210 protein-coding genes, 2 tRNA genes, 1 other RNA gene, 1 pseudogene and 1 other annotated feature are annotated in these 224,309 nt (G+C 55.9%); of the genes and pseudogenes, 123 read left to right on the forward strand and 91 right to left on the reverse strand.

Annotated features, from left to right (window positions below):
• Positions 1-328: 328 nt before the first annotated feature.
• Positions 329-1,018: a FadR/GntR family transcriptional regulator gene (locus tag SOM48_RS16465; RefSeq protein WP_128483948.1), complete on the forward strand. Its 690-nt coding sequence runs from the start codon at positions 329-331 to the stop codon at positions 1,016-1,018.
• A 10-nt stretch (positions 1,019-1,028) separates the two neighbouring features.
• A complete protein-coding gene (gene mdtD / locus SOM48_RS16470; protein WP_320512333.1) occupies positions 1,029-2,432 on the forward strand; it encodes a multidrug transporter subunit MdtD in 1,404 nt (467 codons plus the stop codon).
• Here mdtD and rbsR read toward each other — a convergent pair.
• The 7 genes from rbsR to kup all read right to left on the reverse strand — a co-directional run bounded on the left by rbsR (position 2,424) and on the right by kup (position 10,353).
• On the reverse strand, positions 2,424-3,407 hold the full coding sequence (gene rbsR / locus SOM48_RS16475) for a ribose operon transcriptional repressor RbsR (RefSeq protein WP_319552005.1): 984 nt from the start codon (positions 3,405-3,407) through the stop codon (positions 2,424-2,426). The genes mdtD and rbsR overlap by 9 nt on opposite strands.
• A 12-nt stretch (positions 3,408-3,419) precedes the next feature.
• Complete coding sequence (gene rbsK / locus SOM48_RS16480) at positions 3,420-4,349, reverse strand: ribokinase (RefSeq protein WP_320512646.1); 930 nt, start codon at positions 4,347-4,349, stop codon at positions 3,420-3,422.
• A 111-nt stretch (positions 4,350-4,460) separates the two neighbouring features.
• Positions 4,461-5,351, reverse strand: coding sequence for a ribose ABC transporter substrate-binding protein RbsB (gene rbsB / locus SOM48_RS16485; protein ID WP_076769274.1), 891 nt, complete (start codon positions 5,349-5,351; stop codon positions 4,461-4,463).
• A gap of 26 nt (positions 5,352-5,377) precedes the next feature.
• Positions 5,378-6,343, reverse strand: a complete 966-nt coding sequence (gene rbsC, locus SOM48_RS16490; protein WP_042711909.1) for a ribose ABC transporter permease — start codon at positions 6,341-6,343, stop codon at positions 5,378-5,380.
• 5 nt (positions 6,344-6,348) lie between these two features.
• Positions 6,349-7,854 (reverse strand): ribose ABC transporter ATP-binding protein RbsA, encoded by a 1,506-nt coding sequence (rbsA, locus tag SOM48_RS16495; RefSeq protein WP_128483949.1) that lies wholly within the window; start codon positions 7,852-7,854, stop codon positions 6,349-6,351.
• Positions 7,855-7,861: 7 nt separating this feature from the next.
• Positions 7,862-8,281 (reverse strand): D-ribose pyranase, encoded by a 420-nt coding sequence (rbsD, locus tag SOM48_RS16500; RefSeq protein ID WP_042711919.1) that lies wholly within the window; start codon positions 8,279-8,281, stop codon positions 7,862-7,864.
• Between the two features lie 203 nt (positions 8,282-8,484).
• Positions 8,485-10,353, reverse strand: coding sequence for a low affinity potassium transporter Kup (gene kup / locus SOM48_RS16505; RefSeq protein ID WP_076769276.1), 1,869 nt, complete (start codon positions 10,351-10,353; stop codon positions 8,485-8,487).
• 223 nt (positions 10,354-10,576) lie between these two features.
• Between kup and ravA the strand changes: the two genes are divergently transcribed.
• The gene (ravA, locus tag SOM48_RS16510) at positions 10,577-12,070 is read left to right on the forward strand and encodes an ATPase RavA (RefSeq protein ID WP_124971052.1); all 1,494 of its coding nucleotides are present in this window, start codon (positions 10,577-10,579) and stop codon (positions 12,068-12,070) included.
• On the forward strand, positions 12,067-13,518 hold the full coding sequence (gene viaA, locus SOM48_RS16515; RefSeq protein ID WP_320512334.1) for an ATPase RavA stimulator ViaA: 1,452 nt from the start codon (positions 12,067-12,069) through the stop codon (positions 13,516-13,518). The genes ravA and viaA overlap by 4 nt, the downstream gene beginning before the upstream one ends.
• Here viaA and asnA read toward each other — a convergent pair.
• Positions 13,515-14,507: an aspartate--ammonia ligase gene (gene asnA / locus SOM48_RS16520; RefSeq protein ID WP_054803522.1), complete on the reverse strand. Its 993-nt coding sequence runs from the start codon at positions 14,505-14,507 to the stop codon at positions 13,515-13,517. The two genes, viaA and asnA, sit on opposite strands and share 4 nt — an antisense overlap.
• Positions 14,508-14,657: 150 nt before the next feature.
• On the opposite strand from asnA, the gene asnC reads away from it, so the two are divergent.
• From asnC to SOM48_RS16585, 13 genes are all read left to right on the forward strand, one after another.
• Entirely contained in the window at positions 14,658-15,116 is a 459-nt protein-coding gene (asnC, locus tag SOM48_RS16525) for a transcriptional regulator AsnC (protein ID WP_039054911.1), read from the forward strand.
• A gap of 117 nt (positions 15,117-15,233) precedes the next feature.
• Positions 15,234-15,683, forward strand: coding sequence for an FMN-binding protein MioC (gene mioC / locus SOM48_RS16530; RefSeq protein WP_076769278.1), 450 nt, complete (start codon positions 15,234-15,236; stop codon positions 15,681-15,683).
• 372 nt (positions 15,684-16,055) lie between these two features.
• Positions 16,056-17,945: a tRNA uridine-5-carboxymethylaminomethyl(34) synthesis enzyme MnmG gene (mnmG, locus tag SOM48_RS16535; RefSeq protein ID WP_320512335.1), complete on the forward strand. Its 1,890-nt coding sequence runs from the start codon at positions 16,056-16,058 to the stop codon at positions 17,943-17,945.
• Between the two features lie 95 nt (positions 17,946-18,040).
• Positions 18,041-18,664: a 16S rRNA (guanine(527)-N(7))-methyltransferase RsmG gene (gene rsmG, locus SOM48_RS16540; RefSeq protein WP_042717098.1), complete on the forward strand. Its 624-nt coding sequence runs from the start codon at positions 18,041-18,043 to the stop codon at positions 18,662-18,664.
• A 618-nt stretch (positions 18,665-19,282) separates the two neighbouring features.
• A complete protein-coding gene (gene atpI, locus SOM48_RS16545) occupies positions 19,283-19,663 on the forward strand; it encodes a F0F1 ATP synthase subunit I (protein WP_054803523.1) in 381 nt (126 codons plus the stop codon).
• An 8-nt stretch (positions 19,664-19,671) separates the two neighbouring features.
• A complete protein-coding gene (atpB, locus tag SOM48_RS16550; protein WP_076769280.1) occupies positions 19,672-20,490 on the forward strand; it encodes a F0F1 ATP synthase subunit A in 819 nt (272 codons plus the stop codon).
• A gap of 48 nt (positions 20,491-20,538) precedes the next feature.
• Positions 20,539-20,778: a F0F1 ATP synthase subunit C gene (atpE, locus tag SOM48_RS16555; RefSeq protein WP_007369368.1), complete on the forward strand. Its 240-nt coding sequence runs from the start codon at positions 20,539-20,541 to the stop codon at positions 20,776-20,778.
• Positions 20,779-20,836: 58 nt separating this feature from the next.
• Positions 20,837-21,307: a F0F1 ATP synthase subunit B gene (gene atpF / locus SOM48_RS16560; RefSeq protein WP_042714832.1), complete on the forward strand. Its 471-nt coding sequence runs from the start codon at positions 20,837-20,839 to the stop codon at positions 21,305-21,307.
• 13 nt (positions 21,308-21,320) lie between these two features.
• The gene (gene atpH / locus SOM48_RS16565) at positions 21,321-21,854 is read left to right on the forward strand and encodes a F0F1 ATP synthase subunit delta (RefSeq protein WP_042714834.1); all 534 of its coding nucleotides are present in this window, start codon (positions 21,321-21,323) and stop codon (positions 21,852-21,854) included.
• A gap of 12 nt (positions 21,855-21,866) precedes the next feature.
• Positions 21,867-23,408, forward strand: coding sequence for a F0F1 ATP synthase subunit alpha (gene atpA / locus SOM48_RS16570; RefSeq protein WP_042714836.1), 1,542 nt, complete (start codon positions 21,867-21,869; stop codon positions 23,406-23,408).
• Positions 23,409-23,458: 50 nt separating this feature from the next.
• The gene (atpG, locus tag SOM48_RS16575; protein WP_042714839.1) at positions 23,459-24,322 is read left to right on the forward strand and encodes a F0F1 ATP synthase subunit gamma; all 864 of its coding nucleotides are present in this window, start codon (positions 23,459-23,461) and stop codon (positions 24,320-24,322) included.
• Between the two features lie 26 nt (positions 24,323-24,348).
• On the forward strand, positions 24,349-25,731 hold the full coding sequence (gene atpD / locus SOM48_RS16580; RefSeq protein ID WP_042714841.1) for a F0F1 ATP synthase subunit beta: 1,383 nt from the start codon (positions 24,349-24,351) through the stop codon (positions 25,729-25,731).
• A gap of 20 nt (positions 25,732-25,751) precedes the next feature.
• Entirely contained in the window at positions 25,752-26,171 is a 420-nt protein-coding gene (locus SOM48_RS16585) for a F0F1 ATP synthase subunit epsilon (RefSeq protein WP_042714842.1), read from the forward strand.
• A gap of 334 nt (positions 26,172-26,505) precedes the next feature.
• Here SOM48_RS16585 and SOM48_RS16590 read toward each other — a convergent pair whose 3' ends face one another.
• Positions 26,506-28,611 (reverse strand): right-handed parallel beta-helix repeat-containing protein, encoded by a 2,106-nt coding sequence (locus tag SOM48_RS16590; RefSeq protein ID WP_320512336.1) that lies wholly within the window; start codon positions 28,609-28,611, stop codon positions 26,506-26,508.
• 343 nt (positions 28,612-28,954) lie between these two features.
• Between SOM48_RS16590 and glmU the strand changes: the two genes are divergently transcribed.
• The 4 genes from glmU to SOM48_RS16610 all read left to right on the forward strand — a co-directional run bounded on the left by glmU (position 28,955) and on the right by SOM48_RS16610 (position 35,115).
• Positions 28,955-30,325: a bifunctional UDP-N-acetylglucosamine diphosphorylase/glucosamine-1-phosphate N-acetyltransferase GlmU gene (gene glmU, locus SOM48_RS16595; RefSeq protein WP_289744588.1), complete on the forward strand. Its 1,371-nt coding sequence runs from the start codon at positions 28,955-28,957 to the stop codon at positions 30,323-30,325.
• 243 nt (positions 30,326-30,568) lie between these two features.
• The gene (gene glmS, locus SOM48_RS16600; protein WP_054803525.1) at positions 30,569-32,398 is read left to right on the forward strand and encodes a glutamine--fructose-6-phosphate transaminase (isomerizing); all 1,830 of its coding nucleotides are present in this window, start codon (positions 30,569-30,571) and stop codon (positions 32,396-32,398) included.
• Positions 32,399-32,495: 97 nt separating this feature from the next.
• Positions 32,496-34,757, forward strand: a complete 2,262-nt coding sequence (locus tag SOM48_RS16605) for a type VI secretion system Vgr family protein (RefSeq protein WP_139966590.1) — start codon at positions 32,496-32,498, stop codon at positions 34,755-34,757.
• A gap of 10 nt (positions 34,758-34,767) precedes the next feature.
• Positions 34,768-35,115, forward strand: coding sequence for a hypothetical protein (locus SOM48_RS16610; protein WP_042714846.1), 348 nt, complete (start codon positions 34,768-34,770; stop codon positions 35,113-35,115).
• A 44-nt stretch (positions 35,116-35,159) separates the two neighbouring features.
• Here the strand turns inward: SOM48_RS16610 and SOM48_RS16615 are convergent, their stop codons facing one another.
• The gene (locus tag SOM48_RS16615) at positions 35,160-35,549 is read right to left on the reverse strand and encodes a hypothetical protein (RefSeq protein WP_128483958.1); all 390 of its coding nucleotides are present in this window, start codon (positions 35,547-35,549) and stop codon (positions 35,160-35,162) included.
• A gap of 435 nt (positions 35,550-35,984) precedes the next feature.
• Here SOM48_RS16615 and pstS point away from each other — a divergent pair, with 435 nt between their 5' ends.
• The 5 genes from pstS (at position 35,985) to phoU (ending at position 40,613) form a co-directional block, all read left to right on the forward strand.
• Positions 35,985-37,025 carry a phosphate ABC transporter substrate-binding protein PstS gene (pstS, locus tag SOM48_RS16620; RefSeq protein ID WP_076769284.1) on the forward strand — a complete coding sequence of 347 codons (1,041 nt, stop codon included), beginning with the start codon at positions 35,985-35,987 and terminating at the stop codon, positions 37,023-37,025.
• A 124-nt stretch (positions 37,026-37,149) separates the two neighbouring features.
• On the forward strand, positions 37,150-38,109 hold the full coding sequence (gene pstC, locus SOM48_RS16625) for a phosphate ABC transporter permease PstC (RefSeq protein WP_076769285.1): 960 nt from the start codon (positions 37,150-37,152) through the stop codon (positions 38,107-38,109).
• The gene (gene pstA / locus SOM48_RS16630) at positions 38,109-38,999 is read left to right on the forward strand and encodes a phosphate ABC transporter permease PstA (RefSeq protein WP_076769286.1); all 891 of its coding nucleotides are present in this window, start codon (positions 38,109-38,111) and stop codon (positions 38,997-38,999) included. Before pstC ends, pstA begins: the two co-directional genes overlap by 1 nt.
• Before the next feature lie 46 nt (positions 39,000-39,045).
• Positions 39,046-39,819: a phosphate ABC transporter ATP-binding protein PstB gene (pstB, locus tag SOM48_RS16635; RefSeq protein ID WP_042714852.1), complete on the forward strand. Its 774-nt coding sequence runs from the start codon at positions 39,046-39,048 to the stop codon at positions 39,817-39,819.
• Positions 39,820-39,887: 68 nt separating this feature from the next.
• A complete protein-coding gene (gene phoU, locus SOM48_RS16640) occupies positions 39,888-40,613 on the forward strand; it encodes a phosphate signaling complex protein PhoU (RefSeq protein ID WP_042714854.1) in 726 nt (241 codons plus the stop codon).
• A 38-nt stretch (positions 40,614-40,651) separates the two neighbouring features.
• On the opposite strand, the gene SOM48_RS16645 is transcribed toward phoU, so the two are convergent.
• The 3 genes from SOM48_RS16645 to yieH are packed head-to-tail and all read right to left on the reverse strand — an operon-like array spanning position 40,652 to position 42,860.
• Positions 40,652-41,554: an ADP-ribosylglycohydrolase family protein gene (locus SOM48_RS16645; RefSeq protein WP_320512337.1), complete on the reverse strand. Its 903-nt coding sequence runs from the start codon at positions 41,552-41,554 to the stop codon at positions 40,652-40,654.
• Positions 41,555-41,581: 27 nt separating this feature from the next.
• Positions 41,582-42,169 (reverse strand): PF03691 family colicin E2 tolerance protein CbrC, encoded by a 588-nt coding sequence (cbrC, locus tag SOM48_RS16650; protein ID WP_094422649.1) that lies wholly within the window; start codon positions 42,167-42,169, stop codon positions 41,582-41,584.
• A 25-nt stretch (positions 42,170-42,194) separates the two neighbouring features.
• On the reverse strand, positions 42,195-42,860 hold the full coding sequence (yieH, locus tag SOM48_RS16655) for a 6-phosphogluconate phosphatase (RefSeq protein WP_042714857.1): 666 nt from the start codon (positions 42,858-42,860) through the stop codon (positions 42,195-42,197).
• A 167-nt stretch (positions 42,861-43,027) separates the two neighbouring features.
• Between yieH and SOM48_RS16660 the strand changes: the two genes are divergently transcribed.
• The gene (locus tag SOM48_RS16660) at positions 43,028-44,365 is read left to right on the forward strand and encodes an NCS2 family permease (protein ID WP_042714859.1); all 1,338 of its coding nucleotides are present in this window, start codon (positions 43,028-43,030) and stop codon (positions 44,363-44,365) included.
• Positions 44,366-44,418: 53 nt separating this feature from the next.
• Here the strand turns inward: SOM48_RS16660 and SOM48_RS16665 are convergent, their stop codons facing one another.
• From SOM48_RS16665 to rpmH, 6 genes are all read right to left on the reverse strand, one after another.
• Complete coding sequence (locus tag SOM48_RS16665) at positions 44,419-45,156, reverse strand: 4'-phosphopantetheinyl transferase family protein (RefSeq protein WP_076769288.1); 738 nt, start codon at positions 45,154-45,156, stop codon at positions 44,419-44,421.
• A 210-nt stretch (positions 45,157-45,366) separates the two neighbouring features.
• Positions 45,367-46,731, reverse strand: a complete 1,365-nt coding sequence (gene mnmE / locus SOM48_RS16670; RefSeq protein WP_094422653.1) for a tRNA uridine-5-carboxymethylaminomethyl(34) synthesis GTPase MnmE — start codon at positions 46,729-46,731, stop codon at positions 45,367-45,369.
• A 179-nt stretch (positions 46,732-46,910) separates the two neighbouring features.
• A complete protein-coding gene (gene yidC, locus SOM48_RS16675) occupies positions 46,911-48,557 on the reverse strand; it encodes a membrane protein insertase YidC (protein WP_054803530.1) in 1,647 nt (548 codons plus the stop codon).
• A 2-nt stretch (positions 48,558-48,559) separates the two neighbouring features.
• The gene (gene yidD / locus SOM48_RS16680; protein ID WP_076769289.1) at positions 48,560-48,817 is read right to left on the reverse strand and encodes a membrane protein insertion efficiency factor YidD; all 258 of its coding nucleotides are present in this window, start codon (positions 48,815-48,817) and stop codon (positions 48,560-48,562) included.
• A complete protein-coding gene (gene rnpA / locus SOM48_RS16685; RefSeq protein WP_076769290.1) occupies positions 48,781-49,140 on the reverse strand; it encodes a ribonuclease P protein component in 360 nt (119 codons plus the stop codon). Before rnpA ends, yidD begins: the two co-directional genes overlap by 37 nt.
• A gap of 17 nt (positions 49,141-49,157) precedes the next feature.
• Complete coding sequence (gene rpmH / locus SOM48_RS16690; RefSeq protein ID WP_000831330.1) at positions 49,158-49,298, reverse strand: 50S ribosomal protein L34; 141 nt, start codon at positions 49,296-49,298, stop codon at positions 49,158-49,160.
• Positions 49,299-49,901: 603 nt separating this feature from the next.
• Here rpmH and dnaA point away from each other — a divergent pair.
• From dnaA to SOM48_RS16745, 11 genes are all read left to right on the forward strand, one after another.
• On the forward strand, positions 49,902-51,299 hold the full coding sequence (gene dnaA, locus SOM48_RS16695; protein WP_054803532.1) for a chromosomal replication initiator protein DnaA: 1,398 nt from the start codon (positions 49,902-49,904) through the stop codon (positions 51,297-51,299).
• A gap of 4 nt (positions 51,300-51,303) precedes the next feature.
• Complete coding sequence (gene dnaN, locus SOM48_RS16700) at positions 51,304-52,404, forward strand: DNA polymerase III subunit beta (RefSeq protein ID WP_054803533.1); 1,101 nt, start codon at positions 51,304-51,306, stop codon at positions 52,402-52,404.
• 138 nt (positions 52,405-52,542) lie between these two features.
• Positions 52,543-53,616 (forward strand): DNA replication/repair protein RecF, encoded by a 1,074-nt coding sequence (gene recF / locus SOM48_RS16705; RefSeq protein ID WP_042715128.1) that lies wholly within the window; start codon positions 52,543-52,545, stop codon positions 53,614-53,616.
• A 28-nt stretch (positions 53,617-53,644) separates the two neighbouring features.
• Entirely contained in the window at positions 53,645-56,059 is a 2,415-nt protein-coding gene (gene gyrB, locus SOM48_RS16710) for a DNA topoisomerase (ATP-hydrolyzing) subunit B (protein ID WP_054803534.1), read from the forward strand.
• A 127-nt stretch (positions 56,060-56,186) separates the two neighbouring features.
• Positions 56,187-56,999, forward strand: coding sequence for a sugar-phosphatase (yidA, locus tag SOM48_RS16715; RefSeq protein WP_042715125.1), 813 nt, complete (start codon positions 56,187-56,189; stop codon positions 56,997-56,999).
• Between the two features lie 243 nt (positions 57,000-57,242).
• Complete coding sequence (dgoR, locus tag SOM48_RS16720; protein WP_042715123.1) at positions 57,243-57,932, forward strand: D-galactonate utilization transcriptional regulator DgoR; 690 nt, start codon at positions 57,243-57,245, stop codon at positions 57,930-57,932.
• Complete coding sequence (locus SOM48_RS16725; protein WP_320512578.1) at positions 57,929-58,807, forward strand: 2-dehydro-3-deoxygalactonokinase; 879 nt, start codon at positions 57,929-57,931, stop codon at positions 58,805-58,807. The genes dgoR and SOM48_RS16725 overlap by 4 nt, the downstream gene beginning before the upstream one ends.
• The gene (locus SOM48_RS16730) at positions 58,791-59,408 is read left to right on the forward strand and encodes a 2-dehydro-3-deoxy-6-phosphogalactonate aldolase (protein ID WP_094422665.1); all 618 of its coding nucleotides are present in this window, start codon (positions 58,791-58,793) and stop codon (positions 59,406-59,408) included. The genes SOM48_RS16725 and SOM48_RS16730 overlap by 17 nt, the downstream gene beginning before the upstream one ends.
• A complete protein-coding gene (gene dgoD, locus SOM48_RS16735; RefSeq protein WP_054803538.1) occupies positions 59,405-60,553 on the forward strand; it encodes a galactonate dehydratase in 1,149 nt (382 codons plus the stop codon). The genes SOM48_RS16730 and dgoD overlap by 4 nt, the downstream gene beginning before the upstream one ends.
• A gap of 109 nt (positions 60,554-60,662) precedes the next feature.
• A complete protein-coding gene (locus tag SOM48_RS16740; RefSeq protein ID WP_320512580.1) occupies positions 60,663-62,000 on the forward strand; it encodes an MFS transporter in 1,338 nt (445 codons plus the stop codon).
• Positions 62,001-62,051: 51 nt separating this feature from the next.
• The gene (locus SOM48_RS16745) at positions 62,052-63,278 is read left to right on the forward strand and encodes a YidR family protein (protein WP_320512581.1); all 1,227 of its coding nucleotides are present in this window, start codon (positions 62,052-62,054) and stop codon (positions 63,276-63,278) included.
• 1 nt (position 63,279) lies between these two features.
• On the opposite strand, the gene SOM48_RS16750 is transcribed toward SOM48_RS16745, so the two are convergent.
• On the reverse strand, positions 63,280-63,609 hold the full coding sequence (locus SOM48_RS16750; protein WP_042715115.1) for a YceK/YidQ family lipoprotein: 330 nt from the start codon (positions 63,607-63,609) through the stop codon (positions 63,280-63,282).
• Between the two features lie 247 nt (positions 63,610-63,856).
• Positions 63,857-63,928, forward strand: a sequence feature (ROSE (Repression Of Heat Shock gene Expression) occurs in the 5'-region of heat shock genes and acts as an RNA thermometer to modulate expression.).
• Here SOM48_RS16750 and ibpA point away from each other — a divergent pair.
• From ibpA to SOM48_RS16770, 4 genes are all read left to right on the forward strand, one after another.
• Positions 63,922-64,335 carry a small heat shock chaperone IbpA gene (gene ibpA / locus SOM48_RS16755; RefSeq protein ID WP_042715112.1) on the forward strand — a complete coding sequence of 138 codons (414 nt, stop codon included), beginning with the start codon at positions 63,922-63,924 and terminating at the stop codon, positions 64,333-64,335. (Overlaps the previous feature by 7 nt.)
• A gap of 108 nt (positions 64,336-64,443) precedes the next feature.
• Positions 64,444-64,875: a small heat shock chaperone IbpB gene (gene ibpB / locus SOM48_RS16760; RefSeq protein ID WP_042715111.1), complete on the forward strand. Its 432-nt coding sequence runs from the start codon at positions 64,444-64,446 to the stop codon at positions 64,873-64,875.
• 103 nt (positions 64,876-64,978) lie between these two features.
• A complete protein-coding gene (locus tag SOM48_RS16765) occupies positions 64,979-66,115 on the forward strand; it encodes an AAA family ATPase (RefSeq protein WP_320512583.1) in 1,137 nt (378 codons plus the stop codon).
• A complete protein-coding gene (locus SOM48_RS16770; RefSeq protein WP_076769294.1) occupies positions 66,112-66,579 on the forward strand; it encodes a PIN domain-containing protein in 468 nt (155 codons plus the stop codon). Before SOM48_RS16765 ends, SOM48_RS16770 begins: the two co-directional genes overlap by 4 nt.
• Before the next feature lie 108 nt (positions 66,580-66,687).
• Here SOM48_RS16770 and oxlT read toward each other — a convergent pair whose 3' ends face one another.
• Positions 66,688-67,953, reverse strand: coding sequence for an oxalate/formate MFS antiporter (gene oxlT, locus SOM48_RS16775; protein WP_054803543.1), 1,266 nt, complete (start codon positions 67,951-67,953; stop codon positions 66,688-66,690).
• Positions 67,954-68,228: 275 nt separating this feature from the next.
• Here oxlT and SOM48_RS16780 point away from each other — a divergent pair, with 275 nt between their 5' ends.
• From SOM48_RS16780 to SOM48_RS16795, 4 genes are all read left to right on the forward strand, one after another.
• Positions 68,229-69,899 (forward strand): putative transporter, encoded by a 1,671-nt coding sequence (locus SOM48_RS16780; protein ID WP_128481844.1) that lies wholly within the window; start codon positions 68,229-68,231, stop codon positions 69,897-69,899.
• 33 nt (positions 69,900-69,932) lie between these two features.
• Positions 69,933-70,280: a YidH family protein gene (locus SOM48_RS16785; protein ID WP_042715102.1), complete on the forward strand. Its 348-nt coding sequence runs from the start codon at positions 69,933-69,935 to the stop codon at positions 70,278-70,280.
• The gene (locus SOM48_RS16790) at positions 70,270-70,620 is read left to right on the forward strand and encodes a DUF202 domain-containing protein (protein ID WP_139567957.1); all 351 of its coding nucleotides are present in this window, start codon (positions 70,270-70,272) and stop codon (positions 70,618-70,620) included. The genes SOM48_RS16785 and SOM48_RS16790 overlap by 11 nt, the downstream gene beginning before the upstream one ends.
• A gap of 94 nt (positions 70,621-70,714) precedes the next feature.
• Positions 70,715-71,803: a cellulase family glycosylhydrolase gene (locus SOM48_RS16795; RefSeq protein ID WP_320512584.1), complete on the forward strand. Its 1,089-nt coding sequence runs from the start codon at positions 70,715-70,717 to the stop codon at positions 71,801-71,803.
• Here the strand turns inward: SOM48_RS16795 and emrD are convergent.
• The 3 genes from emrD to tisB all read right to left on the reverse strand — a co-directional run bounded on the left by emrD (position 71,706) and on the right by tisB (position 74,116).
• Positions 71,706-72,890: a multidrug efflux MFS transporter EmrD gene (gene emrD, locus SOM48_RS16800; protein ID WP_312201898.1), complete on the reverse strand. Its 1,185-nt coding sequence runs from the start codon at positions 72,888-72,890 to the stop codon at positions 71,706-71,708. The genes SOM48_RS16795 and emrD overlap by 98 nt on opposite strands.
• 177 nt (positions 72,891-73,067) lie before the next feature.
• Positions 73,068-73,901 carry an EamA family transporter gene (locus SOM48_RS16805; RefSeq protein ID WP_315078249.1) on the reverse strand — a complete coding sequence of 278 codons (834 nt, stop codon included), beginning with the start codon at positions 73,899-73,901 and terminating at the stop codon, positions 73,068-73,070.
• Between the two features lie 119 nt (positions 73,902-74,020).
• The gene (tisB, locus tag SOM48_RS22640) at positions 74,021-74,116 is read right to left on the reverse strand and encodes a type I toxin-antitoxin system toxin TisB (RefSeq protein ID WP_076769296.1); all 96 of its coding nucleotides are present in this window, start codon (positions 74,114-74,116) and stop codon (positions 74,021-74,023) included.
• Positions 74,117-74,631: 515 nt separating this feature from the next.
• Here tisB and ivbL point away from each other — a divergent pair.
• The 3 genes from ivbL to ilvN all read left to right on the forward strand — a co-directional run bounded on the left by ivbL (position 74,632) and on the right by ilvN (position 76,812).
• Entirely contained in the window at positions 74,632-74,730 is a 99-nt protein-coding gene (gene ivbL / locus SOM48_RS16810) for an ilvB operon leader peptide IvbL (protein WP_124966939.1), read from the forward strand.
• A gap of 105 nt (positions 74,731-74,835) precedes the next feature.
• Positions 74,836-76,524, forward strand: coding sequence for an acetolactate synthase large subunit (gene ilvB, locus SOM48_RS16815; protein WP_320512586.1), 1,689 nt, complete (start codon positions 74,836-74,838; stop codon positions 76,522-76,524).
• Positions 76,525-76,527: 3 nt separating this feature from the next.
• The gene (ilvN, locus tag SOM48_RS16820) at positions 76,528-76,812 is read left to right on the forward strand and encodes an acetolactate synthase small subunit (RefSeq protein ID WP_076769298.1); all 285 of its coding nucleotides are present in this window, start codon (positions 76,528-76,530) and stop codon (positions 76,810-76,812) included.
• Between the two features lie 153 nt (positions 76,813-76,965).
• Here ilvN and SOM48_RS16825 read toward each other — a convergent pair whose 3' ends face one another.
• The gene (locus SOM48_RS16825; RefSeq protein WP_313162791.1) at positions 76,966-78,999 is read right to left on the reverse strand and encodes a DUF4034 domain-containing protein; all 2,034 of its coding nucleotides are present in this window, start codon (positions 78,997-78,999) and stop codon (positions 76,966-76,968) included.
• A 157-nt stretch (positions 79,000-79,156) separates the two neighbouring features.
• Here SOM48_RS16825 and SOM48_RS16830 point away from each other — a divergent pair, with 157 nt between their 5' ends.
• Together SOM48_RS16830 and nepI are read left to right on the forward strand one after the other, a co-directional pair.
• Positions 79,157-79,609 carry a DUF1198 domain-containing protein gene (locus SOM48_RS16830; protein WP_054803550.1) on the forward strand — a complete coding sequence of 151 codons (453 nt, stop codon included), beginning with the start codon at positions 79,157-79,159 and terminating at the stop codon, positions 79,607-79,609.
• Positions 79,610-79,705: 96 nt separating this feature from the next.
• The gene (gene nepI, locus SOM48_RS16835) at positions 79,706-80,890 is read left to right on the forward strand and encodes a purine ribonucleoside efflux pump NepI (protein ID WP_042715086.1); all 1,185 of its coding nucleotides are present in this window, start codon (positions 79,706-79,708) and stop codon (positions 80,888-80,890) included.
• A 243-nt stretch (positions 80,891-81,133) separates the two neighbouring features.
• Here the strand turns inward: nepI and SOM48_RS16840 are convergent, their stop codons facing one another.
• The 6 genes from SOM48_RS16840 to SOM48_RS16865 form a co-directional block, all read right to left on the reverse strand.
• Complete coding sequence (locus SOM48_RS16840) at positions 81,134-82,036, reverse strand: EamA family transporter (protein WP_042715084.1); 903 nt, start codon at positions 82,034-82,036, stop codon at positions 81,134-81,136.
• Positions 82,037-82,136: 100 nt separating this feature from the next.
• On the reverse strand, positions 82,137-83,516 hold the full coding sequence (locus SOM48_RS16845) for a carbohydrate porin (protein WP_320512588.1): 1,380 nt from the start codon (positions 83,514-83,516) through the stop codon (positions 82,137-82,139).
• A 144-nt stretch (positions 83,517-83,660) separates the two neighbouring features.
• Positions 83,661-83,966, reverse strand: a complete 306-nt coding sequence (locus SOM48_RS16850; RefSeq protein ID WP_094422682.1) for a PTS lactose/cellobiose transporter subunit IIA — start codon at positions 83,964-83,966, stop codon at positions 83,661-83,663.
• A gap of 5 nt (positions 83,967-83,971) precedes the next feature.
• A complete protein-coding gene (locus SOM48_RS16855; RefSeq protein ID WP_320512589.1) occupies positions 83,972-85,363 on the reverse strand; it encodes a glycoside hydrolase family 1 protein in 1,392 nt (463 codons plus the stop codon).
• 12 nt (positions 85,364-85,375) lie between these two features.
• A complete protein-coding gene (locus SOM48_RS16860) occupies positions 85,376-86,707 on the reverse strand; it encodes a PTS sugar transporter subunit IIC (protein WP_076769302.1) in 1,332 nt (443 codons plus the stop codon).
• An 11-nt stretch (positions 86,708-86,718) separates the two neighbouring features.
• Positions 86,719-87,033: a PTS sugar transporter subunit IIB gene (locus SOM48_RS16865; protein WP_042715075.1), complete on the reverse strand. Its 315-nt coding sequence runs from the start codon at positions 87,031-87,033 to the stop codon at positions 86,719-86,721.
• Positions 87,034-87,325: 292 nt separating this feature from the next.
• Between SOM48_RS16865 and SOM48_RS16870 the strand changes: the two genes are divergently transcribed.
• The 3 genes from SOM48_RS16870 to SOM48_RS16880 all read left to right on the forward strand — a co-directional run bounded on the left by SOM48_RS16870 (position 87,326) and on the right by SOM48_RS16880 (position 89,261).
• Entirely contained in the window at positions 87,326-88,282 is a 957-nt protein-coding gene (locus SOM48_RS16870) for a LacI family DNA-binding transcriptional regulator (RefSeq protein ID WP_076769303.1), read from the forward strand.
• 202 nt (positions 88,283-88,484) lie between these two features.
• Complete coding sequence (locus tag SOM48_RS16875; RefSeq protein ID WP_288882699.1) at positions 88,485-88,928, forward strand: hypothetical protein; 444 nt, start codon at positions 88,485-88,487, stop codon at positions 88,926-88,928.
• A 123-nt stretch (positions 88,929-89,051) separates the two neighbouring features.
• Positions 89,052-89,261, forward strand: coding sequence for a hypothetical protein (locus tag SOM48_RS16880; RefSeq protein WP_042715070.1), 210 nt, complete (start codon positions 89,052-89,054; stop codon positions 89,259-89,261).
• 188 nt (positions 89,262-89,449) lie between these two features.
• On the opposite strand, the gene SOM48_RS16885 is transcribed toward SOM48_RS16880, so the two are convergent.
• Positions 89,450-90,289, reverse strand: a complete 840-nt coding sequence (locus tag SOM48_RS16885) for a helix-turn-helix transcriptional regulator (protein WP_042715068.1) — start codon at positions 90,287-90,289, stop codon at positions 89,450-89,452.
• 49 nt (positions 90,290-90,338) lie between these two features.
• Positions 90,339-91,193 carry a hypothetical protein gene (locus SOM48_RS16890; RefSeq protein WP_128481850.1) on the reverse strand — a complete coding sequence of 285 codons (855 nt, stop codon included), beginning with the start codon at positions 91,191-91,193 and terminating at the stop codon, positions 90,339-90,341.
• A gap of 708 nt (positions 91,194-91,901) precedes the next feature.
• On the opposite strand from SOM48_RS16890, the gene SOM48_RS16895 reads away from it, so the two are divergent.
• The 6 genes from SOM48_RS16895 to SOM48_RS16920 all read left to right on the forward strand — a co-directional run bounded on the left by SOM48_RS16895 (position 91,902) and on the right by SOM48_RS16920 (position 98,699).
• Complete coding sequence (locus SOM48_RS16895) at positions 91,902-93,527, forward strand: ABC transporter substrate-binding protein (protein ID WP_414672794.1); 1,626 nt, start codon at positions 91,902-91,904, stop codon at positions 93,525-93,527.
• A gap of 47 nt (positions 93,528-93,574) precedes the next feature.
• Positions 93,575-94,531: an ABC transporter permease gene (locus tag SOM48_RS16900; RefSeq protein ID WP_054803558.1), complete on the forward strand. Its 957-nt coding sequence runs from the start codon at positions 93,575-93,577 to the stop codon at positions 94,529-94,531.
• Positions 94,532-94,533: 2 nt separating this feature from the next.
• Positions 94,534-95,481: an oligopeptide ABC transporter permease gene (gene opp4C, locus SOM48_RS16905; protein ID WP_076769306.1), complete on the forward strand. Its 948-nt coding sequence runs from the start codon at positions 94,534-94,536 to the stop codon at positions 95,479-95,481.
• Positions 95,478-96,461, forward strand: a complete 984-nt coding sequence (locus tag SOM48_RS16910) for an ABC transporter ATP-binding protein (RefSeq protein WP_320512592.1) — start codon at positions 95,478-95,480, stop codon at positions 96,459-96,461. Before opp4C ends, SOM48_RS16910 begins: the two co-directional genes overlap by 4 nt.
• Positions 96,458-97,432 (forward strand): ABC transporter ATP-binding protein, encoded by a 975-nt coding sequence (locus SOM48_RS16915; RefSeq protein ID WP_320512593.1) that lies wholly within the window; start codon positions 96,458-96,460, stop codon positions 97,430-97,432. The genes SOM48_RS16910 and SOM48_RS16915 overlap by 4 nt, the downstream gene beginning before the upstream one ends.
• A 73-nt stretch (positions 97,433-97,505) precedes the next feature.
• Positions 97,506-98,699, forward strand: a complete 1,194-nt coding sequence (locus SOM48_RS16920; RefSeq protein ID WP_042715056.1) for a zinc-dependent alcohol dehydrogenase — start codon at positions 97,506-97,508, stop codon at positions 98,697-98,699.
• Positions 98,700-98,756: 57 nt separating this feature from the next.
• Here the strand turns inward: SOM48_RS16920 and SOM48_RS16925 are convergent, their stop codons facing one another.
• The 3 genes from SOM48_RS16925 to nfsB form a co-directional block, all read right to left on the reverse strand.
• Positions 98,757-99,158: a type II TA system antitoxin MqsA family protein gene (locus tag SOM48_RS16925; RefSeq protein WP_094422700.1), complete on the reverse strand. Its 402-nt coding sequence runs from the start codon at positions 99,156-99,158 to the stop codon at positions 98,757-98,759.
• Complete coding sequence (locus SOM48_RS16930; protein ID WP_076769309.1) at positions 99,159-99,464, reverse strand: type II toxin-antitoxin system MqsR family toxin; 306 nt, start codon at positions 99,462-99,464, stop codon at positions 99,159-99,161.
• Positions 99,465-99,621: 157 nt separating this feature from the next.
• A complete protein-coding gene (gene nfsB / locus SOM48_RS16935) occupies positions 99,622-100,275 on the reverse strand; it encodes an oxygen-insensitive NAD(P)H nitroreductase (RefSeq protein WP_054802733.1) in 654 nt (217 codons plus the stop codon).
• A 194-nt stretch (positions 100,276-100,469) separates the two neighbouring features.
• On the opposite strand from nfsB, the gene SOM48_RS16940 reads away from it, so the two are divergent.
• The 3 genes from SOM48_RS16940 to SOM48_RS16950 all read left to right on the forward strand — a co-directional run bounded on the left by SOM48_RS16940 (position 100,470) and on the right by SOM48_RS16950 (position 102,940).
• Entirely contained in the window at positions 100,470-101,405 is a 936-nt protein-coding gene (locus tag SOM48_RS16940; protein WP_320512647.1) for a LysR family transcriptional regulator, read from the forward strand.
• A gap of 61 nt (positions 101,406-101,466) precedes the next feature.
• On the forward strand, positions 101,467-102,420 hold the full coding sequence (locus SOM48_RS16945) for an aldo/keto reductase (RefSeq protein ID WP_320512594.1): 954 nt from the start codon (positions 101,467-101,469) through the stop codon (positions 102,418-102,420).
• 109 nt (positions 102,421-102,529) lie between these two features.
• On the forward strand, positions 102,530-102,940 hold the full coding sequence (locus SOM48_RS16950; protein WP_320512595.1) for a lysozyme inhibitor LprI family protein: 411 nt from the start codon (positions 102,530-102,532) through the stop codon (positions 102,938-102,940).
• Positions 102,941-103,020: 80 nt separating this feature from the next.
• On the opposite strand, the gene SOM48_RS16955 is transcribed toward SOM48_RS16950, so the two are convergent.
• Together SOM48_RS16955 and SOM48_RS16960 are read right to left on the reverse strand one after the other, a co-directional pair.
• On the reverse strand, positions 103,021-104,193 hold the full coding sequence (locus SOM48_RS16955; RefSeq protein WP_320512596.1) for a multidrug effflux MFS transporter: 1,173 nt from the start codon (positions 104,191-104,193) through the stop codon (positions 103,021-103,023).
• A gap of 107 nt (positions 104,194-104,300) precedes the next feature.
• The gene (locus SOM48_RS16960; protein WP_139966567.1) at positions 104,301-104,903 is read right to left on the reverse strand and encodes a helix-turn-helix domain-containing protein; all 603 of its coding nucleotides are present in this window, start codon (positions 104,901-104,903) and stop codon (positions 104,301-104,303) included.
• 45 nt (positions 104,904-104,948) lie between these two features.
• On the opposite strand from SOM48_RS16960, the gene SOM48_RS16965 reads away from it, so the two are divergent.
• The 3 genes from SOM48_RS16965 to vapB all read left to right on the forward strand — a co-directional run bounded on the left by SOM48_RS16965 (position 104,949) and on the right by vapB (position 106,873).
• Positions 104,949-105,638, forward strand: a complete 690-nt coding sequence (locus SOM48_RS16965) for a B3/B4 domain-containing protein (RefSeq protein ID WP_076769312.1) — start codon at positions 104,949-104,951, stop codon at positions 105,636-105,638.
• Positions 105,639-105,651: 13 nt separating this feature from the next.
• Positions 105,652-106,545, forward strand: a complete 894-nt coding sequence (locus SOM48_RS16970) for a dihydrodipicolinate synthase family protein (RefSeq protein WP_320512597.1) — start codon at positions 105,652-105,654, stop codon at positions 106,543-106,545.
• 106 nt (positions 106,546-106,651) lie between these two features.
• Complete coding sequence (gene vapB / locus SOM48_RS16975; protein ID WP_128481857.1) at positions 106,652-106,873, forward strand: type II toxin-antitoxin system VapB family antitoxin; 222 nt, start codon at positions 106,652-106,654, stop codon at positions 106,871-106,873.
• Positions 106,874-107,045: 172 nt separating this feature from the next.
• On the opposite strand, the gene SOM48_RS16980 is transcribed toward vapB, so the two are convergent.
• The 5 genes and pseudogenes from SOM48_RS16980 to SOM48_RS17000 form a co-directional block, all read right to left on the reverse strand.
• On the reverse strand, positions 107,046-108,104 hold the full coding sequence (locus tag SOM48_RS16980) for an AbrB family transcriptional regulator (RefSeq protein ID WP_042715033.1): 1,059 nt from the start codon (positions 108,102-108,104) through the stop codon (positions 107,046-107,048).
• 216 nt (positions 108,105-108,320) lie between these two features.
• On the reverse strand, positions 108,321-109,814 hold the full coding sequence (locus tag SOM48_RS16985; protein ID WP_320512598.1) for an aspartate aminotransferase family protein: 1,494 nt from the start codon (positions 109,812-109,814) through the stop codon (positions 108,321-108,323).
• Between the two features lie 251 nt (positions 109,815-110,065).
• A complete protein-coding gene (locus SOM48_RS16990; RefSeq protein ID WP_320512599.1) occupies positions 110,066-110,656 on the reverse strand; it encodes a hypothetical protein in 591 nt (196 codons plus the stop codon).
• Between the two features lie 279 nt (positions 110,657-110,935).
• Positions 110,936-111,087, reverse strand: a pseudogene (locus SOM48_RS16995) (hydroxyacid dehydrogenase); the annotation flags it as partial.
• A 151-nt stretch (positions 111,088-111,238) separates the two neighbouring features.
• Positions 111,239-111,333 (reverse strand) — tRNA-Sec (locus tag SOM48_RS17000).
• A gap of 286 nt (positions 111,334-111,619) precedes the next feature.
• Here SOM48_RS17000 and SOM48_RS17005 point away from each other — a divergent pair.
• A complete protein-coding gene (locus SOM48_RS17005) occupies positions 111,620-113,011 on the forward strand; it encodes a glycoside-pentoside-hexuronide family transporter (protein ID WP_320512600.1) in 1,392 nt (463 codons plus the stop codon).
• 10 nt (positions 113,012-113,021) lie between these two features.
• Positions 113,022-115,340 carry an alpha-xylosidase gene (gene yicI, locus SOM48_RS17010; RefSeq protein ID WP_320512601.1) on the forward strand — a complete coding sequence of 773 codons (2,319 nt, stop codon included), beginning with the start codon at positions 113,022-113,024 and terminating at the stop codon, positions 115,338-115,340.
• 94 nt (positions 115,341-115,434) lie between these two features.
• Here yicI and SOM48_RS17015 read toward each other — a convergent pair whose 3' ends face one another.
• From SOM48_RS17015 to gmk, 7 genes are all read right to left on the reverse strand, one after another.
• The gene (locus SOM48_RS17015; protein ID WP_320512648.1) at positions 115,435-117,156 is read right to left on the reverse strand and encodes an AsmA family protein; all 1,722 of its coding nucleotides are present in this window, start codon (positions 117,154-117,156) and stop codon (positions 115,435-115,437) included.
• 123 nt (positions 117,157-117,279) lie between these two features.
• The gene (locus SOM48_RS17020; protein WP_128481863.1) at positions 117,280-118,665 is read right to left on the reverse strand and encodes a nucleobase:cation symporter-2 family protein; all 1,386 of its coding nucleotides are present in this window, start codon (positions 118,663-118,665) and stop codon (positions 117,280-117,282) included.
• Positions 118,666-118,790: 125 nt separating this feature from the next.
• Complete coding sequence (gene recG, locus SOM48_RS17025; protein ID WP_054802721.1) at positions 118,791-120,872, reverse strand: ATP-dependent DNA helicase RecG; 2,082 nt, start codon at positions 120,870-120,872, stop codon at positions 118,791-118,793.
• 3 nt (positions 120,873-120,875) lie between these two features.
• A complete protein-coding gene (trmH, locus tag SOM48_RS17030; protein ID WP_054802720.1) occupies positions 120,876-121,565 on the reverse strand; it encodes a tRNA (guanosine(18)-2'-O)-methyltransferase TrmH in 690 nt (229 codons plus the stop codon).
• Between the two features lie 4 nt (positions 121,566-121,569).
• Positions 121,570-123,687, reverse strand: a complete 2,118-nt coding sequence (spoT, locus tag SOM48_RS17035; RefSeq protein ID WP_042715011.1) for a bifunctional GTP diphosphokinase/guanosine-3',5'-bis pyrophosphate 3'-pyrophosphohydrolase — start codon at positions 123,685-123,687, stop codon at positions 121,570-121,572.
• 18 nt (positions 123,688-123,705) lie between these two features.
• The gene (gene rpoZ, locus SOM48_RS17040; protein ID WP_007369481.1) at positions 123,706-123,981 is read right to left on the reverse strand and encodes a DNA-directed RNA polymerase subunit omega; all 276 of its coding nucleotides are present in this window, start codon (positions 123,979-123,981) and stop codon (positions 123,706-123,708) included.
• 54 nt (positions 123,982-124,035) lie between these two features.
• Positions 124,036-124,659 (reverse strand): guanylate kinase, encoded by a 624-nt coding sequence (gene gmk / locus SOM48_RS17045; protein WP_042715009.1) that lies wholly within the window; start codon positions 124,657-124,659, stop codon positions 124,036-124,038.
• A gap of 254 nt (positions 124,660-124,913) precedes the next feature.
• Between gmk and ligB the strand changes: the two genes are divergently transcribed.
• Positions 124,914-126,593, forward strand: a complete 1,680-nt coding sequence (gene ligB, locus SOM48_RS17050) for an NAD-dependent DNA ligase LigB (protein WP_320512649.1) — start codon at positions 124,914-124,916, stop codon at positions 126,591-126,593.
• Here the strand turns inward: ligB and SOM48_RS17055 are convergent.
• A complete protein-coding gene (locus SOM48_RS17055; RefSeq protein ID WP_042715004.1) occupies positions 126,587-127,204 on the reverse strand; it encodes a trimeric intracellular cation channel family protein in 618 nt (205 codons plus the stop codon). The two genes, ligB and SOM48_RS17055, sit on opposite strands and share 7 nt — an antisense overlap.
• A 263-nt stretch (positions 127,205-127,467) precedes the next feature.
• A complete protein-coding gene (locus tag SOM48_RS17060; protein WP_054802718.1) occupies positions 127,468-128,331 on the reverse strand; it encodes a YicC/YloC family endoribonuclease in 864 nt (287 codons plus the stop codon).
• Positions 128,332-128,455: 124 nt separating this feature from the next.
• On the opposite strand from SOM48_RS17060, the gene rph reads away from it, so the two are divergent.
• Together rph and pyrE are read left to right on the forward strand one after the other, a co-directional pair.
• Complete coding sequence (gene rph / locus SOM48_RS17065; protein ID WP_139567445.1) at positions 128,456-129,172, forward strand: ribonuclease PH; 717 nt, start codon at positions 128,456-128,458, stop codon at positions 129,170-129,172.
• Positions 129,173-129,291: 119 nt separating this feature from the next.
• Positions 129,292-129,933, forward strand: a complete 642-nt coding sequence (pyrE, locus tag SOM48_RS17070) for an orotate phosphoribosyltransferase (protein ID WP_320512604.1) — start codon at positions 129,292-129,294, stop codon at positions 129,931-129,933.
• A gap of 35 nt (positions 129,934-129,968) precedes the next feature.
• On the opposite strand, the gene SOM48_RS17075 is transcribed toward pyrE, so the two are convergent.
• The 4 genes from SOM48_RS17075 to coaBC all read right to left on the reverse strand — a co-directional run bounded on the left by SOM48_RS17075 (position 129,969) and on the right by coaBC (position 133,541).
• On the reverse strand, positions 129,969-130,985 hold the full coding sequence (locus SOM48_RS17075) for an SMP-30/gluconolactonase/LRE family protein (protein ID WP_320512605.1): 1,017 nt from the start codon (positions 130,983-130,985) through the stop codon (positions 129,969-129,971).
• A gap of 184 nt (positions 130,986-131,169) precedes the next feature.
• Complete coding sequence (gene slmA, locus SOM48_RS17080; RefSeq protein WP_054802716.1) at positions 131,170-131,766, reverse strand: nucleoid occlusion factor SlmA; 597 nt, start codon at positions 131,764-131,766, stop codon at positions 131,170-131,172.
• Between the two features lie 124 nt (positions 131,767-131,890).
• Positions 131,891-132,349 (reverse strand): dUTP diphosphatase, encoded by a 459-nt coding sequence (gene dut / locus SOM48_RS17085; protein ID WP_042714993.1) that lies wholly within the window; start codon positions 132,347-132,349, stop codon positions 131,891-131,893.
• Positions 132,327-133,541: a bifunctional phosphopantothenoylcysteine decarboxylase/phosphopantothenate--cysteine ligase CoaBC gene (gene coaBC, locus SOM48_RS17090; RefSeq protein WP_094418919.1), complete on the reverse strand. Its 1,215-nt coding sequence runs from the start codon at positions 133,539-133,541 to the stop codon at positions 132,327-132,329. The genes dut and coaBC overlap by 23 nt, the downstream gene beginning before the upstream one ends.
• 169 nt (positions 133,542-133,710) lie before the next feature.
• Between coaBC and radC the strand changes: the two genes are divergently transcribed.
• From radC to mutM, 4 genes are all read left to right on the forward strand, one after another.
• A complete protein-coding gene (radC, locus tag SOM48_RS17095) occupies positions 133,711-134,379 on the forward strand; it encodes a RadC family protein (RefSeq protein ID WP_042714990.1) in 669 nt (222 codons plus the stop codon).
• Between the two features lie 216 nt (positions 134,380-134,595).
• Positions 134,596-134,832, forward strand: coding sequence for a 50S ribosomal protein L28 (gene rpmB, locus SOM48_RS17100; protein WP_002436699.1), 237 nt, complete (start codon positions 134,596-134,598; stop codon positions 134,830-134,832).
• 20 nt (positions 134,833-134,852) lie between these two features.
• Positions 134,853-135,020: a 50S ribosomal protein L33 gene (rpmG, locus tag SOM48_RS17105; protein WP_003024094.1), complete on the forward strand. Its 168-nt coding sequence runs from the start codon at positions 134,853-134,855 to the stop codon at positions 135,018-135,020.
• A gap of 78 nt (positions 135,021-135,098) precedes the next feature.
• Positions 135,099-135,908, forward strand: coding sequence for a bifunctional DNA-formamidopyrimidine glycosylase/DNA-(apurinic or apyrimidinic site) lyase (gene mutM, locus SOM48_RS17110; RefSeq protein WP_320512607.1), 810 nt, complete (start codon positions 135,099-135,101; stop codon positions 135,906-135,908).
• Between the two features lie 39 nt (positions 135,909-135,947).
• Here mutM and coaD read toward each other — a convergent pair whose 3' ends face one another.
• Both coaD and waaA read right to left on the reverse strand, forming a co-directional pair.
• Complete coding sequence (coaD, locus tag SOM48_RS17115; RefSeq protein ID WP_076770294.1) at positions 135,948-136,427, reverse strand: pantetheine-phosphate adenylyltransferase; 480 nt, start codon at positions 136,425-136,427, stop codon at positions 135,948-135,950.
• Between the two features lie 8 nt (positions 136,428-136,435).
• Positions 136,436-137,713, reverse strand: coding sequence for a lipid IV(A) 3-deoxy-D-manno-octulosonic acid transferase (waaA, locus tag SOM48_RS17120; protein WP_054802713.1), 1,278 nt, complete (start codon positions 137,711-137,713; stop codon positions 136,436-136,438).
• Between the two features lie 386 nt (positions 137,714-138,099).
• On the opposite strand from waaA, the gene rfaQ reads away from it, so the two are divergent.
• The 9 genes from rfaQ (at position 138,100) to SOM48_RS17165 (ending at position 147,006) form a co-directional block, all read left to right on the forward strand.
• Positions 138,100-139,152, forward strand: a complete 1,053-nt coding sequence (rfaQ, locus tag SOM48_RS17125) for a lipopolysaccharide core heptosyltransferase RfaQ (protein WP_076769317.1) — start codon at positions 138,100-138,102, stop codon at positions 139,150-139,152.
• Complete coding sequence (locus SOM48_RS17130; RefSeq protein WP_320512608.1) at positions 139,152-140,276, forward strand: glycosyltransferase family 4 protein; 1,125 nt, start codon at positions 139,152-139,154, stop codon at positions 140,274-140,276. Before rfaQ ends, SOM48_RS17130 begins: the two co-directional genes overlap by 1 nt.
• The gene (gene rfaP, locus SOM48_RS17135) at positions 140,269-141,066 is read left to right on the forward strand and encodes a lipopolysaccharide core heptose(I) kinase RfaP (RefSeq protein ID WP_319551236.1); all 798 of its coding nucleotides are present in this window, start codon (positions 140,269-140,271) and stop codon (positions 141,064-141,066) included. Before SOM48_RS17130 ends, rfaP begins: the two co-directional genes overlap by 8 nt.
• 19 nt (positions 141,067-141,085) lie before the next feature.
• Positions 141,086-142,180: a lipopolysaccharide 1,6-galactosyltransferase gene (gene waaB, locus SOM48_RS17140; RefSeq protein WP_320512651.1), complete on the forward strand. Its 1,095-nt coding sequence runs from the start codon at positions 141,086-141,088 to the stop codon at positions 142,178-142,180.
• The gene (gene waaO / locus SOM48_RS17145) at positions 142,177-143,193 is read left to right on the forward strand and encodes a lipopolysaccharide 3-alpha-galactosyltransferase (protein ID WP_054802710.1); all 1,017 of its coding nucleotides are present in this window, start codon (positions 142,177-142,179) and stop codon (positions 143,191-143,193) included. The genes waaB and waaO overlap by 4 nt, the downstream gene beginning before the upstream one ends.
• A 19-nt stretch (positions 143,194-143,212) precedes the next feature.
• Complete coding sequence (locus SOM48_RS17150) at positions 143,213-144,235, forward strand: glycosyltransferase family 8 protein (protein ID WP_319551235.1); 1,023 nt, start codon at positions 143,213-143,215, stop codon at positions 144,233-144,235.
• Positions 144,236-144,255: 20 nt separating this feature from the next.
• Positions 144,256-144,954 (forward strand): lipopolysaccharide core heptose(II) kinase RfaY, encoded by a 699-nt coding sequence (rfaY, locus tag SOM48_RS17155; protein WP_320512609.1) that lies wholly within the window; start codon positions 144,256-144,258, stop codon positions 144,952-144,954.
• Positions 144,955-145,039: 85 nt separating this feature from the next.
• Entirely contained in the window at positions 145,040-145,897 is an 858-nt protein-coding gene (gene waaZ, locus SOM48_RS17160) for a 3-deoxy-D-manno-oct-2-ulosonate III transferase WaaZ (protein WP_289744484.1), read from the forward strand.
• A 26-nt stretch (positions 145,898-145,923) separates the two neighbouring features.
• Complete coding sequence (locus SOM48_RS17165) at positions 145,924-147,006, forward strand: glycosyltransferase family 9 protein (protein WP_320512611.1); 1,083 nt, start codon at positions 145,924-145,926, stop codon at positions 147,004-147,006.
• 35 nt (positions 147,007-147,041) lie between these two features.
• On the opposite strand, the gene SOM48_RS17170 is transcribed toward SOM48_RS17165, so the two are convergent.
• Genes SOM48_RS17170 through rfaD form a run of 4 tightly spaced genes read right to left on the reverse strand, consistent with a single transcriptional unit; the run spans position 147,042 to position 151,253 of the window.
• Entirely contained in the window at positions 147,042-148,298 is a 1,257-nt protein-coding gene (locus tag SOM48_RS17170) for an O-antigen ligase family protein (protein ID WP_320512612.1), read from the reverse strand.
• Between the two features lie 10 nt (positions 148,299-148,308).
• A complete protein-coding gene (gene rfaC / locus SOM48_RS17175; RefSeq protein WP_320512613.1) occupies positions 148,309-149,268 on the reverse strand; it encodes a lipopolysaccharide heptosyltransferase RfaC in 960 nt (319 codons plus the stop codon).
• Positions 149,269-149,271: 3 nt separating this feature from the next.
• Positions 149,272-150,318 carry an ADP-heptose--LPS heptosyltransferase RfaF gene (rfaF, locus tag SOM48_RS17180; RefSeq protein WP_042718688.1) on the reverse strand — a complete coding sequence of 349 codons (1,047 nt, stop codon included), beginning with the start codon at positions 150,316-150,318 and terminating at the stop codon, positions 149,272-149,274.
• Between the two features lie 2 nt (positions 150,319-150,320).
• Positions 150,321-151,253: an ADP-glyceromanno-heptose 6-epimerase gene (gene rfaD / locus SOM48_RS17185; protein ID WP_076769324.1), complete on the reverse strand. Its 933-nt coding sequence runs from the start codon at positions 151,251-151,253 to the stop codon at positions 150,321-150,323.
• A 214-nt stretch (positions 151,254-151,467) separates the two neighbouring features.
• Between rfaD and kbl the strand changes: the two genes are divergently transcribed.
• From kbl to SOM48_RS17200, 3 genes are all read left to right on the forward strand, one after another.
• The gene (gene kbl / locus SOM48_RS17190; RefSeq protein WP_042718685.1) at positions 151,468-152,661 is read left to right on the forward strand and encodes a glycine C-acetyltransferase; all 1,194 of its coding nucleotides are present in this window, start codon (positions 151,468-151,470) and stop codon (positions 152,659-152,661) included.
• 9 nt (positions 152,662-152,670) lie between these two features.
• A complete protein-coding gene (gene tdh / locus SOM48_RS17195) occupies positions 152,671-153,696 on the forward strand; it encodes an L-threonine 3-dehydrogenase (protein ID WP_320512614.1) in 1,026 nt (341 codons plus the stop codon).
• Positions 153,697-153,983: 287 nt separating this feature from the next.
• Complete coding sequence (locus tag SOM48_RS17200) at positions 153,984-155,018, forward strand: glycosyltransferase (protein ID WP_094418930.1); 1,035 nt, start codon at positions 153,984-153,986, stop codon at positions 155,016-155,018.
• Between the two features lie 6 nt (positions 155,019-155,024).
• Here SOM48_RS17200 and SOM48_RS17205 read toward each other — a convergent pair whose 3' ends face one another.
• The 3 genes from SOM48_RS17205 to gpmM are packed head-to-tail and all read right to left on the reverse strand — an operon-like array spanning position 155,025 to position 158,776.
• Positions 155,025-155,954, reverse strand: a complete 930-nt coding sequence (locus SOM48_RS17205) for a divergent polysaccharide deacetylase family protein (protein WP_320512616.1) — start codon at positions 155,952-155,954, stop codon at positions 155,025-155,027.
• A 2-nt stretch (positions 155,955-155,956) separates the two neighbouring features.
• Entirely contained in the window at positions 155,957-157,222 is a 1,266-nt protein-coding gene (envC, locus tag SOM48_RS17210) for a murein hydrolase activator EnvC (protein WP_054802705.1), read from the reverse strand.
• 9 nt (positions 157,223-157,231) lie between these two features.
• Positions 157,232-158,776: a 2,3-bisphosphoglycerate-independent phosphoglycerate mutase gene (gpmM, locus tag SOM48_RS17215; RefSeq protein ID WP_288881772.1), complete on the reverse strand. Its 1,545-nt coding sequence runs from the start codon at positions 158,774-158,776 to the stop codon at positions 157,232-157,234.
• A 244-nt stretch (positions 158,777-159,020) separates the two neighbouring features.
• Here gpmM and SOM48_RS17220 point away from each other — a divergent pair, with 244 nt between their 5' ends.
• The 5 genes from SOM48_RS17220 to cysE all read left to right on the forward strand — a co-directional run bounded on the left by SOM48_RS17220 (position 159,021) and on the right by cysE (position 162,173).
• Complete coding sequence (locus tag SOM48_RS17220; protein WP_042718673.1) at positions 159,021-159,452, forward strand: rhodanese-like domain-containing protein; 432 nt, start codon at positions 159,021-159,023, stop codon at positions 159,450-159,452.
• A gap of 47 nt (positions 159,453-159,499) precedes the next feature.
• Positions 159,500-159,751, forward strand: a complete 252-nt coding sequence (gene grxC, locus SOM48_RS17225; protein WP_054802704.1) for a glutaredoxin 3 — start codon at positions 159,500-159,502, stop codon at positions 159,749-159,751.
• 39 nt (positions 159,752-159,790) lie between these two features.
• A complete protein-coding gene (gene secB, locus SOM48_RS17230) occupies positions 159,791-160,258 on the forward strand; it encodes a protein-export chaperone SecB (protein ID WP_042718670.1) in 468 nt (155 codons plus the stop codon).
• Positions 160,258-161,268, forward strand: coding sequence for an NAD(P)H-dependent glycerol-3-phosphate dehydrogenase (gpsA, locus tag SOM48_RS17235; RefSeq protein WP_042718668.1), 1,011 nt, complete (start codon positions 160,258-160,260; stop codon positions 161,266-161,268). Before secB ends, gpsA begins: the two co-directional genes overlap by 1 nt.
• Before the next feature lie 83 nt (positions 161,269-161,351).
• Positions 161,352-162,173 carry a serine O-acetyltransferase gene (gene cysE, locus SOM48_RS17240; RefSeq protein WP_042718667.1) on the forward strand — a complete coding sequence of 274 codons (822 nt, stop codon included), beginning with the start codon at positions 161,352-161,354 and terminating at the stop codon, positions 162,171-162,173.
• 146 nt (positions 162,174-162,319) lie between these two features.
• Here cysE and trmL read toward each other — a convergent pair whose 3' ends face one another.
• The 8 genes from trmL to SOM48_RS17280 form a co-directional block, all read right to left on the reverse strand.
• Positions 162,320-162,793, reverse strand: a complete 474-nt coding sequence (gene trmL, locus SOM48_RS17245; RefSeq protein ID WP_042718666.1) for a tRNA (uridine(34)/cytosine(34)/5-carboxymethylaminomethyluridine(34)-2'-O)-methyltransferase TrmL — start codon at positions 162,791-162,793, stop codon at positions 162,320-162,322.
• Between the two features lie 62 nt (positions 162,794-162,855).
• Positions 162,856-164,043 (reverse strand): FMN-dependent L-lactate dehydrogenase LldD, encoded by a 1,188-nt coding sequence (gene lldD / locus SOM48_RS17250; RefSeq protein WP_076769328.1) that lies wholly within the window; start codon positions 164,041-164,043, stop codon positions 162,856-162,858.
• The gene (gene lldR / locus SOM48_RS17255; RefSeq protein ID WP_200580306.1) at positions 164,040-164,816 is read right to left on the reverse strand and encodes a transcriptional regulator LldR; all 777 of its coding nucleotides are present in this window, start codon (positions 164,814-164,816) and stop codon (positions 164,040-164,042) included. Before lldR ends, lldD begins: the two co-directional genes overlap by 4 nt.
• Positions 164,813-166,468 (reverse strand): L-lactate permease, encoded by a 1,656-nt coding sequence (gene lldP / locus SOM48_RS17260; RefSeq protein ID WP_042718661.1) that lies wholly within the window; start codon positions 166,466-166,468, stop codon positions 164,813-164,815. The genes lldR and lldP overlap by 4 nt, the downstream gene beginning before the upstream one ends.
• Before the next feature lie 261 nt (positions 166,469-166,729).
• Positions 166,730-167,092, reverse strand: coding sequence for a YibL family ribosome-associated protein (locus SOM48_RS17265; protein WP_042718723.1), 363 nt, complete (start codon positions 167,090-167,092; stop codon positions 166,730-166,732).
• A gap of 54 nt (positions 167,093-167,146) precedes the next feature.
• The gene (gene mtlR, locus SOM48_RS17270; RefSeq protein ID WP_076770295.1) at positions 167,147-167,734 is read right to left on the reverse strand and encodes a mannitol operon repressor MtlR; all 588 of its coding nucleotides are present in this window, start codon (positions 167,732-167,734) and stop codon (positions 167,147-167,149) included.
• Positions 167,734-168,882 carry a mannitol-1-phosphate 5-dehydrogenase gene (gene mtlD / locus SOM48_RS17275; RefSeq protein WP_460659278.1) on the reverse strand — a complete coding sequence of 383 codons (1,149 nt, stop codon included), beginning with the start codon at positions 168,880-168,882 and terminating at the stop codon, positions 167,734-167,736. The genes mtlR and mtlD overlap by 1 nt, the downstream gene beginning before the upstream one ends.
• Positions 168,883-168,991: 109 nt before the next feature.
• Positions 168,992-170,905, reverse strand: a complete 1,914-nt coding sequence (locus tag SOM48_RS17280) for a PTS mannitol transporter subunit IICBA (RefSeq protein WP_320512618.1) — start codon at positions 170,903-170,905, stop codon at positions 168,992-168,994.
• Between the two features lie 654 nt (positions 170,906-171,559).
• Between SOM48_RS17280 and SOM48_RS17285 the strand changes: the two genes are divergently transcribed.
• The 4 genes from SOM48_RS17285 to SOM48_RS17300 all read left to right on the forward strand — a co-directional run bounded on the left by SOM48_RS17285 (position 171,560) and on the right by SOM48_RS17300 (position 176,058).
• Entirely contained in the window at positions 171,560-172,168 is a 609-nt protein-coding gene (locus tag SOM48_RS17285) for a glutathione S-transferase (RefSeq protein WP_312277707.1), read from the forward strand.
• A 92-nt stretch (positions 172,169-172,260) separates the two neighbouring features.
• Positions 172,261-173,637, forward strand: a complete 1,377-nt coding sequence (selA, locus tag SOM48_RS17290) for an L-seryl-tRNA(Sec) selenium transferase (protein ID WP_320512620.1) — start codon at positions 172,261-172,263, stop codon at positions 173,635-173,637.
• Entirely contained in the window at positions 173,634-175,484 is a 1,851-nt protein-coding gene (gene selB, locus SOM48_RS17295; RefSeq protein ID WP_320512621.1) for a selenocysteine-specific translation elongation factor, read from the forward strand. The genes selA and selB overlap by 4 nt, the downstream gene beginning before the upstream one ends.
• A 106-nt stretch (positions 175,485-175,590) precedes the next feature.
• Positions 175,591-176,058 (forward strand): 4Fe-4S dicluster domain-containing protein, encoded by a 468-nt coding sequence (locus SOM48_RS17300; protein WP_313275219.1) that lies wholly within the window; start codon positions 175,591-175,593, stop codon positions 176,056-176,058.
• Positions 176,059-176,065: 7 nt separating this feature from the next.
• Here SOM48_RS17300 and avtA read toward each other — a convergent pair whose 3' ends face one another.
• Together avtA and SOM48_RS17310 are read right to left on the reverse strand one after the other, a co-directional pair.
• Positions 176,066-177,322, reverse strand: coding sequence for a valine--pyruvate transaminase (avtA, locus tag SOM48_RS17305; RefSeq protein ID WP_187291293.1), 1,257 nt, complete (start codon positions 177,320-177,322; stop codon positions 176,066-176,068).
• Between the two features lie 136 nt (positions 177,323-177,458).
• Positions 177,459-179,495, reverse strand: coding sequence for an alpha-amylase (locus tag SOM48_RS17310; protein WP_320512623.1), 2,037 nt, complete (start codon positions 179,493-179,495; stop codon positions 177,459-177,461).
• Between the two features lie 317 nt (positions 179,496-179,812).
• Between SOM48_RS17310 and SOM48_RS17315 the strand changes: the two genes are divergently transcribed.
• Complete coding sequence (locus SOM48_RS17315; protein ID WP_076769334.1) at positions 179,813-180,640, forward strand: protein bax; 828 nt, start codon at positions 179,813-179,815, stop codon at positions 180,638-180,640.
• Between the two features lie 48 nt (positions 180,641-180,688).
• On the opposite strand, the gene xylR is transcribed toward SOM48_RS17315, so the two are convergent.
• The 4 genes from xylR to xylF all read right to left on the reverse strand — a co-directional run bounded on the left by xylR (position 180,689) and on the right by xylF (position 185,750).
• Positions 180,689-181,867, reverse strand: a complete 1,179-nt coding sequence (gene xylR, locus SOM48_RS17320) for a D-xylose utilization transcriptional activator XylR (RefSeq protein ID WP_042718640.1) — start codon at positions 181,865-181,867, stop codon at positions 180,689-180,691.
• 102 nt (positions 181,868-181,969) lie between these two features.
• On the reverse strand, positions 181,970-183,151 hold the full coding sequence (gene xylH, locus SOM48_RS17325; RefSeq protein ID WP_320512624.1) for a xylose ABC transporter permease XylH: 1,182 nt from the start codon (positions 183,149-183,151) through the stop codon (positions 181,970-181,972).
• Positions 183,129-184,670 carry a xylose ABC transporter ATP-binding protein gene (locus SOM48_RS17330; RefSeq protein ID WP_320512625.1) on the reverse strand — a complete coding sequence of 514 codons (1,542 nt, stop codon included), beginning with the start codon at positions 184,668-184,670 and terminating at the stop codon, positions 183,129-183,131. Before SOM48_RS17330 ends, xylH begins: the two co-directional genes overlap by 23 nt.
• An 87-nt stretch (positions 184,671-184,757) precedes the next feature.
• Positions 184,758-185,750: a D-xylose ABC transporter substrate-binding protein gene (xylF, locus tag SOM48_RS17335; protein WP_128481904.1), complete on the reverse strand. Its 993-nt coding sequence runs from the start codon at positions 185,748-185,750 to the stop codon at positions 184,758-184,760.
• 349 nt (positions 185,751-186,099) lie between these two features.
• Here xylF and xylA point away from each other — a divergent pair, with 349 nt between their 5' ends.
• From xylA to SOM48_RS17355, 4 genes are all read left to right on the forward strand, one after another.
• On the forward strand, positions 186,100-187,422 hold the full coding sequence (gene xylA / locus SOM48_RS17340) for a xylose isomerase (RefSeq protein WP_320512626.1): 1,323 nt from the start codon (positions 186,100-186,102) through the stop codon (positions 187,420-187,422).
• 39 nt (positions 187,423-187,461) lie between these two features.
• On the forward strand, positions 187,462-188,916 hold the full coding sequence (gene xylB, locus SOM48_RS17345) for a xylulokinase (RefSeq protein ID WP_320512628.1): 1,455 nt from the start codon (positions 187,462-187,464) through the stop codon (positions 188,914-188,916).
• 121 nt (positions 188,917-189,037) lie between these two features.
• Positions 189,038-189,574, forward strand: a complete 537-nt coding sequence (locus SOM48_RS17350) for a cysteine hydrolase family protein (protein WP_042718631.1) — start codon at positions 189,038-189,040, stop codon at positions 189,572-189,574.
• Positions 189,575-190,492: a GlxA family transcriptional regulator gene (locus SOM48_RS17355; RefSeq protein WP_312479736.1), complete on the forward strand. Its 918-nt coding sequence runs from the start codon at positions 189,575-189,577 to the stop codon at positions 190,490-190,492.
• Here SOM48_RS17355 and SOM48_RS17360 read toward each other — a convergent pair.
• Positions 190,485-191,480 (reverse strand): acyltransferase, encoded by a 996-nt coding sequence (locus tag SOM48_RS17360; RefSeq protein ID WP_320512630.1) that lies wholly within the window; start codon positions 191,478-191,480, stop codon positions 190,485-190,487. The genes SOM48_RS17355 and SOM48_RS17360 overlap by 8 nt on opposite strands.
• A 171-nt stretch (positions 191,481-191,651) precedes the next feature.
• On the opposite strand from SOM48_RS17360, the gene SOM48_RS17365 reads away from it, so the two are divergent.
• The 3 genes from SOM48_RS17365 (at position 191,652) to glyS (ending at position 195,077) form a co-directional block, all read left to right on the forward strand.
• Positions 191,652-191,951, forward strand: a complete 300-nt coding sequence (locus SOM48_RS17365) for a YsaB family lipoprotein (RefSeq protein ID WP_128481907.1) — start codon at positions 191,652-191,654, stop codon at positions 191,949-191,951.
• Positions 191,952-192,086: 135 nt separating this feature from the next.
• Entirely contained in the window at positions 192,087-192,998 is a 912-nt protein-coding gene (glyQ, locus tag SOM48_RS17370; RefSeq protein WP_042718627.1) for a glycine--tRNA ligase subunit alpha, read from the forward strand.
• 9 nt (positions 192,999-193,007) lie between these two features.
• Complete coding sequence (glyS, locus tag SOM48_RS17375) at positions 193,008-195,077, forward strand: glycine--tRNA ligase subunit beta (protein ID WP_315077995.1); 2,070 nt, start codon at positions 193,008-193,010, stop codon at positions 195,075-195,077.
• A 198-nt stretch (positions 195,078-195,275) separates the two neighbouring features.
• Here glyS and SOM48_RS17380 read toward each other — a convergent pair whose 3' ends face one another.
• Genes SOM48_RS17380 through SOM48_RS17390 form a run of 3 tightly spaced genes read right to left on the reverse strand, consistent with a single transcriptional unit; the run spans position 195,276 to position 197,247 of the window.
• Positions 195,276-196,235 carry a GGDEF domain-containing protein gene (locus SOM48_RS17380; protein ID WP_128481909.1) on the reverse strand — a complete coding sequence of 320 codons (960 nt, stop codon included), beginning with the start codon at positions 196,233-196,235 and terminating at the stop codon, positions 195,276-195,278.
• A 2-nt stretch (positions 196,236-196,237) separates the two neighbouring features.
• Positions 196,238-196,879 (reverse strand): chemotaxis protein CheC, encoded by a 642-nt coding sequence (locus SOM48_RS17385; RefSeq protein WP_076769340.1) that lies wholly within the window; start codon positions 196,877-196,879, stop codon positions 196,238-196,240.
• A complete protein-coding gene (locus SOM48_RS17390) occupies positions 196,876-197,247 on the reverse strand; it encodes a response regulator (RefSeq protein ID WP_054802698.1) in 372 nt (123 codons plus the stop codon). The genes SOM48_RS17385 and SOM48_RS17390 overlap by 4 nt, the downstream gene beginning before the upstream one ends.
• Before the next feature lie 420 nt (positions 197,248-197,667).
• Here SOM48_RS17390 and SOM48_RS17395 point away from each other — a divergent pair, with 420 nt between their 5' ends.
• From SOM48_RS17395 to SOM48_RS17405, 3 genes are all read left to right on the forward strand, one after another.
• Positions 197,668-199,287, forward strand: coding sequence for an ABC-F family ATP-binding cassette domain-containing protein (locus SOM48_RS17395; RefSeq protein WP_320512633.1), 1,620 nt, complete (start codon positions 197,668-197,670; stop codon positions 199,285-199,287).
• 174 nt (positions 199,288-199,461) lie between these two features.
• On the forward strand, positions 199,462-200,424 hold the full coding sequence (locus SOM48_RS17400; protein WP_042718613.1) for an Ssp4 family T6SS effector: 963 nt from the start codon (positions 199,462-199,464) through the stop codon (positions 200,422-200,424).
• Positions 200,424-201,011 (forward strand): hypothetical protein, encoded by a 588-nt coding sequence (locus tag SOM48_RS17405; RefSeq protein ID WP_320512634.1) that lies wholly within the window; start codon positions 200,424-200,426, stop codon positions 201,009-201,011. Before SOM48_RS17400 ends, SOM48_RS17405 begins: the two co-directional genes overlap by 1 nt.
• A gap of 51 nt (positions 201,012-201,062) precedes the next feature.
• Here the strand turns inward: SOM48_RS17405 and SOM48_RS17410 are convergent, their stop codons facing one another.
• Positions 201,063-201,356: an HTH-type transcriptional regulator gene (locus tag SOM48_RS17410; RefSeq protein WP_042718609.1), complete on the reverse strand. Its 294-nt coding sequence runs from the start codon at positions 201,354-201,356 to the stop codon at positions 201,063-201,065.
• A gap of 390 nt (positions 201,357-201,746) precedes the next feature.
• Here SOM48_RS17410 and SOM48_RS17415 point away from each other — a divergent pair, with 390 nt between their 5' ends.
• Both SOM48_RS17415 and SOM48_RS17420 read left to right on the forward strand, forming a co-directional pair.
• A complete protein-coding gene (locus SOM48_RS17415) occupies positions 201,747-202,457 on the forward strand; it encodes a DUF3053 domain-containing protein (RefSeq protein ID WP_042718608.1) in 711 nt (236 codons plus the stop codon).
• A gap of 252 nt (positions 202,458-202,709) precedes the next feature.
• Positions 202,710-203,111: a hypothetical protein gene (locus SOM48_RS17420; RefSeq protein WP_320512636.1), complete on the forward strand. Its 402-nt coding sequence runs from the start codon at positions 202,710-202,712 to the stop codon at positions 203,109-203,111.
• 67 nt (positions 203,112-203,178) lie between these two features.
• On the opposite strand, the gene ghrB is transcribed toward SOM48_RS17420, so the two are convergent.
• The 5 genes from ghrB to SOM48_RS17445 all read right to left on the reverse strand — a co-directional run bounded on the left by ghrB (position 203,179) and on the right by SOM48_RS17445 (position 208,348).
• Complete coding sequence (gene ghrB, locus SOM48_RS17425) at positions 203,179-204,153, reverse strand: glyoxylate/hydroxypyruvate reductase GhrB (protein ID WP_320512637.1); 975 nt, start codon at positions 204,151-204,153, stop codon at positions 203,179-203,181.
• Positions 204,150-205,442 carry an MFS transporter gene (locus SOM48_RS17430; RefSeq protein ID WP_288881820.1) on the reverse strand — a complete coding sequence of 431 codons (1,293 nt, stop codon included), beginning with the start codon at positions 205,440-205,442 and terminating at the stop codon, positions 204,150-204,152. The genes ghrB and SOM48_RS17430 overlap by 4 nt, the downstream gene beginning before the upstream one ends.
• Before the next feature lie 79 nt (positions 205,443-205,521).
• On the reverse strand, positions 205,522-206,463 hold the full coding sequence (locus SOM48_RS17435) for a sugar kinase (RefSeq protein ID WP_054802693.1): 942 nt from the start codon (positions 206,461-206,463) through the stop codon (positions 205,522-205,524).
• A complete protein-coding gene (locus SOM48_RS17440; RefSeq protein ID WP_320512639.1) occupies positions 206,456-207,217 on the reverse strand; it encodes a sugar phosphate isomerase/epimerase family protein in 762 nt (253 codons plus the stop codon). Before SOM48_RS17440 ends, SOM48_RS17435 begins: the two co-directional genes overlap by 8 nt.
• Positions 207,218-207,331: 114 nt before the next feature.
• Complete coding sequence (locus SOM48_RS17445) at positions 207,332-208,348, reverse strand: LacI family DNA-binding transcriptional regulator (RefSeq protein ID WP_076769342.1); 1,017 nt, start codon at positions 208,346-208,348, stop codon at positions 207,332-207,334.
• Positions 208,349-208,540: 192 nt separating this feature from the next.
• Here SOM48_RS17445 and SOM48_RS17450 point away from each other — a divergent pair, with 192 nt between their 5' ends.
• Positions 208,541-210,871: a molybdopterin guanine dinucleotide-containing S/N-oxide reductase gene (locus SOM48_RS17450; RefSeq protein ID WP_320512641.1), complete on the forward strand. Its 2,331-nt coding sequence runs from the start codon at positions 208,541-208,543 to the stop codon at positions 210,869-210,871.
• Here SOM48_RS17450 and SOM48_RS17455 read toward each other — a convergent pair.
• Together SOM48_RS17455 and tag are read right to left on the reverse strand one after the other, a co-directional pair.
• Positions 210,834-211,280 carry an N-acetyltransferase gene (locus tag SOM48_RS17455; protein WP_320512643.1) on the reverse strand — a complete coding sequence of 149 codons (447 nt, stop codon included), beginning with the start codon at positions 211,278-211,280 and terminating at the stop codon, positions 210,834-210,836. The genes SOM48_RS17450 and SOM48_RS17455 overlap by 38 nt on opposite strands.
• Complete coding sequence (gene tag / locus SOM48_RS17460; RefSeq protein WP_320512644.1) at positions 211,258-211,839, reverse strand: DNA-3-methyladenine glycosylase I; 582 nt, start codon at positions 211,837-211,839, stop codon at positions 211,258-211,260. The genes SOM48_RS17455 and tag overlap by 23 nt, the downstream gene beginning before the upstream one ends.
• A 147-nt stretch (positions 211,840-211,986) precedes the next feature.
• On the opposite strand from tag, the gene SOM48_RS17465 reads away from it, so the two are divergent.
• The 13 genes from SOM48_RS17465 to dppF all read left to right on the forward strand — a co-directional run bounded on the left by SOM48_RS17465 (position 211,987) and on the right by dppF (position 224,061).
• Complete coding sequence (locus SOM48_RS17465) at positions 211,987-212,667, forward strand: autotransporter domain-containing protein (RefSeq protein WP_128481915.1); 681 nt, start codon at positions 211,987-211,989, stop codon at positions 212,665-212,667.
• A 241-nt stretch (positions 212,668-212,908) separates the two neighbouring features.
• Positions 212,909-214,111 carry an L-lactate MFS transporter gene (locus SOM48_RS17470; RefSeq protein WP_076769346.1) on the forward strand — a complete coding sequence of 401 codons (1,203 nt, stop codon included), beginning with the start codon at positions 212,909-212,911 and terminating at the stop codon, positions 214,109-214,111.
• Positions 214,112-214,329: 218 nt separating this feature from the next.
• Positions 214,330-214,584, forward strand: a complete 255-nt coding sequence (locus SOM48_RS17475) for a type II toxin-antitoxin system Phd/YefM family antitoxin (protein ID WP_232045137.1) — start codon at positions 214,330-214,332, stop codon at positions 214,582-214,584.
• On the forward strand, positions 214,581-214,841 hold the full coding sequence (locus tag SOM48_RS17480; RefSeq protein WP_054802690.1) for a Txe/YoeB family addiction module toxin: 261 nt from the start codon (positions 214,581-214,583) through the stop codon (positions 214,839-214,841). Before SOM48_RS17475 ends, SOM48_RS17480 begins: the two co-directional genes overlap by 4 nt.
• Positions 214,842-214,944: 103 nt before the next feature.
• Entirely contained in the window at positions 214,945-215,376 is a 432-nt protein-coding gene (locus tag SOM48_RS17485) for an organic hydroperoxide resistance protein (protein ID WP_042718589.1), read from the forward strand.
• Positions 215,377-215,590: 214 nt separating this feature from the next.
• Complete coding sequence (eptB, locus tag SOM48_RS17490) at positions 215,591-217,273, forward strand: kdo(2)-lipid A phosphoethanolamine 7''-transferase (protein ID WP_313353423.1); 1,683 nt, start codon at positions 215,591-215,593, stop codon at positions 217,271-217,273.
• A gap of 90 nt (positions 217,274-217,363) precedes the next feature.
• Positions 217,364-217,440: transfer RNA gene (locus tag SOM48_RS17495), tRNA-Pro, on the forward strand.
• Positions 217,441-217,469: 29 nt separating this feature from the next.
• Positions 217,470-217,601, forward strand: a non-coding RNA gene (locus tag SOM48_RS17500) — RtT sRNA.
• A 776-nt stretch (positions 217,602-218,377) separates the two neighbouring features.
• The gene (gene dppA, locus SOM48_RS17505; RefSeq protein WP_042713259.1) at positions 218,378-219,985 is read left to right on the forward strand and encodes a dipeptide ABC transporter periplasmic-binding protein DppA; all 1,608 of its coding nucleotides are present in this window, start codon (positions 218,378-218,380) and stop codon (positions 219,983-219,985) included.
• Between the two features lie 141 nt (positions 219,986-220,126).
• Positions 220,127-221,146, forward strand: a complete 1,020-nt coding sequence (gene dppB, locus SOM48_RS17510) for a dipeptide ABC transporter permease DppB (protein ID WP_042713258.1) — start codon at positions 220,127-220,129, stop codon at positions 221,144-221,146.
• A 9-nt stretch (positions 221,147-221,155) separates the two neighbouring features.
• Complete coding sequence (gene dppC / locus SOM48_RS17515) at positions 221,156-222,058, forward strand: dipeptide ABC transporter permease DppC (protein ID WP_054802687.1); 903 nt, start codon at positions 221,156-221,158, stop codon at positions 222,056-222,058.
• 10 nt (positions 222,059-222,068) lie between these two features.
• Positions 222,069-223,061, forward strand: a complete 993-nt coding sequence (dppD, locus tag SOM48_RS17520; protein ID WP_042713256.1) for a dipeptide ABC transporter ATP-binding protein — start codon at positions 222,069-222,071, stop codon at positions 223,059-223,061.
• Positions 223,048-224,061, forward strand: coding sequence for a dipeptide ABC transporter ATP-binding subunit DppF (gene dppF, locus SOM48_RS17525; protein WP_042713255.1), 1,014 nt, complete (start codon positions 223,048-223,050; stop codon positions 224,059-224,061). Before dppD ends, dppF begins: the two co-directional genes overlap by 14 nt.
• The last annotated feature ends 248 nt before the right edge of the window (positions 224,062-224,309 follow it).

A 224,309-nucleotide genomic window follows, 5' to 3' on the forward strand; every position in this document is an offset into this window, starting at 1 on the left:
AAATTGTTAAAGAGCAGTGCCGCTTCGCTTTTCGCAGCGGCGCGGGGTGTGCATATTACGCTTTCCCGCTGTGAAGTCAACTGATTATTTTCAGAATTCTTCACCTGACAGGCCGGTGTGTTTGCCGTTGTGCCGTGTCAGTGGAGGCGCATTATAGGGAGTTAATTCCTGCTGACAACCCCTAATTTCAAAAAACTTTTCAACCGTGTTTTTTTTCAACAAAGTGCGGTTAAAAGCGGCATAAATAGCGGGTATCGCTGTTTTTACCACCACTTATAGATATCGAATGGCATACTACCGAGTGAAATAAAGAAGAAGGAAGTGAGAAATGCCTTTAAACGCACAGCAACTTGCCGCGCAGAAAAACATCTCCTGGGTCATAGCCGAGAAACTGGCGCAGCAGATCCTGCGAGGAGAGTACGCGCCGGGAGCCATTTTGCCCGGCGAGATGGAGCTCGGTGAGACGTTTGGCGTAAGCCGTACCGCAGTGAGAGAGGCAATAAAGACATTAACCGCGAAGGGCATGGTCTTACCCCGCCCGCGCATCGGCACGCGCGTGATGCCGAAGGGGAACTGGAACTTCCTTGATACGGAGCTTCTCTCATGGTGGATGAGCGAAGACAATTTCCAGGAAGTGATCCAACACTTTCTCGTTATGCGCGCCAGCCTCGAGCCGCAGGCTTGTCTTCTCGCTGCTGTACTGGCAAGCGCCGAGCAAAAGGCATATCTGAATACATTAATGGAAGAGATGGTGTGTCTGAAGAAGGCATTTAACCGGGAACGCTGGATAGAGGTGGACATGGCGTGGCATGAACATATCTACACCATGAGCGGTAATCCTTTCCTTATGTCTTTCGCCACACTTTTCCACTCGGTTTACCATACTTACTTCACCTCTATTACTGAAAACGAAGTGATTAAGCTGGATCTTCACCAGGCTATCGTCGATGCGATTCAGGAAAGCGACGGGGATAGTGCGTTTCAGGCGTGCCAGAGATTGTTGAATTCGCCTAATTAAAGGAATGAGTATGACAAAGAAGAAAGGGCGCAGTATGGCCGGGCTGCCGTGGATAGCCGCGATGGCCTTTTTTATGCAGGCGCTAGACGCCACCATCCTTAACACCGCCCTCCCCGCTATTGCGCAAAGTCTTAACCGTTCGCCGCTGGCGATGCAGTCCGCCATCATTAGCTACACCCTGACCGTCGCGATGCTGATCCCCGTCAGCGGCTGGCTGGCCGACCGCTTCGGCACGCGGCGTATCTTTATGTTAGCCGTCAGCCTCTTCACCCTCGGCTCGCTGGCCTGCGCCCTCTCCAACTCCCTGGGCATGCTGGTTGTCTTCCGCGTGATTCAAGGGATTGGCGGGGCGATGATGATGCCAGTCGCGCGCCTCGCCCTGCTGCGCGCCTATCCGCGCAGTGAATTACTGCCGGTGCTCAACTTTGTCACCATGCCGGGGCTGGTCGGGCCGATTCTTGGTCCGGTAATGGGCGGCGTGCTGGTTACCTGGGCAACCTGGCACTGGATCTTCCTGATTAATATTCCCATTGGTGTCGCCGGGTTGCTCTACGCGCGTAAATATATGCCGAACTTCACCACGCCGCGCCGCAGCTTTGATATGTGGGGCTTCCTGTTATTCGGCTTAAGCCTGGTGCTCTTCTCCAGCGGGATGGAGCTGTTCGGCGAGAAAGTGGTAGAAACCTGGCTTGCCCTTAGCATCATCTTCAGCGGCATCGCCCTGCTGCTGCTCTATATTCGCCATGCCCGCCGCCACCCGACGCCGCTCATCTCGCTCAACCTGTTTAAGACCCGCACCTTCTCCGTCGGCATCGCCGGGAATATCGCTTCGCGCCTCGGTACCGGCTGCGTTCCTTTCTTAATGCCGTTGATGTTGCAGGTTGGCTTTGGCTATCCGGCGCTAATTGCTGGCTGCATGATGGCACCGACCGCGCTGGGCTCCATTCTGGCGAAATCGACCGTCACGCAGATCCTGCGCTGGTTTGGCTATCGCAAAACGCTGGTTGGCGTCACGCTCTTTATTGGCGTGATGATTGCGCAGTTCGCCCTGCAAACCCAGGCGATGGCGATCTGGATGCTGGTGCTGCCGCTGTTCATATTAGGCATGGCGATGTCGACGCAATTTACCGCCATGAACACCATCTCTCTTGCCGACTTAACGGATGAAAACGCCAGTAGTGGCAATAGCGTGCTGGCGGTAACGCAGCAGCTGTCGATAAGCCTGGGTGTAGCCGTGAGCGCAGCGGTGCTGCGTTTTTATGAAGGGGTTGATGGAACCAACACCGTTGAGCAGTTCCACTACACCTTTATTACGATGGGCGCAGTAACGGTGGTCTCCGCTTTAACCTTTATGCTGCTGAAGGCGAAAGATGGCCGCAACCTGATCAAGGAGCGCCACAAAAAATCAGGCTGAGCCGCGCTCCATCAAGACCGGTGTCAGTTGCAGACGCTGTTGTTGCAGGCTCGGGTCGGCAATACGGTGGATCAGCACATCAATCGCCAGCTCACCCAGTTCATCCTTTGGCTGATGGATGGTGGTGAGCGGCGGCGTCATGTAGCGCGCCAGCTCGATATCGTCGTAACCGACAATCGCCATATCCTGCGGGATCGACAGCCCCGCCTGGTAGAGCGCCTGATAAGCGCCCACCGCCATCGCATCATTGCCGATAAACACCGCCTGCGGGCGCTCATCCATCGCCAGCAGACGCTGCATCGCCGTCAGGCCACCGCCGAACTCAAAATCACTTTCGATCTCGTCGCCTTCGCGAATCGTTAGCCCGGCGCGGGCCATCGCCTCGCGGTACCCCTCCAGTCGCAGCCGGGAGGGCGTTTTATCCAGCGGGCCGGTAATACAGGCGATACGCGTCATCCCTTTATGAATGAGATACTCCGTCGCCATCATGCCGCCCAGCAGCGAGTTATCCTGAATCAGATCGCTGTCGCCATCGAACGGCGCCCAGTCCATCATCACGGTAGGAATCGAGGGGTAACGGCTCATGATGACTTGCGAAGGTTGATGCGTTTCGGTGCAGAGCAGAAGCAGCCCGTCGACGCGCTTTTGCATCAGCGTTTCCAGATTGCGGTTCATCCGCTGCTCGTCGCCTTCGGTATTGCATAACACCAGGCTGTAGCCACGCTCGAAGCAGCTGCGCTCCACCCCGCGCACCAGCTCAGAGTAAAAAGGGTTGGTACTGGCGGTGATCAGCATCCCAATCGTGCGCGTCTGTTTAAGCTTCAGGCTGCGCGCCACCGCGGAAGGCGCATAGTTCAGCGACGTGATCGCGGCGTCCACCTTCTCGCGAATCGCCTCACTGACAAAGCGATCGTTATTAATAACGTGGGAGACGGTAGAGGTAGAAACGCCCGCCAGGCGGGCAACATCTTTCATGGTGGCCACGCGTCACCCCTGCTGAGCGAGAAAATCATCAATCTCATTACGCCACGGAACAGAAGGCTGCGCCCCTTTGCGTGTCACGGCAATAGCCGCCGCAGCATGGGCGAAACGGATCGCTTCATCCAGCGGCTTCTCTTCCAGCAGCGCAGTCATCAGCGCGCCGTTAAAGGTGTCGCCCGCGGCGATAGTATCAATGGCTTTCACCTTGAAACCCAGTACGCGCTTGCCTTCACCGTTTACGCTGGCCCACACACCGCGGCTGCCGAGAGTAATGATGACCGTACGGATGCCTTTATCATGCAGCACCCGCGCGGCACGCGCCGCATCTTCATCACTGGAAACCGCGATGCCGGTGAGTTTTTCTGCTTCGGTTTCGTTAGGGGTAATGATATCCACCAGCGCCAGCAGCTCATCGGAGAGTTGCCGGGCGGGCGCGGGGTTAAGCGCGACCGTAGTCTGGTTCTGCTGAGCAATACGGGCTGCCGCCAGCACACTCTCAACCGGTGATTCCAGTTGCATTAACAGTGCCGACGCCTCTGCAATTAACGTCTGCTGCTCAGCCACGCGTTCGGTGGAGAGCGCGGCATTAGCGCCGGCATGAATACCGATGACATTCTCCCCTTCGCCGTTAACGAAAATCAGCGCCACGCCGGTCGACTCACCCGCAACCACGCTGACGGGTGCCACATCAATGTTGTCGCTGGCGAGCTGCTTACGCACCCGCGCGCCGGTATCGTCATCGCCGGTGCAGGCGATAAACGCGATATCCGCGCCGCTGCGTCCGGCTGCGACGGCCTGATTGGCCCCTTTGCCGCCGAACGCAACTTGATAGTGGTTGCCGGTTACGGTTTCGCCGGGTGTCGGGAAAGATTCAAGGTTAAGAATGTGATCGGCATTGATACTGCCAAGAACGACGAGTTTGCCTGCGGTTTTCATGATGAGCGTGTCCATAAAGTGCGCCACCGCGAACGGTGGCGCGTGCCATGCTTTTCTTTTATTACCTTGTCCCTCAGGCTGACAGAACGTACATCGAGCCTGAACGTTCTGTTACTGCTTGATGACCAGCTTCAGGTCAACCGGATTTTTAGCGTAAACTTTTTCGCCTTTCAACACTTTGTCTGCGGTATCAACGCCTTTCGCGCCAATCTGCTCAGGCAGCTGGGCAACGGTAGCAGCCAGTTTGCCGTCGTTAACCGCTTTTTCACCATCCGGCGTACCGTCAAAACCGACCACCATCACGTCGCTTTTGCCCGCGGTCTGCAGCGCGCGCAGCGCACCAAGCGCCATCTCATCGTTCTGGGCGAATACCGCCTGCACATCCGGATGCGCGGTCAGCAGGTTCTGCATCACGTTCAGGCCTTTAGTGCGGTCGAAGTCTGCCGGCTGGCTGGCGAGGACTTTGAATTTGTGCGCAGCAACAGCCTGCTGGAAACCTTCACCACGCTCGCGCGCGGCGGAGGTCCCGGCAATGCCCTGCAACTCGATCACTTTCGCGCCTTCACCCGCTTTCTTGGCGATGTAATCACCGGCAATTTTACCCCCGAGCACGTTATCAGAGGCGATATGGCTTACCACTTCACCGCTGCTGGCAACGCGGTCGAGGGTAATGACCGGGATTTTGGCCTGGTTAGCCATTTTGATGGCGTTACCGACCGCATCGGAATCGGTCGGGTTGATCAGCAGAAGCTTGGTGCCGCGAACGGTTAAATCCTGGACGTTGGCCAGCTCTTTCGCCGGGTTGTTCTGCGAGTCCAGCACCACCAGGTCATAACCCAGTTTGTCGGCCTCTTTCTGCGCGCCATCCTTCAGCGAGACGAAGAAGGGGTTATTCAGTGTCGAGATCACCAGAGCGATAGAGTCTTTCGCCATCGCGTTCGCACTTACCGTGGCGCTCAGGGCAACAGCAGAAACCAGAGTGGCCAGTTTTTTCATGTTCATGTTCATGAGTCCTGTTGTGTAGGGAATTACTGCTTTTTGTTGTCTACCAGCACCGCCAGCAGAATCACCACTGCTTTAACGATCATCTGGTAATAGGAAGAAACGCTCAACAAATTCAGGCCATTATTGAGGAAGCCAAGAATCAATGCGCCGATCAATGTCCCAACAATACGACCTTTCCCGCCGGCAAGGCTGGTACCGCCCAGCACTACCGCGGCAATCGCATCCAGTTCATAACCCGCGCCCGCGGTCGGCTGCGCTGAGGAGAGACGCGCAACTTCAATAATGCCCGCCAGCGAGGCCAGCAGGCCGCTCAGGGAGTAGACGATGATTTTGACTTTATCGACGCTGATACCGGAGAGACGCGTCGCCGCTTCGTTACCACCCAGCGCATAGATGTAGCGCCCCAAACGGGTGTGATGTAACAGATACCAGGCGGCAATAAAGACCACAGCCATGATCCACACCGGGGTCGGCACGCCGAGCGGGCGACCGATACCGAACCAGCCAAAAATATCGGCGTTAGCGGTAAAGCCGGTATTGGCGGGGCTGCCGTTGGTGTAAACCAGCGTCACGCCGCGCAGCAGCAGCATCATCACCAGTGTGGCAATAAACGCCTGCACGCGGCCTTTGGCGACGATGGTGCCGGTAACAGCACCCACCGCCGCGCCCAGCGCCAGCGCACCGGCGACCGCCACCAGCGCATTCACCTCCATACCCACCAGCGAAGCGGCGACCGCACCAGTGAGCGCCAGCAGAGAACCGACGGACAGATCGATTCCCGAGGTCAGGATCACCAGCGTCATGCCCACCGCCATAATGGCGTTCACAGAGGTCTGCTGGAGAATATTCAACAGGTTATTGACGGTAAAAAAGTTGGGACTCATGGTCGAAACGATGGCGATCAACACCAGCAGGGCGATCAGCGATTTTTGTTCCATCAGCCACGCTTTGCTGAAATAGCGGCGACCAGAAACGGCCTGGGTAGTCATCTCTCTTACTCCTGATTCACACGATTAAGCTTGCCCACTGCGGCAGCCATCAACACTTCCTGAGTGGCCTGCTCGCGCGTGAATTCCCCGCCGAGATGCCCTTCATGCATCACCATGATGCGATCGCTCATGCCCAACACTTCCGGCATTTCCGACGAAACAAGAATGATGCTCAGGCCATCGGCCTTGAACTGGTTAATAAGTTGGTAAATCTCTTTCTTCGCCCCGACGTCCACGCCGCGCGTAGGCTCATCGAGGATCAGCACTTTCGGGCGAGTCATCAGACCGCGCGCAATCGCCACTTTTTGTTGATTACCGCCGGAGAGCAGACCGATCGGCTGCTCCATTGATGGCGTTTTAACATTGAAGAGACGAATAAAATCACTTACCGCCTGCTGCTCTTCTTTATGCTTAAGGTTGCCGCCCGTGCGGCTGAAGTAGCGCAGCGCGGTCAACGACATGTTCTCTTTTACCGACATGCCGAGCACCAGCCCGTCGCGCTTGCGGTCTTCGGAGATATAGACAATGCCGTTCGCCAGCCCATCCTGCGGCGTTTTAGTGATCACTTCATGGCCGTCGAGGGTGACATATCCGCTGGTGCGCGGCAGTGCGCCATACAGCACTTTCATCAGCTCCGTACGCCCGGCGCCCATCAGCCCGGCCACGCCGAGGATCTCGCCTTTGCGCAGCGTAAAGCTGACATTATCAACCCCCGGCCCGCAGAGATTATCGACCGACAAACGCACCTCGCCCGGCGCTTTGTCCAGACGCGGGTATTGATCTTCCAGCTTGCGGCCTACCATCATCTCAATCAGCGTATCTTCCGTTAGCGTTGCCACTTCGCGCTCGGCAATAAACTGCCCGTCGCGAAACACGGTAACGTCATCGCAGATCTCGAAGATCTCTTTCATACGGTGAGAGATATAGACGATGCCGCGCCCCTGCGCTTTCAGTTCGCGGATCACGCGAAACAGCGACTCGGTTTCGGTATCGGTCAGCGCATCGGTCGGCTCATCCATAATGATGACCTGCGACTCATAGCTCATCACTTTGGCGATTTCGACCATCTGCTGATCGCCGATGGAGAGCTCACCTACCGTGCGATCGCTTTTAAAGCGCAGATTGAGTTTGGCCAGCAGCGTGTTGGCTTCGGCGAACATCTTTTTCCAGTCGATTTTGCCGAAGCGGTTAACAAACTCGCGGCCAAGAAAGATGTTCTCAGCAATGGTGAGCTGCGGAATCAGGTTCAGCTCCTGGTGAATAATGCCGATGCCCGCTTCCTGAGAGGATTTTGGCCCGCTGAAGGTGGTCTCTTTACCCAGCCAGAGCAGCGAACCGGCGTCGCGGCTGTAGATGCCGGTCAGCACTTTCATCATTGTCGATTTTCCGGCGCCATTTTCGCCGACCAGCGCCATCACGCGGCCGGAATAGACGTTCAGCGCCGCGCCAGAGAGCGCTTTAACGCCGGGAAAGGATTTATCAATGCCTTTAAGTTGCAGTAATGCGTCCATGATCGCCTCAGAAGGTGACGCCGGCACAGAGAATGATATTCGCAAACGGGGAACACTCCCCGCTGCGAATAACCGCCTGACTACCTGCGGTCTCTTTTTTGAATTGTTCGTGCGTAACATACCGCACTTCGATGGTATTCCCCTGATGTTGCTGCAGCTGCTCAAGGTGAGTGAGCAACGTTTCGTGGAGCTGCGGATTCAACTGCTTGATCTCCGACGCGATGATTGCGGCCTCAACCTGCATTTCCGCGGTCACCACTTCCAGCACCTGCATAAAGGAAGGCACGCCCTGGGTTAACGCCATATCAATGCGTTGCGCACTGCGCGGCACCGGCAACCCGGCATCACACACCACCAGCGTATCGGTATGACCAAGACGAGAGATGACAGACGAAATATCAGCGTTCAGAACACAACCTTTTTTCATATTTTTGCTCCATGAGCGAAACGTTTCGCTGACGGCAGTGTAGTACGAAGAATGTTCTGAAAACTATCGCGTGATTGAAGAAGTGTGATCGAAATCGAAACGTTTCGCTCAACAGAGTGGCGAAAAAAGCAGCGCGACTCTCTTAAGGTAAATTTATAGCAAATGAGAGCAAAAACCCCTCTTAGGGAGGGGTTTGAGAGGTGTCAGATTTCGACCTGTGTACCGAGTTCGATAACCCGGTTAGGTGGGATCTCAAACTGGTCCGGCGCGCGCAGGGCGTTGCGCTGCAATACCAGGTAGAGCTTGCCGCGCAGACGCAGATACCACGGACGTTTGCCGAGGATCAGCGACTCGTGGGACATAAAGAAGGAGGTCTCCATCATCCGGCAACTCAGCCCTTCCAGCCCGCAGCGGTGGAACACCTCTTCGACATTCGGCGTTTCACGCCAGCCGTAGCTTGCCACTACGCGCCAGAAAGTAGGTGAAAGCTGCTCAATCTGCACACGGCGAACGTTATGCACATAAGGCGCGTCTTCAGTACGCAGCGTCAGCAGGATCACACGCTCATGCAGCACCTTGTTGTGCTTCAGGTTATGCATCATCGCAAAGGGAATGACGTTCAGCGCGCGGGACATATAGACCGCTGTTCCCGGCACGCGAACCGGCGGCGATTTCTCCAGTGAAGCGATCATCGCTTCCAGCGAGTTACCGTGCTCATGCATGCGGCGCAGCAGGCGGAAACGCTCGCTCTTCCAGGTGGTCATCACCAGGAACATCACCAGACCGAGGCTCAATGGCAGCCAGCCGCCGGAGACAATTTTATCGAGGTTCGCCGAGAAGAGCGGCACATCGATGCAGAGGAAGAAGAGCAGCAGCATGCCGACCAGAATCTTATTCCAGTGCCAGTTTTTGCGCGCCACGGTGGTGAAGAGCATGGTGGTCAGCACCATGGTGCCGGTAACGGCGATGCCGTATGCCGCCGCCAGATTGCTGGAGTGTTCGAAGCTGACGATCACCAGCACGACCGCGAAGTAGAGCAGCCAATTGATAAACGGGATATAGATCTGCCCGGACTCCATCTCCGAGGTGTGAATAATCCGCATCGGCGCCAGATAACCAAGGCGTACCGCCTGGCGCGTCAGGGAGAAGACACCGGAAATGACCGCCTGCGAGGCAATCACCGTCGCCAGCGTGGCGATAATCAGCATCGGGATCAGCGCCCATTCAGGGGCTAACAGGAAGAAGGGGTTTTTAATCGCTTCGGGGGTTTTCAGCAGCAGCGCGCCCTGGCCAAAGTAGTTCAGCACCAGCGATGGCAGCACCACGCTAAACCACGCCACGCGGATCGGCAGCTTACCGAAGTGGCCCATATCCGCGTAGAGCGCTTCCACGCCGGTAATAGAGAGCACTACCGCACCGAGGGCAACAAACGAAATGGCTTTGTACTGCAAGAAGAAGTTAACCGCCCACATCGGGTTAAGCGCCTGCAGCACTTCCGGGTTGGCAATAATGCTGCGCACGCCGAGCACCGCCAGAATCAAAAACCACGCCAGCATAATCGGCGCGAAGAGTTTGCCCACCAGCCCGGTGCCATGTTTTTGAATCGCAAACAGCAGCGTCAGCACCACGATGGAAAGGGGCACAATCCACGTGTCGAGGGAGGGGGCGACAATCTCAAGGCCTTCGATGGCCGACATCACCGAGATGGCGGGCGTAATTACCACTTCGCCATAGAAGAAGCTGCCGCCGATCAGGCCCATAATCACCAGCACCGACGTCATCCTGGCGGAGGTGTTACGTCCGGCCAGCGACATCAGCGTCAGGATCCCGCCTTCACCGGCGTTATCCGCCCGCATTACGAAGGTGAGGTACTTAATCGAGACGACAAAAACCAGTAGCCAGAAAATCAGCGACAGGAAGCCAAAGACGGCATCGCGCTCAACGCCGAAGCCGAACTGGCCAGATAAACATTCACGCAGTGTATAGAGTGGGCTGGTACCAATATCACCGTAGACAACCCCAATTGCCGCGAGAGTGACCGCGGGTAACGATTGTTTCTTATCAGTGCTCATAGACTAATCTTTTGATTGAATGCAATTATGTGTGCTTAGTCCCTTGGCCCACAAAAAGCGCACAGTATGCACGATTATCGACGGAATCGTACCCCTAAATGCAACCACATTAATCTGGCTCAATGAAAACAAAGCCGTTCTTCAGTCTATTACAGGCACTTTCAGGAACGTTTATAATCGCTCTGACAAGCCGGAAACCACGGCGAAAGGACGCAGATTCATTATGGCTCACTTACATCTATTAGCAGAAAGAATTTCCCGCCTCAGCAGCGCGCTGGAGAAAGGCCTGTTTGAGCGCAGCCATGCGATCAGGCTCTGTTTGCTGGCCGCCCTGAGCGGCGAAAGCGTATTCTTGCTGGGTCCACCGGGTATCGCCAAAAGCCTGATTGCCCGCCGCCTGAAATTCGCCTTTAAAAATGCCCGCGCTTTTGAATATTTAATGACCCGTTTCTCCACGCCGGAAGAGGTTTTCGGCCCACTTTCCATTCAGGCGCTGAAAGATGAAGGGCGCTATGAGCGTCTCACAAGCGGCTATTTACCGGAAGCGGAAATCGTCTTTCTGGATGAAATCTGGAAAGCTGGCCCGGCGATCCTTAACACCCTGCTGACCGCCATTAACGAACGCCGTTTCCGTAACGGTGCCAGCGAAGATCACATTCCGATGCGCTTGCTGGTGGCGGCCTCTAACGAACTACCGGAAGCGGACAGCAGCCTCGAAGCGCTCTATGACCGCATGCTGATTCGTCTCTGGCTCGACAAAGTGCAGGAGAAGAGCAACTTCCGCTCAATGCTTATCAGCCAGCAGAGTGAGAGTGAAAACCCGGTACCGGCAGAGCTGCAAATCACCGACGAAGAGTACGTTCGCTGGCAGCATGACATTTCACAGGTGGCGCTGCCGGAACCGGTGTTTGAGCTGATTTACACCCTGCGCCAGCAGCTCGATACCCTGCCGAACGCGCCGTATGTTTCCGACCGGCGCTGGAAAAAAGCGATTCGCCTGTTGCAGGCCAGTGCCCTGTTCAGCGGCCGCGACGCGGTGGCGCCCATCGACCTGATCCTGCTGAAAGATTGCCTGTGGCACGACGCGGAAAGCCTGCGCCTGCTGCAACAGCAGCTTGATGTTTTGATGACCGGGCACGCCTGGCAGCAGCAGGCGATGGTGACGCAGCTGAGTGCGATAGCCCAGCGACACCTGCAACTTCAGCAGCAGCAAAGCGATAAAACCGCGCTTAGAGTGGAGCGCCAGGGCGGCATGTTCAGTCGTCGCCCCCATTATGAACTTCCTGCGGATCTGACCGAGCCGGTGCTGACGCTTCTGCTACAGCAACCGCTGAAGCTGCACGATCTCAACGTTATCCACATTACCCTTGAGCGCAGCGCGCTGGAGCAGTGGCTGACGAAAGGGGGTGAGATCCGCGGCAAACTTAACGGCATTGGCTTTGCCCAGCCGCTTAATATGGAAGTGGATGCCAGCCAGCACCTGCTGGTGCGCGATGTCAGTTTGCAGAGTTCGCGCCTGGCGCTGCCGGGCACAGCGTCAGAGAACGTGCCGGATGAGATCAGGCAGCAGCTGGAGGCGCTGGACACCACCTGGCACCAGCAGCACACCCGCTTTAGCGAACAGCAGAAGTGTCTGTTTATCTCCAGCGACTGGTTGGGTCGCATTGAAGCCAGCCTGCAGGATGTCAGAGCGCAGATCCAACAGGCGCGTCAATGATCCCACTTGATACGCTCAATGTGATGCTGACCATCAGCGAAGAGGCGTTGATAGAGGATCTTATTATCCTCTTACTCGCTTCGCCGCAGCTGGCGATCTTTTTTGAAAAGTTTCCCAAGCTCAAGCATGCCATTACGGAAGATCTGCCGCGCTGGCGCGAAGCGCTAAAAAAGCATCTTAAAGAGGCGGAAGTACCCAAAACCCTGGCGGAAGAGGTGCTCGCCTTTCAGCAGAGCCAGCTGCTCTCCACCTCGCAGTTTACCGTTCAGCTGCCACAAACACTGGCCCTGCTCGATAAAGTTCAATCCCCGTTCGCGGCGCAGGCTCGCCAGATGGTTACTGATAACCCGGCCTTCACCCCGGCCCTGCATACCTTGTTTCTTCAGCGCTGGCGTCTGAGCCTGGTGGTGCAAACTACCGCCTTTAACCAGCAACTGCTGGAGGAGGAGCGCGAACAACTGCTGAGTGAAGTGCAGGCACGCATGACCCTCAGCGGCCAGCTTGAACCGGTGTTGATTGAAAATGAGAACGCGGCCGGCAGGTTATGGGATATGAGCGCCGGGCAGCTTAAACGCGGTGATTACCAGCTGATCGTCAAATATGGTGATTTCCTCAAAGAGCAGCCCGAACTCCAGCAACTGGCAGAGCAGCTGGGCCGTTCGCGGGAGGCGCGTTCGGTGCCGCGCAAAGATGCTCCGATGGAGACCTTCCGCAGCCTGGTGCGCGAGCCGTCAACGGTGCCGGAGCAAGTCGATGGCCTGCATCAAAGTGACGATATTCTGCGTCTGCTGCCGCCTGAGCTGGCGACCCTCGGCATTACCGAGCTGGAGTATGAGTTTTACCGGCGGCTGGTGGAGAAACAACTGCTGACCTACCGGCTTCACGGCGATGCCTGGCACGAAAAGATCACTGAACGTCCGGTGATTCATCAGGATTTCGATGAGCAGCCGCGCGGGCCATTTATCGTCTGCGTCGACACCTCGGGTTCCATGGGCGGATTCAACGAACAGTGCGCGAAAGCCTTCTGCCTGGCGTTGATGCGCGTGGCGCTGGCGGACAAACGGCGCTGCTTTATTATGCTCTTCTCCAGCGAAGTGGTGCGTTATGAACTGACCTGCGATAGCGGGCTGGAGCAGGCGATCCGCTTTCTGAGCCAGCGCTTTCGCGGCGGCACCGATCTGGCGAGCTGCTTTCGTGCGGTGATTGAGCGGATGCAGGGCGGCGAATGGTATGACGCCGACGCGGTGATGATCTCTGATTTTATCGCCCAGCGGCTGCCGGACGAGGTGATCGGTAAGGTAAAGGAGCTGCAACAGCTGCATCAACACCGCTTTCACGCGGTGGCGATGTCAGCCCACGGTAAACCCGGCATCATGCGCATCTTTGACCATATCTGGCGCTTTGATACCGGGATGCGCAGCCGCTTGCTGCGCCGTTGGCGGCGTTAAAGCAGGCCGGCAACTTCGTCGCGCACGGCGGCGGGCCATACGCCGCACTGCACCTGGCCGATGTGCGAGAGTTGTAACAGCAGCATGGTGAGGCGCGACTGACCAATGCCGCCGCCGATGGTTTGCGGCATCTCACCACGCAGCAGCGCCTGGTGCCAGTCAAGTTGCAGCCTCTCTTCATCGCCGGTCAGTTTCAGCTGGCGCTTCAGCGCTTCGGCGTCAACGCGGATCCCCATCGATGAAAGCTCCAGCGCATCCTCCAGCACCGGGTTCCACACCAGGATATCGCCGTTGAGGCCGCTGAAACCGGCTTCGGCTGGCGTGCTCCAGTCATCATAATCCGGCGCGCGAACATCGTGACGCTTGCCGTCGCTAAGCTTGCCGCCAATCCCCATCAGAAAGACGGCGCCCAGCTCTTTGGCGATCGCTTTTTCGCGCCCTTTCGCATCTAAGTGCGGGAAGCGGCTGAGCAGCGTTTCGCTGTGCACGAAGTGGATCTGCTCTGGCAGGAACGGTGCCAGACCAAACGCTTCGCTAACCGCGGCTTCAGTCGCTTTGATCCCGGACCAGATCGCCTCAACGGTCGATTTCAGGGTCGCCAGCTGGCGCTGACCGTCACCCAGTACGCGCTCCCAGTCCCACTGATCCACATACACGGAGTGAATGGGAGAGAGGCGATCTTCATCGGGTCGCAGGGCTTTCATATGGGTATAAAGCCCTTCGCCCGCGCTGAAATCGTGTTGCCCCAGCGTCTGACGTTTCCACTTTGCCAGCGAGTGCACCACCTCAAAGCGGGCATCCGGCAGCGTCTTCACATTGACCTGTACCGCTTTCTCGCAACCCGACAGGTTATCCTGCGTGCCATCCCCTACCCGGCTGAGGATCGGTGCCTGTACTTCAATCAGGCCCAGTTTCTCTTCCAGCTGGCGAGAGAAGAAGGATTTCACGAAGGCGATCTGGCGTTGTTTTGCGATGTAGGCGGTTTTCATTTTTTAACTCCTGTCTGCGTAGGCTTGCAATTAAGCAACAGAAACAGGCATCAGTTCAATAATCCACAATTAAAAAGGCCAACAGGCTTTTGAATCGCTAAAATAACCGGCTAAAATAGAATGAATCATTAATCTACATAAGAAAAACGTATGGAAAATTATCAGATCGACAATCTGGATCGCGGCATCCTCGAAGCCTTAATGGCCAATGCCCGTACGGCGTATGCCGAGCTGGCGAAGCAGTTCGGCGTAAGCCCAGGCACCATTCATGTGCGGGTAGAGAAGATGAAGCAGGCGGGTATTATCACCGGCGCGCGCATCGACGTCAGCCCGAAGCAACTCGGTTACGACGTTTGCTGCTTTATCGGCATCATTTTGAAGAGCGCCAAAGATTACCCCTCAGCGCTGGCCAAGCTGGAGAGTCTGGAAGAGGTGACCGAAGCCTACTACACCACCGGGCATTACAGCATCTTTATTAAAGTGATGTGCCGCTCGATCGACGCACTGCAACAGGTACTTATCAACAAGATCCAGACCATTGATGAAATCCAGTCCACCGAGACATTGATCTCGTTGCAAAACCCCATCATGCGCACGATCCGCCCGTAACCGGGCGTTTTCATCCACGATCAATACCCGCATTGTCCACAGGTAGATCCCAGCTCATTCACAGCGTACAATACGCCCCACTTTGTCGTCGCAGGGCGACTAAAACGGAGCGGATTCATGGCAGACATTACTCTTATTAGCGGCAGCACCCTTGGCGGTGCGGAATACGTGGCAGAACATCTGGCTGAAAAGCTGGAGGAAGCCGGGTTCAATACCTTTACGTTCCATGGGCCGTTATTAGAGGATTTGCCGCAGCAGGGGCTCTGGCTGGTGGTCACTTCCACCCACGGCGCGGGCGATATCCCGGATAACCTGCTGCCAATGTATGAAGAGCTTGATGAACTGAACCCGGATCTGTCGCAGATTCGCTTTGGCGCGATCGGTATCGGCAGCCGTGAATATGACACCTTTTGTCAGGCGATCGAAAAAATGGAAGCCGGACTGAAGAAAAACGGTGCCAAACAGATCGGTGAAACGCTGAAGATCAACATCCTCGATCACGATATTCCGGAGGATCCGGCCGAAGAGTGGCTGGGATCCTGGATTAAATTGCTCAATATTGTGTAAAGATCGTGCGATCAGCAGTGGATAACTAGGCTTAAAAGCGCTTATTAACCGGTAGTTATCCAATGAATAACTCTGCTCACCGATCCGCCCTGTGTATAACTAGCCCTTTTGATCCCAGCTTATACGTTGCAGGATCACCGATCATTCACAGTTAATGATCCTTCCTAATGAACTGATCTTAAAGCGATGATCCGGCTTATCCACAAGACATCGCGATCCTAATAAGAGATCACAATAGAACAGATCTCTCTATATAAAGATCTTCTTTTTAATAGCCGGGATCCGGAGTCTTTCTCACTGGACTAAAGTTGAGTAGAATCCACGGCCCGGCCACAAATTCACTTTCTAACCGCTCAGGCGAGGCATACCACCATGTTTTATCCGGATCCTTTTGACGTCATCATCATTGGCGGGGGTCATGCAGGCACTGAGGCCGCCATGGCTGCAGCGCGTATGGGTCAGCAGACTCTGCTTTTGACACACAATATCGACACCCTGGGGCAGATGAGCTGCAACCCGGCGATCGGCGGTATTGGGAAAGGACACCTGGTTAAAGAAGTGGATGCACTGGGCGGGCTGATGGCGAAAGCGATCGATCATGCCGGGATCCAGTTTAGGATACTAAACGCAAGCAAAGGCCCTGCCGTTCGGGCTACCCGTGCTCAGGCGGATCGCGTGCTCTATCGCCAGGCGGTACGCACTGCGCTGGAGAACCAGCCGAACCTGATGATCTTCCAGCAGGCGGTTGAGGATCTGATCGTCGAAAACGATCAAGTGGTTGGTGCCGTTACCCAGATGGGGCTGAAGTTCCGCGCAAAAGCGGTAGTACTGACCGTCGGCACCTTCCTGGATGGCAAGATCCATATCGGGCTGGATAACTACAGCGGTGGCCGTGCAGGCGATCCGCCGTCGATCCCGCTCTCCCGCCGTCTGCGTGAACTGCCGCTGCGCGTCAGCCGTCTGAAAACCGGTACGCCGCCGCGAATTGATGCGCGTACCATCGATTTCAGCGTGCTGGCACAGCAGCACGGCGACGATCCGATGCCGGTCTTCTCGTTTATGGGCAATGCCGCTCAGCATCCGCGCCAGGTACCGTGCTACATCACGCACACCAACGAAAAGACCCATGAGGTGATCCGCAATAACCTCGATCGCAGCCCGATGTATGCTGGCGTGATCGAAGGGATCGGCCCGCGCTACTGCCCGTCGATCGAAGATAAAGTGATGCGCTTTGCCGATCGCAACCAGCATCAGATCTTCCTTGAGCCGGAAGGGCTTACCTCTAACGAAATTTACCCGAACGGCATCTCTACCAGCCTGCCGTTCGATGTGCAGATGCAGATCGTCCGCTCAATGCAGGGGATGGAAAACGCGAAGATTGTTCGTCCGGGCTACGCCATTGAGTATGACTTCTTTGACCCGCGCGATCTGAAACCGACGCTTGAGAGCAAATATATCAGCGGCCTCTTCTTCGCTGGCCAGATCAACGGCACTACCGGGTACGAAGAAGCTGCCGCGCAGGGGCTGCTGGCAGGTCTGAACGCCGGGCGCTACTCGGCGGATAAAGAGGGCTGGGCACCGCGTCGCGATCAGGCTTACCTGGGCGTACTGGTGGACGATCTCTGCACGCTGGGCACCAAAGAGCCCTACCGCATGTTTACCTCCCGCGCGGAGTATCGCCTGATGCTGCGTGAAGATAACGCCGATCTGCGTCTGACCGAAGCGGGTCGCGAGCTCGGTCTGGTGGATGACGAGCGTTGGGCGCGCTTCAACGAGAAACTGGAAAGCATTGAGCGCGAGCGTCAGCGCCTGAAATCCCAGTGGGTATCACCGGCTTCTGAACATGCGCCGATCGTTAACGCACAGCTGACCGCACCGTTGTCCCGCGAAGCCAGCGGCGAAGATCTGCTGCGTCGCCCGGAGATGACCTACGAGCAGCTGGTGCAGCTGACGCCGTTCGCACCGGGCTTAGAAGATAAGCAGGCTGCGGAACAGGTTGAAATCCAGGTGAAGTACGAAGGCTATATCGGCCGTCAGCAGGATGAGATCGAAAAGCAGCAGCGCAATGAGAATACGATCCTGCCGGCGACCCTTGATTACCGCCAGGTAAACGGCCTGTCGAATGAGGTGATCGCGAAGCTTAACGATCACAAACCCTCTTCCATCGGTCAGGCCTCGCGGATCTCAGGTATTACGCCAGCGGCAATCTCCATTCTGCTGGTGTGGCTGAAGAAGCAAGGGATGCTGCGCCGCAGCGCATAACCGTATCACTCAGGCCCGCACGGCGGGCCTGATAACGCTAAAAGGCGGATAAGCATCGCGCTATTCGCCATGTCGTCTCTCAACAGGTATTCGTTGTGCTCAATAAACTCTCTCGTTTGCTGGCCGAAGCCGGCATTTCGCTGTCCGATCAGCAACAACAGCAGCTGGTGGCGTATGTTGAAATGCTGCACAAGTGGAACAAAGCCTACAACCTCACCTCGGTTCGCGACCCGAACGAGATGCTGGTGCGCCATATCCTCGACAGCATCGTCGTCGCGCCGCATCTGCAGGGAACGCGTTTTATCGATGTCGGCACCGGCCCTGGCCTGCCTGGTATCCCGCTCTCCATCGTGCGTCCGGAATCCCACTTCACGCTGCTCGACAGCCTCGGCAAGCGCGTTCGCTTCCTGCGCCAGGTGCAGCATGAGCTGAAGCTGACCAATATCGAGCCGGTGCAGAGCCGCGTCGAGGACTTCCCTGCTGAGCCGCCTTTTGACGGTGTAATTAGCCGCGCTTTTGCCTCACTGAACGATATGGTGAGCTGGTGCCACCACCTTCCGGGCGATGCGGGTCGTTTTTATGCCCTGAAAGGACAGCTGCCGGAAGATGAGATTGCGCTGCTACCTGCGGGCTTAGCCGTGGAGTCGATTGTCGAATTAAAGGTTCCGCACCTCGAAGGCGAGCGCCATCTGGTTATCGTTAAAGCAAACAAAGTTTAATTTTTATCAAAAAATGTTGCATTGATGCTGTTGCGTGAATGTTAAAAAAGGCGACAAAAAAGAGTGATACTTCCGGTTACATTTAACTTAAATTTAACCAGGATTTATCTGACATTTAACGTCGCTTTTTTTCATTCAGCATCAAAATAATCAACAATGAAAATATCAGCCCGCTAAAAATCGGCAGCCAAAACTAGGGCGGCTTGTAAAATAATTATTAAAAATGTCAAACAAAGGTTTTTGTTGTAGAGGCGAGTGTTTTAAAAAGAGTTGTGATAAATCGTCTTTATTTTCATAAAGATGAAAAGCATTAAAATCTGCGGGCTTTTAAAACGATGGCGGCATATATGTTTAATTTGTGACCTGGTGCACGCTTTATCGCCGGGTTTTTCGCGTTATTTGCACTTTTGCTCGAAGGTTCATCGTTTGTGCAAAAGTTTAAAAATAGACCTCGGGAAAAATATTTAAACATTTATTCACCTTTTCGCTACTTATTGTTTGAAATCACGAGGCCGCACCGTATAATTTGACCGTTTTTTGATGCTTGACTCCGGGCCGTAAAGAACGTTTTATACGACACGCGACATACCTCAAAGGGAGCAGGAGTTAAGAAAGAATATGTCTGTGTCGCTCTTTAGCCGAAACGTTGCTCGCAGGCTTCTGCTTATTCAGTTTCTGGCAGTAATGGCAAGTGGATTGCTGTTTAGCCTCAAAGACCCCTTCTGGGGCATTTCCGCCGTGAGCGGAGGTATGGCAGTCTTATTGCCGAATATGTTGTTTATGATTTTTGCCTGGCGTCATCAGGCGAATACACCTTCTAAAGGCCGTGTGGCCTGGACCTTCGCCCTCGGTGAGGCGCTCAAGGTGTTACTGACATTCGTGTTACTGGTGGTGGCGCTGGCAGTTTTGAAGGCGGTGTTTTTGCCGCTGATAGTCACGTGGGTTTCGGTGCTAGTGGTTCAGATACTGGCACCTGCTGTAATTAACAACAAAGGGTAAGAGGCATCATGTCTGCAGGAGAAATTTCAACACCGCAGGAGTACATCGGTCACCATCTGAATAACCTTCAGATTGACTTGCGTACCTTCTCGCTGGTGGATCCGCATAACCCCCCGGCCACGTTCTGGACGCTCAATATCGACTCCATGTTTTTCTCGGTGGTCCTGGGTCTGTTGTTCCTGGTGATGTTCCGTAGCGTAGCGAAGAAAGCGACCAGCGGCGTACCAGGGAAATTCCAGACGGCGATCGAGCTGGTGATTGGTTTTGTTAATGGTAGCGTCAAAGACATGTACCACGGCAAAAGCAAGCTTATCGCGCCACTGGCCCTGACGATTTTCGTCTGGGTATTCCTGATGAACCTGATGGATTTGCTGCCTATCGACCTGCTGCCGTATATCGGTGAGCATGTGTTCGGTCTGCCTGCGCTGCGTGTGGTGCCGTCTGCTGACGTTAACATCACGCTCTCGATGGCACTGGGCGTGTTTATCCTGATTCTGTTCTACAGCATCAAAATGAAGGGTATTGGCGGTTTCGCTAAAGAGCTGACTCTCCAGCCGTTCAACCATCCGGTATTTATTCCGGTAAACCTTATCCTTGAGGGCGTGAGCCTGCTGTCCAAACCGGTTTCTCTCGGTCTGCGACTGTTCGGCAACATGTACGCGGGTGAGTTGATTTTCATTCTGATCGCGGGTCTTCTGCCGTGGTGGTCACAGTGGATTCTGAATGTGCCATGGGCCATTTTCCACATCCTGATCATTACGCTGCAAGCCTTTATCTTCATGGTTCTGACGATCGTCTATCTGTCGATGGCGTCTGAAGAGCACTGATTTTTAACAACACTACTACGTTTTAACTGAAACAAACTGGAGACTGTCATGGAAAACCTGAATATGGATCTGCTGTACTTGGCTGCCGCTGTGATGATGGGTCTGGCGGCGATCGGTGCTGCGATCGGTATCGGCATCCTCGGGGGTAAATTCCTGGAAGGCGCTGCGCGTCAGCCGGATCTGATTCCTCTGCTGCGTACTCAGTTCTTTATCGTTATGGGTCTGGTGGATGCAATCCCGATGATCGCTGTGGGTCTGGGTCTGTACGTGATGTTTGCTGTCGCGTAGTAAGGGTTGCTTTTCAAGCAATTGTTTAGAACGTTAACCAGATAAGAGGCATTGTGCTGTGAATCTAAACGCAACAATCCTCGGCCAGGCCATCGCGTTTGTCCTGTTCGTTCTGTTCTGCATGAAGTATGTATGGCCGCCGTTGATTGCTGCCATCGAAAAACGTCAGAAAGAGATTGCTGACGGTCTCGCTTCCGCAGAACGGGCCAAAAAGGACCTGGATCTTGCACAGGCCAATGCGACCGACCAGCTGAAAAAAGCGAAAGCTGAAGCTCAGGTTATCATTGAACAGGCGAACAAACGCCGTGCTCAGATCCTGGACGAAGCGAAAGCTGAAGCCGAGCAGGAACGTAACAAAATCGTGGCGCAGGCGCAGGCGGAAATTGACGCCGAACGTAAACGCGCTCGCGAAGAGCTGCGTAAACAAGTGGCTCTGCTGGCTGTTGCTGGCGCCGAGAAGATCATCGAGCGTTCCGTGGATGAAGCTGCTAACAGCGACATCGTGAATAAACTGGTCGCTGAACTGTAAGGAGGAGGGGCTGATGTCTGAATTTGTAACGGTAGCTCGCCCCTACGCCAAAGCAGCTTTTGACTTTGCCGTCGAAACCCAAAGCGTTGACCGCTGGCAGGATATGCTGGCGTTCGCCGCCGAGGTGACGAAAAACGAACAAATGGCCGAGCTGCTCTCTGGTGCGATTGCACCGGAAACGCTCGCCGACTCGTTTATCGCCGTATGTGGTGAGCAACTGGACGAAAAAGGCCAAAACCTGATTCGTGTGATGGCCGAAAATGGTCGTCTTAAGGTGCTCCCTGATGTTCTTGAGCAGTTCATTCAATTGCGCGCGGCCAGCGAGGCTATCGCCGAAGTCGAAGTGACTTCCGCCTCCGCACTGAGTGAAGAACAGCTTGCGAAAATCAGCACAGCGATGGAAAAACGTCTGTCACGTAAAGTGAAGCTGAATTGCAATATCGATAAGTCTGTAATGGCAGGCGTAATCATCCGAGCGGGTGATATGGTCATTGATGGCAGCGTACGCGGCCGTCTTGAGCGCCTTGCAGACGTCTTGCAGTCTTAAGGGGACTGGAGCATGCAACTGAATTCCACCGAAATCAGCGAACTGATCAAGCAGCGCATTGCTCAGTTCAGTGTTGTGAGTGAAGCTCACAACGAAGGTACTATTGTTTCTGTAAGCGACGGTGTTATCCGCATCCACGGCCTGGCCGACTGTATGCAGGGCGAGATGATTTCTTTGCCGGGTAACCGTTACGCTATCGCACTGAACCTGGAGCGTGACTCCGTAGGTGCAGTTGTGATGGGTCCGTACGCTGACCTCGCCGAAGGCATGAAGGTCAAATGTACTGGCCGTATTCTTGAAGTTCCGGTTGGCCGTGGCCTGCTGGGTCGTGTGGTGAACACCCTGGGTGCGCCAATCGACGGTAAAGGTCCGGTTGATAACGATGGCTTCTCGCCAATCGAAGTTATCGCACCGGGCGTTATCGATCGTCAGTCCGTCGACCAGCCGGTTCAGACCGGTTACAAATCCGTCGACGCCATGATCCCAATCGGTCGTGGCCAGCGTGAGCTGATCATCGGCGACCGTCAGACCGGTAAAACGGCGATGGCTATCGACGCCATCATCAACCAGCGCGACTCCGGCATCAAATGTGTGTACGTGGCCATCGGCCAGAAAGCGTCCACCATTGCTAACGTGGTTCGTAAACTGGAAGAGCACGGCGCACTGTCCAACACCATCGTTGTTGTGGCAACTGCCTCTGAATCCGCTGCACTGCAATACCTGGCGCCGTATGCCGGTTGCGCTATGGGCGAATACTTCCGTGACCGCGGTGAAGATGCGCTGATCGTATACGATGACCTGTCTAAACAGGCCGTTGCTTACCGTCAGGTTTCCCTGCTGCTCCGTCGTCCGCCAGGACGTGAAGCGTTCCCGGGCGACGTATTTTACCTCCACTCCCGTCTGCTGGAGCGCGCATCCCGCGTAAACGCGGAATACGTAGAGAACTTCACCAAAGGTGAAGTGAAAGGTAAAACCGGCTCCCTGACTGCCCTGCCGATTATCGAAACGCAGGCAGGTGACGTTTCCGCGTTCGTTCCGACCAACGTAATCTCCATTACCGATGGTCAGATCTTCCTGGAAACCAACCTGTTTAACTCCGGTATTCGTCCGGCGGTTAACCCGGGTATCTCCGTATCCCGTGTGGGTGGTGCAGCGCAGACCAAGATCATCAAGAAACTGTCCGGTGGTATTCGTACCGCGCTGGCACAGTATCGTGAGCTGGCGGCGTTCTCTCAGTTCGCATCCGATCTGGACGAAGCAACCCGTAAACAGCTGAGCCACGGTCAGAAAGTGACCGAGCTGCTGAAACAGAAACAGTATGCCCCTATGTCTGTTGCACAACAGGGCCTGGTGCTGTTCGCGGCTGAACGCGGTTACCTCGAAGATGTGGAACTGGCGAAAATCGGTAGCTTCGAAGCCGCTCTGCTGGCGTACGTTGACCGTGAACACGCTCCGCTGATGCAAGAGATCAACCAGTCCGGTGGCTATAACGACGAAATCGAAGGCAAGCTGAAAGGCATCCTCGATTCCTTCAAAGCAACCCAGTCCTGGTAACGTCTGGCGGCCTGTCTTAGGGCAGGCCGTAAGGCATTGAGGAGAAGCTCATGGCCGGCGCAAAAGAGATACGTAGTAAGATCGCAAGCGTCCAGAACACGCAAAAGATCACTAAAGCGATGGAGATGGTCGCCGCTTCCAAAATGCGTAAATCGCAGGATCGCATGGCGTCCAGCCGTCCTTATGCAGATACCATGCGCAAAGTGATTGGTCACCTTGCGAACGGTAATCTGGAATATAAGCACCCCTACCTGGAAGAGCGCGACGTAAAACGCGTGGGCTACCTGGTAGTGTCGACCGACCGTGGTCTGTGCGGTGGCTTGAACATTAACCTGTTCAAAAAAGTGCTGGCGGATATGAAAGCATGGTCCGATAAAGGCGTTCAGAGCGAACTCGCGATGATCGGCTCTAAAGGCGTCTCTTTCTTCAATTCCGTTGGTGCCAACGTGGTAGCTCAGGTGACCGGTATGGGTGATAACCCGTCCCTGTCTGAACTGATCGGCCCGGTGAAAGTCATGCTGCAGGCTTACGACGAAGGTCGTCTGGATAAGCTTTATATTGTTAGCAATAAATTTATCAACACCATGTCTCAGGTTCCGACCATCACTCAGCTGCTGCCGTTACCGGCTGCAGAAGATGAAGAGTTGAAGCATAAATCCTGGGATTACCTGTATGAACCCGATCCAAAAGCGCTGCTGGATACGCTCCTGCGCCGTTATGTTGAATCTCAGGTTTATCAGGGTGTTGTTGAAAACCTGGCCAGCGAGCAGGCCGCACGTATGGTGGCGATGAAAGCCGCGACCGACAATGGCGGCAGCCTGATTAAAGAGCTGCAGTTGGTATACAACAAAGCTCGTCAGGCCAGCATTACTCAGGAACTCACCGAGATCGTCGGTGGTGCATCCGCGGTATAACCAGGTTAATTCGTAGAGGATTCATGATGGCTACTGGAAAAATTGTCCAGGTAATCGGCGCCGTGGTTGACGTCGAATTCCCTCAGGATGCCGTACCGCGCGTGTACGATGCTCTTGAGGTTCAGAATGGTAACGAGACGCTGGTGCTGGAAGTTCAGCAGCAGCTCGGCGGCGGTATCGTACGTACCATCGCCATGGGTTCTTCCGACGGTCTGCGTCGTGGTCTGCAAGTAACAGACCTCCAGCACCCGATCGAAGTCCCGGTAGGTAAAGCAACACTGGGTCGTATCATGAACGTGCTCGGTCAGCCGATCGACATGAAAGGCGACATCGGTGAAGAAGATCGTTGGGCTATCCACCGTTCTGCGCCGTCCTATGAAGAGCTCTCCAGCTCTCAGGAACTGCTGGAAACCGGCATCAAAGTAATCGACCTGATGTGTCCGTTCGCCAAGGGCGGTAAAGTCGGTCTGTTCGGTGGTGCGGGTGTAGGTAAAACCGTAAACATGATGGAGCTGATTCGTAACATCGCGATCGAGCACTCCGGTTACTCTGTGTTTGCGGGCGTGGGTGAACGTACTCGTGAGGGTAACGACTTCTACCACGAAATGACCGACTCCAACGTACTGGACAAAGTATCCCTGGTGTACGGCCAGATGAACGAGCCGCCGGGAAACCGTCTGCGCGTTGCACTGACCGGCCTGACCATGGCTGAGAAGTTCCGTGACGAAGGTCGTGACGTTCTGCTGTTCGTTGACAACATCTACCGTTATACCCTCGCCGGTACTGAAGTATCCGCACTGCTGGGCCGTATGCCTTCAGCGGTAGGTTACCAGCCGACGCTGGCGGAAGAGATGGGTGTTCTGCAGGAACGTATCACCTCTACCAAAACCGGTTCTATCACCTCCGTTCAGGCGGTATACGTACCGGCGGATGACTTGACTGACCCGTCTCCGGCAACCACCTTTGCGCACCTTGACGCAACCGTGGTACTGAGCCGTCAGATCGCTTCTCTGGGTATCTACCCGGCCGTTGACCCGCTGGATTCCACCAGCCGTCAGTTGGATCCGCTGGTAGTTGGCCAGGAGCACTACGACACCGCGCGTGGCGTACAGTCTCTGCTGCAGCGTTATCAGGAACTGAAAGACATCATCGCCATCCTCGGTATGGATGAGCTGTCTGAAGAAGACAAACTGGTGGTTGCTCGCGCTCGTAAGATCCAGCGCTTCCTCTCCCAGCCGTTCTTCGTTGCGGAAGTATTCACCGGTTCTCCGGGTAAATACGTCTCCCTGAAAGACACCATCCGTGGCTTTAAAGGCATCATGGAAGGCGAATACGATCACCTGCCGGAGCAGGCGTTCTACATGGTCGGTTCCATCGACGAAGCCGTGGAAAAAGCCAAAAAACTTTAACGCCTTAATCGGAGGGTGATATGGCAATGACTTACCACCTGGATGTCGTCAGCGCAGAGCAACAGATGTTCTCTGGTCTGGTCGAGAAAATCCAGGTAACGGGCAGTGAAGGTGAACTGGGTGTTTTCCCGGGTCACGCACCGCTGCTCACCGCCATTAAGCCTGGTATGATCCGCATCGTTAAACAGTTCGGTCATGAAGAGTTTATCTACCTGTCCGGCGGCATTCTCGAAGTGCAGCCTGGCAGCGTGACCGTTCTGGCTGATACAGCAATTCGTGGCCAGGATCTCGACGAAGCGCGAGCTCTGGAAGCGAAGCGTAAAGCAGAAGAGCACATTAAAGGCTCTCACGGTGACGTGGATTACGCTCAGGCGTCTGCAGAGCTGGCGAAAGCTATCGCGAAACTGCGTGTTATCGAGTTGACGAAGAAAGCGATGTAACACCGGCTTGAACGTTAAAAAGCCAGTCTGGTCTCCAGGCTGGCTTTTTTTATGGCTGCGTTTCAGGAAAAATGAAACTAAAAAGGTGTTTTAATATTTTGTGATAAATGTCACAAAAATGTTGATCGATTTAACAGCGAGGCGTAGACTCCTTTTCTGTGATGTACATCACATAACCAAATTCAAAAAAGGAAGCCATCATGAAACTGATCAACAAAATCATCGCTATGTTCAGCAACATGAACGTCTCTTTCGGCACGTTCAATCACTGATTGCTGTGATGCCGTGTGGCGCTGCGCTGACTCCGCCTGGAGAAGCGAGCGCCATCGGGCTATCACTTCAGCGCCGCTTCCACCGCCGCGCTCTCCAGCTCCTTCCCTTCGCTGTTCACGCTTTTTCCCTGCCTGATAAAGTAGTTGGTGTTATCAATATTCCCGATCACCGCATCGTCATAGCGACCCGGCGCGCTGCGCACCGATTTGTTGCCGCGAAACACGCCCTGCGTTGAAGCGTCGCCATACGGGCTGGGTCGGAAGATAAAATTGAAGCGCTGGTTATCAGCCGCAATGTTGTTCTCCACCAGCAGCCTGCCGGGATTGAAATTATCGGTAAACCCATCCAGATGGTTACCCACCGCTTTGCTGTTACGGATCTGATGCGCCACCGGCTGCCCTTCCCCGCCGAGCTTAAAGCCGTTACTGGTATTGTTGCGGGCAATTGAATTCTCGATCACCACTACCCCATTGGCGCCATCTTCAATCTTATTAAACAGGTCGAAACCGTCATCGATGTTGTCATGGGCGTAGCAGCGGATCAGCCGGTTCCCCTCCCCTACGCGCATTTTTACCGCGAAGCCGTCGGCGTTAATCTTGCCCGCATCTTCATTACCCCAGGACTCTGAATCGACCACCCGGTTATCGCTGGCCCACAGCGCGCGGCCAATCTTCTCCGGGGAGGAGATCTGAATGCCGGTGTCGTCGTTACGCCAGGCAACGACCTTTTCAATCAGGTTATGGCTGCCCTGGATGCGCAGGCTCTTCTCCGTCACCTCAATCCCTTTGATACGCCAGTAGCTGGCATCAAGCAGCAGGCCATGGATCACCACTTTGCCTTCTGCTTCCAGCGTTTTGCGCTGTTTGAGCAGGCCGCTCGCCGTCAGCGGGATTTCGGTATAGGGGTAATCACCAGCCTGCAACACGATTTTGCCGCCCGGCGGCAGCAAGCGGATTGCCGTGGCGATATCCAGCGGTGCGGCGGCGGTGCCGGAACCTTCTGCCGTACCCTGCGGCGCAACATGCAGCGTCAGTGCCACCGGGTCGACCTTCTCAACCTTGATCTGTTGAACCACGGCTTCCCCTTCCGCTTTTGGGGTGAAGGTGAGCGCAAAAGTGGTGTTTTGTTTCAGCCACGTCGGCAGGGTGTACATCTCGCCCGCTTTTATCGGTTTCTCATTACCGATCACCACTTCATTCTCCCGCACGCTGAAGCTGCCATCGTAGTTGGCTCGCGCCTGGAGCTGGTATTTCTCACTGCCGCTTTGTGCAGGCGAAGCGATTTGCACCACCACCGGTAACGCGGGTGGCTGCCAGGGCGCAGAAGCAACCGTGTGAGCTTCAGAGGTGGTTAACGAGGCGTTGGTCACGGTGATTTTCGCGTTACGCGAGGCGAAGAAACCAACGTAATAAAATGCTTTGTCCTGTACCGCAATGAGATCGGCGCGTGGGATCTGCTGGCTGACCCATTGCTCGCTCCCGGCGGGTGCCCAGCTAGTGATAAAACCGCTATCGGTACGCTCAAGCTTAAGCCGGAAAGCCGGTGTTTTGCGCAGATTCACCTCTTCCCGATAGCTGGTTTTGACAATCGCCGCGCCGGCGTTGCCCCACGGCTGCGTGACGCCTTCCCGGCTGATAGCCTGCATTTTGACGCGGAAATTATCCTTTTTGTCCTGCGTCATAATGGCGTTCATCACCATATTGGAGGCGGCCGGAAACTCTTCATACCCCTCCTGCAATGGCTGCTGGCGCGCGGGGCCGATCACATCGCGTACCAGTAAGCCCGCGCCCTCTTGTGCCGCAGGCTTTGCGCCATTTTCCGGGCCAAACTGATCGACGGTGACGGTCGCTTGCAGCGTAAAGTTTTTGCCGACCGGCAGCTTTGTATAGAAGAAGGTGAGGCCATCATGGGAGTTGGCAATTTTACCGCCGCGGCTCTCCAGGGTGATGGGCTTCGACAGATCGGCAATTGTTTCGGGTGTGAGCTTCTTACCCGCGATAGTCACATCATTGACGCCAATCTTTCCGGCAAGCACGTTTGATGAGAAATTGAGATCGGTCGACTGGCCGAAAGCAATGGCTCTCCACTCTGACGTGGATTCAGCGAAGGTTGGGGCGCAGACAAGGGAACTGCATATCGCGAGGGCCAGAGGTATTTTATAATTCATTTTATTCTCCTGATGGATAATTGCCGTTGATTATCATCAATATGAAACGGTGTTTCTTTTTTATAGCTCACACTCTTTGCTTAATAAAACGTCGTTTTGTTTTGTGCGATCTTTATTCAGGATGAAAAATAACAGCTAACTCATTGTATAAATGAGCAGCAGTGAAAAATGGAGCGACTTTCTGACCGTAAACTGCTTTACTCTGCCGATAAAAAGCGCGTTAGTGGGCGCCTGGCGTGGAATGTTGCACGTTTCACCAGCACTCCATTTCATGCTACAAAATATGTAGTATTTTCAATATGAAAGAGGTTAACTTCTTTCCCAAATAATAGTCAGGACGAATATGTTGAACTCAAAAATGAGCGTGGTGATCCTTGCGGCTGGCAAAGGCACACGCATGTACTCCGATCTTCCCAAAGTGCTGCATACTCTTGCAGGTAAAGCGATGGTGCAGCATGTCATTGATGCTGCTACGAAATTGGGTGCGGATCATGTTCATCTCGTATACGGCCACGGTGGCGAACTGCTTAAACAGCGCCTCGTAGACGACAAACTTAACTGGGTGCTGCAAGCGGAACAGCTCGGCACCGGTCACGCCATGCAGCAGGCGGCGCCCTTCTTTGCTGACGATGAAGATATTTTAATGCTCTACGGCGATGTGCCGCTGATCTCCGTCGAGACCCTTGAGCGCCTGCGTGAAGCCAAACCGCAGGGCGGCATCGGACTGCTTACCGTTAAACTCGACGATCCGACCGGTTATGGCCGCATTACCCGTGAAAATGGCGTGGTCACCGGCATCGTTGAGCAGAAAGACGCCACTGAAGCCCAGCGGCAGATTAATGAGATTAACACCGGCATTCTGATCGCCAACGGCGCGGATCTGAAGCGCTGGCTCGCTAAGCTGACCAATAATAATGCGCAGGGTGAATACTACATCACTGACATTATCAGCCTGGCTTATCACGAAGGGCGTGAAATTGCCGCCGTTCACCCGCAGCGCTTAAGCGAAGTGGAAGGGGTAAATAACCGCCTGCAACTTTCGCGTCTCGAGCGTGCGTACCAGGCTGAACAGGCAGAGAAGCTGCTGCTGGCAGGCGTGATGTTGCGCGATCCGGCGCGTTTCGATCTGCGCGGCACGCTCTCCCATGGCCGCGATGTTGAGATCGACACCAACGTCATCATTGAAGGCAACGTTACGCTGGGTAATCGCGTAAAAATCGGCGCAGGCGTGATCCTGAAGAACTGCGTGATTGGTGATGATTGCGAGATTAGCCCCTACAGCGTAGTGGAAGATGCCCGCCTCGACGTGGAGTGCACCATCGGCCCGTTTGCCCGTTTACGTCCGGGCGCAGAGCTGCTGGCAGGCGCGCACGTGGGTAACTTCGTTGAGATGAAAAAAGCGCGTCTCGGCAAAGGCTCAAAAGCGGGTCACCTGACTTACCTCGGCGACGCGGAGATTGGCGATAACGTTAACGTCGGCGCAGGGGTGATTACCTGCAACTACGACGGTGCCAATAAATTCAAAACCATCATTGGCGATGATGTGTTTGTCGGCTCCGATACGCAGCTGGTGGCACCAGTCACGGTTGCCAAAGGCGCGACCATCGCCGCAGGCACCACCGTTACCCGCGATATCGCCGAAAACGAGCTGGTATTAAGCCGTGTGCCGCAGGTGCACAAGCAGGGCTGGCAACGCCCGGTGAAGAAGAAGTAAAGCAATAAGACCGGATATGCTCAGCGCTATCCGGCATAGATTCAGGGATGAGAGGAAGATAATCCTCCGCCCACCAGGCAGTACCTATAACAATAACCCCACTCTCTACAAGGCTCGGGGCGTCCGCAAAGCGGACACGTACACGGAATGATTCGCGGCGCCGCAAAACGGTGGCCCGGTCGCGACGTGTAAACAGGTTGACCGACAACAAAAGGCATAATGCCAAAATCGGAATCAAAAACTATGTGTGGAATTGTAGGCGCAGTCGCGCAGCGTGATGTTGCAGAAATTCTTCTCGAAGGCTTACGTCGCCTCGAATACCGTGGCTATGACTCTGCCGGTCTGGCAGTGGTCGACGAAGAGGGTCATATGACCCGTCTGCGTCGCCTCGGTAAAGTGCAGATGCTGTCGCAGGCGGCGGAAGATCATCCGCTGCACGGCGGAACCGGTATCGCGCACACCCGCTGGGCGACCCATGGCGAACCGTCGGAAGGAAACGCGCATCCGCACGTTTCTGAACATATCGTTGTCGTACATAACGGCATTATCGAAAACCATGAACCGCTGCGCGAAGAGCTGAAAGCGCGCGGGTATGTGTTTGTCTCCGAAACCGACACCGAAGTGATTGCTCACCTGGTGCACTGGGAGCTGGAACAGGGCGGTACGCTGCGTGAAGCGGTACTGCGCACCATCCCGCAGTTACGCGGTGCCTACGGCACGGTGATTATGGATACCCGTCATCCTGAGACCCTGCTGGCCGCACGTTCCGGCAGCCCGCTGGTTATCGGCCTCGGTATGGGTGAAAACTTTATCGCTTCTGACCAGCTGGCACTGCTGCCGGTGACCCGTCGTTTTATCTTCCTCGAAGAGGGCGATATTGCTGAAGTGACCCGCCGTAGCGTGACGATATTTGATAAATCTGGCGTGGAAACCAAACGCCCGGATATCGAATCCAGTCTGCAGTACGATGCGGGCGATAAAGGTATCTATCGGCACTACATGCAGAAAGAGATCTACGAGCAGCCGAACGCTATCAAAAACACCCTGACTGGCCGCATCAGCCATGGCGAAGTCGATCTCAGCGAACTGGGGCCGAACGCGAACGAGATGCTGTCGAAAGTCGAACATATTCAGATCGTCGCCTGCGGTACCTCTTACAACTCCGGTATGGTCTCGCGCTACTGGTTTGAATCGCTGGCCGGTGTGCCGTGCGATGTGGAGATTGCGTCGGAGTTCCGCTACCGCAAATCCGCCGTGCGTCGCAACAGCCTGATGATCACCCTTTCGCAGTCCGGTGAAACGGCCGATACGCTGGCAGCGCTGCGTCTGTCGAAAGAGCTGGGATACCTGGGGTCATTGGCAATCTGTAACGTACCGGGCTCCTCGCTGGTGCGTGAATCGGATCTGGCGATGATGACCAACGCCGGTACCGAAATCGGTGTTGCCTCAACCAAAGCTTTCACCACCCAGTTAACGGTGCTGCTGATGCTGGTGGCGAAACTGAGCCGCCTGAAAGGCCAGGATGCGTCGATTGAGCACGATATCGTGCACGGTCTGCAGGCGCTGCCAAACCGTATCGAGCAGATGCTGTCGCAGGATAAACGCATTGAAGCGCTGGCAGAGGATTTCTCTGACAAGCATCACGCGCTGTTCCTCGGCCGCGGCGATCAGTACCCGATCGCGCTGGAAGGCGCGCTGAAGCTGAAAGAGATCTCCTATATTCACGCCGAAGCCTACGCCGCAGGCGAGCTGAAACATGGCCCGCTGGCGCTGATTGACGCCGATATGCCGGTTATCGTGGTTGCACCGAACAACGAACTACTGGAAAAACTGAAATCCAACATCGAAGAAGTGCGCGCCCGTGGCGGCGTGCTGTATGTCTTCGCCGATCAGGATGCCGGTTTCACCAGCAGCGACAACATGCACATCATTGATATGCCGCACGTAGAAGAGACGATTGCACCGATCTTCTACACCGTGCCGCTGCAACTGCTGGCCTATCACGTTGCGCTGATTAAAGGCACCGACGTTGACCAGCCGCGCAACCTGGCAAAATCGGTAACGGTGGAATAATCCTAAACTAACGTCATCTGCCCATCGGGAGGGTGACGTTAACCGTAGTGTAAATAAGTCCGGATATGCTCCTTAAAAAAGCATACCGGATTTTTTTATGTCTCAAATTCGTATCACGGTTAACCTGGCTGCCGCGCCTGACCTGCTTTTCTGGAAAATGTCCGGCAGTGAATCGCTCTCTGAGCCTTTTGAATATGCGCTTACGCTATTGGGCGAAGATGCCCGCATCGACCGAAGTCAGATCCTCGGGCAGCCCATCACTATTGATATTCCTGCGCAGGGCGGCGCAGTAAGGCGTTATATCAATGGCAGAGTGACCAGCGTTGCCGTCTCCTCTGTTGAGCTATCGGGGGAGCGTTATGCTGCCTATCAGCTCAGCGTTGAGTCCGACCTCTGGCCAATGCGGCTGGCGCGCGATATGCGTATCTTTCAGGCGCAAACCATCCCGCAGATTGTGCAGACGATGTTGTCCGAACAGGGCGTCAAAGTAGACGATCAGCTGACGCAAAGTTACCGGGTATGGGAATATTGCGTGCAGTACCAGGAGAGCAGCCTGGACTTCATCTGTCGGCTGATGGAGCTGGAGGGGATCAGCTGGTATTTCCGCCACCAGCCGGACAGCCACACGCTGGTGCTGGCGGATGCCGGTACCGCTTTTCCTTCTGCGCCGGGTTATGAGGTGATCCCCTATATTCAAACCGCCGCAGGCGGCGTGGCTGATTTTGAAGGCATCAGCCAATGGTCTCTGCACGATCGCGTCACGCCAGGGCTTTTTAGTACCGAAGATTATGATTTTCGTAAGCCCAACGCCTGGCTGTTCCAGGCGCGGCAGAATCCCGCCTCGCCCTCGCCCGGCCAGATCGATGTTTACGAATGGCCCGGTCGCTTTGTTGAGCAAAATGACGGCGAATATTATGCCCGCATCAAACAGGAGCGCTGGCAGGTTGATCATCAACAGATTTCTGCCACCGCCACCGCAAGCGGGATTGCCGCCGGTCATACCTTCCAGTTAACCCATGCGCCGTTTGCGCAGGATAACGGGCGTTATCTGGTGACAAAAACCGTGCTGCACATTGAAGAGAACCGCTATGCCAGCGGTGATGAGGGCGCCAGCTCGCGGCTGATAAGCTTCAGCGTTATTCCTGCGTCGCTGGTCTGGCGGCCGGAGCAGCGAACCGCCTGGCCTCGCACCTATGGTCCGCAGACTGCCCGCGTTGTTGGCCCCGCCGGGGAGACGATATGGACCGATAAATATGGCCGTATCAAGGTGAAATTCCACTGGGATCGGCTCGGCAAGAGTGATGAAACCAGCTCCTGCTGGGTGCGCGTCTCCAGCGCGTGGGCGGGACAGGGATTCGGCGGCGTGCAGATCCCGCGCGTCGGCGATGAGGTGGTGATTGATTTTATTAATGGCGATCCCGACCGGCCCATCGTCACCGGGCGCGTCTACAACGATGCGAATATGCCGCCATGGGCGTTACCCGCCGCCGCCACGGTGATGGGTTTTATGACGCGCTCGAAAACCGGAAGTTGTGACAACGCCAGCTATCTGCTGTTTGAGGATAAGCTCGGCGTTGAGCGGGTCGATATGCATGCCGAAAAGGATATGAATATCTCCGTTGAGAACAACCAGGCGATCACCGTTGGCGGCAACAGAAGCCTGACGGTGTCGGGTGAGCTTGCCGATGAGGTGACAAAAAAAGCGGATTTTAAATACCACGCTACCCGCACCACGCTGGTGGAGCAGAAGGACACGCGCACGGTGAATAATGGCGAAGAGCTGACGGTCACCAATGGCCGCGTGAAGAGCATCACCAGCGGCGGGGAGAAGGTGACGATCAAAGGGGGACGCGTTGAGGAGATTGAAGGCGCGGCTTCACAGCATGTCACTGCATTAGTGAGCTATACCTTTGATAGCGGCGTCACCTCGACCATTACCGGCGATCGTCAAGAGCAGATTTCTCAACACCTGACGCAGACCATTGAGGGAAATAGCGCGGCCACCATCAACGGTAGGTGGGATCAGACCGTCGCCAAAGGGGCGAAAATCTACTCGCCGAAAACGATCACCATTGAGAGCGCGGAGAAGGTACATATTAAGACGCCGCATGCGTTTGAATATAAAGATCATAAAGAGACGGCATCGCTTTTCTCTTTTGATTTCACCGCCCTCAAGGTCGCTACCGAAGGCTCTTCATTCACCCTGTCAGCGATAAGCAAGGTAGGTTTAACGAGCCTGAAGTTCGATAAATCGGCATTTGATTTAGCCTCGCACGAAGGGCGCGTCGCATTTGGCAAAGCGATGATGCAGTATGGCCAGGTCATGGCGTCGGTTCATGGCTTAACGATGTTTATGTAAGGGATTGAGTATGAAGATTGCGATCGCTTTTTCTGTCCTCTTTATCGTAGGGATGATCGCCTACATCGTTTACCTGTTTAATCGCGATCACCGCATCCAGACTCAGGGGCGCGACCTGCAGGCCACCATCGAAGAGGTGAGCTATATCAGCTCTAATGATAACGGCACTCAAAATATCCGTTACCGGCTGGCGATTCATGATGGGAGCGTGACGCGCTCGGTCGAGGGGAAAGAGACCATTGCTGCGTTCAACTCGCCGAAAATGCAGAAAGGGCAGAAGGTCGATATTAAGTACCTGGATGACCAGCATATTCTGTTTATTTTTGATAAGCAGGAGTCGTCGGCGAACCCGGGGTAATGCGGGATGAAAAAGAGGCTGCCAGGCGGCAACCTCTTTAGACCTTATTTTACTTTCTGGCTCAGGTCAGCAAGCTGTTTCTCAAGGGTGCTGATGCTGCGCTGCATATCATCGACTTTGCGGCTGAGATCGTCATTGCTTCTTTTCAGCTCATCCCTTTCGCGGCTCATCTTTTCAAGGTCACTTTCCATGCCCTTAATTTTATCCTGCTGCTTAGGGTAATCGCGCTGGATCTCGGAAAGGGTTCTTGCGCTGAGATCAGATGCCGGTGAGATATACGTTTTTCCTTGGGCAGACGAGCCCTGTTCATAGGTCATCAGTGTATCGCCCGAATAGTGGTTGGACATGAAATATACGGGTTCATCTGCCGCCTGGCTGAAGGTAGCGGGTAACAACGTTAGCAATCCTGTCGCGAAAACAATGGTTCTGTTCATACTCATCCTTAGTGTCCACTCAGTGGTGTTAACAACGCCTGTTCAACACCGCTATATACATATGAAAACCAGGGTTTGTCTCCTACCTCTTTTCAGTAGCGATGAGGGATAAAAAATCAGCATTGGATGATTGCGAAGTGCGTGGGAAAGCGCGTGGTAGAGGCGGGGATTTTGCGTAAAATTTATTCGGTCAGGGCGAGCAGCCTCGCCTTTTCAGCTACATTTGGATTGTCATAAAAATAAAACATCAGCGAATTGTTAAGGTGTTATCTAACCTTAATGTTTTGATTTTTATAGCTAATAAATATTGGTGCTGCGAAAAGCCGCCGCTGTCATCAAACAGTAACAATCGTTGCATATAACTGTCATCAAAGTGTCCTATTTTGCTCCGAGTAGCAACTCAAACAACGATTTACGATTCCTGCAGGAGACATTATGAACGTTATGCGTACCACTGTCGCAACTGTTGTCGCCGCGACCTTTTCTCTGAGCGCTTTTGCTGTAAATGCCGCAGCTAGCCTGACTGGTGCGGGCGCAACTTTCCCTGCGCCAGTGTATGCCAAGTGGGCTGATACCTACCAAAAAGAGACGGGCAATAAGGTCAACTATCAGGGCATCGGCTCCTCCGGTGGCGTGAAGCAGATCACCGCCAAAACCGTTGATTTCGGCGCATCTGATGCACCGCTGTCTGACGAAAAACTCTCCCAGGAAGGTCTGTTCCAGTTCCCGACCGTCATCGGCGGCATCGTGCTGGCTATTAACGTACCGGGCGTAAAATCTGGCGAGCTGGTTCTCGACGGTAAAACGCTGGGTGATATCTACCTCGGCAAAATCAAAAAATGGGACGACGCGGCTATCGCCAAACTCAACCCGGGCCTGAAACTGCCTTCACAGAACATCGCCGTGGTTCGCCGCGCTGACGGTTCCGGTACTTCATTCGTCTTCACCAGCTACCTGGCGAAAGTGAACGAAGAGTGGAAATCTAAAGTCGGTTCCGGCTCTACCGTTAACTGGCCGACCGGTCTAGGCGGTAAAGGTAACGACGGCATCGCCGCCTTCGTTCAGCGTCTGCCGGGCTCTATCGGTTACGTCGAGTACGCTTACGCGAAGCAGAACAACCTGACCTACACCAAACTGATGTCTGCCGATGGCAAAGCCGTTAGCCCGACCGAAGAGAGCTTCTCTAACGCGGCAAAAGATATCGACTGGAGCAAATCCTTCGCCCAGGACCTGACCAACCAGAAAGGTGCTGATGTGTGGCCAATCACCTCCACCACCTTCATCCTGGTACACAAAGAGCAGGCGAAACCTGAGCAGGGCGCTGAAGTACTGAAGTTCTTTGACTGGGCGTACAAAAACGGCAGCAAACAGGCTAACGATCTCGATTACGCAACCCTGCCGAGCAGCGTTGTTGAACAAGTTCGCGCCGCATGGAAAACCAACGTGAAAGACAGCAGCGGTAAAGCCGTTTACTAATCGCTGATTTTTGAAGAACATGGCGGATGGCGCTTACACCATCCGCCTTACAGATCCTCTGTAGGCCCGGTAAGCGCAAGCGCCTGCGGGCAACTTCGTAAGACGTCAAACTGAAGAGTAATTTATGGCTGCAACCAAGCCGGCATTTAACCCACCGGGTAAAAAAGGCGACATGATCTTCAGCGCACTGGTAAGACTGGCTGCGCTGATTGTGCTATTGCTGCTGAGCGGCATCATCGTTTCGCTGATTTTCTCCTCCTGGCCCAGCATCCAGAAATTTGGTTTCTCCTTCCTGTGGACCAAAGAGTGGGATGCGCCGAATGAAATTTACGGCGCGCTGGTGCCCATTTACGGCACCATCGTGACCTCTGTTATCGCTCTGCTGATCGCCGTGCCGGTGAGCTTCGGTATCGCGCTGTTCCTGACGGAACTCTCGCCCGGCTGGCTGAAGCGCCCGCTGGGTATCGCCATTGAACTGCTGGCGGCGATCCCGAGTATCGTTTACGGCATGTGGGGGCTGTTTATCTTCGCCCCGCTGTTCGCGACCTACTTCCAGGAGCCGGTTGGCAATGTGCTCTCCAACATTCCGTTTGTCGGCGCCCTCTTCTCCGGCCCGGCGTTCGGCATTGGTATTCTCGCCGCCGGGGTGATCCTCGCGATTATGATCATCCCCTACATTGCGGCGGTGATGCGCGATGTCTTTGAACAGACCCCGGTGATGATGAAAGAGTCGGCTTACGGCATCGGCTGCACCACCTGGGAGGTGATCTGGCGCATCGTGCTGCCGTTTACCAAAAACGGGGTGATAGGCGGCGTCATGCTCGGTCTCGGCCGCGCGCTGGGTGAAACCATGGCGGTGACCTTTATCATCGGCAACACCTACCAGCTCGACAGCGCCTCGCTCTATATGCCGGGCAACAGCATCACCTCTGCGCTGGCGAATGAGTTTGCCGAAGCGGAATCGGGCCTGCACGTTGCGGCGCTGATGGAGCTGGGGCTGATTCTGTTTGTCATCACCTTTATCGTGCTGGCGATCTCGAAATTTATGATCCTGCGCCTGGCGAAAAACGAGGGGGCACGCTGATGGCTACGCTTGAAATGCAGCACACCGCAGAGCTGGCTGAATCCCGTCGCAAAATGCAGGCGCGCCGCCGGTTGAAAAACCGCATCGCCCTGACGCTCTCAATGGCGACCATGGTGTTCGGCCTCTTCTGGCTGGTGTGGATCCTCTTCTCTACCGTGACGCGCGGTATCGACGGCATGTCGCTGGCGCTATTTACCGAATCGACTCCGCCGCCAAACACCGCGGGCGGTGGTCTGGCGAACGCCCTGGCGGGCAGTGGCCTGCTGATCCTCTGGGCGACGGTAATCGGTACGCCGCTGGGCATTATGGCGGGGATCTACCTGGCAGAGTATGGCCGTAAATCCTGGCTCGCCGAGATTATCCGTTTTATCAACGACATCTTGCTCTCCGCGCCCTCTATCGTGGTCGGCCTGTTCGTCTACACCATCGTGGTGGCGCAGATGCAGCACTTCTCCGGCTGGGCAGGCGTGATTGCGCTGGCGCTGCTGCAGGTGCCGATTGTCATTCGTACCACGGAAAACATGCTGAAACTGGTGCCGGATAGCCTGCGTGAAGCGGCTTACGCACTGGGCACGCCGAAGTGGAAGATGATCTCCGCGATTACGCTGAAAGCCTCTGTCTCCGGCATCATGACCGGCGTACTGCTGGCGATAGCGCGTATCGCCGGTGAAACGGCACCGCTGCTCTTTACGGCGCTCTCTAACCAGTTCTGGAGCACCGACATGATGCAGCCTATTGCTAACCTGCCGGTGACGATTTTCAAATTCGCCATGAGCCCGTTTGCCGAATGGCAGCAGCTGGCCTGGGCCGGGGTGCTGATTATCACGCTCTGCGTACTGCTGTTGAACATTCTGGCGCGCGTCGTCTTCGCCAAGAATCGACACGGTTAATTTTTGCGACGCGGCGAAGGCGGCGTCGAGTTGAGGAAAGAGATAAATGAGTATGGTTGATACTACGCCGGGCAAGATTCAGGTTCGTGATTTGAACTTCTATTACGGCAAATTCCATGCACTGAAAAACATCAGCCTGGATATTGCCAAAAATCAGGTGACGGCGTTTATCGGGCCGTCTGGCTGCGGGAAATCCACGCTGCTGCGCACCTTTAACAAAATGTATGAGCTCTATCCTGAGCAGCGCGCTGAAGGCGAAATCCTGCTGGATGGCGACAACATTCTCACCAATACCCAGGATATCGCTCTGCTGCGCGCGAAAGTGGGCATGGTGTTCCAGAAACCGACGCCGTTCCCGATGTCGATTTACGACAACATCGCCTTTGGCGTGCGTCTGTTTGAAAAGCTTTCGCGCCCCGATATGGACGAGCGCGTGCAGTGGGCCTTGACTAAGGCCGCATTGTGGAATGAAACCAAGGATAAATTGCACCAGAGCGGCTACTCTCTCTCCGGCGGCCAGCAGCAGCGTCTCTGCATCGCGCGCGGCATTGCTATTCGCCCGGAAGTGCTGCTGCTGGATGAGCCTTGCTCGGCGCTAGATCCGATCTCAACCGGCCGTATCGAAGAGCTGATCACCGAGCTTAAGCAGGATTACACCGTGGTTATCGTGACGCACAACATGCAGCAGGCGGCGCGTTGTTCCGATCACACTGCGTTTATGTATCTCGGTGAGTTGATTGAGTTCAGCAATACAGACGATCTGTTCACCAAGCCTGCGAAGAAGCAAACGGAAGATTACATTACCGGGCGCTACGGCTGATTGCCGAACCACAGAGGTGGCAGCCACCTCGTTACCACGTGAAATTTGTCGGGCATTTGGAGTGCACCATGGACAATCTGAACCTTAACAAACATATTTCCGGGCAGTTTAACGCTGAGCTGGAAAGTATTCGCACTCAGGTCATGACGATGGGTGGAATGGTAGAGCAGCAGCTCTCGGATGCGATCACCGCGATGCATAACCAGGACAGCGAGCTGGCAAAGCGCGTTGTTGAAGGGGATAAGCAGGTCAATATGATGGAAGTCGCCATCGATGAAGCCTGCGTGCGCATTATCGCCAAGCGTCAGCCGACGGCGAGCGATTTACGCCTGGTGATGGCGATCATCAAAACCATCGCCGAGCTGGAGCGTATTGGCGACGTGGCGGATAAAATCTGCCGCACGGCGCTGGAGAAGTTCTCCCAGCAGCACCAGCCGCTGCTCGTCAGCCTTGAGTCGTTAGGACGCCATACCGTGCAGATGCTGCACGACGTGCTGGACGCCTTTGCGCGCATGGACATTGACGAAGCGGTGCGCGTCTATCGCGAAGATAAGAAGGTGGATCAGGAGTATGAAGGCATTGTGCGTCAGCTGATGACCTATATGATGGAAGACTCCCGCACCATTCCTAGCGTGTTGACCGCCCTCTTCTGCGCCCGCTCTATCGAGCGTATCGGCGATCGCTGCCAGAACATCTGCGAGTACATCTTCTACTTCGTTAAAGGCCAGGATTTCCGCCACGTTGGCGGCGACGAACTGGACAAGCTGCTCGCCGGAAAAGATCCGAAAGAGTAAGCGCAATAAAAACCCCCTCGTGATGAGGGGGTTTTGCTTCACGCTGACTTACTGAGTAGCTGACCGGCAAGCGTTGCGATCTCATCGCATTGCCACAGCTTCTCCCGCCAGCGGTGCGGGATCCCCTCCACGCCGTACCAGGCACCAGCAAGCTGCCCGGCAATCGCCGCAGTGGTATCCGCATCATCGCCAAGGTTGGTCGCCAGCAGGATCGTCTCTTCGAAACTCTCCCCGTGAGCGAAGCACCAAAGCGCCGCCTCCAGGCTTTGCACGCAGTAACCAGTGCCGAACACCTCCGCACGCGATTTCTGCCGGTAATGCCCTTCGGCGATCTGGCGCAGATTAGCCTGTTCCGGCAGCTGCGCAATATCTGTCAGCGTGTCGGATTTACTCTTGCCCTGTAGCGCATTGATAAGCATCTGCGCGAAGAGACGACAGCTGGCCAGTGCTTCTGGCGCGGCGTGCGTCGTCCGCGATGACGCTTCGGCATACTCCAGCGCCTTTGGCACATCCGGATAGTACCAGAGCACTACCGGCGCCAGCCGCATCAATGAACCGTTGCCCGCCGTGCGCGGATCGCTCGAGCCGGCAAAGGGTTCGCCGTTGAGCGTAAAGCGCCGCAGCGCGGATGAGACGGTCATGCCGATATCAAAACAGGTTCCCGTGGAGCTTAAATAGCCCCACTTCCACCAGTTCAGATAGCGGTTCATCTGATCGGTCGCATCAAACCCTTTACAGGCGATCAGGCTGTGCGCGAGGCAGAGCGCCATTGAGGTGTCGTCCGTCCACTGCCCGGCTTTTAAATGAAACGGGCCGCCGCCGACCATATCGGTGACCGGGGTAAAGCTCTCTCTGGGACTGAACTCTACCGTTGTGCCAACCGCATCTCCGGCCGCAAGGCCGAGAAGGCACCCCTGATAACGCGCAAGTAAATCCGACATCGTTTATTCCTTATTTCGGGCAAGTCGTCAGGAGAAATCTGCCCACAGACGCAGCTTCCCGCAGTGGAGGCAGCGGAAGAGGTAGCCCTGACAGTCGCCGCCGTCGCGCAGATACTCCTGTAGTTTGTTGATATCCATACCAAAGGCCCGGCAATCGGCGTCCAGATCGGCAAACTGATCCAGCTTGTCGGCTATCTCTTTCCAGCCAACGTAACCGATAAAGGCGCAAAAATCATTGCAGTGCGCCAGCCAGTGCTCCTGCTGCCAGCCGCAATAGCCGGGTGTGCGTTGCGTCAACTCAGCAACGGTATCTTCCGGCCACGAACTGCTAAAGCCGGTAAATTCGCCCTCATCATCAAACTCCCCTTCGACACCTTCAAGGCTGCAATCATCCTGAAATGTGCCGTTGAATTTCTCTGCTGCTGAACCATCGGCAATGCACCACGGGCAGAGCGTATCGACATCTTCCGCAGTAAAGAACGGGTTGGTGTAGTAGACGTCTGTTGGCTGTGAGCAACAGGCGCAGGTCACGGTTTTGCCTTCAGAGAAGACGCCCGTTTCCAGGGGCTGTGGATGGTATTTGAATACCGGGAGAGGGCGATTATTCTGGTCCATAAAAACATCCTGTTTTGTAGGTAAGTTAGCGCGTAACAGACCACCCGCGAGCGCGCCACAATGCTGGCAGCTGTGCTAAGTCAGTAAATGTCGTCACTTTTGGGTGATCGATAGGTACGTTATGCGGGTCGGCGCAGAAGTAAAAGACTTCCATCCCTGCCGCAATGCCAGATTGCGCTCCGGCGGCGGAATCATCCACCAGAATGCACTTCTCCGGCGAGACATCGAGTACCTCTGCTGCATGGTACATTAACGCTGGATCGGGCTTCCAGCGCTGGATGTCATAGCCACTGAACAGTTTTTCCGGAAAGTGGTGCAACATCCCAAGTTTACCTAATGAGTGTTGCATTTTGCTCACTGGCCCGTTAGAGACCACGCACATGGGAACGCTAACGGCATCAAGCAGTGCGCTGGCACCCGGAATCACCTCTAGCTCGCTGTCGAACAGCCGCGCTACTTCGGCACGATAAACCGGCTCAAGCAGCGCTTTATCCAGCGCTTTACCGTGCTCTTCGCCGATAACATCAATAATTTCATACAGTTTCATACCTTTGAAACGCTTAAAGACCTCTTCGAGATCCAGCGTAATGCCAACGGTTTGAAACATATGGACGTATGCGCGGGAACAGATTACTTCGCTATCGACCAGGGTGCCGTCACAGTCGAAAAAGATCGCTTCAATGTGGGACATGCCATTTCCTGTGATTACAAGTTTAACGATTACTTAACGCAGATTGCGGGACGCAATCGTTGCCGTATAAGCAAATTCAATGAAAAAAAGTGCGTGATAACCGTCAATACTGCCTCATTTTGGTATAGGATAGCGACGAATTTTCCCTCCTATTCCGGAAATTGATAATGAGCCAACAACAGACTTCCCAGGCCTCTCGCCCGGGGTTGCTTGACCGCGTGTTCAAACTGCGTGACCACGGCACAACGGCACGCACCGAAGTGATCGCCGGCTTCACGACGTTTTTAACGATGGTCTACATCGTTTTCGTCAACCCGCAAATTTTAGGCGTCGCCGGGATGGATACCAGCGCAGTTTTTGTCACCACCTGTCTGATTGCTGCGTTCGGCAGCATCCTGATGGGTCTGGTGGCTAACCTGCCGGTCGCGTTGGCTCCGGCGATGGGATTGAACGCCTTCTTCGCCTTTGTAGTGGTGGGCGCGATGGGGCTCTCCTGGCAGGTCGGCATGGGCGCGATCTTCTGGGGTGCGGTCGGTCTGCTGTTGCTGACCATTTTCCGCGTACGTTACTGGATGATTGCCAATATCCCGATGAGCCTGCGTGTCGGCATCACCAGCGGGATCGGTCTGTTTATCGGCATGATGGGCCTGAAGAATGCGGGCGTGATTGTCGCCAACAAAGAGACGCTGGTCAGCATCGGTAATCTGACGTCGCACAGCGTGCTGCTGGGCGTGCTTGGTTTCTTTATCATCGCTATTCTGGCCTCGCGCAATATTCACGCCGCGGTGCTGGTCTCAATCGTTGTGACCACGCTTCTGGGCTGGCTGCTGGGCGATGTGCAGTACCACGGCATTGTCTCTAAGCCGCCAAGCGTGATGTCGGTGGTAGGCAATGTCGATCTCGCCGGCTCCTTTAACCTTGGTCTTGCGGGCGTGATCTTCTCATTTATGCTGGTGAACCTGTTCGACTCCTCCGGGACGCTGATCGGTGTGACCGACAAAGCCGGGCTGGTGGATGAGAAGGGCAAATTCCCGCGCATGAAGCAGGCGCTCTACGTTGACAGTATCTCCTCTGTCACCGGCTCCTTCTTCGGTACCTCGTCGGTTACCGCCTACATTGAATCCTCTTCGGGTGTCTCCGTTGGTGGGCGTACCGGCCTGACGGCGGTAGTCGTAGGTTTGCTGTTCCTGCTGGTGATCTTCCTCTCGCCGCTGGCGGGAATGGTGCCGGGTTACGCGGCCGCGGGTGCGCTGATTTACGTTGGGGTGCTGATGACCTCAAGCCTGGCGCGTGTGAAGTGGGATGATCTCACCGAAGCGGTACCGGCGTTTATTACCGCCGTGATGATGCCGTTCAGCTTCTCCATCACCGAGGGGATCGCACTTGGCTTTATCTCCTACTGCGTGATGAAAATCGGTACCGGTCGTCTGCGTGAGCTTAGCCCGTGCGTGGTGATCGTGGCGCTGCTGTTCCTGCTGAAAATCGTCTTTATCGACGCGCATTAATCCCTTCTCCCTCTCCCATGTCGGGGGAGGGAAAGCCTTATCCCAACACTTATTCAGATCAACGCTTTTTCGGCGGGCAGGCTGGTGAAACGCATCAGGCGGGAAGCCGGATCGTTGGCGCGGGTCAGCACATCAGTCAGGTAGTGCCACCCTCTCTGGCTATCGAACTCCCAGATGCGCAGGCTCTCAATCGCAGGCGCGACCGCAACTGACCAAATCAGCACATCTTCGGCATCGCACATCACTTCTACCTGCGCATGCCGCGTGACGCGAAGCCGCCCGGAGCCGGGCAGCAGCTGGAGCTGCATCGGGTCGTCCTGCATCTGGTGAATTAGCTTCATCACGCTCTGGCGCAGCGTTAACAGCTGCGTTTGCGCTTCACTGGCATCGTTCTGGTTGTTTATCCACAGTTGCTCATTGTTGCTGAAGGTGTGTTTATGCCCGTGCGGGCTGTGGAAGCTGCGCGTCGCGCGTTGTAGCTCCATATCAAGGCCGCACTCGCCTTCGGTAGTAATGGCAACGCCAACCAAATTCCCGGCGTAGGCCAGGGAAAAGCTCGGCAAGCTGCTGTCGGCAAAGCGCGGTCGTCCGCTCTCCTCAACCACCATCTCCGGCAATTCGCTGATGCCATAAAGCATAAACATCATCTCTGCGAGCAGCGCCCGGGAAGCGATATAACGGGAGCGGCGATGTTCCGGAAGCTGAGCTGCGGCATCAAGGCATGCCTGAGGGAGCCGGGTCGAGACAAGATGGCCTTCTGAAAGGATCCCTCTTGCAAAGTGTGTCGCCATTTTTCGCTCCGTGATAATGGGCTGCGTGAATCAAATCGACAATCGACATTATCGCCTGTGATGAATAGGTTTTAATGCTAAAAGTCCCATCTGAAAAGTCCTAAGGAGTGATATTTACACTTTCTTTCGTCAATGGGGAGCACTTTCAGAAAAAGTGATGAAATGATGGCTAACGAGCGCTAAAACGCCCGCCAGCCGTGGGATGAGGGATTATTTACCAATACAGAAGCTTGAGAAAATCCTGCCCAGCAGGTCATCAGAAGTAAACTCGCCGGTGATCTCGCTCAGGCTCTGCTGTGCCAGGCGCAGCTCCTCTGCGAGCAGCTCACCCGCCCAGGCGCCAAGCAGCTGCGCTTTGCCCTGTTGCAGATGCTCAGCCGCCATTTCCAGCGCCTGCAGGTGACGACGACGCGCAAGGAAGCCGCCCTCCATGCTGGTATCGAATCCCATGCTCTGCTTGAGATGCTGACGCAGCACGTCCACCCCTTCGTTAGTGCGCGCAGAGAGGCGAACAAGTGAGTGATTGTTCACTTCGCTGATCCCCGGCTGCTCGCCGGTGACGTCTGCTTTATTACGCACCACGGTGATCGGCAATTTTGCCGGTAAACGGGCGATAAAATCAGGCCAGATATCCGCCGGATCGACGGCGTCAGTGGTGGTGCCATCAACCATAAACAGCACGCGGTCCGCCTGCTCAATCTCCTGCCAGGCGCGCTCAATCCCGATTCGCTCTACTTCGTCGCTGGCTTCGCGCAGCCCGGCGGTATCGATAATGTGCAGCGGCATACCATCGATATGGATATGTTCACGCAGCACATCGCGCGTGGTACCGGCGATATCGGTGACGATCGCCGCTTCGCGACCGGCCAGCGCGTTAAGCAGGCTCGATTTCCCGGCGTTTGGACGCCCGGCAATCACTACTTTCATCCCTTCACGCAGCAGGCTGCCCTGGCGCGCTTCGGCGCGAACCGCATCCAGATCGCTTATCACATCATTAAGCTGTGCTTCGATTTTGCCGTCGGAGAGAAAGTCGATCTCCTCGTCCGGGAAGTCGATTGCCGCTTCGACGTAGATGCGCAGGTGAGTGAGTGCTTCCACCAGATGATTAACGCGGGCGGAAAACGCGCCCTGCAAGGAGTTGAGCGCCGAACGCGCGGCCTGCTCGGAGCTGGCGTCAATCAGGTCGGCAATCGCTTCTGCCTGCGCCAGATCGAGCTTGTCATTGAGAAACGCGCGTTCAGAGAACTCGCCCGGTTTAGCGATGCGCAGCCCGGGCAGCGTCAGAATGCGCTTTAACAGCAAATCGAGGATCACCGGGCCGCCGTGGCCCTGTAGTTCCAGCACATCTTCACCGGTAAAGGAGTTGGGGCCGGGAAACCACAGCGCAATGCCCTGATCGAGGGCGCTGCCGTCGGCGTCCTGAAACGCAAGATAGTCGGCATAACGCGGTTTCGGCAGCTTGCCCAGCACCGCCTGCGCGACGTCGCGCGCTTTCAGGCCGGAGATACGCAGGATGCCCACACCACCGCGTCCCGGTGGGGTTGCCTGGGCGACGATAGTGTCGTTATGGCTCATGGTTTATTTTCCAAAATCTCAAAATAAGAAAGGCGGTCAGTTGACCGCCTTGTCTGAATCTTACAAGTAATACGCAAAATAATTTACGTTGCAGGAAGGCGGCAAGCTTGTGAGTCCCCAGAAGTTTACATCAGTAAACGACTGGGGTGAGCAAGCGCAGCCAACGCGAATGAAGCGTATTAAGAGCTTTTCTTCTCGCGGCTATGGAGACCACGTTTCTCCAGACCACGGTAAATCAGCTGCTGCTGCAGAATGGTTACCAGGTTGCTGACGATGTAGTACAGCACCAGACCTGACGGGAACCACAGGAAGAACACCGTGAAGATAACCGGCATAAAGGTCATGATTTTCTGCTGCATCGGGTCGGTCACGGTGGTCGGCGACATCTTCTGAATGAAGAACATCGTTACGCCCATCAGGATCGGCAGGATGTAGTACGGGTCTTGCGCAGAGAGATCGTGGATCCACAGCGCGAACGGCGCATGGCGCAGCTCAACGGAGCCCATCAGCATGTAGTAGAGCGCAAGGAAGATTGGCATTTGGATCAGCAGCGGGAAGCAGCCGCCCAGCGGGTTCACTTTCTCCGCTTTGTACATCGCCATCATTTCCTGGCTCATACGCTGCTTATCATCGCCCAGACGCTCACGCATAGCCTGAATCTTCGGCTGCAGCATGCGCATTTTCGCCATCGAGGTGTACTGCGCTTTAGTCAGCGGGTACATGATGCCGCGCACGATAAAGGTGATCGCGATGATAGAGAAGCCCCAGTTGCCGAGGAAGCTGTGGATCCATTTCAGCAGCTTAAACAGCGGCTGAGAGATGAACCACAACCAGCCGTAATCCACGGTCAGATCCAGGTGCGGCGCCGCAGCGGCCATTTTGTCCTGAATCTCCGGGCCGACCCACAGAGTGCTGTTCAGTAAGCCAGTCTGGCCCGCTGCGATAGTAATCGGCTGAGATTTGTAGCCGATGGCCGCAACGCCGTTGCCCAGATTCGCTGTGTAGAAGTTATTCGCGCCGTCGTTACGTGGGATCCACGCCGTGGCGAAATATTGTTGCAGCATCGCAACCCAGCCGCCTTTCGAGCTGACGTTCAGGTTTTCGTCATCGGCGATGGTGTCAAACTTGTACTTCTCATACTTGGTGTCCGGCGTGGAGTACGCCGCGCCGCGGAAGGTGTGCAGCGCAAAGTTGCTGCTGCCGGTATCGCGGTGAGAAGGGAGTTTGATGGTTTGCTTCAGCTGACCAAAGGTGGCCACCTGCAGCGGTGTCGCACCGGCGTTTTTCACGCTGTAGCCAACGTTCACCGCATATTCACCGCGTTTCAGGGTGAAGGTTTTGGTGAAGGTGTTGCCTGCCGCATCGGTATAGGTCAGCGGGATCGCCAGCTCGTTCTGGCCTTCTGCCAGTACAAACGCATCTTTATCGACGTTATACAGCGGGCGTGGGCCGTTAGCCGGGTTGTCCGGGCCGTTCTGGCCGGTCAGACCGCTCTGCGCCTGGTAGACAAACTCAGGCGTGGTTTCCAGTAACTGGAACGGCTCGGTCGCACCCAGCTCTTTCGGGTACGTCGGGAGCAGTGCCTGCTCAACATCACCACCACGGGTGTTGATGGTCAGCTCAAGCACGTCGGTTTTAACCGTAATCAGTTTCCCCTGGCCACTGGCCGGAACGCTCTGGTCGGCTGCGTTACCCGCTGCGGTGGTCGTAGTCTGCGTGGTCTGCTGCTGCGCCGGAGGAGGATTTTGTTCCTTCTCCCACGTTTGCCAGATCATGAAAGACACGAACAACAAAGCGATGATAAAAAGATTGCGTTGCGAATCCATCGTTAGTGTTCTCTGGTTTTAGAAGGTCCTGGCGGGACGGGATCGTCGCCACCCGGATGTAAAGGGTGGCATTTTAATACGCGTTTCACTGTCAACCAACTGCCTTTTAACACCCCAAACCTGCGCAAGGCCTCAATTCCATAGTGAGAACAGGTAGGGGTGAAACGGCAGTGCGGCCCGAGTAGCGGACTAATCAGGCGTTGGTAGACCCGTATAAGGGCTATCAGGACCCTTGAGCCTGGCGACAATGGCGGCGCCATAATTTTTCCAACGCTTCCGTGAGAGCACGGTTATCGAGGTCGGCAACCCCTTTCTTTGCCACCACCACAAAATCCATGGCCGGCAGGTCATGTTGGTGCAAACGGAAACTTTCACGCGTCAGACGTTTAATCCGATTGCGTTCATGTGCGCGTTTGACATTTTTCTTGGCGACGGTAAGACCGATACGGGGATGCCCCAGCGAATTCAGGCGGCCGAGGATGGTGATTTGCGGCGTGCCAGCCCGTTGTGGCTGCTGGAAGACGAATGTGAAATGAGTGGGAGTTAACAAACGTAACTCCCTGGGAAAAGCGAGCTTAACCACTCAGGGGTTAGCTTTTATTACTTGGAAACGGTCAGACGTGCGCGGCCTTTAGCGCGACGACGAGCCAGAACCTGGCGACCATTTTTAGTAGCCATACGAGCACGGAAGCCGTGAGAACGGTTGCGCTTCAGTACGGACGGTTGAAAAGTGCGTTTCATGGCGATTTCTACCTAAACTTGAATAAATTCACTGACTTTTGCGTATGCCCGAACGAATATCGAACGACCGGCGCGCAAGCCATGGGTAATTAAAGAGGCCGGATTGTAATAATTGTACACTCCGGAGTCAATTCTCTTTCCTTATAGCGCACGTATTTTTGCACAGATCTGCGCAAAAACTAAGCGGCTTCCGGCGCCTGAAAAGAGTAAGACGCGCCGGGGGCAGAATTATACGGGGCAAATGGCAAAGCGCAAGGATCCGCCTGGATCTTCCTTAGATCGTTTATGGGATTATTCGGCGAAAACCATTTAATTTTCCAATATGCGGCCTAAATCTTCCCGCACCCATGCCTGGATCGTTTACACTTAGCGCGTTCCGGATCGGCCTGTGGATAAATCGTGAAGAATCTGTGAGAAACAGAAGATCTCTTCGGCGGTTTACGCTATGATCCGCGGTCCCGATCGCGATCCACGATCGCTCTGGGGCAAAAACCGTAAACAGCGGTTCGCACATCACCCCGCTGGGTCTTATCGATGTGTGTCAAAAAAGATTAATGTCTCTGTCTTTACTATTTATCGATTTACGTTCGAGTGGAGTCCGCCGTGTCACTTTCGCTTTGGCAGCAGTGTCTTGCCCGATTGCAGGATGAGTTACCAGCCACTGAATTTAGTATGTGGATCCGCCCGTTGCAGGCGGAACTGAGTGACAACACGCTGGCTTTGTATGCGCCAAACCGTTTTGTGCTTGATTGGGTAAGAGACAAATACCTTAATAATATCAACGGCCTGCTTAATGAATTCTGCGGGGCGGACACGCCACAGCTGCGTTTTGAAGTGGGCGCTCGTCCGGCTAACCAGACATTGAGAGAGCCTGCCACCGTTGCCGCGCCCGCTCAGGCGGCGCAGGTCGTGATTCCGCGCGCTGCGCCTGTCGCCCGTTCAGGCTGGGACAACGTGCCCGCACCGGCGGAACCGACCTACCGCTCAAACGTCAACGTCAAACACACCTTTGATAACTTCGTTGAAGGTAAGTCGAACCAGCTGGCCCGCGCGGCGGCCCGTCAGGTGGCAGACAACCCCGGCGGCGCTTACAACCCGCTCTTTTTATATGGCGGGACGGGTCTCGGTAAAACGCACCTGCTGCACGCGGTGGGTAACGGCATTGTGGCGCGTAAGCCGAATGCCAAAGTGGTGTATATGCACTCCGAACGCTTTGTCCAGGACATGGTAAAAGCCCTGCAAAACAATGCGATCGAAGAGTTTAAACGCTACTACCGCTCCGTTGATGCCCTGCTGATCGATGACATTCAATTCTTTGCCAATAAAGAGCGATCCCAGGAAGAGTTCTTCCACACCTTTAACGCCCTGCTGGAAGGCAATCAGCAGATCATTCTCACCTCGGATCGTTATCCGAAAGAGATCAATGGCGTTGAGGATCGTCTCAAATCCCGCTTCGGCTGGGGGCTGACCGTGGCGATCGAGCCGCCGGAGCTGGAAACCCGCGTTGCGATCCTGATGAAAAAGGCCGACGAGAACGATATCCGTCTGCCGGGCGAAGTGGCCTTCTTTATTGCCAAGCGCCTGCGCTCCAACGTGCGTGAGCTGGAAGGGGCACTGAACCGCGTTATCGCCAACGCCAACTTTACCGGGCGCGCCATCACCATTGATTTCGTGCGCGAAGCGCTGCGCGATCTGCTGGCGCTGCAGGAGAAGCTGGTCACCATCGACAATATTCAGAAGACGGTGGCGGAGTATTACAAGATTAAGGTGGCAGATCTGCTGTCGAAGCGACGCTCCCGTTCCGTTGCCCGCCCGCGCCAGATGGCGATGGCGCTGGCCAAGGAGCTGACCAACCACAGCCTGCCGGAAATCGGCGATGCCTTTGGCGGCCGTGACCACACCACCGTACTGCATGCCTGCCGTAAGATTGAGCAGTTGCGTGAAGAAAGCCATGATATCAAAGAAGATTTTTCCAATTTAATCCGAACTCTCTCTTCGTGACGCTATGAAATTTACCGTTGAACGTGAACATTTATTAAAGCCGCTGCAACAAGTTAGCGGCCCGCTGGGCGGACGCCCGACGTTGCCTATTCTCGGTAATCTGCTGCTTCAGGTTACCGACGGCGCGCTTTCGCTGACCGGCACCGATCTTGAAATGGAGATGGTTGCCCGCGTGGCGCTTGTCCAGCCCCATGAACAGGGCGCGACAACCGTACCGGCACGTAAATTCTTCGACATCTGTCGCGGCCTGCCGGAAGGGGCGGAAATTGCGATGCAGCTGGAGGGTGAGCGCATGCTGATCCGTTCCGGGCGCAGCCGTTTCTCCCTCTCAACCCTGCCCGCAGCGGATTTCCCTAACCTGGATGACTGGCAAAGCGAAGTGGAGTTCACGCTGCCGCAGGCCACCATGAAGCGCCTAATCGAAGCGACGCAGTTCTCGATGGCGCACCAGGACGTCCGTTACTACTTAAACGGCATGCTGTTTGAAACCGAAGGTGAAGAGCTGCGTACCGTAGCCACCGACGGTCACCGCCTTGCCGTCTGCTCGATGCCGATTGGGCAAACATTGCCGAACCATTCGGTGATCGTGCCGCGTAAAGGCGTGATTGAGCTGATGCGTATGCTCGACGGCGGCGAGACGCCGCTGCGCGTGCAGATCGGCAGCAACAACATTCGCGCGCACGTCGGCGACTTTATCTTCACGTCGAAGCTGGTTGATGGTCGTTTCCCTGATTATCGCCGCGTATTGCCGAAAAACCCGGACAAAACGCTGGAAGCGGGCTGCGATTCGCTGAAGCAGGCTTTTGCCCGCGCGGCGATCCTCTCTAACGAGAAGTTCCGCGGTGTGCGCCTCTACGTCAGCGAGAATCAGATCAAAATCACCGCCAACAACCCGGAACAGGAAGAAGCGGAAGAGTTTCTTGATGTCACCTACGGCGGTAGCGAAATGGAAATCGGCTTTAACGTCAGCTACGTGCTTGATGTGCTGAACGCGCTGAAGTGTGAGAACGTGCGCATTCTGCTGACCGATTCCGTTTCCAGCGTGCAGATTGAAGACGCGGCGAGCCAGAGCGCAGCCTATGTCGTTATGCCAATGCGGTTGTAGAAAATAGCGGGCTATCTTTCTGGTTACTCTGGCTTCGGGCAGCGCCCGCAATCTTCACGTACTTCAGTACGCTGCGGTTGCTGCGCGATGGCTGAAGTCAGGCTAACTGCGACGATACGCCCTGGTAATGAGTGAATCATGTCGCTAACCCGCTTACTGATTAAAGATTTCCGCAATATCGAAAGCGCGGATCTCGCGCTCTCCCCTGGCTTTAACTTTCTGGTGGGCGCTAACGGCAGCGGGAAGACCAGCGTGCTGGAGGCGATCTACACCCTCGGGCATGGTCGGGCGTTTCGCAGCCTGCAAATTGGTCGCGTTATTCGCCATGAGCAGGAGGCGTTTGTTCTGCACGGGCGTTTGCAGGCCGAATCGCGCGAAATCGCCATTGGCCTGACTAAAGATAAACTCGGCGACAGCAAAGTGCGCATCGACGGCACCGACGGTCATAAAGTGGCGGAGCTGGCGCTGCTGATGCCGATGCAGCTTATTACGCCCGAAGGGTTTACCTTACTCAACGGCGGCCCGAAATACCGTCGTGCCTTTCTCGACTGGGGATGCTTCCACAACGAAAGCGGCTTTTTTACCGCCTGGAGCAACCTCAAGCGCCTGTTAAAACAGCGCAACGCCGCCTTACGCCAGGTGAGCCATTATGGCCAGCTGCGTCCGTGGGACAAAGAGCTTGTGCCGCTCGCCGAGCAGATCAGCCGCTGGCGCGCGGAGTACAGCGCCGCTATCGCGGAAGATATGGCCGACACCTGCCGGCAGTTCTTACCGGAATTTTCCCTGACCTTCTCTTTCCAGCGCGGCTGGGAGAAAGAGACCGATTATGAAGAGGTGCTGGCGCGCAGTTTTGAGCGCGACCGCATGCTCACTTACACCGCGCACGGCCCGCATAAAGCGGATTTCCGCATTCGTGCGGATGGCGCGCCCGTTGAAGACACCCTTTCGCGCGGACAGTTAAAACTCCTGATGTGCGCGCTGCGCCTGGCGCAGGGGGAGTTCTTAACGCGTGAAAGCGGGCGACGCTGTTTATACCTGATAGATGATTTTGCCTCGGAGCTTGATGACGAAAAGCGCGGGCTGTTAGCCAGCCGGTTAAAAGCCACCCAGTCACAGGTTTTCGTCAGCGCCATCAGCGCTGAACACGTTATGGACATGTCGGACAAAAATTCGAAGATGTTCACCGTGGAAAAGGGTAAAATAGCCGATTAACCCAAGTTGAAATGAGCGAGAAACGTTGATGTCGAATTCTTATGACTCCTCCAGTATCAAAGTCCTCAAAGGGCTGGATGCAGTGCGTAAGCGCCCGGGTATGTATATCGGCGATACGGATGACGGCACCGGTCTGCACCACATGGTATTCGAGGTAGTAGATAACGCTATCGACGAAGCGCTCGCAGGGTACTGTAAAGACATTATCGTCACCATCCACAGCGATAACTCTGTCTCCGTACAGGATGATGGGCGTGGTATTCCGACCGGTATTCACCCGGAAGAGGGCGTTTCTGCTGCGGAAGTGATCATGACCGTACTGCATGCGGGCGGTAAGTTCGACGATAACTCCTATAAAGTCTCCGGCGGTCTGCACGGCGTTGGCGTTTCAGTGGTAAACGCCCTGTCGCAGAAACTGGAGCTGGTTATCCAGCGCGATAACAAAGTTCACCGTCAGATCTACACCCACGGCGTGCCGCAGGCTCCGCTGGAAGTGACGGGCGAAACGGAAAAAACCGGTACCATGGTGCGTTTCTGGCCGAGCTACGAAACCTTCACCAACGTCATTGAATTTGAATATGAAATTCTGGCGAAACGCCTGCGTGAGCTCTCCTTCCTGAACTCCGGCGTGTCGATTCGCCTGCGCGACAAGCGCGACGGCAAAGAAGACCACTTCCATTATGAAGGCGGCATCAGGGCGTTTGTTGAGTATCTCAACAAAAACAAAACGCCGATCCATCCGAATATCTTCTACTTCTCCACCGAAAAAGACGGTATCGGCGTTGAAGTTGCGCTGCAGTGGAACGACGGTTTCCAGGAAAATATCTACTGCTTTACCAACAACATTCCGCAGCGCGATGGCGGTACCCACCTTGCAGGCTTCCGCGCGGCGATGACGCGTACGCTGAACGCCTATATGGATAAAGAGGGTTACAGCAAGAAAGCGAAAGTCAGCGCCACCGGTGATGACGCCCGTGAAGGTCTGATTGCGGTGGTATCGGTAAAAGTGCCGGATCCGAAATTCTCCTCACAGACCAAAGATAAACTGGTCTCCTCTGAGGTGAAATCGGCGGTGGAACAGCAGATGAACGAACTGCTGGCCGAATACCTGCTGGAAAACCCGGCTGACGCCAAAATCGTCGTCGGCAAAATCATTGACGCTGCCCGTGCCCGTGAAGCGGCGCGTAAAGCACGTGAAATGACCCGCCGTAAAGGCGCGCTGGATCTGGCCGGTCTGCCGGGCAAACTGGCGGATTGCCAGGAGCGTGACCCGGCGCTGTCCGAACTCTACTTAGTGGAAGGGGACTCCGCGGGCGGTTCTGCCAAACAGGGCCGTAACCGTAAGAACCAGGCGATCCTGCCGTTGAAAGGTAAAATCCTCAACGTCGAGAAAGCGCGTTTCGACAAGATGCTCTCTTCTCAGGAAGTAGCGACGCTTATCACCGCGCTCGGCTGCGGCATCGGTCGCGACGAGTACAACCCGGATAAACTGCGCTACCACAGCATCATCATCATGACCGATGCGGACGTCGATGGTTCGCACATCCGTACGCTGCTGTTGACCTTCTTCTACCGTCAGATGCCGGAAATCGTTGAGCGTGGCCACGTCTACATCGCCCAGCCGCCGCTCTACAAAGTGAAGAAAGGCAAGCAGGAGCAGTACATCAAGGATGACGAGGCGATGGATCAGTATCAGATCTCTATCGCGCTCGATGGCGCAACGCTGCACACCACCGAAGGCGCGCCTGCCCTGCAGGGTGAAGCGCTGGAGAAAATGGTGTCCGAGTACAACGCTGCGCAGAAGATGATTGGCCGTATGGAGCGCCGGTTCCCGCGCGCGCTGCTGAAAGAGCTGGTCTATCAGCCGACGCTGGCAGAAGCGGATCTCGCCGATGAGCGCGCCGTTACGCAGTGGGTCTCTCAGCTCATCACCGTGCTGAATGAGAACGAAGCCCACGGCAGCACCTGGAAATATGATGTCCGGGTGAACAGCGAGCTGAGCCAGTTCGAGCCGATTATTCGCGTGCGCACCCACGGTGTGGATACCGATTATCCGCTCGATCACGAGTTTGTGACAGGCGGTGAGTACCGTCGTCTCTGCACGCTCGGCGAGAAGCTGCGTGGCCTGATTGAAGAAGATGCCTATATCGAGCGTGGCGAACGCCGTCAGCCGGTGACCAGCTTCGAGCAGGCGCTGGAGTGGCTGGTGAAAGAGTCCCGTCGCGGCCTCTCCATTCAGCGTTATAAAGGCCTTGGCGAGATGAACCCGGATCAGCTGTGGGAAACCACCATGGATCCGGAAAGCCGCCGCATGCTGCGCGTTACCGTGAAAGATGCGATTGCAGCCGATCAGCTCTTCACTACCTTAATGGGCGATGCCGTTGAACCACGCCGCGCCTTTATCGAAGAGAACGCCCTGAAAGCGGCGAATATCGATATCTAAGGTAATCCTGCATTAAAAGGGGGATCCCGTATCCCCCTTTCTCTCCCCCTTTTCTCCCCGGCGCGCTGCTGTTTTTTGAGCGGAATCGCGTTAGCATGAGGTCAAACACTTCTCATCTGGGGATCTCATGGCTATCAAACTCATTGCAATCGATATGGACGGCACGCTGCTGCTGCCCGACCACACTATCTCTCCTGCGGTAAAAAATGCGATTGCCGCCGCGCGCGAACGCGGCATCAATGTCGTGCTGACCACCGGACGCCCTTACGCTGGCGTACACAGCTATATGAAAGAGCTGCATATGGAGCGGGAAGGTGACTACTGCATTACCTATAACGGCGCGCTGGTGCAGAACGCCAGCGATGGCAGTACCGTGGCGCAGACCACGCTGAGCTATGACGATTACCGCTATCTGGAACAACTCTCTCGCGAAGTCGGTTCGCACTTCCACGCGCTGGATCGCAACACGCTCTACACCGCAAACCGCGATATCAGCCCCTATACCGTGCATGAATCTTTTGTCGCCACCATTCCGCTGGTCTTCTGTGAAGCGGAGAAGATGGATCCGCAGACCCAGTTCCTGAAAGTGATGATGATTGATGAGCCGACGATCCTTGACCAGGCGATCGCCCGCATTCCGCAGGAGGTAAAAGAGAAGTACACGGTGCTGAAAAGCGCGCCCTACTTCCTGGAAATCTTGCATAAAAGCGTCACTAAAGGCACCGGCGTTAAAGCCCTTGCCGATGTGTTAAACATCAAGCCGGAAGAGATTATGGCGATTGGCGATCAGGAAAATGATATCGCCATGATTGAGTTCGCCGGCGTCGGCGTGGCGATGGAAAACGCTATTCCGTCGGTGAAAGAGGCGGCAGATTTCGTTACCAAAACCAACCTCGAAGATGGCGTTGCTTACGCAATCGAGAAGTTCGCCCTCAACTAAGCCCTTCCCACTCTCCCTGACCCGCGCTCTGCGCGGGTTTTTTTTGCCCCGCGCACCATTCTGATAACAATTTGCTTACCAATTGTCGTTTTTGTGATCCAAATTGTAGTACAACACAAAGTGATTGTACTACGATTGCGGCATCTCTTGCGGGGAAGTCAGCATATTTGTACTTCAATGTTGAGGGAAATTGCGGCAGAGGCGATAAAGTAGTGGCAGAGAAACCGTTGCTAAGGACGCGTTATGACCATGAATAAAACCGACCGCATTATCGTCTCGCTGGGCCGCCAGATTATTAGCGGCAAATATGTCCCCGGCTCGGCGTTACCCGCCGAAGCTGAGTTGTGCGAAGAGTTTGAAACCTCGCGCAACATCATCCGCGAGGTCTACCGCGCGCTGATGGCAAAGCGGCTGATTGAAATGAAGCGTTATCGCGGCGCGTTTGTCGCCCCGCGTAACCAGTGGAACTACCTCGACACCGAGGTGCTGCAATGGGTGCTGGAGCACGACTACGACCCGCGCTTAATCAGTGCGATGAGTGAAGTGCGAAACCTGGTGGAACCGGCCATCGCCCGCTGGGCGGCGGAGCGCGCTACCTCCAGCGACCTGGCAAATATTGAGTCGGCGCTCAATGACATGATCGCCAACAACCAGGACCGGGACGCCTTTAACGAGGCCGATATCCGCTACCACGAAGCGGTGTTGCAATCGGTGCACAACCCGGTGCTGCAACAGTTGAGTGTGGCAATCAGCTCACTGCAACGGGCGGTATTTGAACGGACCTGGATGGGGGATGAGGCAAACATGCCGAAAACCCTGCAAGAACATAAGGCGCTGTTCGATGCGATCCGGCATCAGGACAGCACAGCGGCAGAGCAGGCGGCGCTCACCATGATCGCCAGCTCAACACGAAGGTTGAAGGAAATTACATGACAGCTCGCTACATCGCAATCGACTGGGGATCCACCAACTTACGCGCCTGGCATTTTCAGGATGGCGTTTGCCTGGAGAGCAGGCACTCTGAGGCGGGTGTAACCCGACTTAATGGACGATCCCCCGAAGCGGTGTTAGCAGAAGTGACCGAGGGCTGGAGCAGCGACACCACGCCGGTGGTAATGGCGGGCATGGTCGGCAGTAACGCAGGCTGGAAAATCGCCCCCTATCTGCCCTGCCCGACTTCGCTTGACGGCATCGGCGAGCAGCTGACCCAGGTAAAAGAGCGTGTCTGGATCATCCCCGGCCTGTGCGTCTCCAGCGATGACAATCACAACGTGATGCGCGGCGAAGAGACCCAGTTGCTCGGCGCCAGCGAACTTGCCCCCGCCGCGTTGTATGTGATGCCCGGCACCCACTGCAAATGGGTCGAGGCTGATGAGCATCAGATTCGTGATTTTCGCACCGTAATGACCGGTGAACTGCATCATCTCCTGCTGCGCCACTCGCTGGTGGGCGCAGGGTTGCCGGAGCAAACCGCCAGTGATGATGCCTTCGACGCAGGCCTGACGCGCGGCCTCGCGTCACCTGAGATCCTGCCGCAGCTTTTTGAAGTTCGCGCCGCCCATGTGCTGGGCGCTCTTGCGCGCGAACAGGTGAGCGAATTCCTTTCGGGCCTGCTAATCGGCGGTGAAGTGGCGACCATGAACGCCCGCTTCGCCGGTTCGCAGGCAATCACGCTGGTCGCCAGCCCATCCCTCTCTGCCCGCTATCAGCGCGCCTTTCGCGCCATCGGGCGGGCGGTAAACACGCTGGATGGCGACACGGCATTTCAGGCAGGTATCAGGAGGATTGCCCATGCAGTGGCAAACTAAGCTTCCGCTGATCGCCATTTTACGTGGCATCACCCCGGATGAGGCGCGCGAGCACGTCGCCGCCATACTCGACGCAGGTTTCGACGCCGTCGAGATCCCGCTCAACTCACCCGACTGGGAGACCAGCATTGGCGATATCGTAGCGAACTTCGGCGATCGCGCGCTGATCGGCGGCGGTACGGTGCTGAAACCGGAGCAGGTCGATCGGCTGGCGGAGATGGGCTGCAAACTGATTGTCACGCCAAATACGCAGCCGGAGGTGATCCGCCGCGCGGTTAGCCACGGCATGACCGTCTGCCCGGGCTGCGCCACCGCCAGCGAAGCCTTCACTGCGCTTGAAGCCGGTGCGCAGGCGCTGAAAATTTTCCCCTCCTCCGCCTTTGGCCCCGATTACATCAAAGCGCTGAAAGCGGTTCTGCCAGCGGACGTACCGGTGTTTGCCGTCGGCGGCGTGACGCCGGAAAACCTGCACCTGTGGCTACAGGCAGGCTGCGTTGGCGCCGGGCTGGGCAGCGATCTCTATCGCGCCGGGCAGCCGGTAAGCCGCACCATCGAGCAGGCGAAAGCATTTGTTAACGCGTATCAAGAGGCTGTGCAATGAAGATAACCAAACTGACGACTTACCGCTTACCGCCGCGCTGGATGTTCTTAAAAATCGAAACCGATGAAGGCGTGGTTGGCTGGGGCGAGCCGGTGATCGAGGGGCGTGCGCGCACCGTTGAAGCGGCGGTACATGAGCTTGGCGACTACCTGATTGGCCAGGATCCTTCTCGTATCAACGACTTGTGGCAGGTGATGTACCGCGCGGGTTTCTATCGTGGCGGCCCGATCCTGATGAGCGCCATCGCCGGCATTGACCAGGCACTGTGGGATATCAAAGGCAAAGTGCTCAATGCACCGGTGTGGCAACTGATGGGCGGCCTGGTGCGCGACAAAATCAAAGCCTACAGCTGGGTCGGCGGTGACCGTCCGGCAGAAGTCATTGATGGCATCAAAACCCTGCGCACCATCGGCTTCGACACCTTTAAATTAAACGGCTGCGAAGAGTTAGGCATTATTGATGATTCGCGCAAAGTCGATGCGGCGGTCAATACCGTGGCGCAGATCCGCGAAGCGTTTGGCAACGAGATTGAGTTTGGCCTCGACTTCCACGGTCGCGTCAGCGCGCCGATGGCGAAAGTATTAATTAAAGAGCTGGAGCCCTATCGCCCGCTGTTTATTGAAGAGCCGGTGCTGGCCGAGCAGGCGGAGTATTACCCACGGCTTGCCGCGCAAACCCATATTCCGATTGCCGCCGGTGAACGTATGTTCTCGCGCTTCGAATTTAAACGCGTGCTGGAAGCGGGCGGCATTGCGATTTTGCAGCCGGATCTCTCTCACGCGGGCGGCATTACCGAGTGCTACAAAATTGCCGGTATGGCGGAAGCGTACGACGTGGCGCTGGCTCCACACTGCCCACTCGGCCCGGTCGCGCTCGCAGCCTGTCTGCATGTCGACTTCGTCTCGCACAATGCGGTGTTCCAGGAGCAGAGCATGGGCATTCACTACAACAAAGGTGCCGAACTGCTCGACTTCGTGAAGAACAAAGAGGACTTCAACATGGAAGGCGGCTTCTTTAAGCCGTTGATGAAACCGGGCCTTGGCGTAGAGATCGACGAAGAGAAAGTGATTGAGCTAAGCAAAAATGCGCCGGACTGGCGTAACCCGGTGTGGCGGCATGCGGACGGTACCGTCGCCGAGTGGTAATGCTCGTCATATTTTGCGCCGCCGGTGCGTTGGCGGTTAAACAAACTATTTAGCGCATTCAGAACATCAAAAATAATTTTTTTCCTACACCCTCTGTATTTAACAGGGCATGGTGAGCGGCTTCGCCATGCCCAAAACCCGGAGACAGACAGTTATGGATATTTCTGTAACGACTGCAAAAACAGGGCGTCGCCGCTATTTGACGCTGCTGATGATCTTTATCACGGTGGTTATTTGTTATGTCGACCGCGCCAACCTGGCCGTGGCCTCTGCCCATATTCAGGAAGAGTTCGGTATTAGCAAAGCGGAGATGGGCTACGTCTTTTCCGCCTTCGCCTGGCTCTATACCCTCTGCCAGATCCCCGGCGGCTGGTTCCTTGACCGCGTCGGTTCACGCCTTACCTATTTCATCGCCATCTTTGGCTGGTCGGTCGCCACGCTGTTTCAGGGTTTCGCCGGCGGCCTGCTGTCGCTGATTGGCCTGCGTGCGATTACCGGCATTTTCGAAGCGCCCGCTTTCCCGACCAACAACCGTATGGTGACCAGTTGGTTCCCGGAGCAGGAGCGTGCTTCGGCGGTGGGGTTCTACACCTCCGGGCAGTTTGTCGGGCTGGCTTTTCTCACCCCGCTGCTGATCTGGATCCAGGAGCTGCTGAGCTGGCATTGGGTGTTTATCATCACCGGCGGCATCGGCATTATCTGGTCGCTGACCTGGATTAAGGTCTACCAGCCGCCGCGCCTGACTAAAAACATCAGCCAGGCGGAGCTGGAGTACATCAAAGCGGGCGGCGGCCTGATTGATGGCGATGCGCCGGTGAAAAAAGAGGCGCGCCAGCCGCTGACCAAAGCGGAGTGGAAACTGGTGTTCCACCGCAAGCTGATTGGCGTCTATCTCGGCCAGTTCGCCGTCACCTCAACGCTGTGGTTCTTCCTCACCTGGTTCCCGAACTACCTGACGCAGGAGAAAGGCATCACCGCGCTGAAGGCTGGGTTTATGACCACCGTGCCGTTCCTGGCCGCTTTCTTTGGCGTGCTGCTCTCCGGCTGGGTCGCCGATACGCTGGTGAAAAAGGGCTATTCGCTGGGTATTGCGCGTAAAACGCCGATTATCTGCGGTCTGCTTATCTCCACCTGCATCATGGGCGCGAACTACACCAACGATCCCGTGTGGATTATGACGCTGATGGCGCTGGCGTTCTTCGGCAACGGCTTTGCCTCGATCACCTGGTCGCTGGTGTCGTCGCTGGCACCGATGCGCCTGATTGGCCTCACTGGCGGGGTATTTAACTTTGTCGGCGGGCTGGGCGGCATTACCGTGCCGCTGGTGATTGGCTACCTGGCGCAGGATTACGGCTTTGGCCCGGCGCTGGTCTATATCTCCGCCGTGGCGCTGATTGGCGCGCTCTCCTACATTTTGCTGGTCGGCGATGTGAAGCGAGTAGGCTAACGCCACGCAATCTTATACCCTGAGGCCTGTTTATGGCTTCAGGGTACTTTCATGAAACAGCTCACCTTCGCCCCGCGCAATCATCAACTGACCAATATCAACACCTGGACGGCGGACAGCCAGTGGCTGGTGTTCGATGTGCGCCCCTCCGGCGCCTCCTTTACCGGCAAAACCATCGAACGCGTCAACGTTCACTCCGGCGACGTCGAGGTGATCTATACCGCAACGGATGGCGCGCATGTCGGCGTGGTGACCGTTCACCCTGAAGCGCAGAAATATGTGTTTATTCACGGCCCGGAAAACCCGGATGAGACATGGCAGTACGATTTCCACCATCGGCGCGGCGTAATAACCGGGCAGGGCCGCACAACCAATCTTGATGCGCTGGATATCACCGCGCCCTACACGCCCGGCGCGCTGCGTGGCGGCTCGCACGTGCATGTCTTTAGCCCGAACGGGCAGAACATTAGCTTTACCTATAACGATCACGTAATGCATGAGCGCGACCCGGCGCTGGATCTGCGCAACGTTGGCGTAGCGGTGCCGTTTGGCCCGGTAACGCCGCCCTGCACCCATCCGCGTGAATATGGCGGCAGCCACTGGTGCGTGCTGGTGAGCTGCACGACGCCGACGCCTGCGCCCGGTAGCAATGAGATCAATCGTGCTTATGAAGAGGGCTGGGTCGGCAACCAGCGGCTGGCGTTTATTGGCGATACGCTCTCCGTCAGCGGCGAAAAAGTGCCGGAGCTGTTTATTGTCGATCTTCCTGCTGATGAGCAGGGCTGGAAAACCGCGGGCGATGCACCGCTGGCCGGTACAGAGCAGACGCTGCCCGCGCCGCCAAAAGGCGTGCAGCAGCAGCGCCTCACCTTCACCCATCACCGGCGTTATCCGGGGCTGGTCACGACGCCGCGCCACTGGGTGCGCAGCAACCCGCAGGCGAGCGAGATTGCCTTTTTAATGCGTGATGACAACGGCGTTGTGCAGATCTGGTTAATCAGCCCGGCGGGCGGCGAGCCGCGGCAGCTAACCCACTGTGAGACGGGGATCCAGTCGGCGTTTAACTGGCACCCTTCTGGCGAGGCGCTGGGGTTTGTGCTGGATAACCGCATTGCGCTGTGTGACGCGATGCGCGGAGAGATAACCTTTTTGACGGCCGATCACACCAACCCCCCTTCCGGGGATGCGGTGGTCTTCTCACCGGACGGTAAGCAGATAGCCTGGATGGAAGAGGCCGACGGTTTCCGCCAGCTCTGGATGACGCAGACCGGTTACTAAATCAGTGCACCGGCATCGGCGCGGGCGGGATAAGTGAGTTGATCGCCTCATTTTCCCGCTCGCTCTTTTCGACTCTCGCTTTCACCGAGTTATCTCTGCGAAAGAGATCCCAGGGTATCAACAGCGTGTCGAGAAGAGCGGTAAAGGGCATATCCAGCGCCACCAGCGATTTCATACCGATGCCGGTATCGTCATCGGAAATCATCGACGAACTCGCTTTTGTGCCGGGATAAAGCCCCTCTTTGCCGCCCGTATGCGACATCACGCTGGAACAGCCCGAGACCATCACTCCGCAAACCAGTGCAGAAACTATCAAACGCGTTTTCATCATCGATTAATCATCGTTGTTTATTGTCTGAATGCTGTCACGGCGTTTATAGCCCTACGCATGCGAAAACAACAGCATTCGCGCTCCGCTCTGTGGCGGCATTCGCACTTTAACCCTTTGTGCGGTCCCCCCCAGTCTATGCCCTGACAGAGAAAGTGCAAAAAAAGTCATAAATTTGCCCTTGAAAAAATTCGCGACAGCCACATTTTATCACTGTAGCCGCAGAACATGCCGCAAGGGTGTTCGGCTATATGGCATGAAGATCGGTCCATTATGGAAGGTCTTACACACTCGCTGATTTCAGGAGCTTTAACTATGCGTAATTTTGATCTCTCCCCGCTTTATCGTTCAGCTATCGGTTTTGACCGCCTGTTTAACCTGCTGGAAAACAACCCGAACCAGAGCAATAACGGTTACCCTCCGTACAACGTTGAGTTAGTGGATGAAAACCACTACCGCATTGCTATCGCCGTGGCCGGTTTCGCTGAAAGCGAACTGGATATTACCGCCCAGGATAACCTGCTGGTGGTGAAAGGCTCCCACGCCGCTGAACAGAAAGAGCGCTCCTATCTCTACCAGGGCATCGCCGAGCGTAACTTCGAGCGTAAATTCCAGCTGGCAGAAAATATTCAAATCAAAGGCGCCAACCTGGTGAACGGCCTGCTCTATATCGAACTGGAGCGCGTCATCCCGGAAGAGAAAAAACCGCGCCGTATTGAAATTAACTAATTACGTCGGGTCGCTCGCGCGGCCCACTCCCGACATGCTCGCCGACAGGGGGCATATGTGAGCCGAAAGCTCGCAGGTATTCACTCGCTTCTTTGAAGGAGAAACACAATGCGTAACTACGATTTATCCCCGCTTCTTCGTCAGTGGATTGGCTTCGACAAACTGGCAAACGCTCTGCAAACCACCAATGTCGATCAGCAGGCGTTCCCGCCCTATAACATCGAAAAGAGCGACGATAACCACTACCGCATTACCCTTGCGCTGGCCGGTTTCCGCCAGCAAGAGCTGGATATTCAGCTGGAAAATGGTCGGCTGACCATTAAAGGCACGCCGGAAAAACCGGCCAACGAACCGAAATGGCTCCATCAAGGTCTGGTGATCCAGCCCTTTACCCTGAGCTTTACGCTGGCCGATTTTATGGAAGTCTCCGGCGCAACGTTCGTGAACGGCCTGCTGCATATCGACCTGCTGCGTAACGTGCCCGAAAGCGCCGAACCGCAGCGCATTGCCATCAGCTCGCGCCCGGCGTTGAATAGCTAAAATAGTGCATAAAACCGCTAAGCCCTGCTTTTTAAGCAGGGCTTTTTTGTTTCTTTTGCAGGCTGGTATACACTGGAGCCATTGCGGCATTCAGGAGATGGCTATGCTTGGCGAAAAGCTTGAGATTGAAGGACTTATCGGCGTTGGGCGCGCGCAGCTTAGGCTTGAACCTAACCAGCGGATTTATACCTTTATCGGCCCCAACGGCGTCGGTAAAACCAAAATGCTGGAAGCGCTGTTCCAGTTCATGTTTTTTAATAATGAGCTGGTAAAAAAATCCCTCGATTCTAACGATCAGGTTTTCTTCAAGTTCAAATCCGTCGCCACCAATCGCCCGGAACCTTATACGGTTCAGCGGGAAAGTAACGATTCTCCCTTATGGCAAATTGCCCGCGGTTATTTTCCCTCGTTGACCGCGAATACGTTCCCGGTGGTATTTCTCGGCGCCCAGGCGCGCGGAAAAATCGAGACGCAATCAAGCGTAACTAACACCTCGCTGGGCAATCTTGAGAACCGCAGAAAACATTACTTCCAGACGCTGACACGGCAGATGGAAGCGGATTTCGGCTCCATGAATATGTCAGCCAGTATTCAGGAGTGGTTTATTTCTATTGCGCGCTCTTCGAACCGCTGGCAGAAGAGTGAAGACAACCGCGAAGTTGAGATTTCGACGGTGCTGGGTCTGCTGCATGAAATCGATCAACGCATCGACCCGCACTTCCTGGAAATTAGCGGTGACGATCGGGTGAGCCTGAAAGTTGACGGCCAGGTGAGAGAAATCAGCCAGCTCAGCTCCGGTTTTACCTCTATCCTCAAACTGATTCAGGCGATTGTTTCCGGCTATGGCTATTTCACCAATGAAAGCAATATTCAGAAGGTGAAAGGCGTTGTCTTTATCGATGAAATAGAGAGCCACCTGCACCTCTCCTGGCAGGCGAATATCGTGCCGTTGCTCAAGAAGCTGTTTCCTAACACGACGTTTTACATCACCACGCACTCCTCTGTTGTTCTCGCGCAGCTTAAAGAGGGTGAAGCGTATAACCTCTATCGCGACGGTGATGGCGTTGTGAAGACGAAAAAAATCGCCGCGCCGAATAAAGCCGCGCTGGCAGATATCCTGAAAGATGTATTCAGCGTTGATCTTAACCAGATGAAGCTTGAGAACAGCAGCGCCGATGAGCAGCAGGATGCGAAAGCGAACTTATTACGCTTGCTCAACCAGCAGGAGAAAGAGCAATGACACGGAGAGTTTTGCTGGATACCAACCTTCTGATTGCAGCATTTGATAAAAGCGGCAGAACATCTGTGGAAATGAAAACCTCCGCGATAACTATGCTTACTCAGCTACTGGCTGACAATGATGTGGCGCTGTTTATTACGCCGTTGATTCGCTATGAAGTGTTGCGTGGCGTCAGCTGGTCGAATAAAGCGGACTTTGATGAACTTCAGGCCACCCTTAACGATTTTCCCGAGCTGGATATTACGCGCGATATCTCTGAACTGTCGGCCAATCTGTTCCGTTTCGATAGTTGGCAAGCGGCCCAACCTGGTGCTGCAGCACGTAACCTGGAGAAACGAAAGTTTGACGTGTTTCATTTCAGTAGCGCGCACTGTAACAGCCTTGAGCTCTGCTCCAACGATTCCGATATCGGGCGCATCCGTCTGCTACATCAATCCTATGATGTAGCAGCCAGTAACCTCTGACAAAGCCAATGCCTGATGGCGCTTCGCTTACCAGGCCCACGGCAGGATGCAATCTAAGGCATTGCCACCACCTGGCAGATAAGGCTCCGCATGCGGAGCCTTTTTTATTTAGGCATGCACGCTCTGCAAAAAGCGCTGGCGCCACGGTTTCAGCACAAAGAGGGCGAGCAGCGCGCAGAGAATATCCAGCGTGATTGCGCAGCCAAACACCAGGTTCCAGCTGCCGGTCTGTTGATAGAGCAGCGCCGCCAGCGGGCCGCCGAAGATCGAGCCGATCCCCTGCGAGATATAGAGCCAGCCATAGTTTGAGGTGGCATGCTGCGTGCCGAAGGTGTCAGTGAGGGTTGCCGGAAAGAGCGAGAAGATTTCGCCCCAGCCGAAAAAGACCACCCCGGAGAGCAGTACAAACAGCAGCGGATCGTCTTTGCACAACAGCCACAGCGCCATCGCGCACCCTTCCAGACCGAAGGCGACAAACATCATGTTTTCGCGCCCAATGCGGTCCGAGATATAGCCGCACACCGGGCGCGTTAAGCCATTCATAAACCGGTCGATGGTCATCGCCAGCGGCAGCGCCGCCATGCCAAGCACCGTGACGGCGGTAATACCGAAATCGTCGGCGAAAATCGCCATCTGCGAGGTGACCATCAGCCCGGAGGTGGACATCATGGTCATCATGATAAACATCAGCCAGAACAGCGGCTTGCGCAGCATCTCTTTTGGTGCGAAGCTCTTCTCGCTCATCTTCAACGGGCTGCTCACTGGCTGCGCGCTGGCATGCTGCGGCGCGCGTAACCCCTGGCTGGCAATAAAACCGATGGCGGCCATCAGCAGGCCGAACTGCCACAGCGTGCTCTCCAGCCCTTTGGCGGCCAGCGACTGCGTCACCGGGAACGTGGTGAGGATCGCACCCATGCCGTAGCCTGCCGCCACCATCCCTGTGGCAAAGCCGCGTTTTTCGGGGAACCAGCGCACCATCAAACCGACCACGCCGATATAGACAATGCCGGTGCCGAGGCCGCCGATCACGCCGTAACAGAGATAGAGCCCCGTCAGGCTGCTGATGTTCGCCGTCAGCATCCAGCTCGCGCCGCTTAGCACGGTACCAATAGCAATCAACCGGCGCGGGCCAAACTTATCAATCAGCTTGCCCTGGAAGGGGGAAAAGAAGGTTTGCAGAATAATCAGCAGTGAAAAGGTGAGCTGGATCTCCGCCAGCGGAACGCCCAGCTTGGCCATAAACGGCTTTGCCAGCAGCGCCCAGACATATTGCGGGCTGGAGATGGAGATCATGCACAGTAAGCCCAGCGCCAGTTGCACCCATTTCTTCGACGGGCTTGCTACCACTACGCTGGTTAAGGTTGTATTTGTCATTCTGCCACCCTGTTGTTAACAAAAGTGGAGTTGTGCATTAACCATGCCATAACCTGCCAGCGCACGAATCATCAGGAGATGGTTAGCAGGCGCAGGGTTTCACCTGCGGGTAAACGCCTCAGCTATGCGTTAATTGAGAGCAGCATCACATTATATGGTGCGCGGTTCGCCACATTAGAGGGCGCGGAAAGCCCTGCACTTTGTGCGCCATCGCCCATAAAACTGCCCTCTTCTCTGCGAGAATTAGCCTAATCATCATGGAAAGGGATTCGATCATGAGTGAGATAGCGTTAATGGTCAGCATGCTGGCGCTGGTGGCAGTGGTTGGGCTGTGGATCGGCAACATCAAAATACGCGGCATCGGCTTTGGCATTGGCGGCGTGCTGTTTGGCGGGATTATTGTCGGGCACATCGCCGATCGGCTGGGGATTACCTTAAGCGGCCCGATGCTGCTGTTTGTGCAGGAGTTCGGCCTGATCCTCTTCGTCTACACCATTGGTATCCAGGTCGGGCCTGGGTTCTTTGCCTCGCTACGCGTCTCGGGGCTGCGCCTCAACCTCTTCGCCATCCTGATTGTGCTGCTGGGCGGCCTGGTCACGGCGATCCTGCATAAACTCTTCGCCATTCCGCTGCCGGTGGTGCTCGGTATTTTCTCCGGCGCGGTAACCAATACGCCCGCCCTGGGTGCCGGGCAGCAGATCCTGCGCGATTTGGGCCTGCCTGCGGAACAGCTGGATGTAATGGGCACCAGCTATGCGATGGCCTACCCGTTCGGTATCTGCGGCATTTTGCTGAGCATGTGGCTGCTGCGGGTTCTGTTTCGCGTCAATGTGGATGAGGAGGCCCGCAAGCATGACGCCACCCTCAATAGCGGCGTCTCACATATTCGCACTATTAATGTTCGGGTGGAAAACAGCAACCTCAACAATATGGCGATTCAGGATGTGCCGCTGCTCAACAGCGACAAAATCATCTGTTCACGGCTGAAACGGGACGAGTTGCTGATGGTGCCCTCGCCAACCACGGTAATTCAGGCGGGCGATCTGCTGCACCTGGTCGGCCTGCCGCGCGATCTGCATAACGCCCAGGTGGTGATTGGCAAAGAGGTCGAGACCTCGCTCTCAACGCGCGGCACCGATCTGCGCGTTGAGCGGGTGGTGGTGACCAACGAAAAAGTGCTGGGGAAAAAGATCCGCGACCTGCAACTGAAAGAGCGCTACGACGTGGTGATTTCGCGCCTCAATCGCGCCGGGGTAGAGCTGGTCGCCAGCTCCGACGCCAGCCTGCAGTTTGGCGATATCCTCAATCTGGTTGGCCGACCGGCGGCGATTGAGGCCGTAGCCAGCGAAGTGGGCAACGCGCAGCAGAAATTACAGCAGGTGCAGATGCTGCCGGTGTTTATCGGTATCGGTCTCGGCGTACTGCTCGGCTCGGTGCCGCTGTTTATTCCCGGCTTTCCGGTGGCCTTAAAACTTGGGCTGGCGGGCGGGCCGCTGATTATGGCGCTGATCCTCGGGCGCATCGGCACCATCGGCAAGCTCTACTGGTTTATGCCGCCGAGCGCCAACCTGGCGCTGCGTGAGCTTGGCATTGTGCTGTTTCTGGCCGTTGTCGGCTTGAAGTCCGGCGGTGATTTCTTTGCCACGCTAACCCACGGCGAAGGCGTGACGTGGATGTGTTACGGCATCTTTATTACCGCCATTCCGCTGCTGACCGTCGGCGTGCTGGCGCGGATGCTCGGTAACATGAACTACTTAACCCTCTGCGGTATGCTGGCCGGGTCGATGACCGATCCACCGGCGCTGGCCTTCGCCAATAACCTGCATGCCACCAGCGGCGCGGCGGCGCTCTCCTATGCGACGGTCTATCCGCTGGTGATGTTTTTGCGCATTATTACCCCTCAACTCCTGGCGGTGCTATTTTGGGGGCTGGGTCAGGCGTTTTAGCCTGGCGAACGGCCTGCTTTATAAGGAGTGTTGATGAAAATCTCCCGCGTCGGCGAAGCGCCCGATTACCGCTTTTCGCTGGCCAACGAGCGCACCTTTCTTGCCTGGATCCGCACCGCGCTGGGCTTTCTCGCCGCGGGCGTTGGCCTCGATCAGCTGGCACCGCAGTTTGCCACGCCGCTGATCCGCGAAACGCTGGCGCTGCTGCTCTGCCTCTTCGCCGGCGCGCTGGCGTTGTATGGCTATCTGCGCTGGTTGCGTAATGAGAAAGCGATGCGCTTAAAAGAGGATCTGCCCTACACCCGCACGCTGCTGCTTATTAGCGTGGCGCTGGCGGCGGTCGCCGCGGTGGTGATGGTGCTGGTGTTCTATGCCGGATAGCCGTAGAGCGCGCCGCGCTGTCGACCCTGGTTTGCAGCCGGAGCGTACCTCGCTCGCCTGGCTGCGCACGCTGTTCGGCTATGGCGCGCTGATGGCGCTGGCGGTAAAGCATAACTGGCAGCAATCGGGCACGCCGTTCTGGATCTCCCTCGCGCTGCTGGCGCTGGTGGCGGGTATTCTCTGGCGTTATACCCATCTGCGGCAGCGAATGGATGTGAACGTCGGTGACTTCGCGCTGCCCGGCAGCGTGCGTGACAAGCTGCTTATTGCCCTTGGCGTCTTCTCTCTCGCCCTGCTGTTCGCCGTTACCCATATTCGCCAGTTATGGCTTCTGCTCTGAGTGCGGGAAAAATTTATTACGCTTTGCCGCTACGCGTGCTGAGCAAAAGCATGCTAAATACATGTAATCACCCCCGATTTTCGCAAGGTCAACCGTGTTAAAGCCACTGATTGCTGTTGTTATGTTGCTGGCGGCAACCGCTGTGTACGCCGCCGATACGCCGCTGACGGCGGCGCGTTACGCGCAGCAGTTGGGCGTCGGCATGGACGTTGACTGGGCGCGTACCGAGCGCGGCATCCGCGAATTTGACCCGCTGGTGGTGCGTGATTTTTATAACGCCGGCATTCGCCATGTCCGTATTCGCGTGGCGGATAATATGACCGAAGCGCGGCTGATTCACCTGCGTAAGCTGGTCGAAGCCTGCGAAGCCTATGGCGTAACGCCGATCATCGCGTATCAGGCCGATGGCTTTAAAGCCGAGCCCAACGCAAAAACCGAAGCGCAGCTGGTGGCCTGGTGGACAACGGTCGGGCAATTTTTTGGCAGCGAGCATCCGACGCTCGGTTTTGATGTGATTTATGAACCTGCCGACAAACTGAATCGCGATCTGCCCGCCTTAAATCGCACTTACGACAATGTGGTGCGCACCCTGCATCAGCTTGATGCCCAGCGTATGATCTTCATCGCCCCGCGATTGCGCGCCGCGCCTGAGGATCTCGCCTCGCTGCGGCTGCCTGCGCACAGCCAGAACTACCTGCTGGCGGAGTGGCATATCTTTCCATGGGGGCCGCTAAAAAGTAACGGCAAATACCCGTGGACCTCCGGCACAGCGGCAGAAAAAGCGGCGATCCGCGCGCGTATCGCTGCGGCGCTGCGCTGGCAGCAAAAAACCGGTCACGCCAGTTGGGTCGGTGGCTGGGCGGTGGGTGAGTCGATGAAAAACGCGCCGACCGCCTCGCAGCTGGCCTTCGCCCGTTTTATGGCCTGCGAGCTGAACCGTGCGAAAATCCCTTATGCAATTAATGCCGATACGCAGTTTTATGATGGTGAAGAGGGCGCATGGCGGCCCGCGCCCGCGCCGCTGCTAAAAGAGATGATTACACCAACCTGCGAAAAGCCCGAGCAGAAGTCAGGCCATCATGAGGTTAAACCGCCTGTTCGTGGTGACCAGGGCGCGACGCCAGCGGCAACCAGCACAACACAATCAGCAGCCCGGCCAGCGTCATCAGCATCCCAAGGCTAAACTGGCTGTTTTGCGGCAGTTGCGCAGAGAGCCACGCCAGCCCGCCGGAGCCCATATTTTGCAGGCCGCCAATCAGCGCGCCCGCCGTACCCGCTAAGAAGGGGAACGGCTCCATCGCGCCGCTGGTTGCCAGCGGGAAGAGCATCCCGGCGCCGAAGAAGAAGAGTGCCGCGGGCACCACTAAGGTCCAGATAGTCATCACACCGAGGATGCCGGGGATCCACATCAGGATGCCGGCCAGCAGGCAGCTTAGCGACGCCTGCCACATCAGCGTGGTGAATCGCTTATTCTGCCGCCCGGCAAACCACGCGCCGAAAAACGCTGCCGGAATAGGCAAGATAAACAGCACGCTCACCATCATACTGTTCAGCCCCAGCACGCCGCCCATCAGCACGCCGGAGCAGGCCTCAAACACCGCGATGCCCGCCAGACCGCCAATCAGCATCAGCAGATAACAGCTAAACGCGCCGTTACCGAGCAGGGTTTTATAGCTGGTGATCAGCCGTGAGCGCGGCGCATCCACCGGGCGCGTTTCCGGCATCCAGCGCGCCATGCTGTAGGTGACAATCACACACAGCACCAGCAGGAAGATAAAGCAGGCGCGCCAGTTCACCAGCGTGTTGAGCACGCCGCCAATCAGCGGTGCCAGCAGCGGGCTGACCAGAATCCCCATATTTAACAAGCTATTGGCATGCCGAAGCTCGCTACCCGCATAGAGATCGCGCGGCAGGGTGCGCGCCATTACGCCCCCGACGCCAGTGCCGACGCCCTGCAGGGCGCTGGCGAGGATCAGCACCAATAAGCTGTTGGTGGTGATAGCGATAAGCGTCGCCAGCATGAAAATGGACATGCCCGCGAGGATCACCGGACGGCGTCCCACTCTGTCGGCCAGCGGGCCGTAAAAGAGTTGCGAGATGCCATAGGTCAGCAAGTAGGCCGCCATTACGCTCTGCACCGCCCCTTTACTCACCGCCAGATCGTGCGCCATATCGGCCATCGCCGGAATATAGATGGTTTGCGCCATCTGGCCGACCGCGACCAGAAGCACCAGCATCAATAACAAATTGACGTTTCTCTGCCTTTTCATATCGATGATTACTTTTTAAAAGTGAAGAATTATAGAATATATAGCTGCAATGCAGCCCAGGTTGCGGAGGAATCTACCACAAGGAGCGGAATGAGCCACCAGGTGACTGAGTAATTGGCAGAGGCTGCCAGGCAGGATTTCTAAACAATTATCGGCAACTTTTGTTGCCAGAATGATCTACGAAAGGCGCAGCAGGATCGCACCGGCGGCAATACCACAGGCGGCGACAACGCGCACGCCCGCCACGCGCTCTTTGAGCACAAAGCAGGCTAACAGCGCGCCGAAAAGTATCGAGGTTTCGCGCAGCGCAGCCACTACCGCCAGCGGCGCTTGCGTCATCGCCCATAGCGCCAGGCCGTAGGAGCCGAGCGTACCGATACCGCCCGGTAGCCCTGATTTCCAGTTAGCAACCAGATAACGGGAAACCGCGTGGCGGCGCGCCACCATCGCCCACAGCAGCAGGCAGAAACCGTTGAGGAAGAAGGTCCAGAGGGTGTACCCGAGCGCCGTGCCGGAGAGGCGTACGCCGGTGCCATCCACCAGCGTATAGCTGGCGATAAAACAGGCGTTGAGCAGCGCCAGCCAGATCCCGGTGCGCGACTGGCTGCGCCCGTTAAATGCCATGCCGAGAATCGACAGGCAGATCACCGCAATCCCGCTCCACGCCACCGCGCTCAGGGCGTCACCGAGAAACAGCACGCTGACTAACGCCACCAGCAGCGGCGCGGTGCCTCGCATCAGCGGGTAGGTCTGGCTCATCTCTGAGACCTGGTAGGTTTTGGCGACCAGCACGGTATAAACCACCTGCAGGGCGCAGGAGAGTGCGAGGTAGGGCGCGCTGGCAAGCGCAGGCTGGGGAGAAAAAGGGAGCAATATCAGCGCAATTAGCGCGGCAAATCCGCTCACGGCAATGGCGGCGTAAAGCTTGTCGCTGCCCGCTTTGACGATGGCGTTCCAGCTGGCATGGAGCAGCGCGGCGAAGAGCAGAATGCAGAAAACCGAAAGCGTCATGGTGACCTGCGCACGGGAAATGTCACCAAAATGTAACATGACCGGCGCAAGGCGCGCCAGAACGCGAATATTAAAGAGGGGCGGTTGCCCGCCCCCCTTTGGTGCGACTTGAACCTGAGTTAACGAACAAACTTCAGGACTGCTTCAAGTAGTTGCAACAAGGCAACAATGAGTTTCAGGATCAGGATAACCATCTCCGTCTGGCCCATACGCATCTCCTCAGGTAAAGGAGCACCGGCTGACTTACCTTTCCGCTGCCTGTTATCAGCCGTGTTGTTGGCGTAACGCAGTGTGCTCTCAAGGGGTTAAGGCGCTGACGGCACCACCCGTTTCAGCCAGGACTTAGCGCGCCGTAGTTGCGGCCCCCACACAGATGCGCAACATCAGTATATGTGAATACTGTATTTATATACAGTAATTATTGGTTGTTTTTGCGCCATTGAGCCATACTTAATGCGGATGATTATGTGTAAAAATTGCGCAACCGGACGATATAGCGTATAGTTCCGCTGTTGACGTAACGCAGTGTGCTTGCGGTCACCAGCCGCAAAAAGCTGCAAAAAAAACCTCGCTCCGGCGGGGTTTTTTGTTTTCATTTCGGCAATAAGAAATGTGATCAATGGCCCACTTTGCTGCCGGTGCGTAAAAAGCAGTTGTCGGCGAATGATTCCTGTGTTTGTATAAATCTCGTTAATGACATAAAAATTGTTCACACAACAACAGGTCCCCCATGAACGCTGCCACTAAACCGATGAACCTACTAAAAACCGCGCACAACGCCGCGGTGGTCGTCGTGCGTGTGGTGGTGGTCGTCGGCAATGCGCCGTAGGGTCCGGAACAACACACGATTCCAAAACCCCGCCGGCGCAAACCGGGCGGGGTTTCTTGTTTTATCCCTCCCGGAAAGTCGGCCCAGAATAAGAAGGACTGGAGCATGGCAAGTTCGGAAAGCACTCCTCAACCCACGCGCTACACCGGCGCGCAGCTGATTGTTCATTTACTGGAACGACAGGGCATCACCACTGTTACCGGCATTCCGGGTGGCACCGTGCTGCCGCTGTACGATGCCCTGAGCCAAAGCACGCAGATTCGCCACGTGCTGGCCCGCCACGAGCAGGGCGCCGGTTTTATCGCCCAGGGGATGGCGCGCACGCAGGGAAAACCGGCGGTCTGTCTCGCCTGTAGCGGGCCAGGGGCGACGAACCTGGTCACCGCTATCGCCGACGCGCGCCTCGACTCCATTCCGCTGGTCTGCATTACCGGCCAGGTGCCCGCTTCAATGATCGGCACCGACGCGTTTCAGGAAGTGGACACTTACGGCATCTCTATCCCCATCACTAAACACAACTATCTGGTCCGCGACATTGCCGAACTGCCGCAGGTTATCAGCGATGCGTTTCGCATTGCGCAGTCCGGCCGTCCAGGCCCGGTGTGGATAGATATTCCTAAAGATGTGCAGACTGCGGAGATCACCTTAAGCGAGCTGCCAGAACCGGGCGTTAAAGCACCGGCTCCGGCGTGGAATGCGCAGGATGTGCGCGCTGCAGCGGAGATGATCAATGCCGCGCAGCGCCCGGTGCTCTACCTGGGCGGCGGAGTGATCAATGCGCCGCAGCAAATTCGCCTGCTGGCGGAGAAAGCCAGCCTGCCTACCACCATGACGCTGATGGCGCTCGGCATGCTGCCGAAGCACCACCCGCTCTCCCTCGGCATGCTCGGTATGCACGGTGCGCGCAGCACTAACTTTATTCTGCAAGAGGCAGATCTGCTGATTGTGCTGGGCGCGCGTTTTGATGACCGGGCGATTGGCAAGACCGAGCAGTTCTGCCCGAATGCGAAGATTATTCATGTCGATATCGACCGCGCCGAGCTGGGGAAAGTGAAGCAGGCACATGTCGCGATCCAGGGCGATGTCGGTGAAGTATTGGATGTATTGATCCCGCAGATTGAGGCGAGCGCGCGCCACGCCTGGCGCAACACCGTCGAACAGCTGCAAGCGGAGTTCCCTTCCTCCATTGCGCAGAACAGCGATCCCTTAAGCCACTACGGGCTGATTAACGCGGTGGCAGCCTGCGTTGATGATGAGGCGATTATCACCACCGACGTCGGGCAGCATCAGATGTGGACGGCGCAGGCTTATCCGTTCAATCGCCCGCGCCAGTGGCTCACCTCCGGCGGCCTCGGCACCATGGGCTTTGGCTTGCCGACGGCGATCGGCGCGGCGCTGGCGAACCCGGAGCGGAAGGTGATCTGCTTCTCCGGTGACGGCAGCCTGATGATGAATATTCAGGAGATGGCGACGGCGGCGGAAAACAATCTCGATGTCAAAATCATCCTGATGAATAACGAGGCGCTGGGGCTGGTGCATCAGCAGCAGAGCCTGTTTTACAAATCCGGCGTCTTTGCCGCGACTTATCCGGGCATGGTTAACTTTGTGCAGATTGCCGCCGGGTTTGGCCTGCATACCTGCGATTTAAACGCCGCCGCCGATCCGCAGGCCGCGTTGCAGGAGATTATTGACCGCCCAGGACCTGCGCTGGTGCATGTGCGCATCGATCCGCAACAGAAAGTCTACCCGATGGTGCCGCCGGGCGCGGCGAATACAGAAATGGTGGGGGAATAAGCCATGCAGAGCACTGATAACGTCATTCTTGAACTCACCGTGCGTAACCACCCGGGCGTAATGACCCACGTCTGCGGGCTATTTGCCCGGCGGGCATTCAACGTGGAGGGCATTCTCTGCCTGCCGCTACAAAACGGCGAACAGAGCCGCATCTGGCTCCAGGTCGCCAACGATCAGCGTCTTGAGCAGATGATAAGCCAGATCGACAAGCTAGAAGATGTGGTGCAGATCATCCGTCACCAGAGCGATCCCGGCGTGTTCAACAAGCTGGGACTCTTTTTTGAGTAAGCGCTAAAGCGGCACGCCGCCCGTTAAGGCGGCGTGCTACGCCCTATTTTTTGCGCGGCAGCGGAGTGCTGAGGTAGTAGCGCGACTTCTTATTGGTTCTCACGCCGACGACCACAAGTACTACGATGAACAGGATATAACCGATATAAGACATTACTCATCCTCCAGTACGCCAAGCTTGCCCAGTAATTCCACTTGCCACTCGGGTGCCCGCTTCTTATCCCGCTTCGCCAGGAAGCGAACCACTAAAAAGTTAACGTAGCGCGATTCGAAGAACTGCTGCATTTTTTGGTAGTGCTCGTCCGGCCAAAGCTCGATGGCGTAGTTGATCCAGCGGATAAACAGCCAGACATTTTTACGCATACCGCCGCGTTGATTCAGCACGCCAAACGCGTAGAGATAGGCGATATAGGCCAGCTTCTCCTCTTCAACACGCGACTCAAGCAGCACCTCCGCACACACTTTTTCCACCGCCAGCCGCTGATGCTCCACATCGCGCGACCAGAAGAGCGCACAGGCATAATCATAATGCGCCAGCGCGTGGCCTCTGCGGGTCGCCTCCTCTAACAGCTTCAGGCGCTCGGGCTGGGCCTCTCTTCCGTGTTGCGCTTCCAGAATGCGGCTTTTGCGGAACAGTGCTTCCGGCGAGCGGTTCTGGCAGGCGCGATCAAGCGCTACGGCCGCCGACTCTGCGGATGGCGTAATCAGCAAATTGGTCGCCGCAACCGGTGCCAGGCCACTGTGAATATCGCTTAACAGCAGCAGGGCGGGGATCACGTCATGTTCGGCGAGCAGCGTTAAAAAGCCCTGCGCCTGCGCTTTCTGCTGGAAGAAGCAGAGACGGTTGAGCAGCACGTTGAGCTTGTCCGGCCCGATGCGATCGTCCGTCTGCTTCAGGCGCGCAAGCCACGGCTCTGCCGGGCCAGGAAGATGAACACCCTCCAGCGTCTGTAAACGCAGATAGGCGCTCAGCAGCAGTTCGGTGTCGTTTTCGCAGCGCGCGCCGGTCAGCGCGATATAGCGTGGGAAGAGCCCCTTCTCATCTTTCAGCGCGTACTCTTTATGGCACAGCACCGACAGCAGCCAGAAGAGCAATGCCCCTTCCTGGGCAAACAGCAGCCGGACTGAGCCGTGGTTGAGCATAAACTCAATGCTCTCATAAATGCGCCGCGCGAAGAGCGGGCTATGGGCGTAGAAGGTGTAATCGTCGTCCAGCAGGAAATGGACGTAGGTATCCAGGCAGGTGAGGTGCAACGCCGCCTTATCTTCCGGCTCCATCGGCAGGGCCAGCATCTGCTGGAACTCCTCATCGAACGCGCCGATCGCTTTACCGCTGTGCTTATCGGGCCAGTGCTCAGGGTTGCCGAGCTTATCCAGCCACTTCACGCTGTAGAGCTTGTTGCGCTTAAGCTCCGGCAGCACGGTGCAGTAGTTGCTGGCTAAAAAGTTGTCGATGGCGACATGCTCATCATCGCCGTACCAGCGCGGGTAGAGGTAATAGATAAACTGCTCGCGCACCGGCATGCTTTGCGGGTCGCACTCCAGCGCGCGGTTGAGCCAGTAAAGCGGCGGCATCTCCGCTTCCTGCTCATCGGCCACGGGCAGACCGGTGTAAATTGGCTCACTGGAGAGCGGTAAACCGCCTTTTTCGCGGGCGAAGGCCAGCGCCGCGTCTGAATAAGCGCTCAGATCGAGCACTATCGGCTGATGCGGCTCCTCGAACCACGCGGGTTGGTTAAAGTGCCCGCTCGCCGTCAGCAGTAGGTAATAGAGATAAGGCGTCTGGTTATTCAGGGAGATCGCCTTCGCCGCCCAGTAAAAGAGCAGATCGCTGCTGATACGGGCGCGGCTCCACTGGGTGGCGGTCACCCGGTCAGCGTAGTGGCCGCCGCGCGCGTCGCCGGCGATGTTAAGCCAGCGCTGAGCCAGCATCGCACAGGGGTAATGAGCCTGCGGCTGCTGCTGATGCCAGGCGGTCAGCAGTTCGACGATCTTCTCTTCGCTATACAACTGCGGGGTAAAGAGAAAGGTGTACTGGCTGATGATGGGAAAAAACGCATCATCGCGATCCTGCTGCCAGCGCGCCTCGGCGGCGGCATAGTAGCGGGTAAGGGCTTCAAACTCCCCGGCGTGCATCAAATCGCGCAACTGCTGGCGGACAGAAAAAATCTCATCCAGTGAAATCATGGTGCCTCATAAGGGAGATGTGAAAAAAATGTTGCCCATTGTCCCGAAAAAAGCCGGCAAGAACAAACCCCTGATTTAGGTGTTTGAGCGCACTTAGCGCTGTTAGTCGACGCCGATTTGCCCGTATGATGAGCCTCTTATCGCTGCGGGAGAACGTATGATCTGGTTGATGTTGGCCACGCTGGTGGTGGTCTTTGTGATTGGTTTTCGGGTGTTAACCTCCGATTCCCGGCGTGCGATCCGCCGTCTTACCGACCGGCTTAATATTCAACCCGTGCCGGTGGAGTCGATGATTGATCAGATGGGCAAAACTGCGGGCAATGAATTTCTGCGCTATTTAGCGCGTCCCGATGAAGCGCACCTGCAAAACGCGGCACAGCTGCTGCTGATCTGGCAAGTGGCGATTGTCGATAGCGGCGAGCAAAATTTTCACTACTGGCACCGGCTGATGCAGAAAGCGCGGCTTGCGGCACCGATTACCGATGCGCAATTACGCCTGGCGCTTGGCTTTCTGCGTGAAATCGATCCGGATAAAGCCGAACTAAGCAATTTCCAGATGCGCTACAACGCGCTTTTCGCACCGGAAGAGGGCGTCTATTGGCTGCACTGATAGCGATGCTGAAGAGTTGCCGAATTGTTAATTGCGTCACACTTTATGAATGTTACACTGCGCGACTTTCACGTTTAACAATTAAGCAGGTAATCAATGAGTGAGCAAAGTATGGCGCAATCTTCAGCCGATCCGGTCACGCGGCCGAACTGGTCCGCCGTTTTCGCCGTAGCCTTCTGTGTAGCATGCTTGATCACCGTTGAGTTTCTGCCGGTCAGCCTGCTGACGCCGATGGCGCTGGACCTGGGCGTTTCCGAAGGGCTTGCCGGGCAAACCGTCACCGTGACCGCTTTTGTGGCGATGTTCGCCAGCCTGTTTATTACCAGCATTATTCGCACCACCGACCGCCGCTATGTGGTGTTCGCCTTTGCGCTGCTGCTGACCCTCTCCTGCCTGCTGGTCTCGTTTGCCACCAGTTTTACCCTGCTGTTAGTCGGGCGTGCCTGCCTCGGGCTGGCGCTTGGCGGCTTCTGGGCGATGTCCGCCTCGCTGACCATGCGTTTAGTGCCGATGCGCACGGTGCCGAAAGCGCTGTCGGTCATCTTTGGCGCGGTGTCGATTGCGCTGGTGATTGCCGCGCCGCTGGGCAGTTTTCTTGGCGGGATTATCGGCTGGCGTAACGTCTTTAACGGCGCAGCGCTGATGGGCGTGGCCTGTATTATCTGGGTGTGGATGGCGCTGCCATCGCTGCCAGGGCAGACCGAGCAGCACCAGAATATGTTTGGCCTGCTGAAACGCCCCGGCGTTGCGGCGGGGATGCTGGCGATTTTCATGGTCTTCGCCGGCCAGTTCTCCTTCTTCACCTACATTCGCCCGGTCTATACGACCCTTGCCGGTTTCAGCGTCGATGGGCTGACGCTGGTGCTGCTCAGTTTTGGTATCGCCAGTTTCGTCGGCACCTCATTCTCGTCGGTGGTGATGAAGCGCTCGGTGAAAATGACGCTGGCCCTTGCGCCGTTGACGCTGGCGATAAGCGCGCTGGTGCTGATCTTGTGGGGCAGCGATAAAGTGGTTGCGGCGGGGATCGCCATTGTCTGGGGGCTGGGCTTCGCCCTGATTCCGGTGGGCTGGTCAACGTGGATCACCCGTACCCTTGCCGACCAGGCGGAGAAAGCCGGCTCGATCCAGGTGGCGGTTATTCAATTGGCGAATACCTGCGGCGCGGCAATTGGCGGCTTCGCCCTCGATCATTACGGCCTGCTCTCGCCGTTGATGCTCTCCGGCGGCCTGATGCTGCTCACCGCGCTGCTGGTGGCAGCAAAAGTGAAGGTCAGAGCCTAAATCTCAAAATGCCGGGTGGCGCTGCGCTTACCCGGCCTACAATTCGCGCAGGCCCGATAAGGCGCAGCCGCCATCGTGCTTTATGCCGGGTGGCGCTCTGCTTACCCGGCCTACAATTCGCGTAGGCCCGATAAGGCGTAGCCGCCATCGGGCAATGTGCCGGGAGGCGCTCCGCTTACCCGGCCAACAATTCGCGTAGGCCCGATAAGGCGCAGCCGCCATCGGGCAATGTGCCGATATTGGTTATGCGGCGCGCACCTTGCGGCGTGAATCCAGCGCGATGAGCAACACCGATGAGACAATCAACAGCGTGCCGAGCCAGTCCGGCAATGTGAACACCACCCCGAGCAGCGCCACCGAAAGCAGGGCGCTACTGAGCGGTTCGGCGCAGCTTAAGATGCTCGCTTTCGAGCCGCCAATCATCTGCGCGCCCTTCAAATAAAGGCTAAAGGTCACCGCCGTACCAATCACCACCAGGTAGAAAAAGGCCATCAACAGCGCGCCGTCAATGACAAAATCACTCCCCTGCCCGGCATAGAACGGCGTCAGCATTAACCCCGCCAGCAACATACTCCAGCCGACAATCGGCAGCGTGCCGTAACGGGCAATCAGCGCCGAAGGATAAGTGGTGTAAAAAGCGGCGGAAAAGGCGGAAATAATCCCCCATACCAACGCGCCGGAGGAGATGGAGAGCGAGGTGAGATTACCGTGCGTCACCAGCAGGAAGGTGCCGATTAACGAGGTCATGATCGCCGCTGAGACCAGCAGCGTCGGGCGCGCTTTGCGTACCAGCGCAAACCACGCGACGATAATCGTCGGCGAGAGGAATTGCAGCACCGTGGCGGTGGCGGCGTTGGATTTCTCGATGGTCACCAGGAAGCTCAGTTGCACCACCATCGCGCCAAACAGTGAGAAGAAGAGCAGGCTCAGCGCATCTTTACGGTTCTTCAGAATGGTAAAAATCTTGTCGCCGTGAACAAACGACAGCGTAAGCAGGATCACGCCAGTAAACAGCAGACGCGTCATGGTCAGCCACTGCGCAGAGATGGCGCTCTTCTCCATAATAAATTGCGCACATACGCCGGAACTGCCCCACAGCACTGCCGCTGCGAGCACGCAGAGCATCCCTTTTTTCGTCGAACTCATCGCTAACCCGTTGATAACTTATTAACAGGTTAAGAAGCATAACACAGGGCCGGGCGGGAACCGGAGGCGGCATGAGGGGAACCGCCTCCGGGCTGTTACCTTACCACCAGGCTTCCCACATCGCGCCGATGTTGAGCGAGTCGAGGGAGGTATCGTTGGTGCCGTTAACGCGTGCGGTGCGTTTGTTATCCACTTCGCCGCCGGTCACGTAGAAGCGCAGCATCGGGCGGAACTCCGGCCCCATCGCGATAGAGATGTTCTGCGACAGCGTGGCTTTCCAGCCGTGGTTGTCGCCGCCATCATCATAATCCACGCGCTGGTAGCCCAGCTCCAGCCAGGTCGAGTGCACATCGTTCCACCAGTGCATCGGGCGAACAATCGCGCCATAGTTGCGGCGGTTATCCGTTTTTATGCTGCTGTTGTCGTAATCATGGAAGGCGAGCAGGTAATCCACCTGGGTTTGCTGGGTGAATTTATAGGTCCCTTCAAAGCTGGTGTAGATGGCCTTCAGATCGTCGGTTTTGTTAAAGACGCTGTTGTCCGAGTTATCGGAGTAGCGGGCGATCAGTTTGTTGATGCCGCTGTCGTAGGTATGGCTCAGCACCGCGCCGCCCTGCCAGGCGTGCAGGCGCTCGTCGCGATCCACCGCTTTCGAGTCAAAGCCATAGTTGGCGTAAATCTCCAGATCGAGCGGGCCGACTTTCATGCCGTGCACTTTTGAGGTGACCGCATAGTTACCTTTATCGCCAACGTTAGAGCTGCCGGTACAGGTAATGCGCGACGGGTTGGATTCATCCTCCAGCACTTCCGGGCTACAGGATTCGATCGAGCCAACGGCCGCAACGTCAAACTGCACGCCGCCGATATCGAAGTTTTTCACCCCTGCGCCCTGACCGTCGTGGTTCATCCAGAAGTAGTCGTTGATCCCCTGCTGCGGACGCTGGTGGAAATCACGCCCCGCCCAGAAGTAGGCGTTAGGGTTGGAGGCCAGCAGATTAGTCACGCCAGCGTAGGCTTTTTTCAGGTTAACTTCATCGCCCCAGTGATCAAACATCACGTTGATGTCCCAGATCGCGCCGTTATCGCCTTTGAACGCTTTCGAGAGCTGGAATTCGCCGCCGTTGCCTTCGTTGCCAAGACGACCAATCGCCGACGCGCCGTTGTAAGAGCCATCAACGCCAACATATTTCTGATCGCCGGACTGGTAATGTGCGCCATAGCGGGCGTAACCGGTAAATTTCACGCCGTAAGGGATCGCCAGATCGGGGGTTTGCGCCGCGCTTTGCGGCTCAACCACCACATCGGCTTTTTTATTAATTGCGGCGTCCATTTTTGCCTGGCGTTCCGCCAGCGCTTTATCCACCGCTTTTGCGACAATGGCGTCAATTTGCTCTTGCGTAAACTCCTGGGCGAGGGCGGAACCAGAGCAAAGTGTAGCCGCAACCGCCAGCGCCACTGGAAGTTTTTTATTTATCTTCATGGTTATCTCAATATAGTAAGTTGTTCTCAGACAATAACCTTCCGCTCCGTTACGGAGTGGAATATTGCCATCATCAAAACAGACTGCTTTATTTTATTAAGTTGGGTACAGACGTATTAAGATTTACCGTAATCAATTCTCCACTCAGTTACGCTGATAAAGCTGAACGATCTCCTCAGATAATTCGCGAGCTAATAACGACGTCATTAAATGGTCCTGCGCATGCACCATAATTAAGGTCATCGGCTGGCGGCCTTCGCCAGCATCCTGTTCGATTAATTTGGTTTGCATCTGGTGCGCCTGGCGCGCATAGCCATCGGCCTCTTTCAACAGCAGTTTTGCTTCATCGATGTTGCCTTCGCGCGCGGAGCGCAGGGCTTCAAAGCAGAGGCTGCGCGACTGCCCGGCGTTGACGATAATCTCCATTACCGCCTCTTCAAGTGCGACCATAATTTTCAATCCTGGGTAGTGAAACCATTAGTTTCAGCGGTGGCAGCAAACCACTCTCCGCTTTTTTTAACGGTGCGTTGTTGGGTGTCGAGATCTAATTGCACAAAACCGTAGCGGTTTTTATAGGCATTACACCACGACCAGTTATCAATAAAGGTCCACATATGGTAGCCAAGACAGTTGCTGCCTTCGCTAATCCCTTTATGCAGCCAAATAAGGTGATCGCGAACGAAATTAATTCGGTAGCTATCGTTTATTTGGCCATTTTCAATAAACCGCTGTTCATTCTCGACACCCATACCGTTTTCAGAAATAAAACAGCGTGGGTTACCGTAATTAATGCGCAGGTTGGTGAGAATATCGTAAATACCCGGTTCATAAATTTCCCACCCGCGATAAGGGTTCATTTTACGGCCCGGCATATCGTAATAATCAAACAACCACTCCGGCATAAACGGTGAATCGGGATTGACCGCGCTCTCCCGGCACTTTACCCGCCGCGGCTGGTAATAGTTGATGCCGAGCAGATCGATCTTCCCTTCTGCAATCAGCGCAATATCGTCCGGCTGGCAGGCGGGCAGCTGATTGTGCTCTTTCAGCAGCGCCACCAGGTCAGCGGGATACTCGCCACGCAGTACCGGGTCGAGAAAACTGCGGTTAAACAGTAAGTCAGCGTAGTGCGCCGCCTTCACATCCGCCGGGTGCTGCGAACGCGGATAAGAGGGCGTCAGGTTGAGCACAATGCCAATCTCACCGGGATGATGCCCGGCGCGAAAGGCGCGCACCGCGCTGGCGTGAGCCAGAACCGTGTTGTAAGCCACCGTGGCCGCGCGTTTAAAATCGACCACGTTCGGGTAGTGGAAATCGTAAAGATACCCGCCTTCCACCGGCACAATCGGCTCGTTGAACGTGAACCAGTGATGCACGCGATCGCCGAACAGCTCAAAGCAGATCTGCGCATAGCGGCTGAAGGCGTCGACCACTTCCCGGCTCTCCCAGCCGCCCTTCTCCTGCATCACCATCGGCATATCGAAGTGGAACAGGGTAATAAACGGCGTAATGCCCTGCGCCAGCAGTTCGTCAATCACACTGTTATAAAACGCTACTGCCTGCGGGTTCACCTCGCCGGTACCGTCCGGGATGAGACGTGCCCAGCTCAGTGAGGTGCGAAAGCTGTTGTGCTTAAGCTGTTTGAGCAGGGCGATATCCTGGCGCCAGTGGCGGTAAAAGGTCGACGTCTGCTGCGGCCCCACCTGCTGATGAAAACGCCACGGCTGACGGGCAAACCAGGCATCCCACGTGGTGGCGCTTTTACCGCCCTGTTCGCTTTCCCCTTCGGTTTGCAGCGCAGAGCAGGCGCTGCCCCACCAGAAGTTTGCGGGAAATTCATATTTCATTACCGGCTCCTTTTAATTACTGCTGACGGTTTCCGCCATCGGGGCGCTGCTCTGCGCGGCTTTTTCCTCTTCTGCTTTCATCAGCGAGTGCTCGTAAGCGCGCAGGAAAGGCAGATACATCAGGGCGGACATCACCATACAGATCAAACACATTACCAGTGGGCTAAAGGCCCAGTTTGCCGCCCATGAAGCACCGATTGGCGCAGGCGTTGTCCACGGCGTCAGAGAGACTACCTGGGCCAGCAGCCCCATTTTGGTGGCGGTCCAGGCGAGCACGGCGTTAATCAGCGGAACGCAGACAAACGGCACAAACAGCATCGGGTTCATGATGATCGGCGCACCGAAGAGAATCGGTTCGTTGATGTTGAAGAAGCTCGGCACCACGCCCATTTTGCCGATGGTACGCAAATGGGTGACGCGGCTGCGTAGTAACAGGAAGGCCAGCGGTAGCGTGGAACCGACACCGCCAATCAGCAGGTAGTGATCCCAGAAGCCTTGCAAATAGACGTGCGGTAACGCTGCGCCCGCGGCCAGTGCGGCCTGGTTCGCGGAGAGGTTGGCCATCCAGAACGGGTTCATGATGCCGGTGACAATCAGCGAACCGTGGATGCCGGCAAACCAGAAAATCTGGCACAGCAGCACAGAGAGCAGAACCGCGGGCAGCGAGTCGGAGGCGGAAACCAGCGGCTCAAGCAGATGCATAATCGCCTGCGGCATAATCATGCCGGTTTGCGCTTCGATAAAGAGGTTAAGCGGGTGCAGCGTGCCAATAATCACCAGCACCGGAATGAGGATCTCAAACGAGCGGGCCACGCCGGTCGGCACCTCTTTCGGCAGACGAATAGTGATCTTGTGCTGTTTCAGCCAGGCATAAACCCGTGACGAGTAGATCGAGGTGATAAGCGCCGTAAAGATGCCCTGGCCCGAGAGATACTGCGTCGAGATGGTGCCATCTTTGTAAGGCGCGGCGACCAGCAGAAAGGCCATAAACGCCAGCAGGCCGGTCATTACCGGGTCGAGATTAAACTGGCGACCGAGACTGGCGCCAATACCGACAGAGATGAAAAAGGTCATCACCCCCATGCTGAGGTTAAATGGCAACATCAGCTGTTCGCGGTATTCGGTCGAGAAATCAAGCCACGCGCGGGCGAAGCCGACGGTGGTATCCGCTGAAAAGGGCGGGAAGATAAACACCAGCATAAATGAGCCGATGATCATAAACGGCAGCGCGGCGGTAAAGCCGTCGCGGATGGCGATAACGTACTTTTGCTGACCGAGACGACCGGCTAGCGGCGTGATGCTTTGCTCAATCACCGTAATCATGGATTGGTAGAGGGAACTCATAAGAACACCTTTTAATGTGCCGCTTCAATCAGCGACAGAGCATAGTCCAGTACCTCGTCGCCACGTTGCATGCCGTAATCCATCGGGTTGATGGGTTGTACCGGAATGCCCTGGGCGGCGGCCTTTTCTGCCAGTGTTTTTAACATGTATTTAACTTGTGGACCGAGAAGCACGACCTGGTAGCGTGGAAACTGCAGATCAAACTCAGCTACGCCGTACGCGTCGATCTCAACCGGGATATCGCGGGCTTTCGCCGCCTCTTCCATTTTTCTGACCAGCAGACTGGTGGACATACCGGCTGAGCAACACAACATGATCCTGAACATCGTTAACCGTCCTCGAAGTGTAAAAAGTTATTGCGGAGACGATTGGATATCATATGGAAACCGGTTTCCATGGATTCGCCATAGAAGTGTGATAGCTGTCAATATCTGTAAATAATAAGGCTGAGTTATTGGATTTCCGTCACGAAATTGCGCCATTTGAACAGGCAAAACGGCGCAAATGGAAAATCGGTTTCCATGAAAAAAAGAAACGGCTATACTCGCGGTGGTTATAGATTAGCCATTGCAGTGTCTGTTTTTTGCGGGCGCACCTTGCGCCTGCCAGGGGAGAAAGATGTCTACAATCAACGATGTATCACGTTTAGCTGGGGTGTCGAAAGCCACAGTCTCACGGGTGTTGAGCGGTTCGCGCGGCGTTAAGGAAGCCAGCCGCCTCGCGGTACTGAAAGCGGTCGATGAGCTGAACTATCGGCCCAATGTTATCGCCCAGTCGCTGCTCAGCCAGTCGACAGGCTGCATCGGAGTGATTTGCGCCCAGGAGAACGTTAACCAGACCACCGGTTACCTCTACGCGCTGGAGAAGCATCTCAGCCAGAGCCAGAAGCACCTGCTGCTGCGCTTCGCTAACACCAAAGCGGAGGTGATGAGCGCGCTGGATGAGCTGACCTGCGGGCTGTGTGACGATGTGCTGATTATTGGCGCCCGTTTTCCGCTATCCATTGATGACGAGAATGTGATTCTCGTGGATTGCGTCGAGTCTGCCGATACCACGCTTAACAGCATTCAGTTCGATCGCGCCTTTGCCGCCGAAACCGCCTGCAACTACCTGACAAGCCAGGGCCGCCGTCAGATCGCGCTTATCCACCCGCATAATGCCGCCGCCGAACAGGTGCTGCACGGTTATAAACTGGCGCTGGAAAACAATTTCCTGCCCTTTAACCGCAACCTGGTCTTTATGGATGACACCTCATCATCCGTGGCGCTGCAGGTGCTGCTGAACAACGCCACCACGCTTAACTTCAACGCGTTACTGGTTGCCGATGAGCAGGAAGCGCAGCGCGTGATCCCGCAGTTACAGGCGTTTAATAAGTCGGTGCCGGAAGATATTATGGTCTTCAGCCTCGCCGGCTCGCTGCATCTGCCGGGTATTCCGACGATTCCGGCAATTGAATATTCAATGGATGCAATGGCCGCGCGTATTGTGTCGTGGCTCAATGAAAAAACGCAGAGCGTATTAGGGACATATCGCGTTCGCGGGGATTTAATTATTCCGGATGTAAGAAAACGCTAAATAAATGGGCCTCCAGACGGAGGCTTTTTTATTTTATAGTGGATAAGAATACTCTCTTCGGCGGTTAACCTTTCCCAAACTCATCCTTCGCTATTGAAATGTAATAGAAAATAAACAAACCTATCATACATCGATTTTAAGGGAGCTTAATCGGTATCGAGTCGTACCTGTAAAATCCATTCTTTTAATAAGGAAGGTAGCTATGCGGCACTCGAATATATGTGATTCAGGGATAAAAATCCTGTTCGCTTTTATTATTATGATGGTCGCCATGCCTGCGGATTCACATATTCAGAAGCCAATATCCGCTGCGATCGTACAGGTGTCGACGGATTCATTTACCCCCTTTCTTACCTCTGGCCGCAATACGGTGGCCAGACATTTCGTCCGCATCGCCGGCGAAAAGCAAAAAAGCACCGACCTTGATGGGCTGCGGCATCGGGACTATTTCCGCAACCTGTCAGAGTGCCCCCTCTCTTGCGATCTGTGTGCATCCTGCTGCACCTGTTTTATGGGGCTTAGCGATAATCGTTCACGGCTGACCAGCTACAGCGTGCCGTTTAAGCCAGAAAGCCGACGTTATTCCGGCGATATTGAATGGTTCTCACCCTGCTGCCACACCATGCAAATGGCAGCCTGTTACTGAATTGAGAGTGCGTTTTTTCATATACCCCTGCGTTGATGGTCTGACTTGTACGACTTGTTAGATTTGCCGGTCTGTGGACCGGCTTTTTTTTGGCAGGCCGCCGCAGAGCTAAGGAGAAGAGCCGTGGAAAAGAGAGAGAGCCTCTGGAAAGTTGCCGGCATTACTAACCTCGCCAGCCGCCTCTATTGTCCGCTGGTCTCCCTGACGGATGGGCGTGTATTTCGCACAGTCCGACTGGAGCTTGATGGGGATCGGCTGAAATATATGACGCTGCGCGAGATAGAGGTGGTGGCGGTCAGCCTGATTAAAAATCATGCTGATGAGAAAACCTAAAACAGGCAGGCGTGCAGAAAGTAAAAAGCATTCGTCTGGGCACTACCTTCAATGTAAAAAAGAAGGCTGGAATAATCCCTAATGCCCAGGCGAATGCGTTCTGAAAGCGCAGAAATAATGAGTGGAATATAGCGAGATGGCCGTGCGTTATAAAGCCCCGGATTTCACTATCAGATTAAATAACGTGATCAGGGAGGGTTCTCATCTGTCCCTGTTTTACATCCTTCATGGCAGGGTAAATTACATTTGTCAGATTCTGAGTCATAGCAGAAGTGGTAAAGCGGGCAGGTTTCGCAGAGCGCTCTCTCATTATTACAGCGCGTCTTGTACAAATGGTTAAGGCACTCGTTATCCTGGTTTTTATCCTCAACACTTAATACGCGAATCAACTCACGGGAAGACATGGTGTGCTCAATTTTTTGCGCGAGTTGTGATTTGTAGGCATATATCGTTTTAATCTGTAGGTTCTTTAATTCCGCTATTTTCTGTATGGAAAAACCCGCAATAAGCAGTCGCAGGGTGTTAATCTCATTGGGCGTTGCGCCCAGTAAATAAAGTCGATGATAGATTTTGTCCTGAATCTCTTTATATAACGTTTGCCTGTCATAGAGCAGATTCATCATTCTCGGTCGCATAATGCCTGGCGAAAGGCAGACCGGTGAGCGATCCACACGCATCGCTGTCTCTATCTCTGCACGGGTCAGAGTAATGAGTTTCGAATGCGTTATGCAGCGCTTCTCTTCAAAATAAAATTCAGCAACGACTTTGTCATTGAGATGGATTTTACGCGCGGTAAAGAATACGGCGCGCAGGCGTGACGTTGAGGCGACCGCTGCAATAAGTAATACCTTACGGTGCGGTGACGCATCAATGATTAAGGGAAGTGAGGTGTTTTTATGCAGGGCCTCTAAAAGCTTTTGCTCATCCTGATATATTTTTATAACGATAAAGCTGTTTTTTTCAAAAAATGCGGTGATGGCCAGGAGCGCAGGCCAGGAATAGCTAAAGACGATGATCTCAGCAGACATACAAAAACTCCCTTTATTTATACCTGCAAGTATGAGAGGTATTTTCTTTTTAAAGCCCGGTATAAATTTCCAGACCGAGCCAAATCAAGCTGACGACCAACATGATCAAATAGATGGTTATTGCTGCAATCGTTCCGTCTGCAACCTTCTTTTTTTTATTTCCTTCTTCGTCCTGCCAGTATTTCTCTTCAGTGCAATTTTCTTTGAACCGATCCGGCTCATGGTTATTCCGTTCCATAACATCCTCGTTTCTTTGATAGTAAAAGTCTCTGGCAAGTTGCCGCCATTTTTCCCTGAGCAGAACAAATAAACTGACGCCAATCACTCCCGTGGCAGTAGCAACAAACATCCTGATGCTGTAGCGCATTCGCACGGGATAGAGTTGATAAGACTCTTTATCTATACGGTAAAACGTGTGGTTAATATCTTCTAAATAACATTTGCTGATTTCGTTAATCATGCTCTGCTGCTCATTGTTCGCTTGCTGCAGCACCAGCTGAATTGACGTATTCTGCGCGCCGGCAAACCACGAGAGTAGGGATATTCTAATCTGATTAGGACTGGAATCATCAAGATAGATATCCTGCCACTCGCCGCGAGCGATAACTTTTTTTAAGTAAATAAGGTAGTCATTAAAAAAATCGTCAGCTTCAATTACCACCTCTGCACCATAAAAGTTTTGTATACAGGCCATCAGGGGATAAAGAGAAAATTTTTCTGCAGAGCTGATGGTGAGTGATGTGAGCCATTGTTGAGGGTAATAAAATGTACTCAGTATCGCCAACATAAAACCTACTATACCAAAGCAAATGATGTCGCGGCGGGCATGATAAAGAGTAATTAATATTCCTGAAGTGTGATTGCTTTTATTACTATTCCCCATGCGGCACTGTTGTGATGCCATTTATTTAACCCTCGTTGTTAAATGGTTAAAGCAACCTCCTGGTCTATTAAGTAAGATATTTTTTGTTGCTGCTTTTTTCAAATCGGCAAAAAAAGGGTTAGCGGCAAACAGACAATTTTATGTGATCTGTGTCACATAAAATTGTGTATTTGATCGCGGAATAGCGTGATTCAGGCAGTAATAAAGCGATAAGTAAAACCAGGAATTTATTATCTCATGCAAAAAAGCTTTTAGTGATAATAATCTCTCTGTAGATAATTAGCAGGAATTGCGCTTTCGTTAAGAATATTCTTCTGTTTTTTCTTTTTGTCTGCAAATAATAATGGCCTGTTCAATAAATAATCTCAAGCGGGTATTTTTATTACGCCTGGCTGACTAACCAGCTTGCTAAGCCATTGTCACACTCTCCCACCGGTCGGCCGGGCACCATCCGCGCGATTTAACGCGTTTTCTTTATTAGAAGATAACCAGGTTAATCCTTAGCTAAAAAAGTCAGCTGGTTAGCCATAAGATTGCTAAGGTCAGTTTGCTATAAGCCATACGTTTTCGTTGTTAGACAGGTTGATGAGCGACTCTTATCTTTCGTCATGATTTGTAAATTTCATGCAATGACTTGATGAGGGAGCAATTTTGGCCAGGTTACTGAATCGCTTAACAACAAAGCCCACGCACTTCACCCTTGCGCTGAAAATTGCGTTGCTCAGCGGCATGGTGGCGTTTTCCACCGCCTCTTTCGCCGATGAACCCTTAAAAGAGGGCATCACACCCGCAACGGATGCCAGCCAGATCCCGACGGCGGCGAAATTACGTAAAGATACCGTTGTGGCCGGCATCTCTGAGCCACAGGGCATTTTTAACCCCTACTTTTTCGTTAACGGTTGGGATGAGAACGTCACTAACGTCATCTTCTCGCGCCTGATCGACTGGGATAGCCACGGCAAGCTGGTGCCGGGTCTGGCAGAGAGCTGGACCATCAGCCCGGACAATAAGGTCTACACCATCAAGCTGCGCCCCAATTTGACCTTTAGTGACGGTTCACCGCTCACCGCAGAAGATGTGGCCTTCACCTTAACCGTGCTTTATGACCCGAAATATGACGGCGATACCGATATCACGTTAGCGAATATCGCGGGCGGCGCGGAGTATAAAGCGGGCAAAGCGGAGAGCGTCAGCGGCCTGAAAGTGATCGATGCCCACACGCTGCAAGTGACCACCACCCAGCCGGGCGCGACGACGCTGGCGAAAATCGGCGGGCCAGTGCTGTCGAAAGCCTATTACGGTAAAGGGTATCAGCGCGGCAATCTCGACTATTTACGCACACTGCACGGCAAGCCGCTCGGTAACGGGCCGTACGTCTACGACAAATACATTCCAGGCCAGGAGATCCGCTTCCACGCCAATACCCATTTCTACCGTGGTACACCGCCGACGCCGCGCTTTATCTATCGCGTGACCAACCCGTCGACCAACTTCCAGCTTTTCCAGACCGGCGAGACCGATTACGACGCGTTTACCTCGCGCCCGGATGATATTGAGCAGCTCAAAATGCTGGGCTTCGCCAATATCAACCTCTACGGCTCCAGCGACTACAGCAAAGTGGAGTTCAACGTGCATCGCCCGGCGTTGCAGGATGCGAAAGTGCGACAGGCACTGATTTATGGCCTCGATCGCCAGAAACTGATTGATGTGGTCTATCAGGGCTACGGCAAAGTGGCGATTGAGCCGATCGCGCCCATCTCCTGGGCCTATAACGCCGATGGCGTAAACCCTTATAAGTACGATCCGGCACAGGCGAAAAAGCTGCTTGATGAAGCAGGCTGGAAACCGGGCCCGGACGGCATCCGCGTAAAAGAGGGCAAACGTCTCGAACTGACGCTGCTGGTGAGCAAAAAAGTGCTCAACGATGCGCTAATCCCTATCGCCAAAGAGAACTGGCAGCAGATTGGCGTATTGCTGAAGCCGCAGGTGGTGGACTTTAACGCCCTGATGTCTCAACGCAAAGCGGGCAACTATGATCTCGTCTCGTTTAGCACCAGCACGCTGAACGATCCCCATGATGGCGTCTGGGATTACTACAGCACGGAATCGAAAGAGTCGGGCTATAACAATCCGCAGGTCGATAAGCTGATTAACGAAGGCAACGCCGAACTGGATGTCGAGAAACGCAAGCCTATCTATCACCAGCTCTATAAAGTGCTGGCCGACGATCCGCCGGTGATTCTCCTCGGCTACCGCCAGATTTTGTCGGCGAGCAGCGCCCGTGTGACCGGCTTCAAACCGGACATCTATAACGGCCTGACCGGCAGCCTGCCGGATGTCAAAATCGTTAAGTAAGACCTTTACCGCCGCCGGGAATGCCCGGCGGCGGGCATGAGAGCGTTATGGGAAACTTTATCCTCAGGCGGCTGCTGCAAACCGTGCCGATGCTGCTGCTGGCTTCACTGATCATCTTTATGCTGTTCGCCAAAACACCGGGCGACTTTATCGACGGTAATATCACCCTGACCGCCGCCCGCGCCGCTGAACTGAAAGCGATTTACGGCCTCGATCAGCCTCTTTTTACCCGCTATCTGCACTGGCTTGGCCAGCTGCTGCGCGGCGATCTCGGCTTCTCGCTGCAATACCAGATCCCGGTCAGCCAACTTTTGAACCAGTACATCTGGAACTCCTTCCTGCTGGCAAGTATCGCGCTGGTTTTCTATTGGGGGATTGGCCTCGCGGTCGGCATTGCTTCAGCGCTAAAACCCAATTCGCTGTTTGACCACGTGGTGAGCGTGGTGGTCTTCGCCGCCATGTCCTTTCCGACCTTCTTCCTCTGCCTGCTGCTGATTAAGTGGTTCGCCGTTGATCTGCACTGGCTGCCGGTGGGCGGCATGACCAATACCGGCAGCGATGAAAGCGGCTGGGCGTGGGTGATGCAGGTTGCCGCGCATCTGGCGCTGCCGGTGCTGGCGCTGGTGATGTTGCAGGCGGGCAGCCTGACGCGCTACTTCCGCGCCAGCATGCTCGATGTGGTGAAGATGGACTTTATCCGCACCGCCCGCGCCAAAGGGCTGCGCGAGCGCACGGTGATCTTCAAACACGCGCTGCGCAATGCCCTGCTGCCGATTATCACTCTGCTCGGTTTTGAGCTGCCGGGGCTTTTTTCCGGGGCGATCATCACTGAAAAAGTGTTTAACTGGCCGGGTGCCGGGCATATTCATATCGATTCGCTGGCCGCGCGGGATTACCCCGTGCTGATGGGTTTCACCCTCTTCCTGGCGGTATTAACCATTGTCGGCAACCTGATTGCCGATGTGCTCTACGCGTGGGCTGACCCGCGTATCCGGGTGAGGTGATGATGCTGGGTTCACTCTTCTCAACCAACCGCCGTCTGCGCAAAGCAGAGATCCCGGCGCTGGCTCAGGCGACGCCGTCACCGTGGCGACAGGCGTGGCGCGCGCTGCGTCACAACCGGCTGGCGATGCTCTGCCTGCTGGCGCTGATTGTGATGGCTGTCTGGTGCGTTGTCGGGCCTATCTGGTCACCGTGGAAAAACGACGCTACCGATGCACTGATGATCAACAAGCCGCCTGGTGCTGCGCACTGGCTCGGCACCGATTTCCTCGGGCGCGATGTCTACACCCGCCTGCTGTTGGCCGGACGTATTTCGCTGATTATTGGCCTGCTGACCATGCTGCTCTCCGTGGCGCTCGGCTACCTGCTTGGCGCCCTGTCGGGCTATGCGGGTGGCTGGACCGATAAAGTGATTATGCGGCTGGCGGATCTGGTGATGACCATCCCAAGCCTGCCGCTGCTGATTGTCGCCGGGGCGATGCTGTCGGAACTCGATTTCCCCGCTGAGTCGCGTATTTACATGGTGGTGGTGATGCTGAGTCTACTGGAGTGGCCGAAGCTGGCGCGGCTGGTGCGCGGGCAGATCCTCTCCCTGCGCGAGCGCGATTTTATGCTGGCCACCCAGGTGCTGGGCCTCTCCTCGCGTCGCCGTCTGTTTGGTCACCTGTTGCCCAACACGGTGCCGATTCTGGTGGTGATGGCGACCATGGCGGTGGCGAATGCCATTTTGATGGAGTCGGCGCTCAGCTACCTTGGCATGGGCGTAGTACCGCCGACACCGTCGTGGGGCAATATGATGGATGCCGCCAACAGCCTGATCGATTTTCAACGTCGTCCGTGGCTGTGGATGCCGCCAGGGATTGCCATTTTTATTACCGTGATTGCCATTAACGTGCTGGGCGATGGCCTGCGCGATGCGCTCGATCCGAAGATGAAACGGAGCCTGAAATGAGCGAACCGCTGGTCACATTCAACCAACTTTCCGTCTCTTTTGCCGCAGAGCAGGGGCGCGTGCGCGCCGTGCAGGAGGTCTCCTTTGCCATTAAGGCCGGGCAGACTATCGGCGTAGTCGGTGAATCCGGCTGCGGAAAAAGCGTCACGGCGATGTCGCTGATGGGTTTGCTGCCACCGCAGGCGGCGCGCATCGATGGCGGGGAAATCCGCTTTCAGGGCGAGGATCTGCTGCGCCTGAAGCCGTCGAAAATGGCCGATCTGCGCGGCAACCAGCTGGCGATAATTTTCCAGGAGCCGATGACCGCCCTGAACCCGGTGCTGACCATCGGTGAGCAGCTGTGCGAGCCGCTGATCCGCCATCGTGGTCTGTCAGCGAAAGCGGCCTGGCAGCGCGCAACGCAACTAATTGCTGAAGTGGGGCTGGCGCGGGCAGAGAGCCTGATGAGCAGCTACCCGCATCAACTCTCCGGCGGCATGCTGCAACGCATCATGATTGCTATGGCACTGAGCTGCCAGCCGAAGCTGCTCATCGCCGATGAGCCAACTACCGCGCTGGATGTCACCGTGCAGGCGCAGATCCTGCGACTGTTGCGCGACCAGGCGCAGGCGCACCATATGGCGCTGATGTTGATCACTCACGATCTGGGCGTGATCGCACAGATGGCGGAGCATGTGGTGGTGATGTACGCCGGACGGATTGTTGAACAGGGGCCAACCGCCGACGTGTTACGTCATCCGCTGCACCCCTACACCAAAGGGCTGATCGCCTCGCGTCCGGTGCCGGGCGAGCGGCGGCGTCGGCTCTACTCGATTCCCGGCCAGGTGCCCGATCTGGCTGAACTGCCGCCGTGGTGCGCCTTTTACGATCGCTGCGAGCGCGCGACCGACGCCTGTCGGCGCGGCATTCCGCCGCTGGTGGGCGACGAGACCCGGCAGGCGGCCTGTATTCACAGTGCGTTAACGGAGCCGCAGGCATGAGCGCAGAGTATGTGATTGAAGTTAACGACCTGAAGAAGTACTTCCCGCTGCGCGATGGGCTGTTTGGTCAGCAGACCGGAGAGGTGCGCGCGGTTGATGGCGTCAGTTTTAATATTCGCCCTGGCACTATTTTTGGCCTGGTCGGCGAATCCGGCAGCGGCAAAACTACCGTCGGACGTACGCTACTCGGGCTGTACGACAAAACCGCTGGCAGCGTGAAGTATCGCGGCCAGGAGCTGGGCGATCTCCCGGCGAAGGCGCTGCGCGCCCTGCGACCGAAAATCCAGCTGGTGTTTCAGGATCCCTACAGCTCGCTCAACCCGCGCATCCGCATCGGCGATGCGATTGGTGAAGCGATGCTGGAGCATAAGCTCTGCACCCGCGCAGAGCTGTATGACAAGGTGATTGCGGTGATGAAGGTTTGCGGGCTGGCGCCGCAGCACTACAACCGCTTTCCCCATGAGTTTTCCGGCGGCCAGCGCCAGCGAATTGGCATTGCCCGCGCGCTTATCCTCAACCCCGACTTTATTATTGCCGATGAGCCGATTTCGGCGCTGGATGTCTCTATTCAGGCGCAGATTATCAACCTGTTCGCCGATCTTCGCGACGACTTCGGCGTCACGTTTCTCTTTATCTCCCACGATCTCGGCGTTGTCGAACATCTGTGCGATGACGTGGCAGTGATGTATCTCGGGCAACTGGTGGAGACCGCCAGCCGCGACACGCTCTTCAACCAGCCGCTGCACCCCTATACCCGCGCGCTGCTGGCCGCCGTGCCGACTCTCGATCCGCTGCGCGAACCGGTGGCGGCAGTGCAGGGCGAGATCCCCGACCCTTCGCGACCGCCGCCGGGCTGCCGCTTTTCGTCGCGCTGCCCGCACGCCACGGAGATCTGTCGTGAACAGGCGCCTGCGCTGCGTGAAGTGGCTTCCGGGCATCATGTTGCCTGCCACTGGGTGGATAAGATGTAGTGCCGCTTCGCCGTGCTTCCCCAGGCTGTTCTATGCTTATCAGTCCTGTCTGAAATCATGGGGAACACGGTACATGAGAGCACTTACTTATCACGGGTCACATAAAGTCAGCGTTGATAACCATCCCGATCCGATTATCCAGGCGGCGGATGATATTATCCTTCGCGTGACCGCGACGGCGATTTGCGGCTCGGATCTGCACCTTTATCACGGCAAAATCCCCGGTACGCATCACGGTGACATCTTCGGCCATGAGTTTATGGGCGAAGTGGTCGAGACCGGGGCTGGCGTGCATGCGGTTAGCAAGGGCGACCGGGTGGTGATCCCGTTTGTTATCGCCTGCGGCGAATGTTTTTTCTGTAAGCTCCATCAATACTCCGCCTGTTCGGAAACGAACGAAGGCAAAGGTGCGGCGCTAAACCGAAAAGGCATTACTCCGCCGGCGGCGCTGTTTGGCTACAGCGATCTCTATGGCGGTATTCCCGGCGGCCAGGCGGAGTATGTCCGCGTGCCGAAGGCCAATACCGGGCCATTTAAAGTGCCGGATACGCTCTCGGACGAGAAGGTGCTTTTCCTCTCCGATATTCTGCCCACGGCCTGGCAGGCGGTAAAAAACGCCGAAATTAAACAGGGTTCAAGCGTGGCGATTTATGGCGCAGGCCCGGTAGGGCTGCTGTCGGCGGCGTGCGCCCGTCTGGAAGGAGCTGAACAGATTTTCATGATCGATGACAGCGACTACCGGCTCGCCTTCGCCCGCGACCGCTACGGCGTTATTCCTATCAACTTTGATAAGAATGACGATCCGGCGGCGTGGATTATTGAAAACACGCCGGGCCATCGTGGTGTTGATGCGGTGATTGATGCCGTGGGCTTTGAAGCCAAAGGCAGCACCACCGAAACGGTGCTCAGCACCCTGAAAATCGAGGGCAGCAGCGGCAAAGTATTGCGCCAGGCGATTGCCGCCGTGCGGCGCGGTGGGATTGTCAGCGTACCGGGCGTCTACGCCGGGTTTATCCACGCCTTTATGTTTGGCGACGCCTTCGATAAAGGGCTGACCTTCAAAATGGGGCAGACTCACGTGCACTCGTTCCTGCCAGACCTGCTGCCGCTGATTGAGTCCGGCCATCTCAAACCGGAAGAGATTGTCACGCACCATATGCCGCTCGAAGAGGCCGCCCGCGGCTATGAGATCTTCGATAAGCATGCAGAAGATTGCCGCAAAGTGATCCTTGTTCCGGGGCTCAACGCCGCAAAAGCGACGATCTAATCCCGTTTATGCCCGGTTCGCCGGGCAGACAAGTAAAAAGCCCGGTGAACCGGGCTTTCAGGCATGTTTTAGCTCCTCGAAAAGCTCTGGATGCTTGTCCAGCGCCTTAAAGAGCAAAACTAAAGGTCTTGGCGGTGCAACACGTCCGGTTTCGTACCGGCTAAAGGCGTTTGCGCCACCGCCAAACATCTCTGCCGCCTGGCGCTGATCGAGATTAAACCGCTTTCGGATAGTGGCAATAAACTGCGGATCAACCTCTTCTGCGTTAACTTTGCGGACAAAAGCCGCAACCTGTTTTGAGTAAAGTTCACCGTTCAGACGGTCAAAAATGATCTCTCCACATGCGTCGCAGTAATCGCCTGTGATCGCAGTGAGCGTAGTCACTTTCCCTTTGTAACGGTATTCAATGTTGCGGGTGTCATATTTAAGTCCCGCAGCGCCGCAAACAGGGCATTTCATTTATCTCTCCTTAAATGACACGATCAGTACATCGTCAGAGACGATTAACTTTAGATAAAGTTTTTGCCTCTTCCAGACTGGCCGGTAAACATCGTGCCACACCGTATGATCGACATATGCCGTCATGCTTTTAAAAAAATCTTCTGAAGTGAGCGCCTGAATTACTGCGCACATCTCGTCAAATGGCGGTGGATTAAAGCCTAATTCAATCGCTCCCGCGACAGCGCTGGCCGTGGTTCTGACCTTTCCCTCAAGCACCATCCGCTTGACGATATGTAAGCGGACGTGGGGAGTTCCTTTCTCCATAGTTTTAACCTAAAAGCTAAATTATGCAAATAGGGTAAAAAGCTACCGCATGCAATGTCCTGGTCAAAGCGGGAAAGTAGGGAAATGCGGGTGATGGACTGGTTGGCCTGCAAGAGAATGCAACAAATAAGAAGCCCGGTGAACCGGGCTTCCATTTTTAGATAAAGGTGAAGATCTCGTCGCGCGGCAGGCGAGATTTAGGCAGCGCGGCATTAAAATCCTGCTCGCTGCGCACGCCGAGCGATACCAGCACGACGCTGGTCAGCCCTTTCTCGCGCAGGCCCAGCGCCAGGTCGAGCTCACGCGCGTCAAATCCCTCCATCGGCGTGGCGTCGATGCCGAGCATCGCTGCGCTGAGCAGCAGGCCGCCGAGCGCCAGATAGACCTGTTTCTCCATCCACTGCGGCAGATCGCGCTGCTCATAGCGGTGCAGATCGACATAGGAGCGGCGGCCCTTATCCTGACCCGCTTTCGCGCCGTCAGCCACAAAGCGGCCATCCTTCTCTTCCTGCGCAAGCACCTTTTGCAGGTGGGCTTCATCGAGATCGCTGCGCATGCAGAGCGCAATCACGTGCGAGGCATCGGCAATTTTCGGTTTGTTATAGATGAAGTTGCTGGTGGCGGATTTCGCCATCGCCGCGCGTCCCTCCTCGCTTGAAGCGACAACAAAGTGCCACGGCTGCGAGTTAACGGAAGAGGGGCTGTTGTGCAGCACGTTGAGCAGGGTGTCGATCTTCTCCTGCGGCACGCGCTGAGCGGGGTCGAAGGCTTTGACGGTATGGCGGGAAATCACGGCTTCATCAAGGGTCATTTTTCTCTCCTGGCGAACATTCAAATAATGCGGGGCGCACCGTCCCGTAGAGTCGCCGAGGATAAACGCAACGCCAGCGAAGATAAATTGGTGAAAAACGGCAACACTTTCACTCGCAAAGTGAAAATGCGGTTTGCCTGCGCCCGCTTTTCTGGCACAACAGAAGCGCTTGTTATTTGCTGTTCGGAGAGATGATGATTCGGCTGGAAGATGTCACGCTGTTTGTTCGCTCGGCGCTGCTGGGCAGTTTTTCTAACGCCGCGCGCGAAGCCGGGCTGCTTCCCGGCCAGGTCAGCGCAGCGGTGCACCGTCTGGAGCGCGATCTCGATAAGCGCCTGTTCGTGCGCTCGACTCGCAGCCTGCGCTTAACCGCCGAAGGCGAAAAGTACCTCCCCTTCGCCCAGGAGATGCTGGAGGTGGTGCGCGCCGGATCAGAGAGCCTGCACAGCGGCGATAACGAACCGCAGGGCGAGCTGCGCATGGCGGTGCCATCCGATCTGGGGCGTAACGTGCTGCTGCCGCTCATCACCCGTTTTTGTGCCCAGTATCCGAAGGTCTCTCTGCGCCTCTCCCTTTCCGATCAGCTTAGCGATGTGTTTCGCGATCCGGTGGATGTCGCTATCCGCTACGGCGTGCTGGATAACAGCAGCTATGTGGCGCTGCCGATTGCCGAAGATAACCGCCGGGTGCTTGCCGCCTCGCCCGCTTATCTGGCGCAGCACGGCAGGCCGCAAACCCTCGATGAGGTGGTTAACCATCACTGTCTGCTCTTCACCATGAACAACCAGGTGTATGACAAATGGAGCTTTCCGGAAAATGGCCTGCGTCGGCAGCTGATCGTCAAAAGCCGGATGTTATGCGACGACGCGGATGTCGCCCGCCGCTGGGCGGTAGAAGGGATGGGTATTGTCTATAAATCGTGGATCGATGTTAGCGCCGATGTACTGGCCGGGCGGCTGGAGATGTTGCTGCCGCAGCATCCCGGCGAGGCCGCGCCGCTTAACCTTATCTGCCCGCACCGCAAACAGTTCTCCCCGGCGATTCGCCATCTGCACGCGGTTTTGCGGGAAGCGTTAAGACCCATTACCGCACAGCTGCGCAGCCTGGCAGCGGAAAAACCGCACGGATAACCAAAAGCGATCGCCATTACGCGCCAGGCTTAAAGTTTGACCTTCACAGGAGGAAGTGGCGATGGCATTACGTTCATTAGGCACCACGGGGTTACAGATCCCGGCATTAGTTTTTGGCGGCAACGTATTCGGCTGGACCGTCGATGAGCAGCAGAGCTTCAGTTTGCTGGACGCGTTACTGGAAAAGGGCTTTACGGCGATCGATACCGCAGACGTTTACTCTGCATGGGCGCCGGGCAACAAGGGTGGCGAATCGGAAACCATTATTGGTAAGTGGCTGGCGGCGCACCCTGGTCATCGCGACAAGATCACCCTATTTACTAAAGTGGGCGCCGATATGGGCGAACCCGGCAAAAAAGGGCTTTCGGCACGCTGGATTGAGCAGGCGGTTGATGACTCGCTCCGTCGCCTGCAAACGGACTATATCGACCTCTACTTCTCCCACTGGCCGGATAGCGAAACACCCTACGATGAAACGTTAGGCGCTTATGAAAAGCTGCTGAAAGCGGGGAAAATCCGCGCGATTGGCGCGTCCAACCTCGACGCCCAACAGTTGGCAGAATCGCTGAAAGTAGCGGACGAGAAAGGGCTGCCGCGCTACCAGGTACTGCAACCGGAATATAACCTCTACGATCGCGAGAGCTTCGAAGGCGCGTTGCAGGATTTAACGGTGCGGGAAAATATTGGCGTGGTGACCTATTACAGCCTCGCTTCCGGTTTCCTGTCAGGCAAATATCGCAGCGAAAGCGATCTTAGCCAGAGCCAGCGCGGGCAGGGCATCGCCAAATACCTGAATCTACGCGGGTTCGCCATTCTCGACGCGCTCGACAAGGTGGCGGCGAATCATAATGTGAAACCCGCCGAAGTAGCGCTCGCCTGGCTTATTAACCAACCGGGCGTCACCGCGCCGATTGCCAGCGCAACCAAAACAGCACACGTCGAGAGCTTCGCTACCGCGGTGGCGCTGAACCTCTCTACCGACGAGATCGCCGCACTAAATAAAGCCGGCGCGTAAACCACTAAATGCCCGGTGGCGCGCTGCTTACCGGGCCTACGAACTTCTCCACTTCATAAAATAAGGCTTTATAATCGCGCCACCTTCACTGTTGGCTGAAATAAAGATTATGAAAGCTTACGCCCTGGTTTCCCTGCTCCTTCTGTTTAGCCATCACGCTTATTCCGCGCAAAAAAGCATTTCCCACTGCATCGAACAATATGGCGAAAACGATGATGAGTGTTTAGAGGATGTAAACGATACCTCTGAGGCTGCGCTGAATAAGGCTTATGAAGCGAAGCTGAAAGAGATCGCCTCTTTTGACTACACGCGCTGGTGGCGAGGCTCTCAGGAGCAGAAAGATCGCATGCTGGCAACCTATAAGCAGAATCAGAAAGAGTGGCTTCAGTACAGAAACAATTACTGCGAACTGGTGAGTACGCAAGCGATGGGCACCCATGCATTTGGTGAAGCTATGTTAGGTTGCGTTCTCAATATGAATACGTTGCGTATCGATCAGATTAATAAAATCCGGCTTTAAAACCGCCATACCGCGATGCTTTTCTGACCCACAAACCCCGTAGGCCGGATAAGGCGCAAGCCGCCATCCGGCATCGCCCTTCATTGCTGGGAGCCGACCCGCCAGGCCATCGCGGCGCTGGCGACGGCGAACAGCGCCATGATCCACGCCATCGTCCACGGCGTGCCGTCGCGAAATCCCGCCAGCAGCAGGGAAGAGATAATGCCGCTGCCATATTGCAGGGAGCCAATCAGCGCCGAGGCCGAGCCGGCAAAGGCCGGGACGGTATCCAGCGCGGCGGCGGTCGAGGCGGCGGCGATAATGCCGTTCATCGAAAAGAAGACAAACACCGTAATCAGCACCGCAACCAGACCACCGAATTGCAGCTTCACCAGCAGCGCCAGCACTATGCCCGCGAGGGCGGCCAGCGTGACGGCAATCTTCAGCAGCTTATCGAGCGGATGGTGCTGCACCAGCCGTCGGTTAACGGCACTCATCCCCATCAGACCAACAATATTGAGCGCAAACAGCCAGCCAAAATGCTGCGGCGCGACGTCGTAATAGCCGATATAAACGAACGGCGAGCCGGTGACGAAGGCGTACGCGGAGACATAGAAAAAGGTGACGCACAGCGTGTAACGCATAAATGCGCGGTTGCGCAGCAGCGTGAAGTAGTTGCGAAATACGCCCGCCAGCGATGCATGAATGCGCTTCTCGGCGGGCAGGGTTTCCGGCAGCGCGAAGAGGGAGACAAACATCAGCCCGCCAATCACCACCAGGATCCAGAAAGCCGCATGCCAGGTGGTGAACTTGATAATCTGCCCGCCCGCCAGCGGCCCGATAATCGGGGCGATCGCCATAATAATGGTCAGGGTAGAGAGCATCTGCGCCGCGCGGGTGCGCACAAAGAGGTCGCGGATCATCGCTCGCGCCAGCATCGGCCCGGTACAGGCACCAAATGCCTGAAACACGCGCCAGAACACCATCTGATGGATCTCCGTTGATAACGCGCACCCCGCCGAGCCGATGATAAACAGCACCATACCGATAAACAGCGGCTTGCGGCGACCAATCGCATCGCTCACCGGCCCCCACACCAGCTGCGCCAGCGCGAAGCCCATCAAAAAGCCAGTGATGGTCAGTTCGACATCGCCCTGCAGCTCGCGCGCCATTAGCGGCATCGCGGGCAGATAGATATCCGTCGACAGGGAGGTGAAGGCCATCAGCGCGCTGAGGATCGCGAGAAACAGCGGCCCGTGTAGCTTGGTTTGCATAAGATCCTGATTAAGTCACGAAGAGGGTGCCGACAACGCGGCGCGTTAACTTAAGCAGGGCGACACAAAGCATAACGCCATTAAATCATCATGGCGTTAACGCGGGCTCAGGCGTGGCGTTCACTGACCGTCATGGTAAAGACCACGGGGAGGTCGCCATCGTTGGCGTAGTAGTGCGGCACATCGGTTTGCGCCACGGCAGAGCACCCTTCGGCAATAACCAGCGACGTTTGCGCGACTTCTAACGTCAGCGTACCGCGCTCAACGTGCAGCAGCTCGACGGTGCCGACCGGATGGCCAGGTGAAGTAAAACGCTCACCGGGAAAGATCTCCCAGCGCCACAGCTCAAGCATATCCGGGCCGCTGGTGCCCGCCAGCAGGCGCGCGCTGCCGCCTTTCTCGCCGCGCCAGAGCAGCGGAATATCCTCTTTGGCAATCAGGTGCGCCAGCGGTTTACTGGCGACATCAACAATGTCGGCCACCGAGACGCCCATCGCCGCCGCAATTTTGCACAGCAGCGCGATGCTCGGGTTGGCGAGACATTTTTCAATCTCGACCAACATACCTTTACTGACGCCCGCCCGGCGGGAGAGCTCATCCAGCGAGAGTTTTTGCTGCTTACGAAACGCTTTGATTCGCGTAGCAACCGCTTCACTGACGCGCTGGATATCCGCGCCGGAGTCGGTCGATTTATTGACTTTTTTGGTCATCGGTCGATACTGTGCAATAAAATGGTCACTAAAAAGGATTATCCAATGCTTTCCGTTCAGCCGTCAATCGATGCGCGTCTTGCCGCGCTGGCGCCCGGCTTTCGCGCTATCAGCATCTCGTTGCAGGCCGCGCCGCTGATCCACCCGCAGGTGGGCGAAGAGGCGTTAATCCACGCTTGTGCATGTGTCGCGGCGGGCGAGCCTGCGTGGGCGGATGCGCACCTGGCGGCCTGGGATGAAGTGTTTAAACAGTTTGGCGCGAAACCCAAACGCACGCCCTGTTCCGCCCAGGCTTTACGAAAACGCGTATTGCGAGACGGTGTACTACCCGCCATTGACCCGGTAGTCGATCTCTATAACGCCATCAGTTTGCGCTACGCTGTGCCGGTCGGCGGCGAAAATATCGCCGCGTATGTTGGCGCGCCCTGCCTGACGCTGGCCGACGGCAGCGAGCCGTTCGATACCCTGAAAGAGGGTGAACCGGCGCTGGAATCACCGGAGCCAGGGGAGGTTATCTGGCGCGATGCGCAGGGCGTAACCTGCCGACGCTGGAACTGGCGTCAGGGTGTGCGTACCCGGCTGAGTGCGGCAGACAGCCAGATGTGGTTTATCCTTGAGAGTCTGCCGGCGATGCCGCTCGATGCATTATGTGAGGCAGGCGACGAACTGATCGCCGGGTTAGGTCGTATGATGCCGGGTTGCCACACTGAAAAAAGCCTGATTGGGTTTGCGTAATGAGGGAACAAGAATGGACTTCACAGGATTAAGCGCTTTTGCGCTGACGCCGCTTCTCGATGACCGCCTGGATGAGGCGGCCTATATCACCATTATTGAAAAACTGCGCGCTGCTGGCGTCGACTCCATCGGCGCGCTCGGCTCTACGGGATGTTATCCCTACTTTAGCCGCAGCGAGCGCGCGAGCGTCCTGCGTCTGGCAACGGAGTATTCCGGCGCGGTGCCGGTGATCGCCGGGATTGGCGCGCTGCGTACGCGCGATGTGCTCTGGCTAGCGGAGGATGCGCAGAAAGCGGGCGTCAGCGCCGTGCTGCTGGCCCCGGTCTCCTATCATCCGTTAACGGAAGATGAAGTCTTTGATCTGTTTGCCACCATCACCCGCGAACTGTCGGTGCCGCTCTGTATCTATAACAACCCTAACGCCACGCACTTTAACTTCAGCGACGAGCTATTTGCCCGTATCGCCCAGTTGCCGAATATTGGCTCGATCAAAATCCCGCCACTTGCCGCGGAGCTTGCCCCGGAGCGGGTGAGTGCGCTGCGCGCGCAAATCCCGGCGGAGATCCGCCTCGGCATCAGCGGCGACGGCACGGCGGTTGAAGCGCTGAATGCCGGGTGTAGCATCTGGTATTCGGTGTTCGGTGGGCTTTTCCCGCAGGCGGCACTGGCTATTTCCCGTGCGGCGATGGCGGGCGATATCGTACAGGCGTGCCAGCATACCGCCGCGCTCCAGCCGCTATGGGATCTGTTTAAGCGTTACGGCGGCAGCCTGCGCGTTATCGCCACTGCCGCAGAGCTGCTCGGCGTGGTGAAAGCACCGTGTTTACCCGCGCCTTTACAGACGCTGCAAGGCGACGCACGACGCGAGGTTGCCCAGGTTATTGAGCAGCTGCGATTAACCGCGTGAGAGGGATGCCGGATGGCGGCTGCGCCTTATCCGGCAAAAATAGCTTTGTAAACCCCATAGCTGGTACGTACTGTCGAAGCATTAAATTTCAGCACTGGAACAGTAAATGGTAAAAACAGCGGTCTTCAAAAGTAATCGTCGTCTGACCATGCACGCGCCCAAAGCGGTGACGCTGCCAGGGGACGTGAAACAGGTCGATATCATTTCCGTAGATAATTCGCGCATCATCATGCCGGCGTTGGACAGCTGGTTTGACGGTGAAAGCGCATCACCAGATTTTATGCCTTCACGGGAACAGCCGGGCGAACAGGACAGAGAAGCGTTTTGATGCTCAAATCATGCTTGATACAAACTTCCGAATTTTCGACTTATAAAATAAGCCAGAAATCCTCCGCCAGGCTTTCAATGGGCATCATGTGCAGATGCGTAAACTAACAACACCCATGAATTTATGCGTATCCCGGGCTTAAGATTGCAGGACTGGACAACACACTAGCGAATTATTTTCCCAGCCGCTTCGCCACAAACCGTGAGATCGCCGGGCCGGTAATCAGCACCACAATAAAGCGCCCGGTCTGCATCGCCATCACAAAGGCGATATCAACATGGCTCGATGAGGCGATAATTGCCACCGTATCGGCCCCGCCGGGGCTGGTGGCGAGATAGGCAGTAAGCGGATCGATGCCGGCAAATTTCACCAGCAGGAAGGCGAAACCGCAGCAGATCGTCACCAGCGTCAATACCGACAGCAGCACGCGGGGCAGGGCGCGGGCGGCGTAGCGCACAATCTCGCGCGTAAAGCGCAGGCCAATACTCCAGCCGATAAGCGCGTAAGAGAGCGCCAGCAGCCACGGTGGCAGCTCAAGCGTCATTAGGCCGCTATCCTCGACGATAATCCCCAGCGCGAGCGTAATCAGTAACGGCCCGGAGGGCATTTTCACGCGTCGGGCAATCAGAAAACCAACGGCAATCAGCATTAACGTTGCGATAAACGGCCACGCGCGCAGCGGGGCGAACAGCGTAAAGGTTGCCACCGCATGCTCGGCGCTCTCTGCCCCCATGCCGAGGCGGGTGACCAGCACCGCGACCAGCGCCACCACCATCACCCGCAGATACTGCATAAAGGCCACCAGGCGCACATCGGCGCCAAAACTCTCCGCCATGATTGTCATCGCCGCCGCCGCGCCCGGCGATGAACCCCAGATGGCGGTCGAGCCGGGAAAAACCTGCAGTTTCGCCATTATCCAGCCGAGAATGGCGCTGGCGAAAATTACGGAGAAAATACAGACCACAAACAGCGGCCAGTCGGCGGCGATACGACCAAACACCGACGGCGGAATGGCGTGCGCAATCATCGCGCCAACGACCGCCTGCGCGGCGCTAAACCCCTGTTTATTAATGGTGACCGGGCGGCCGTTGATGGCGAGAAAAATGCCCGCGAACATCGGGCCAAGCAGCAGGGCGGCGGGAAGATGGAGCCACTCCATTACCACCACCAACAATAATGAGAGCGTAATAAGCTGCAACCAGTTACGCCATATGGGCGTTAACGTGGTCATTAACGGCAATCCTTTTGTGTCGCCGCAATATGAATAAATAGGCTAGATGACATACGCTTCCCGCAATCAATAAATTGAAGAGCAAATCAGATTATTGGAATGTAAGCGCTCTCTCTGTGGACTGCAAACCTGAGACTCTTTTTAGATAAAAAGGGTGTAAATCAAACATTATTTACACCCTGCATTACTACTGCGACAAAATAAAGAGATCTTTTATTACTGGAATTCCTGCCCAACGACCTCGTCCCGTGCCGCCATAATGCAATCCAGCACGTGCTTCATCAGCTCCGGCGTCAGGTGCATATTCATAATGTAGATTTTCAGGGCGAACACTTTGGCCTCCGGATCGGCCGCATCGCGGTTGTACTCTGTGACGCAGAAACCGGTGGTAAAGCTCATATAGGGCGTATGCATCCCGTTGATCTGCTTACCTGCGCGGAACCATTCATAGAGTTTATTGCCAATTGCTAGCGTTAACTGATTATGTGCCGACAGCTGCGGTTTATACGCGGGGTCGGTCAGCTCACGTTGATACTGCTGCTGCGCATTCACTCCCTGCGGATAGATGCGCAGCAGGGTGACCATGCCATTATCCTGCGGATTGACGCATACCGTAGATTGCTTTGCTTGCAGCAGATTACGCATCACCAGATGATTTTCCAGGATCGAGCCCAGGCACGCCTGGAAGCCCTCATAGCCAAAGTATTTCATCGTTGCCCAGCCCGCGACTGCGCCGGTTGCCGCGCGCGAGACTTCAAGCGTGTAGTGATAAGGGTTGTAATCCGTGCGGGACTGCAAATAAGCCGAGCCAGGGCGCTGCAACAGCGCTTCAAACTCACCAGCATCACGATATGCAAAGAAGCTGCTGGTGTAGGGTGAAAAGCCCGCTTTATGGAAATCAATGCCAATGGCATCCGCGTATTTCATCTTCTCCAGTTCGCGGGCATTGCTCTTCATCATTGGCAGTAGCGCTTCGGTGAACTGCAGCGGGTTAGCGGCAAAGTCATATTTCTGGAAGGCCAGCCATGACCAGCTGGTCACAGCATCGCAGTAGAGCAGCGCCTTGCCATATGGCGGGGCGTTGCGATAGCGATCCAGTAAGCGGCGCACGTCCGCCACCGGATCGAAGGCGTTGGCATCGGTTGTCCCCATCGTACAGACCACTGACGCAACCGGGATATTTTGCATCCGCAGCGCAATCAACACCGCTTCCAGATCTTTTAGATCCATGGCGTTGGTCTTCGGATCGGTTTTGATGCAGATAATGTTATCCGTCCCGAGACCGGTCCAGTCTGTGCTGTTGAGCATGGTGAAGTGCGCCTGCTGGGAACAGAGGACTTTCGCATTAGTGCGAACGCCTTCGCGTCTGGAGCCAGGCAGCACGCGCGACAGGGCATATTTCATATGATAGGTCCAGCAGCCAGAGCCGCCGTAGGTGTAGAGCCCGCCGGCGCGCGGCGCATCCCAGCCAATCAGGTTTGCTAACATCCCGGCGCTTTCCAGTTCGGCGCGTTGAACGTTCCAGGAGTACTCCCCCGACACAATATTGGGGGAGAATACCTGCGCGATCATGCCTGCAATAACTGAAGCCGTATTGCCCTGCGGAATGGTATTGCACATCGCTAAGGGATGGCCCCAGTTCGGCATACCGTGAAAAAGTGCTGCCGTCTCGTTAATAACATCCTCGCACTGGCGTAAATTATTGGCCATTTCAGCAACCCTGACGCTTTGATAATCAACGTCAAGCTCGCCGCTATTACCTAACCACGCCGGGCCATTATTTTTCGGACGCAATCTGTTTACATGTTCTGAAATACGCGTCATGTTTTCAGAGAGAGCATCATGGTTATCAGAAAAGGCTGAAGGGAATAGTGAGCTTGCTACTTCCTGATATTTCTTTGCTCTTCTGTTTTGATCTTTATTAATAGTATTCATCACAATCCTTTGCGCGTGGAGTGGTATTAAATGAGCGCTTTTTGCGGTTCTCTTAAAATAGGGTAAAGCTCAGGGAAACCGTCGACGCAGAGTTTGAAATCTGCGGGTTTGAAGCCAAGTCGCCTGGCAAGACGTTGCACACGCGCAGCCGTACATTCGGCATAACAAGGAACGCCTGCTTGATCCTGCAAATGGATTAACCGGTACATCAATGCGTTGATAACGTCCATGCCGCGATCCTGGCCAGGAATAGCGAGCACGAAAATATAGAAGTGTGGAGTTGTTGGATGATAAGCGCTCAGCTTGTGCATTAAATAGGCCATGGTGGCGTAATCGGCGCTATATTCATCCCGTAACTGCTTGAACAGGATCTCATCGGTAATATTTTCTGAGTCATAATGAAAATACATTAGCGCGCCGACATTATTTTCATCAATAATAACGCCGCCTTTGCGTAGCGCGACTTCGGCATAGATCCTGAAGAAGCTGCGCAATGCCTCACGTCGTCTTTCCGGCGCCGGAAAGGCTGATTCAATAAGCACATCGTCATAAAATGCCTCGGCCAGCAGGTCGCATATCAGCTCGATATCAGAAAAGGTAGCATCCCTTACATTCATTATTTTCCCTCGGTTGGTTGGATTGATATAAATGCTTTATTAATGCGTCTTATTAATTTCAGGAGGTGGTATGGCGCAAAAAGATATCATGATTAATAAATGCGAGGGTGACGAAACATCCGAAAATAAATTGCCGACTGCATGTTGCTATTGGGGTGAATAATTATTGAGGAGTTGTTGTTTTATTTAGAGGGTAAAATTAAGTGGAGTTTAGTGATGCGTTTATCGATTTTTTACTTCCTGGTTATTTTAAATGGTGCTGTGGTTCGGTGAACGGAAATATTCAGCTAGCGCTTTTGATTCGCTATTTTTACCTATCCTGCCTGCGTCGCGTAAATCCTCACGATAATTAAATCGCAGAAATTGATCCAGCTTCTTTTGCCAGTCCGGAGGAAAATTTGCTTACGACGGCGAGCCTGATCTTCATCAAAGGAAGAAAAGAACTGGAAAGATTAGCGAACAACGCCGAAGACAAATAAAACAAGCGTGACGCTTAGTTAATTTAATACGCGCTCAGGCTGTAAAAAGCATGGTGGAAATAAGAAGTGATGTTTAGAGATGTGCCAAACAGAAGCTTAATTTTGGCGGAAGATCACAGGAGTCGAACCTGCCCGGGACCGCTGGCGGCCCCAACTGGATTTGAAGTCCAGCCACCTCACCGGAGATGACGATCTTCCGCGCCTGCATTGCTACATGGAGGCGGGGCGCATTATACCTACTTTCAGTGATTTACCACATCCCTCACCGTAATTTTTCACATTCTGCTTTCCCTTTCTACGACCGTTTAAGATAAATCTCTATCTTTTCCATTGGTTAGCTTTTTTCATACGTTAAGGAATCGCGATCACAGAAAAGAATAAACGTAATTTAATAACCAGAAATCGCAATTTCCGCCCGTAAAGCGATCGATTAAAACCCTTAACACCGCAATCGGCATGGTTTTGCTGCGTTAAGGAAACAAAAATGGACAGTCAGGCTATTTCTGTAAAAGAAAAGATTGGCTACGGGATGGGCGATGCCGCCAGCCACATCATCTTTGATAACGTCATGCTCTACATGATGTTCTTCTATACCGATATCTTCGGCATTCCCGCCGGGTTTGTCGGCACCATGTTCCTGCTGGCGCGCGCACTGGACGCCGTTTCCGACCCCTGCATGGGGCTGCTCGCCGACCGTACGCGCAGCCGCTGGGGCAAATTTCGGCCATGGATCATCTTTGGCGCGCTCCCTTTCGGTATCGTCTGCGTGCTCGCTTACAGCACGCCGGATCTCAGCCTTAACGGCAAGATGCTCTATGCCGCCGTCACCTATACGTTACTCACCCTGCTTTATACCGTCGTGAATATTCCTTACTGCGCGCTGGGCGGGGTCATCACCAACGATCCGCAACAGCGCATCTCTCTGCAATCCTGGCGCTTCGTGCTGGCTACCGCAGGCGGCATGCTCTCCACGGTACTGATGATGCCGCTGGTAACACTGATTGGCGCAGAGGATAAGATCGTCGGTTTTCAGGGTGGGATCGCCGTGCTCTCGGTAATCGCATTTATGATGCTGGCATTCTGTTTTTTCACCACCAAAGAGCGCATCCAGGCACCACCAGCGACCACCTCCATGCGCGAAGATCTGCGCGATATCTGGCAAAACGATCAGTGGCGCATTGTGGGTATGCTGACCATCCTGAACATTCTTGCGGTGTGCGTGCGCGGCGGCGCGATGATGTATTACGTCACGTGGATCATGGGCGATGCCGCCATATTTACTGCTTTCCTCACAACCTACTGCGTCGGCAACCTGATTGGCAGCGCGCTGGCGAAACCGCTCACCGACTGGAAGTGCAAAGTCACCATCTTCTGGTGGACCAACGCCGCGCTCACCCTGCTCAGCATCGCCATGTTCTTTATCCCCATTCAGGCCAGCTTCACCATGTTCGCCTTTATCTTTGTTATCGGCGTGTTGCACCAGCTGGTCACCCCGATCCAGTGGGTGATGATGTCTGATACCGTTGATTACGGCGAATGGTGCAACGGCAAGCGCCTGACCGGCATCAGCTTTGCGGGCACGCTGTTTGTGCTGAAACTCGGCCTCGCCCTTGGCGGCGCACTGATTGGCTGGGCGCTGGCGGGCAGTGGCTATGAAGCCGCCGCACCGCGGCAAAACAGTATGACGCTCACCATCATCGTCTCGCTATTCACACTGGTGCCGGCTGCCTGCTATCTGCTCAGCGCCCTTATCGCCAGACGCTACTACACCCTGAAAACCCCCCTGCTGAAGTCGATTGTGGCGCAGCTGGCGCGCGGCGAACACCGTAGCCAGAAGCGCTTCGGCAATATCTCACCCCGGGAAGAGTTACTGTAAGGAGCAACGTATGAAGATCAGTGATGGCAACTGGCTTATCCAGCCCGGCCTGACATTAATCAATCCGATTCAGGTATTTGATGTTGACCAGCAGGGGAGTGAGATGGTGGTGTATGCCGCCCCGCGCGACGTGCGCGAGCGCACCTGGCAACTGGATACGCCGCTCTTTACGCTGCGCTTCTTCTCGCCGCAGGAGGGCATTATCGGGGTGCGTATCGCGCACTTTGAGGGCGGCACAGAGAAAGGTCCGCATTTCCCGCTCAACATTGCGCAAGATGTGGCGGTCGCGATAGATAACACACAGACGTATGCCGAGCTACGCAGCGGCGCACTGGCCGTTCGGGTGACGAAAGGCGAAGCGTGGGCCATTGATTTTCTGCGCAACGGCGAGCGCATTACCGGCAGCCAGCTTAAAAACAGCGGCTACGTGCAGGATGGTAACAGCGGGCGCAATTACGTTTTCGAACGGCTGGATCTGGGCGTCGGTGAAACGGTTTATGGCCTGGGCGAGCGCTTCACTGCGCTGGTGCGGAACGGGCAATCTGTGGAAACCTGGAACCGTGATGGCGGGACCAGCACCGAACAAGCCTATAAAAACATTCCCTTCTATCTCACCAACCGGGGCTACGGCGTGCTGGTCAATCATCCGCAGGCGGTGGAGTTCGAAATCGGTTCGGAGAAAGTCTCCAAAGTGCAGTTCAGCGTTGAGGGGGAGTCGCTTGAGTACTTCGTCATTGACGGCCCGACACCGCAAGCGGTGCTAAACCGATATACCCGCTTCACCGGCCGCCCTGCGCTACCACCGGCGTGGTCGTTCGGCCTGTGGCTCACCACCTCTTTTACCACCAACTACGACGAAGCGACCGTAAACAGCTTTATCGACGGCATGGCTGAGCGCCAGCTGCCGCTGCATGTTTTTCACTTCGACTGCTTCTGGATGAAAGCCTTCCAGTGGTGCGATTTTGAGTGGGACCCGGTGACCTTCCCGGATCCGGCGGGGATGATCAAACGCCTGAAGGAGCGTGGGCTAAAAATCTGCGTCTGGATAAATCCCTACATCGGACAAAAATCCCCGCTGTTCCGCGAACTGAAAGAGAAGGGCTATCTGCTGAAACGCGCGGATGGCACGATATGGCAGTGGGATAAATGGCAGCCGGGGCTGGCGATTTATGACTTCACCAACCCGCAAGCCTGCCAGTGGTATGCCGATAAGCTCAACACGCTGGTGGCCATGGGCGTCGACTGTTTTAAAACCGATTTCGGCGAGCGCATCCCAACGGATGTGGTATGGCACAACGGCGCCTGCCCGCAAAAAATGCATAACCACTACGCCTATATTTACAACGAGCTGGTGTGGAACGTGCTGAAAGGTAAGGTGGGTGAACAAGAGGCGGTGCTGTTTGCCCGCTCGGCCTCCGTCGGCGCGCAACAGTTTCCGGTGCACTGGGGCGGCGACTGTTATGCCACCTATGAATCGATGGCGGAAAGCCTGCGCGGCGGGTTATCCATTGGTCTTTCCGGCTTTGGTTTCTGGAGCCATGATATCGGTGGCTTCGAGAATACCGCGCCTGCGCATGTCTATAAGCGCTGGTGTGCGTTCGGCTTACTCTCCAGCCACAGCCGCCTGCATGGCAGCAAATCCTATCGGGTGCCGTGGGCTTACGATGACGAGTCCTGCGATGTGGTGCGCTTTTTTACGCAGCTGAAATGCCGCCTGATGCCCTATCTCTACCGGCAGGCGGTAGCTGCAAACGAATCGGGTGTACCGATGATGCGCGCAATGATGCTGGCTTTCCCGGACGATCCGGCCTGCGATTACCTTGACCGCCAGTATATGCTCGGCGACGTTCTGCTGGTCGCGCCGGTGTTCAGTGAAGCGGGTGAGGTGCAGTTTTACCTGCCGGAAGGGCGCTGGACGCACCTGTGGCATAACGACCTCCTCGACGGCAGCCGTTGGCACAAACAGCAGCATGGCTTTATGAGCCTGCCGGTCTACGTTCGCGACAATACGCTGCTGGCGCTGGGCGATAACGATCGGCGACCCGATTACGCATGGCATCAGGGCACCGCGTTCCAGCTCTTTCAACTCGACGATGGGCGCGAAGCCGTGTGTGAGGTGCCGGATAGCCGCGGCGAGAGCGTTTTCCGTTTATCAGCCAAACGTGAAGGCGCTGTGATTACCGTGCGGGCTGATGGCGAAGGCAAAAACTGGACGCTATGCCTGCGCAATATTATGCAGATAACCCATCTGCAGGGGGCGACGGCGAGCAAGAGTGAAACCGGTTTGGTCATTACCCCGCAGGGTGCTGAAGTTTATATCACCCTCTAAACGCAGATTGCCCGGTGGCGCTAACGCTTACCGGGCCTGCAAAAAGCGAAGGTCAAACGTAGGCCGGATAAGCGTAGCGCCATCCGGCACGGTTTTACGGCGTCGCCTGCGGCGCGGCGTCTGGCGCAACGGCACCCGCGCTGCTCACCGTGCCGCTGTGCATGCTCTGCTTAATCTGCTGTTTTTGCGCGTTCACCGCCTGTAACTCGCCGTTGACGGAGGGTTTTAACGGTGCTTCGGCGCGCACCTGGCCGCTGGCGGTTAACTGTAAATTACCTTCGCCATCAATCGGCAATGCGGGCCAGCCCCACGCCTGCAATACATTGACCGGCACGCCGCGCCCGTTGAGGCTGACATTGACGCTGCGGTCCGGCGTTTGCGCAACCACCGCTCTTGCTTCCAGCAGCCCCTGACCGGTAAAGGCGCTAAGTTCGGTGATATTGACCGTGTTGCTATTGGCGTTGAGCGCCAGCGACGGGCGGCGGACATCGACGCGGTTAAAGGTGCCTGCGGCAGCGTTCAGCTTCGCATTCCCACTCCAGACACCCCATTTCCGTTCGCGCACCAGCTGCAAATTGTTGCCATACCCATCCAGCGCGGTGAGCTGCCACGGGAATGTCGAATCGATATCAATCACCAGGTTGCGGCTGGCGCTGAATTTTTTCAGCACCAGGCTGTTCAGCCATGGGGGCAGATCGTCCATCCACAGCTGTTTCCAGTTCGCCGGCAGCGTGTATTCCAGCCCGGCAAACGCCGCATCGTCCAGCACTAGCGCCTTGCCTGTGCGATACCAGTTACCGGAGGTGCGCACCATGCCGTTTTCCCAGCGGGAGGTGAATTGCTGCAGCGCGATGCCCTGCGGGGAGAAGCTGGCATTCAGAATCGGGTCGAAAAAGTGCAGCGAACCGTAGATAAACTCGCTGGCATTCATCGACAGTTTGCCCTCTTCGCTCTCCCAGTCGCCCTTCTTGAAGGTCAGGTTGCGCAGGCTAAGATCGAGGTCGGTCACTGCCCACTCAGGCCCTTGCAAGGTGGCGTCGGTCACTTCCACACGGCCGATTTTCAGCGAAGGCAGGGTGGTGAGCGGGGCAAAGAAATCCTGCAGCGACTTATCGCTTTGCAGACGAATATCGTTAAGACGCAGATTATTCACCACCCAGCTGCCGTCGGCGCTGCGCTTTGCATCACCCGTGAGCGAGCCGCGTGCCATATCGGCACCGATAGTGGTTAAGGTCACCACATCTTTATCAATACTGCCCTGAATCAGCACGTTACTGGCGGGAACGCCATTTAACGTCAGCGAACCGGCGCTCATCTGCAACTGGGCTTTACTGCCGATCACATTACCTGCGGCTGGCTGCCAGGGTGAGATACCGCCGGTAACGCGCTGCGCGCTTAACTCCCAGCCGGTTGCCGGGCTGTTGAAGGCCATGTTGCGCAGTTGCAGGCGATCGGCCTGGAAAGGCAGCGGCGCGGCGGTTGGGGAGAGGTTAAGCGTACCGTCCTGTAGCAGAATGGTGTCGGCATGCAGCGGGTCAGTGAGTTGTCGGCTGCTGAGGCCGATATCTACCATTTTCGCCACCAGCGTTGCTGGCTGGCCTTTGCGGCCGAAGCTGACGCCTTTTAATACCAGATGAGAAGGGGAAGAGAAGCGGTGGTCAACGGAATCGAACGTGAGGTGATAATCGCTGTTGTCGCTGATCCACTGGCTCGCTTGCGTCGCGCCCCAGCGGGTTTGCAGCAGGAAGTAGGCCGCCAGCAGCAGCACAAACAGGATAATAACGACCGCTAACAGCAGCTTCCCAAGAAATTTCATCATCTTCCTCCCTCACGTGACCGTAAGGGAGTTATGCACGAATTGTGCACGATGCTCAAGGGAGGAATGATGAAAGGAAATTGCGGCGGCAACAGAGGATGCTCTGTTGCCGCGCGAGGTAATTTACTCTTTTTCCGGTGGGAAGATGAGGTTCAGGACGATAGCGGTGATCCCGCCTGCTGCGATGCCGGAGGAGAGCAGGTTTTTCAGCCAGTCCGGCGCAAATTGCAGGATCTGCGGCTGCTGCGACACGCCTAAACCTACCGCCAGCGACAGCGCGATAATCAGGATCGCACGGCGGTTGAGCGGTTCGCGGGAGACGATGCGCACGCCGGAGGCGGCGATAGTGCCGAACATCACCAGCGTGGCGCCGCCGAGTACCGGTTCCGGTAACTGCTGCACAAACGCGCTTACCGCCGGGAAAAGGCCGAGCACCATCAGCATCACCGCGATAAAGAAGCCGATATAACGGCTGGCGACGCCGGTCAGCTGGATCACGCCGTTATTCTGACCAAAGCAGGAGTTGGGAAAGGTATTGAACACCGCAGAGACAAAGGAGTTAAGGCCATTTGCCAGCACGCCACCCTTCAGCCGCTTCATGTAGAGCGGGCCGGTAACAGGCTGTTCAGAGACATCGGAAGTGGCAGTGATATCGCCGATGGTCTCCAGGGAGGTGATCATAAAGACCAACATCAGCGGCAGCAGCAGGCTCCAGTCAATGCTCAGCCCGTAATAGAGCGGCGTCGGCACCATAAAGGTACTCTCCGGCGCGTTGTACTCCGGCAACATACCCATAAACATCGCCAGCACATAGCCGACCGCCATCGCGATCACCAGTGAGGCAATGCGCAGATAGGGGTTGCGCTGGCGGTTAAGCAGGATAATCAGCCCGAGCACCACGCCTGCCAGCAGCAGGTTTTTCGGCGCGCCAAAGGTATGGTTGCCCATGGCCGCGAAGCCGCCACCGACGGAGGTCAGCCCAACCTGAATCAGTGACAGGCCGATAATCATCACCACTACGCCGGAAACCAGCGGGGTGATAATGCGGCGCGCCAGCGGCAGAATACGCGAGATAACCATCTCGGTGCAGCTTGCCAGCATCAAGGTGCCAAACAGCGCCGCCATCATCGTCGGCACATCGGCACCACCGGTTTTCAGCGCCGTGCCGCCCATAATCAGCGGTGCCACGAAGTTAAAGCTGGTGCCCTGGATTGAGAGCAGCCCGGAGCCGACCGGGCCCCAGGCTTTAATTTGAATCAGCGACGCGACGCCGGAAGCGAAGAGCGACATGCTGAGAATATGTTGAGTGTCCTGAGCCGGTAAACCCAGCGCCTGGCAGATCAGCAGCGCGGGCGTGATCACGCCAACGAACATTGCCAGCAGGTGTTGCAGCGCAGCAAACAGCGTTTGCGGCAGCGGGGGACGATCTTCAAGGCGGTAGATCAATTCGCTGGGTTGAGTCTGCGCAACCGGTTGCGCATTTTCCGACTCGATGGTGTTTACGGACATCTCAAGCTATCCCCTGATGGAAAAGCGCTGATTTTATCGGACTGAATGGTAAAAGCAAACGGTTGCTTCGGCTGGAAGCATACTTTTCTAAGGGAGGTTGATCTCACACCATCAGGTTCTAAAAATCAGGCGTTGGAGTAGCGTTCCGTTTCCGGCATCCAGCGGTCAATCAGCGCTTCTGCCAGCTGCGGGTAACGTTCGTGAATATGGCGCGCAACGCGCTGAACTTCGGGGATCATTGCCTGGTCGCGCAGCAGATCGGCAACTTTGAATTCGGCATTGCCCGTCTGGCGGGTGCCCAGCAGTTCGCCCGGGCCGCGGATCTCGAGATCTTTTTGCGCAATCACAAAGCCGTCGTTGCTGTCGCGCAGCACCTGCAGGCGCTTTTGCGCGGTTTTCGACAGCGGGGATTTGTAGAGCAGCACACAGTGTGAGGCCACCGCGCCACGTCCGACGCGCCCGCGTAGCTGGTGGAGTTGCGCAAGACCAAGGCGTTCAGGGTTCTCAATAATCATCAGGCTGGAGTTCGGTACATCCACGCCAACCTCAATGACTGTAGTGGCGACCAGCAGATGAAGCTCGCCCTGTTTAAAGGCCTGCATCACTGCCTGTTTCTCGGTCGGCTTCATGCGGCCATGCACCAGCCCGACGTTCAGCTCCGGCAGAGCCAGCTTTAACTCTTCCCATGTCGCTTCCGCCGCCTGGGCTTCCAGCAGATCAGACTCTTCAATTAGTGTACAAACCCAGTAGGCCTGGCGACCTTCGCCGGTGCAGGCGCTGCGCACGCGATCGATAATCTCGCTGCGACGCGTATCGGGAATGGCAACCGTGGTCACCGGCGTACGGCCCGGCGGCAGTTCATCAATCACCGAAGTATCGAGATCGGCATAGGCCGTCATCGCCAGCGTTCGCGGGATTGGCGTGGCGGTCATAATTAGCTGATGGGGATGAAAGCCCTGCTGCTGCCCCTTTTCCCACAGCGCCAGCCGCTGGTGCACGCCAAAGCGGTGCTGCTCATCAATGATCACCAGTGCCAGGCCGTTAAACTGCACCTGCTCCTGGAAAATAGCGTGGGTGCCGACGATCATCTGCACCTGCCCGCTGGCAATCGCCTCTTGCTGCGCCAGGCGGGCTTTGCCTTTCTGCTTGCCCGCCAGCCAGCCAACTTCGATACCGAGCGGCGCAAACCACGCGCGGAAGTTATTGGCGTGCTGCTCTGCCAGCAATTCGGTGGGCGCCATCATCGCCACCTGCTTGCCATTGGCGATAGCGCGTAGCGCCGCGAGTGCGGCCACCAGCGTTTTACCGGAGCCAACGTCGCCCTGGACCAGGCGCATCATCGGCATATCCAGCGCCATGTCGCGTTCAATTTCCGCCACCACCCGCGCCTGTGCGCCGGTTGGTTTAAAGGGCAGGGAGGCGAGCAGTTGCTCTTTTAACGTATCGTTAGCGGCGAGCGACTGCGCATGGTAACGCTGCGCACCGGCGCGCAGCGCCAGCATGCTCAGGTTATGAGCCAATAGCTCTTCGAGAATTAGTCGGCGCTGAGCGGGGTGCTGCCCGCTCTCCAGTTCGCTTAATTGCAGCGAAGGCGGCGGGCGATGCAGCGTATGCAGCGCCTCCGGCAGGCTCATCAAACCCTGCGCCAGCTCGGGCGGCAGCAGTTCGCTGATGGCGCAGGTTGCCAGCAGCTCCAGCGCTTGATCGGTTAATTTGCGCAGCGTGGCCTGCTTAACGCCTTCGGTCGTTGGGTAGACCGGCGTCAGCGTCTCCTGAAGCTCCGGAGTGCTGAGATCGCCCTGCACCTTATACTCCGGGTGGATCATCTCCGCGCCATACTTTCCACGTTTCGCTTCGCCATAAGCCAGCACGCGGCGGCCAACCGCAAGGCTGTTTTTCATCGCCGCGTTGAAGTTGAAAAAGCGCATGGTCAGCATGCCGGAGCCGTCGCTTATCTGGCAGGTCATCATCCGGCGACCGCCGAAAGTGACGTTACAGTTCAGCACTTCGCCCTCCACCGTGGCGTAAATGCCCGGCAGCAGGTCGGCGATGGGGTAGAGTTGGGTTCGATCTTCGTAACGCAGGGGAAGGTGTAACAGCAGATCCTGAACGGTGTGCAGGCCAATTTTCGCCAGCTTGCTGCTCTGCGCCGCGCCAACGCCGGTCAATGAACTCAGTGGCACCGCATCGAGCAGCTTCCCTTTCATCGGTTACCTCGAAGCCTGCATGGTAGCCCACCACGTCGGGTCGGCTTCAATCTGCCCCTCATTATTCACATGAGGGTAAGGCAGGCCTTTTTGTTTCGCGACGCGGGCAAGCACAGGGTAGCCGCCTTCGAACAGCAGGCGCTGCTGCTCGGCGTCCGGCAACATGCTGTTTTCACGCTTATACATGCCGGCGTTTTGCCGCTGGCGCTGCGCTTCGTAGAGAATGAGCGCCGAGGCTACGGAGACATTGAGCGACTGCACCATGCCCGTCATCGGAATGATGATATCCCGATCCGCGAGATCCAGTGCTTGCTGAGTGATCCCGGTTTTCTCCTGACCCATCAAAATACAGGTTGGACGGGTATAGTCGATTTCACGGAAATCGACGGCTTTATCCGACAGGTGGGTGGCAAGGATCTGCATGCCGCGCTGCTTGAGCACGCCAACGGCGTCTTCAATGGTACGGTGAGTTTTAACATCCACCCAGCTGTTGCTGCCCGCGGCGGAAGAGGCCATGGTGCGCATGCGGTTCCCCGGCCAGACAGCGTGCACTTCATGCACGCCGACGGCATCCGCAGTACGGATAATGGCAGAGACGTTATGAGGTTTGTGGACCTGCTCCATGCAGACCGTCAGATCCGGCTGACGCCTGGCGAGCATCTCGCGGATTCGCGCATAACGCTGAGCATTCATACAATCAGTTTCGGTTACGGGTGACTTTAATCACATCCGGCATCACGCGGATTTTACGCATGATATTCGCCAGATGAACGCGATCGCGCGCCGTCAGGCGGATGAACGCGCTATAAACGCGGCCATCTTTCTCTTCCGTATTCAGGCTCTGAATATTGGAAGTGGCGGTGTTAATGGCCGCCGTCAGGTTCGCCAGCGCGCCCTGGTGGTTAAACATATCCACCTTGATCTCGGTGATAAACTCTTGCGCCGTCTCTTTATCCCACTCCACGGCCATAAACTTCTCTGGCTCTTTCTGGTAGCCACGAATATTACGGCAGGATTCATGGTGGATAACCAGCCCTTTACCGGGGCTGACGTGGGCGACAATCGGGTCGCCAGGGATCGGGCGGCAGCATTTGGCGAAGGTGATCAGCACGCCGTCTGCGCCTTTAATCGGCAGGTGCGCGGTGTTTGCGCCAGTCGGTGCTGCGGTGCCTGGCGTGGCTTCCCCCTGCTGCAGATTTTTCGCCACCACAACGCTCATCGCGTTGCCAAGGCCGATTTCCGCCAGCAGATCGTCAAGCGACGCCAGCCGCATACGCTCCAGCTCGCGCTGAATATGCTCCTGCGGAATTTCCGCCAGCTTGCGGCTTCCGCCCAGCGCGTGATTCAGCAGACGACGGCCGAGGCTTACGGAGTCGTCGCGCTTGAGGTTCTTCAGCATCTGGCGGATCTTCGCGCGCGCTTTCGAGCTGACGACAAAGTTCAGCCAGGCGGCATTCGGACGGGCGCCCGGCGCGGTGATAATCTCCACCGTCTGGCCACTGGAGAGCGATTGCGACAGCGGGTAGGGCTGGCGATCGACGCGCGCGCCAACGCAGGCGTGACCGATATCCGTGTGCACCGCATAGGCGAAATCCACTGGCGTCGCGCCAGCAGGCAGTTCGACAATGCGGCCTTCGGGGGTGAAAACATAAATCTCATCGGGAAAGAGATCAGATTTAACGCTTTCGATAAATTCAAACGAGCTACCGGCGCTCTGTTGCAGCTCCAGCAGGCTCTGCATCCAGCGCTGGGCGCGGATTTGCGCGGTGGTGCTGCTTTCGCCGTGCTCTTTATAAGCCCAGTGCGCGGCAACCCCCATCTCCGCCATTTGATCCATATCTTCAGTACGGATCTGCACCTCGACCGGTACGCCGTGCGGGCCAATCATTGAGGTATGGAGGGATTGATAGCCGTTCGCCTTGGGGATGGCGATATAGTCTTTTACGCGGCCAGGACGCGGCTTGTAAAGACTATGCATCTGACCGAGTACGCGATAGCAGGTATCGAGATCGTGAACAATGACGCGGAAGGCGTAAATATCCATGATCGAGTGAAAACGCTGCTCTTTCAGCACCATCTTGCAGTAGATGGAGTAAAGGTGCTTTTCCCGCCCGCTGACGCGGCAGGGAATACCCGCTTCCTGTAAACGCCCTTCGATTTCCGAGAGGATTTTTTGAATCATCTCTTTGCGGTTGCCGCGCGCGGCTTTTACCACTTCTTTGATCACGCGATAGCGGTTCGGGTAGAGCGCCTCAAAGCCCAGCTCTTCCAGCTCGGTTTTGATGTGATGGATACCTAAACGGTGCGCCAGCGGACTGTAGATTTCGAGGGTTTCACGGGCGATGCGGCGACGCTTGTCCGGGCGAAGGGAGCCCAGCGTGCGCATGTTGTGGGTGCGGTCGGCAAGCTTGATAAGGATGACGCGGATATCCTGCACCATCGCCATGATCATCTTGCGAAAGTTTTCCGCCTGCGCCTCTTTTTTATCCTGGAATTTGAGCTTATCCAGCTTGGAGACACCCTCCACCAGCTCGGCAACGCTTTTGCCAAAGAGCTGCTCCATATCCTGGTAGGTGGCGGGGGTATCTTCAATCACGTCATGCAGCAGCGCGGCCATCAGCGTTTCGTAGTCGAGTTTCATCTCGGCCAGAATACAGGCCACCGCTACCGGGTGCGTGATATAAGGTTCACCGCTTGAACGTGTCTGACCCTCGTGAGCGTCACGTGCAACGAGATACGCCTGCCTGAGACGTTTGATCTGGTCTTCAGGCAGATAGTTTTGAATCAGCTGATTCAGGCTTTCAAACAGATACAAGGGTGACCTGCAGGTTAATTAACGACGACCTTCAGCAATGGCGGTAACAGCCTGCAGTTCTGCGGCTTCCTGCTCTTGCTGTTCCTGGCGCTCACGTACATCAAGGATCTGGTTGTTAATCAGACCTTCTTCGATTTCGCGCAGCGCGATAACGGTGGTTTTATCGTTTTCTTCCGGTACTAACGGATCTTTACCGCCAACCTGCATCTGACGAGCGCGACGCGCGGCGACCAGCACCAGGTCAAAACGGTTACCAACTTTCTCTACAGCGTCCTGAACAGTTACGCGTGCCATACTTAAAATGCTCCACAGGTGAAGAAATGACTGGGCATGATACTGAAACCAGGCTCAGTCTGCCAATAGTTTGCTGATTAAAGCGTCATGTCGCTGCTTTTGGCGGCTCATGCGCAGACGTTCAGCGCGAATAATGGTTTTCAGATCGCCCAAGGCGGTATCGAAATCATCATTCACAATCAGGTAATCATACTCGGCGTAATGGCTCATTTCGGCAACCGCCTGCGCCATACGTTTCGCGATCACCTCTTCGCTATCCTGGCCGCGGCCACGCAGGCGGCGATCCAGCTCCAGCTTCGACGGCGGCAGAATAAAGATGCTGCGCGCCTGCGGCATGCGGGTGCGAATTTGCTGCGCGCCCTGCCAGTCGATATCAAGAAACACATCGACGCCCGTTGAGAGCACTTGCTCAATCGTCGCGCGCGAGGTGCCGTAATAGTTGCCGAACACTTCGGCATGCTCAAGAAACGCATCCTCACTAATCATCGCTTTGAACTCATCGTGATTAACGAAGAAATAGTGTTCACCGTGCACTTCACCCGGGCGCGGTGCGCGCGTGGTGTGCGAAACAGAAACTTGCGTGTCGTATAACGGTTGGGTTTTCAGCAAAGCCTGGATGAGGCTTGATTTACCCGCGCCGCTGGGGGCGGAAACAATATAGAGCGTGCCTTGAGCCATGAGAGTCTTTTGTATGTGAATGCGATAGGAACTTACATACGTGCCTATTATACACATCGCCGCTACGTGACGTAGCTTTTGTCACCCGTTTTCCTGTCAATGATTCGATTTTGCGTACTGCTTTCCTGATTTTTATGCACGTTTTCATTGCCATGTAAGTTTCCCGGAAGCCCGCTCGCATCCTGCCTTTTTCCCACTCGAAAGCGCTCAAGCGCAGCGTTATAACCACTCCGCAATCACAAGGGAGAGGCATGATGTGGAGAAGCGTTGGGATAACTATTTTTCTACTGCTATGGAGTGCGTTTAGCCTGGCGGCTTGCCCGGTCTGGTCGCCATCACGGGCGCAGGAGGAGGTAACGCGCCTGAAACAGCAGCTCAGCAGATGGAACGACGATTACTGGTCCAGAGGCGCAAGCGCGGTGAGCGATGATGTTTACGATCGGATGAGCGCGCGCCTGGCGAACTGGCAGCGCTGTTTCAACATGACATCCGCAAACGTTGCGCCTGCTTTGCCGGGCGGCAATGTTGCCCATCCGGTTGCCCATACCGGGGTACGCAAACTGGCGGATAAATGGGCGTTGCAGCAGTGGATGAGGGGAAAGCAGGATCTGTGGGTACAGCCGAAAGTGGATGGCGTTGCCGTCACGCTGGTCTATCGCAACGGCAGGCTGGCACAGGCTATCAGCCGGGGTAATGGCCTTGCGGGTGAGGAGTGGACAGCAAAGGCGCAGGCCATCCCCGCGATCCCGAAAACCGTCACCGGTGCGCTGGCGAATAGCGTCTTGCAGGGTGAACTCTATTTACGCCGTAAGGAGCATATCCAAAAACAGGCCGGAGGTCTTAATGCCCGAGCAAAAGTCGCCGGCGCGATGATGCGGCACGACAACCCGGAGTTGCTTAATGACCTCGCTTTTTTTGTCTGGGCCTGGCCCGATGGCCCAGCCACTTTAGCGCAGCGGTTGGTGGCACTGAAAAAGGCGGGCTTTGAAGAGGCGCACTACTACAGCGCGCCGGTCAACAGCGTGCAGGAGGTGGAGCGTCTTCGCCAGCACTGGTTCACCTCGCCGCTGCCCTTCGTCACGGATGGCGTGGTGGTGCGCACCAGTGCAGAGCCTGCGGGCAAAGCGTGGTTACCTGGTCAAAGCGACTGGGTGGTGGCCTGGAAGTATGAACCGGTAGAAGAGGTGGCAGCGGTAGAGGATATTCAGTTTGCCATCGGGCGGACCGGGAAAATTTCCGTTGTTGCGCTGCTGGAGCCGGTAAAACTGGATGATAAGCGCGTGCAGCGCGTGAATATTGGGTCCATTCAGCGCTGGCAGTCGTTAGATATCGCACCGGGCGACCATATTGCCGTCACCCTTGCCGGGCAGGGGATCCCACGCGTGGAGCGCGTGGTCTGGCGCAACCTTGTTCGACAGCCACCCACACCGCCACAAGCTCGCTTTACGCCGCTGAGCTGTTTTTATGCCACGCCGGATTGCCAGCAACAGTTTATTGCCCGCCTCTCCTGGCTTAGTTCTGACAAGGCGCTGGAGATAGCTGGATTGAGCGAGAGCGGCTGGCGAACGCTGCACCAGACGCACCATTTTGAGCATCTTTTCTCCTGGCTGGCGCTGACCAAAGAGCAGTTGCAGACGACACCCGGAATGTCGCCCGCGCGCGGGCTGCAACTCTGGCACCGTTTTTCCTTAACGCGTGAGAGGCCGCTAAGCCGCTGGCTTCACGCGCTCGGTACGCCGCTGCCACAATCGGCGATCAATGCGGCGGGCGATGCTTCATGGCGGCAGATGCGCAGCCGGGATGAGCTGGCCTGGCAACAACTGCCGGCCATCGGCAAAGAGAAAGCGCGGCAGGTTGTGGCTTTTATCCGCGAGCCGGCGATTGAGCAACTCACGGCCTGGCTTGCGAAGCAGGGCGTAAAGGCCTTTCAGTGAGCATTATGCTTATAGTGAAACACTGGCAGACCCAGCTTCCAGCGAATCGCCAGCAGGCGGCTGGTAAAGCCAAACAGCAGGGTGGTAATCACCACGATGTCATGGTTGGTAACGACATGGCTCAGCGCGATATAGAACACGGCGGCAGCAAACGCGATCCCGGCATAGAGTTCTTTCTGGAAGACGAGAGGAATGCGCTTACAGAACATATCGCGCAGCACGCCGCCAAAGACGCCGGTGATAACGGCCGCAATCACGGCGATAATCGGGCCTTCGCCCATATCGAGCGCGATTTGCGCCCCGATAATAGAAAACACCACCAGGCCGAGTGCGTCCAGCACCAGAAACAGGCGGCGCAGGTGGGGCATTACGGGGGCAAAGATTGTGGTCAGCACCGCTGCGACAGCAACGATGATCACATACTCCGGGTGCTTCACCCAGCCGAGCGGATAGTGGCCAAGCAGGATATCGCGCACCGAACCGCCGCCAAGCGCGGTCGCGGTGGCAATAATAATGACGCCAAAGGTGTCCATACGACGTCGCCCGGCGGCCAGCGCGCCGGTCATGGCTTCGGCAGTGATGCCGATCAGATAGAGAATGTGTAACAGCATGCCGCCCCCATAAATTCAGTGCGGGCAGGGTAATGATTAAGCAGGAAGAGGGCTATTGAGATTTTCTAACGAGCGGTGTTTCGGATTAGTTAGGTTAATGTGTAATGTGATAGGCTATGTTATATATATCATTGATTTTATTTTTATTTAATAAGTTTCGTCTGTAATGTTCGCCGAAATAATAAAGCAGTTATCAATAAATAATATGTGGGTGACTGGATACAAAAAAAGGCCCTCGCGGACCTTTTAATGAGACGAGAGGCTTATTCGATATTCTGAATCTGCTCGCGCATCTGCTCAATAAGCACTTTCAGCTCAATAGCCGAGTTGGTCACTTCCGCATTGATTGATTTAGAGGCCAGCGTATTCGACTCGCGGTTGAACTCCTGCATCATAAAGTCGAGGCGGCGACCTACAGCTTCCTTCTTCTTCAGGATGTTGTAGGTCTCTTTCACATGCGCTTCGAGCCTGTCCAGCTCTTCGGCAACGTCGATACGCTGCGCCATCATCACCAGCTCTTGCTCGAGGCGGTTGTTTTCCAGCTGCACCTGCGCCTCTTCCAGTTTGCTGACCAGGCGCTCACGCTGCCATTGCAGGATGTGCGGCATATGGGCGCGCACGTTGTTGACTTCGGTGCTGACGCCTTGCAGACGCTGCTCGATCAGCGCTTTCAGCGCCTGTCCTTCGGTTTCACGGGCGACGATAAAGTCGTCCAGTGCGCCATCCAGCGTGGCAAGGATTTCAGCGGTAATCGCATCGAGATCCTGCTCCTGAGCCGCCATCACGCCAGGCCAGCGCAGAATATCGACCGGATTAATTTCACCCTCGTCGCTCTGCATTTTTACCCAGTTAGCGGCGGTGACCAGCTGCTTAGCCAGTTTTTCATTCAGAATCAGTTCGCCCTGTGCGCTGGCGTCCGGCTCAAAGCGTAAGGTGCATTCCACTTTACCGCGGGTCAGACGGGTACGCAGACGCTCGCGGACAACCGGTTCAAGGCTGCGGAATTGTTCCGGCAGGCGGAAGTAAGTTTCCAGATAACGCTGGTTAACCGAGCGCAGTTCCCAGGAGGCGGAGCCCCATGCACCCTTGATTTCACGCCGGGCGTAGGCGGTCATACTGCGGATCATAGTCGTTCCCGTTTTGAAGGAGAGATGCGGGGGATTATAGCTTTGGTGGCCTTATCAGGATAGGAATAACCAGGGTTAGCCAGTATAATGCGCAGCCACATTCGTAACAGCCGGAGAAATCATCATGCGTCCAGCAGGCCGAAGCGCCACTCAAGTGCGCCCCGTCACCCTGACCCGTAACTACACAAAACACGCAGAAGGTTCCGTGCTGGTGGAATTTGGCGACACCAAAGTGCTCTGCACCGCCTCCATCGACGAAGGTGTTCCACGCTTCCTCAAAGGCCAGGGCCAAGGCTGGATCACTGCCGAATATGGCATGTTGCCGCGTTCGACCCACACCCGTAACGCTCGTGAAGCGGCGAAGGGCAAGCAGGGCGGACGTACCATGGAGATCCAGCGCCTGATCGCGCGTGCACTGCGCGCGGCGGTCGATCTGAAAGCGCTTGGCGAATTTACTATCACCCTCGATTGCGATGTTTTGCAGGCCGATGGCGGTACCCGTACTGCGTCGATCACCGGTGCGTGCGTGGCGCTGGCCGATGCGCTAAACAAACTCGTTGCCGCAGGCAAGCTGAAGACCAACCCGATGAAAGGCATGGTCGCGGCCGTCTCTGTGGGCATCGTCAATGGCGAAGCGGTGTGCGATCTGGAGTATGTTGAAGACTCAGCGGCTGAGACCGACATGAACGTCGTGATGACCGAAGATGGCCGTATGATCGAAGTTCAGGGCACCGCAGAGGGCGAACCCTTCACCCACGACGAATTGCTCGCGATGCTGGCGCTAGCCCGAGGGGGCATTGAGTCCATTGTCGCGGCGCAAAAAGCGGCGTTAGAAAATTGATTTTGAGGGCGACGATGAGTCGCCCTTTTTTTTGCGCAACATTCGGGCTTCAACCCTGCAGTCTGCGCAACGCACTTTGCTAAATTTTAAATCATCAAAACAGGAAGAGGAGCGGATCCATGAAAGCGTACCAGCGTCAGTTTATTGAATTTGCGCTTAACAAACAGGTACTGAAGTTCGGCGAGTTCACGCTGAAATCCGGGCGCAAAAGCCCCTATTTCTTTAATGCCGGGCTCTTTAATACCGGGCGCGATCTGGCGCTGTTAGGCCGTTTTTACGCTGAAGCGTTAATGGATTCCGGGATTGATTTCGATCTGCTGTTTGGCCCGGCTTATAAAGGCATACCGATTGCGACCACCACCGCGGTAGCGCTGGCAGAGCATCATGAGCGCGATGTGCCTTACTGCTTTAACCGTAAAGAAGCCAAAGATCATGGCGAAGGCGGTAACCTGGTCGGCAGCGCGCTGCAGGGCCGTGTGATGCTGGTGGATGATGTGATCACCGCCGGGACAGCGATCCGCGAGTCGATGGAGATTATTCAGGCTAACGGCGCGACCCTTGCTGGCGTGCTGATCTCGCTCGATCGTCAGGAGCGCGGCCGTGCAGAGATCTCTGCAATTCAGGAAGTTGAGCGTGATTACGGCTGCAAGGTTATTTCCATCATTACGCTGAATGACCTGGTGGATTATCTGGAAGAGAAACCGGAGTTGGCCGGTCTGGTCGCTTCCGTGCGTGCGTATCGCGAAGAGTACGGCGTCTGAGTAGCTACCCGGCAGCAGGCCTGCCGGGTTTCGTCTTACAGAAGCTGTGCGCCCTGCGTGTTAACATACAGGGCGTAAATCGAAGTGCTGGCTGCCATAAAAAGCCGGTTTCGCTGCTCGCCGCCGAAGCAGAGATTCGCGCAGCGCTCGGGCAGATGAATCATGCCAATCGCTTTGCCCTGCGGGTTAAACACCCGAACACCATCCAGCTCGTCGCTGCCCATCCCCCATCCGCACCATAAATTGCCGTCAACATCGCAGGCGATACCGTCCGCGGTGCCGTTGCCACAATCAATATGCACCCGCTTATTTTGTAACTGCCCGTCGACAATGTCCCACGCCAGTATTAAACGATTAGGCGTGGCACGGCTCTCCACCACATAGAGGGTTTTCTCGTCCGGCGAGAAGCAGATGCCATTCGGCCCGCGCACATCGCCCAGCACCACTTCCAGCTTGCGGGTCTGCGGATCGAGATGATAAACATTCTGCGGCAGCTGCGGCTCGGCTTTATGTCCTTCATAAAAACCGGTAATGCCAAATGGCGGGTCGGTAAACCAGATTGAACCGTCTGATTTGACCGCGAGATCGTTCGGCGAGTTGAGCGGCTTACCATCGAAGCTATCCGCCAGCACTGTGATGGTGCCGTCGTACTCCGTGCGCGTAATGCGCCGTGTATAGTGCTCACAGCTGATCAATCGCCCCTGGCGATCGCGGGCATGACCATTGGCGTTATTTGCTGGTTTGCGAAAAACAGCGGTCTCGCCGGTCTGCTCATCCCAGCGCATCACCGAATTATTGGGAATGTCGCTCCAGAGCAGCATGCGCATATCACCAAACCATACCGGCCCTTCCGCCCAGCGACAGCCGGTGGCGATTTGCTCCACTTTCGCGCTGGAGACCATGTACGCGCGAAACGCGTCATCAAGCGCGACCACGCGCGGATCGGGGTAGCGCGGTGCAGGTGTCCAGGCAGCGAAGCTCTTTTGACTCAGTAACAGGGAAGCGGTAGCGATACCGCTCAGCTTTAACAGTTCCCGACGAGATGTTGCCATCCGGTCTCTCCTTCTTGCTTTTGTAGGGTATCGAAGCGGTGATTTGTTTCAGGAATAACCAGGTGCCTGAAGGAGCGTAGAGAATCGGGAAGGGTGCCACATCTGGCATTGTTACGAATTACGTTGGGCTTTTACACAGAATGGCGGGAAATGCGAATGCAGCCACAGAGGCTGCATAGGGTGATTACTGTAATTGCAGAAGTAACAGCGGCCAGCGCGCGTCAAAATCTTCGGTCGGGCTATATTTGAACTCGCTGCGCACATAGCGCGACAGCATCCCTTCACAGAAGGCCAGCAACTGGCTTGCCAGCAGCGTTTCGTCGGTCACATACCCTTCGCCTTCACGCATTTTGCGTTCGCGCAGTACCTGGCGCAGCTGCGCTTCGATACGCTCAAACAGCTGGTTAATGCGCCCTTGCAGGCGATCCTGCTCAAACATCAGCGCATGACCGGTCATGATGCGGGTCAGGCCGGGGTTACGTTCGCCGAAGCCCAGAATCAGTAAGACAATCAGACGCAAACGCGCAGTCGTGTCTTTTTCATCTTTTAAAATCAGGTTGATGCGGGTAATCAGGCTATCTTCGATAAACTCGATCAGGCTATCGAACATGCGTGTTTTGCTGGGAAAGTGACGATACAGCGCGGCTTCAGAGACGCCGACCGATGCCGCCAGTTTCGCCGTGGTAATACGTTGGCTTCCATCGCTGGATTCCAGCATTAACGCCAGAGATTGAAGTATTTCCTCACGGCGATTCTTTTTCGCAGTCTGTTTTTCTGCCATGTTCTAAAAAACCCCAGAAAATAATCACTTGTCAGGCGAGCAACCACACAACGGCCGCAAATGCCTGGCATTTGCGGTCATCTTATCGCGTTATAGTGTTGTGTAATGCGTTAAATAGCGCGGATTATTGACGCCCGGAGTGGCCAAAGCCGCCTTCGCCACGCACGGTGGCATCGAACTCTTCCACCAGGTTAAATTCAGCCTGCACCACCGGTACAAAGACCATCTGCGCGATACGCTCGCCAGGCACAATGGTGAAGCTCTCTTTCCCGCGGTTCCAGACGGAGACCATCAGTTGCCCCTGGTAATCGGAATCAATCAGCCCCACCAGGTTGCCCAGTACCACGCCATGTTTATGACCCAGGCCCGAGCGCGGCAGAATCACGGCTGCAAGCGTTGGGTCGGCAATGTGAATCGCCAGACCAGTCGGCAGCAGCGTGGTGTCGCCTGGCGCCAGCTCTACGGCGTCATCCAGACAGGCGCGCAGGTCAAGACCGGCGGAGCCGGAGGTGGCATAGGTCGGCAGCGGGAACTGCTCACCCACGCGCGGGTCCAGAATCTTAACGTCGATTTTTTTCATCATAACGGGTAACAATCTCGTCCAGTAATAGGTGTCCCAGCAGCGCTTTGCGCTCCAGCGGCAAGCGCTTATCGCCATCTTGCCAGAACAGATGTAATGCGTTGTTGTCGCTATTAAAGCCTTGATTAGATTGCGAAACATCGTTGGCGCAAATCAGGTCGAGGTTTTTGCGGGCGCGTTTCTGCCGGGCGTATTCTTCCACATTATTCGTTTCCGCGGCAAACCCAACAACATAAGGTCGATGGCTGGTGAGCGCCGCGACGCCGGCGACGATATCGGGGTTTTTCACCATTTTTATTGTGATTTCATCGCCTTGCTTTTTAATTTTCTCCGGCGCGATCTCGCTGGCGCGGTAGTCTGCGACCGCTGCACAACCGATAAAAATATGCTGCTGCTGGGCGCGTTGCTGTACCGCCGCCTCCATCTCAAGGGCGGTGGTCACATCCACGCGCTGAACATAGGCGGGCGTAGGCAGCGACACCGGGCCTGAAACCAGCGTCACATTCGCGCCGCGCTTCGCGGCCGCTTCAGCAATGGCGAAGCCCATTTTGCCGGAGCTGAGATTAGTGATGTAGCGCACCGGATCCAGCGGTTCGCGGGTCGGACCGGCGGTAATCATAATGTTCAGATGTTGCAAATCCTTGACCGGTGAGAAGTGAGCCGCGGCCATATCAACGATGGTCAGCGGATCGAGCATGCGGCCCGGGCCGACATCACCGCACGCCTGGCTGCCGCTGTCTGGCCCCCACAACAGCAGGCCTCTCGAAGCCAGCACCTGTAAATTGTGCTGGGTAGCGGCGTTGCGGTACATCTGCTGATTCATCGCCGGAACAACCGCAACCGGTGACGGGGTGGCCAGGCAGATGGTTGAGACCAGATCGTTTGCCATACCCGCCGCGACACGGGCGATTAAATCAGCGGTGGCGGGTGCCAGAATCACCAGATCGGCCCATTTACCCAACTCGATATGCCCCATTGCCGCTTCCGCAGCGGGGTCGAGCAGGCTGTCGGAGACCGGGTAACCGGAAACGGCCTGCAGACTCAGCGGTGTGATAAAGGCTTTGGCGGCCTCGGTCAGCGCCACGCGGACTTCCGCGCCGCGATCGCGCAAGCGACGCACCAGCTCAGGCGCTTTATAGGCCGCGATACCGCCGCTTACGCCAAGGACAATTTTTTTACCCGCCAGAGTTGTCATGATTCTTTCCCGTTGGATTCGCCAGAGGTTGGGGATTTTATCACAATCCTGATGTCGTCGTGCCTATGCCCGTAAACCACTTTGCGAGGCACTACGCAGCGTTGAAAAGTGCCATTCGATGAGCATTCCCGGATGTGGCAACATGAGTTTCTGACAGGGAGGTGTGGATATGGCGATTGTGTTGATTCCTCAAAAGCCGCGCGAAAAGATGATGCAGCTGGGCGTTGAGTCTCTTACGGACGTTGAGTTACTGGCGCTGTTTTTACGCACCGGCGCGTGCGGGAAAAGCGTACTTACCGTTGCGCGCGAGATGTTAAACCACTTTAGCTCGCTCCACTCTCTGCTCTGTGCCGACTATGATGAGTTCCGGTTTATCTCGGGCATTGGCGTCGCCAAATATGCGCAGCTCAGGGGTATCGGCGAACTGGCGAGGCGCTCCTACAACGCGCGTATTGCCGAGGAGAGCTCTCTGCTCAGCCCGGAGATGGTGCGGGAGTTTTTGCAGAGCCAGCTGGCGAACGAAGAGCGGGAGGTCTTTATGGTGATCCTGCTTGATAACCGCAACCGCATCATCAAACATGCCCGGCTATTTTCCGGCACGATTAACCACGTTGAGGTGCATCCGCGAGAAATTTTGCGCGAAGCGATAAAATTCAATGCGGTCGGCGTGATCCTCGCGCATAATCACCCCTCGGGTAATGCTGAGCCCAGCAGAGCAGATAAGGCCATCACCGAGCGAGTGATAAAATGCTGCCAACTCATGGACATTCGCGTTATTGATCATCTGGTCATTGGTCGCGGCGAGTGCGTTTCTTTTGCGGAACGCGGTTGGATTTAGACCACTTTGCGCGATCCATCGGGATCTTTGTCTGTTCGGGACTTGAGCACACCGCCGAGTCAGCGTATACTACGCCACCTTTGAGAATCTCGGGTTTGGCATTTGGGCCTGGCAATCGAGAGTTCACATAGAACTGCGATGACCGGGCTGTAAAGCCTGACGAGGCGCCAATACCCCATACGAAGCTCGAGCTAATTTGATTTTTGGAGAATAGACATGTCCCGAGTCTGCCAAGTTACTGGCAAGCGTCCGGTGACCGGTAATAACCGTTCCCACGCACTGAACGCGACTAAACGCCGTTTCCTGCCGAACCTGCACTCTCACCGTTTTTGGGTTGAGAGCGAAAAGCGTTTTGTCACCCTGCGTGTATCTGCTAAAGGTATGCGTGTAATTGATAAGAAAGGCATCGATACAGTTCTGTCTGAACTGCGTGCCCGTGGCGAAAAGTACTAAGTACTTAAAGGATATAAATCATGGCTAAAGGTATTCGTGAGAAAATCAAGCTGGTTTCTTCCGCTGGTACTGGTCACTTCTACACCACCACGAAGAACAAACGTACTAAGCCGGAAAAACTGGAACTGAAAAAGTTCGATCCAGTTGTCCGTCAGCACGTGCTGTACAAAGAAGCTAAAATTAAATAATTTTAGTTTTCTTGAACAAAAACCCCGCACTGTCGGGGTTTTTGCATTTCTGATAGCCCGCAAAAAGCCGGAGATGAGATGCCTGAATTACCTGAAGTTGAAACCAGCCGCAGAGGCATTGAACCGCACCTGGTCGGTGAAACCATCCTGCATGCGGTGGTACGTAACGGCCGCTTACGCTGGCCTGTTTCCGAAGAGATCCACAGCCTGAGCGACAAACCGGTGCTCAGCGTGCAGCGACGCGCTAAATACCTGCTGCTTGAGCTGCCGGATGGCTGGATCATCATTCACCTCGGTATGTCCGGCAGTCTGCGTATTCTTCCCCACGAACTCCCCGCCCAAAAACATGACCATGTCGATCTGGTGATGAGCAACGGCAAAGTGCTGCGTTACACCGATCCGCGTCGTTTTGGCGCCTGGCTGTGGACCAAAGAGCTGGAAGGACATAACGTGCTGGCGCATCTCGGCCCGGAGCCGCTGAGCGATGCGTTTAATGCCGACTATCTGCGGAAGAAGTGCGCGAAGAAGAAAACAGCGATCAAACCCTGGCTGATGGATAACAAGCTGGTGGTGGGCGTCGGGAATATTTATGCCAGCGAATCGCTGTTTGCCGCCGGGATCCATCCCGATCGGCTCGCTTCATCCCTCTCGCAGCAGGATTACGAACTGCTAGTGCGCGTGATCAAAGCGGTGCTGTTACGCTCCATTGAGCAGGGCGGGACAACGCTGAAAGACTTCCTGCAAAGCGACGGCAAACCGGGTTACTTCGCACAGGAGTTGCAGGTTTACGGGCGAGAAGGGCAGCCGTGTCGCATCTGCGGTACGCCAATCGTGGCGGCAAAACATGCGCAGCGCTCGACGTTCTACTGTCGTCAGTGCCAGAAATAGGTGTGGAGTAAAGCCGGATAAGCTATCCGGCATCGAAGCTTACTTCAGCTTATCAAGCAGCGCCTGGTGAACCGGCTGCGGCAGGAAATGCGCGACGTCGCCCTGATGGCGCGCCACCTCTTTGACCAGCGAAGAGGAGATAAACGACCACTCTTTCGACGGCATTAAATAGACACTTTCCAGAGTCGGCATCAGATGCCGGTTCATATGCGCCAGCTGCATCTCATACTCAAAATCCGCCACCGCACGCAGACCGCGGATCAAAATCGTGGCCTGCTGGTCACGCGCGAAGTTAGCCATCAGATCGCTAAAACCGACTACCGTAACATTTTGCAGATGCGCCGTTGCTTCTTGCGCCAGCGCAACGCGCTCATCAAGGCTGAACATCGGCTTTTTGCTTGGGCTGGCAGCAATCGCCAGTATCAGCTCATCAAACATCGCGGCGGCACGGGTCACAATATCGATATGCCCGTTAGTGATGGGATCAAACGTACCAGGGTAGATCGCCCGCTTTTGCATAATCAACCTTATTGCGCTTTAGGTGGCAGATAGGGTTCCAGCAGTTGCAACAGAAGCTGCAGAGCGCCCTGGTTCTGGTAGAGCACTTCCACTGCGTGGCGACCGTAAAAATTCCGGTAATCTTCATCGGTCAACAAAGAGGTAATCTCTTTGATGAGGGCATCCACGTCGTTTACGGTGATCAACCCATCAGCCTGCGTTAACCGCGCGCAGATATCTTTGAAGTTGAACGTATGCGGCCCCATCAACACCGGGATCGCATGCGCGGCAGCTTCAAGAGGATTATGACCGCCTCGCTCTACCAGCGACCCGCCGACAAAGGCCAAATCGGCAATGCCGTAAAGCAGCATCAGCTCGCCCATCGTATCGCCAACCACCACCTGCGTGCTGGCAGAGGGGATCTCGCCGGAAGAGCGCGTAATGAAACTCAAACCCGCCTCCCGCACCATATTCACGGCGTCAGGGAAGCGTTCAGGATGACGTGGAACCAGAATCAAGAGTAAATCAGGAAACTGTTTTAGCAAGGCCTGATGCGCGAGCAGCATGATGCTCTCTTCGCCTTCGTGGGTGCTGGTAGCAATCCACACCGGACGATGCGGTGCCCACTGACGACGCAGGGCGACAGCGCGGGAGGCAAGCTGCGGTGTGACAGAGATATCAAACTTCAGGCTGCCGGTTACGGTAAGCTGATTGCGTTTGGCGCCAAGTGCGATAAAACGGTCGCCATCTTCGCTGTTCTGCGCGGCAATCAGCGTAATTTTGCGCAGGAGCTTCTGAATAAATTTACCCAGCTTCGCATAGCCAGCGGCGGAGCGCGCCGAGAGACGGGCGTTAGCAATCACCAGCGGAATGTTTCGTTTATGCAGTGCGCTAATCAGATTGGGCCACAGCTCGGTTTCCATAATCAACACCAGCTTGGGGTCGACCTTATCAAGGAAACGGTTTAGCGCACCGGGCAGATCGTAAGGCAGATAGACATGCTGAACGTCGCCGCCGAATGCTGACATCACGCGCTCGGAGCCGGTTGGCGTCATGGTAGTGACGGTAATGGGTAAATCGGGATAACGGTGACGTAAGGCGCGCACCAGCGGAATCGCCGCCAGTGTTTCGCCGACCGAGACGGAGTGCAGCATGATGCCGCCTGCTTTCAACGGCTTATTGTAGAAGCCATAGCGCTCACCCCAGCGTTTGCGGTAAGCCGGAGCTTTTGCACCACGCACCCACAACCGCACCCAAATCAGCGGCTGAATGATGTACAGCAGTGTGGTGTAGAGCAATTGGAGCATAGTACGTTGCAGGCTTAGGAATGTGCTGGGGATTTTATGTATTTAGTACCGCCATTGCTATTACTTTTGCTGAAATCGGTCAAATTCACCTCTTATCACGTTATTTGTATCAGTCTTATCAATTTTTTTTCATTTTTATCTAGTTTATTGAATGTTTCAGCGCGAACCCATTATGACCATGAAACAATAATTTTTATCTATATTTATGATTTTTATAATCTTTTTAAGGGCTTTGTTGAAAAGTGCTTCAGATCGGATTGGTGGTAAAGAAGTGGTACAATAAAAGATCTATAAGTGCGCAATATCAGTGTTCAGGTAGCTGTCGAGCCTGGGGCGGTAGCGTGCCTGTAATTTTTTCACGGATATCACATCAAGAAGAGCCGATTGTGGAAAAGCGATTTCACCGAATTCTGGTTATTAAAATGCGTTTTCATGGAGACATGCTGCTGACCACGCCGGTCGTGAGCACGTTAAAACGCAACTATCCTGATGCGCGCATTGATATGCTGCTCTACAAAGACACAATGCCAATCTTATCCGAAAACCCCGAGATTCATGCTCTTTATGGCATGAGCAATAAAGGGGCGCCTTTAAAGGAAAAGATACAGAACTTCTTCTCTCTGGTGAGCCAATTACGCAAGAATAATTACGATCTCATCGTCAACCTGACGGATCAGCATATCGTGGCGCCGCTAGTACGCTCGCTGCCGGCAAAAGTGAAAATTTCGCAGGATTACGCCCATCGGCAGTCCGCTTTCTGGAAAAAGAGTTTTACCCATCTCGCGCCGTTTGCCGGTGAACACGCGGTAGAACGTAACTTATCGACCCTTGTTCCGCTGGGTATTACCGACTTCTGCCGTGATACCACCATGAGCTACGCGCCCGAACACTGGGAGCGTATGCGCAGCGCGCTGAATGAGGCAGGCGTTGGCGAGCACTATGTCGTTGTGCAGCCGACTGCCCGCCAGCTGTTTAAATGCTGGGACAATGAAAAATTCTCGCAGGTGATTGATGCGCTGCAAGCCCGGGGCTATGACGTTGTGCTGACCTCCGGCCCTGGTGCGGACGATCTTGCCTGCGTTGAGGAGATTGCCCACGGATGTGCGCGCAGGCCCGTCACTTCTCTGGCGGGTAAAACGCGTTTTCCTGAACTCGGTGCCTTAATTGCTCACGCCGCGCTGTTTATTGGCGTGGATTCCGCGCCCGGCCATATCGCCGCCGCGGTGAAGACGCCGATTATCTGTCTCTTTGGCGCGACCGACCACGTTTTCTGGCGCCCGTGGAGCGACAACATTATTCAGTTCTGGGCCGGTAATTATCAGCCGATGCCGGCGCGCAGCCAGCTCGACAGAAACAAGAAATATCTCTCCGTCATTCCGGCAGAAGATGTCATCGCGGCAACAGAGAAAATGCTGCCCTCTTTAGAAGGCGTTTCCTGATGATTGTCGCTTTCTGCTTATACAAATATTTTCCGTTCGGCGGCCTGCAGCGCGACTTTATGCGTATTGCGCAAACCGTTGCCGGGCGCGAGCATCATGTCAGGGTTTATGTCCAGTCCTGGGAAGGCGATGTGCCAGCCGGGTTTGAGCTGATCCGCGTCCCGGTCACCTCGCGCACCAACCACGGTCGCAACGCTGAATATCACGCCTGGGTAGTGGCGCATCTGGCGCAGCATCCCGCCGATCGCGTGGTCGGCTTTAATAAAATGCCGGGCCTTGATGTCTACTATGCGGCCGACGTTTGCTACGCCGAAAAAGTGGCGCAGGAGAAGGGCTTCTTTTACCGCCTGACGTCTCGCTATCGCCATTATGCCGCCTTTGAGAAAGCGACCTTTGAACAAGGGAAAGCGACGCAGCTGCTGATGCTGACGGACAAGCAGATCGGCGATTTTCAACGCCACTACCATACCGAAAGCGACAGGTTTCACATTCTGCCGCCGGGGATCTATCCGGATCGTAAATACAGCCAGCAGATCGCCAATGCCCGCCAGATCTACCGTGAAAAGAATGGTATCGCGAACGATCAGTTCTGGCTGTTACAGGTTGGATCCGATTTCAGCAGGAAAGGCGTTGATCGAACGCTTGCCGCTGTTGCCGCCCTGCCAGAAGCATTAAGAAAGAAGACGACGTTGTTTGTGGTTGGCCAGGACAAGCCCGGACGCTTTGCCGCACAGGCGGCGAAGGCAGGCATCAAAGAGAATGTGCACTTCTTTTCCGGGCGCAGCGACGTAGCTGAACTGATGGCGGGTGCCGATCTGCTGATGCATCCTGCCTACCAGGAAGCGGCGGGTATTGTGCTGCTCGAAGCGATAACAGCTGGCCTGCCGGTGATTGTCAGCGCCGTTTGTGGATATGCGCACTACATTGCCCGCGCGCAGTGCGGCGTGGTGATTGAGGAGCCATGGTCTCAGGCCGCGTTGAACGAGGCGCTACAGCGTGCGCTGCAAGAGCCAGCCTTACGCGAAGCGTGGGCTGCGCGGGCGCGCCACTTTGCGGACACAGAAGATCTTTATAGCCTGCCGGAGAGAGCGGCGGACATCATTACGGGTGAAGTGAATGGTTGAATTGAAAGAGCCGCTGGCGACACTCTGGCGGGGTAAAGATGCGTTTACTGAAGTTGAAAAGTTACAGGGAGAGGTGTTTCGCCAGCTTGAAACGCGCCGCACCCTGCGTTTTGAACTTGCCGGTAAGAGCTATTTCCTGAAATGGCATCAGGGCACCGCGTTTAAAGAGGTAGTGAAAAATCTGCTTTCGCTGCGCTTGCCGGTGCTGGGTGCCGATCGCGAGTGGAAAGCCATACATCGTCTGCATGATGCAGGTGTTGATACCATGCACGGCGTTGGGTTTGGCGAAAAGGGTGCCAACCCTATCAATAAAACCTCCTTTATTATCACTGAAGATCTGACGCCAACCATTAGCCTGGAAGATTATTGCGCCGACTGGCTGACAACGCCGCCGGAACCGCGCGTTAAACGGATGATAATTCATCGTGTTGCGACCATGGTGCGCAAGATGCACCAGGCTGGCGTAAACCATCGCGACTGCTATATCTGCCATTTTCTGCTTCATCTGCCTTTTGAGGGCGATGAACAGCATCTGAAAATCTCGGTGATCGATCTTCACCGTGCACAGATGCGGGCGCATGTGCCGACGCGCTGGCGCGATAAGGATCTGATTGGGCTCTACTTCTCTTCACTCAATATTGGTCTTACCCAGCGGGATATCTGGCGTTTTCTTACCGTCTACTTTGCCGCATCGCCGCGAAAGATTGTTCAGCAAGAAGCGGGCTTATTAGCGAAAGCGCAGGCCCGGGCCGAAAAGATCCGTGAAAGAACGGAACGAAAGTCTCTCTAAAATGAGAAGTGGTCACTCAATGAAAATTGCATTTGTTGGTGAAGCCGTATCGGGTTTTGGTGGTATGGAAACGGTCATCAAAGCCGTCATTCATTCGTTTCAGCAAGATGCCTTCGCGAAGTGCGAGATGTTCTTTTTTTGCCGTAACGACAAAATGGATAAAGGGTGGCTGGCAGGGATTAACGCCGCTTACTCCTTCTCGAACAGTAAACTCAGCTTTCTCAGGCGCGCGATACATATTCGCAATTTCAAGCGTTGGGTAGATGAGCATAAGCCCGACCTCGTTATCTGCATTGATACGCCCTCCTGCTTTCTGGCAAGCAGAGCCCAGCGGAAATGCAAACATCGTTTTACCGTATTGTCCTGGCCGCATTTCTCGCTGGATCATAAAAAGCACGGTGACTGTGTAGCCTGGGCTGATTACCACCTCGCGATAAGCAGCGGCATCAAAAGGCAGATGGAGGCGCGGGATATTGTGCCGGAGGCAATCCACGTCATCTATAACCCGGTTGAACCGCAGGCTGATACGATCCCCGCCCCGAATGCGGACGAGACCACGACCTTCTTATACGTCGGCAGGATGAAGTTTGAAGGGCAGAAACGGGTTAAAGATCTGCTTGATGGCCTCGCGCAGGTCAAGGGCGACTGGCATCTGCATGCGATTGGCGATGGCTCCGATTTTGAAAAGTGCAAGGCCTACGCGCGTAAACTCAATATCGACCGCAACATCACCTGGCATGGCTGGCAGGCCCAGCCCTGGGACGTGGTCAGGGACAAAATCAAAAAAGTATCTGCACTGCTGCTGACTTCATCCTTTGAAGGCTTCGGCATGGTGCTGCTGGAAGCGATGGCGTGGGGTATTCCCTGTATCAGTGCAAACTGTGTGGCCGGCCCGGAAGATATTATTCGCGAGGGCGTGAATGGTTACCTCTACCCGCCGGGCGAAATGGCTGAGTTTGTGACATTGCTACAGCAGGTCGTTGATCGTCGCACCTCGTTCCAGCCGGATACGATTAAGCAGTCAATCAACAAGTTTTACAGCGAAACATATAATCGAAATATGCGAGAGGCGATTCGCTCTGTCCTCGCTGCACTGACAACGAGCATTAAATGAGCCAAACTTATTTTGATGAGAAAGAAGTGATTCTTTCGATAAAGGATTACAACCATCTGTCTGATGCTGACATCAGTACGTTTAATATCGCCTACGGCATCGATAAAAACTTTCTTTATGGATGTGGGATTTCGATAGCGTCAATTCTTTTAAATAACAAAGATAAGCGTTTATCCTTCCATGTCTTTACCGATTATATAACCGAAGAAGATAACAAAAAGTTCTCTTCGCTCGCAGAGCAGTACCAGTCAAGAATCACGGTTTATCTGGTCAACTGCGATAAATTAAAATCGCTTCCCAGCACCAAAAACTGGACATATGCGACCTATTTCCGCTTCATTATTGCCGATTATTTTACGGAAAAAGCCGACCGCGTGCTCTATCTCGATGCGGATATCGCCTGCCAGGGTAGCGTCCAGGAGCTGATCGATCTTGAGTTTAGCGAGCATGAGATCGCCGCAGTGGTCGCGGAAGGTGATATCACCTGGTGGCAAAAGCGAGCAGTAAGCCTGGACTCACCTGGGTTAGTTAATGGCTATTTCAATGCCGGTTTCTTGCTGATTAATATTCCGTGCTGGACAGCGAATGATATCTCGCGGAATGCGATTGAAATGTTACGCGATCCGGTTGTGGCTGGCAAAATTACGCATCTCGATCAAGATGTGTTAAATATGCTGCTGGTGGATAAAGCCAAGTTTATTGATAAAAAATTCAATACTCAGTACAGCATTAATTATGAATTAAAAACGGGTGTAGTAAATCCGGTAAACGAAAGTACGGTATTTATCCATTATATTGGGCCAACAAAACCATGGCATGATTGGTCAGATTACCCTGTTTCTCAAGGTTTTCTACGGGCTAAAAGAGAGTCGCCGTGGAAAAACGATCGCTTACTGAAGCCAACTAATGCAAATCAGTATCGATATTGTGCCAAACACATGCTCCATCAGAAGAAGTTCGTTAAAGGGTTGATTAGTTATTTGTTCTATTTTCAAAAGAAAATCGCAAACTAAAAAATACATAGGTGATGCAGTGGACTCATTTCCAGGTATTAAAATTTCTGAATTCGAAGTTTTTGATCATAGCAAAGAGAAAACAACCAACGCTCTAAACATCGCCTATGGAATTGATCGCAACTATCTTGATTGGGTTGGCGTATCAATAACGTCGATTGTAATTAATAACAACATCAACACTAGTTATCACATCATTTCCGATGAGTATGATGACTGTTTCTTGACGAGAATTGCCCTTCTGGCTGAGAAGTATGCAATCAAGATTAGCTTATACTTGATTAATGCTGAATGCCTTAGCGATCTTCCGAGCACTAAAATATGGTCGCGTGCCATGTATTTCAGGTTATTTGCCTTCGAGTACTTTAGCGATAGCTTCGATAAATTGCTCTATCTCGACGCCGACGTCTTTTGTAAAGGTAAGCTTGATGAACTGGCTGCGTGTAATCTTGAAAACGTTGCTGCCGCAGTGGTCAGGGATGTTGATTCGATGCAAAATAAAGCCATCGAAAGATTAAAAGATCCTGATATCCGCAACAATTATTTTAACTCTGGCGTAGTGTTTGCCAATCTTAAAGAGTGGGTGAAAAACGATCTCACTAATCAGGCATTCTCGATTCTCCTTGGTAAAAATAACCGCGGCATACAATTTAAGTACCCGGATCAGGATGTGCTTAATGTATTACTAAAAGACAAAGTCTATTTTCTGCCCGGGAAGTTTAATACAATCTATACCATCAAAAGTGAGTTAAAAGATCGTACTCACCAAAACTACAAGAATATTATTTCAGATGAAACCGTATTAATACATTATACGGGGGCCACAAAACCCTGGCATAAATGGGCGACGTATCCATCTACCGTTTATTACCAGACTGCATTAGCTGCGTCACCCTGGAAAGATCAACCGCCGCGTGACGCAAGGACATTTATTGAGTTTAAGAAGCGATACAAACATCTTCTGGTGCAGCATAAATATATGGCAGGTATCAAAGCAGGTTTTTTATATCTTCTGAGAAAATATTCTTTACATTCAAAATAATATAATAGCTGGTCTAATTTATGAGTGACAAATATCAAGTTGGGGATTATGTTGTTTTCACCAAAACTGGTGTTGAAAAATACCTGAAAATCTTTAAAGATTTCATGGATTATAATCTCGATGTGATAAAGGTTTTTCGCAGTATTGATGATACAAAAGTCGTGTTAATCAATACGGAATATGGAAAGTATATTTTAAAAGTCTTCGCACCTAAGCAGAAAAAAACGGAGCGTTTTCTCAAGTCTATTTTCAAGGGCGATTACTATGAAGCCTTGTTCCATCAGACGGAACGCATCAGGAAAAATGGTGCTGGTGCAATAAATGATTTTTATCTGCTGGCGGCTAAGAAAACTTTTCGCTTTGCCCACTCCTATATTATGTTAATTGAATATATTGATGGCATTGAGTTAGCAGACATTACTTCTATTGATGATGAGCTCAAACAGAAAATAAAAATATCGATAGATGAGTTGCATCAAAATGGTATGGTTTCAGGAGATCCGCATAAAGGCAATTTTATTATTCAAAACGGTGAAGTCAGGATTATCGATTTGTCAGGTAAGTCACCATCCCGGATACGAAAAGCGAAAGATCGCATCGACCTGGAACGACATTACGGTATTGTTAATAGCGTGAAGGATGTAGGTTACTACCAGTTTATTTATAAGAAAAAGGTACGTAATTTTATTCGTCGTCTAAAAGGTAAGCCAGTTCGCTGAAAATTATATGGTTGGCCTGCATTACTAAAGATAAGCATATTGTTAGTCTGAAACGGTAATATGTATTAATCCCAACAGGTTTATTATGAAAAATATTAAATATATTACACATGCATGTGTTGAACGGTTGAAAAGACACAAGTCTTCAGATGACATTGTTATCTTTCTCTCTGGGCCCACGTCAAAGAAGACGCCTCTTTCGATTCTTCAGAGTCGGGATATCATCGCGGTCAACGGATCGGCGGCGTATTTAATAGAGAATGATATTACTCCGTTGATTTACGTTTTAACGGACGCCCGCTTTTTGCTGCAGCGACGTGATGATTTTTATAAATTCAGCCGCAGCAGTCGTTTTACCATCGTGAATGCAGATGTTTACGAGGCTGCAACGGAAGAGGATAAGCGTTATCTGCGCGAAAATTGCCTGATACTGCGCGCCTTCTACAAACGGGAAAAAGGTGGGGCGGTTAAGAAGGTAAAATTCCTCATAAAAAGCCGCCTGCATAAAAATTTACTCATTAATATCCCATGGTCCAAGAAAGGGCGTCTTGTTGGCTTCAGCAAAGATATTGCTCTTGGCTACTGCTCATGCCATACGGTGGCTTACACCGCGATTCAAATTGCCTATTCGCTACAATACAGTGCAATTATTTGCTCAGGCCTGGATCTGACCAACACCTGCCGCCGCTTTTATGATGAAAGCAATAATCCGATGCCATCTGAATTAAGTAAAGATTTACCTAAGATTTTACCTTTCTTTATTTTTATGCGAGCTAACATTCCCGATATTAATATCTTTAATCTTTCGGATGATACTGCTATTAGTTACGACATCATTCCTTTCATTCAACCCGATGAACTTGAAAAAAAACACCATACTAACAGTCTCGAGTTGCATGAAAAAATTGATTTCGAACGCAAAGCAAACACCTTTGCTAACTAGTGACTGACATCTTTTTGGTAAGAAAAATGCGCCTTGGAACTTTCCACAAGAAGAAAAAGCATTTAATCAATAAAGTAAAAATCAATTTTCTCTCTTTGTTCCTTAAAAACAGAAGAGGAGCTGATATTGATGGCAATAGCATAAAAAGCTGCTTGTTAATTCATGATAACAGTAAGATTGGCGACCTGATTGTTCTCAGCGCGCTTTACAGAATACTGGCTAAAAAAGGTATCACGTTATCGATACTCTCCTGCGGCACGGGGCACGCTTTTCTTAAAGCGCACCCACATATCAAGCAGCTGTTCATAAAAAAAACTAACAGCCTGACGGAAACGCTTAAACTACGCCGCCACTTACGAGAGCGGCAGTTCGATGTTGTTCTCGATCCCTTTGAAACGTTTCCCTGCTTTGGTCATGCGCTGCTGCTCTCGGGTTTTCGGGATTCGTACGTGCTGGGATTTGATAAATGGTACAAGCGCTACTATTCGCGCTACAACCCCCATGACGAGCAGTTAAACGAGCATATGTCTTCGCGCACAAACGTCATTGTGCGGCATCTTTTCGGCCGCGATGCAGACGATGATTATCGCTACGATATCGCTATTCCGGCAGATGTCGAAGAGGCGGTAAGCGCGTTGGTAGGATCGTCTGACGTTGTTGTTATCAATCCACTGGGTGCCAAGAAGATTTGCCGACTTTCATCTGAACAGATGATGCTTATCCACAGTTGGTTCACACAGCACCATCCCGGTCTGAGAATTATCTATACTGGTCATCCGGATGACTTATCGTCCATCCCTGTAAGCAATATTGAAACGCTGCCCTATCCTGATTTTATCTATACCGTAGCCTTAACGAAGCTCAGCAAATACGTTGTCTCCGTCGATACTGCGCTGGTGCATATCGCTTCTGCTTTTAACCGGCCAATGCTGGCGCTCTACCCTCAGGCACGCACCGTTGAGTATCCGTCGCCGCTGATTTGGGCGCCGAATAGCCCTTCCGCGCAGCAAATTATTTCGCCGACACCTTTCGTTAGTGATATTGATGAACGCTTGTTAGTTCACGGGCTGGAAATGTTGTTGGCCGCTGAAATGGATAGCAAGCAATAAAAATGGCCACTTTAAGTGGCCATTTTTACGAGATTTTAATGTTCGCTGCGCTGTTTATTGAAAAGCAATAAAAGTGTCAGCCCACAGACAATAATAATAGGTATACTTCTCGCCCATAGAATGACATCGCTTAGGCCCGTGCCTATTATCGCCAGTGAAAAAGCAAATAATCCCAACGATCGATAATAGTAAACGGAAAACATCAATGCGGCGTAAAAGGCGATAATCGAAAATATACCGACTATCCCTTTCAGTGAGGCACTTTCAATGATTTCATTGTGTAAGTGAATATTTGTGAATAATCTTACAGGGCTCAACGTCTTATCCTGCTTGATAAGTTCACTTACCTCATACGAACGCTCATCGGCAGACCTCCAGCTTAATGGAGCATCTTTGAATATCATCAAACCGGCCTCGTACATTGCAAAGCGAGCCCCAAGCGAGGTATTACCCTTCCCTTGTTGATATAAATTGATGTCATTTACAGCGGCATCATATCGTTTAGCAATGGACTGGCTGAAGACAAGACCAAGAACAATCAACAGCGCCATAAACCCACATACGCCAAGGAAAAGCTTTTTAGGGTTCTTCAGGTAATAGGTAACGATAGTGATGCAGCAGATAACAGGGAAAATCAAAATGGATGAGCGGGTCTGTGTCATCACCAGAGCAGCAAAAACCATCACCGTGTTCAACACAAATAAAAGCGGATGACTTTTAGGCGTATACAGAATTGCTACCGCGCTGATCAACCCGACCAGCATGATGGAGTAAGCCGCACCCGTCGACGTGCCAATACCAAAATCGATCCTGTCCAGGCCGATAGAGAATTTCTGAAACAGAGCATAGCCCAGGATAATAAACGAAACGGAATAGAGAAGATAAAGCAGCGCGCTGCTTTTGTACTTAACTTTTGTCGTTGCGGCCAGCAATACCATGAAGAAGCCGAAAATAAAGACCCGCACGGTATTGATGTAGTTATGGTACGTCGCCTGAAAGGGCGAGTTATTAACTTTAAAAAGCTTGTACCAGATAAGATCGATAATGCCAATAAACAGGATGGATGCGGGAAGGGCGAAACTTTTCCAGGTTAGATTCGATGATCTTCCTTTAATAATGAGTGTTAATAACGCGAGAATGCCGCAGATATTAAATAACTTCATGCTCAAATTATTATTTACCATCGCTACCAGAAGCGTAACGGCGCTAAAAATAAACGTACCATACTCCATAATAAAGGCGGCTTTTTCAGTTCGCCCCTTCCAGGTTTGCGCATTCATAGAGACTGGCATTCACTTTCCTTTATGCTAAACAGGCTATTTCATTAAAAACGGTATCTGCGCTGAGATGGGCTAAGTCGCCATTACTCGCGCGGCATATATGCTGGTTTTTTCCATACCCGCCAATAAGCCCAGGATCGGTTGGGCCATATAACGTGATATTTGGTCGATCCAGCGCCGCCGTCAAATGACTAAGGCCCGTATCCACCGATACCACGAATTTCGCGCCAGCCAGTGTCTGCGCGACCTTCTCAAGACTCATCTTCGGCAGCACATCAACGTAATCAAACCCTTCCGCTAACCGCTTCGCACGCGCCTCTTCATGAGGGGCTCCCCATGGGAGCTTTATCTGCAAACCGCTTCCTTTAAGCAGGCCAATCAATGTGCGCCAGTGACTCTCCGGCCAATGTTTATCATCTCGCGTGGTGGCATGTAAAAAGACGGCATAGGAGGAAGCTGGCGCAGCGCTGGAGGTGAAATGCTGCGCAATGGCGTAGTCACCCTGCGCCTGCGGTTTGGCATAGCCCAGACTCTTCGCAAAGAGTTCGCGCGTCCGCTCAACGGCGTGTTGCTGTTTCGCAATGGCGTGACGGCGTTTATAGAACAGGCTTGCCAGCGGCTCGCGTGCGGAGTGCCAGTCCATCCCATGTTTCACACCATGCGCCAGCCGGGTGACCAGCGCGGCGCTCTTTACCAGACCCTGCGCGTCGATAATGGCGTCGTACTGCTTCTCCTTCACCGCGTTGCGAAAAGCCTGGCGCTCTGCCGTAACAGGCGCGGAAAACCACGCTTTGCGCCAGCGGCGGATCGCCACCGGGATAACCCGGTCGACCGCTGGGTGCCATGAAGGAATCTGGGCAAATCCCTCTTCCACTACCCAATCAAAACGGATCCCCGGAATGGCCTGCGCGGCATCGGTCAGCGCAGGTAGCGTGTGCAGCACATCGCCCATTGACGAGGTTTTCACAATCAAGACCCGCATCGCTTATCCTTCTGCTGCCAGCAACAAACCATTCAACTCATCCAGCACGCGCTGCGGCGTAATATCGATCAGGCTCTGGTGATACCCTTCTGCGGCATCGCCTTTGCGTACCTTGTGGTAGCCGGTGATTAAGCGGATCACGCGCGCCTTGTGGGAGAGCGGCGGCGTGAAATCGGGGCTGCTGGGGCCATAGAGCGCAACCAGCGGGCGATCGAGCGCGGCGGCAACGTGCATCAAACCTGAATCATTGCTCACCACCGCTTTACAGGCGGCAATCAGCACCACGGCCTGCTCCAGCTGCGTCTCTCCCGCCAGATTGCGGCACCACGCCTGTTGCTCAATGCTCAGCGCGGTCAGAATCTGATTACCCGCGTCGTGATCTTTTGCTGAACCGAACAGCAGCACCTGATAGCCTTCATCAATAAGCTGCTTCGCCAGCTCAGCGTAGTGATAGTGCGGCCAGCGCTTTGCCGGGCCAAACTCGGCGCCGGGGCAAAAACCGATCATCGGGCGTTCAGCCGCGAGGTCGAAGGTGGCGCAAACCTGTAGCTTCTCGCTCTCATTGACCTGCAACTGCGGCCACAGCAGGGGCTGCGGCAGATCTTTCGCCGAGCCCATTACGCCTTTGTCATAGGCCAGCGCAACATAGCGCTCGACCATCAGCGGCCAGGCTTGCTTATCCAGCACCCGCGCATCGTTAAGCACGCCATAGCGCATTTCACCGCGCCAGCCGGTACGGTGCGGAATGCCAGCAAAGAAGGGCACCAGCGCAGATTTAAAGGAGTTCGGCAGCACATAGGCGCGATCGTAACGTCGTTCGCGCAGGCTGTGCCCCAGCTTACGGCGTGCGCCAATCTCCAGCGCGCCGTGGCCGAGCGGCATCGGGATCGCCTCGTTAACTTCCGGCATGCGCGATAAAAGCGGACGGCACCACGCGGGTGCCATCACATCGATTATCGCCTGGGGAAAGCGCGCCTTCAGCGTGCGGTAGAGGCTCTGCGACATCATCATGTCGCCTACCCAGGAGGGTCCAATGACCAGAATTTTCATACTTACGCGTCGCGGTTCAGCCAGGCCATATATTCGCTCACGCCTTCAGCCACGGTTTTAAACGGCTTGTCGTAGCCCGCCGCGCGCAGGTTGGTGAGATCGGCCTGCGTAAACGCCTGATAACGGCCTTTCAGCTTGTCCGGGAACGGGATGTACTCAATGCTGCCTTTTTTATGGAAGGCGAGGGTAGCATCCGCCACGGCCTGGAAGGACTCCGCACGACCGGTGCCGAGGTTAAAGATGCCGGAGACACCGTTTTCCCAGAACCACAGATTGACCGCCGCCACATCGCCCACGTAGACGAAATCGCGTTTAAAGTTGTCGCTGCCTTCGAACAGTTTCGGGCTCTCGCCATTGTTCAGCTGCGTGTTGAGATGGAAAGCGACGCTCGCCATGCTGCCTTTGTGCCCTTCACGCGGGCCATAGACGTTGAAATAGCGGAAGCCGACAATCGGCGAGTTCGCTTCCGGCAGAATGCTGCGCACATACTCGTCGAACAGCATTTTCGAGTAGCCGTAGACGTTAAGCGGCTTTTCATATTCGCGCGATTCAATAAAGTCAGAAGTGCGGCCGCCGTAAGTGGCTGCGGATGAGGCATACAGGAAGGGGATTTCGCGCTCCAGGCAGTAGTGCAGCAGCTCTTTGGAGTACTGATAGTTGTTCTCCATCATGTACTTGCCATCCCACTCGGTGGTGGAGGAGCACGCACCTTCATGGAACACCGCTTCAATCTCGCCGAACTCTTCGCCAGACATAATCTGGATCAGAAAATCCTCTTTATCCATATAGTCGGCGATATGCAAGTCGACCAGATTGACAAACTTAGTGCCGTCTTTCAGGTTGTCCACCACCAGGATATCGGTGATGCCTTTGTCATTCAGGGCTTTAACGATATTGCTGCCGATAAAACCCGCGCCGCCAGTGACGATGATCATAACTGTACCTTTGCAAAATGAAGCGTTGAGACAATCTCAGACACGAATAACTTTATCATACCATCACATTGCTGCCCCTTCAGCCATTCCCCGGGAAAGGGGAGGGCTATGCGTGATTTATGCTGCAAAACGGATAAGCAGTGAAGCGTCATCTCGTATCAACGTATAGCTTTGGGTAATATGTGCCGAAATTTGCCCAGTCTGGAGAATTGCGATGCGTGGGGATTTTTATCAACAGTTAACGAACGATCTGCAAACCGCACGTGCGGAAGGGTTGTTCAAAGAGGAACGCATTATCACGTCAGCGCAGCAGGCTGATATCACCGTGGCGAATGGTAGCCACGTCATCAACTTCTGCGCCAACAACTACCTTGGCCTTGCCAACCACCCGGAGCTGATCGCCGCCGCGAAAGCCGGTATGGATAGCCACGGTTTCGGCATGGCCTCGGTGCGCTTTATCTGCGGTACGCAGGATAGCCACAAAGCGCTGGAGAAGAAGCTGGCCGATTTCCTCGGCATGGAAGACTCCATCCTTTACTCCTCCTGCTTCGATGCGAACGGCGGGCTGTTCGAAACGCTGCTCGGCGCGGAAGATGCCATTATTTCGGATGCCCTCAACCACGCATCAATCATTGACGGCGTGCGTCTGTGTAAAGCGAAGCGTTACCGCTACGCGAACAATGACATGCAGGAACTGGAAGCTCGCCTGCAAGAAGCGCGCGAAGCGGGTGCCCGCCACGTGCTGATCGCCACCGATGGCGTCTTCTCAATGGATGGCGTGATCGCCAACCTGCAGGGCGTCTGCGACCTGGCGGATAAATATGATGCACTGGTGATGGTTGATGATTCCCACGCCGTCGGTTTTGTCGGTGCCAACGGCCGCGGAACACACGAATACTGTGAGGTGATGGGCCGGGTCGACATCATTACCGGGACGCTTGGCAAAGCCCTCGGCGGCGCATCGGGCGGTTATACCGCTGCGCGTAAAGAGGTGGTGGAGTGGCTGCGTCAGCGTTCGCGCCCCTATCTCTTCTCCAACTCGCTGGCGCCTGCCATTGTTAGCGCCTCGATCAAAGTGCTGGAGATGCTGGAGTCCGGCGGTGAGTTGCGCGATCGCCTGTGGGCTAACGCCCGCCTGTTCCGCGAACAGATGAGCGCTGCAGGCTTTACGCTGGCGGGTGCCGATCACGCCATTATCCCGGTGATGCTGGGCGATGCCGTGGTGGCGCAAAACTTTGCCCGCGAGCTGCAAAAAGAGGGCATTTACGTCACGGGCTTCTTCTTCCCGGTGGTGCCGAAAGGCCAGGCGCGTATTCGTACACAGATGTCGGCGGCCCATACGCCAGAACAAATTGAACGCGCGGTAGCAGCCTTTACCCGCATTGGTAAACAACTGGGTGTGATCTGAGGACGTGAAATGAAAGCGTTATCCAAACTGAAAGCGGAAGAGGGCATCTGGATGACCGATGTGCCGGAACCGGAAGTTGGGCACAACGATCTACTGATTAAGATCCGCAAAACCGCGATTTGCGGCACCGACGTGCATATCTACAACTGGGATGAGTGGTCGCAAAAAACCATTCCGGTACCGATGGTGGTCGGTCATGAATACGTAGGTGAAGTAGTTGGCATCGGTCAGGAAGTGAAAGGCTTTAAGATCGGCGATCGCGTCTCCGGCGAAGGGCATATCACCTGCGGACACTGCCGTAACTGCCGCGCGGGCCGCACCCATTTATGCCGTAATACCGTCGGCGTAGGCGTCAATCGTCCCGGCTGTTTTGCGGAGTATCTGGTGATCCCGGCCTTCAACGCCTTCAAAATCCCGGACAATATCCCTGACGAGCTGGCGTCGATTTTCGACCCGTTCGGTAACGCAGTCCATACGGCACTCTCCTTCGATCTGGTGGGCGAAGATGTGCTGGTCTCCGGTGCAGGTCCTATCGGCATCATGGCGGCTGCGGTCGCTAAGCACGTTGGCGCGCGCCATGTGGTGATCACCGATGTGAACGAATACCGTCTTGAGCTGGCACGCAAAATGGGCGTTACGCGCGCGGTAAATGTCGCCAAAGAGAACCTCACCGAGGTGATGGCGGAACTGGGGATGACGGAAGGGTTCGACGTAGGTCTGGAGATGTCCGGCGCGCCTGCGGCGTTTCGCACCATGCTCGATACCATGAACCACGGCGGACGCATTGCCATGCTCGGTATTCCGCCTTCGGAGATGTCGATCGACTGGAACAAAGTCATCTTCAAGGGGCTGTTTATCAAAGGGATTTATGGCCGTGAGATGTTCGAAACCTGGTACAAAATGGCCGCGCTGATCCAGTCCGGTCTCGACCTCTCACCGATCATTACCCACCGCTTCGGAATTGATGAGTTCCAGCAGGGATTTGACGCGATGCGTTCAGGTCAGTCCGGTAAAGTAGTGCTGATCTGGGATTAAAAGAGTAAGGGCCAGATAATGGCCCTTTTTTCTGCGATAAATCCCAAAACACATTATTAAATGTAAACTTTTGTCAGTGTCATAAATTCTTCGCAATTACGCAATACTCTTATTACGTCCTTTAACTCCCCCGACTATTCTGAATATTCTTAGTTCGCATCGGCGATGAAACTTAATCGCAACCGCTGTGTCTGAGAATTTACCTACTCAATCTGACCGACCTTAATTTTTTCTTAATTAAAACAATTTAAAAATAGTCACTGTAATGACAATGAATCAGGTAATTAATGATGAATAGCCCTGGTAAGCTTAGCGTTATTATCCCCCTCTACAATGCGGGCGATGACTTTGTACCTTGCATGGAATCCCTGTTAGCGCAAACCTGGACAGCGCTTGAAATCATCATTGTTAATGATGGTTCGACCGATAATTCTGCTGAAATAGCAGAGCGTTACGCAAAGAAGTACCCGCATATCCAGCTTATTCACCAGTGTAACGCCGGTGCCTCGGTGGCGCGTAATCGTGGCTTAACCTATGCCACAGGTGAATACATCGCTTTCGTTGATGCCGATGATATTGTCTATCCGCAAATGTATGAAACGCTGATGAAAATGGCGCTGGAAGACGATCTGGATGTCGCGCAGTGTAACTCGGACTGGTGCGATCGGCAGAACGGCAGCACCTGGCAATCCATTCCGCTGGATCGTATTCGTTCTACCGGCGTACTCAGCGGGCCTGACTGGTTAAGAGTGGCGCTGGCAAGCCGCCGCTGGACGCACGTGGTCTGGATGGGCGTTTATCGCCACGATGTAATTAAGCAAAATCGTATTGAATTTATTCCCGGGCTGCATCACCAGGATATTATCTGGAGCACCGAATTTATGTATAACGCCAAACGCGTGCGTTATACCGAACAATCGTTATATAAATATTTTCTCCATGGCTGTTCGGTCAGCCGTTTGAAGCGCCAGGGATTAAAAAACCTCGCCTATCAGCGTCATTACATGAAAATTACGCGCCTACTGGAGAAATTGAATCGCGATTACGCTGACCGCATTACGATATATCCCGAATTCCACCAACAAATTACGTATGAAGCACTCCGCGTATGCCACGCCGTGCGAAAAGAGCCGGATGAAATAATTCGCAAGCGCATGATTGCCGAAATATATGCATCAGGAATGTTTAAACGTCTGGTCACTAATGTCCGCAGCCCTAAACTCGCTTATCAGGCGCTGCTGTGGTCACTTCGTCTGTACAAATGGCGGGACAAGACGACGTCACACCATCGTCTTGCCCGTAAAGCGGTGAAAATCTACTAACGCTACTTACTTCCGGCCCCAGCCCTGCCACTGCTGCTGGAAGTACTGTACCAGCGTACTTTCGCTGATGCTCTCTCCCACCACGCTAAAGAAGCGGCTGGCATTCACCGGCTCTGGCTTCTGCTTCGCTTTACACACTTTCGCAACGTGGAACGGATTACGTGGCGGCTGCGGCTGCGCGTCAGGTTTGGCGGGCGTTGAGTTGTCCACCTGCGGCTCATGAAGCAGGTCGCTCGGTCGCACCAGCGTAATGTCGGAGGGTAAGTTTGCCAGCGCCTGCTGCAACACGCGTACGGTCGACGGATGCGGGTGTCCAATAGCAATAGCCGAGCCATTCCGGCGTGCCAGCGCGACGGCACGGTCGAACTGACGGCGAATGTCACCCTCATTCTGCGTATCATCGAGGAACACTTTGCGCTTAATCACCTTCACCCCGGTGCCGGAGGCTGCGCGCATCGACTGGCTATTGCCGATGGTCATACTGTCGAGGAAATAGAGGTTATAGCGCTCCAGCGCCTGCATCACTTTCTGCATGCCGAACAGGCTGGAGGTCATGGCGCTGCCCATATGGTTATTCAACCCGACGGCATAGGGCACCTTATTCACGGCGTCACTGATGATGCGTTCAATCTCTGCGCTGCCCATCTCCGGGCGCAGGGTGTCTTTTTCCAGCGGCTGTTTACTGAGCGGTGCCATCGGCAGATGGATTAGCACTTCGTGACCGCTGTTGTGCGCTTTGGTCGCCATGTCGCGGGCATGTGTCGCGTTTGGCAGCACCGCGACGGAGACCGCCTGCGGCATTGCCAGCACCTGGTTTTCTGTCTGGGGACGGTAGCCAAAATCGTCGATAACGATGGCCAGTTTGCCGGCAAACACCGGCGAGGAGAGCGCCAGCACGCTGGCAAGAGTAATCACGATGCGGCGAAGTTGAAGCAAACCTATCTTCCCAACCACGGCTGTGGATTGACCGCCTGGCCCTGACGGCGAATTTCAAAATAGAGTGAAGGCCGGCCCTGACCACCACTGCTCCCAACGAGAGCTATCGGCTGGCCTGCGCGCACCTGCGCACCGACGCTGACGAGGGCGCTTTGGTTATAACCATAAAGGCTCATATCACCTTTGCCGTGCTCAACGACAACCACCAGGCCATAGCCCTGCAGCCAGTCGGCGAGGATCACGCGTCCGTCGGCGATGGCTTTAACTTCGCTGCCTTCAGACGCACCGATAACAATCCCTTTCCACCGTAGCTCACCCTGCAACTGTTCGCCATAACGGTGGAGCAACGGGCCGCGAACCGGCCAGATCGCGCGGCCTGCCGGCGAGCCTAAGCCGCCGGTGCGGGACATCAGTGAGCGTTCGCTCTCGGTTGGCTTATAGGTGGTGCCTTTGCGGCTGGCCTCGCTCTGCCGCTCACGTACCGCCTGCGCTTCACGGGCTTCGCGCTCGGCGCGGGCTTTTGCTGCCGCTTCCGCGCGGGCAAGGCGATCGCGCAGACGTGATTCGTTAGCGCGCATCTCGCTAAGCTGCTGCTGACCTTCCTGAATTGAGGATTCAAGCCCGGCAAGGGTCTTTTTACGCTCGTTTCGTGCCTGCTCCAGCTTCGCCTGCTGCGCTTTCTGCTCATAGAGCAGGGTCTGCTGCTGGCTCTGCTTCTCTTCCAGCTCGGCTTTCTGCGAGGTGACCTCTTCACGCGTCTGCTTGAGCTGTGCGATGGTCTCCTGGCGCGCCTGGTTGAGATAACCGAAGTAAGCCTGCAAACGCTGACCGCGCTGGCTCTCTTCACCGCTCAACAGAAGCTGGATACCGCTGTGCTCGCCCTGGCGAAACGCGGCATCGAGCTGCGCGGCAAGATTGCGCTCCTGCGACGCGCGCTGACGCTCCAGTTTGGCGATGGAGGCGTTCATCTCATCAATCTGTTTATTGAGTTCTGCCAGCGTGTTTTCGGTTTCGTGCAGCTGGCGGGCGGCAGCGGAGATGGCCTCCTCCTGCGCCTTCAACTGCGCGAGCAGGCCTGCGCGCTGCTGCTGCTGTTGGCGAACCGCGCGCTCTTTGGCGGCGATATCGGCCTGGATGGATTTGAGCTGATCGCGGTCATCCGCGTGGGCGGGAACGGCGCACAGCAAAGCGCCAGCGCTGAGTGCGCTGGCGCAGAGCAGAGGTCGGAGCCCGACCCATGTAATTGAAAAAATCGCCTTTCCCCTCATGGGGAGCGATTATTCCACGATGAACAGCGGCTTACCAGTCATCTCTTGCGGGATTTCCTCGCCCATCAGCGACAGCATGGTCGGCGCGATGTCGGAAAGTTTGCCACCGGAGAGCGCTTTCACCGTTTTCTCACCCACATAAATCAGCGGAACCGGCAGATTGGTGTGCGCCGTATGTGCCTGGCCAGTTGAGGGATCGCGCATCTGCTCGGCGTTGCCGTGGTCGGCGGTAATCAGCAACTGCCCGCCAACGGACTCAACGGCGCGGGTGACCTGCGCAATGCAGTTATCCAGCGCTTCCACGGCGGCGACAGCCGCATCAAACACGCCGGTATGGCCAACCATATCGCCATTCGGGTAGTTACAGATGATGGTGTCGTATTTGCCGCTGGTAATGGCGGCGACCAGTTTTTCCGTCAGCTCGGCGGAGCTCATCTCCGGTTGCAGATCGTAGGTTGCGACTTTGGGGGAGTTGATCAGAATGCGGTCTTCGCCCGGGAACGGCTCTTCAACGCCACCGTTAAAGAAGAAGGTGACATGGGCATACTTCTCCGTTTCGGAGATACGCAACTGGGTGCGGTTTTTCTTCGCCATCCACTCACCAAGGGTGTTGGCAAGGGAGGTCGGCGGATAGGCCACGGCAGTTTTGATGTCGGCGGCGTATTCGGTCAGCATCACGAAATCGAGCTTCACGACTTTCTTACGCGGGAAGCCGTCAAAATCGGCGTTAACAAAAGCACGGGTGATTTCGCGGGCGCGGTCGGCACGGAAGTTCATGAAAATCAGCGCGTCGCCATCTTCCATCGCCGCATCGGGCTGGCCGGCGGCGCGAATAACCGTCGCTTTCACAAACTCGTCGTTTTCGTCGCGGGCGTAAGCGGCTTGCAGCCCGGCAACGGCGCTGTCGAAGGTGAACGCGCCTTTGGCCTGTGTCATCAGGTCGTAAGCCTGTTCGACGCGATCCCAGCGGTTGTCACGATCCATGGCGAAGTAACGACCAATAATCGACGCCACGCGGCCTTTACCGAGGGCGGCGAATTTCTCTTCAAATTTTTTCAGCGAGGATTCCGCGCTGCGCGGCGGCGTATCGCGGCCATCGAGGAAGGCGTGCAGGTAGATTTTTTCTGCGCCACGTTCAGCGGCCAGTTCGACCATCGCCATAATGTGATCTTCATGGCTGTGCACGCCGCCTGCGGAGAGCAGGCCCATAATGTGCACCGCTTTGCCGGCGCTAACTGCCTTATCCACCGCGCCGCGCAGCACCGGGTTAGTGAAGAAGGTGCGCTCTTTAATTTCAACGTCCAGGCGGGTTAAGTCCTGGTAGACGATTCGCCCGGCACCGAGGTTGACGTGGCCGACCTCGGAGTTGCCCATCTGGCGATCCGGCAGACCCACTTCCAGCCCGGAGGCGTCGATCAGGGTGTGCGGACGCTTGGCCCACAGGCTATCCATCACCGGGGTTTTAGCGTTGAAAATGGCGTTATCTTGCTGATCTTCGCGATAGCCGTAGCCATCGAGAATCACCAGTACCATAGGTTTTTTTGAAACCGACATTGCGACAACCTCATGCTCTGAAGATAAAAATTTGCGTAATTTTACTACAGCTGAATCGATCAAATAGCCGCAGAAGATCAAAGAAAGGGGTCACCTGAGGGGGTGTTTTACATCGCTTTGTTTATTTTTTTCGTAACACGCCGCAGAAAATGCAATCCATCGCGCTCGCTGGCTGTATTTGCCCATCTGCGCAGGTATACTCCTTGCTGGTTTTTAATCACTTAGTCGGGAGCTGTTACCCCAGATGCAAGAAATTATGCAATTTATTGGACGCAACCCGATACTCTGTATCGGCTGGCTTGCGTTGTTCGCCGCGGTGTTATACACGACCTTCAAAGGCGTCGCGTCGAAAGTGAAAGTGATTTCCCGTGGTGAAGCCACGCGCCTCATCAACAAAGAAGATGCGGTGGTTGTGGACTTACGTCAGCGCGATGATTTCCGTAAAGGTCATATTGCCGGCGCGGTGAATTTGCTGCCAGGCGAGATCAAAGCCAATAATGTAGGTGAGCTTGAAAAACGTAAAAGCACGCCGATTATTGTTGTAGACGGTACCGGCCTGCAGGCGCAGACCCCGGCAAACGAGCTGGTAAAAGCCGGTTTCGAGAAAGTCTTTGTGCTCAAAGACGGTGTCTCCGGATGGGTCGGCGAAAATCTGCCGTTAGTTCGCGGTAAATAAGTTACCCGGTGGGCTTCGGCTCACGGGGTAAAACCAGGAGAAGAGATATGGCCAATATTGAGATCTACACCAAAGCAACCTGCCCGTTTTGCCACCGCGCAAAAGCGCTGCTGAGCAGCAAAGGCGTTGATTTTGCCGAGCTGCCGATCGACGGCGACATGGTAAAACGTGAAGAGATGATTCAACGTAGTGGCCGTACCACGGTTCCGCAGATCTTTATTGATGCACAGCATATCGGCGGCTGCGACGATTTATTTGCGCTGGATGCGCGTGGCGGATTGGATCCGCTGTTAGGTTAATGCTTTCTAAGCACTACAACACTTAAGGGTTACTTATTCATGTCTGAGCTAAACAACACCGAAATGACTTTCCAGATTCAGCGTATCTACACGAAAGATATCTCTTTCGAAGCGCCGAATGCGCCGCACATCTTTCAGAAAGAGTGGCAGCCGGAAGTCAAACTGGACCTCGACACCGCGTCAACGCAGCTGGCGGACGGCGTGTATGAAGTGGTTCTGCGCGTAACCGTAACTGCCTCACTGGGCGAAGAGACCGGCTTCCTGTGCGAAGTACAGCAGGGCGGCATCTTCTCTATCGACGGTATCGAAGGCACCCAGATGGCGCACTGCCTGGGCGCATACTGCCCGAACATCCTGTTCCCGTATGCCCGTGAATGCATCACCAGCCTGGTTTCCCGCGGTACATTCCCGCAACTGAACCTTGCACCGGTCAACTTTGATGCGCTGTTCATGAACTACCTGCAACAGCAGACTGGCGAAGGTGCCGAACAACATCAGGATGCCTGATGAACGCACTTAATGCTGCAATGACTGTGATCGGTGCCGGCTCTTACGGCACCGCTCTTGCCATCACGCTGGCAAGAAATGGCCACCAGGTTGTGCTGTGGGGCCATGACCCGAAACATATCGCGACGCTGCAACGCGACCGTTGCAACGTGGCGTTCCTGCCCGATGTACCTTTCCCCGACACCCTTGAGCTTGAGAGCGACCTTGCCCGCGCGCTGGCCGCCAGCCGTGACATTCTGGTCGTTGTGCCAAGCCACGTCTTTGGCGAGGTGCTGGCGCAGATCAAACCGCTGATGCGCAGCGATGCGCGCATTGTCTGGGCGACAAAAGGGCTGGAGGCAGAAACCGGGCGTCTGTTACAGGACGTGGCGCGTGAAGTCTTAGGCTCCTCTATTCCGCTGGCGGTGATCTCCGGCCCGACGTTCGCCAAAGAGCTGGCGGCGGGAATGCCGACGGCAATCTCTTTAGCCTCCACCGACCCGCAGTTTGCCGACGATCTTCAGCAGTTGCTGCACTGCGGCAAGAGCCTTCGCGTCTACAGCAACCCGGACTTCATTGGCGTGCAGCTTGGCGGCGCGGTGAAGAATGTGATTGCGATTGGCGCAGGCATGTCTGATGGCATCGGCTTTGGCGCGAATGCGCGCACGGCGCTCATCACGCGCGGTCTGACGGAGATGTCGCGGCTTGGCGCGGCGCTGGGTGCCGATCCTGCTACCTTTATGGGCATGGCGGGGCTGGGCGATCTGGTGCTGACCTGTACCGACAATCAGTCGCGTAACCGCCGTTTTGGCATGATGCTCGGTCAGGGCATGGATGTCGAAGGCGCGCAAGAGAAGATAGGCCAGGTGGTTGAGGGCTATCGCAATACCAAAGAAGTGCGCGCGTTGGCGCACCGGTTCGGCGTCGAAATGCCAATAACCGAGGAAATTTATCAGGTATTGTATTGCGGAAAAAATGCGCGCGAGGCAGCATTAACGCTGTTGGGCCGCGCCCGCAAGGATGAGCAATAAGCGGCTAATCGCAGGGATTCTCATCACTATCACGTCAAGGCTGGCTGAGTCCGGCCTTGCTTTTATTTCGTCTGGAGTAAGCAATGCCGTGTGAAGAACTGGATCTGGTCTGGAAAAATATCAAAGCCGAAGCCCGCGCGCTGGCGGACTGTGAACCGATGCTGGCCAGTTTTTATCACGCAACCTTACTCAAGCATGAAAACCTCGGCAGTGCCCTGAGCTATATGCTGGCGAACAAGCTGGCGTCGCCGATTATGCCCGCCATCGCCATTCGCGAAGTGGTGGAAGAGGCCTACGCCGCAGACCCGGAGATGATCGCCTCCGCCGCCTGTGATATTCAGGCCGTGCGCACCCGCGACCCGGCGGTGGATAAATACTCAACGCCGCTGCTCTACCTGAAAGGGTTCCACGCCCTGCAGGCGCATCGTATTGGTCACTGGCTGTGGACGCAGGGCCGTCAGGCGCTGGCGATTTTCCTGCAAAACCAGGTCTCAGTCAGTTTTCAGGTTGATATTCACCCGGCAGCGACCATCGGTCGCGGCATCATGCTCGACCACGCCACCGGCATTGTGGTGGGTGAAACGGCGGTTATCGAAGATGACGTGTCGATTCTGCAGTCGGTTACCCTCGGCGGGACCGGCAAAACCAGCGGCGATCGCCATCCGAAGATCCGTGAAGGGGTGATGATTGGCGCGGGAGCGAAGATCCTCGGCAATATCGAAGTGGGGCGCGGCGCGAAAATCGGTGCCGGCTCCGTGGTGTTGCAGCCCGTACCGCCGCATACCACCGCCGCAGGCGTTCCGGCGCGTATCGTTGGTAAGCCAGAGAGCGACAAGCCGGCGATGGATATGGATCAGCATTTTAATGGAGCCAATCACGGGTTTGAATACGGCGACGGTATTTGAAAAATGCCGGATGGAGCTGCGCTTATCCGGCCTACAACTATTTTTGCCAATAACGCCAGAAGTGCGGTAGGTTGATGCATTTGCCATACTACCCGTAGGCCGGATAAGGCGTAGCCGCCATCCGGCAATTCCAACCAACTACCTCATCAGCTGCGCAACACCGCGCCGGGATAACCGAGCTGGCGCCAGGCTTCATACACCACTACCGACACCGCATTGGAAAGGTTCATACTGCGGCTGTCCGGCATCATCGGAATACGGATCTTCTGCTCCGGCGGTAGCGCATCAAGAATGGTGGCGGGCAGGCCGCGGGTTTCCGGGCCGAACATTAAATAATCCCCATCGGCAAACGACACGGCGCTGTGCGCGGGCGTCCCTTTGGTGGTCAGCGCAAACAGGCGCTGAGGCTGAGCGGCGGCCATAAAGGCGTCGTAATCAGCGTGGCGCTGCACGGCGGTGAATTCGTGGTAATCCAGCCCTGCACGGCGCAGGCGCTTATCGTCCCAGGTAAAGCCCATCGGCTCGATGATATGCAGACGAAAGCCGGTGTTAGCGCACAGGCGGATAATGTTCCCGGTATTGGGCGGGATCTCAGGTTCAAATAAGACAATGTTCAGCATGCTGCCCCCTTAATAGCGGGGGCAGGATAGCACTCTCCCCAGGGCGGGGAGAGCATTTTTTACTACGCCGCATCGCCGTGCGACAGCGGTGCCAGCGCGGCGGGGATCTCGCTCTGCGCCTGCACCAGCGACTCTTTACTGATTTCGCGAATCGATTTCGCGCCGGTCAGCGTCATTGCCACGCGCATCTCTTTTTCAATCAGATCCAGCAGGTTAGCCACCCCCTGTCGGCCATGTGTCGCCAGCGCATAGAGATAGGCACGGCCAAGCAGCACGGTGTCGGCGCCGAGCGCAATCATCCGCACCACATCAAGGCCGTTACGAATGCCGCTATCCGCAAGGATGGCAATATCGCCCTTCACCGCATCGGCAATCGCTGGCAGCGCGCGCGCCGAAGAGAGCACGCCATCAAGCTGGCGGCCGCCGTGGTTAGAGACGACAATCCCATCTGCGCCAAAGCGCACCGCGTCGCGGGCATCTTCCGGATCGAGGATCCCTTTGATCACCATCGGGCCATCCCAGAATTCGCGGATCCACTCCAGGTCCTTCCACGAGATAGAGGGATCGAAGTTGTTCGCCAGCCAGCCAATATAATCCTCCAGCCCGGTTGGCTTCCCGAGGTACGCAGAGATATTGCCCAGGTCGTGAGGACGGCCATTGACGCCCACATCCCATGCCCATTGCGGATGCATCACCGACTGCCAGTAGCGGCGCAGTGCGGCGTTTGGCCCGCTCATCCCGGAGTGCGCATCGCGATAACGCGCGCCGGGCGTTGGCATATCGACGGTAAACACCAGCGTGGAACAGCCCGCCGCCTTTGCCCGCTCCAGCGCATTACGCATAAAGCCGCGATCGCGCAGCACATAGAGCTGGAACCACATCGGGCGCTTAATGGTTGGTGCCACCTCTTCAATCGGGCAGACGGAAACGGTCGACAACGTAAAGGGGATGCCTTTGGCATCTGCTGCGCCTGCGGCCTGCACTTCGCCGCGACGGGCATACATCCCGCACAGCCCGACGGGTGCCAGCGCGACCGGCATTGATAGCTGCTCCTTGAACAGCGTGGTCTCAAGGCTCAGGTCGGACATATTCTTCAGCACCCGCTGGCGGAGCGCGACCTGCGATAAATCCTCGACGTTGCGGCGCAGGGTATATTCGGCGTAAGCGCCACCGTCAATATAGTGAAACAGGAACGGCGGCAGAACGCGTTTTGCCGCGGCGCGATAGTCGCTGGCTGCGGAAATAATCATGCTTTTTTCTCCCTTAAATGAATCAGTTGCTCGTCGGGCAGGCGGGTAATGCGCGCCTGGCGGGCCCGGTCTTCGTCAAACTGGCGAATCGTGGTGTGGACGAATGCGAGGTGCGCCATCATCGCCTGACGCGCGCCCTCCGCATCGCCCGCAAGAATGGCGTTCATCACCGTGCGGTGTTGCTCCGTAAGCCGGGCGAAAACCGGCGGAACAAGGTACATGCGCTGGCGGCTCTGCTTGACCGAGGATTGCAGCAGGTCGAAGAAACCGCGCATGGTTTGCAGCAGCACCACATTGTGTGAGGCTTCGGCGATTGCCAGATGGAAACGCACATCCGCCTGCGAGGCGAGATCCGGGTCATCGGATTGCGATGCCTCAAAGCAGAGCACGATTTTCTCTTTATCGGCGTCGGTCGCGCGCATCGCCGCATGCCAGGCGGTGCTGGCCTCAATGGCGTGGCGGGCTTCGAGAATATCAAAGCTGTAATCGGGGTCGTCATTGAGCAGTGTTTTCAGCGGCTGGACGATGTTCTGCTCCGACCACGCCTCATGCTGCCAGCGCACAAAGGTTCCACCACCGCGGCGGCTTAACAGCACGCCTTCGCTGACCAGCATTGCCAGCGCTTCGCGTAAGGAGTTGCGTGATACGCCAAGCTGCACGGCAAGCTGGCGCTCGGCGGGCAACTTCATGCCCGCTTCCAGCTGTTGTTCTGCAATTAACGCCCGTACGCGGTCAGCGACCTCGTCAGCCAGGCGTCTGGGTAATACGTTCATGGGATCATCCAGGTCAGCACATAAGCCTGCAGGGTGGTGATCACGCCGACCATGCAGGTGAATATCAGGCTGTGTTTGACGGTAAAGCGAAAGAGATCGGACTCTTTGCCCACAAGTCCCACCGCCGCACAGGCGATAGCGATGGACTGCGGCGAGATCATCTTGCCGGTGACGCCGCCGGTGGTGTTAGCCGCCACCATCAGCACATCCGAGACGCCAATCTGCTGCGCGGCGGTGGCTTGCAGCGCGGCAAACAGCGCGTTTGATGAGGTGTCGGAGCCGGTCAAAAAGACCCCCAGCCAGCCCAGGAACGGCGAGAAAAAGGTAAACGCGCTGCCGGTGTGCGCCAGCGCTAATGCCAGCGTCGACGACAAGCCCGAGTAGTTGGAGATAAAGGCGAAAGCCAGCACCATGCCGATAGAGTAGATAGGCAGCGCCAGCTCTTTCAGCGTACCGGCAAAGGTGGTGATGGCATCCTTCGGTTTCATCTTCAGCCACACAATTGAGAGGATTGCCGCAAAGAGAATGGCGGTGCCGGTGGCAGAGAACCAGTCAAACTTATAGACCGCCGCATACGGCGTGGCGGCGTTCACCACCGGCGGCATGCGCGCCACCAGCTTATCAAGGTGCGGCACAGAGATATTAAACACCCAGTCGTAGAGCGCACCGCCCGGCGCAAAGAGCGCTTTAAAGGGCGGAACGCTCCACAGCGTCACGGTTGCGGTCAGGAACAGGAACGGCGACCAGGCGCGCAGGATCTGCCCGGCGCTGTATTTCGTGCGGGAGAGATCGAGATCGACCTGCGACGCGCCCATATCACCAAAGCGGAAAATGCGCACTGGCTTCCAGCGTTTGAGGAACAGCGTCAGGCAGACCAGCGATACCAGCGAGGAGATGATGTCCGGCAGCTCCGGGCCGATAAAGTTAGAGCTGAGATACTGCGCAATGGCAAACGACCCCCCGGCAACCACTACCGCAGGCCAGGTCTCTTTCACCCCGCGCCAGCCATCCATAATCGCCATGATCCAGAAGAGCACAATAATGGTCAGGAAGGGGAGCTGGCGGCCCACCATCTGGCCGATTTCGAAGCTGTCCAGCCCGGTTACCTGTCCGGCAACCAGAATTGGAATGCCCATCGCACCGAAGGCCACCGGCGCGGTGTTGACGATCAGGCAGAGCCCGGCGGCATAGAGCGGGTTAAAGCCCAGCCCCACCAGCAGGGCGGCGGTGATCGCCACTGGCGCGCCAAAGCCGGCGGCCCCTTCCAGAAACGCGCCAAACGAGAAGCCGACAATCAGCATCTGCAAACGCTGGTCTGGCGTAATGGAGAGAATCGACGAGCGAATAATGTCGAACTGGCCGGTTTTGACGGAGATCTTATAGACAAAGACGGCGGCGATAATGATCCACGCGATAGGCCACAGACCATAGAAAAAGCCGTACACCACCGACGCCAGCGCGCGATCCACCGGCATTTTGTAGAACAGCAGCGCAACGGCAAGGGCGATGGCAACGGTCCAGCTTGCGGCAACGTAGCCTTTGAGCTTCAGTTTTATCAGCGCGAAAAAGAAGAACAGGATCGGAAGCGATGCGATGAGGCTGGAAAGCCAGAGATTGCCAGCCGGGTCATAGTTCTGTTGCCAGAGCGTCATGCAGGTCTCCTGAGAACCACGGCAAAACCGCGAGCGATAAGTCTCTGCTTAGCTCTGTCTCACAGGTTTTGTAAAAGTGGTCCTGCCAATGGGGTTGTGTAGGGTTTGTGATAACGAATGGTTATCCAAATGTTGCGGCGTGGCAATCAGGCTGTGAAGGGATTTAGTGGAACTGTGAAGCGCGGAGAAAAAGCGGGTGGAATTGGTAGGGCCAATTAAGGCCGCCCGCGCGCTCAAGGGAGGCGGGGCGGAGAGAAGCTGTCAGAACTCGGTGTTGGCGAAACCGGTCATCGCGTCGAGGCCCATTTCACGGCCCAGCGCCGTCATCGGGTGAACCACGACAATCCCACGCACGCTTTTTTTCAGCTTGCCGAGGTCAGCCTGCTCTTTCTTGGTAATCGGGCGGCTGTAGCGCATTTGCGTCAGCTTCTGCGCCTCTTTACTCAGCTTCTGGCTGTACTGGTCGCGCAGACGGGCGATTTCGGTTTCCAGCGTGGTCTTCTCTTTTTCCAGTTCGGCGTACTTCTCAGCCGCATCAACCAGAGAGAGCTCCGCCTGCTGGTGGCGGATGGCGTCGAGACGGTCGCTCAGACGCTTAATTTCGTTTTTTTCGACTTCTTTCATGATAGGCATTTTCTTCAGGAACAAAGTGCAAGGATACAACACTTCAGGAGGGGATTACTTCTGGAATGCTTTTTTTAAGCTGATCCGTGAGATCAGCTCGGTGAGCGAGAGCACCATGGTGGAGCGCACCACCTGCTGATAACGCTGTTTTTGCATGGCGAAAAAATCTGCATCGCTGGTATCGAACACAGGCTGAGGCGGCAGGGCGGCGACGCAGTGCAGCTCGCCAAACGGCCCGAGGATCTCATCATCGGTGAAGGCGTACTCGGTGCCATCGTGGTTCAGCTCTTCGCGCAGCGCCATCAGCAGCTCGGCATCTTCATACTCGGCCCGCGAGATAACCCCGAGGCCGTAAATCAGCTTCAAACGCACAGACAAATTGCCCAGCGGACCGTCACCGTCCAGCAGCGGCTCGACGGCATATTTCACCGCGTAGTCATCTTTGCGAAACACCTGCAGCACGAGGATGTTGATCGCTTCGTTGAGCAACTCAACGGCGGCAATCAAAAAACTGCGCACGGTTTTTCCCGCATTCAGACGCTCGAGTACACGGTTTTCGAAAGCCTGGGTGTGTTCCATTATTGCCTGCATATCTGACAACTTCGTTAGCTGGCGCGGGATCTCCCGCGCCAATATCGGCATCATGCCTGGGATTGATAAGCGTTGACGGCTTCCTGTACCACCGGGCTGTCGGCGTCGAGACCGGAAACCTGTGCCAGTGCCGCCTGCGGGCCTTTCTCAGCAATAAGCTGAGCCAGCTCCTGCGCCTGCGGATCCTCTTCGCTGCGATAGTGCATCGCGGCGGCGATCCCTTGCACCAGGTTGGCGTGCGGCAGGTTGTACTCCAGCGTGCCGAGCAGCGGTTTAATCAGACGGTCGCCCGCGCTCAGTTTACGCAGCGGTTGACGCCCTACGCGCTCCACATCGTCTTTCAGATAGGGGTTTTCAAAACGACCCAGGATTTTCTGAATATAGGCTGCGTGCTTGTCAGCATCGAAACCATAACGCTTGATCAGCACCGCGCCGCTCTCTTCCATCGCGCCTTTCACCACGGCACGAATTTTCTCATCAAGGATCGCGTCGCGAATGGTTTGATGACCGGTCTGTTTTCCAAGGTAGGCGGTTATAGCATGCCCGGTATTCAGCGTGAAGAGCTTACGCTCAACAAAGGCCATCAAATTGTCGGTCAGCTCCATCTCCGGAATGGTCGGCAGCGCGCCCTTAAACTGGGTTTTATCGACAATCCACTCGCTGAAGGTTTCCACGGTCACTTCCAGCGGATCGTTGTTGGCAGATGCAGAAGGGGGAACAATGCGGTCAACGGCAGAGTCAACGAAGCCGACATGCGCCTCAACCCAGGCTTTATCCTCCTCCGCCAGCTGGGCGAAAACGTGCCCTTTCAACTGGCTGGTGCCACGCACCATATTTTCACAGGCGATGATGTTCAGCGGCGTATCAATGCCCTGCGCCTTACGTTTTACCAGCCCTTTGGCAACCGCCGGGGCGATACGCTCCAGCACTACCGGGCCAACGGCGGTAGTAACTAAATCCACCTGCGCAATCAGGTCGACAACCTCATCACCGATGCTGCTCACCGCATTGACGCCAGAGACGGTATCCACCTGCTCTTGTTCACCGACTACGTGAACCTGATAGCTATGACGGGCGTTGAGGGCGTCCAGAACGACCTGATTAACATCGGCGAACGTCAGTTCAATCCCCGCGTCGGCCAACAGCTTGCCGATAAAGCCACGTCCGATATTACCTGCGCCAAAATGTAATGCTTTCATAGAATGACCCTTTATCAATGTTTTTACCCGAGAGGGCTGGGGTGAGGAACGTCAGCGGGTTCTCCTCACCCAAGCCCTCTCCTCCGAAGAGGAGAGAACGTGGAGCGGATTACTGGTTCAGCAATGCCAGCACTTCCTCAACGCTTGTGGTGTGCGAGAGACGTTCGACAATCGTCTCATCATCCAGCGCGTTAGTCAGGCTGGTAATGACCTGAATGTGTTCGTTATTGCGCGCGGCAATGCCGATCACCAGATGCGCAATCTCATCCTCTTCTTCACCGAAGCGCACGCCCTGCGGATACTGGCAGAAGACCACGCCGGTTTTCAGGACGCGATCTTTCGCTTCCACCGTGCCGTGCGGAACCGCAATAGACTGGCCCAGATAGGTCGGCGTCATTTTTTCACGTTCCAGCATCGCGTCAATATATTCAGGCTGTACATAGCCGCCTTTGACCAGCTGCTCACCGGCAAAGCGAATCGCCTCTTCTTTCTGCGTGGCGCTACAGCCGAGGAAGATATTCTCCGCGCCCAGCTTGAACAGATGGGTGTTGGAGGTATCAAAGCTGTCCTGCAGGCTGCTGTTAACCTTCGCTTCGTTAGTCGTGTGGCGTTGGGCGGCCACCAGACGCTCGGTCAGGCCGGTGTACAGGCCGCTGTCGAGGAAGTTGGTCAGCGAGATATGCTGCGCTTGCGGTGCCTGGCGCATGGCGCGCTCGGTCAGGTCGCGGTGCGTAATCACCAGGTCGACATCGGACGGCAGGCTGTTAATCGCGCTGTTGGTAACAGAGATGCTGGTCAGACCCGCATCCTGCACTTTCTTACGCAGCACGCCGGCGCCCATGGCGCTGGAGCCCATCCCGGCATCACATGCGACGATGATTTTGCGCACGTGGCTCAGATCGTTAGTGACATCTTTTGTGCCCTGCGCAGCCGCAGCGCCTTTGGATTCGGCTTTCATATCGTGCATACGGCGGGTTGCCGCTTCGATATCGTCCTCGTCCTCTTTCACTTTGCTGGTTTTCAGCAGGATTGCCGCGATAACGAAGGAGACAATCATGGCTGCGAAAATCGCCGCGAGGTTAGCGAAGTAAGCGCCTTTTGGCGTCATTGCCAGTACCGCGAGGATAGAGCCAGGAGAAGCCGGAGAGACCAGGCCGCCGTTCAGCACGCTCAGGGTAAAGACGCCGGTCATACCGCCGAGGATCACCGCAATCAGCAGACGCGGGTTCATCAGCACGTACGGGAAGTAAATCTCATGGATCCCGCCGAGGAAGTGGATAATCGCCGCGCCGCCCGCAGACTGCTTCGCGCTGCCGCGACCGAAGAACATATAGGCCAGCAGGATACCCATACCCGGACCCGGGTTTGCTTCAATCAGGAAGAAGATGGACTTGCCGATCTCATGGGACTGCTGAATACCCAGCGGCGAGAAGATGCCGTGGTTGATGGCGTTGTTAAGGAATAGGATTTTCGCCGGCTCAACGAAGATAGAGGCCAGCGGCAGCATGTCGTGAACCACCATAAAGTTCACGCCCGCAGCGAGCGCTTTCGAGAGCACTTCCACCGCCGGGCCAATCGCCAGGAACGCCAGAATGGCGAGGATCATCCCGATGATGCCAGCGGAGAAGTTGTTCACCAGCATTTCGAAACCGGACTTGATCTTACCGTCGACGGCCGCGTCAAATTTCTTGATGCAGTAGCCGCCCAGCGGGCCTGCAATCATCGCGCCGAGGAACATCGGCATATCCGCGCCCACGATCACGCCCATGGTGGTGATAGCACCGACCACGCCGCCGCGATCGCCGCCTACCAGGCGACCGCCGGTAAAACCAATCAGCAGTGGCAGCAGGTAGGTAATCATCGGGCCGACGAGTTTCGCCAGCGTCTCGTTAGGTAACCATCCTGTCGGAATAAACAGGGCGGTGATAATCCCCCACGCGATAAAGGCGCCGATATTCGGCATCACCATATTGCTCAGGAAACGACCAAAGCTTTGCACCTTGATCTTGATATCGGATGACATAAAACACCCCTTCTTATGTTTGCTAGCGCACAGGCCGGAAGCCCGAGGTTTATTGTTAATGTGGCGGCAGAGGTAGCCGGACCTGAATTGTCTGTGATGCGGAATCTGGCACCGAATCGTTAACCTGTCCAGATGACACACTTTTATGTGATCTTGATCACGCTGGTGTTGGGGGTTATCCACCATTCATAGTGACTTGCGTCACAAAAAATGAGTGTAAAAAAAGAACAGTGCGCAGAATTTGCCCGGCATTGGGGATTAAATGTGATTCAAATCACATTTATTTGTCGGAAGTTTGTTAGTTATTTGTGACGTGAATCACAAGATATTTTCCTCGGAAAATTCCGAACGTGATCGACCGCAAAGTGCGCCTTTTCGAAAGACCAACGATGTAACTCCCTTTCACCCATCAGCCGCTATTTATGCTGAGGTAAGAAATTGACAGCGTGATGAACGCAACGCGCGCTTTCTACGCTTTAAGAGAGGCTCTTTTTTTCTGGATGAGATTCCTGGTTTTAGCCGCTTGCCGTTCCAGCCTGGTTGAAAAGGACTATTTTGTTATTGACCTGCGATGTAAGGAGGTTCGCTGTACAACCCCGGCACGTGACGTACACTCTTTTTTAACCCTGCGGCAAATTTCAAAAGGACACGGCAATGAAACTGATCGGCAGCTATACCAGCCCGTTTGTACGCAAAATCTCCGTCATACTGCTGGAAAAAGGCATCACCTTCGAATTTATCAATGAGCAGCCCTACAACGCCGACAGCGGCGTCGGTCACTATAATCCGCTCGGCAAAGTGCCGGCGCTGGTCACCGATGAGGGGGAAGTGTGGTACGACTCGCCGATCATTGCGCAATACATTGACCTGCTGGGTGCCGAGCCGCCGATGCTGCCGGACGATCCTAAGGCGGCGCTGAAAATCCGCCAGCTGGAAGCGCTGGCCGATGGCATTATGGATGCTGCGCTGGTCTCGGTGCGTGAGTTAGCCCGCCCGGTAGAGCAGCAGTCGCAGGCGGAGCTGCTGCGCCAGCGGGAAAAAGTCTCGCGCGGGCTGGATGCGCTGGAAAAGTGCCTGCAAGAGGGCGAGCTCAATGTCGATACGCTCAACCTGGCCACCATCGCCATTGCCTGCGCCATCAGCTACCTCAACTTCCGCCGCGTCTCGCCGGGCTGGAACGTCGATCGCCCATTGCTGGTGAAGCTGGTGGAAAATCTCTTCCAGCGTGAAAGCTTTGCCCGCACGGAACCGCCCAAGGCGTGATCCGTGTTATGCCCGCCTGAGAAAATCGCTGTACAATCCCCCTCACGTCAACACCCCTGACGGGAGGGGTAACTCCACAGCCGGGCCTTTTCATGACAACTCTTTACAGCCAGATTCCCTCGACCGATCGCCTGTTACGTGATGAGGCGTTCGCATCGCTGTTAACCACGTATGGCCATAGCCGCGTCACGCAAACCCTGCGTCAGTTGCAGGATGAGGCGCGCGCAGCGATCCGCGACGCCCAGCGCTTGCCTGCGTGGTGTGAAAACTGGGCGCAGGCCGCGTTACAGCGCCTGGAGCATGAGAACAGCCGCGCGCTGCGTCCGGTGTTTAACCTTAGCGGCACGGTGCTGCACACCAACCTCGGGCGCGCGGTGCAGTCGCAGGCCGCCATTGATGCGGTGACGACGGCGATGGGCTCGGCGGTAACGCTGGAGTACGATCTCGACGGCGCCGGGCGCGGTCATCGCGATCGCGCCATTGCGGCGCTGCTCTGCCAGTTAACGGGGGCGGAAGATGCCTGCATCGTTAACAACAATGCCGCGGCGGTGCTGCTGATGCTGGCGGCAACGTCAGCCGGCGGTGAAGTGGTGGTATCGCGCGGCGAGCTGGTGGAGATTGGCGGCGCGTTTCGTATTCCCGATGTGATGCGCCAGGCGGGCTGCATTCTGCATGAAGTGGGCACCACCAACCGCACCCACGCCAAAGATTACCGCCAGGCAATCAATGCCAACACCGCGGCACTGATGAAAGTCCACACCAGTAACTACCACATTGCAGGCTTTACCAAAGCGGTGGAGGAAGCCGAGCTGGTTGAACTGGCGCAGGAAGCCGACCTGCCGGTGATTGTCGATCTTGGCAGCGGCTCGCTGGTCGATTTAAGCCTCTACGGTTTACCGAAAGAGCCGATGCCTCAGGCGCTGATTGCCGCGGGCGTCAGCCTGGTGAGCTTCTCCGGCGATAAGCTGCTCGGTGGGCCGCAGGCGGGGATTATCGTCGGTAAAAAGGCGCTGATTGAGCAGCTTCAGCACCACCCGCTGAAACGCGCGCTGCGGGCGGATAAAATGACCCTCGCGGCGCTGGAAGGGACATTGCGCCTCTATCTGCACCCGGAAAAACTGACGCAAAATCTGCCGACGCTGCGCTATCTCACTCGCCCACAGGCGGAGATCCGTGACCAGGCTCAGCGCTTATGCGACGCGCTTACCGCCCGCTACAGCGAGTTTGCGCTGCGCGTCGAGCCCTGTCTGTCGCAAATTGGCAGCGGATCGCTGCCCGTCGAGCGGCTGCCGGGCGCGGCGCTAACCTTTACCCCGCATGACGGCAGCGGCCGTCGTCTGGAAGCGCTGGCAAGCGAGTGGCGCACGCTGCCGCAGCCGGTGATTGGCCGTATCTATGAGGGCCGTCTGTGGCTCGATTGCCGCTGTCTTGATGATGAATCCCGCTTGCTGGAGATATTGCTGAAATGATTATTGCCACTGCCGGGCATGTTGACCACGGCAAAACCACCCTGATCGAGGCCATTACCGGCGTCAACGCCGACCGCTTGCCGGAAGAGAAGCGGCGCGGCATGACTATCGATCTCGGCTACGCCTACTGGCCACAGCCGGATGGCCGCGTGCCGGGCTTTATAGATGTGCCGGGGCATGAAAAATTCCTCAGTAATATGCTGGCGGGCGTCGGCGGTATCGATCACGCCCTGCTGGTGGTGGCTTGCGACGATGGCGTGATGGCGCAGACCCGTGAACACCTGGCGATTTTGCAACTGACCGGCAACCCGGCGCTCACCGTCGCGCTTACCAAAGCCGATCGCGTTGACGAAGCGCGCATCAACGAGGTGCGCGAAGAGGTGGAGCAGACCTTACGGGAGTTTGGCTACCCACAGGCGACGCTGTTTGTCACCGCTGCCGCCGAGATGCGCGGCATTGATGCGCTGCGCGCGCACCTGTTGCAGCTGCCGGAGCGGGCACATCCGGAGCATCAGCGCTTCCGGCTGGCGCTGGATCGCGCCTTTACGGTGAAGGGGGCAGGGCTGGTGGTCACCGGAACGGCGCTCTCTGGCGATGTCCGTATCGGCGATACGCTATGGCTCACCGGCGTTAATAAGCCGATGCGCGTGCGCGGTCTGCATGCACAGAATCAACCCGTTGAGCATGCCCACGCCGGGCAGCGCATTGCGTTGAACATTGCCGGTGATGCGGAAAAAGAGGCGCTCAGCCGCGGCGACTGGCTGCTGTCGCAACAGCCGCCTGCGCCAACGGAGCGGGTGATCGTTGCCCTCCATAGCCATACGCCGCTCACCCAGTGGCAGCCGCTGCATATCCATCACGCCGCCAGCCATGTTACCGGTCGCGTGTCGCTGCTGGAGGATGGCTTAGCCGAGTTGGTGCTGGATACGCCGCTGTGGCTGGCAGATAACGACCGGCTGGTGCTGCGCGATATCTCCGCGCGCACTACGCTTGCAGGCGCTCGCGTGGTGACGCTGAACTCGCCACGGCGCGGCAAACGCAAAGCGGACTATCTGGCGTGGATCGCTGACCTTGCGCGTGCTGAAGATGATGCGCAGGCGCTCAGCGCGCACCTGTCGCGCGGCGCGGTGGATCTCAACGCCTTCGGCTGGGCGCGTCAGCTCAGCACCAGCGGCCTGAATCTGCTGCTGGAAAATCCCTGTTTTATTCGTGCCGGTAATAACCTGCTCGATGCGCCGATAGCCGCCCGCTGGCAGCGCAAGCTGCTGGAGACGCTGGCGACCTACCATCAGCAGCACCATGACGAACCCGGCCCTGGCCGCGAGCGTCTACGCCGCATGGCGCTGCCGATGGAGGATGAAGCGCTGGTCTTAACGCTGATTGAGCGTATGCGCGAGAGCGGCGATATCCAGAGCCATCACGGCTGGCTGCATCTGCCGGAGCATAAAGCCGGTTTTAACGATGAGCAGGCACAGCTGTGGCAGAAAGCCGCACCGCTCTTCGGCGATGAACCCTGGTGGGTGCGTGATTTGGCGCGTGAAACGGGAGTTGATGAGCAGGTGATGCGCGGCGTATTGCGCCAGGCGGCGCAGCAGGGGCTGATTACCGCTATCGTCAAAGACCGTTACTACCGCAACGATCGCATTGTCACCTTCGCCAGCATGATCCGCGATCTCGATCAGGGGCGCGGCTCCACCAGCGCGGCGGATTTTCGCGACCAGCTCAATGTCGGGCGCAAGCTGGCAATTCAGATCCTTGAGTACTTCGATCGCATTGGTTTTACCCGCCGCCGGGGTAACGACCATATTCTGCGCGACAAGGCGCTCTTTATTAACGAGAAGGGTTAAGGCACTACGCCCGGGGATAAATCTGCCGATCTGCCGGGTGCGATCAAAGCGCGCAGGCAGTTTTTTCTGGCACTCTCGCTCTTTTCAGCCTCAGGCGGGAGGACGCGTGAACCGATTTATCATCGCCGATGCGGCAAAATGCATCGGCTGCCGCACCTGCGAAGTGGCCTGCGCGGTGTCGCACCAGCAAAATCAGGATTGTTCGGGCCTTAATCCCGCCCGTTTCTCTTCACGCATTCGCGTGGTCAAAACCGGCGACTTCTCCACGGCAGTTACCTGCCATCACTGTGAAGAGGCGCCCTGCGCCAGAGCCTGCCCGGTCGGTGCCATTTACCGCGCGCAGGGCGTAGTGCTGGTGGAGCAGTCGCGCTGTATTGGCTGCAAAAGCTGCATGATCGCCTGCCCGTTCGGCGCAATGGAGGTGACTTCAGCGCCGCTGCAGGCGCTGAAGTGCGATCTCTGTCAGCACCGCGATGGCGGGCCTGCCTGCGTTGAGGCCTGCCCGACGAGCGCGCTGAGTTGTGTCGATCCGGCGCGGTTACGCGAAGCGCGGCTAAAAAGCCTGCCCGCGTAAACCGTTGTCAGGCGCTGTGCTCCTGCCAGGCGCGCTCCACCTCTTCGGCGAGGATTTTAACGCCCGCTTCGATAAGCTCTGGCTCCGGCACATAGTTCATGCGCATGCATTGATGAGTGTGCGGCCACGGCTTATCGAGGCCGGGGAAGAAGTAGTCTCCCGGCACCATCAACACGCCGCGTTTTTTCAGGCGCTGGTAGAGCAGCTCGGTGCTGATCGGCAGATCTTTAAACCACAGCCAGAGGAAAATAGCCCCTTCCGGTTTATGGATCAGGCAGCGCTCCGGCGGCAGATAACGGCGCAGCGTGGCGATAGTCTCCTGCACGCGCTGGTAGTAAAACGGCTTAATCACCTCGTTTGAGAGGCGCAGCAGGTCTTTGCGCTTAATCATCTCGCACATCATCGCCGGGCCAATGCCGCCCGGTGAGAGGCTGATAATGCCGTTCATATTGCGAATGGCAGAGATAACTTTGTCATTGGCAATGATGATGCCGCAGCGGCTGCCCGGCAGGCCCAGCTTCGACAGGCTCATGCAGAGAATGATATTCGGGTTCCACAGCGGGCGCGCTTCGCTGAAGATAATGCCGGGGAAGGGGACGCCGTACGCGTTATCAATCACCAGCGGGATATTGTGCTGATTGGCCAGCACGTCCAGCTTCATCAACTCCTCATCGGTGATGACGTTGCCGGTCGGGTTGGTCGGGCGCGAGACGCAGATCATCCCCGTCTCTTCACCAATATGCAGGTGCTCGAAATCGACGTGGTACTTAAACTGCCCTTCCGGCAGCAGTTCGATATTGGGTCGCGTGGAGACGAAGAGATCCTCTTCCAGCCCGGCGTCGGCGTAGCCGATATACTCGGGCGCCAGCGGGAAGAGCACTTTGCGCGTGCTGCCGTCGGCGCGGCGGCCGGCAAAGAGGTTAAACAAGTAGAAAAACGCGCTCTGGCTGCCGTTTGTCAGTGCAATGTTCTGCGGTTCAATATCCCAACCTAACTCTTCACGCAGCATCGCGGCCAGCGCCGTCAGAAGCTCGGTTTTTCCCTGTGGACCATCGTAATTACACAGGGCATCCGTGGCGCTGCCGCTCTCCAGCATCTGCGAAAGCAGTTGTTGAAAGTAGTCGGTCATCGCCGGGATTTTTGCCGGGTTGCCACCGCCGAGCATGATAGCGCCTGGGGTGCGTAAACCGTCGTTAAGATCCTCCATCAGACGCGTAATGCCTGAATGTCGGGTAAATTTGTCGCCGAAAAGTGAAAATGTCATCGCTACTGCTCTGTCGGGCTGCGGGTGAAAGTGGCTAACCATAACGCTCTCACCCGCGAGGTGCAAATCTCCCTTCGTCGCAGTTTATCGACGTTCGTTCTTAACAAGTGTGCTTTATCAGCACAATCTTCTGGTATTACTTCTGCTGCGCCCGCCCGGCCCAGACGACCATCACTTTATCCTCGCCCTGGGTGCGCACAAAGCCGTAACCCTGTGACAACGTAAGCGATGTTTGCTTGCCGCTACCCAGCGCCGGATGGCGGGCGCGGAACTGCCCGAGCGTCTGCCAGTGGCGCAGGCTGGCGGCGGCTTTACCATCAAGATCCTGCCAGTTCATCTGCGATCGCGTCCCCTGTAGCGGATCCGAACCTGTCGGGCCAAAGGGACGATCGGTTTCGTCGCCGTAGAAGATCTGCACCGCACCAGGGGCGAGCAGCAGCAGCTCTGCCGACTGCGCACCGCCTTCGCGGAACAGGCGGGTATCGTGGGAAGAGAGGTAGCTCAGCACATTAAAGCTTTGCAGCTTCTCCGCCATCTCTTGCCAGACGCTGTCCATATTCGCCAGGCAACTGGCGGCATCTGCGGCCTGCTGCTGGTAGTCGAAGTTGATCATCGCATCGAAACCGTGCTGATAGTAAGCGCTCTGCATCACGCCGTGCCCCCAGGATTCGCCGGTCATCCAGAAGGGCGCATCGTCGATTTTCTTCTGCGGGTTGGCCTGTTTCCACTCTGCCAGCGCCGCCGTTGCCTGGGTTTTTAACTGCTGCCAGGCCTCCAGCTCAACGTGTTTGGCGGTATCAACGCGGAAACCATCAATGCCGTAGTCGCGCACCCACTGGCTCAGCCAGTGGGTCAAATAGTCGCGTGGCGTGTAACCGGCAATCTCGCGCGCGGCGGTATCCGGTTTATGACGATAAAAGAGCGGCAGCCCGGAAGCCTCTTTCGATTCGGTTTTCAGATCCGGCAGGAAGGCCAGCGACATCGTCAAATCGTCGAAACCGGGGTTGTCGTAATCGCCAATATCGGTACGGATCCACTTTTTGCCCCACCAGTTTTGCCAGGCGGTTTTATCGCTGAAGTTGATGTAATCATTGAAGCTGTGCCAGGTTTGCCCGGCGGCGGGCTTCCAGTCGGTCCAGTGCTCGCCGAGGGTTTTTTTGCGCTCCTCCTCTTTCAGGTAGAGTGCGCCGAACTGGTAGGTCTGCATATCCGCAAGCGTTGCGTAACCGGCGTGGTTCATCACCACATCAAACAGCACGCGGATGCCGCGGCGGTGCGCTTCATCAACCAGCGTGCGCAGATCGTTTTCATCGCCCATATTGGCGTCGAGGCGCGTCCAGTCGAGCGTGTAGTAACCGTGGTAGGCGTAGTGGGGGAAATCCCCTTTGGTGCCGCCACCAACCCAGCCGTGGATCTGCTCCAGCGGCGAGCTGATCCACAGCGCGTTTACGCCGAGTTTTTGCAAATAGTCGAGCTTGCTGGTCAGCCCCTTCAGGTCGCCGCCGTGAAAGGTGCCAATCTCCTGCATGCCATCTTTGTGCCGCCCGTAGCTGTTGTCATTGGCGGGATCGCCGTTGACATAGCGGTCGGTCAGCACGAAGTAGACCGTGGCGTTATGCCACTGAAATGGTGCCGCGCCGCGCGTCTGCGCAGGCTCAAGCAGCAGCAGGCCGTTGCTCTCTTTCGCTGGCAGCAGCGTGATTTTGCCCTCGCGCACCGTCGCGGTTTGCTGGCTGTAGAAATCCCGCACTTCGCTGCCTTCCGGGAAGGTGTCGACCACCGGAATGGTCAGCGGTTTATCGCTGCGCACCGGGCACTGGCGCGCCACCACCGTTTGCTTCTCTGCCGGGGCTTTCACGCTGATTAACAGCGTCGGCGTGCCGGAGCGGGTATCAAGCTGGAGCTGATAATCGCCGTCGCGGAAGATGCGCCACTGCGGCGCGCTGGCGCTGCACGGCACCAGCGACAGCATCTGATTGAGCTTGATGGCACTTGCAGGCTGCCAGCACGCATCGCCTTGCTGCACGGTAACGGGCATCTCACCCTTTTTCAGCGTTGCCTGGCTGCGCCAGACGCCGGTGCCGTCGTCAGTTAATGCGGGAAAACCGGCCGCCGTCCAGTTGGCGCAGGCGACGCCGGGCAGTAACAGCAGAAGTAAGGCAGCGTGTTTCATCAATAAGCCCCGTGATAGCGATTTTCCCTAGTGTGCCCGTCTGCTGGCGCGGGTGACTCCTCCCCATCGCCGGTTCGCCAGGGAGGAGGGCAAGGGTTGAGAAAATACGTAAAACGTGCGGTTTTCGAAATTGCGATAATCGCCGCAATTTTAAGAAGTTGTGCGCTTTATATGCAGTTTACCGGTGACATAGTTTCAGAATTGGATTATTTCTGTACGTGCCCGATAAGGTTAATTTTGGTATGATTTGCGATTCAGCCCGCAAAATCGTGCATAAAAGAAGGCGTTGGAATGCTTATATCCGACCAGGAGACCTAATGATATCGATACCCATGCGACGAAGTGGGGCGACGATACTCATGTTTTTCACCTTGATGTTTTCAGGTGGAGTGCTGGCAAAAACGCACACAGAAACAGCGAGTCACAAAGCCCACGTCACTAAGGCAAGCGTAAAAAAACAGGCAAGCAGTAAGAAAGAGTATTCTCGCAATAGTGTAAAAAGCCGTTCACTTCCTGATTTGCGAAAATACCCTTCCGGGACACCACGAAAGAGAGCGTTTCTCCGGACCGTAATGCCTTACATCACCAGCAAAAACGCTGCGATCACCGCGGAGCGTAACTGGCTGCTCAGAAAACAGTATGACAGCCAGTGGTCGCCCTCTGAGCGCACGCGCATGAAGGATATTGCCAAACGCTACAAAGTGAGCTGGTCCGGGAATACGCGCCGTATTCCGTGGAACACGCTGCTGGAGCGCGTTGACATTATTCCGGACAGCATGGTCGCCACCATGGCCGCAGCAGAGAGCGGCTGGGGCACCTCTAAGCTGGCGCGCAGCAACAACAACCTGTTCGGCATGAAGTGCGCGAAAGGCGCCTGTAAAAGCGGCTCGGGCAGAGTGAAAGGCTACTCGCAGTTTGGCTCGGTGCAGGAGTCGGTAGACGCTTACGTCACCAACCTGAACACGCATGCGGCCTATGCTTCATTCCGTAAATCCCGTGCGCAGCTGCGTAAAGCGGACCAGGAAGTGACGGCGACGGCAATGATCCACAAGCTGAAGGGCTACTCCACCCGCGGCGCGAGTTATAACAACTATCTGTTTGCCATGTATCAGGACAATCAGCAGTTAATTGCCGCCCACATGTAACCCCGCTTGCTGAAACGCCTTCCGCCCGGAAGGCGTTTTTCTTTGCGCCTAAATCAGGATTTCGCTGTAGCGATCGCGATAATCCTTCGGCGTGCTGTCGTAAGCCTTGCGGAAGACCGAGTAGAAGTACTGCAATGACGGGTAGCCGCACATCTGCGAAATCTCATTGATAGAGAGCGAGGTGGAGATCAGCAGGCTGCGCGCCTTCTCCAGCTTCTCGGCGTGGATCACCGCGTGAATGGTTTCGCCCACCTCCTCCTTGAAGCGCTTCTCCAGATTGGAGCGCGAAATACCGACCGCATCCAGCACTTGATCGACCTTAATGCCTTTGCAGGCGTGGTTGCGGATGTAGTGCATCGCCTGAATCACCGCCGGATCGTTCAGCGAACGGTAATCCGTTGAACGGCGGGCAACCACCCGCATCGGCGGCACCAGCAGACGCTGCAACGGCATCGCTTCGTTATCCAGCAGCCGGTGCAGCAGCTTCGCGGCCTGGTAGCCCATCTGCCGTGTGCCCTGCGCCACCGAAGAGAGCGCGACGCGGGAGAGGTAGCGGGTCAGCTCTTCGTTATCGATGCCGATCACGCACAGCTTCTCCGGCACCGGAATATGCAGATGGTCACAGACCTGCAAAACGTGGCGCGCCCGCGCGTCGGTAACGGCGATAATCCCCGTTTGCGGCGGCAGCGTTTGCAGCCAGTCGGCAAGGCGATTTTGCGCATGCTGCCAGTTTTCCGGCGCGGTAGTCAGCCCCTGGTAAACCACACCGCGATACTTCTCCTGCGCTACCAGCTGGCAAAAAGCATATTCCCGCTCGGCGGCCCAGCGCTTGCCGCTCGAGGCGGGCAGGCCGTAAAAGGCGAAGCGATGCACCCCTTTCTCTTTAAGGTGCAGAAACGCGCTCTCAACCAATGCGTGGTTGTCGGTGGCGATATAGTGCACCGGCGGGTAGTGCTCCGGCGTGTGGTAAGAGCCGCCGACGCCGACAATCGGTACATCGACATCCGCCAGCAGCCGCTCAATCTCCCGGTCATCGTAGTCGGCGATCACGCCGTCGCCGAGCCACTCCTTAATGTTCTCAATGCGGGCGCGGAAATCCTCTTCGATAAAGATATCCCACTCCGATTGCGACGCCTGAAGATACTCCCCAACGCCTTCGACCACCTGGCGGTCGTAGGCTTTATTCGCGTTAAATAACAGCGTGATGCGATGGCGCTTTTCAAACATAGTGGTTCGCTTCCTGACTATTCATCAGTTCTGATTACCATATTCAACACACTGCCGGACAAAAATAATCCGGCAGTGTGATCGCGCCTCGGTTCGCCTGGCTCAGGCGCGACGTTTGGTGGCGGAGTCCATCCACACCGCCAGCAGTAAAATGGCTCCTTTGACGATGTACTGCCAGAAGGGGGGGACATCCATCATGCTCATGCCGTTATCCAGCGAGGCCATAATGAAAGCGCCCATTACCGCGCCCGCCACGCTGCCGATGCCACCCGCGAGGCTGGTGCCGCCAATCACGCAGGCGGCAATCGCATCCAGCTCGGCAATGTTCCCGGCCGACGGCGAACCGGCACCGAGACGCGAGCTGAGGATAAGCCCGGCAATCGCCACCATCAGGCCATTGATTGCGAAGACCGCCAGTTTGGTGCGCTCAACGTTAATACCCGAGAGCCGCGCCGCTTCAAGGTTGCCGCCAATGGCGTAAATGCGGCGGCCAAAAGCGGTGCGCGTTGCCATAAACAGACCTGCCAGCAGCAGAAATACCAGCAGCAGCACCGGTGTCGGCACGCCGCGGTAATCATTCAGCAGCCAGATGGCACCGAGCACGATCACCGCGATCAGCGCCTGGCGCCCCACCGCATGGCTGGAGGAGGAGGTGGCTAAGCCCAGCGACTGGCGGCGCATGCGTCCGCGCCACTGCCAGAGCACAAATGCCACCAGCCCCAGCGCGCCCACTCCGAAGCCAACACCGTCCGGCAGATAGCTCTGGCCGATTTGCGACATCGCCGCGCTGGTAGGTGAAACGGTCGTGCCGTTAGTAATGCCTATTAACACGCCGCGAAACGCCAGCATCCCGGCAAGGGTGACGATAAACGACGGCACTTTACGATAGGCCACCCACCAACCGTTCCATGCGCCGAGCAGCAGGCCAAGCAGCAGCGTCACCACCACGGTGAGCGGCAAGGGCCAGCCGAGCCAGACGTCGAAAATGGCTGCCGCACCGCCCAGCAGGCCCATCATCGAGCCTACCGAGAGGTCAATCTCTGCCGAGATAATGACAAACACCATCCCCACCGCGAGGATGCCGGTGATGGCGGTCTGGCGCAGCAGGTTAGAGATATTACGCGCGCTCAGGTAGGCACCGTCGGTCATGCCGGTGAAAAAGAGCATGATCACAACGATGGCCGCAAGCATCACAAACACCTGCAGGTTGAGTGATTTCAGCCCGGAGAAGGGGCCCGGCGACGCGGTGGATAACTGACTTTCAGACGGGTTGCTTTTCGACATGATGTTCGCTCCTCAGCGCCGCTTCCATAACCTGCTCCTGGGTCAAATGACGGTTGATAAGATCGGCTTTCAGCTTCCCTTCGTGCATCACCAGCACGCGGTCGCTCAGGCCCAGCACTTCAGGCAGCTCGGAGGAGATCACAATCACCGCGATCCCCTGCTGCACCAGTTGGTTAATCAGTTTGTAGATTTCATACTTCGCGCCGATATCGATGCCGCGCGTCGGCTCATCGAGGATCAAAATGCGCGGGTTGAGCAGCAGGCAGCGGGCGAGAATCGCTTTCTGCTGGTTGCCGCCGCTCAGCCGGCCAATCGCCAGCTCCGGCGACGAGGTTTTTACTTTCAGCCGCTGGATGGACTGCAAAATGCACGCCTGCTCGGCGGCGTCATCGAGGCTGCTCAGGCTGCCGGTAAACTGGTTTAGCGCCGCCAGCGTGATGTTTTTGCCCACCGCCATCACCGGCACAATGCCGTCGCGCTTGCGATCCTCCGGCACCATGGCGATGCCGTGGCCAATCGCCTGCTGGCAGTTGCGGATCTCAATCTCCTTGCCATCCAGAAAAATTTTTCCCTCCCAGCGGCCTGGCCAGACGCCAAACAGGCACTGCACGGCTTCGGTGCGCCCGGCGCCGACCAGCCCGGCAATGCCGAGGATCTCGCCGCGCTTGAGGCTAAAGGAGACGTCGTTGACGCGTTTGATATGGCGGTTAACCGGATGCCAGGCGGTGAGGTGCTCGACGCGCAGGATCTCCTCGCCGTGAGTGTGAGGTTCATTGGGGTAGAGCGCGGTCAGCTCACGGCCCACCATCATGGTGATGATGTCATCTTCACTCATCCCTGACGCATCGCGGGTGCCGATATGCTTCCCGTCGCGGATAACGCAGATGACGTCGGAAATCGCTTTCACTTCATTGAGCTTATGGGAGATGTAAACGCAGGCGATATCGTGGTTGCGCAGGTCGCGGATGATATCGAGCAGCACCGCCGTCTCCTGCTCGGTCAGCGAGGCGGTCGGCTCATCTAAAATCAGCAACCGCACCTGTTTGTTCAGCGCTTTGGCGATCTCCACCAGCTGCTGCTGGCCCAGGCCTAAGTCACCGACGCGGGTATCTGGCGAGATGGCGAGGCTCACCTGTTTGAGCAGCTTTTCGCAGCGCAGCGTCATCTGGTCGTAATCCATCACGCCGTGGCGGGTGATCTCCGCGCCAAGGAAGATGTTCTCCAGCACCGTGAGATGTTTCACCAGCGCCAGCTCCTGGTGAATGATGGCGATCCCTTTGCGCTCGGTATCGCGGATATGGCTCGCTTGCAGAAGCTCCCCTGCAAAGTAGATTTCGCCTTCATAGCTGCCGGTCGGGTAGATGCCGCACAGCACTTTCATCAGGGTCGATTTACCCGAGCCGTTTTCGCCGCACAGGGAGAGCACTTCGCCCGCGTTAAGTTGCAGGCTGACGTTATCAATCGCCTTCACGACGCCGAAGGCTTTGGTGATGTTCTTCATTTCGAGTAAGTAAGGCATGGCTGCTCCACGTCGATCGCTTATCAGACAGCGCCTGAAGTGAGGGCGGCGGCGCGCCTGATTCTGGACTCAGGCGCGCCGTCTTTTTCAGAGCTGATTCTTCTGGTGGAAGCCGTCTTTGATCACCGTGGCGTCAATATTCTCTTTAGTGACTTCAATCGGCGTCAGCAGGCGGGCGGGCACATCTTTCAGGCCATTATTAAGTGAAGCATCGGCCTTCGGCTGCTTACCGTTGCCAAGCTCGACGGCGATCTCCGCCGCGGTGTTGGCAAGCTGGGTGATAGGTTTATAGACGGTCATCGTCTGGCTGCCGTTGATCAGGCGTTTGACCCCGGCGAGATCTGCATCCTGACCGGAGATGGCAACTTTGCCCGCCAGCCCCTGCGCGCTCAATGCCTGGATAGCGCCGCCAGCGGTTGCGTCATTCGAGGCCACCACGGCATCGATTTTATTATTGTTGGCGGTCAGCGCGTTCTCCATTATTTTCAGCGCGTTTTCCGGCAGCCAGCCATCGACCCACTGGTCGCCGACAATTTTAATTTTGCCGCTGTCGATATAGGGCTTCAATACCTTCATCTGCCCGGCGCGGAACAGCTTGGCGTTATTATCCACCGGCGAGCCGCCCATTAAGAAATAATTACCCTGCGGCACCTTATTGACCAGGCTTTGCGCCTGTAATTCCCCGACTTTTTCATTGTCGAAGGAGATATAGAAATCGATATCCGCATTATTAATCATGCGGTCATAGGCCAGAACTTTAATTCCTTCCTGTTTGGCTTCTTTCACAACGTTACTTAATACCTGACCGTTGTAGGGAATAATAACCAGCACGTCGACGCCGCGGTTGATCATATTTTCAATTTGCGACATCTGGGTCTCTTCATTACCGTTCGCCGACTGGACAAAGACATCGGCACCGAGGGATTCGGCTTTCTTAACAAAAATATCGCGATCTTTTTGCCAGCGTTCAAGACGGAGATCGTCAATCGCCATGCCGATTTTTATCGTTTTGGCATGGCTGAACGTGCTGGCAAGCAGCAGGGTGGCGCAGAGTGTAAGGCAGAGATTCTTTATCTTCATAATAGGAATACCTTTCGTAGGGTGGTGTGCGAGATAAAAGAAACGTGCACTGCTTAGAACGAGCAAATTCTTAACGCAGAATGGAATAGTGGCAATTACAGATTTTAATAGGCGGGTTACGTTTTTTGGTTTATTTGCTGATTTATGACCCCGATCTTATTTTAAAAAAAATAAAACTGGCGTTGCATAAAAAACAGGAAAGCACCTCGCAGCAACTTTTGCGGTTATTTTGCGAGCCAGCGCACGTTTGCGTATTCTCTCAATGGCAGTGTGAAATAACGTAATTGAGCAAGGCGCAGAGAGAATCCAGTATTAACTCAGATATGTTCACTCGCCAATGGAGCTCATTATGCACGCTTATTTTGACCAGCTGGATCGGGTTCGTTTTGAAGGTTCAAAGAGTACGAATCCGCTCGCGTTTCGTCACTACAACCCGGATGAGCTGGTGCTCGGGAAACGCATGGAAGATCACCTGCGTTTCGCCGCCTGCTACTGGCACACCTTCTGCTGGAACGGCGCGGATATGTTTGGCGTCGGCTCCTTCGATCGCCCGTGGCAGCAGCCGGGCGAGGCGATGGCGCTGGCAAAACGCAAAGCCGATGTCGCCTTCGAATTCTTCCATAAGCTCAATGTGCCCTACTACTGCTTCCATGATGTCGATGTCTCCCCGGAAGGCGCCTCGCTGAAAGAGTACCTGAGCAACTTCGCCGAAATGGCTGATGTGCTGGGGGAAAAACAGCAGCAGAGCGGCGTCAAGCTGCTGTGGGGCACGGCAAACTGCTTTACCAACCCACGTTACGGCGCGGGCGCGGCCACTAACCCGGATCCGGAAGTCTTCAGCTGGGCGGCAACCCAAGTGGTAAGCGCGATGAACGCCACCCATAAACTCGGCGGCGAAAACTACGTGCTGTGGGGCGGACGCGAAGGGTACGAAACCCTGCTCAACACCGATCTGCGCCAGGAGCGCGAGCAGATTGGCCGCTTTATGAACATGGTGGTCGAGCATAAGCACAAAATCGGTTTCCGCGGCACGCTGCTGATTGAGCCAAAACCGCAGGAGCCAACCAAGCACCAGTATGATTATGACGCCGCGACCGTCTATGGCTTCCTGAAACAGTTCGGGCTGGAAAAAGAGATTAAGCTCAATATCGAAGCCAACCACGCCACCCTCGCGGGCCACTCCTTCCATCATGAAATCGCCACCGCCATTGCGCTGGGGCTGTTTGGCTCCGTCGACGCCAACCGCGGCGATCCGCAGCTCGGCTGGGATACCGACCAGTTCCCGAACAGCGTCGAAGAGAACGCGCTGGTGATGTATGAAATCATCAAGGCGGGCGGCTTCACCACCGGCGGCCTCAACTTTGACGCCAAGGTCCGTCGCCAGAGCACCGATAAGTACGATCTCTTCTACGGCCATATCGGCGCGATGGACACCATGGCGTTGGCGCTGAAAATCGCCGCCCGCATGGTCGAAGAGGGCGAGCTGGATAAACGCGTTGCTAAACGTTATGCGGGCTGGAATGGTGAGCTGGGCCAGCAAATTTTGCAGGGGCAGCTTAGTCTTGCGGAGCTGGCGAAGTACGCTGAGGAGCAGAACCTGGCGCCGCGTCACCAGAGCGGTCATCAGGAGCAACTGGAGAACCTGGTCAACGCGTATCTCTTCGATAAGTAACCGGCTTCTGCGCGGCACACTCAACAAGGAGTAGTCACTATGTATATCGGGATCGATCTCGGTACCTCGGGCGTGAAGGCGATTCTGCTCGGTGAGCAGGGCGAGGTGCTGGCCTCCCATACGGAGAAACTCAGCGTCTCTCGCCCACACCCGCTATGGTCGGAGCAGGATCCCGAAAGCTGGTGGCAGGCGACGGATCGCGCCATCCAGGCGCTCGGCGCAGCGCATTCGTTGCAGCAGGTGAAGGCCATCGGCCTTGCCGGGCAGATGCACGGCGCGACGCTGCTCGATAGCGAAAACCGCGTTCTGCGCCCGGCGATCCTCTGGAACGATGGTCGCTGTGGTGAGGAGTGCGGGCTGCTGGAAGCGCGGGTCGCTAACGCCCGTGCGATCACCGGTAACCTGATGATGCCGGGCTTCACCGCGCCGAAGCTGCTGTGGGTGCAACGGCATGAACCGGAGATCTTCGCTAAGGTGGCGAAGGTGCTGCTGCCGAAAGATTATCTGCGGCTGAAGATGTCCGGCGTCTTTGCCAGCGATATGTCCGATGCCGCAGGCACCATGTGGCTTGATGTGGCGAAGCGCGACTGGAGCGATGAGATGCTCGCCGCCTGCTCGCTGTCGCGCAGCCATATGCCAACGCTGTTTGAAGGCAGTGAGATCACCGGCGAACTGCTGCCAGAAGTTGCCCGGCGCTGGGCGATGCCGGTAGTGCCGATTGTTGCAGGCGGCGGCGACAACGCCGCTGGCGCGGTCGGTGTCGGCATGGCGGATGCGGGGCAGGCGATGCTCTCGCTCGGCACATCCGGCGTCTACTTTGCCGTCAGCGAAGGGTTCCTCAGCAAGCCGGAAAGCGCGGTGCACAGCTTCTGCCACGCGCTACCGGGGCGCTGGCATCTGATGTCGGTGATGCTGAGCGCGGCCTCCTGTCTGGACTGGGCAGCCAAACTGACCGGCATGGCGTCGGTGCAGGCACTGATTAGCGCTGCGCAGCAGGCCGACGAGAACGCGGGCGATATCTGGTTTCTGCCCTATCTCTCCGGCGAGCGCACGCCGCACAACAACCCGCAGGCAAAAGGCGTCATCTTTGGTTTGACCCATCAACACGGCCCGGCGGAGCTGGCGCGTGCGGTGCTGGAAGGGGTGGGGTATGCGCTGGCAGACGGGATGGATGTGGTGCACGCCTGCGGCGTGACGCCGCAAAGCATTACCCTTATCGGCGGCGGCGCGCGCAGCGACTGGTGGCGGCAGATGCTGGCGGATATCAGCGGTTTGCAGCTTGATTACCGCACCGGCGGGGATGTTGGCCCGGCGCTCGGCGCGGCGCGGCTGGCACAAATCGCCGTTAATCCTGACGTACCGCTGGCAACGCTATTGCCGCAACTGCCGGTGGAGCAGCAGCATCAGCCGGACGCGCAGCGCCACGCACATTATGCCGCGAAGCGCGACACCTTCCGCCGCATCTATCAGCAGCTGTTGCCGCTGATGTCATAACCTTTTCGGCCCGCTGGCAACGGTGGGCCGTAATCACCCTGATGTTGTCCTTTTTTGGTCTTAGCAGCAGCGTAAAGCCTTGCCAGAATAGCGTTAACCCCACTGAGCAAGGAGTCCTGAAATGACCCGTACAGCCCTGATTAACATCGACACCCAGCAATCCTTTTTCCACCGTGACTTCTGGCAGGATAACGACTTTCCCGCTTTCCAGCAGGCGATGCTGACGCTGATTGCCGGTTGCCAGGCGCGCGGCATTCCGCTGGTGGATATTTTTCACGTCGCCGACAGCGGCCCCTTCTCGCTGGAGAGCGGCTTCGTGAAACCGATGCCCTTTTTGCAGCACCAGGCGGATGTCACCTTCCATAAGCATGTCCACAACGCATTTACCGATACCGGCCTCGATCGCTGGCTGCGTCAGCGCGATATCACTCATCTGATTATTTGTGGTATTCGTACGGAGCAGTGCTGTGAAACGACCGCCAGAGTGGCATCGGATCTGGGCTATCGCGTGACCTTCGTCAGCGAAGCGACGCTCACTTTCCCAATGACACATAATGGCGTGACGCTGGATAGCCACACGCTGCGCCACCGTACGGAAACCGTGCTCGTCGGGCGCTTTGCCGCCATTAAAACCGTCCAGGAGACGCTGGAACAATAAATGTGTGATGTCTGGTTTGTGATGCTGCCCGGCGTGCTGGCGCTCGATATGGCCGGTCCGGCGGAGACCTTTGCCCAGGCGCAGGAGACCTTTCGCCTGCACTACATCGGCCCGCAAGCGGAGGTGGCAACCTCTCTTGGCTTAACGATGGGCAACATCGCGCCGCTGCCGGAGACGTTGCCGGAGGGGAGCCTGCTGGTGCTGCCCGGCGTCAGCGATTCGTCGCAGTTATTCGACACGCCGCAGGCAAGGCAGGTGCGCAACTGGCTGATGCGGTTGCAACCGCTGCTCCACCGCCGGGCGATTACGCTGATGTGCGTCTGTTCCGGCGCAATGCTGGCGGCGAAAGCCGGGCTGCTTAACGGGGTTCAGTGCACGACCCATCACAATGTGATTGCTCGCTTGCAGGCGCTCGAACCGGCAGCGCTGGTCAAAGAGAACCGGATTTTTATTGAGGATCGCGGCATCTGGACCAGCGCGGGCATCACCTCAGGCATCGATCTTGCTCTGCACATTATCAACCGCTTATGCGGGCCGGCGCGCGCGCTGGCGGTGGCGCGCGAAATGGTGGTCTGGTTTCGCCGCTCCGGCGATGACCCGCAGCTTTCACCGTGGCTGCGCTATCGCAACCATCTCCACCCGGCGGTGCACCGGGCGCAGGATGCGCTGACCGCCGAGCCGCAAAAGGCCTGGCAACTGGCGGAGATTGCCGCGCAGGCACACGTCAGCGCCCGGCATCTCACCCGTCTTTTTCAGCAGCATCTGGGGATCAGCGTGCGGGACTATCTGGAGCAGCTGCGGCTGGTGATTGCCGAGCAGGCGCTGTTGCAGGGCCAGGGCGCGGAGCAGGCGGCGCTGGCCGCCGGTTTCTCCTCCCCGCGCCAGCTGCACCGGGCGCGGGCGCGAATTGCTAGCTGACAAACCGCCGCCGGTCGATGCGCTGCACCAGCATCGAGAGCGTCAGGCTTGCCGCCAGCGCCGCGCTGAAGACCCACAGAATGTCGAGCAGCGGCCAGTTTTGCACCTCAACGCCGCGCGTGCGTAGCGCATGAATAATCAGCGCGTGGAAACCGTAAATACCGAGTGAGTGGCGCGAAATCAGCGCCAGCCCGGGCAGAGTGCGGCTGTTAAGCGTGTTTTTGACCAGCGTAAACAACGCGATGGCGCAGAGAAAGACCATCGGGCCGCAGTAGAGATACCAGGTATCGGCGAAGTTGCCGCGCCATCTCAGCTCATGCAGCGTACCGCGTGAAATCGCCACCACTGCCAGCACCACAACTGCGGCGCTCAGCCAGTTCAGCGCCCGTTTTTGCGTCTCCATCATGCCGATGGCGCGACCGAGGATGGCGTAAAGGACGTAGTAAAAGGTGTCGCCGTTGATGTAGAGGTTGATCGGCAACCACTCAACGCCATCGCTTTTTAGCGTCACCAAATTGGGGTTAGCGACGACGCCAATCACCGCAATCAGCGCCAGCAGCATCTTGCCGCTCAGGGCTTTGACCTGAATCAGGGGCGAGAGCAGGTAGATAACGATGACGGCGAAGAAGAACCACAGATGGTAAAAAATCGGCTTTTGCAGGATGTTCTTCAGCGACAGGTCGCTGTTAATCGAGGTAAACAGCACGATATAGAGCAGGGCGATGAGGCTATAAAACAGCAGGCAGAGGCCGATACGCAAAAAGTGGCGCGGCTGGGCGCTGCGTTCGCCATAAAAGAGGTAGCCTGAAATCATAAAAAAGAGGGGAACGCTGACGCGCGAGGCGGAGTTAAGCAGATTGGCAACATTCCAGTCGAAGCTGGTAACGGTGGCTGGATTAGTAATGTACCAGGTCGTGGTGTGGATCATGACCACCATTAAACAGGCTATCCCGCGTAAATTATCTATCCAGTGAATTTTTGACGGCATCACTTCCTCAATTTCTTATTGTCGACAAATATCCTAAGACTGGTAATTTACCTGCGTATCTCTTTGGATAATTCTGAGTTTTCCCACGCGTGGTTGTGCACTAAGCGCAGTGCTGCACAATGGCGTTTTTGGCCGTTCACCCTATCAGCCCGCAAGGAAATGCGTAAGAAAATGATGAAGTTTACTCTGCCGATGCTGATGTTGCTGCTGACAAGTTGCAGTGCGCCCGAGAAAATGCCGGAGCAGAAGGCGCAAACGGCACGGCCTGGCCCGACACGCTCTCTCGATATGGAGCAACTCTGCCGGGAAAACGCTGCGCACCGCTACAACACCGGGGCGGAAAAAGTGAACGTTACCGGCTTCGAACAGTATCAGGGCAGTTACGAGATGCGTGGCGTTACGCCGCGTCATGAAGCGTTTGTCTGCACTTTTGACGCTGAAGGGCAGTTTTTGCACCTTTCGATGCGTTAAGCCCCATAATACGCGCCAATGCCGCCGCTATTTCCCAATTTTCCGTAAACAACCCCGTTTCGTACTGTATATCTTGCAGTCAGCGGGTATACTGGTCGCTTCCTTTAAATCCACACGTATCCAGCACGAAATAATATGCAAAAGTTTGATACCAGGACCTTTCAGGGTCTGATCCTGACCTTACAGGATTATTGGGCTCGTCAGGGCTGCACCATCGTTCAACCTCTGGACATGGAAGTGGGTGCCGGTACTTCGCACCCAATGACCAGCCTGCGCGCGCTGGGCCCGGAGCCGATGGCAACCGCCTACGTTCAGCCTTCCCGTCGTCCGACCGATGGTCGCTACGGCGAAAACCCGAACCGCTTACAGCACTACTACCAGTTCCAGGTGGTGATTAAACCCTCTCCGGACAACATTCAGGAACTGTACCTCGGGTCACTGAAAGAGCTGGGTATGGACCCGACCATTCACGATATTCGTTTCGTGGAAGATAACTGGGAGAACCCGACGCTGGGTGCCTGGGGTCTTGGTTGGGAAGTGTGGCTTAACGGCATGGAAGTGACGCAGTTCACCTACTTCCAGCAGGTTGGCGGCCTTGAGTGCAAGCCGATCACCGGCGAGATCACTTACGGTCTGGAACGTCTGGCGATGTACATTCAGGGCGTAGACAGCGTCTACGATCTGGTCTGGAGCGACGGCCCGCTGGGTAAAACCACTTACGGCGACGTGTTCCATCAAAACGAAGTGGAGCAGTCCACTTACAACTTCGAATACGCCGATGTCGACTTCCTCTTCACCTGCTTTGAGCAGTATGAGAAAGAGGCTCAGCAGCTGCTGGCGCTGGAAAACCCGCTGCCGCTGCCGGCTTACGAACGCATTCTGAAAGCCGCCCACAGCTTCAACCTGCTTGATGCGCGTAAAGCCATCTCCGTCACCGAACGCCAGCGCTACATTCTGCGCATCCGTACGCTGACCAAAGCAGTCGCTGAAGCCTATTACGCTTCCCGTGAAGCCCTTGGCTTCCCGATGTGCAACAGAAATAAATAAGAGGCGGCCATGTCAGAGAAAACATTCCTGGTGGAAATCGGCACCGAAGAGCTGCCACCAAAAGCCCTGCGCAGCCTGGCGGAGTCCTTCGCTGCCAACTTTACCGCTGAGCTGGATGCGGCAGGCGTTGCCCACGGCGACGTTAAATGGTTCGCCGCGCCGCGCCGTCTGGCGCTGAAAGTGGCTAACCTTGCCGCCGCGCAGCCGGATCGCGAAGTTGAAAAACGCGGCCCGGCCATCGCCCAGGCGTTCGACGCGGAAGGCAAACCGAGCAAAGCGGCTGAAGGCTGGGCGCGCGGCTGCGGTATCACCGTCGATCAGGCCGAGCGTCTGACCACCGACAAAGGCGAATGGTTGCTCTATCGCGCCCATGTTAAAGGCGAAAGCATCGAAGCGCTGCTGCCGAACATGATCGCCACCTCGCTTAGCAAACTGCCGATCCCAAAACTGATGCGCTGGGGCGCGTCGGACGTGCACTTTGTGCGTCCGGTTCACACCGTAACCCTGCTGCTGGGCGACCAGCTGGTTCCGGCAACGATCCTTGGCATTCAGTCCGATCGCGTCGTTCGCGGTCACCGCTTTATGGGCGAGCCGGAGTTCACCATCGACAACGCCGATCAATACCCGCAAATCCTGCTGGAGCGCGGCAAAGTGATGGCGGATTACGCCGAGCGTAAAGCCAAAATCAAAGCGGACGCCGAAGAGGCGGCGCGTAAGATTGGTGGTAACGCCGATCTGAGCGACAGCCTGCTGGAAGAGGTGACCTCTCTGGTTGAGTGGCCGGTGGTGCTGACCGCGAAGTTCGAAGAGAAATTCCTCGCGGTTCCGGCGGAAGCGCTGGTCTACACCATGAAGGGTGACCAGAAGTACTTCCCGGTGTATGGCAACGACGGCAAACTGCTGCCAAATTTCATCTTCGTCGCCAATATCGAGTCGAAAGATCCGCAACAGATTATCTCCGGTAATGAAAAAGTGGTGCGCCCGCGTCTGGCGGATGCCGAGTTCTTCTTCAATACCGACCGTAAAAAACGCCTGGAAGATCACCTGCCGCGTCTGCAAACCGTGCTGTTCCAGCAGCAGCTCGGTACGCTGCGCGACAAGACCGATCGTATTCAGGCGCTGGCGGGCTGGATTGCCGGTCAGATTGGCGCAGATGTGAACCACGCCACGCGTGCGGGCTTGCTCTCCAAGTGCGATCTGATGACCAACATGGTGTTCGAGTTTACCGACACTCAGGGCGTGATGGGCATGCACTATGCGCGTCACGACGGCGAAGCGGAAGACGTTGCCGTTGCGCTGAACGAGCAGTATCAGCCGCGCTTTGCTGGTGATGAGCTGCCGTCTAACCCGGTGGCCTGTGCCGTGGCGATTGCCGATAAGATGGATACCCTCGCGGGGATCTTCGGTATCGGTCAGCATCCGAAAGGCGATAAAGACCCGTTCGCGCTGCGCCGTGCCGCGCTGGGCGTGCTGCGTATTATCGTCGAGAAGAACCTGGCGCTGGATCTGCAAACCCTGACCGAAGAGGCGGTGCGTCTCTACGGCGATAAGCTGACGAACGGCAAAGTGGTCGACGATGTGATCGACTTTATGCTGGGCCGCTTCCGCGCCTGGTATCAGGACGAAGGTTACAGCGTTGATACCATTCAGGCGGTGCTGGCACGCCGTCCGACCAAACCGGCCGATTTCGATGCGCGTATGAAGGCGGTTTCCCACTTCCGTACGCTGGAGGAAGCGGCGGCGCTGGCGGCAGCCAACAAGCGCGTCTCCAACATCCTGGCGAAATCTGACGAAACGCTGAATGAGAACGTGCAGGCGGCGGTGCTGAAAGAGGCCGCAGAGATTAAGCTGGCAGGCAACGTGGTGGTTCTGCGCGATACCCTGCAGCCGTTCTTTGCCGAAGGGCGCTATCAGGAAGCGTTGATCGAGCTGGCGCAGCTGCGCGAGCCGGTGGATGAGTTCTTTGAGAACGTGATGGTGAACGCCGACGATAAAGAGGTGCGCATCAACCGCCTGACGCTGCTGGCGAAACTGCGTGAACTCTTCCTGCAGGTTGCGGATATCTCGCTGCTGCAGTAATCGTTCAGTCGATAAAAAACCCGCTACGGCGGGTTTTTTTATGCCCCGATTTTGCCGGGAGTTGGTTTTGCCGGATGGCGCTTCGCTTATCTGGCCTACAAGGGACATCAGCCGCGCTAAATCGTAGGCCGGATAAGGCGTAGCCGCCATCCGGCAAAGCAGACGGTTCGGAACTGCCATCCGGCAACAGCGCCCAACTCAGTGGCGTGGCGCGTGGGTGAATCGACGAAAGGCATTACTGACGCGCACGGTGTTGCGCCCGGCGCGTTTTGCCTCGTAAAGGGCGTTATCCGCGCTCTGGATCAGTTGCCCATATTCGGTATGGTTCTGCTGACACAGGCTGGCGACGCCGATACTGACGCTGACGCAGCCATCCGGTGAACTGGCGTGGGGAAGCTCAAGGTGCTGCACGCTGGTGCGCAGCTTCTCCGCCAACTCCACCGCATCAGCAGAACGCGTTTCTGGCAGCAGGGCGCAAAACTCCTCGCCGCCGTAGCGAAACAAGATCTCATTCGGGTTACAGAGCGTGCTGCGCATCGCCGACGCAATCTGCTGCAGGCACTCGTCGCCGTGCTGGTGGCCATAGCTATCGTTATAGGACTTGAAGTAGTCCACATCGATAAGCAGTAGCGACAGTGGTTTATTGTTGCGCTTGCTGGCGCGCCACTCGCGCTCAATGCAGAGATCGAAATAGCGGCGATTGCCGACGCCCGTCAGGCCATCCGACAGGGATTGCGACAACAATTCATGGGCCTGATCGCGCAGTAACGACTCACGGCGTACTGCCGCAGTGACATCGACAATCTGAATCAGGCAGTAACGCTCGGCATCGCCGAGTGGAACAATGGTCACCGCCTGGCTCAGACGGGCTGTTGGCCGCGCCGGTTCCGCATAGAGCGGAAAAGGGGAGCGGTGTAGCGATTGTGAAAGCAGGGAAGATAAATTGTGACCAATGGCCTGACGGATCGCATCGCCAACGCGGTGATAGGTCAGGTCCGGGAAGACGGAAAAAAAGTCTTCGCCAACGGTGTCGCTGGCCGCCCGCCCGGTATGCGTCTCTAACCACGCATTCCACAGCGCGATACGGTACTGCGCATCCACGAGGATGACACCGAGGCTGAGGGCTGAAAACGCATCCAATAACAACTTATCTTTCATGATTAATGCATTCCGCTGGGAACACTACCGGATTCTAAACGGCTGATATAAAGCCGAACCTGCTCGCGTAAGTCGCACAGAGCGGACATATCGAGGATAAACGCGAGATAGCCCTGGATCTGCTGGCGTTCGAGCGCAAAATCAATGCGCAGCATCATAACCAGCGGATCGTTCTTATCTTTTTCGGGGTTGAGGATCTCTTCGCTGCTGCCAACCCGCACCACTGGCAGCGAACCCTGTAGCTCTTTCTGGAACATATTTGCCAGCGTGCCGACACAGGCGTTGAGCACAATATTGCCAATCTCGCTCATCGCTTCACGCTCCATCTCGCCCAGTTCATGCGCCGGGATCAGATCGCCGACCATCATGCGCACGATTTCGAAACTCGCAGCTTCCGGAAACATCAGAATCGCTTCGGTGGCGTAGGCCCCTTCGTAATGCTGGCTAATGCCGAACAGCGATACGCCCGCACCCATCTCGTCGGCCGCTTTCGAGCGCGGCGTAAAGCGGATGGTCGGCACCGACATGCGCACCTCTTCGTTGACGATATTGCTCATCGCCGCCGCCGCGTGGCCGACGCCGATGTTGAAGATCTCCATCAGGCTGTCCGCTTCAATCTCGCTGATATCGGGCAACTCGGTCATGGCTGGCTCTCCAGGCTCTTCAGCATGGCGTGCAGCTGCGGCTCTTTCAGCGGTTTTGGCAGGAAACCGAGGCCCATCTCTTCGGCGGCAGCCTGCACAGAGTTCTGCACGTTGGCGGTAAGCAGCACAATGTGGGTCTGCGGGTGCGTTTGACGCAGGCGTGACGCCGCTTCAATGCCGCCAATGCCGGGCATATTCACATCAAGCAGAATCAGATAGGGGGTATTCGCCGCAGCATGGGCAATCGCCTCTTCACCCGTACCGGCCTCATCAATGCTCCAGTCGCTGTGCAAGTTAAGAACATACTGGCGGGAAATCATGCGTGACAGGCGGCTGTCATCGACAATCAGAATATATCTGGACATCATTCATTCTCATTTTAGGATTCAGGGCCTGAAACCAGAACAATGCTTTACTTCCGGATCTCCTCCCTGAGCACTACTGAACGATATGCCACCGTTATGCGTTTGGGGTAACGCGCGGTTTTATCGTCTCCTTTCTGAAATGGCGATCCGGGATTGCACGCATGGCCTGCTACTTTCAGTTAAGTCACCTTATTCATCGGCAATATTGCGCAAACAATTAGCCCTCAATTTTGCGCACTGCAACGTAAAGATGAAAATTTGACCTTGAACCTGGCCTGGCTCTCTGGCTATCCTGTGCGGCGACGAACTTCTCGTCTCACTGGAGCGCACCCGGAAAATGAACAAACACGACTGATGAATCCACTACCTTGTTAAACGCTCGCGCGTTGGCAAGGCCGTTAACGATCTCATTCAGGAGTGCTTATGGCTCATTGTGCGCAGTCACCCGCCTTTATTTTGCATCAGGTCACCTGTCAGTTTGCGACGGGCGAGACCCTTTTCGGCCCGCTGAATCTAACCCTCGACGCCTCGCTGTGCGGGCTGGTCGGGCGTAACGGCGTCGGTAAAACCCAACTTTTACGCCTGCTTGCCGGGCAATCTCAGCCCGCGTTTGGGCATATCGAATCCGCAGTGCGCTGGGCGTATGTCGCGCAGCAACACACTCTCTCTGCGCACACCACCCTGGCGCAGCTGCTCGGCTATGGCGAAATCTTTGCCGCGCTTAAGCGCGTGACGGAGGGGAACTACCAGCCTGCCGATCTTGAGTTACTTGAAGGGCAGTGGGATCGGCCTGAGCGGCTTGAGGCCGCCTTTTCGCACGCTAATCTGCCACCGTTCGCGCCGGACAAACCGGCTGCCGCACTGAGCGGCGGCGAGCGCGTTCGGGCACTGCTCTGCGGCGCGTTTATGACCGGCGCGGATTACCTGTTACTGGATGAACCGACTAATCACCTTGATGGAGAAGGGCGGGCATGGTTTAGCGACCAGCTCCGGCAGCATAAAGGCGGTGCCCTGATCGCCACTCACGACCGGCAGCTGCTCGGCGAGATGTCGCGCATTGTTGAACTGATGCCCCCCGGGCTTCGCAGCTACGGCGGCAATTACGCTGATTATGAACAGCAGCGCGAGGCGCAGCAGCAAGCCGCCCGCGCGATGCTGGATCATGCCGCCGTTGAGCGTCGGCGAGCGCGCAGCCGAATGCAGAAGGAGCATGACGCCAGCCTGCGGCGTTCGGCGAAAACGCTGCGCACCGTCGATACGCTCAACATCGCCTCCTTTGAGCGGGTGAAATATAAAAACCTCGCCAAAGAGCGCCCGGCGAGCTGGCGCAAGCAGCATCAGCAGCAAAATGAGGCACTTAACGCTGCGGTCACCGAGGCGCGTGAGCGGGTCGAGGAGGAGATGCCGGTGCTGTTTACGCTGCCCGGCAGCCAGGTGCCGCCAGGCAAACAGGTGCTGGTGCTCGACGAGGTGGTGCTGCCGCACGTCGCGCTTCCTCCCCTGAGCCTGCGTATCGACGGCCCGCTGCGCGTTGCCATCCGTGGGCCAAATGGCTGCGGCAAATCGACACTGTTAAAGGTGATCCTCGGTGAGCTATTGCCGCTGGCAGGTGAATGTCACCGCTCGGTCAGCTGCGCCTGGCTCGATCAGCATCTCTCCCGGTTTGATCTCTCGTTATCGGTGCTTGAGCACCTTCAGCGGGGCAACTCATTACTGGAGGAGGGAGTGCTGCGCAGCCGCCTGGCGCAGTTACAGCTGGGCGCAGAGAAGGTGATGTTGCCGCTGGCGGCCCTGAGCGGCGGCGAGCGGTTGAAAGCGGCGCTTGCCTGCGTGCTCTGGCAGCGCGATGCCACGCAGCTGTTACTGCTCGACGAGCCGACCAACCATCTCGATCTCGCCTCCACCCGTGCGATTGAGGCAGCGCTGGCGGATTTTCCCGGCGCGATGCTGGTGGTGTCGCATGATGAGGCGTTTCTTGCCGGGCTTGGGCTGACGCACAGCCTGACATGGCAGGCCAGCGGATGGTGCTGGCAGCAAGCGTGAGCGGGCAACCAATTCTCGTAGTCAATCCTGCTCTAAACTTGAGTGATGAAAATAAACGCGATACGGTTGCCTGCTGTTAATAAGAAGTAACATAAGTGAAAGCGATAGATATGCTCACGCTGTTTAGCCCCGGCTCGACAGCTTCTGCTACGCCACCGCCACAAGGAAACGATGATGAATCTGCCAGGAATGAACCCCGAAAGAAATCTGCCGGGGTATGAATTTGCCCGTATGACCGGTGCAGGAGCGAGTGATTTTGATTTTAAAGCCCTCGGCGCCGCAATGGATTGTACCCGTGAATTTGCCGACGCAGGCATCATCTATGCCGATGGCCCCGAGCGTTACCTGGTGCGTCCGAGCAAACGCCATCCCAACGGGCAGAGCGGCATCGTCACCCATGTTATCGTCACCAAAGCCGCCGCCCAGCCGACCAACTCCAGCAACGGTAAAGCGCTGACGGAGGCTGTTTCCGCAACGTCAATGGGCACCGAGATCGCCTCGACGGTGCTCTCCTGCGGCGCGATGCTTATCACCGCGGGCGTGATGGCCGCCGGTACCGTCGCCACACCGCTCACCGCGGGCGGCAGCACCGTGCTGGTGGCGATTGGCTATGCGGGCACGGCGGCGACCGGTTTGCAGTGCCTTAACGGTATCTACCGCGTGTACGATCTGGTGGAGAACGGCGGTGAAAACGTCGCCTGGCTTGATTCCCAGGAGTGGTATGTCGCCACTTCAACCTCGCTGGATCTTGTCTCACTGGCGAGCGCAGGTGGTGCGCTGAAAGAGGCGCTGGCAACCTGGAAAGCGATGAAGTCGGTCTCCTCGCTGAAAGCGACGCAGTGGCTGAAAGAGTATCCGCGCCAGGATCGCGCCCGCCTGACGGAGCTGATTATTCGCGCGCAGAACCCCGGTATCAGCAATAAAGGCATCAAGGCCGCCATCCGCGCTGGTCTCTATCCGAAACGCTTCCCCGTCGAGCCGGTCCAGGTTGAGCTGACCCGCCAGTTGGGCCAGGTGGTGACCAGCGCGGCGGCACTGGCAGGCAGCGCGGTGAGCGGCGTCATTGCCGCACCGGGCAACGTGCCGCGCACCGGGCGCTATATCGTCGGCACCATTCAGTCGCTGGCGGTGATCTGATGTCGTTGTTGAGCTGGCTGACAGGATCGGTGTTCTACGATTTATGGCAGCACGGGCGTGAAATCGAGCCGCTGATCGCGCGCAAAGATCAACGCGTCCTGTCGCGCTCCACGCCCGAGCTGGAGCGCCATTTTGACAAAACCGCTGTCGAGCAGCCGCGCCAGAATGGCTTCCCGGTGGCGTTTGTGATGCTGCTGCTGCTGGTGGCGTTTGCGCTCAATCTGCTTTCTCTGCTGCGCCTCTTGCCAGGGCTGACGCCACCGCTACACGCACTCGCCTTTTTTGCGCCTGCGCTGGTGGTGCTGGCGACCACCATTAGCAGCATGTTTATGCTGGCGCGCGGCTTTAGCGCCGGGCTTGCCGGTTTTGCGTATCTCTTTAGCGGCTTACTGCTGGTCACCGTGGCGCAGTTGGTGATTAATCTGCTGACGGGCGGCGGCGCGGCGATACCGTTGCTGATTGCGCTGGTGGCATTAGTAGGATGTCGGCAGTTGCTTAATGGCGAAGGGTTTGTGGTGTTTGCGCTCTACTGTCGAACAGCGCGTCTGACAAGAGTAGCGAGGACGTTGCGGTTGAAGTCTCGTTAAGGCGGGAAAAACATAAACCCCCGGCGTGGCGGGGGCTCTGACTGTTGCAGCTTAGTCAATAAGCTGCTTGCTGAGCATCGGATTCGAATGAATCAGGCGCATCAGTTTCATCTCGGTGGCGGTGGGGGTTATACGTTGTGATTCCCACTCATGCACCATTGAGACTGACACTCCCATCGCACGAGCGAAGTCGTCAATCTTCAGACCGGTTCCACGTCGCAATTGTTCAAAGTCACTAAAGGAATTCGGCTTCTTGCTCAGGGTTCCCGTCTGCGCAACATCTTTCTTAAATACGATCTGTTCGAGACTGCTCATCAGTTCAAACATCGGGTCTTTGTACTCCATTGAGCACTCCTCATAAAATCACACAGCGGATATCGTGATACAGCCTGATAAGAGTAGTCGGAAAAAAACCTGGCGTATGATTTCGCCAGTGATTATTTACGTTGTAAGCGGGGTAGATGTGCTGAAAATGCACCTTCTGCCGCTTAAGTTTTGTTTAATTGATTGATTAATAAGAGAGCGATTTTGCTCGGTATAAATTTGTAAATCGTCAGCAAAAATTTGGATTAAGAATAATCTGACCGCGATCACGGAAAATATCGTGCCAAAACGGATCCGCACGCTTTTGTGTGTAATGAAGGGGTATCTTGCGAGGCTGACCTGGACTATCCTTGTAGGCCGTTGGGCACGCGTGTGCCGAGAAGCGGTTTTATGGGTGAAAGGAGTAATAAAATGGCGACAGGACAGTCCTGCTCTCGCTGGTTTGCGTCTCTTGCGGCGCTATTAATGGTGGTAAGCCTGAGTGGGTGTTTTGATAAAGAAGGCGATCAACGTAAAGCGTTTATCGATTTCCTGCAGAATACGGCAATGCGCAGCAGCGAACGTCTGCCGGCGCTGACGGCGGATCAGAAAAAACAGTTCGGCCCGTTTGTCTCTGATTATGCGGTTATCTATGGCTATTCCCAGCAGGTGAACCAGGCGATGGATTCCGGTCTGCGCCCGGTCGTTGATAGCGTTAACGCCATCCGCGTGCCGCAGGACTATATGACGCAGCGCGAGCCGCTTCGCCAGGCCAACGGTTCGCTCGGCGTGCTGAGCCAGCAGCTGCAGAACGCGAAAATGCAGGCCGATGCCTCCCATGCCGCGCTCAAGCAGGCAGACGATCTGAAACCGGTCTATGACCAGGTTTACACCAAAGTGGTGACCAACCCGGCTAACGCGCTGCAACCGCTGATCCCGGCGGCGCAGGTCTTCACCCAGCAACTGGTGCAGGTTGGCGACTTTATCGCGCAGCAGGGCACGCAGGTGAGCTTTACGGCGAACGGCATTCAGTTCCCGACCTCCGAGCAGGCCAGCCAGTATAACGCGCTGATTGGGCCGCTGGCGGCGCAGCATCAGGCATTTACCCAGGCCTGGACGGCAACCGTCTCAGGAATGAAATAAGTAATAAGGTTACGGTGAAGCGCGGTCACTAATGGCTGGCGCGACACCTGCTACATCCGAGCCTGAAAGGAACGGCCTGTTAATGGCCGTTCCGCTCCTCTTCAGGCAGACGAGGAAGCTATGTCAGCGCTTTTTCCTCTATATTCATCTGTCACAGTGAATCTTCGCAAACAAGTCGCCGTAAATGGCTGAGCCAGCCCATCGCCTTTACCCATGAACGCGGTTAGATTTCAACGTAGAGGTTATTTATTAGTGGAGATAACCAAATACTTACATTTTGTTCCATGGATACTCGTTGGAATAAACATCTTTTATTCCTTAAAAGGAATAAAAGTAAATAAAGAAGAGAACACACTAATCAGGCAGTGGAACAGCAGAGGAAAATGGCAAGGTGAAGTGACCGCTGCCTCTGTTGTTGAGTGGAAGCAGCTGAGCGTCATGCATAATTTTGACTACTTCTACCTGTTCACGCTGGAATGCAGTATCTGCGGGGAAAAAACGGTACTGAAAGCCGCGGGCGTGATACCGGTATCGCAAGTGAAGCTCATCAAGAAGGGCGCGTCTGTAGTGCTCAAATACAGTCTTAACCCTCCAAAAACTGCCGTTGAAAACATTGTCGATCCCGAGGGGCAAGAGGCTGTCGATTTACCGTAGCAGTAAGCGGATGCAGGTATAAAAAAAGAGGCGATACGATCGCCTCTTTTTTATTGCTGAAGTGACCTTAGCGGACGACCTGCGGGTTAACGCAGTTCTGCTCCACCTTGCCATTGAGCGCATCAATCAGGTTATCGACCGCGCAGGCCGCCATGTTGTAGCGCGTCTCATGGGTCGCAGAACCGATATGCGGCAGTGCCACGACGTTGGGCAGCGACAGCAGCGGTGAGTCCGCTGGCAGCGGCTCCTGCTCAAACACATCCAGCCCGGCGGCGTGGATTTCGCCATTTTGCAGCGCCTCAATCAGCGCCGACTCATCCACTACAGGGCCGCGTCCGGCATTAATAAAGATGGCGGATTTTTTCATCATCGCGAACTGCGCTTTGCCGATCAGATGCTGCGTCTCTTCAGTGAGCGGCAGCACGACACAGACAAAATCGGACTCTTGCAAAACCGTTTCCAGATCGCAATGACGCGCCTGAAAGCGCTCTTCCGCTTCGGCGTGCTGGCGGCGGGCGTGGTAAAGGATCGGCATACCGAAGCCACAGTGCGCGCGCTGCGCCAGTGCCAGGCCAATGCGCCCCATACCGACAATGCCCATCGTTTTATGGTGTACATCAATGCCGAACCAGTCCGGCCCGATACTCTTGGTCCATTCGCCCGCTTTGACCCGTTCAGCCACATCCACCACCCGGCGTGCGCTGCTTAGCACCAGCGCCATAATGGTGTCGGCCACGGTTTCGGTCAGCACGGTTGGGGTGTGCATCAGGGCAATCTTGCGCGCGTTCAGCGCATCCACATCAAAGTTGTCATAGCCTACCGAGATGGTCGAGGTGGCACGCAGCTGCGGCATCTTCTCCAGCAGCGCGCTGTCCACCGTCTGGCTGGAGCCTAACAGCCCCTGCGCGTTGGCAAACGCTTCAGCGTGTTGCTGCACCGTTTCTGGTTTCAGGTTGGCAACCTGGGTCACGGTAAAGTGCGTCTCCAGTCGTGCGAGCAGATCATCGGGCAAGGCTTTGTACAGGATGATAGATGGCTTCATGCGGTTCTCCCTTGTGACGGTGCGCCTGCCGGAATCTGCTTATTGTTAGCAGGCTTAACAATTAAAGTAAGCCATACAGAGGCGAAAAGTGCCACCCCCATAAATATGTACGAAGCGGACGGGCTGCCGGTTGCCCCGTTGAGGTAGCCGACAAACCACGAGCCGCAGAACGAGCCGAGCGCGCCCATGCTGTTGATTAGCGCCATTGCGCCGCCCGCCACATTACGCGGCAGCATCTCCGGGATAATCGCGAAGAAGGGGCCATACGGCGCGTACATCGCCGCCCCGGCAATCACCAGCAGGGTGTAGGAGATCCAGAAGTGGTTCGCGCCCACTGCCCACGAGCCGATAAAGGCGAACGCGCCAATCAGCAGCAGCGGCCAGACAAAGAGTTTGCGGTTTTGCAGCTTATCGGAGGCCCAGGAGGCGAGGATCATGGCAATGGTCGCCGCCAGGTAAGGTACGGAAGAGAGCCAGCCCACTTCCACCATGCCAAGGTTGTCGCCGCCACTGCGGATAATCGACGGCAGCCACAGCACAAAGCCATACACGCCGATGCTCCAGGCGAAATATTGCAGGCAGAGCAGCACCACGTTACGCGAGCGGAAGGCTTCGCTGTAGTTACGAACCGCTTTAATGCCCTGCTGCTCTTTATCAAGCTGGGTTTGCAGCGCGCGCTTCTCATCTTCGCTCAGCCACTTCGCCTGGCTCGGTTTATCTTTTACCAGCACCCACCAGCAGAAGGCCCAGATCACCGCCGGTACGCCTTCAATGATAAACATCTCGCGCCAGCCGAAAGACTGGATCAGATAGCCGGAGACCACCGACATCCACAGCACCGTGACCGGGTTGCCGAGGATTAAAAAGGTATTCGCCCGCGAGCGCTCCGATTTGGTAAACCAGTTACTGATGTAAATCAGCATCGCTGGCATTACCGCCGCTTCCACCACGCCGAGGATAAAGCGGATAGCGGCGAGCATTGGGATATTGCTCACCACGCCGGTCAGCGAAGCGCAGGCACCCCACAAAATCAGGCAGATAAAGATCAGCTTGCGCACGCTGCGCCGTTCGGCGTAGACCGCGCCGGGGATTTGGAAGAAGAAGTAGCCGAGGAAGAAGAGCGCGCCCAGCAGCGAAGAGACGCCTTTGGTGATGCCGAGATCTTCGTTAATCCCGGCCGCGGAGGCGAAGCTGAAGTTCGCACGATCGAGGTAGGCCAGACTGTAGGTGATAAACACAATCGGCATGATATAGAGCCAGCGTTTGGCTGAGTTGGTGGCGTTGCTCATAAGGTTGCCTCTATGGTTGAGGTTATTTTCCACCTGTCATGTAGGGTACAGGCGGTTTGAGTATCGGCGAAACGGGCGCTTACAGCGCGCCCAGCTCCGCGCGGGTTGGCAATCCTTCGCTGTCGCCGGGCACCTGAATCGCCCGCGCGCCGATGGCATTGCCCCGGCGCACCGCATCGTGCAGCGTTTTTCCTTCCAGCAGGGCGCTGATCACCCCGACGGCAAAACCATCGCCTGCGCCAACGGTATCGACGACGTTCTCGACAATAACCGGCGCAACCGCCCCCTGTTCGCCCTCGGCGGTTTTAAACCACGCGCCGTCAGGGCCGGTTTTGATAATTACCGCCTTCACGCCGCGTTGCAGATAGAAATCAGCAATCCCTTCCGGCGTCTGCTGACCAGTAAGGATCACGCCCTCTTTCAGCCCCGGCAGCACCCAGTCCGCCTGGAAGGCGAGCGCGTTGAGCTTCTCGACCATCTCCGCTTCGCTCTTCCACAGCACCGGGCGCAGGTTGGGATCAAACGATAGGGTTTTGCCCTGCGATTTCATCGCCTTCGCCGCGTGCTCCAGCAGGGCGTAAGAGGTGGTGGAGATCGCCGCCGCCACGCCGCTCATGTGCAGATGGCGCGCATCACTGAACAGCGCGGCGTTAAAATCCTCCGGCGAAAGGTGGCTGGCTGCGGAACCCTTGCGGAAATACTCCACAATGGGATCGGTTCCATCATCGCATTTCGATTTCAGCTGAAAGCCGGTCGGGTAGCGGGTATCCAGCGTCACGCCAGAGGTATCAATCCCCTCTTTGCGCAACGTATTGAGGATAAAGCGGCCAAAGCTGTCATCGCCGACGCGGCTGACCCAGCTCACTTTCAACCCCAGCCGCGCAAGGCCGGTGGCAACATTTAATTCGGCACCGGCCGCACGTTTGATAAAGTGCCCGGCCTCGGCGAGATCGCCGGTTTCGGTGGCGACAAACATCGCCATCGCTTCGCCAAGGGTGATGACATCCAGCGCGTTATGCATGGCTGAACTCCTTACGCAGCAGAGAGACATAGTGGCGGGTTACGGCAGTCAAATCGTCGCCCTCAAGCGGAAACTCGATGCCGCGCGGTACATCACTGGGCAGTGCATCGAGCAGCGCCAGCCAGCGCGGGTTTTCGGCATTCGGTGGTATTGCGCGGTGCTTATCGCCTGCGCGCTCAACGGCTTTAACATGCACATAGCTAACGGCGGGCGCGAGCTGGCGCGCGGCCTCTTCCGGCTCATCGCCAACCCACAGCCAGTTGCCGGTATCAAAAGTGAGCGTGACGGGGAGGTGCGCGGTGTGACAGGCGGCTTTAAAGCGCAGCATTGGCGCGAGCTTGCCGCACTCAGTTTGATCGTTTTCCACCACCAGCGGCACATCGCTTGCCGCCAGCCAGCCGCGCAGAGTCTCCAGCACGGCGTTATCTTTGAAATGCCCTAGTGAGACTTTGAGCCACAGCGCTTTTAGCGTGCAGGCTTCGTCCAGCAGGGCGGGCAGGCGCGGGTTTAATGTGCCATCTTGCAGGCAGAGCGGCTCCGGGGCGGAGTAGCAGACCAGCAGGTTATGCATATCGATGGCGAAGGCCAGCGAGGGCAGATGCGATAACTCTTCGTCGTTCAGCAGTTCGCGACGAATCTCCACGCCGTCGGCACCGGCATCGGCAATGATTGGCAGCGTGCCGACCTGGCCGCCCAGCGCCGTTACCTGGTCATGACCATAGGCGGCGGTAACAACAATAATTTTTCTTTCCATCTTCCGGTTCCCCGATAACGGCAGGGTGATTAGCTTCCATTAACGCTAGATGGAACCGGTTCCAAAGAAAAGTTCACTGTGTCGAATTTATGATCGGCATCACGAAGGGGAGAATTAACGCGACGTGGAGCCGCGCACGATCAGTTCGCCGGAGAAAACCCGCTCGTGCACCGTGTCGCTGTGGCCCTCAATGCGTCGCACCACCTGCTCGACGGCGGCAAAACCGATCTGCCAGGTGGGCTGTTTGAGGGTGGTAATGCCGACGCCTGCCAGCTCTGCCCACTCCAGCTCATCAAAGCCGAGCAGGCCGATATCGCTGCCCCAGTTCAGGCCAATACGCTTTAGCGATCGCGCCACTTGCAGGGTCAACGCGCCGTTGGCAGAGATCACCGCTTTACGCATGCCGCGGTGGCGGGCATGGAACTGGCGCAGCGTGTTATCCAGCTGCGCCGCTTCGTGCAGCACCACTTCCGCATCTTCCGCCACCACGCCGGGGTAGCGGGCAAGGGTGGAGTGAAAGGCGTGCAGGCGTTCGCGGCGGGTGTTGACGGTGCCAAGCGGTTCGCTGAGGAACAGCAGGGCTTCAAAACCCTGCTCGATAAGGTGTTCAGTGGCGGTGGTGGCGGCCTGGGTGTTATCCAGCCCGACGACATCGCAGGCGAAATCGGGGATTTTGCGGTCAATCAGCACCATCGGCAGGGAGGATTGTTGCAGGCGGTTCAGCCCCTCTTCGCGCATGCCAACGGCATTCACCACAATCCCTTCTACCTGGTAGCTGCGCAGCAGGTCAAGGTAGTGCAGCTCCTGATCGACTTCGTTATTGGTGTTACAGACCAGCGGCGTAAACCCCTTTTCGCGGCAGGCGGCTTCGATGCCGCTCAGCACGTGCACGGAGTAGGGGTTGGTGATATCGGCGATAATCAGCCCGATAAGCCGGGTGCGCCCGCGCTTAAGACCGCGTGCCATCAGGCTTGGGCGGTAATCGAGTGTGGCGATGGCCTGCTCAATGCGCGCCAGCAGGGCATCGGAAAGCAGATGTTTTTCACCGTTGAGATAGCGTGAAATACTGGTTTTGCCGGTGTTGGCCGCTTTCGCCACATCGCTGATGGTTGGGCGCGTCGTTTTCGCCATTGTTGCTTCCCTCGCCGTAACTGGTTGCCCACACCTTAGCGCGAAATCGCGGGCAATCAAGCACTAACCTGCGCTTATCACCCGCCGCGCGGCGGTAATGACGTTTAATTCTTTGCCAAACGCGCCCCGCCGTGGATGATAGAGCGCAAACAACACATCCGACACCACCTGCAAGCTATTCAGGAGCGCGCTTTGGCAAACTCTGCTATCAAAACAGTTCTTACGGCGGCCCACTGGGGCCCGATGCTGGTCGACACCGACGGTGAAAAGGTGCTCGCCTCACGCGGCGCGCTGCCGACGCCTTTCCCTAACTCGCTGCAAAGCGTCGTGCAGGAGCAGGTACACAGCCCGACGCGTGTGCGCTACCCGATGGTGCGCAAAGGCTTTCTCGCCTCGCCCGACAGCCCACAGGGCGTGCGCGGGCAGGATGAGTTTGTGCGCGTCAGCTGGGATCAGGCACTGGATCTGATCCATCAGCAGCACAAACGTATTCGTGACAGCTATGGCCCGTCGTCAATCTTTGCGGGTTCCTACGGCTGGCGCTCCAACGGCGTGCTGCACAAAGCCGCCACGCTGTTACAGCGCTATATGAGCCTTGCGGGCGGCTATACCGGCCATCTCGGGGATTACTCCACCGGTGCCGCGCAGGCGATTATGCCGCACGTGGTTGGCGGCAACGAAGTTTACCAGCAGCAGACCAGCTGGCCGCTGATCCTTGAACACAGCGACGTGGTGGTGCTGTGGAGCGCCAACCCGCTAAACACCCTGAAGATCGCCTGGAACGCCTCGGATGAGCAGGGCATTCCTTACTTTGACGCGCTGCGCAACAGCGGCAAGCGGGTGATCTGTATCGATCCGATGCGATCGGAGACCGTTGATTTCCTCGGCGACCGCGCGGAGTGGATCGCGCCGCATATGGGCACCGACGTGGCGCTGATGCTCGGCATCGCCCATACACTGGTCGAAAACGGCTGGCAGGATACTGATTTTCTCTCCCGTTGCACCGTGGGCTATGAGATTTTTGCCGCCTACCTCACTGGCGAAAGCGATGGCGTGGCGAAAACGGCGGAGTGGGCGGCAGGTATCTGCGGCATTGAAGCGGCTAAAATCCGCGAACTGGCGGAAGTTTTCCATAAAAACACCACCATGTTGATGGCAGGCTGGGGGATGCAGCGCCAGCAGTTTGGCGAGCAAAAACACTGGATGCTGGTGACGCTGGCGGCGATGCTTGGGCAGATCGGCACGCCGGGCGGCGGGTTTGGCCTCTCTTATCACTTTGCCAACGGCGGTAACCCGACACGCCGCGCGGCGGTGCTCGCCTCAATGCAGGGGCTGGTCAAAGGCGGTACCGACGCAGTACATAAATTCCCCGTCGCGCGCATTGTTGAAGCGCTTGAGAACCCCGGCGCGCCTTACCAACATAACGGCATAAACGGACACTTCCCGGATATCCGCTTTGTCTGGTGGGCGGGCGGCGCCAATTTTACCCATCATCAGGATACCAACCGCCTGATCCGCGCCTGGCAGAAGCCGGAACTGGTGGTGATCTCCGAGTGTTTCTGGACGGCTGCGGCGAAACACGCCGATATCGTGCTGCCCGCTACCACCTCGTTTGAGCGTAACGATCTGACGATGACCGGGGATTACAGCAACCAGCACCTGGTGCCGATGCAGCGCGTCGTGCCGCCGCAGTTTGAGGCGCGCGATGACTTCGAGGTATTCGCTGACTTAAGCGAGCGCTGGGAAGCGGGCGGGCGCGAACGCTTTACCGAAGGGAAGAGCGATCTGCAGTGGCTGGAGACCTTCTACACCATCGCCGGCGAGCGCGGGGCGAGCCAGCAGGTGACGCTGCCGCCGTTCGCTGAGTTCTGGCAGGCGAACCAGCTGATTGAGATGCCGCAGAGCGAGCAGAACGCGCGCTTCGTGCGTTACGCCGATTTCTGTCGCGATCCGCAGGCGCACCCGCTGAAAACGCCGAGCGGTAAAATCGAAATCTTCTCTGAGCGCATTAAAAGCTTTGGCTATGCCGACTGCCCGCCGCATCCGACATGGCTGGAGCCGGATGAGTGGCATGGCAATGCCGAACCGGAGCAGCTGCAGGTGCTCTCTGCGCATCCGGCACACCGCCTGCACAGCCAGCTCAACTTTACCCGTCTGCGCGAGGAGTATGCGGTTGCAGGGCGTGAGCCGATTACACTCCATCCGCTGGATGCCCAGGCGCGCGGTATTGCGCCGGGCGATGTGGTGCGAGTGTGGAACCAGCGCGGGCAGGTGCTGGCGGGCGCGGTGGTGAGCAGCGGCATTAAGCCTGGCGTGATCTGTATTCATGAAGGGGCATGGCCGGATCTTGAGCCAACGGCGGACGGGCTGTGTAAAAACGGCGCGGTGAACGTGCTGACCAAAGATCTGCCCAGCTCGCGGCTGGGCAATGGCTGCGCGGGAAATACGGCGCTGGCGTGGGTTGAGAAGTATCGCGGCCCGGCGCTTACGCTGACGGCGTTTGATCCGCCTGCCAGCTCATGATCCACGTCGGATGACCGGTCTCCTCCTGCCATGCGCGCTCGGTAATGGTAAAGCCCTGCGCATGGTAGAAGTTCACCGCCCGCTCATTCTGCTGGTAAACCTCCAGGCTTAAGCGGGGAAAGTGCTGTTTAACATGGTTAATCAGCGCTTTCCCGAACCCCTGGCCAAACGCCTGCGGGCGCACAAACAGCGCGCCGATAAACTGCTCATCCATCACGCTGACAAACCCCTGCAATTCGCCCTCCTGCTCAACGACCCAGGTTTTCGCCGACGGAAGATAGGCGTCGCGCACCAGCGCTTCGCTCTCCTGCCAGTAGCTGGCCTGAATAAAGGGGTGGGCGAGGGTGGTGCTCTCCAGCCACAGCGCCAGCAGCGGGGTTAAATCTTCACTGTTCCATACGCGAATCATGCTTTTCTCCCGGGTAACAGATGCAGCCGACGACATGGTCATTAACCAGACCGCAGGCCTGCATAAAGGCATAACAGATAGTTGAACCAACAAATTTGAAGCCGCGTTTTTTTAGCGCTTTTGATAAGGCGTCGGAAACGGGCGTTGAGGCGGGGATCTCGGCGAGCAGTGCGGCATGCGCGACCTGCGGCTGGTTATCGACGAACCCCCAGATAAAATCTGAAAATGACTCGCCGTTTTCTTCCATCGCCAGGTAGGCGCGGGCATTGCCAATAATCGCTTCAATCTTGCCGCGATGGCGAATAATCCCGGCATTTTGCAGCAAGCTGTCGACATCCTGCGCCGTCATGGCAGCCACGCGCTGCGGGTCAAAGTTATGGAAGGCGTGACGGTAATTTTCCCGTTTTTTCAACACCGTAATCCACGACAGCCCCGCCTGCTGCCCTTCGAGGCAGATCATCTCGAACAGCTTTTTGCCCTCTCTTTGCGGCACGCCCCACTCATTATCGTGATAATCGAGATAGAGCGGGTCCTGCGTAACCCAACCACAACGCTGCATATCCGTACTCCGTTTGTGAAGGAAAAATAAACGTCGTCCTGCCTTGACGTAAACCTCAGAAAGACAATATTTATTACAGGGCTTTTGCCCGTTCTAACAACGATAACAATTACGCCGAGTTCGGCTCTTCTCTGGAGTCGTAAAATAATGAAAACAACCCGCAGTGGCCTGATGATGTCGCTGCTGCCTGCCTGTCTGCTTTTTTCTCAGACGGCGGCGGCGTGGCAGCAAGAGTATGTCGGTGCTGATGACACCGATGGACGCTATCGCTGGGATAGCGAACGGCAACCCCGTTATAACGATATCCTTGAAGAGCGCATTCGTTCGACGCAAAACTCGCCGGGGCTGGCCATTAATCTCCCCGACACGTCGCCGCTCGATACGATTAGCACCATGAGCCTTGGCTGGAATATTCCGCTCTCAAGTCAAGTCACCACCGGCCCGGTGGCGGTGTGGCACTACGATGGCTCAACGACCTCAATGTATAACGAATTCGGCGACAGCGCGACCAACGTGCAGTACAGCGATCCGCTGTGGCACGCCAGCGTCAGTTCGCTGGGCTGGCGCGTCGATAGCCGCTTTGGCGATCTGCGTCCGTGGGCGCAAATTAGCGTCAACCAGCAGTTTGGCGAAAACGTCTGGAAGAGCCAGTCGGGTCTCTATCGCCTTACCGCCGCCAATCAGTATGGTAACTGGATGGATGTGACGCTGGGGGCCGATATGCTGCTCAACCCGCACCTCGCGGCCTACGCTTCAATGTCGCAATCGGAAAACGAGACCTGGGGGCAAAACTACCTCTACAGCATGGGAGTCAGCGCCCGTTTTTAGCTCGATTAAAACAATCTTTTTACACTGTGGAAACAATAGCGGCGCGTTTTGTATTGATAGTATGTACTAACTCACACTTAGTATTCGCCGCAGTGATATTTCACGCGGTCATTCATTCCCGCTTAGCGGCATTTCATTCCTCTCTCGCTGCATTTCATGCCTTTTTTACCCAGGCATGAAATGCGCTTCGTTATGGTTGTCGGCAGTGAATTCCTTTTTATTCTTCTGCGGGACAACTGCCATGAATAGTTCCTTTGCTCAACACACTCGCTGGCTGACGCTGGTCGGCACCATCATCACGCAGTTTGCGTTAGGATCGGTTTACACCTGGAGTTTGTTCAATAGTTCGCTGGCGGAAAAACTGGGCGAGCCGGTAAGCCAGGTCGCATTTTCCTTTGGCCTGCTGAGCCTTGGCCTCGCGCTCTCCTCCTCGGTAGCCGGTAAACTGCAGGAACGTTTTGGCGTGAAGCGCGTCACCATCGCCTCCGGCCTGCTGCTCGGGCTTGGCTTCTTCCTCACCGCGCATGCGACCAATTTGATGATGCTGTGGCTCAGCGCCGGGGTGCTGGTTGGCCTGGCAGACGGCGCAGGCTACCTGTTAACCCTCTCTAACTGCGTGAAGTGGTTCCCGGAGCGCAAAGGGCTGATCTCCGCCTTCTCTATCGGTTCTTACGGCCTTGGCAGCCTCGGTTTTAAATTTATCGACAGCCATCTGCTGGCGACCGTCGGCCTGGAAAGCACCTTTATGATCTGGGGCGCGATCACGCTGGTGATGATTGTCTTCGGTGCGATGCTGATGACCGATGCGCCGCTGCAGAAAGTCTCCACCGTTAACGGCGTAGTGGAAAATGACTTCACGCTGGCGCAGTCAATGCGTAAACCGCAGTACTGGATGCTGGCAGTGATGTTCCTGACCGCCTGCATGAGCGGCCTGTATGTGATTGGTGTGGCGAAAGATATTGCGCAGGGGATGGTGCATCTGGATATTGCCACTGCTGCCAATGCGGTAACGGTGATTGCGATTGCCAACCTCAGCGGCCGCCTGGTGCTGGGTATCCTCTCTGACAAGATTGCCCGCATTCGCGTGATTACCATTGGTCAGGTGATTTCATTAGTCGGAATGGCCGCACTGCTCTTCGCACCGCTGAACGCCGTGAGCTTCTTTGCCGCCATCGCCTGCGTTGCTTTCAACTTCGGCGGCACCATCACCGTCTTCCCGTCGCTGGTCAGTGAGTTCTTCGGTCTCAACAACCTGGCGAAAAACTACGGCGTGATTTACCTCGGTTTCGGTATCGGCAGCATCTGCGGCTCGATTATCGCCTCACTGTTCGGCGGCTTTTATGTCACCTTCTGTGTCATCTTCGCCCTGCTGATCCTCTCGCTGGCTCTCTCCACCACCATCCGCCAGCCGCAGCGCGAGGTCTACCAGCAAGCGCACGCGTAATAACGAACTGGCTACACCTTTGCTGGCCGCGGCAATCGTCGCGGCCTTGTTATTTTCTGAATTTCTCACGCCATCAACGATTGTTGCGGGCGATCGCAATGCTAACTTTCACGGCCCGCTATGATTTCGCCCTGCCATCCGTTGCGTAAAGGGTGGGGTTCTATATGTACAGGTACTTGTACGCGAGCTATAGTGTCTCGCGTAACAGAACCTGGGAGATGAATATGCAACATGTTAACTACACCGACGCCCGCCAGAACCTGGCCTCGCTGATGCAGCAGGCAAATGACGAGCTGGCACCGATCCTTGTCACCCGCAAAGGGGCTAAAAGCGTGGTGGTTATCGATGCCGAGGAGTTTGCCTCTATGCAAGAGACGCTTCATCTGTTCAGTAATCCGGTCAACGCCGCGCATATTGAGCGCAGCATCCAACAGGCGGAAAGCGGCGACCTACAGGAATATAAATTTGAATGACGCCCAGGATAACGCCGGAAGCGCAAGCTGATATAGATTTCTGGAAGCAGAACGATCCTAAGGTAAAGCAGAAGATTGATACCCTCGTCAGGGATGCGCTTGAGCACCCTTTTCAGGGGCTCGGAAAGCCGGAAGCGCTTAAGCACCATAAACCGCTCTGGTCGCGCCGCATCACCAAAGAGCATCGTCTCGTTTACTACATAAAAGATGACTCGCTGATTATCGTTTCTTGCCGCTACCACTACGTAAATCTTTAATGCCTGGCCTCGCTTTCGCGAGGCTTTTCTCTCTTTGCGCCGCACACTTTCCGCAAAGCGACTATCCTTATTAATCAGGTTCATCCAACAGAAGGAGTCACAAATGTCTTTAGAGAAAGTGGTTTACCGTGCTAAAGCGAAAGCAACCGGGGGACGCGATGGCCGTGCAACCTCCTCTGATGGTGTGCTGGATGTCAAACTGGGCGTACCGAAAGAGATGGGCGGCCCTGGCGGCGAAGTGACCAACCCGGAACAGCTTTTCGCAGCGGGCTACTCGGCCTGTTTCCTTGGCGCGCTAAAACACGTGGCGTCGACCGAGAAGAAGAAAGTGCCGCAGGATGCTTACATTGAAGGTCAGGTAGGCATTGGGCCGTTGCCGACCGGTTTTGGTATCGAAGCGCAGCTGGATATCCACCTGCCGGGCATGGATCACAAAGAAGCGGAAGAGCTGGTGCAAAAGGCGCATATTGTCTGCCCTTACTCCAATGCCACTCGCGGTAACATTGATGTAAAACTCAATGTAATTACCTCCTGATAACCCATCGCGGTTAACATTTTTTGTCATCGGCCATCTATTTTTTGTAAATATATGGCCGAATCTCATCTCCCATTGACACTTTTCTCTGCCGCTATGGTCTACTTAGCGCGCTTCAGAAGTTTCACGTATTAACTTCCTTCGCATTTTTTTAGCCTGGCGCGTGAATGACTCTCGCTTTCAGGAGCTTTTTCCTCTTTTTTGAGTTGCTTGCATGAACTATATCAAAACGATAACCCAGCAGAAGTTGAGCTTCCTGCTTGCGTTGTATATCGGCCTGTTTATGAATAGCGCAGTGTTTTACCGTCGGTTCGATGGTTACGCGCACGCATTCACCCCGCTGAAAGGGCTCTCTGCTGCCGTGGAGCTGGTCGCGACCGTACTGGTCACCTTCTTCCTGCTACGCGTCCTGTCGCTGTTTGGCCGACGCGTCTGGCGTATTCTGACTTCGCTGATTGTGGTCTTCTCGGCCGCCGCCAGCTACTACATGACTTTTCTCAACGTGGTGATTGGCTACGGCATTATCGCCTCGGTGATGACCACAGATATTGACCTCTCCAAAGAGGTGGTGGGCTGGCAGCTGTTCGTCTGGATCGTCGCAGTGAGTGCGCTTCCACTGCTCTTTATCTGGCACAACCGCTGCCGCGACACCCTGCTTCGCCAGCTACGTCAGCCTGGCGCACGCATTCGCAGCGCAGGGCTGGTGGTGTTAGCCGGGCTGCTGGTGTGGGGGCCGATTCGCCTGATGGATGTGCAGCAGAAGCAGGCCGAGCGCGCTTCGGGCGTTGACCTGCCAAGCTACGGCGGCGTGGTTGCTAACTCCTATCTGCCCTCCAACTGGCTCTCTGCGCTGGGGCTCTATGCCTGGGCGCGGGTTGATGAGTCTTCAGATAACAGTTCATTGATGAACCCGGCGACGAAGTTTACCTACGTCGCGCCGAAGGATATTGATGATACCTGGGTGGTGTTTATCATCGGCGAGACCACGCGCTGGGACCATATGGGCATGCTCGGCTATGAACGCAACACGACGCCGAAGCTGGCGCAGGAGAAGAACCTCGTCGCCTTCCGTGGTTACTCGTGCGATACCGCGACGAAGCTCTCGTTGCGCTGTATGTTTGTGCGCGAAGGCGGTGCGGAGACCAACCCGCAGCGTACCCTGAAAGAGCAGAATATTTTCGCGGTGCTCAAGCAGCTTGGCTTCTCCAGCGATCTCTACGCCATGCAGAGCGAAATGTGGTTCTACAGCAACACCATGGCGGACAATATCGCCTACCGCGAGCAGATTGGTGCCGAGCCGCGCAACCGTGGCAAGCACGTTGACGATATGCTGCTGGTCGATGAGATGGACCGCTCGCTGGCGGATAACGCCAACGGTAAGCATATGATTATTCTCCACACCAAAGGGTCGCACTTTAACTATACGCAGCGTTACCCGCGCAGCTTTGCGCAGTGGAAACCGGAGTGTATGGGCGTCGATCGCAAGTGCAGTAAAGAGGAGATGATTAACTCTTTCGATAACTCGGTGACCTATGTCGATCACTTTATCGATAGCGTGATCGATAAGATGCGCGACCGCAAAGCGATTGTGTTTTACGCAGCGGATCACGGCGAATCGATCAATGAGCAGGAGCACCTGCACGGCACGCCGCGCCATATGGCACCGCCGGAGCAGTTCCGCGTGCCGATGATGGTGTGGATGTCTGATAAGTACCTTGAAGATCCGCAGAAGGCGCAGATGCTGGCGCAGCTTAAGCAGCAGGCGGCCTATAAAACGCCGCGCCGCCACGTTGAGTTGTACGACACCATTATGGGTTGCCTCGGTTATACCTCACCAGACGGTGGGATTAACGAGAACAATAACTGGTGCCGTTTGCCGGCGCAGGCCGCGAAGTAACGCGCTGCTGGCTTTCTCGCCAGTCAGTTAGCTTTTTTCGATTAAAGGATTGACGGGGCATGTCGGCGGCAGTAAGATGCGCCCCGCATTCGGTGATTGGCGCAGCCTGGTAGCGCACTTCGTTCGGGACGAAGGGGTCGGAGGTTCGAATCCTCTATCACCGACCAAATTTGAAAACCCCGCCTTGGCGGGGTTTTTTGCATCTGAAGTAAAGAGGATGAGAACCTCCGGGGGTGGAGGTTCGACTCGAGCGCAGCGAGAGAACGTTGCGCAGCAACGGCCCGCAGGGCGAGCCACGCAGTGGCGAGTCATCCTCTATCACCGACCAAATTCAGAAAAACCCAACCGCAAGGTTGGGTTTTTTGCTTTCTGCGTCCGAAAGATTTGCATCTACATAATAATTGCCTGATGGCGGCTTCGCCTTATCAGGCCTACGCGATCCAGCAAAACCCTCAATTCCGTAGGCCGGATAAGCGTTCACACGCCATCCGGCAAACCGACCATTCCGCAGCCAATCCATCCGTGAAAAACCAAAACCCGCTGAAACTCTCCTTATCCCTTCTTCCCGCTGCCTGACGGCTATTTTTTGCGATATTCCATCGTATTTATTTATATATCTAACGATCTTTTTTCGCGTTGCTTATGGATAAAGTCAGCATTTTGCGCTGTGCGTTTTAGCGTTCGCGGGATATACCGCTCAGATAATCATCATTGCGATAGAAATTTTTCATAATCTGCATGAATGTTAATCACTGGGTAAGGGCGCTTTATAAGGGGAATATTCTGCCTCCGCGCCCTTAGCATAAATTTCCCTGCTGAATATGGTGGCTTGAACTTTTTTTTAACTTTGTTTGCCGATTCTCACCGTCGTTGTAAATCCCGGTTACCTGTATTGACGTTTTGACATTCTGTTGACAGATTGTAGGGCATGAGGGGCATTTCATGGAGAATCTGTACTGCAACTCAGTCAACCTTGTGAAAGGAATCCCCATCTCTCATAACGCCTGCGGGCACAACCGACCAGACCGGGTAAAAAACTAAAAAAGGCCTGTCGGACATACCCACTGCATGGGTAACAACACATATCACATTGGAGCAGAATCAATGAGTATTTCCTTGAAGAAGTCAGGGATGCTGAAGCTCGGTCTTAGCCTGGTGGCCATGACCGTCGCGGCAAGCGTGCAGGCTAAAACCCTGGTTTATTGTTCTGAAGGTTCGCCCGAAGGCTTTAACCCACAGCTTTTCACCTCTGGTACCACTTACGATGCCAGCTCTGTGCCAATTTATAACCGTCTGGTTGAGTTCAAAACCGGCACCACGGAAGTGATTCCGGGTCTGGCGGAGAAGTGGGACATCAGCGAAGACGGCAAAACCTACACCTTCCACCTGCGTAAAGGCGTGAAGTGGCAGGACAACAAAGAGTTCAAACCGACGCGTGAATTCAACGCCGATGACGTGGTGTTCTCTTTCGATCGCCAGAAAAACGCCCAGAACCCGTACCATAAAATCTCTGGCGGCAGCTACGAATACTTCGAAGGCATGGGTCTGCCGGATCTGATTAGCGAAGTGAAAAAAGTCGACGATCACACCGTGCAGTTCGTATTGACGCGCCCGGAATCGCCGTTCCTCGCTGACCTGGCAATGGACTTCGCCTCCATTCTCTCCAAAGAGTACGCGGACAACATGCTGAAAGCCGGCACGCCGGACAAAGTTGACCTCAACCCAATCGGTACCGGTCCGTTCCAGCTGCTGCAATACCAGAAAGACTCGCGCATTCTCTACAAAGCGTTTGAAGGCTTCTGGGGCACCAAGCCGAAGATCGATCGCCTGGTCTTCTCCATCACGCCGGATGCTTCCGTGCGTTACGCCAAATTGCAGAAAAACGAATGTCAGGTGATGCCGTACCCGAACCCGGCTGACATCGCGCGCATGAAGCAGGACAAAAACATTAACCTGATGGAGCAGGCTGGCCTGAACGTCGGTTACATGTCCTTCAACACCGAGAAAAAACCGTTTGATGATGTGAAAGTGCGTCAGGCGCTGACCTACGCGGTAAACAAAGAAGCGATCATCAAAGCGGTCTACCAGGGCGCGGGCGTTGCGGCGAAAAACCTGATTCCGCCGACCATGTGGGGCTATAACGACGACGTTAAAGACTACACTTACGATCCGGAGAAGGCGAAGCAGCTGCTGAAAGAAGCCGGTCATGAGAAGGGCTTCACCGTTGAGCTGTGGGCGATGCCGGTACAGCGTCCGTACAACCCGAACGCGCGCCGTATGGCCGAGATGATCCAGTCTGACTGGGCGAAAGTGGGCGTACAGGCCAAAATCGTCACCTACGAGTGGGGCGAATACCTCAAGCGTGCGAAAGCGGGCGAGCACCAGGCCGTCATGATGGGCTGGACCGGCGACAACGGGGATCCGGATAACTTCTTCGCCACCCTGTTCAGCTGCGCAGCGGCGAAAGATGGCTCCAACTACTCGCGCTGGTGCTATAAGCCGTTTGAAGATCTGATTCAGCCGGCGCGCGCCACTGACGATCACAACAAGCGTATTGAGCTCTACAAACAAGCGCAGGTAGTGATGCATGACCAGGCTCCGGCGCTGATCGTCGCGCACTCCACCGTCTATGAGCCAGTGCGTAAAGAAGTGAAAGGCTATGTGGTTGATCCATTAGGCAAACACCACTTCGAAAACGTCTCTGTCGAATAATAAGTAAAATGCCTGACTTCCCCCTCTTCGCTGGGAGAGGGGGAAAGGTCTGTTCCCTCTTGTGATGAGAGTGGAAATACATTTGTGAGCAATACAGACGTGCCGTCGCCAGGCGTCGCGTCACTACTGAGAATCCGGGTTATGTTGCAGTTCATCCTCCGACGTCTGGGGTTAGTTATCCCGACGTTTATCGGTATCACCCTTCTCACCTTTGCCTTTGTTCATATGATCCCCGGCGATCCGGTGATGATCATGGCGGGTGAGCGTGGTATCTCCCCTGAGCGTCACGCTCAGTTGCTGGCCGAGCTCGGTCTCGACAAGCCGCTGTGGGAACAGTATGTCCACTATGTGTGGGGCGTATTGCACGGCGATTTAGGTCTCTCATTGAAGAGCCGTCTTCCGGTGTGGGACGAATTCGTGCCGCGCTTTAAAGCCACGCTGGAGCTGGGCGTCTGCGCGATGATCTTCGCCGTTGCCGTCGGCATTCCGGTGGGCGTACTCGCTGCGGTCAAACGCGGCTCCATCTTCGATCACACCGCAGTGAGCATTGCGCTGACCGGCTACTCCATGCCGATCTTCTGGTGGGGCATGATGCTGATTATGCTGGTCTCGGTGCAGCTAAACCTGACGCCGGTCTCCGGGCGCGTCAGCGATATGGTGTTCCTCGATGACACCAATCCGCTCACCGGCTTTATGCTGATCGACACCGCCATCTGGGGCGAAGAGGGCAACTTTATTGATGCCGTCGCGCACATGATCCTGCCAGCCGTCGTGCTCGGCACCATTCCGCTGGCGGTGATTGTGCGTATGACGCGCTCCTCGATGCTGGAAGTGCTGGGCGAAGACTATATCCGCACCGCGCGCGCCAAAGGGCTGACCCGTATGCGGGTGATTATCGTCCACGCGCTGCGCAACGCGATGCTGCCGGTGGTAACAGTTATCGGTCTGCAAGTCGGCACCATGCTGGCGGGCGCGATCCTGACCGAAACCATCTTCTCCTGGCCGGGCCTTGGCCGCTGGCTGATTGATGCACTGCAACGCCGCGATTATCCGGTGGTGCAGGGTGGGGTGCTGCTGGTCGCGACGATGATTATCCTCGTCAACCTGCTGGTCGACCTGCTGTACGGCGTGGTGAACCCGCGTATTCGGCATAAGAAGTAAGGGGCCATCATGTCACAAGTTACTGAAAATAAAGTTGTCTCTGCGCCGGTGCCCATGACGCCGCTGCAGGAGTTCTGGCACTACTTCAAACGCAACAAAGGCGCGGTAGTCGGCCTGGCCTACGTGGTGGTGATGTTGATTATCGCCATCTTCGCCAACTTCATCGCGCCGCATAACCCGGCGGATCAGTTCCGCGATGCGCTGCTGGCACCGCCGGTCTGGCAGGATGGCGGCACCTGGACGCATATCCTTGGCACCGATGATGTAGGTCGCGACACGCTGTCGCGCCTGATGTTCGGCGCGCGCCTCTCGCTGCTGGTTGGCTGCCTGGTGGTGGCGCTGTCGCTGGTTGCCGGGATTATCCTCGGCCTGGTGGCGGGCTACTTTGGCGGGCTTATCGACAACATCATCATGCGCGTCGTCGATATCATGCTGGCACTGCCGAGCCTGCTGCTGGCGCTGGTGCTGGTGGCAATCTTCGGCCCGTCGATAGTTAACGCCTCGCTGGCATTAACCTTTGTCGCCCTGCCGCACTATGTGCGTCTGACGCGCGCCGCCGTGCTGGTGGAGGTGAACCGCGATTATGTGACTGCTTCCCGCGTGGCGGGTGCAGGCGCGATGCGCCAAATGTTCGTCAATATTTTCCCGAACTGCCTTGCGCCGCTGATCGTTCAGGCGTCGCTCGGCTTCTCCAACGCCATTCTCGATATGGCCGCCCTTGGCTTCCTCGGCATGGGTGCGCAGCCGCCAACACCGGAGTGGGGCACCATGCTCTCCGACGTGTTGCAGTTCGCACAGAGTGCCTGGTGGGTCGTGACCTTCCCGGGTCTGGCGATCCTGCTGACGGTGCTGGCATTTAACCTGATGGGTGACGGACTGCGTGATGCGCTCGACCCCAAACTGAAGCAGTAAGAGGTTCGAGATGGCGTTATTAAATGTAGATAAATTATCGGTGCACTTCGGCGACGTTGGTGCCGAGTTCCGCGCCGTAGACCGCATTAGCTACAGCGTAAATCAGGGCGAAGTGATCGGCATTGTGGGCGAGTCCGGCTCCGGTAAATCGGTCAGCTCGCTGGCGATCATGGGGCTGATTGATTTCCCCGGCCGCGTGATGGCAGAGAAGCTGGAGTTTAACGGTCAGGATTTAAAACGGATTTCCGAAAAAGAGCGCCGCAGCCTGGTCGGCTCGGAAGTGGCGATGATTTTCCAGGATCCGATGACCAGCCTTAACCCCTGCTACACCGTCGGTTTCCAGATTATGGAAGCGATTAAAGTGCATCAGGGCGGCAATAAGAAAACCCGCCGCCAGCGGGCGATCGACCTGCTCAACCAGGTCGGCATTCCCGACCCGGCTTCGCGGCTCGACGTTTACCCGCACCAGCTTTCGGGCGGTATGAGCCAGCGCGTGATGATCGCGATGGCGATTGCCTGTCAGCCGAAGCTGCTGATTGCCGATGAACCGACCACTGCGTTGGACGTTACCATTCAGGCGCAGATCATCGAACTGCTGCTGGAGTTGCAGCAGCAAAAGAACATGGCGCTGATCCTGATTACGCACGATCTGGCGCTGGTGGCGGAAGCGGCGCACAAAATCATCGTCATGTATGCAGGCCAGGTGGTGGAAGCGGGCGAATCGCGGGATATCTTCCGCGCGCCGCGTCACCCGTACACCCAGGCGCTGCTGCGCGCGCTGCCGGAGTTTGCCCAGGACAAAGCGCGTCTGGCGTCGCTGCCGGGCGTAGTACCGGGGAAATATGACCGCCCAAGCGGCTGTCTACTCAACCCGCGCTGCCCCTATGCGACGGACAAATGCCGCGTCGATGAGCCGGATCTGAACACCGTCGACGGCGGCCGCCAGTCCAAATGTCACTACCCACTCGATGATGCCGGGAGGCCGAATTATGAGTACGCATGAGGCCACTTCGCAGCAGCCGCTGTTGCAGGCGATCGACCTGAAAAAACACTACCCGGTGAAGAAGGGCTTTTTCGCCCCGGAGCGCCTGGTCAAAGCGCTGGACGGCGTCTCGTTTTCGCTGGAGCGCGGTAAAACCCTGGCGGTAGTCGGCGAGTCCGGCTGCGGTAAATCAACGCTTGGCCGCCTGCTGACGATGATTGAAACACCGACCGGCGGCGAGCTGTACTACCAGGGCCAGGATCTGCTCAAGCACGATCCGCAGGCGCAGAAGCTGCGTCGGCAGAAAATCCAGATCGTCTTTCAGAACCCCTATGGCTCGCTGAACCCGCGTAAAAAAGTGGGGCAGATCCTCGAAGAGCCGCTGTTGATTAACAGCTCCCTCAGCAGAGAGGCGCGCCGCGAGAAAGCGCTGGCGATGATGGCGAAAGTGGGGCTGAAAACCGAGCACTATGACCGCTACCCGCATATGTTCTCCGGCGGTCAGCGTCAGCGTATTGCTATCGCCCGTGGCCTCATGCTCGACCCGGACGTGGTGATTGCCGATGAACCGGTCTCCGCGCTCGACGTCTCCGTGCGTGCGCAGGTGCTGAACCTGATGATGGATCTGCAGCAGGATTTAGGGCTCTCCTACGTCTTTATTTCGCACGACCTGTCGGTGGTGGAGCACATTGCCGATGAAGTCATGGTGATGTATCTCGGCCGCTGCGTGGAGAAGGGCAGCAAAGAGCAGATTTTTGCCAACCCGCGTCACCCTTACACCCAGGCGCTGCTCTCCGCCACCCCGCGTCTTAACCCGGACGATCGCCGCGAGCGCATTAAGCTTACCGGCGAGCTGCCGAGCCCGCTCAACCCGCCGCCGGGCTGTGCCTTTAATGCCCGTTGTAGCCGTCGCTTCGGACCCTGCACGCAGTTGCAGCCGCAGTTGAAGGATTACAATGGTCAGCTGGTGGCCTGTTTTGCGGTGGATAAGGATGAGAATCGCGAGATTCCACAGGTGTAGGCTGATTTGTAGGCCGGATAAGGCGAAGCCGCCATCCGGCAATGGGTCTGCTCTGGAGCTGGCATGTGGCCACGGTGGAATTTTTCCGTTCACCACGGGGATGGGATCCTCATAAATCCTCTGTGCGGTGAACGGGACAAGGGGAGCGGCCGTGTATGAACCGGTCACATGGGTTACAGATCTGACCGGTCACATGGGTGACACTTTTTACTTCAGTCGGCCCGGATTATACGATGATTCCGTCTGTC

The organism is Kosakonia sp. CFBP8986 (genome assembly GCF_034044935.1).
GTDB classification, from domain to species: domain Bacteria; phylum Pseudomonadota; class Gammaproteobacteria; order Enterobacterales; family Enterobacteriaceae; genus Kosakonia; species Kosakonia cowanii.

Coding starts and splice junctions, on each gene's coding strand:
- SOM48_RS17435 (WP_054802693.1), bottom strand. CDS start 206,463: ATGCATAACGCGCTGGATGTCATCACCCTTGGCGAAGCGATGGCGATG.
- rfaY (WP_320512609.1), top strand. CDS start 144,256: ATGAGTGACAAATATCAAGTTGGGGATTATGTTGTTTTCACCAAAACT.
- SOM48_RS16970 (WP_320512597.1), top strand. CDS start 105,652: ATGGACTTCACAGGATTAAGCGCTTTTGCGCTGACGCCGCTTCTCGAT.
- SOM48_RS16965 (WP_076769312.1), top strand. CDS start 104,949: ATGCTTTCCGTTCAGCCGTCAATCGATGCGCGTCTTGCCGCGCTGGCG.
- SOM48_RS17465 (WP_128481915.1), top strand. CDS start 211,987: ATGAAAACAACCCGCAGTGGCCTGATGATGTCGCTGCTGCCTGCCTGT.
- nepI (WP_042715086.1), top strand. CDS start 79,706: ATGAGTGAGCAAAGTATGGCGCAATCTTCAGCCGATCCGGTCACGCGG.
- rph (WP_139567445.1), top strand. CDS start 128,456: ATGCGTCCAGCAGGCCGAAGCGCCACTCAAGTGCGCCCCGTCACCCTG.
- mdtD (WP_320512333.1), top strand. CDS start 1,029: ATGACAAAGAAGAAAGGGCGCAGTATGGCCGGGCTGCCGTGGATAGCC.
- SOM48_RS17315 (WP_076769334.1), top strand. CDS start 179,813: ATGATATCGATACCCATGCGACGAAGTGGGGCGACGATACTCATGTTT.
- yieH (WP_042714857.1), bottom strand. CDS start 42,860: ATGTCCCACATTGAAGCGATCTTTTTCGACTGTGACGGCACCCTGGTC.
- recG (WP_054802721.1), bottom strand. CDS start 120,872: ATGAAAGGGAAGCTGCTCGATGCGGTGCCACTGAGTTCATTGACCGGC.
- selA (WP_320512620.1), top strand. CDS start 172,261: ATGACAACTCTTTACAGCCAGATTCCCTCGACCGATCGCCTGTTACGT.
- rbsR (WP_319552005.1), bottom strand. CDS start 3,407: ATGAAAGATGTTGCCCGCCTGGCGGGCGTTTCTACCTCTACCGTCTCC.
- SOM48_RS17075 (WP_320512605.1), bottom strand. CDS start 130,985: ATGGCAACATCTCGTCGGGAACTGTTAAAGCTGAGCGGTATCGCTACC.
- SOM48_RS17015 (WP_320512648.1), bottom strand. CDS start 117,156: ATGAAATTTCTTGGGAAGCTGCTGTTAGCGGTCGTTATTATCCTGTTT.
- dppA (WP_042713259.1), top strand. CDS start 218,378: ATGAGTATTTCCTTGAAGAAGTCAGGGATGCTGAAGCTCGGTCTTAGC.
- yidC (WP_054803530.1), bottom strand. CDS start 48,557: ATGGATTCGCAACGCAATCTTTTTATCATCGCTTTGTTGTTCGTGTCT.
- SOM48_RS17475 (WP_232045137.1), top strand. CDS start 214,330: ATGAATATGCAACATGTTAACTACACCGACGCCCGCCAGAACCTGGCC.
- yidA (WP_042715125.1), top strand. CDS start 56,187: ATGGCTATCAAACTCATTGCAATCGATATGGACGGCACGCTGCTGCTG.
- SOM48_RS16660 (WP_042714859.1), top strand. CDS start 43,028: ATGAGCCAACAACAGACTTCCCAGGCCTCTCGCCCGGGGTTGCTTGAC.
- asnC (WP_039054911.1), top strand. CDS start 14,658: ATGGAAAATTATCAGATCGACAATCTGGATCGCGGCATCCTCGAAGCC.
- SOM48_RS17380 (WP_128481909.1), bottom strand. CDS start 196,235: ATGAAAGATAAGTTGTTATTGGATGCGTTTTCAGCCCTCAGCCTCGGT.
- yicI (WP_320512601.1), top strand. CDS start 113,022: ATGAAGATCAGTGATGGCAACTGGCTTATCCAGCCCGGCCTGACATTA.
- glyS (WP_315077995.1), top strand. CDS start 193,008: ATGTCAGAGAAAACATTCCTGGTGGAAATCGGCACCGAAGAGCTGCCA.
- SOM48_RS17390 (WP_054802698.1), bottom strand. CDS start 197,247: ATGATGTCCAGATATATTCTGATTGTCGATGACAGCCGCCTGTCACGC.
- coaBC (WP_094418919.1), bottom strand. CDS start 133,541: ATGACAACTCTGGCGGGTAAAAAAATTGTCCTTGGCGTAAGCGGCGGT.
- SOM48_RS16900 (WP_054803558.1), top strand. CDS start 93,575: ATGGGAAACTTTATCCTCAGGCGGCTGCTGCAAACCGTGCCGATGCTG.
- opp4C (WP_076769306.1), top strand. CDS start 94,534: ATGCTGGGTTCACTCTTCTCAACCAACCGCCGTCTGCGCAAAGCAGAG.
- waaA (WP_054802713.1), bottom strand. CDS start 137,713: ATGCTCCAATTGCTCTACACCACACTGCTGTACATCATTCAGCCGCTG.
- SOM48_RS16750 (WP_042715115.1), bottom strand. CDS start 63,609: ATGATGAAAACGCGTTTGATAGTTTCTGCACTGGTTTGCGGAGTGATG.
- SOM48_RS16605 (WP_139966590.1), top strand. CDS start 32,496: ATGTCTCAAATTCGTATCACGGTTAACCTGGCTGCCGCGCCTGACCTG.
- recF (WP_042715128.1), top strand. CDS start 52,543: ATGTCGCTAACCCGCTTACTGATTAAAGATTTCCGCAATATCGAAAGC.
- mnmG (WP_320512335.1), top strand. CDS start 16,056: ATGTTTTATCCGGATCCTTTTGACGTCATCATCATTGGCGGGGGTCAT.
- SOM48_RS16730 (WP_094422665.1), top strand. CDS start 58,791: ATGCAGTGGCAAACTAAGCTTCCGCTGATCGCCATTTTACGTGGCATC.
- pyrE (WP_320512604.1), top strand. CDS start 129,292: ATGAAAGCGTACCAGCGTCAGTTTATTGAATTTGCGCTTAACAAACAG.
- tisB (WP_076769296.1), bottom strand. CDS start 74,116: ATGCGTATGGGCCAGACGGAGATGGTTATCCTGATCCTGAAACTCATT.
- SOM48_RS17415 (WP_042718608.1), top strand. CDS start 201,747: ATGGCGACAGGACAGTCCTGCTCTCGCTGGTTTGCGTCTCTTGCGGCG.
- rpmG (WP_003024094.1), top strand. CDS start 134,853: ATGGCTAAAGGTATTCGTGAGAAAATCAAGCTGGTTTCTTCCGCTGGT.
- lldR (WP_200580306.1), bottom strand. CDS start 164,816: ATGAACGTATTACCCAGACGCCTGGCTGACGAGGTCGCTGACCGCGTA.
- SOM48_RS17130 (WP_320512608.1), top strand. CDS start 139,152: ATGATTGTCGCTTTCTGCTTATACAAATATTTTCCGTTCGGCGGCCTG.
- ibpA (WP_042715112.1), top strand. CDS start 63,922: ATGCGTAATTTTGATCTCTCCCCGCTTTATCGTTCAGCTATCGGTTTT.
- SOM48_RS16745 (WP_320512581.1), top strand. CDS start 62,052: ATGAAACAGCTCACCTTCGCCCCGCGCAATCATCAACTGACCAATATC.
- eptB (WP_313353423.1), top strand. CDS start 215,591: ATGAACTATATCAAAACGATAACCCAGCAGAAGTTGAGCTTCCTGCTT.
- xylH (WP_320512624.1), bottom strand. CDS start 183,151: ATGTCGAAAAGCAACCCGTCTGAAAGTCAGTTATCCACCGCGTCGCCG.
- ivbL (WP_124966939.1), top strand. CDS start 74,632: ATGAACGCTGCCACTAAACCGATGAACCTACTAAAAACCGCGCACAAC.
- dgoR (WP_042715123.1), top strand. CDS start 57,243: ATGACCATGAATAAAACCGACCGCATTATCGTCTCGCTGGGCCGCCAG.
- SOM48_RS16740 (WP_320512580.1), top strand. CDS start 60,663: ATGGTGAGCGGCTTCGCCATGCCCAAAACCCGGAGACAGACAGTTATG.
- SOM48_RS17020 (WP_128481863.1), bottom strand. CDS start 118,665: ATGTCCGTAAACACCATCGAGTCGGAAAATGCGCAACCGGTTGCGCAG.
- glmS (WP_054803525.1), top strand. CDS start 30,569: ATGTGTGGAATTGTAGGCGCAGTCGCGCAGCGTGATGTTGCAGAAATT.
- dgoD (WP_054803538.1), top strand. CDS start 59,405: ATGAAGATAACCAAACTGACGACTTACCGCTTACCGCCGCGCTGGATG.
- rfaF (WP_042718688.1), bottom strand. CDS start 150,318: ATGAAAATTCTGGTCATTGGACCCTCCTGGGTAGGCGACATGATGATG.
- oxlT (WP_054803543.1), bottom strand. CDS start 67,953: ATGACAAATACAACCTTAACCAGCGTAGTGGTAGCAAGCCCGTCGAAG.
- emrD (WP_312201898.1), bottom strand. CDS start 72,890: ATGAAAAGGCAGAGAAACGTCAATTTGTTATTGATGCTGGTGCTTCTG.
- trmL (WP_042718666.1), bottom strand. CDS start 162,793: ATGCTGAACATTGTCTTATTTGAACCTGAGATCCCGCCCAATACCGGG.
- SOM48_RS17355 (WP_312479736.1), top strand. CDS start 189,575: ATGTGTGATGTCTGGTTTGTGATGCTGCCCGGCGTGCTGGCGCTCGAT.
- SOM48_RS16990 (WP_320512599.1), bottom strand. CDS start 110,656: ATGAATGTAAGGGATGCTACCTTTTCTGATATCGAGCTGATATGCGAC.
- SOM48_RS17440 (WP_320512639.1), bottom strand. CDS start 207,217: ATGGAAAGAAAAATTATTGTTGTTACCGCCGCCTATGGTCATGACCAG.
- nfsB (WP_054802733.1), bottom strand. CDS start 100,275: ATGACCCTTGATGAAGCCGTGATTTCCCGCCATACCGTCAAAGCCTTC.
- dppF (WP_042713255.1), top strand. CDS start 223,048: ATGAGTACGCATGAGGCCACTTCGCAGCAGCCGCTGTTGCAGGCGATC.
- SOM48_RS16920 (WP_042715056.1), top strand. CDS start 97,506: ATGAGAGCACTTACTTATCACGGGTCACATAAAGTCAGCGTTGATAAC.
- avtA (WP_187291293.1), bottom strand. CDS start 177,322: ATGACATTTTCACTTTTCGGCGACAAATTTACCCGACATTCAGGCATT.
- rfaD (WP_076769324.1), bottom strand. CDS start 151,253: ATGATCATCGTCACTGGCGGCGCGGGTTTTATCGGCAGCAATATCGTT.
- secB (WP_042718670.1), top strand. CDS start 159,791: ATGTCTGAGCTAAACAACACCGAAATGACTTTCCAGATTCAGCGTATC.
- ibpB (WP_042715111.1), top strand. CDS start 64,444: ATGCGTAACTACGATTTATCCCCGCTTCTTCGTCAGTGGATTGGCTTC.
- gyrB (WP_054803534.1), top strand. CDS start 53,645: ATGTCGAATTCTTATGACTCCTCCAGTATCAAAGTCCTCAAAGGGCTG.
- SOM48_RS17485 (WP_042718589.1), top strand. CDS start 214,945: ATGTCTTTAGAGAAAGTGGTTTACCGTGCTAAAGCGAAAGCAACCGGG.
- rpmH (WP_000831330.1), bottom strand. CDS start 49,298: ATGAAACGCACTTTTCAACCGTCCGTACTGAAGCGCAACCGTTCTCAC.
- SOM48_RS16765 (WP_320512583.1), top strand. CDS start 64,979: ATGCTTGGCGAAAAGCTTGAGATTGAAGGACTTATCGGCGTTGGGCGC.
- rbsA (WP_128483949.1), bottom strand. CDS start 7,854: ATGGACGCATTACTGCAACTTAAAGGCATTGATAAATCCTTTCCCGGC.
- ilvB (WP_320512586.1), top strand. CDS start 74,836: ATGGCAAGTTCGGAAAGCACTCCTCAACCCACGCGCTACACCGGCGCG.
- SOM48_RS17350 (WP_042718631.1), top strand. CDS start 189,038: ATGACCCGTACAGCCCTGATTAACATCGACACCCAGCAATCCTTTTTC.
- SOM48_RS17385 (WP_076769340.1), bottom strand. CDS start 196,879: ATGACCGAGTTGCCCGATATCAGCGAGATTGAAGCGGACAGCCTGATG.
- SOM48_RS16960 (WP_139966567.1), bottom strand. CDS start 104,903: ATGACCAAAAAAGTCAATAAATCGACCGACTCCGGCGCGGATATCCAG.
- SOM48_RS16875 (WP_288882699.1), top strand. CDS start 88,485: ATGCGGCACTCGAATATATGTGATTCAGGGATAAAAATCCTGTTCGCT.
- ravA (WP_124971052.1), top strand. CDS start 10,577: ATGGCTCACTTACATCTATTAGCAGAAAGAATTTCCCGCCTCAGCAGC.
- gpsA (WP_042718668.1), top strand. CDS start 160,258: ATGAACGCACTTAATGCTGCAATGACTGTGATCGGTGCCGGCTCTTAC.
- rpoZ (WP_007369481.1), bottom strand. CDS start 123,981: ATGGCACGCGTAACTGTTCAGGACGCTGTAGAGAAAGTTGGTAACCGT.
- rbsB (WP_076769274.1), bottom strand. CDS start 5,351: ATGAACATGAAAAAACTGGCCACTCTGGTTTCTGCTGTTGCCCTGAGC.
- xylR (WP_042718640.1), bottom strand. CDS start 181,867: ATGTTTGAAAAGCGCCATCGCATCACGCTGTTATTTAACGCGAATAAA.
- SOM48_RS16830 (WP_054803550.1), top strand. CDS start 79,157: ATGATCTGGTTGATGTTGGCCACGCTGGTGGTGGTCTTTGTGATTGGT.
- dnaN (WP_054803533.1), top strand. CDS start 51,304: ATGAAATTTACCGTTGAACGTGAACATTTATTAAAGCCGCTGCAACAA.
- tdh (WP_320512614.1), top strand. CDS start 152,671: ATGAAAGCGTTATCCAAACTGAAAGCGGAAGAGGGCATCTGGATGACC.
- cbrC (WP_094422649.1), bottom strand. CDS start 42,169: ATGGACCAGAATAATCGCCCTCTCCCGGTATTCAAATACCATCCACAG.
- coaD (WP_076770294.1), bottom strand. CDS start 136,427: ATGCAAAAGCGGGCGATCTACCCTGGTACGTTTGATCCCATCACTAAC.
- SOM48_RS17400 (WP_042718613.1), top strand. CDS start 199,462: ATGAATCTGCCAGGAATGAACCCCGAAAGAAATCTGCCGGGGTATGAA.
- SOM48_RS17445 (WP_076769342.1), bottom strand. CDS start 208,348: ATGGCGAAAACGACGCGCCCAACCATCAGCGATGTGGCGAAAGCGGCC.
- SOM48_RS16805 (WP_315078249.1), bottom strand. CDS start 73,901: ATGACGCTTTCGGTTTTCTGCATTCTGCTCTTCGCCGCGCTGCTCCAT.
- rbsC (WP_042711909.1), bottom strand. CDS start 6,343: ATGACTACCCAGGCCGTTTCTGGTCGCCGCTATTTCAGCAAAGCGTGG.
- rfaP (WP_319551236.1), top strand. CDS start 140,269: ATGGTTGAATTGAAAGAGCCGCTGGCGACACTCTGGCGGGGTAAAGAT.
- atpG (WP_042714839.1), top strand. CDS start 23,459: ATGGCCGGCGCAAAAGAGATACGTAGTAAGATCGCAAGCGTCCAGAAC.
- SOM48_RS16910 (WP_320512592.1), top strand. CDS start 95,478: ATGAGCGAACCGCTGGTCACATTCAACCAACTTTCCGTCTCTTTTGCC.
- SOM48_RS16790 (WP_139567957.1), top strand. CDS start 70,270: ATGCCGGATAGCCGTAGAGCGCGCCGCGCTGTCGACCCTGGTTTGCAG.
- rbsK (WP_320512646.1), bottom strand. CDS start 4,349: ATGAAAACCGCAGGCAAACTCGTCGTTCTTGGCAGTATCAATGCCGAT.
- waaB (WP_320512651.1), top strand. CDS start 141,086: ATGAAAATTGCATTTGTTGGTGAAGCCGTATCGGGTTTTGGTGGTATG.
- SOM48_RS17060 (WP_054802718.1), bottom strand. CDS start 128,331: ATGATCCGCAGTATGACCGCCTACGCCCGGCGTGAAATCAAGGGTGCA.
- SOM48_RS17405 (WP_320512634.1), top strand. CDS start 200,424: ATGTCGTTGTTGAGCTGGCTGACAGGATCGGTGTTCTACGATTTATGG.
- SOM48_RS16870 (WP_076769303.1), top strand. CDS start 87,326: ATGTCTACAATCAACGATGTATCACGTTTAGCTGGGGTGTCGAAAGCC.
- SOM48_RS16840 (WP_042715084.1), bottom strand. CDS start 82,036: ATGAGTTCGACGAAAAAAGGGATGCTCTGCGTGCTCGCAGCGGCAGTG.
- lldD (WP_076769328.1), bottom strand. CDS start 164,043: ATGATTATTTCCGCAGCCAGCGACTATCGCGCCGCGGCAAAACGCGTT.
- SOM48_RS16855 (WP_320512589.1), bottom strand. CDS start 85,363: ATGAAATATGAATTTCCCGCAAACTTCTGGTGGGGCAGCGCCTGCTCT.
- SOM48_RS16895 (WP_414672794.1), top strand. CDS start 91,902: ATGGTGGCGTTTTCCACCGCCTCTTTCGCCGATGAACCCTTAAAAGAG.
- dppB (WP_042713258.1), top strand. CDS start 220,127: ATGTTGCAGTTCATCCTCCGACGTCTGGGGTTAGTTATCCCGACGTTT.
- SOM48_RS16645 (WP_320512337.1), bottom strand. CDS start 41,554: ATGTCGGATTTACTTGCGCGTTATCAGGGGTGCCTTCTCGGCCTTGCG.
- SOM48_RS17480 (WP_054802690.1), top strand. CDS start 214,581: ATGACGCCCAGGATAACGCCGGAAGCGCAAGCTGATATAGATTTCTGG.
- SOM48_RS17005 (WP_320512600.1), top strand. CDS start 111,620: ATGGACAGTCAGGCTATTTCTGTAAAAGAAAAGATTGGCTACGGGATG.
- radC (WP_042714990.1), top strand. CDS start 133,711: ATGGCGATTGTGTTGATTCCTCAAAAGCCGCGCGAAAAGATGATGCAG.
- SOM48_RS16665 (WP_076769288.1), bottom strand. CDS start 45,156: ATGGCGACACACTTTGCAAGAGGGATCCTTTCAGAAGGCCATCTTGTC.
- SOM48_RS16925 (WP_094422700.1), bottom strand. CDS start 99,158: ATGAAATGCCCTGTTTGCGGCGCTGCGGGACTTAAATATGACACCCGC.
- ghrB (WP_320512637.1), bottom strand. CDS start 204,153: ATGAAGCCATCTATCATCCTGTACAAAGCCTTGCCCGATGATCTGCTC.
- waaO (WP_054802710.1), top strand. CDS start 142,177: ATGAGCCAAACTTATTTTGATGAGAAAGAAGTGATTCTTTCGATAAAG.
- SOM48_RS16980 (WP_042715033.1), bottom strand. CDS start 108,104: ATGACCACGTTAACGCCCATATGGCGTAACTGGTTGCAGCTTATTACG.
- SOM48_RS17395 (WP_320512633.1), top strand. CDS start 197,668: ATGGCTCATTGTGCGCAGTCACCCGCCTTTATTTTGCATCAGGTCACC.
- rbsD (WP_042711919.1), bottom strand. CDS start 8,281: ATGAAAAAAGGTTGTGTTCTGAACGCTGATATTTCGTCTGTCATCTCT.
- SOM48_RS16940 (WP_320512647.1), top strand. CDS start 100,470: ATGATTCGGCTGGAAGATGTCACGCTGTTTGTTCGCTCGGCGCTGCTG.
- SOM48_RS17310 (WP_320512623.1), bottom strand. CDS start 179,495: ATGAAACACGCTGCCTTACTTCTGCTGTTACTGCCCGGCGTCGCCTGC.
- atpB (WP_076769280.1), top strand. CDS start 19,672: ATGTCTGCAGGAGAAATTTCAACACCGCAGGAGTACATCGGTCACCAT.
- SOM48_RS17410 (WP_042718609.1), bottom strand. CDS start 201,356: ATGGAGTACAAAGACCCGATGTTTGAACTGATGAGCAGTCTCGAACAG.
- mtlR (WP_076770295.1), bottom strand. CDS start 167,734: ATGCCGATATTGGCGCGGGAGATCCCGCGCCAGCTAACGAAGTTGTCA.
- envC (WP_054802705.1), bottom strand. CDS start 157,222: ATGAGGGGAAAGGCGATTTTTTCAATTACATGGGTCGGGCTCCGACCT.
- SOM48_RS16950 (WP_320512595.1), top strand. CDS start 102,530: ATGAAAGCTTACGCCCTGGTTTCCCTGCTCCTTCTGTTTAGCCATCAC.
- SOM48_RS17280 (WP_320512618.1), bottom strand. CDS start 170,905: ATGTCATCCGATATCAAGATCAAGGTGCAAAGCTTTGGTCGTTTCCTG.
- yidD (WP_076769289.1), bottom strand. CDS start 48,817: ATGGCGCCGCCATTGTCGCCAGGCTCAAGGGTCCTGATAGCCCTTATA.
- selB (WP_320512621.1), top strand. CDS start 173,634: ATGATTATTGCCACTGCCGGGCATGTTGACCACGGCAAAACCACCCTG.
- slmA (WP_054802716.1), bottom strand. CDS start 131,766: ATGGCAGAAAAACAGACTGCGAAAAAGAATCGCCGTGAGGAAATACTT.
- atpH (WP_042714834.1), top strand. CDS start 21,321: ATGTCTGAATTTGTAACGGTAGCTCGCCCCTACGCCAAAGCAGCTTTT.
- ligB (WP_320512649.1), top strand. CDS start 124,914: ATGTGGAGAAGCGTTGGGATAACTATTTTTCTACTGCTATGGAGTGCG.
- xylB (WP_320512628.1), top strand. CDS start 187,462: ATGTATATCGGGATCGATCTCGGTACCTCGGGCGTGAAGGCGATTCTG.
- SOM48_RS17200 (WP_094418930.1), top strand. CDS start 153,984: ATGATGAATAGCCCTGGTAAGCTTAGCGTTATTATCCCCCTCTACAAT.
- atpI (WP_054803523.1), top strand. CDS start 19,283: ATGTCTGTGTCGCTCTTTAGCCGAAACGTTGCTCGCAGGCTTCTGCTT.
- dppC (WP_054802687.1), top strand. CDS start 221,156: ATGTCACAAGTTACTGAAAATAAAGTTGTCTCTGCGCCGGTGCCCATG.
- gmk (WP_042715009.1), bottom strand. CDS start 124,659: ATGGCTCAAGGCACGCTCTATATTGTTTCCGCCCCCAGCGGCGCGGGT.
- SOM48_RS16845 (WP_320512588.1), bottom strand. CDS start 83,516: ATGAAGATAAATAAAAAACTTCCAGTGGCGCTGGCGGTTGCGGCTACA.
- pstA (WP_076769286.1), top strand. CDS start 38,109: ATGGCTACGCTTGAAATGCAGCACACCGCAGAGCTGGCTGAATCCCGT.
- SOM48_RS17170 (WP_320512612.1), bottom strand. CDS start 148,298: ATGCCAGTCTCTATGAATGCGCAAACCTGGAAGGGGCGAACTGAAAAA.
- atpD (WP_042714841.1), top strand. CDS start 24,349: ATGGCTACTGGAAAAATTGTCCAGGTAATCGGCGCCGTGGTTGACGTC.
- waaZ (WP_289744484.1), top strand. CDS start 145,040: ATGAAAAATATTAAATATATTACACATGCATGTGTTGAACGGTTGAAA.
- SOM48_RS16725 (WP_320512578.1), top strand. CDS start 57,929: ATGACAGCTCGCTACATCGCAATCGACTGGGGATCCACCAACTTACGC.
- SOM48_RS17455 (WP_320512643.1), bottom strand. CDS start 211,280: ATGATTCGCGTATGGAACAGTGAAGATTTAACCCCGCTGCTGGCGCTG.
- glyQ (WP_042718627.1), top strand. CDS start 192,087: ATGCAAAAGTTTGATACCAGGACCTTTCAGGGTCTGATCCTGACCTTA.
- dppD (WP_042713256.1), top strand. CDS start 222,069: ATGGCGTTATTAAATGTAGATAAATTATCGGTGCACTTCGGCGACGTT.
- pstB (WP_042714852.1), top strand. CDS start 39,046: ATGAGTATGGTTGATACTACGCCGGGCAAGATTCAGGTTCGTGATTTG.
- glmU (WP_289744588.1), top strand. CDS start 28,955: ATGTTGAACTCAAAAATGAGCGTGGTGATCCTTGCGGCTGGCAAAGGC.
- SOM48_RS16785 (WP_042715102.1), top strand. CDS start 69,933: ATGAAAATCTCCCGCGTCGGCGAAGCGCCCGATTACCGCTTTTCGCTG.
- SOM48_RS16825 (WP_313162791.1), bottom strand. CDS start 78,999: ATGATTTCACTGGATGAGATTTTTTCTGTCCGCCAGCAGTTGCGCGAT.
- gpmM (WP_288881772.1), bottom strand. CDS start 158,776: ATGTCGGTTTCAAAAAAACCTATGGTACTGGTGATTCTCGATGGCTAC.
- pstC (WP_076769285.1), top strand. CDS start 37,150: ATGGCTGCAACCAAGCCGGCATTTAACCCACCGGGTAAAAAAGGCGAC.
- trmH (WP_054802720.1), bottom strand. CDS start 121,565: ATGAATGCTCAGCGTTATGCGCGAATCCGCGAGATGCTCGCCAGGCGT.
- phoU (WP_042714854.1), top strand. CDS start 39,888: ATGGACAATCTGAACCTTAACAAACATATTTCCGGGCAGTTTAACGCT.
- pstS (WP_076769284.1), top strand. CDS start 35,985: ATGAACGTTATGCGTACCACTGTCGCAACTGTTGTCGCCGCGACCTTT.
- xylF (WP_128481904.1), bottom strand. CDS start 185,750: ATGAAGATAAAGAATCTCTGCCTTACACTCTGCGCCACCCTGCTGCTT.
- rfaC (WP_320512613.1), bottom strand. CDS start 149,268: ATGCGGGTCTTGATTGTGAAAACCTCGTCAATGGGCGATGTGCTGCAC.
- kup (WP_076769276.1), bottom strand. CDS start 10,353: ATGAGCACTGATAAGAAACAATCGTTACCCGCGGTCACTCTCGCGGCA.
- atpE (WP_007369368.1), top strand. CDS start 20,539: ATGGAAAACCTGAATATGGATCTGCTGTACTTGGCTGCCGCTGTGATG.
- SOM48_RS17055 (WP_042715004.1), bottom strand. CDS start 127,204: ATGCTGTTACACATTCTCTATCTGATCGGCATCACTGCCGAAGCCATG.
- tag (WP_320512644.1), bottom strand. CDS start 211,839: ATGCAGCGTTGTGGTTGGGTTACGCAGGACCCGCTCTATCTCGATTAT.
- SOM48_RS17430 (WP_288881820.1), bottom strand. CDS start 205,442: ATGAGCAACGCCACCAACTCAGCCAAACGCTGGCTCTATATCATGCCG.
- cysE (WP_042718667.1), top strand. CDS start 161,352: ATGCCGTGTGAAGAACTGGATCTGGTCTGGAAAAATATCAAAGCCGAA.
- mtlD (WP_460659278.1), bottom strand. CDS start 168,882: ATGAAAGCATTACATTTTGGCGCAGGTAATATCGGACGTGGCTTTATC.
- SOM48_RS17165 (WP_320512611.1), top strand. CDS start 145,924: ATGCGCCTTGGAACTTTCCACAAGAAGAAAAAGCATTTAATCAATAAA.
- SOM48_RS16985 (WP_320512598.1), bottom strand. CDS start 109,814: ATGGCCAATAATTTACGCCAGTGCGAGGATGTTATTAACGAGACGGCA.
- SOM48_RS16885 (WP_042715068.1), bottom strand. CDS start 90,289: ATGTCTGCTGAGATCATCGTCTTTAGCTATTCCTGGCCTGCGCTCCTG.
- kbl (WP_042718685.1), top strand. CDS start 151,468: ATGCGTGGGGATTTTTATCAACAGTTAACGAACGATCTGCAAACCGCA.
- SOM48_RS16860 (WP_076769302.1), bottom strand. CDS start 86,707: ATGAGTTCCCTCTACCAATCCATGATTACGGTGATTGAGCAAAGCATC.
- SOM48_RS17470 (WP_076769346.1), top strand. CDS start 212,909: ATGAATAGTTCCTTTGCTCAACACACTCGCTGGCTGACGCTGGTCGGC.
- SOM48_RS16955 (WP_320512596.1), bottom strand. CDS start 104,193: ATGCAAACCAAGCTACACGGGCCGCTGTTTCTCGCGATCCTCAGCGCG.
- mnmE (WP_094422653.1), bottom strand. CDS start 46,731: ATGAGCCATAACGACACTATCGTCGCCCAGGCAACCCCACCGGGACGC.
- atpA (WP_042714836.1), top strand. CDS start 21,867: ATGCAACTGAATTCCACCGAAATCAGCGAACTGATCAAGCAGCGCATT.
- SOM48_RS17365 (WP_128481907.1), top strand. CDS start 191,652: ATGATGAAGTTTACTCTGCCGATGCTGATGTTGCTGCTGACAAGTTGC.
- viaA (WP_320512334.1), top strand. CDS start 12,067: ATGATCCCACTTGATACGCTCAATGTGATGCTGACCATCAGCGAAGAG.
- dut (WP_042714993.1), bottom strand. CDS start 132,349: ATGATGAAAAAAATCGACGTTAAGATTCTGGACCCGCGCGTGGGTGAG.
- SOM48_RS16915 (WP_320512593.1), top strand. CDS start 96,458: ATGAGCGCAGAGTATGTGATTGAAGTTAACGACCTGAAGAAGTACTTC.
- SOM48_RS17330 (WP_320512625.1), bottom strand. CDS start 184,670: ATGCCTTACTTACTCGAAATGAAGAACATCACCAAAGCCTTCGGCGTC.
- xylA (WP_320512626.1), top strand. CDS start 186,100: ATGCACGCTTATTTTGACCAGCTGGATCGGGTTCGTTTTGAAGGTTCA.
- vapB (WP_128481857.1), top strand. CDS start 106,652: ATGGTAAAAACAGCGGTCTTCAAAAGTAATCGTCGTCTGACCATGCAC.
- SOM48_RS16590 (WP_320512336.1), bottom strand. CDS start 28,611: ATGAATTATAAAATACCTCTGGCCCTCGCGATATGCAGTTCCCTTGTC.
- lldP (WP_042718661.1), bottom strand. CDS start 166,468: ATGACGCTCTGGCAACAGAACTATGACCCGGCTGGCAATCTCTGGCTT.
- SOM48_RS16850 (WP_094422682.1), bottom strand. CDS start 83,966: ATGGTCGCACTTGAAGAGGCGGTAATGGAGATTATCGTCAACGCCGGG.
- SOM48_RS16610 (WP_042714846.1), top strand. CDS start 34,768: ATGAAGATTGCGATCGCTTTTTCTGTCCTCTTTATCGTAGGGATGATC.
- SOM48_RS17285 (WP_312277707.1), top strand. CDS start 171,560: ATGAAACTGATCGGCAGCTATACCAGCCCGTTTGTACGCAAAATCTCC.
- SOM48_RS16930 (WP_076769309.1), bottom strand. CDS start 99,464: ATGGAGAAAGGAACTCCCCACGTCCGCTTACATATCGTCAAGCGGATG.
- asnA (WP_054803522.1), bottom strand. CDS start 14,507: ATGAAAACCGCCTACATCGCAAAACAACGCCAGATCGCCTTCGTGAAA.
- SOM48_RS16615 (WP_128483958.1), bottom strand. CDS start 35,549: ATGAACAGAACCATTGTTTTCGCGACAGGATTGCTAACGTTGTTACCC.
- mioC (WP_076769278.1), top strand. CDS start 15,234: ATGGCAGACATTACTCTTATTAGCGGCAGCACCCTTGGCGGTGCGGAA.
- SOM48_RS17220 (WP_042718673.1), top strand. CDS start 159,021: ATGCAAGAAATTATGCAATTTATTGGACGCAACCCGATACTCTGTATC.
- rpmB (WP_002436699.1), top strand. CDS start 134,596: ATGTCCCGAGTCTGCCAAGTTACTGGCAAGCGTCCGGTGACCGGTAAT.
- grxC (WP_054802704.1), top strand. CDS start 159,500: ATGGCCAATATTGAGATCTACACCAAAGCAACCTGCCCGTTTTGCCAC.
- SOM48_RS17265 (WP_042718723.1), bottom strand. CDS start 167,092: ATGAAAGAAGTCGAAAAAAACGAAATTAAGCGTCTGAGCGACCGTCTC.
- SOM48_RS16465 (WP_128483948.1), top strand. CDS start 329: ATGCCTTTAAACGCACAGCAACTTGCCGCGCAGAAAAACATCTCCTGG.
- SOM48_RS16890 (WP_128481850.1), bottom strand. CDS start 91,193: ATGGCATCACAACAGTGCCGCATGGGGAATAGTAATAAAAGCAATCAC.
- SOM48_RS16780 (WP_128481844.1), top strand. CDS start 68,229: ATGAGTGAGATAGCGTTAATGGTCAGCATGCTGGCGCTGGTGGCAGTG.
- SOM48_RS16770 (WP_076769294.1), top strand. CDS start 66,112: ATGACACGGAGAGTTTTGCTGGATACCAACCTTCTGATTGCAGCATTT.
- SOM48_RS16865 (WP_042715075.1), bottom strand. CDS start 87,033: ATGTTCAGGATCATGTTGTGTTGCTCAGCCGGTATGTCCACCAGTCTG.
- SOM48_RS16585 (WP_042714842.1), top strand. CDS start 25,752: ATGGCAATGACTTACCACCTGGATGTCGTCAGCGCAGAGCAACAGATG.
- ilvN (WP_076769298.1), top strand. CDS start 76,528: ATGCAGAGCACTGATAACGTCATTCTTGAACTCACCGTGCGTAACCAC.
- SOM48_RS16945 (WP_320512594.1), top strand. CDS start 101,467: ATGGCATTACGTTCATTAGGCACCACGGGGTTACAGATCCCGGCATTA.
- SOM48_RS17360 (WP_320512630.1), bottom strand. CDS start 191,480: ATGCCGTCAAAAATTCACTGGATAGATAATTTACGCGGGATAGCCTGT.
- mutM (WP_320512607.1), top strand. CDS start 135,099: ATGCCTGAATTACCTGAAGTTGAAACCAGCCGCAGAGGCATTGAACCG.